General features: G+C 65.2%; 201 protein-coding genes, 1 tRNA gene and 1 pseudogene (1 of these 203 only partly in view). 103 read left to right on the plus strand and 100 right to left on the minus strand.

Features of this window, described 5'->3' with window-relative positions; all coding sequences use genetic code 11:
- Positions 1-88 precede the first annotated feature (88 nt).
- Positions 89-787 (plus strand): MgtC/SapB family protein, encoded by a 699-nt coding sequence (locus B0G57_RS01605; protein WP_018438822.1) that lies wholly within the window; start codon positions 89-91, stop codon positions 785-787.
- A gap of 102 nt (positions 788-889) precedes the next feature.
- Here the strand turns inward: B0G57_RS01605 and B0G57_RS01610 are convergent, their stop codons facing one another.
- Together B0G57_RS01610 and B0G57_RS01615 are read right to left on the minus strand one after the other, a co-directional pair.
- Entirely contained in the window at positions 890-1,213 is a 324-nt protein-coding gene (locus B0G57_RS01610; RefSeq protein ID WP_018438823.1) for a thioredoxin family protein, read from the minus strand.
- A 90-nt stretch (positions 1,214-1,303) separates the two neighbouring features.
- Positions 1,304-1,873 carry a DUF6496 domain-containing protein gene (locus B0G57_RS01615; protein ID WP_018438824.1) on the minus strand — a complete coding sequence of 190 codons (570 nt, stop codon included), beginning with the start codon at positions 1,871-1,873 and terminating at the stop codon, positions 1,304-1,306.
- Between the two features lie 280 nt (positions 1,874-2,153).
- Between B0G57_RS01615 and B0G57_RS01620 the strand changes: the two genes are divergently transcribed.
- The 6 genes from B0G57_RS01620 (at position 2,154) to B0G57_RS01645 (ending at position 8,486) form a co-directional block, all read left to right on the plus strand.
- Entirely contained in the window at positions 2,154-4,532 is a 2,379-nt protein-coding gene (locus tag B0G57_RS01620; RefSeq protein WP_018438825.1) for an ATP-binding protein, read from the plus strand.
- 19 nt (positions 4,533-4,551) lie between these two features.
- A complete protein-coding gene (locus tag B0G57_RS01625) occupies positions 4,552-5,289 on the plus strand; it encodes a methyl-accepting chemotaxis protein (protein ID WP_020565985.1) in 738 nt (245 codons plus the stop codon).
- On the plus strand, positions 5,286-5,828 hold the full coding sequence (locus tag B0G57_RS01630) for a hypothetical protein (RefSeq protein ID WP_018438827.1): 543 nt from the start codon (positions 5,286-5,288) through the stop codon (positions 5,826-5,828). Before B0G57_RS01625 ends, B0G57_RS01630 begins: the two co-directional genes overlap by 4 nt.
- 37 nt (positions 5,829-5,865) lie before the next feature.
- Entirely contained in the window at positions 5,866-6,231 is a 366-nt protein-coding gene (locus tag B0G57_RS01635) for a response regulator (RefSeq protein ID WP_018438828.1), read from the plus strand.
- A 361-nt stretch (positions 6,232-6,592) separates the two neighbouring features.
- Positions 6,593-7,981 (plus strand): TIGR00366 family protein, encoded by a 1,389-nt coding sequence (locus B0G57_RS01640; RefSeq protein WP_018438830.1) that lies wholly within the window; start codon positions 6,593-6,595, stop codon positions 7,979-7,981.
- A gap of 283 nt (positions 7,982-8,264) precedes the next feature.
- The gene (locus B0G57_RS01645; RefSeq protein WP_018438831.1) at positions 8,265-8,486 is read left to right on the plus strand and encodes a hypothetical protein; all 222 of its coding nucleotides are present in this window, start codon (positions 8,265-8,267) and stop codon (positions 8,484-8,486) included.
- Between the two features lie 80 nt (positions 8,487-8,566).
- On the opposite strand, the gene B0G57_RS01650 is transcribed toward B0G57_RS01645, so the two are convergent.
- The 4 genes from B0G57_RS01650 to B0G57_RS01665 form a co-directional block, all read right to left on the minus strand.
- Positions 8,567-9,199 carry a response regulator gene (locus B0G57_RS01650; protein WP_018438832.1) on the minus strand — a complete coding sequence of 211 codons (633 nt, stop codon included), beginning with the start codon at positions 9,197-9,199 and terminating at the stop codon, positions 8,567-8,569.
- Positions 9,174-10,445 (minus strand): response regulator, encoded by a 1,272-nt coding sequence (locus B0G57_RS01655; RefSeq protein WP_018438833.1) that lies wholly within the window; start codon positions 10,443-10,445, stop codon positions 9,174-9,176. The genes B0G57_RS01650 and B0G57_RS01655 overlap by 26 nt, the downstream gene beginning before the upstream one ends.
- A complete protein-coding gene (locus B0G57_RS01660) occupies positions 10,442-12,178 on the minus strand; it encodes a sensor histidine kinase (RefSeq protein WP_035468139.1) in 1,737 nt (578 codons plus the stop codon). Before B0G57_RS01660 ends, B0G57_RS01655 begins: the two co-directional genes overlap by 4 nt.
- Positions 12,179-12,332: 154 nt before the next feature.
- Positions 12,333-13,265 (minus strand): type 2 periplasmic-binding domain-containing protein, encoded by a 933-nt coding sequence (locus B0G57_RS01665; protein WP_018438835.1) that lies wholly within the window; start codon positions 13,263-13,265, stop codon positions 12,333-12,335.
- A 343-nt stretch (positions 13,266-13,608) separates the two neighbouring features.
- Between B0G57_RS01665 and B0G57_RS01670 the strand changes: the two genes are divergently transcribed.
- Entirely contained in the window at positions 13,609-15,402 is a 1,794-nt protein-coding gene (locus tag B0G57_RS01670; protein ID WP_223258563.1) for a GGDEF domain-containing protein, read from the plus strand.
- A gap of 52 nt (positions 15,403-15,454) precedes the next feature.
- On the opposite strand, the gene cydC is transcribed toward B0G57_RS01670, so the two are convergent.
- Both cydC and cydD read right to left on the minus strand, forming a co-directional pair.
- Complete coding sequence (gene cydC / locus B0G57_RS01675) at positions 15,455-17,248, minus strand: thiol reductant ABC exporter subunit CydC (RefSeq protein WP_223258562.1); 1,794 nt, start codon at positions 17,246-17,248, stop codon at positions 15,455-15,457.
- Positions 17,239-19,023 carry a thiol reductant ABC exporter subunit CydD gene (gene cydD / locus B0G57_RS01680; RefSeq protein WP_018438838.1) on the minus strand — a complete coding sequence of 595 codons (1,785 nt, stop codon included), beginning with the start codon at positions 19,021-19,023 and terminating at the stop codon, positions 17,239-17,241. Before cydD ends, cydC begins: the two co-directional genes overlap by 10 nt.
- Before the next feature lie 436 nt (positions 19,024-19,459).
- Between cydD and B0G57_RS01685 the strand changes: the two genes are divergently transcribed.
- From B0G57_RS01685 to B0G57_RS01695, 3 genes are read left to right on the plus strand one after another with little or no spacing between them, the layout of a single operon-like run.
- A complete protein-coding gene (locus B0G57_RS01685; protein WP_018438839.1) occupies positions 19,460-21,094 on the plus strand; it encodes a cytochrome ubiquinol oxidase subunit I in 1,635 nt (544 codons plus the stop codon).
- 1 nt (position 21,095) lies between these two features.
- The gene (cydB, locus tag B0G57_RS01690; protein ID WP_018438840.1) at positions 21,096-22,232 is read left to right on the plus strand and encodes a cytochrome d ubiquinol oxidase subunit II; all 1,137 of its coding nucleotides are present in this window, start codon (positions 21,096-21,098) and stop codon (positions 22,230-22,232) included.
- A gap of 54 nt (positions 22,233-22,286) precedes the next feature.
- Complete coding sequence (locus B0G57_RS01695) at positions 22,287-22,478, plus strand: hypothetical protein (RefSeq protein ID WP_018438841.1); 192 nt, start codon at positions 22,287-22,289, stop codon at positions 22,476-22,478.
- A 20-nt stretch (positions 22,479-22,498) separates the two neighbouring features.
- On the opposite strand, the gene B0G57_RS01700 is transcribed toward B0G57_RS01695, so the two are convergent.
- Both B0G57_RS01700 and gloA2 read right to left on the minus strand, forming a co-directional pair.
- Positions 22,499-23,272, minus strand: a complete 774-nt coding sequence (locus tag B0G57_RS01700; protein WP_158256593.1) for an alpha/beta fold hydrolase — start codon at positions 23,270-23,272, stop codon at positions 22,499-22,501.
- Positions 23,273-23,611: 339 nt separating this feature from the next.
- Positions 23,612-24,055 carry an SMU1112c/YaeR family gloxylase I-like metalloprotein gene (gene gloA2 / locus B0G57_RS01705; RefSeq protein ID WP_018438843.1) on the minus strand — a complete coding sequence of 148 codons (444 nt, stop codon included), beginning with the start codon at positions 24,053-24,055 and terminating at the stop codon, positions 23,612-23,614.
- Between the two features lie 282 nt (positions 24,056-24,337).
- Between gloA2 and B0G57_RS01710 the strand changes: the two genes are divergently transcribed.
- From B0G57_RS01710 to B0G57_RS01720, 3 genes are all read left to right on the plus strand, one after another.
- Positions 24,338-25,729 (plus strand): ethanolamine ammonia-lyase subunit EutB, encoded by a 1,392-nt coding sequence (locus B0G57_RS01710; RefSeq protein WP_018438845.1) that lies wholly within the window; start codon positions 24,338-24,340, stop codon positions 25,727-25,729.
- A gap of 25 nt (positions 25,730-25,754) precedes the next feature.
- A complete protein-coding gene (gene eutC / locus B0G57_RS01715) occupies positions 25,755-26,564 on the plus strand; it encodes an ethanolamine ammonia-lyase subunit EutC (RefSeq protein ID WP_018438846.1) in 810 nt (269 codons plus the stop codon).
- 278 nt (positions 26,565-26,842) lie between these two features.
- On the plus strand, positions 26,843-27,070 hold the full coding sequence (locus B0G57_RS01720) for a hypothetical protein (RefSeq protein ID WP_026229323.1): 228 nt from the start codon (positions 26,843-26,845) through the stop codon (positions 27,068-27,070).
- A 29-nt stretch (positions 27,071-27,099) separates the two neighbouring features.
- Here B0G57_RS01720 and B0G57_RS31550 read toward each other — a convergent pair.
- The 5 genes and pseudogenes from B0G57_RS31550 to B0G57_RS01745 form a co-directional block, all read right to left on the minus strand.
- Positions 27,100-27,274 (minus strand): annotated as a pseudogene (locus B0G57_RS31550) (potassium-transporting ATPase subunit KdpA); the annotation flags it as partial.
- A 35-nt stretch (positions 27,275-27,309) separates the two neighbouring features.
- Positions 27,310-27,405 (minus strand): hypothetical protein, encoded by a 96-nt coding sequence (locus B0G57_RS01730; RefSeq protein WP_018438849.1) that lies wholly within the window; start codon positions 27,403-27,405, stop codon positions 27,310-27,312.
- A 335-nt stretch (positions 27,406-27,740) separates the two neighbouring features.
- Complete coding sequence (locus B0G57_RS01735) at positions 27,741-28,184, minus strand: HipA domain-containing protein (protein ID WP_223258561.1); 444 nt, start codon at positions 28,182-28,184, stop codon at positions 27,741-27,743.
- A gap of 114 nt (positions 28,185-28,298) precedes the next feature.
- Positions 28,299-29,027 carry a phosphatase PAP2 family protein gene (locus B0G57_RS01740; RefSeq protein WP_018438852.1) on the minus strand — a complete coding sequence of 243 codons (729 nt, stop codon included), beginning with the start codon at positions 29,025-29,027 and terminating at the stop codon, positions 28,299-28,301.
- Positions 29,028-29,345: 318 nt separating this feature from the next.
- Positions 29,346-30,464 carry an ABC transporter ATP-binding protein gene (locus B0G57_RS01745; protein WP_018438853.1) on the minus strand — a complete coding sequence of 373 codons (1,119 nt, stop codon included), beginning with the start codon at positions 30,462-30,464 and terminating at the stop codon, positions 29,346-29,348.
- A gap of 189 nt (positions 30,465-30,653) precedes the next feature.
- On the opposite strand from B0G57_RS01745, the gene B0G57_RS01750 reads away from it, so the two are divergent.
- From B0G57_RS01750 to B0G57_RS01785, 8 genes are all read left to right on the plus strand, one after another.
- On the plus strand, positions 30,654-32,006 hold the full coding sequence (locus tag B0G57_RS01750; RefSeq protein ID WP_026229325.1) for an ABC transporter substrate-binding protein: 1,353 nt from the start codon (positions 30,654-30,656) through the stop codon (positions 32,004-32,006).
- Positions 32,007-32,052: 46 nt separating this feature from the next.
- A complete protein-coding gene (locus B0G57_RS01755) occupies positions 32,053-32,988 on the plus strand; it encodes a carbohydrate ABC transporter permease (protein WP_018438855.1) in 936 nt (311 codons plus the stop codon).
- Positions 32,985-33,845: a carbohydrate ABC transporter permease gene (locus B0G57_RS01760; protein WP_018438856.1), complete on the plus strand. Its 861-nt coding sequence runs from the start codon at positions 32,985-32,987 to the stop codon at positions 33,843-33,845. Before B0G57_RS01755 ends, B0G57_RS01760 begins: the two co-directional genes overlap by 4 nt.
- Positions 33,846-33,893: 48 nt before the next feature.
- Positions 33,894-34,874 carry a sugar-binding transcriptional regulator gene (locus B0G57_RS01765; RefSeq protein WP_018438857.1) on the plus strand — a complete coding sequence of 327 codons (981 nt, stop codon included), beginning with the start codon at positions 33,894-33,896 and terminating at the stop codon, positions 34,872-34,874.
- A gap of 11 nt (positions 34,875-34,885) precedes the next feature.
- On the plus strand, positions 34,886-35,632 hold the full coding sequence (locus B0G57_RS01770; RefSeq protein WP_026229326.1) for an SDR family oxidoreductase: 747 nt from the start codon (positions 34,886-34,888) through the stop codon (positions 35,630-35,632).
- A gap of 50 nt (positions 35,633-35,682) precedes the next feature.
- Positions 35,683-36,717, plus strand: coding sequence for an NAD(P)-dependent alcohol dehydrogenase (locus tag B0G57_RS01775; RefSeq protein WP_018438859.1), 1,035 nt, complete (start codon positions 35,683-35,685; stop codon positions 36,715-36,717).
- Positions 36,718-36,720: 3 nt separating this feature from the next.
- Entirely contained in the window at positions 36,721-37,821 is a 1,101-nt protein-coding gene (locus tag B0G57_RS01780; protein ID WP_020565988.1) for an erythritol/L-threitol dehydrogenase, read from the plus strand.
- A gap of 205 nt (positions 37,822-38,026) precedes the next feature.
- Complete coding sequence (locus B0G57_RS01785) at positions 38,027-39,178, plus strand: methyl-accepting chemotaxis protein (protein ID WP_018438861.1); 1,152 nt, start codon at positions 38,027-38,029, stop codon at positions 39,176-39,178.
- Between the two features lie 30 nt (positions 39,179-39,208).
- Here the strand turns inward: B0G57_RS01785 and B0G57_RS01790 are convergent, their stop codons facing one another.
- From B0G57_RS01790 to betC, 3 genes are all read right to left on the minus strand, one after another.
- Entirely contained in the window at positions 39,209-40,351 is a 1,143-nt protein-coding gene (locus tag B0G57_RS01790; protein WP_026229327.1) for a porin, read from the minus strand.
- Entirely contained in the window at positions 40,348-41,325 is a 978-nt protein-coding gene (gene choX / locus B0G57_RS01795; RefSeq protein ID WP_018438863.1) for a choline ABC transporter substrate-binding protein, read from the minus strand. Before choX ends, B0G57_RS01790 begins: the two co-directional genes overlap by 4 nt.
- 66 nt (positions 41,326-41,391) lie before the next feature.
- Entirely contained in the window at positions 41,392-42,933 is a 1,542-nt protein-coding gene (gene betC / locus B0G57_RS01800) for a choline-sulfatase (protein WP_018438864.1), read from the minus strand.
- 180 nt (positions 42,934-43,113) lie between these two features.
- On the opposite strand from betC, the gene B0G57_RS01805 reads away from it, so the two are divergent.
- The 4 genes from B0G57_RS01805 to B0G57_RS01825 all read left to right on the plus strand — a co-directional run bounded on the left by B0G57_RS01805 (position 43,114) and on the right by B0G57_RS01825 (position 48,985).
- Positions 43,114-44,055 carry a choline sulfate utilization transcriptional regulator gene (locus B0G57_RS01805; RefSeq protein ID WP_018438865.1) on the plus strand — a complete coding sequence of 314 codons (942 nt, stop codon included), beginning with the start codon at positions 43,114-43,116 and terminating at the stop codon, positions 44,053-44,055.
- A 788-nt stretch (positions 44,056-44,843) separates the two neighbouring features.
- Complete coding sequence (locus B0G57_RS01815; protein ID WP_018438867.1) at positions 44,844-46,178, plus strand: glutamine synthetase family protein; 1,335 nt, start codon at positions 44,844-44,846, stop codon at positions 46,176-46,178.
- A 98-nt stretch (positions 46,179-46,276) separates the two neighbouring features.
- Positions 46,277-47,689, plus strand: coding sequence for an aspartate aminotransferase family protein (locus B0G57_RS01820; RefSeq protein WP_035468150.1), 1,413 nt, complete (start codon positions 46,277-46,279; stop codon positions 47,687-47,689).
- Positions 47,690-47,797: 108 nt separating this feature from the next.
- A complete protein-coding gene (locus B0G57_RS01825) occupies positions 47,798-48,985 on the plus strand; it encodes a baeRF3 domain-containing protein (protein ID WP_018438869.1) in 1,188 nt (395 codons plus the stop codon).
- Positions 48,986-49,037: 52 nt separating this feature from the next.
- On the opposite strand, the gene B0G57_RS01830 is transcribed toward B0G57_RS01825, so the two are convergent.
- From B0G57_RS01830 to B0G57_RS01855, 6 genes are all read right to left on the minus strand, one after another.
- Complete coding sequence (locus B0G57_RS01830; RefSeq protein ID WP_026229330.1) at positions 49,038-50,006, minus strand: phosphoribosyltransferase; 969 nt, start codon at positions 50,004-50,006, stop codon at positions 49,038-49,040.
- Positions 50,007-50,075: 69 nt separating this feature from the next.
- Positions 50,076-51,071 carry a LysR family transcriptional regulator gene (locus tag B0G57_RS01835; RefSeq protein ID WP_018438871.1) on the minus strand — a complete coding sequence of 332 codons (996 nt, stop codon included), beginning with the start codon at positions 51,069-51,071 and terminating at the stop codon, positions 50,076-50,078.
- 92 nt (positions 51,072-51,163) lie between these two features.
- Positions 51,164-51,958, minus strand: a complete 795-nt coding sequence (locus B0G57_RS01840) for a hypothetical protein (RefSeq protein WP_018438872.1) — start codon at positions 51,956-51,958, stop codon at positions 51,164-51,166.
- 3 nt (positions 51,959-51,961) lie between these two features.
- Positions 51,962-52,867, minus strand: coding sequence for a substrate-binding domain-containing protein (locus B0G57_RS01845; protein WP_018438873.1), 906 nt, complete (start codon positions 52,865-52,867; stop codon positions 51,962-51,964).
- 97 nt (positions 52,868-52,964) lie between these two features.
- Positions 52,965-53,387 (minus strand): c-type cytochrome, encoded by a 423-nt coding sequence (locus B0G57_RS01850; protein ID WP_018438874.1) that lies wholly within the window; start codon positions 53,385-53,387, stop codon positions 52,965-52,967.
- A gap of 190 nt (positions 53,388-53,577) precedes the next feature.
- Positions 53,578-55,419 carry a methanol/ethanol family PQQ-dependent dehydrogenase gene (locus B0G57_RS01855; protein WP_018438875.1) on the minus strand — a complete coding sequence of 614 codons (1,842 nt, stop codon included), beginning with the start codon at positions 55,417-55,419 and terminating at the stop codon, positions 53,578-53,580.
- A gap of 612 nt (positions 55,420-56,031) precedes the next feature.
- On the opposite strand from B0G57_RS01855, the gene B0G57_RS01860 reads away from it, so the two are divergent.
- From B0G57_RS01860 to B0G57_RS01900, 9 genes are all read left to right on the plus strand, one after another.
- On the plus strand, positions 56,032-56,424 hold the full coding sequence (locus B0G57_RS01860; RefSeq protein WP_018438876.1) for a 4a-hydroxytetrahydrobiopterin dehydratase: 393 nt from the start codon (positions 56,032-56,034) through the stop codon (positions 56,422-56,424).
- A gap of 331 nt (positions 56,425-56,755) precedes the next feature.
- A complete protein-coding gene (locus tag B0G57_RS01865; RefSeq protein WP_018438877.1) occupies positions 56,756-57,784 on the plus strand; it encodes a beta-ribofuranosylaminobenzene 5'-phosphate synthase family protein in 1,029 nt (342 codons plus the stop codon).
- Between the two features lie 44 nt (positions 57,785-57,828).
- On the plus strand, positions 57,829-58,755 hold the full coding sequence (locus B0G57_RS01870) for an NAD(P)-dependent methylenetetrahydromethanopterin dehydrogenase (protein WP_026229332.1): 927 nt from the start codon (positions 57,829-57,831) through the stop codon (positions 58,753-58,755).
- A gap of 44 nt (positions 58,756-58,799) precedes the next feature.
- Positions 58,800-60,008: an ATP-grasp domain-containing protein gene (locus B0G57_RS01875; RefSeq protein ID WP_018438879.1), complete on the plus strand. Its 1,209-nt coding sequence runs from the start codon at positions 58,800-58,802 to the stop codon at positions 60,006-60,008.
- Positions 59,983-61,011: a methenyltetrahydromethanopterin cyclohydrolase gene (mch, locus tag B0G57_RS01880; RefSeq protein ID WP_018438880.1), complete on the plus strand. Its 1,029-nt coding sequence runs from the start codon at positions 59,983-59,985 to the stop codon at positions 61,009-61,011. The genes B0G57_RS01875 and mch overlap by 26 nt, the downstream gene beginning before the upstream one ends.
- 62 nt (positions 61,012-61,073) lie before the next feature.
- Complete coding sequence (locus tag B0G57_RS01885; protein ID WP_223258573.1) at positions 61,074-62,045, plus strand: ATP-grasp domain-containing protein; 972 nt, start codon at positions 61,074-61,076, stop codon at positions 62,043-62,045.
- Complete coding sequence (locus B0G57_RS01890; protein ID WP_018438882.1) at positions 62,038-62,916, plus strand: triphosphoribosyl-dephospho-CoA synthase; 879 nt, start codon at positions 62,038-62,040, stop codon at positions 62,914-62,916. The genes B0G57_RS01885 and B0G57_RS01890 overlap by 8 nt, the downstream gene beginning before the upstream one ends.
- Before the next feature lie 187 nt (positions 62,917-63,103).
- Positions 63,104-63,613 carry a formaldehyde-activating enzyme gene (fae, locus tag B0G57_RS01895; RefSeq protein ID WP_018438884.1) on the plus strand — a complete coding sequence of 170 codons (510 nt, stop codon included), beginning with the start codon at positions 63,104-63,106 and terminating at the stop codon, positions 63,611-63,613.
- Positions 63,614-63,784: 171 nt separating this feature from the next.
- On the plus strand, positions 63,785-64,174 hold the full coding sequence (locus tag B0G57_RS01900) for a hypothetical protein (RefSeq protein WP_026229334.1): 390 nt from the start codon (positions 63,785-63,787) through the stop codon (positions 64,172-64,174).
- Between the two features lie 69 nt (positions 64,175-64,243).
- Here the strand turns inward: B0G57_RS01900 and B0G57_RS01905 are convergent, their stop codons facing one another.
- Positions 64,244-64,762 carry a dihydroneopterin aldolase gene (locus B0G57_RS01905; protein WP_018438886.1) on the minus strand — a complete coding sequence of 173 codons (519 nt, stop codon included), beginning with the start codon at positions 64,760-64,762 and terminating at the stop codon, positions 64,244-64,246.
- Positions 64,763-65,171: 409 nt separating this feature from the next.
- On the opposite strand from B0G57_RS01905, the gene B0G57_RS01910 reads away from it, so the two are divergent.
- From B0G57_RS01910 to B0G57_RS01935, 6 genes are all read left to right on the plus strand, one after another.
- Entirely contained in the window at positions 65,172-67,232 is a 2,061-nt protein-coding gene (locus B0G57_RS01910; protein WP_026229335.1) for a sigma-54-dependent Fis family transcriptional regulator, read from the plus strand.
- A complete protein-coding gene (locus B0G57_RS01915) occupies positions 67,229-67,825 on the plus strand; it encodes a flavoprotein (protein WP_018438888.1) in 597 nt (198 codons plus the stop codon). The genes B0G57_RS01910 and B0G57_RS01915 overlap by 4 nt, the downstream gene beginning before the upstream one ends.
- On the plus strand, positions 67,804-69,207 hold the full coding sequence (locus B0G57_RS01920) for a DUF6513 domain-containing protein (RefSeq protein WP_018438889.1): 1,404 nt from the start codon (positions 67,804-67,806) through the stop codon (positions 69,205-69,207). The genes B0G57_RS01915 and B0G57_RS01920 overlap by 22 nt, the downstream gene beginning before the upstream one ends.
- Before the next feature lie 164 nt (positions 69,208-69,371).
- Positions 69,372-71,111 carry a pyrroloquinoline quinone-dependent dehydrogenase gene (locus B0G57_RS01925; RefSeq protein ID WP_026229336.1) on the plus strand — a complete coding sequence of 580 codons (1,740 nt, stop codon included), beginning with the start codon at positions 69,372-69,374 and terminating at the stop codon, positions 71,109-71,111.
- Positions 71,112-71,128: 17 nt separating this feature from the next.
- Positions 71,129-71,749, plus strand: a complete 621-nt coding sequence (locus B0G57_RS01930; RefSeq protein ID WP_223258559.1) for a c-type cytochrome — start codon at positions 71,129-71,131, stop codon at positions 71,747-71,749.
- A gap of 20 nt (positions 71,750-71,769) precedes the next feature.
- A complete protein-coding gene (locus B0G57_RS01935) occupies positions 71,770-72,444 on the plus strand; it encodes an ankyrin repeat domain-containing protein (RefSeq protein ID WP_018438892.1) in 675 nt (224 codons plus the stop codon).
- Between the two features lie 97 nt (positions 72,445-72,541).
- On the opposite strand, the gene fba is transcribed toward B0G57_RS01935, so the two are convergent.
- The 7 genes from fba to B0G57_RS01970 form a co-directional block, all read right to left on the minus strand.
- Complete coding sequence (fba, locus tag B0G57_RS01940) at positions 72,542-73,579, minus strand: class II fructose-bisphosphate aldolase (protein ID WP_018438893.1); 1,038 nt, start codon at positions 73,577-73,579, stop codon at positions 72,542-72,544.
- A gap of 101 nt (positions 73,580-73,680) precedes the next feature.
- Positions 73,681-75,768, minus strand: a complete 2,088-nt coding sequence (gene tkt, locus B0G57_RS01945) for a transketolase (protein ID WP_026229339.1) — start codon at positions 75,766-75,768, stop codon at positions 73,681-73,683.
- Positions 75,769-75,804: 36 nt separating this feature from the next.
- On the minus strand, positions 75,805-76,677 hold the full coding sequence (locus tag B0G57_RS01950; RefSeq protein WP_018438895.1) for a phosphoribulokinase: 873 nt from the start codon (positions 76,675-76,677) through the stop codon (positions 75,805-75,807).
- A gap of 51 nt (positions 76,678-76,728) precedes the next feature.
- Entirely contained in the window at positions 76,729-77,814 is a 1,086-nt protein-coding gene (locus B0G57_RS01955; protein ID WP_018438896.1) for a class 1 fructose-bisphosphatase, read from the minus strand.
- Between the two features lie 10 nt (positions 77,815-77,824).
- Positions 77,825-78,796, minus strand: coding sequence for a CbbX protein (gene cbbX, locus B0G57_RS01960; RefSeq protein WP_018438897.1), 972 nt, complete (start codon positions 78,794-78,796; stop codon positions 77,825-77,827).
- Between the two features lie 10 nt (positions 78,797-78,806).
- Positions 78,807-79,235 (minus strand): ribulose bisphosphate carboxylase small subunit, encoded by a 429-nt coding sequence (locus B0G57_RS01965; protein WP_018438898.1) that lies wholly within the window; start codon positions 79,233-79,235, stop codon positions 78,807-78,809.
- A 75-nt stretch (positions 79,236-79,310) separates the two neighbouring features.
- On the minus strand, positions 79,311-80,792 hold the full coding sequence (locus tag B0G57_RS01970) for a form I ribulose bisphosphate carboxylase large subunit (protein WP_018438899.1): 1,482 nt from the start codon (positions 80,790-80,792) through the stop codon (positions 79,311-79,313).
- Between the two features lie 625 nt (positions 80,793-81,417).
- Between B0G57_RS01970 and pqqA the strand changes: the two genes are divergently transcribed.
- From pqqA to B0G57_RS01985, 3 genes are all read left to right on the plus strand, one after another.
- The gene (gene pqqA, locus B0G57_RS01975) at positions 81,418-81,492 is read left to right on the plus strand and encodes a pyrroloquinoline quinone precursor peptide PqqA (protein ID WP_035468154.1); all 75 of its coding nucleotides are present in this window, start codon (positions 81,418-81,420) and stop codon (positions 81,490-81,492) included.
- Positions 81,493-81,600: 108 nt separating this feature from the next.
- Positions 81,601-82,188 (plus strand): DUF447 domain-containing protein, encoded by a 588-nt coding sequence (locus tag B0G57_RS01980; RefSeq protein ID WP_018438901.1) that lies wholly within the window; start codon positions 81,601-81,603, stop codon positions 82,186-82,188.
- Between the two features lie 31 nt (positions 82,189-82,219).
- Positions 82,220-82,957, plus strand: a complete 738-nt coding sequence (locus tag B0G57_RS01985; protein ID WP_018438902.1) for a (5-formylfuran-3-yl)methyl phosphate synthase — start codon at positions 82,220-82,222, stop codon at positions 82,955-82,957.
- Here the strand turns inward: B0G57_RS01985 and B0G57_RS01990 are convergent.
- The 3 genes from B0G57_RS01990 to B0G57_RS02000 all read right to left on the minus strand — a co-directional run bounded on the left by B0G57_RS01990 (position 82,954) and on the right by B0G57_RS02000 (position 85,885).
- Positions 82,954-83,574 (minus strand): amino acid kinase family protein, encoded by a 621-nt coding sequence (locus tag B0G57_RS01990; RefSeq protein ID WP_018438903.1) that lies wholly within the window; start codon positions 83,572-83,574, stop codon positions 82,954-82,956. The genes B0G57_RS01985 and B0G57_RS01990 overlap by 4 nt on opposite strands.
- Before the next feature lie 137 nt (positions 83,575-83,711).
- Positions 83,712-84,827, minus strand: coding sequence for a hydantoinase/oxoprolinase family protein (locus tag B0G57_RS01995; RefSeq protein WP_026229340.1), 1,116 nt, complete (start codon positions 84,825-84,827; stop codon positions 83,712-83,714).
- Positions 84,827-85,885, minus strand: a complete 1,059-nt coding sequence (locus B0G57_RS02000; RefSeq protein WP_035468158.1) for an ATP-grasp domain-containing protein — start codon at positions 85,883-85,885, stop codon at positions 84,827-84,829. Before B0G57_RS02000 ends, B0G57_RS01995 begins: the two co-directional genes overlap by 1 nt.
- Before the next feature lie 10 nt (positions 85,886-85,895).
- Between B0G57_RS02000 and B0G57_RS02005 the strand changes: the two genes are divergently transcribed.
- The 11 genes from B0G57_RS02005 (at position 85,896) to B0G57_RS02055 (ending at position 96,654) form a co-directional block, all read left to right on the plus strand.
- Entirely contained in the window at positions 85,896-86,681 is a 786-nt protein-coding gene (locus B0G57_RS02005; protein ID WP_018438906.1) for a HisA/HisF-related TIM barrel protein, read from the plus strand.
- Between the two features lie 286 nt (positions 86,682-86,967).
- Complete coding sequence (locus tag B0G57_RS02010; RefSeq protein ID WP_018438907.1) at positions 86,968-88,380, plus strand: molybdopterin-binding domain-containing protein; 1,413 nt, start codon at positions 86,968-86,970, stop codon at positions 88,378-88,380.
- Positions 88,377-90,179, plus strand: coding sequence for a formylmethanofuran dehydrogenase subunit A (locus B0G57_RS02015; RefSeq protein WP_018438908.1), 1,803 nt, complete (start codon positions 88,377-88,379; stop codon positions 90,177-90,179). Before B0G57_RS02010 ends, B0G57_RS02015 begins: the two co-directional genes overlap by 4 nt.
- 8 nt (positions 90,180-90,187) lie before the next feature.
- Positions 90,188-91,141 (plus strand): formylmethanofuran--tetrahydromethanopterin N-formyltransferase, encoded by a 954-nt coding sequence (gene fhcD, locus B0G57_RS02020; protein ID WP_018438909.1) that lies wholly within the window; start codon positions 90,188-90,190, stop codon positions 91,139-91,141.
- Positions 91,138-91,995 carry a formylmethanofuran dehydrogenase subunit C gene (locus tag B0G57_RS02025; protein WP_018438910.1) on the plus strand — a complete coding sequence of 286 codons (858 nt, stop codon included), beginning with the start codon at positions 91,138-91,140 and terminating at the stop codon, positions 91,993-91,995. The genes fhcD and B0G57_RS02025 overlap by 4 nt, the downstream gene beginning before the upstream one ends.
- A 95-nt stretch (positions 91,996-92,090) precedes the next feature.
- Positions 92,091-92,771 (plus strand): cytochrome b, encoded by a 681-nt coding sequence (locus B0G57_RS02030; protein WP_189595309.1) that lies wholly within the window; start codon positions 92,091-92,093, stop codon positions 92,769-92,771.
- Entirely contained in the window at positions 92,768-93,697 is a 930-nt protein-coding gene (pqqB, locus tag B0G57_RS02035; protein ID WP_018438912.1) for a pyrroloquinoline quinone biosynthesis protein PqqB, read from the plus strand. The genes B0G57_RS02030 and pqqB overlap by 4 nt, the downstream gene beginning before the upstream one ends.
- Positions 93,698-93,711: 14 nt before the next feature.
- Positions 93,712-94,449 carry a pyrroloquinoline-quinone synthase PqqC gene (gene pqqC / locus B0G57_RS02040; protein WP_018438913.1) on the plus strand — a complete coding sequence of 246 codons (738 nt, stop codon included), beginning with the start codon at positions 93,712-93,714 and terminating at the stop codon, positions 94,447-94,449.
- 59 nt (positions 94,450-94,508) lie between these two features.
- A complete protein-coding gene (gene pqqD / locus B0G57_RS02045) occupies positions 94,509-94,751 on the plus strand; it encodes a pyrroloquinoline quinone biosynthesis peptide chaperone PqqD (RefSeq protein ID WP_051089963.1) in 243 nt (80 codons plus the stop codon).
- 5 nt (positions 94,752-94,756) lie between these two features.
- On the plus strand, positions 94,757-95,998 hold the full coding sequence (pqqE, locus tag B0G57_RS02050) for a pyrroloquinoline quinone biosynthesis protein PqqE (protein WP_018438915.1): 1,242 nt from the start codon (positions 94,757-94,759) through the stop codon (positions 95,996-95,998).
- Positions 95,995-96,654 (plus strand): response regulator, encoded by a 660-nt coding sequence (locus B0G57_RS02055; protein ID WP_018438916.1) that lies wholly within the window; start codon positions 95,995-95,997, stop codon positions 96,652-96,654. The genes pqqE and B0G57_RS02055 overlap by 4 nt, the downstream gene beginning before the upstream one ends.
- On the opposite strand, the gene B0G57_RS02060 is transcribed toward B0G57_RS02055, so the two are convergent.
- The gene (locus tag B0G57_RS02060) at positions 96,624-97,658 is read right to left on the minus strand and encodes a sensor histidine kinase (RefSeq protein WP_018438917.1); all 1,035 of its coding nucleotides are present in this window, start codon (positions 97,656-97,658) and stop codon (positions 96,624-96,626) included. The genes B0G57_RS02055 and B0G57_RS02060 overlap by 31 nt on opposite strands.
- 173 nt (positions 97,659-97,831) lie before the next feature.
- Here B0G57_RS02060 and B0G57_RS02065 point away from each other — a divergent pair, with 173 nt between their 5' ends.
- Positions 97,832-100,222 (plus strand): TonB-dependent receptor, encoded by a 2,391-nt coding sequence (locus B0G57_RS02065; protein ID WP_026229342.1) that lies wholly within the window; start codon positions 97,832-97,834, stop codon positions 100,220-100,222.
- A 6-nt stretch (positions 100,223-100,228) separates the two neighbouring features.
- Here the strand turns inward: B0G57_RS02065 and B0G57_RS02070 are convergent, their stop codons facing one another.
- From B0G57_RS02070 to B0G57_RS02100, 7 genes are all read right to left on the minus strand, one after another.
- Positions 100,229-101,260 (minus strand): beta-propeller fold lactonase family protein, encoded by a 1,032-nt coding sequence (locus B0G57_RS02070; RefSeq protein WP_018438919.1) that lies wholly within the window; start codon positions 101,258-101,260, stop codon positions 100,229-100,231.
- A gap of 159 nt (positions 101,261-101,419) precedes the next feature.
- Entirely contained in the window at positions 101,420-102,469 is a 1,050-nt protein-coding gene (locus tag B0G57_RS02075; protein ID WP_018438920.1) for a vWA domain-containing protein, read from the minus strand.
- The gene (locus B0G57_RS02080; RefSeq protein WP_020565993.1) at positions 102,466-103,086 is read right to left on the minus strand and encodes a hypothetical protein; all 621 of its coding nucleotides are present in this window, start codon (positions 103,084-103,086) and stop codon (positions 102,466-102,468) included. The genes B0G57_RS02075 and B0G57_RS02080 overlap by 4 nt, the downstream gene beginning before the upstream one ends.
- The gene (locus B0G57_RS02085; protein ID WP_018438922.1) at positions 103,083-104,066 is read right to left on the minus strand and encodes a vWA domain-containing protein; all 984 of its coding nucleotides are present in this window, start codon (positions 104,064-104,066) and stop codon (positions 103,083-103,085) included. The genes B0G57_RS02080 and B0G57_RS02085 overlap by 4 nt, the downstream gene beginning before the upstream one ends.
- Positions 104,063-105,154 carry a calcium incorporation protein MxaA gene (locus B0G57_RS02090; RefSeq protein ID WP_146013324.1) on the minus strand — a complete coding sequence of 364 codons (1,092 nt, stop codon included), beginning with the start codon at positions 105,152-105,154 and terminating at the stop codon, positions 104,063-104,065. Before B0G57_RS02090 ends, B0G57_RS02085 begins: the two co-directional genes overlap by 4 nt.
- On the minus strand, positions 105,151-106,041 hold the full coding sequence (locus B0G57_RS02095; RefSeq protein ID WP_018438924.1) for a DUF58 domain-containing protein: 891 nt from the start codon (positions 106,039-106,041) through the stop codon (positions 105,151-105,153). Before B0G57_RS02095 ends, B0G57_RS02090 begins: the two co-directional genes overlap by 4 nt.
- Before the next feature lie 28 nt (positions 106,042-106,069).
- Entirely contained in the window at positions 106,070-107,089 is a 1,020-nt protein-coding gene (locus tag B0G57_RS02100) for an AAA family ATPase (RefSeq protein ID WP_020565994.1), read from the minus strand.
- A gap of 717 nt (positions 107,090-107,806) precedes the next feature.
- Between B0G57_RS02100 and B0G57_RS02105 the strand changes: the two genes are divergently transcribed.
- On the plus strand, positions 107,807-108,724 hold the full coding sequence (locus B0G57_RS02105) for an aldose epimerase family protein (RefSeq protein ID WP_018438927.1): 918 nt from the start codon (positions 107,807-107,809) through the stop codon (positions 108,722-108,724).
- A 251-nt stretch (positions 108,725-108,975) separates the two neighbouring features.
- Positions 108,976-109,710 (plus strand): peptidoglycan DD-metalloendopeptidase family protein, encoded by a 735-nt coding sequence (locus B0G57_RS02110; RefSeq protein WP_026229344.1) that lies wholly within the window; start codon positions 108,976-108,978, stop codon positions 109,708-109,710.
- A gap of 92 nt (positions 109,711-109,802) precedes the next feature.
- On the opposite strand, the gene fae (B0G57_RS02115) is transcribed toward B0G57_RS02110, so the two are convergent.
- The 3 genes from fae (B0G57_RS02115) to B0G57_RS02125 all read right to left on the minus strand — a co-directional run bounded on the left by fae (B0G57_RS02115) (position 109,803) and on the right by B0G57_RS02125 (position 111,928).
- A complete protein-coding gene (gene fae / locus B0G57_RS02115) occupies positions 109,803-110,336 on the minus strand; it encodes a formaldehyde-activating enzyme (protein WP_018438929.1) in 534 nt (177 codons plus the stop codon).
- Positions 110,337-111,040: 704 nt separating this feature from the next.
- A complete protein-coding gene (locus tag B0G57_RS02120) occupies positions 111,041-111,571 on the minus strand; it encodes a cytochrome b (RefSeq protein WP_026229345.1) in 531 nt (176 codons plus the stop codon).
- 174 nt (positions 111,572-111,745) lie between these two features.
- A complete protein-coding gene (locus B0G57_RS02125) occupies positions 111,746-111,928 on the minus strand; it encodes a hypothetical protein (protein ID WP_026229346.1) in 183 nt (60 codons plus the stop codon).
- 252 nt (positions 111,929-112,180) lie between these two features.
- On the opposite strand from B0G57_RS02125, the gene B0G57_RS31245 reads away from it, so the two are divergent.
- The gene (locus B0G57_RS31245; RefSeq protein ID WP_018438933.1) at positions 112,181-112,351 is read left to right on the plus strand and encodes a hypothetical protein; all 171 of its coding nucleotides are present in this window, start codon (positions 112,181-112,183) and stop codon (positions 112,349-112,351) included.
- A gap of 30 nt (positions 112,352-112,381) precedes the next feature.
- Here the strand turns inward: B0G57_RS31245 and B0G57_RS02130 are convergent, their stop codons facing one another.
- Complete coding sequence (locus tag B0G57_RS02130; protein ID WP_018438934.1) at positions 112,382-113,320, minus strand: LysR family transcriptional regulator; 939 nt, start codon at positions 113,318-113,320, stop codon at positions 112,382-112,384.
- Positions 113,321-113,480: 160 nt separating this feature from the next.
- On the opposite strand from B0G57_RS02130, the gene B0G57_RS02135 reads away from it, so the two are divergent.
- The 4 genes from B0G57_RS02135 to B0G57_RS02150 are packed head-to-tail and all read left to right on the plus strand — an operon-like array spanning position 113,481 to position 118,401.
- Complete coding sequence (locus B0G57_RS02135) at positions 113,481-115,061, plus strand: efflux transporter outer membrane subunit (RefSeq protein ID WP_018438935.1); 1,581 nt, start codon at positions 113,481-113,483, stop codon at positions 115,059-115,061.
- 16 nt (positions 115,062-115,077) lie between these two features.
- On the plus strand, positions 115,078-117,300 hold the full coding sequence (locus B0G57_RS02140) for an FUSC family protein (RefSeq protein WP_018438936.1): 2,223 nt from the start codon (positions 115,078-115,080) through the stop codon (positions 117,298-117,300).
- A complete protein-coding gene (locus B0G57_RS02145; RefSeq protein ID WP_018438937.1) occupies positions 117,290-117,490 on the plus strand; it encodes a DUF1656 domain-containing protein in 201 nt (66 codons plus the stop codon). The genes B0G57_RS02140 and B0G57_RS02145 overlap by 11 nt, the downstream gene beginning before the upstream one ends.
- A gap of 41 nt (positions 117,491-117,531) precedes the next feature.
- Positions 117,532-118,401 carry an efflux RND transporter periplasmic adaptor subunit gene (locus B0G57_RS02150; protein WP_018438938.1) on the plus strand — a complete coding sequence of 290 codons (870 nt, stop codon included), beginning with the start codon at positions 117,532-117,534 and terminating at the stop codon, positions 118,399-118,401.
- Here the strand turns inward: B0G57_RS02150 and B0G57_RS02155 are convergent.
- Positions 118,398-120,128 carry a methyl-accepting chemotaxis protein gene (locus tag B0G57_RS02155; RefSeq protein WP_018438939.1) on the minus strand — a complete coding sequence of 577 codons (1,731 nt, stop codon included), beginning with the start codon at positions 120,126-120,128 and terminating at the stop codon, positions 118,398-118,400. The genes B0G57_RS02150 and B0G57_RS02155 overlap by 4 nt on opposite strands.
- 463 nt (positions 120,129-120,591) lie before the next feature.
- Between B0G57_RS02155 and B0G57_RS02160 the strand changes: the two genes are divergently transcribed.
- The gene (locus tag B0G57_RS02160; RefSeq protein ID WP_018438940.1) at positions 120,592-121,839 is read left to right on the plus strand and encodes an MFS transporter; all 1,248 of its coding nucleotides are present in this window, start codon (positions 120,592-120,594) and stop codon (positions 121,837-121,839) included.
- Between the two features lie 57 nt (positions 121,840-121,896).
- On the opposite strand, the gene B0G57_RS02165 is transcribed toward B0G57_RS02160, so the two are convergent.
- Together B0G57_RS02165 and B0G57_RS02170 are read right to left on the minus strand one after the other, a co-directional pair.
- Positions 121,897-122,691, minus strand: coding sequence for a 5'-methylthioadenosine/adenosylhomocysteine nucleosidase (locus B0G57_RS02165; protein ID WP_051089947.1), 795 nt, complete (start codon positions 122,689-122,691; stop codon positions 121,897-121,899).
- A 7-nt stretch (positions 122,692-122,698) separates the two neighbouring features.
- Positions 122,699-125,092: a UvrD-helicase domain-containing protein gene (locus B0G57_RS02170; RefSeq protein WP_026229347.1), complete on the minus strand. Its 2,394-nt coding sequence runs from the start codon at positions 125,090-125,092 to the stop codon at positions 122,699-122,701.
- 166 nt (positions 125,093-125,258) lie between these two features.
- Between B0G57_RS02170 and B0G57_RS02175 the strand changes: the two genes are divergently transcribed.
- Entirely contained in the window at positions 125,259-128,126 is a 2,868-nt protein-coding gene (locus tag B0G57_RS02175) for a valine--tRNA ligase (protein ID WP_018438943.1), read from the plus strand.
- Between the two features lie 74 nt (positions 128,127-128,200).
- On the plus strand, positions 128,201-129,082 hold the full coding sequence (gene galU, locus B0G57_RS02180; protein WP_018438944.1) for a UTP--glucose-1-phosphate uridylyltransferase GalU: 882 nt from the start codon (positions 128,201-128,203) through the stop codon (positions 129,080-129,082).
- Positions 129,083-129,174: 92 nt separating this feature from the next.
- Here the strand turns inward: galU and B0G57_RS02185 are convergent, their stop codons facing one another.
- The 7 genes from B0G57_RS02185 to B0G57_RS02215 form a co-directional block, all read right to left on the minus strand.
- Positions 129,175-129,840, minus strand: coding sequence for a hypothetical protein (locus B0G57_RS02185; protein ID WP_018438945.1), 666 nt, complete (start codon positions 129,838-129,840; stop codon positions 129,175-129,177).
- Between the two features lie 353 nt (positions 129,841-130,193).
- Positions 130,194-130,424 carry a sulfurtransferase TusA family protein gene (locus B0G57_RS02190; protein WP_018438946.1) on the minus strand — a complete coding sequence of 77 codons (231 nt, stop codon included), beginning with the start codon at positions 130,422-130,424 and terminating at the stop codon, positions 130,194-130,196.
- Between the two features lie 139 nt (positions 130,425-130,563).
- Complete coding sequence (locus tag B0G57_RS02195; protein ID WP_018438947.1) at positions 130,564-130,854, minus strand: BrnA antitoxin family protein; 291 nt, start codon at positions 130,852-130,854, stop codon at positions 130,564-130,566.
- The gene (locus B0G57_RS02200) at positions 130,826-131,182 is read right to left on the minus strand and encodes a BrnT family toxin (RefSeq protein ID WP_324603236.1); all 357 of its coding nucleotides are present in this window, start codon (positions 131,180-131,182) and stop codon (positions 130,826-130,828) included. The genes B0G57_RS02195 and B0G57_RS02200 overlap by 29 nt, the downstream gene beginning before the upstream one ends.
- A gap of 35 nt (positions 131,183-131,217) precedes the next feature.
- Complete coding sequence (locus tag B0G57_RS02205; protein WP_018438948.1) at positions 131,218-132,303, minus strand: Gfo/Idh/MocA family oxidoreductase; 1,086 nt, start codon at positions 132,301-132,303, stop codon at positions 131,218-131,220.
- Positions 132,304-132,348: 45 nt separating this feature from the next.
- Complete coding sequence (iolG, locus tag B0G57_RS02210; RefSeq protein WP_026229348.1) at positions 132,349-133,368, minus strand: inositol 2-dehydrogenase; 1,020 nt, start codon at positions 133,366-133,368, stop codon at positions 132,349-132,351.
- Positions 133,361-134,242 (minus strand): MurR/RpiR family transcriptional regulator, encoded by an 882-nt coding sequence (locus B0G57_RS02215; protein ID WP_018438950.1) that lies wholly within the window; start codon positions 134,240-134,242, stop codon positions 133,361-133,363. Before B0G57_RS02215 ends, iolG begins: the two co-directional genes overlap by 8 nt.
- Before the next feature lie 323 nt (positions 134,243-134,565).
- On the opposite strand from B0G57_RS02215, the gene B0G57_RS02220 reads away from it, so the two are divergent.
- From B0G57_RS02220 to iolB, 7 genes are all read left to right on the plus strand, one after another.
- Positions 134,566-135,624 carry a sugar ABC transporter substrate-binding protein gene (locus B0G57_RS02220; protein WP_018438952.1) on the plus strand — a complete coding sequence of 353 codons (1,059 nt, stop codon included), beginning with the start codon at positions 134,566-134,568 and terminating at the stop codon, positions 135,622-135,624.
- A gap of 127 nt (positions 135,625-135,751) precedes the next feature.
- The gene (locus tag B0G57_RS02225) at positions 135,752-136,930 is read left to right on the plus strand and encodes an ABC transporter permease (RefSeq protein WP_018438953.1); all 1,179 of its coding nucleotides are present in this window, start codon (positions 135,752-135,754) and stop codon (positions 136,928-136,930) included.
- 38 nt (positions 136,931-136,968) lie between these two features.
- Complete coding sequence (locus B0G57_RS02230; protein WP_018438954.1) at positions 136,969-137,823, plus strand: ATP-binding cassette domain-containing protein; 855 nt, start codon at positions 136,969-136,971, stop codon at positions 137,821-137,823.
- A 43-nt stretch (positions 137,824-137,866) separates the two neighbouring features.
- On the plus strand, positions 137,867-139,888 hold the full coding sequence (locus B0G57_RS02235; protein WP_018438955.1) for a bifunctional 5-dehydro-2-deoxygluconokinase/5-dehydro-2-deoxyphosphogluconate aldolase: 2,022 nt from the start codon (positions 137,867-137,869) through the stop codon (positions 139,886-139,888).
- Positions 139,885-141,816 (plus strand): 3D-(3,5/4)-trihydroxycyclohexane-1,2-dione acylhydrolase (decyclizing), encoded by a 1,932-nt coding sequence (gene iolD, locus B0G57_RS02240; RefSeq protein WP_051089964.1) that lies wholly within the window; start codon positions 139,885-139,887, stop codon positions 141,814-141,816. Before B0G57_RS02235 ends, iolD begins: the two co-directional genes overlap by 4 nt.
- Before the next feature lie 66 nt (positions 141,817-141,882).
- Positions 141,883-142,806 carry a myo-inosose-2 dehydratase gene (iolE, locus tag B0G57_RS02245; RefSeq protein ID WP_018438957.1) on the plus strand — a complete coding sequence of 308 codons (924 nt, stop codon included), beginning with the start codon at positions 141,883-141,885 and terminating at the stop codon, positions 142,804-142,806.
- The gene (gene iolB, locus B0G57_RS02250) at positions 142,803-143,606 is read left to right on the plus strand and encodes a 5-deoxy-glucuronate isomerase (RefSeq protein WP_018438958.1); all 804 of its coding nucleotides are present in this window, start codon (positions 142,803-142,805) and stop codon (positions 143,604-143,606) included. Before iolE ends, iolB begins: the two co-directional genes overlap by 4 nt.
- A 5-nt stretch (positions 143,607-143,611) precedes the next feature.
- On the opposite strand, the gene B0G57_RS02255 is transcribed toward iolB, so the two are convergent.
- The 8 genes from B0G57_RS02255 to alaS all read right to left on the minus strand — a co-directional run bounded on the left by B0G57_RS02255 (position 143,612) and on the right by alaS (position 151,756).
- A complete protein-coding gene (locus B0G57_RS02255; RefSeq protein WP_018438959.1) occupies positions 143,612-144,031 on the minus strand; it encodes a hypothetical protein in 420 nt (139 codons plus the stop codon).
- Between the two features lie 234 nt (positions 144,032-144,265).
- Positions 144,266-144,991: an ABC transporter ATP-binding protein gene (locus tag B0G57_RS02260; protein ID WP_018438960.1), complete on the minus strand. Its 726-nt coding sequence runs from the start codon at positions 144,989-144,991 to the stop codon at positions 144,266-144,268.
- Complete coding sequence (locus tag B0G57_RS02265) at positions 144,988-145,782, minus strand: ABC transporter ATP-binding protein (RefSeq protein ID WP_018438961.1); 795 nt, start codon at positions 145,780-145,782, stop codon at positions 144,988-144,990. The genes B0G57_RS02260 and B0G57_RS02265 overlap by 4 nt, the downstream gene beginning before the upstream one ends.
- Complete coding sequence (locus tag B0G57_RS02270) at positions 145,779-147,044, minus strand: branched-chain amino acid ABC transporter permease (protein ID WP_018438962.1); 1,266 nt, start codon at positions 147,042-147,044, stop codon at positions 145,779-145,781. The genes B0G57_RS02265 and B0G57_RS02270 overlap by 4 nt, the downstream gene beginning before the upstream one ends.
- Positions 147,037-147,984, minus strand: coding sequence for a branched-chain amino acid ABC transporter permease (locus B0G57_RS02275; RefSeq protein WP_018438963.1), 948 nt, complete (start codon positions 147,982-147,984; stop codon positions 147,037-147,039). Before B0G57_RS02275 ends, B0G57_RS02270 begins: the two co-directional genes overlap by 8 nt.
- Positions 147,985-147,990: 6 nt before the next feature.
- Complete coding sequence (locus B0G57_RS02280; protein WP_018438964.1) at positions 147,991-148,437, minus strand: acyl-CoA thioesterase; 447 nt, start codon at positions 148,435-148,437, stop codon at positions 147,991-147,993.
- Positions 148,438-148,493: 56 nt separating this feature from the next.
- Positions 148,494-149,024 carry an NUDIX domain-containing protein gene (locus B0G57_RS02285; RefSeq protein ID WP_018438965.1) on the minus strand — a complete coding sequence of 177 codons (531 nt, stop codon included), beginning with the start codon at positions 149,022-149,024 and terminating at the stop codon, positions 148,494-148,496.
- 107 nt (positions 149,025-149,131) lie between these two features.
- The gene (gene alaS / locus B0G57_RS02290) at positions 149,132-151,756 is read right to left on the minus strand and encodes an alanine--tRNA ligase (protein WP_018438966.1); all 2,625 of its coding nucleotides are present in this window, start codon (positions 151,754-151,756) and stop codon (positions 149,132-149,134) included.
- A 222-nt stretch (positions 151,757-151,978) separates the two neighbouring features.
- Between alaS and B0G57_RS02295 the strand changes: the two genes are divergently transcribed.
- Positions 151,979-153,199, plus strand: coding sequence for a CaiB/BaiF CoA transferase family protein (locus tag B0G57_RS02295; protein WP_018438967.1), 1,221 nt, complete (start codon positions 151,979-151,981; stop codon positions 153,197-153,199).
- Between the two features lie 2 nt (positions 153,200-153,201).
- Here B0G57_RS02295 and B0G57_RS02300 read toward each other — a convergent pair whose 3' ends face one another.
- On the minus strand, positions 153,202-153,414 hold the full coding sequence (locus B0G57_RS02300) for a hypothetical protein (RefSeq protein ID WP_018438968.1): 213 nt from the start codon (positions 153,412-153,414) through the stop codon (positions 153,202-153,204).
- A gap of 301 nt (positions 153,415-153,715) precedes the next feature.
- Here B0G57_RS02300 and B0G57_RS02305 point away from each other — a divergent pair, with 301 nt between their 5' ends.
- Positions 153,716-155,431 (plus strand): glutamine--tRNA ligase/YqeY domain fusion protein, encoded by a 1,716-nt coding sequence (locus tag B0G57_RS02305; RefSeq protein WP_026229350.1) that lies wholly within the window; start codon positions 153,716-153,718, stop codon positions 155,429-155,431.
- Positions 155,432-155,507: 76 nt separating this feature from the next.
- Here the strand turns inward: B0G57_RS02305 and B0G57_RS02310 are convergent, their stop codons facing one another.
- The 12 genes from B0G57_RS02310 to B0G57_RS02365 form a co-directional block, all read right to left on the minus strand.
- The gene (locus B0G57_RS02310) at positions 155,508-158,243 is read right to left on the minus strand and encodes an MGH1-like glycoside hydrolase domain-containing protein (protein ID WP_018438970.1); all 2,736 of its coding nucleotides are present in this window, start codon (positions 158,241-158,243) and stop codon (positions 155,508-155,510) included.
- A 92-nt stretch (positions 158,244-158,335) separates the two neighbouring features.
- A complete protein-coding gene (locus B0G57_RS02315; protein ID WP_018438971.1) occupies positions 158,336-160,306 on the minus strand; it encodes an amylo-alpha-1,6-glucosidase in 1,971 nt (656 codons plus the stop codon).
- Positions 160,303-160,764, minus strand: a complete 462-nt coding sequence (locus B0G57_RS02320) for an NUDIX hydrolase (RefSeq protein WP_018438972.1) — start codon at positions 160,762-160,764, stop codon at positions 160,303-160,305. The genes B0G57_RS02315 and B0G57_RS02320 overlap by 4 nt, the downstream gene beginning before the upstream one ends.
- A gap of 139 nt (positions 160,765-160,903) precedes the next feature.
- Complete coding sequence (gene aqpZ / locus B0G57_RS02325) at positions 160,904-161,632, minus strand: aquaporin Z (protein ID WP_018438973.1); 729 nt, start codon at positions 161,630-161,632, stop codon at positions 160,904-160,906.
- A gap of 214 nt (positions 161,633-161,846) precedes the next feature.
- Positions 161,847-164,366, minus strand: coding sequence for an ATP-binding protein (locus tag B0G57_RS02330; protein WP_020565998.1), 2,520 nt, complete (start codon positions 164,364-164,366; stop codon positions 161,847-161,849).
- Between the two features lie 35 nt (positions 164,367-164,401).
- Complete coding sequence (locus B0G57_RS02335) at positions 164,402-165,058, minus strand: response regulator transcription factor (protein ID WP_018438975.1); 657 nt, start codon at positions 165,056-165,058, stop codon at positions 164,402-164,404.
- A 251-nt stretch (positions 165,059-165,309) separates the two neighbouring features.
- Positions 165,310-165,915 carry an HrpE/YscL family type III secretion apparatus protein gene (locus B0G57_RS02340; RefSeq protein WP_018438976.1) on the minus strand — a complete coding sequence of 202 codons (606 nt, stop codon included), beginning with the start codon at positions 165,913-165,915 and terminating at the stop codon, positions 165,310-165,312.
- Between the two features lie 7 nt (positions 165,916-165,922).
- The gene (locus B0G57_RS31060) at positions 165,923-166,612 is read right to left on the minus strand and encodes a hypothetical protein (protein ID WP_018438977.1); all 690 of its coding nucleotides are present in this window, start codon (positions 166,610-166,612) and stop codon (positions 165,923-165,925) included.
- Positions 166,609-167,346: a hypothetical protein gene (locus tag B0G57_RS02350; protein ID WP_018438978.1), complete on the minus strand. Its 738-nt coding sequence runs from the start codon at positions 167,344-167,346 to the stop codon at positions 166,609-166,611. Before B0G57_RS02350 ends, B0G57_RS31060 begins: the two co-directional genes overlap by 4 nt.
- Positions 167,343-167,690: a hypothetical protein gene (locus B0G57_RS02355; protein ID WP_018438979.1), complete on the minus strand. Its 348-nt coding sequence runs from the start codon at positions 167,688-167,690 to the stop codon at positions 167,343-167,345. The genes B0G57_RS02350 and B0G57_RS02355 overlap by 4 nt, the downstream gene beginning before the upstream one ends.
- 18 nt (positions 167,691-167,708) lie before the next feature.
- A complete protein-coding gene (locus B0G57_RS02360; RefSeq protein ID WP_018438980.1) occupies positions 167,709-167,912 on the minus strand; it encodes a hypothetical protein in 204 nt (67 codons plus the stop codon).
- 76 nt (positions 167,913-167,988) lie between these two features.
- Positions 167,989-168,318 carry a hypothetical protein gene (locus tag B0G57_RS02365; RefSeq protein WP_018438981.1) on the minus strand — a complete coding sequence of 110 codons (330 nt, stop codon included), beginning with the start codon at positions 168,316-168,318 and terminating at the stop codon, positions 167,989-167,991.
- 294 nt (positions 168,319-168,612) lie between these two features.
- On the opposite strand from B0G57_RS02365, the gene B0G57_RS02370 reads away from it, so the two are divergent.
- From B0G57_RS02370 to B0G57_RS02415, 11 genes are all read left to right on the plus strand, one after another.
- Positions 168,613-169,155 (plus strand): RNA polymerase sigma factor, encoded by a 543-nt coding sequence (locus tag B0G57_RS02370; protein ID WP_018438982.1) that lies wholly within the window; start codon positions 168,613-168,615, stop codon positions 169,153-169,155.
- Between the two features lie 77 nt (positions 169,156-169,232).
- Complete coding sequence (locus B0G57_RS31065) at positions 169,233-169,439, plus strand: hypothetical protein (protein ID WP_018438983.1); 207 nt, start codon at positions 169,233-169,235, stop codon at positions 169,437-169,439.
- A gap of 20 nt (positions 169,440-169,459) precedes the next feature.
- A complete protein-coding gene (locus tag B0G57_RS02375; protein WP_158256594.1) occupies positions 169,460-171,076 on the plus strand; it encodes a secretin N-terminal domain-containing protein in 1,617 nt (538 codons plus the stop codon).
- Positions 171,077-171,139: 63 nt separating this feature from the next.
- Positions 171,140-171,850 carry an FHA domain-containing protein gene (locus tag B0G57_RS31250; RefSeq protein ID WP_018438985.1) on the plus strand — a complete coding sequence of 237 codons (711 nt, stop codon included), beginning with the start codon at positions 171,140-171,142 and terminating at the stop codon, positions 171,848-171,850.
- A complete protein-coding gene (locus tag B0G57_RS02385) occupies positions 171,844-173,250 on the plus strand; it encodes a FliI/YscN family ATPase (protein ID WP_018438986.1) in 1,407 nt (468 codons plus the stop codon). Before B0G57_RS31250 ends, B0G57_RS02385 begins: the two co-directional genes overlap by 7 nt.
- Positions 173,231-173,668: a hypothetical protein gene (locus B0G57_RS02390; protein WP_018438987.1), complete on the plus strand. Its 438-nt coding sequence runs from the start codon at positions 173,231-173,233 to the stop codon at positions 173,666-173,668. Before B0G57_RS02385 ends, B0G57_RS02390 begins: the two co-directional genes overlap by 20 nt.
- Positions 173,665-174,699, plus strand: a complete 1,035-nt coding sequence (gene sctQ / locus B0G57_RS02395; RefSeq protein WP_018438988.1) for a type III secretion system cytoplasmic ring protein SctQ — start codon at positions 173,665-173,667, stop codon at positions 174,697-174,699. Before B0G57_RS02390 ends, sctQ begins: the two co-directional genes overlap by 4 nt.
- Complete coding sequence (sctR, locus tag B0G57_RS02400; protein ID WP_026229352.1) at positions 174,696-175,346, plus strand: type III secretion system export apparatus subunit SctR; 651 nt, start codon at positions 174,696-174,698, stop codon at positions 175,344-175,346. The genes sctQ and sctR overlap by 4 nt, the downstream gene beginning before the upstream one ends.
- A gap of 4 nt (positions 175,347-175,350) precedes the next feature.
- Complete coding sequence (locus tag B0G57_RS02405) at positions 175,351-175,620, plus strand: EscS/YscS/HrcS family type III secretion system export apparatus protein (RefSeq protein WP_018438990.1); 270 nt, start codon at positions 175,351-175,353, stop codon at positions 175,618-175,620.
- On the plus strand, positions 175,617-176,411 hold the full coding sequence (locus B0G57_RS02410) for an EscT/YscT/HrcT family type III secretion system export apparatus protein (protein ID WP_018438991.1): 795 nt from the start codon (positions 175,617-175,619) through the stop codon (positions 176,409-176,411). The genes B0G57_RS02405 and B0G57_RS02410 overlap by 4 nt, the downstream gene beginning before the upstream one ends.
- Positions 176,408-177,559 carry an EscU/YscU/HrcU family type III secretion system export apparatus switch protein gene (locus B0G57_RS02415; RefSeq protein ID WP_018438992.1) on the plus strand — a complete coding sequence of 384 codons (1,152 nt, stop codon included), beginning with the start codon at positions 176,408-176,410 and terminating at the stop codon, positions 177,557-177,559. The genes B0G57_RS02410 and B0G57_RS02415 overlap by 4 nt, the downstream gene beginning before the upstream one ends.
- A 32-nt stretch (positions 177,560-177,591) precedes the next feature.
- Here the strand turns inward: B0G57_RS02415 and sctV are convergent, their stop codons facing one another.
- The 9 genes from sctV to B0G57_RS02460 all read right to left on the minus strand — a co-directional run bounded on the left by sctV (position 177,592) and on the right by B0G57_RS02460 (position 190,412).
- On the minus strand, positions 177,592-179,769 hold the full coding sequence (sctV, locus tag B0G57_RS02420) for a type III secretion system export apparatus subunit SctV (RefSeq protein ID WP_018438993.1): 2,178 nt from the start codon (positions 179,767-179,769) through the stop codon (positions 177,592-177,594).
- Between the two features lie 19 nt (positions 179,770-179,788).
- Complete coding sequence (locus B0G57_RS02425) at positions 179,789-183,289, minus strand: hypothetical protein (protein ID WP_018438994.1); 3,501 nt, start codon at positions 183,287-183,289, stop codon at positions 179,789-179,791.
- A gap of 154 nt (positions 183,290-183,443) precedes the next feature.
- On the minus strand, positions 183,444-183,650 hold the full coding sequence (locus B0G57_RS30770) for a hypothetical protein (RefSeq protein WP_146013322.1): 207 nt from the start codon (positions 183,648-183,650) through the stop codon (positions 183,444-183,446).
- Between the two features lie 178 nt (positions 183,651-183,828).
- The gene (locus B0G57_RS02435; protein ID WP_018438996.1) at positions 183,829-187,014 is read right to left on the minus strand and encodes an ATP-binding protein; all 3,186 of its coding nucleotides are present in this window, start codon (positions 187,012-187,014) and stop codon (positions 183,829-183,831) included.
- Between the two features lie 8 nt (positions 187,015-187,022).
- Complete coding sequence (locus tag B0G57_RS02440) at positions 187,023-187,688, minus strand: response regulator transcription factor (protein ID WP_018438997.1); 666 nt, start codon at positions 187,686-187,688, stop codon at positions 187,023-187,025.
- A 683-nt stretch (positions 187,689-188,371) separates the two neighbouring features.
- Positions 188,372-188,683: a helix-turn-helix domain-containing protein gene (locus tag B0G57_RS02445; protein WP_026229355.1), complete on the minus strand. Its 312-nt coding sequence runs from the start codon at positions 188,681-188,683 to the stop codon at positions 188,372-188,374.
- A gap of 152 nt (positions 188,684-188,835) precedes the next feature.
- Entirely contained in the window at positions 188,836-189,036 is a 201-nt protein-coding gene (locus B0G57_RS32220; RefSeq protein ID WP_018439000.1) for a hypothetical protein, read from the minus strand.
- Positions 189,037-189,337: 301 nt separating this feature from the next.
- Positions 189,338-189,412 (minus strand) — tRNA-Arg (locus B0G57_RS02455).
- A gap of 166 nt (positions 189,413-189,578) precedes the next feature.
- Complete coding sequence (locus tag B0G57_RS02460; RefSeq protein ID WP_018439002.1) at positions 189,579-190,412, minus strand: undecaprenyl-diphosphate phosphatase; 834 nt, start codon at positions 190,410-190,412, stop codon at positions 189,579-189,581.
- A 240-nt stretch (positions 190,413-190,652) separates the two neighbouring features.
- Between B0G57_RS02460 and B0G57_RS02465 the strand changes: the two genes are divergently transcribed.
- The 9 genes from B0G57_RS02465 (at position 190,653) to B0G57_RS02505 (ending at position 201,891) form a co-directional block, all read left to right on the plus strand.
- A complete protein-coding gene (locus B0G57_RS02465) occupies positions 190,653-191,696 on the plus strand; it encodes a substrate-binding domain-containing protein (protein WP_018439003.1) in 1,044 nt (347 codons plus the stop codon).
- 123 nt (positions 191,697-191,819) lie between these two features.
- Complete coding sequence (locus B0G57_RS02470; RefSeq protein ID WP_018439004.1) at positions 191,820-192,863, plus strand: ABC transporter substrate-binding protein; 1,044 nt, start codon at positions 191,820-191,822, stop codon at positions 192,861-192,863.
- 27 nt (positions 192,864-192,890) lie between these two features.
- Positions 192,891-193,715, plus strand: a complete 825-nt coding sequence (locus B0G57_RS02475; RefSeq protein ID WP_018439005.1) for an ABC transporter permease — start codon at positions 192,891-192,893, stop codon at positions 193,713-193,715.
- Between the two features lie 28 nt (positions 193,716-193,743).
- Positions 193,744-194,619 (plus strand): ABC transporter permease, encoded by an 876-nt coding sequence (locus B0G57_RS02480; RefSeq protein WP_018439006.1) that lies wholly within the window; start codon positions 193,744-193,746, stop codon positions 194,617-194,619.
- A 40-nt stretch (positions 194,620-194,659) separates the two neighbouring features.
- Positions 194,660-195,703: an ABC transporter ATP-binding protein gene (locus tag B0G57_RS02485; RefSeq protein WP_018439007.1), complete on the plus strand. Its 1,044-nt coding sequence runs from the start codon at positions 194,660-194,662 to the stop codon at positions 195,701-195,703.
- 129 nt (positions 195,704-195,832) lie between these two features.
- On the plus strand, positions 195,833-196,660 hold the full coding sequence (locus B0G57_RS02490; protein WP_018439008.1) for a phosphodiesterase: 828 nt from the start codon (positions 195,833-195,835) through the stop codon (positions 196,658-196,660).
- 110 nt (positions 196,661-196,770) lie between these two features.
- A complete protein-coding gene (locus B0G57_RS02495) occupies positions 196,771-197,928 on the plus strand; it encodes an MFS transporter (RefSeq protein WP_018439009.1) in 1,158 nt (385 codons plus the stop codon).
- Positions 197,929-198,275: 347 nt separating this feature from the next.
- Positions 198,276-200,207: a phosphomethylpyrimidine synthase ThiC gene (gene thiC / locus B0G57_RS02500; RefSeq protein ID WP_018439010.1), complete on the plus strand. Its 1,932-nt coding sequence runs from the start codon at positions 198,276-198,278 to the stop codon at positions 200,205-200,207.
- A 325-nt stretch (positions 200,208-200,532) separates the two neighbouring features.
- Positions 200,533-201,891, plus strand: coding sequence for a sensor domain-containing phosphodiesterase (locus B0G57_RS02505; protein ID WP_018439011.1), 1,359 nt, complete (start codon positions 200,533-200,535; stop codon positions 201,889-201,891).
- A gap of 10 nt (positions 201,892-201,901) precedes the next feature.
- Here B0G57_RS02505 and arfB read toward each other — a convergent pair whose 3' ends face one another.
- Positions 201,902-202,315 (minus strand): alternative ribosome rescue aminoacyl-tRNA hydrolase ArfB, encoded by a 414-nt coding sequence (gene arfB / locus B0G57_RS02510; protein ID WP_018439012.1) that lies wholly within the window; start codon positions 202,313-202,315, stop codon positions 201,902-201,904.
- Positions 202,316-202,416: 101 nt separating this feature from the next.
- Between arfB and B0G57_RS02515 the strand changes: the two genes are divergently transcribed.
- Positions 202,417-204,687, plus strand: a complete 2,271-nt coding sequence (locus B0G57_RS02515) for an FUSC family protein (protein ID WP_026229357.1) — start codon at positions 202,417-202,419, stop codon at positions 204,685-204,687.
- A gap of 27 nt (positions 204,688-204,714) precedes the next feature.
- Here B0G57_RS02515 and B0G57_RS02520 read toward each other — a convergent pair whose 3' ends face one another.
- Positions 204,715-204,921: a hypothetical protein gene (locus tag B0G57_RS02520; RefSeq protein WP_026229358.1), complete on the minus strand. Its 207-nt coding sequence runs from the start codon at positions 204,919-204,921 to the stop codon at positions 204,715-204,717.
- 250 nt (positions 204,922-205,171) lie between these two features.
- On the opposite strand from B0G57_RS02520, the gene B0G57_RS02525 reads away from it, so the two are divergent.
- Positions 205,172-205,822: a cysteine dioxygenase family protein gene (locus tag B0G57_RS02525; RefSeq protein ID WP_018439015.1), complete on the plus strand. Its 651-nt coding sequence runs from the start codon at positions 205,172-205,174 to the stop codon at positions 205,820-205,822.
- Positions 205,823-205,930: 108 nt separating this feature from the next.
- Here the strand turns inward: B0G57_RS02525 and B0G57_RS02530 are convergent, their stop codons facing one another.
- From B0G57_RS02530 to B0G57_RS02580, 11 genes are all read right to left on the minus strand, one after another.
- On the minus strand, positions 205,931-207,592 hold the full coding sequence (locus B0G57_RS02530; RefSeq protein ID WP_018439016.1) for an ATP-binding response regulator: 1,662 nt from the start codon (positions 207,590-207,592) through the stop codon (positions 205,931-205,933).
- The gene (locus B0G57_RS02535) at positions 207,589-208,059 is read right to left on the minus strand and encodes a response regulator (protein ID WP_018439017.1); all 471 of its coding nucleotides are present in this window, start codon (positions 208,057-208,059) and stop codon (positions 207,589-207,591) included. Before B0G57_RS02535 ends, B0G57_RS02530 begins: the two co-directional genes overlap by 4 nt.
- Before the next feature lie 38 nt (positions 208,060-208,097).
- Positions 208,098-209,696 (minus strand): sensor histidine kinase, encoded by a 1,599-nt coding sequence (locus B0G57_RS02540; protein WP_018439018.1) that lies wholly within the window; start codon positions 209,694-209,696, stop codon positions 208,098-208,100.
- 119 nt (positions 209,697-209,815) lie between these two features.
- Positions 209,816-210,940, minus strand: coding sequence for a Gfo/Idh/MocA family protein (locus B0G57_RS02545; protein WP_020566002.1), 1,125 nt, complete (start codon positions 210,938-210,940; stop codon positions 209,816-209,818).
- Positions 210,941-210,991: 51 nt separating this feature from the next.
- Positions 210,992-212,041 (minus strand): sugar phosphate isomerase/epimerase family protein, encoded by a 1,050-nt coding sequence (locus tag B0G57_RS02550; RefSeq protein WP_102606754.1) that lies wholly within the window; start codon positions 212,039-212,041, stop codon positions 210,992-210,994.
- Positions 212,042-212,133: 92 nt separating this feature from the next.
- Positions 212,134-213,114 (minus strand): substrate-binding domain-containing protein, encoded by a 981-nt coding sequence (locus B0G57_RS02555; RefSeq protein WP_018439021.1) that lies wholly within the window; start codon positions 213,112-213,114, stop codon positions 212,134-212,136.
- Positions 213,115-213,229: 115 nt separating this feature from the next.
- Positions 213,230-214,252, minus strand: coding sequence for an ABC transporter permease (locus B0G57_RS02560; protein WP_018439022.1), 1,023 nt, complete (start codon positions 214,250-214,252; stop codon positions 213,230-213,232).
- Entirely contained in the window at positions 214,233-215,843 is a 1,611-nt protein-coding gene (locus B0G57_RS02565) for a sugar ABC transporter ATP-binding protein (protein ID WP_083925490.1), read from the minus strand. The genes B0G57_RS02560 and B0G57_RS02565 overlap by 20 nt, the downstream gene beginning before the upstream one ends.
- 12 nt (positions 215,844-215,855) lie before the next feature.
- Positions 215,856-216,899 carry a LacI family DNA-binding transcriptional regulator gene (locus tag B0G57_RS02570; protein ID WP_018439024.1) on the minus strand — a complete coding sequence of 348 codons (1,044 nt, stop codon included), beginning with the start codon at positions 216,897-216,899 and terminating at the stop codon, positions 215,856-215,858.
- A 169-nt stretch (positions 216,900-217,068) separates the two neighbouring features.
- Positions 217,069-217,830: an ABC transporter permease gene (locus tag B0G57_RS02575; protein ID WP_018439025.1), complete on the minus strand. Its 762-nt coding sequence runs from the start codon at positions 217,828-217,830 to the stop codon at positions 217,069-217,071.
- A complete protein-coding gene (locus tag B0G57_RS02580) occupies positions 217,827-218,783 on the minus strand; it encodes an ABC transporter ATP-binding protein (RefSeq protein WP_018439026.1) in 957 nt (318 codons plus the stop codon). The genes B0G57_RS02575 and B0G57_RS02580 overlap by 4 nt, the downstream gene beginning before the upstream one ends.
- Positions 218,784-219,499: 716 nt before the next feature.
- Between B0G57_RS02580 and B0G57_RS02585 the strand changes: the two genes are divergently transcribed.
- The 6 genes from B0G57_RS02585 to B0G57_RS02610 form a co-directional block, all read left to right on the plus strand.
- Entirely contained in the window at positions 219,500-220,879 is a 1,380-nt protein-coding gene (locus B0G57_RS02585; RefSeq protein WP_018439027.1) for an MdtA/MuxA family multidrug efflux RND transporter periplasmic adaptor subunit, read from the plus strand.
- Positions 220,880-220,897: 18 nt separating this feature from the next.
- Positions 220,898-224,023, plus strand: coding sequence for an MdtB/MuxB family multidrug efflux RND transporter permease subunit (locus B0G57_RS02590; protein WP_018439028.1), 3,126 nt, complete (start codon positions 220,898-220,900; stop codon positions 224,021-224,023).
- Between the two features lie 16 nt (positions 224,024-224,039).
- Positions 224,040-227,321, plus strand: coding sequence for an efflux RND transporter permease subunit (locus B0G57_RS02595; protein ID WP_018439029.1), 3,282 nt, complete (start codon positions 224,040-224,042; stop codon positions 227,319-227,321).
- A gap of 241 nt (positions 227,322-227,562) precedes the next feature.
- A complete protein-coding gene (locus tag B0G57_RS02600; RefSeq protein ID WP_020566004.1) occupies positions 227,563-227,931 on the plus strand; it encodes a hypothetical protein in 369 nt (122 codons plus the stop codon).
- A gap of 1 nt (position 227,932) precedes the next feature.
- A complete protein-coding gene (locus B0G57_RS02605; protein WP_018439031.1) occupies positions 227,933-228,523 on the plus strand; it encodes a YMGG-like glycine zipper-containing protein in 591 nt (196 codons plus the stop codon).
- Positions 228,524-228,938: 415 nt separating this feature from the next.
- Positions 228,939-230,686, plus strand: the 5' portion of a protein-coding gene (locus tag B0G57_RS02610; protein WP_399277690.1) for a putative bifunctional diguanylate cyclase/phosphodiesterase. The gene runs 13 nt beyond the window's last position; the window shows 1,748 of its 1,761 coding nt (coding positions 1-1,748); the start codon lies at positions 228,939-228,941; its stop codon lies beyond the right edge, outside the window.

A 230,686-nucleotide genomic window follows, 5' to 3' on the forward strand; every position in this document is an offset into this window, starting at 1 on the left:
GGGCGCGGCGGCGCCCACTAGAATCACGCCACCCTCGCGCCTGGCACTGGCGCACGGATCCGCGAGGCGCCCTCCCCATTTCCTGCCCATGACCCAGGTCTTCGTCTGGCGGCTCCTCGCCGCGTTCGCGTGCGGCGTCGCAATCGGCATCGAGCGACAAATGCGCCAGCGCACGGCCGGACTGCGCACGATCACGCTCGTCGCGAGCGGCGCGTGCCTCTTCGTCTCGCTCGGCACGCTGATGGGCACCGGCGTCACGCAGATCGCCGCTTACGTCGTCTCGGGCGTCGGCTTTCTCGGCGGCGGCGTCATCATGCGCGAGAAGGGCGCGATCCAGGGGATCAACACCGCGGCGACGCTCTGGTGTTCCGCCGCCGTCGGCGTGCTGGCCGGCACGGGGTTCTACGGTGCCGCCATCGCCGGGACGATCGTCGTACTCGGGACGAACACGGTGCTGCGCGAGCTCAGCCGCGCGATCAATGCCGCGCCCGTCGGCAACGCCGATCTCATCCGCGAGTACGAACTGACCGTCGTCTGCCGCGAAGAAGACGAAGTGCACATCCGAGCCGTGCTCTCGAATGCGATGTATGCCGAACCGCTGTCGTTCCAGAGTCTCACGAGCCGCGATTGCGAAGGCGAGCCTCCGCGTCTCGAGGTCACGGCGACCTGCCGCACCCATCCGAAGGACCAGGCAAGACTCGAGCACATCGCCAGCCGGATCAGCATGGAAAAGGGTGTCTCGAGCGTGAGTTGGACCGCGAGAGAAGTGGAGACGACGCCCGAATAAGCCGCCGCGTGCCTATCGCGGCGGCTTGCGCGTGAAGAATGCTGCCGCGGCCGCTTCAGCGAATCTCGAAGGGCGCCTGCGCGGCAGGAACGTCCGTGTCAGTCAAACAGCGGCCGTGAGGGCGGCCACGCCTGCGTCGACCGACTCGACGTCAGGCGGGCGCACGACGCGCGCCACTTCGACGCCGTCACGCAGAAAGATCAGCGTCGGCCACAGCTTCACCTTGAACGAGCGGCCGAGCGGCCGGCCGGAACCGTCCTCGATCTTCAGGTGGCGCGCTTGCGGAATGCGCGCGAGCGACTTCGTGATCAACGGCTGCGCGCCACGGCAGTAGCCGCACCAATCGGTACCGAACTCGAGGATCGTCGCACCGGTCAGCGCGTCGACTTCGGCGCGCGCCGGCGCGGTTTGGGAATACGCGGTCATCTCTGCTCCGGTTTTCGTCGAATCTCTATTGTCCGCCAGTCGGGCGATGCCCGCTGGCGCCTCCTCCAATCGCACATGATCATGTGGGCGTTAGTGATGCGCGCGAGCGGCACGTGTTTTCGCCGCCTTCTTCGCCGCGGCGGAGCGAGCCGCGGCCCCCTTCGTATCGGCGGCCTTCTTCGCGGCGGTCGAACGAGTCGAAGCGCCCTTCGTATGGGCGGCCTTCTTGGCCGCCGCCGAACGGCTCGCCGCCGGCCGCTTGGCCGCGGCCGACTTCGCCTGCTTCGACATCGCTTCGCTCGACGCACCGGCGCGGCTCTCGCGCTTGAGCACGCCTTCCGACGTGCGCGCACGTTTGGCCTTTGTCTCTTTGCTCGGCGAATGCTTCGGCGTGCCGTGCTGTCCCGCGGCGGTGTCCTTCTCCGCCTTCTTGCGCGTCGCCTCGCTCGTCGCTCCCTTCTTCGGCGGCTTCAGCGGCACGCCCGCGCGCCGCGCTTTCGAAAGGCCGATCGCCACGGCTTGCTTGGCCGATCTCACGCCGTGCTTGCCGGCACGCACATGATCGACTTCCTCTTTCACGAACTCGCCGGCCTGCGTGGTCGGCGCCTTGCCCGCACGCTTGTCGGCTTGGGCACGTGCGACTGTTTTCCGCTCGGGCATGATGGCTCTCCTCGAAATGTCCGTAGGGCGATCACGGTCACGCAATGTGTATGCCAAACATCCCAGCAACGACTCGTGTGGCGCCGATGGGCCAACATCGGCCAAGCCAGCTTGCGTTGACAGACCGTTAACTCCAAGGGCCGCCCGTCATCGCCGGGTCACATTCGCCCCGGCATAATCGCCGGCGCGCCGCGAACCGCTCCCAAGAACAAGCGGGCGGCGCGCACTGACATGACATGAAGTCACAATGAATTGCAGTTTTGCATCGGGGATCATGCACATGAGCATCCGGCATCGTATTACCTTGCTGGTCGTCTTGATGTTCGTCGCCTTGTCGGCGATCGGCATCTACGCCGTGTATCAGACGCGCACGAGCGCGGTCAACGTCAAACAGGTGACCCAGGGCGTCGTACCCAGCGCGCTCGCCTCCGCCGACCTCGTTTCCGCGGTGAAGGATGTCCAGATCGCCACGATGACGCTCGTCTACGCGCCCGATGCGAACATGGTCGCTCAAGCTCAGGACCAGTTGAAAGCGAAGGAGGCCCAGCTTCGCCAAGGGCTGGATTTGCAGGCGAAGGCCGCGGCGAGCCACGCTCAGCAGGGGCTGGTGACGCAGGCGCGCGAGAGCCTCGACAACTACTTCGCCGCGATCGCCGACACGGCGAAGATGAAAGCCGATGGCAAGGACGCACTCGCGCAAGCGTATCTCTTCGCGAACGTCGCCCAGTACCGCGATGAGCTCGAAGGCATCGTCGAGACGCTGCGCATCGAGAAGAATCGCCAGAAGGACGATGCCATCGATGCACTCAACGGCATGCTGGCCACGACGACGACGGCCATCGCCGGCGTAACCGCGGGCGCGGTGATCATGCTGACCGCTATCGGCTTGCTGCTCTACCGTCAAATCACGCGTCCGTTGAGCCGCATGCAGCAAGAGATGAGCGAAATCGCATCGAGCCAGGACTTCACGCGGCGCGTGCCCGTGGGCCGCATGGACGAAATCGGCCGCTCGATCGTCGCCTTCAACGAGATGATCGAAAAGATCCAGTTGAGCTCGGCGCAACTCAAGCAAAAGACGGCCGACATCCAGGCAATGCTGCAGAACATGCCGCAGGGCATCCTGACGGCGGTGGCGGGCGCGGTCGTTCATGCCGAATACTCGGTCTACCTCGAAACGATATTCGAGACCAACGAGATCGCGGGCCGACCGCTGATGGATCTCGTCTTCGACGAGACGGAACTCGGCGCGGACGCGCTTTCGCAGATCGATGCGGCGATCCACGCATGTCTCGGCGAAGACAGCATCAACTTCGAGTTCAATCAGCACCTGCTCGTGAACGAGATCACGAAGCGAATGCCGGACGGGCGCGAAAAGATTCTCGACCTGAGTTGGTCGGCGATTACCGACGAGACCGATACGATCGTGCGCCTCATGCTCTGCGTGCGCGACGTCACCGAGCTGCGCAAGCTCGCCGCGCAAGCGAGCGAGCAAAAGCGGCGGCTCGAGATCATCGGCGAGATTCTTGCGGTCAGCCAGGACAAGTTCCATCACTTCGTCGAAAGCTCCACGCGCTTCATCAGCGAAAACGAGCGGATCATCCGCCAGCACGAGGAGCCGAACGGCTCCGCAATCGCCGAGCTGTTCCGCAATATGCATACGATCAAGGGCAACGCTCGCACCTACAGTCTTCAGCATCTGACCAACATCGTGCACGAAGCCGAACAGGCCTATGAAGAATTGCGCCGCTCCGAAGTGGCCGACGGTTGGGATCAGCAGGCCCTGATGCAAGACCTCGCGCGCGTGCGCGAAGCGATCGAACACTATGCGCGAATCAGCGAAGTGAGCCTCGGCCGCAAGGGGCCTGGTGCGAACCACAAGCGTGACCGCTATGTCGTCGTCGACGAGGCGCACATCCATGACAGCCTGCGCCTCATCGATCAGGCCGACCCGGCCAATGTCCGAGAGTTGCTGACGATGCGCGATTCGCTGCGCCAGTCGTTGCGTCTCTTCGGCACGGAAACGATCGGCCACGCGCTCTCGGGTCCGCTCGAGTCGCTGCCCTCGCTCGCGAAGGAGCTCGGCAAAGAGACGCCCGAGGTGCGGATCGACGACAACGGCTATCGCATGCGCAATCAAGTTGCCGGGTTGCTCAAGGATGTGTTCACCCACTTGCTGCGCAACTCGCTCGATCACGGCATCGAGCCCGCAAGCGAGCGGGAGAAACAAGGCAAGCCCGCGGCGGGCGTGATCGACATCGAAGTCGGCATCGACAACGGCGCGCTCCAGATCACGCTCAGCGACGACGGCCGCGGCCTCGCGCTCGATCGCATCAGGCGTCTCGCCGCCGAGAAGGGCTTGATCGCGGCCGATGCGGCGCTGACCGACGAGGCAATCGCCGAGCTCATCTTCCGGCCCGGCTTTTCGACCGCGGGTCAAGTGACCGAGGTGTCGGGACGCGGCGTCGGCATGGATGCGGTGCGCAGCTTCGTGAAGCGCGAACACGGGTCGATCGAGCTGCGCTTCACCGACGATCGCAAGGGTGCGCCCTATCGCCACTTCCAGACGATCGTCTCGCTGCCCGAGCGCTTCGCCGTCGACAGCCTCGATCGCGATTCCACACGCCCCGGGCAGTTTCGCTTCGACGCGCTAGCCGAATGAACGGAGCAAGGAACGAGCAGTGAACGCAAGTCATATCGCAGCAGCATTGATTGGCGGCATCGTCGCGCTGATCGGGGCCCTGGGCTGGCATGCCCGGGCGATCAAACGCTCGGCCGCCCGGCTTCATGCCGAGGTCGAAGCGCAGCGCGAGACCGCCCTTAGCGCCGCCGAGACGCGTGAGCGCCAACGAATCGAGCAATACGAGGGGCAACTGCAAGAGGCGGGCTCGCGCATTGCCGAGCTCGAAGGCGAGCTCGCCAGGGCGATCGGGAACGCGAGCGAGCTCGGCACCGCGCTCGCGAACGCCGAGGCGCAAAAGGCCGCCTGGCTCGACGACGCGCGCCGGCTCGCCGGCGAGGCCGCGCGCCTGCGCGGCCTCTCGGGTACGTTCGAGCGCTGGCACGAGCAGATGATCTCGCTGATGACGCAAAACCACGACATGCACAAAAAGAATCAGGAGCTCTCCGCGATTGTCGCGCATGTGCTGATCGTGTCGTTGAACGCATCGATCGAGGCCGCGCGGGCCGGCACGGCCGGGCGCGGGTTCTCGATCGTCGCAAGCGAAGTCCGTACGCTCGCGACCCGCTCCCAAGAGCTCTCGAAGAGCTATCAGAACAGCCTGAATCGCAACGATCTCATCACGACGGCCACGTTTCAAGACATTCAGGCCGGCGGAAAGATGATCACCGCATCGCTCGGCAGCGTCGATGCGCTCGCGAGCCAACTCGAATCGAAGATCCTGCAGGCATCGACGTGATCAGCAGTCAAGCGAAGGACAGCTTCGAGCGCATCTTCGAGCGCGCCGTGCGCTCGCGTCTCGTCGCCGACGAGAGCCATCTCTGCGAGCTCGAGCGAGCCGAGCCGGGCACACACAAGATCGGCAAGAACGAGAAAGTCGTCGTGCTGACGATCTCGTCGATCGCGTTTCGCCTGCTGCTCGGCCTGCATTTCAGCGACGACGAGGCGACGCGCCGATACTTCGTGAAGGGCGACGACGAGCGGCCGCTGGCCGACGCGTTCATGGAAGTGGCCAATCTCTGCTGCGGGGCGATCAATCAGGCGCTCGTCGAGCACTTTCCGGACATGGGAATGTCGACGCCCTATGTGCTCGCAAGCGCCTGCATCGGGCATCTCGACCAACTTCAGCCTGCATTCGAGACGCTCTACGACATCGTGATCGAGGGCAGCGTGCGGCTCGCGGCGACGCTTTGCGTCTCAGCGCACGACACGATCGATTTTGTCGCCGATACATCGTCGAGCGAACTGCAGACGAGCGGCGAACTCGAGCTTTTCTGACGATCGAAACGCACTATTGGGAAAGGAAGGGAAAAACATGACGAAGATATTGGTCGTAGACGATTCGAGCACCGTCCGCGACGAAGTGGCGGGCTTCCTGCGCAAGAACGGACTCGAGGTGGACACTGCCGTGGACGGCAAGGACGGCCTCACGAAGCTCAGGACGAATCCCGGCATCAAGCTCGTCGTCAGCGACGTCAACATGCCGAACATGGATGGCCTCACGATGGTCGAGAAGATCCGCGGCGAGCTCGGCAATACCGCGGTCAACGTCATCATGCTGACGACGGAAAGCAGCCCGGCCATGAAGGATCGTGGCAAGGCGGCCGGCGTAAAAGGCTGGATCGTGAAGCCGTTCAAAGGCGAGGCCGTGCTCGAGACCTTCAGGAAGCTGGCGAGCTGATCGGCCGGCAGGCCTTATCGAGATTGGTCGGTCCGTCTTCGAGAGACTCGAGGTTGCGTTCGACGATTTCGAGCATGGCGCCTTTATTAAAAAAAACGGGTGTTCATAGCGTTCTTGTGCGTTCGCCGTATGGATCGTCGATCGACGACCGAGCGGCCATGTCCGGTCACCGCACGCAATTTCAGGACTCCTGATTGACTCGCCCCCCGTCCGCCGCCTACATTGGATGGCCGAAAACCGGATGATTGTTCGGTAACCGAACAGCGTGCTCCCGCCCCGCTCGTCGACCCTCGAACGTGTTCCGGCAACGGCGGTGCGCTCGCGGACACTCGACGAGCGGCCATGCAATGGAAACGGAGACATGAAGCAGACTTCTTTCAAGGCGGACGTGGCGCAATCGGCGGCACCGCGGCGCGGCATCGTGGCCGGGCTCGTCTATGCATTCGAGCGGCTGATGCCCGACCCGTTCGTCCTTTCGCTCGGGCTGACGTTCGTCGTTATTCTTCTCGCCCTGGGTCTCGCACCGAAGCACTCGATCGAAACGATCCTCGATTCCTGGTATGAGGGAACGTTCAAGATCCTCGGCTTCGCGCTGCAGATGATTCTGATCCTGGCCACCGGCTATGCGATCGCCGATGCGCCCGCCGTCCAGCGCGGATTGCGCGCGCTCGCCTCGGCCGTGCGCACACCGGCCCGCGCTGCCTTGCTCGTGTTTCCCGTCGTCGGGTTCGCGGCCTGGCTCAACTGGGGTCTCGGCCTCGTGGTCGGGGCTTTGCTCGCGCGCGAGATCGCGCGGCGCGTGAAAGTCGACTTCGCCTGGCTCGTCGCGGGCAGCTATTCGGCCTGGTCCGTCTGCAACAGCGGGCTCTCGAGTTCGATCGCGCTCTCGCAGGCCTCGCACGGCAACGCGCTCAACCTCGTGGAAAAGGCGACGGGCCATGTGATCGGCTTAAGCGAAACGGTGTTCGCGCCGTTCGTCTACGTGCCGACGGTGCTCGTCGTGGTTGTGATGGCGTTTATCTTCGTACGGATGCATCCGAAGGCGGAGGACGTCGTCGCGTTCACCGCCGATGAACCGGCCGCCGCGACCGAACACGACGCGCACGGCCGCACGGCTCCCGCGACATCGTTCGCGGCGCGCGCCGAGCGCTCGGTGCTCGGTACGCTGCTGCTGCTCGCGCTCGGTTGCGGTTACCTCGGAACGACGTGGTACAAGAAAGGCTTCGAACTCGACATCAACACGACGATCCTGCTCTTTCTGCTCGCGGGGCTCGCGCTGCAGCGCTCCCCGATCGCCTATGCGGATGCGATTCGGCGCGCCGCGCGGCAGACCGGTTCGATGCTGCTGCAGTACCCGATCTACGGCGGGATCATGGGCATCATGATCGGCACCGGGCTTGCGTCGACGATCGCTCGAACGTTCGTCACGATCGCGACGCCTGCGTCTTTGCCGCTTTGGAGCTACCTGAGCTCGCTCATCATCACGCTTCTGATTCCGAGCGCGGGTGGGCACTGGGCCGTACAGGGTCCGTTCGTCCTGCCCGCCGCGCTGAGCCTGAACGCCTCGCTGCCGCATACGGCGATGGGCGTGGCGATGGCGGAAAACGTCTCGAACATGCTGCAACCGTTCTGGGCCGTGCCGGTCGTCGCGATCGCGGGCATCAAGATTCAGCGCGTGATGGGCTATACGGCGATCACGTTCGTCGTTTCGCTGTTGATTTACGGCGCCGCTCTCTGGTTGATTCCGTAGCCTGGGTCGAAGCGATTGCGATGCTGCGTGGAGGGACGCGCGCCGGCACGGCGCGGGCGGCGAGCCGAGCGCGCCGCCACTCGAGCGCCGACACCGTGCCAGAAAATCCTTACAAACGACGCAACCTATCCCTACTCGACAATCCGCGTCTTCCTATCGAAGAACCCAGGTGACCCGCGTAGGATGAATCTCGAGGCAAACGAGTGGCGGGCCGGCGCGGCCGCCGCGCCTCGCGGCTGCGATGCCGAACGATCATCGTCCCTTAACCTACCGGAGCGTCGACATGAACACCTGCGCCGTCGATCACGAAGTTTGGGAACTGCTGCCCGAAGAGACCGCTCTGCGCCAATGGATCATGACTTGGTACCATTTCGCCGTCAGCGAGGGCTACGTCGAGCCGGAATACGAGCTCGACAATGCGACGGCCGAGCGACTCGAAGGCTATTTCCAGGTTGGACTCACGCCCGGTGAAGGTGCCGACGTCATCTTCGGCCAACTGCACTAGTGCCCTGAGCGAAAGCCGATGTGTTCCACGAGGCGGGCGCTCGGCTACGGCCGGCCGCCCTGCCCTGCTTCGACCTCACGCTACTCGGCGACGAGCCCATGCCGAATCGAATAGCGAATCAGCTCCGCACTGTTGCTGAGCCCTAACTTCTGCATCAGCCTGCGCTTGTGCGTGCTGATCGTCTTTGCGCTCAGCGCGAACGCGTCGGCGATCTCGTTGATGCTTTTTCCCGCCGCCAAGAGGCGCAGAACTTCGAATTCGCGATCGGACAGAATTCCATGCGGCGGTGTGTCGCCCGAGTGTCGCTCGAATACGATCGCGTCGACGAGCTGCGGATCGATGAACCGCCCGCCCGCGGCAAGCTTGTGGATCGCCGCCAGCAGAATCTCAGGATCGCTGTCTTTCGTCACGTAGCCCGAGGCGCCCGCGCGCAGCGCGCGCGAAACGACCTGCGCTTCGTTATGGATGCTGAGAATCAGGATCGGCATCGCCGGATACTCGGCATGCACGCGCCGGATCAGGTCGACGCCGCTGATGCCGGGCATTGTCATATCCAATGTCAGCAGATCGACCGCGTTCGCGCGCAGCTTCGCCAGCACGTCGGCGCCGCTCGCCGCTTCATCTACGACGATGGTGTCCGCCGCCGTCGCGACGATCTGCTTCAGTCCGCTACGCACGACGGCGTGATCATCGGCGATCAAGATTCTGATCATGTTGCTTTCCGCTATGGGTGTTGAAGGGAACGCTGATCGAGACGACGGTGCCCGACTTCGGAGCGCTGTCGATCTGTAACGAGGCGCCGATCAGCCTGGCGCGCTCGCGCATGCCGAGCAAGCCGTATGAATCGTGCTTGCTGGCGGCGACCGCGGGATCGAAGCCGCGGCCGTTGTCGCTCACATGGAGCTCGAAACCCGCGTCGTTTCGCGTAACGGTCACATGCACACGCGTCGCATGCGCATGGCGCGCGACGTTCGTGAGCGATTCCTGCACGACGCGAAAAACCGCCGTGGCATGCGCGTCGCAGAGCACCGGCTCCGATGCGTTCATGAGGAACTGGCATGGTATACCCGTCCGCTTGCCGAAGTCCTCGGCCAGCCATTCGAGCGCCGATGCAAGGCCGAAGTTGAGCGCGGCGGGCCGAAGATGGTTGGCCACATTGCGGACCATCAGAATCGTCTTCTCGACGAGCTCGCGCATCTCCGCGACCCTCCTGAGCAGCTCGGAATCGGTCAGCTGCATCTTCAGCAGCGACACGTCCATCTTGAGGGCGGTCAGCAGTTGCCCCAGCTCGTCGTGGACCTCGAGCGCGATGCGCTTGCGCTCTTCTTCGCGAACGGCCTCCATATGCGCGCCGAGCTCGCGCAATTGCTCGCGCGAGTCGAGCAGCTCGCGCTGCTGCGCGCGCAGGTCCACGTTGGCCCGCGCGAGCTCCTGGGTCCGCTTGGCGACGCGTGCCTCGAGCTCGTCCCGAATTCGCGAGAGTTCGCGCTCGGCACACTCTCGCACGGCCACTTCGTTCTCCAGGCGCCGGTTTTTCTCGACGAGCGTCCTGTGCATCGCGCGCATCTCCAGATGAACGTTGATGCGTGCCATCATTTCATCGATCCGCACGGGCTTGGTCACATAATCGACACCGCCCGCATCGAAGCCTTCGACCATATGGTCGATGTCGTCGGCCGCCGTCATGAAGATCACGGGAATGTCGCGCGTGCGCCAATCGGCCTTCAATTTGCGGCATGTCTCGAATCCGCTCATGCCTGGCATTTTGACGTCGAGCAATATGAGGTCCGGCAGCGAGAAGCGGGCGCGCTCGACCGCCTCCTCGCCGTCGAGCGCGATCAGGACGCGAAACCCGCGGTCCGTCAGATTGTCCACGACGACGCCGAGGTTCGCGGGCGCATCGTCGACGATCAGCAGCGAAGCCGGGGGAGACTGCGCCGTCATTGCGATGGCCGTCATGGCTCGCTCCCTGTATCGAGGTGCCGCTCGACGAAGGCCAGCAGCTGTTTCGACTGATAGGCCTGCGCCAATGCGTCGAGGGCCGCCGAAAACGAGGCGTGGCGTGCGTCGGCGGCGGCAATCGCTTCGGCCCAGCGACGCACGCCGCGCATGTCGCCCATCCGCGCGAGGCAATGAAGCTCATTCATTCGCTCGACGGCGGGCGTGGGCAACCGCTCGAGCGGCAAGCGGGAACGCTCGAGCGGCGCCCCATCGCGCGGCTGCCCGCGGCCCGCTTTCACCGCGGCCGGAAGATCGAAGCGGAAGACGCTGCCTTCGCCTATGCTGCTTTCGACTTCGATGTCCGCGCCCATCGCACGCACGAACTGGCGGCTGATCGCGAGTCCGAGACCGATGCCGGCATCGCGGCCGCCGGTGCTGGCCACTTGCTCGAACGGATGGAAGATCGTCTCGACCTGATCGGGATGGATGCCGATGCCCGTATCCCGGACCGCGAAGCGCACGCTGCCCGAGGGCGTGCATGTCACATAGAGGCCCACGACGCCGCGCGCGGTGAACTTGACGGCATTGGTCAGCAAGTTGAGCAGCACCTGCCTCAAGCGCCGTTCGTCGGCCCTCACGCAGCGGGGAACGTCGGGCGCGATCTCGCACACGAATGCGAGCCCTTTGTCGGCAGCCTTCATGGCGATCGCGCCGTGAATCGATGCGACGACGGCGGCGGGCTCGACCTCGCCGATGTCCACGCGAAGCTTGCCCGCTTCAATCGTGGCGAAATCGAGCACGTCATGGATCAGCCCGAGCAGATGCTCGCCGCAACGCAGGATCACGGACACCGACTCGCGCTGCGAATCGGAAAGCGTGCTGTCGCGCTTGAGATTTTGCGCGTAGCCGAGAATTCCGTTGAGCGGCGTACGCAACTCATGGCTCATGTTCGCAATGAAGGCGCCCTTCGCGCTGTTTGCCGCCTCGGCCGTGCGACGCGCCTCGCGCTCCGTCGCCGCATCGCGCTCGTCCAGATAAGCACGATGAAGACGCGCGCCCATCGCGTTGAACGCCGTCACCACACGTTCCAGCTCATCTGGCACGGGCGGACGCCTGCGATCGAGCACGAGCGGGCTCGGCGCATAACGATAGTCGTAGCGATCGACCGTGCGCGCGAGCGCCGTCAGATGCCGCATGACGATTCGATCGAGCAGGAAGGTGATGAGGAGCGCCACGAGGAATGTATTCGCGGCTTGGTTGACGAGAATCAGCACGGCTGTTCGCATCAGAGACCGGTAGAGATCGTCGAGCGTCGCTTCGACGTGGAGTGTGCCGATCACGCGATCGGTGCCGCCCTGCACGCGCCGCACGATAGGGTAGTCGCGCGAGAAGACGGCCGCGCCGCCGCGCGTGCCGCTCGCGATCACCATGGGCGACGGACCGATCTCGCGTACCTCGACGGCGCGAATATCGGCAAGACGTGCGATGCCGTCGACCTCGAGCTGGAGTTGCGCGCGATCGAGCCGCCAGAGCGCCTCGGCCAGGCTCGCACCATAGCTGCGTCCGATGTCCGAGAGCCGCTCTTCGACGAGCGCCGCGCCCTTGCGATAGTCGCGATCGAGTTGCACGGCAGTCAGCAGCACCGTCACCGCGCAACTGAACACGAAGACGATCGCGAGGAGCCGCACGACGACACTGCCGCGCAGGCGTGCAAACGGTCTGCGGGCAGCGGCTAGCGCGTTGAAGTTCATCATTCCGTTCGCGGAGAAACCGGTATGCATCGCCCGTATTTTGCACGTGTTCACGGCACCGCTTTCGCGCCAATGGTCAGGAAAATCCGTCAAACGGCCGCGCAAAACGATGAATATCGCGTCAGAAAATCCTTACCCCGCGTTCCCCGCGCACTCATTCGCTGAGCGACATCCAGTACTTGTCGGGGATTTGCCGATCGGCGGCGGAGAGATACGGATTTGGGAGCCAGATGATTTTGCGCCGCGCGGGCTCCGTCACAGCAAGCGCGTTTTGGACATAGGGGTCGCTGTTGAAGAGCCGCATGTACGAGCCGTCCTCGTACGCGGCCGCGAGCCCTTTTTCGAGCGTCTCGGCAAGGCGCTCGTTCTGTTTGTTCGTATAGAAGATGAAGTCGGAGCGGTAAGCGAGGAGCAGATGGTCTTCGACGACGAGGTCCGGGTCGGCTGCGCGCCGGTCGGCCACCTCGGCATCGGCCTCGACGAGCCCGCGAGGGAAATAGTCGACCCGTCCCGCTTCCGTCATGTTGAAGAGCAAGTCGTAGGTCGACGTCTCGACCTTGAGGCCCGCGTTTTTGAGAATGCCGACATCCACCCAGCTGAAGCCCTGTCCTGCCGTCAACGTCTTGAGCTGATCCAGATCGTCGATACGATCGAATTCGGGCTGACGGTCCTTTCGTATGATGAAGACGCGCAATCCGATCAGGCCGCGATACAACGGAATTCGGATCGGTCGCAAGTTCGCCTCGTCGCGCGCCGACATGCTCGCCCAATGGAGATTGACGGTCTTGCCCTCGGCGAGCTCTCGCAGCGCGCGGGACCGCTCCATGACATCGCGCGAGGGTTCGATCGTGCAATCCGAATGCGTCTCGCTCATCGCGAGCTGAATGAGGGCCTTGACGAACTCGGCTCTCCCGTCCACGCGGTTCGAAGCGCGCGGGTAGACGATCTTGAAGTGCTCCGCGAACGCGGGTGGCGACGCCATCACCAGCAGTGAAACGATCAGCGCGAGCCAGGCATGCCAGCGGCATGCCCCGCTCGCTCGAGCGCCGGCGGCGCAACGATGACGGACGACTCGGGTGATGTGCATGAGGCAATTCAAAATCGGGCGGCCGGTAGAGCCGGCGGAAAACACGTCCCTGCGTGAACTCCATGGCCGCGAGCGGGGCCGCGGGACGATGCATCGCAAGAAACGTCCGCGATGCGGATAGGAAAATGCCATAACGCGCTCCGTTCGGCTGTAAGGAATTCCCTAATCCAGAATGGAAAAAGCTTGGTTGTCCTAAAGATCCGGCGCCAATGGCCGATAAGAACGGCAGAAGCGGCCCCGAGCGCGAGAACGCGACAACAGCCGACGGCATGAGGCGCGCGCCGCGGTGGATTCGCGCAATACCCTCTCGCGCTTCCCCCGGGCCGCCCATGCCGGATTCATCATGCTAAATACCTTGCTGGCGCGGATGCCGATGGGGCGCCGCTTCAACGTCGTGATCGCACTGGCGCTCGTGCCGATCCTCGCGCTTTGCTATTGGCTGCTTGCGCACGCATGGTCGGCATTCGTCGTGGCGGACAGATCCGAAAACAGTTTCATATCGCTGCGCGCGACGTTCGTCGTCATGGAAAAAGTGTCGGCCGAGCGGGGCCCGATGAACGCCGTGCTCGGAGAGGATGCGCCCACACCCGCCCCCCAGGCGGTCGCCCTTTCGCGTGCACGCCTCGCCAGCGACGAGTCGATCGCCGAGTTGACCGCCACGCTCGAGCCCATCGAATGCCGTCAGTGCGCCGCCGCGCTGACGATGGTGACGAAATGGAAAGCGCAGCTCGCACAGGCGCGCGCCAACGTCGACCGTCTCGCCCGCCAGCCCCGCGCGCTGCGCCGGGACGACGCCGTGCAAGCTGCCGTGCGGCAGATGTTCGCCGTCGTCGACGGCATCGCGCCTTTGCTGCTGTCGGAATCGACGACTGTCGCTCGCGGCGACCCGGGCGCGCTCAATTGTCTGGTCATGGCAAGGCTCACGGCCGAGCTGCGGGAGCAGGCAGGACGTCTCGGCTCGCATCTGACGGGCGCGCTGGCCATGCGTCGGCCTTTGACGCTCGACGAGAAGCTCACGATCGAGCACACGCGCGGGCGGATCGACCAATTGCAGACCATGCTGGATTTGCGCATGGCGGACCACCCCGATCTCGCGACGCAAGCCTTCAATACGATGCATATCCGGTATTTCGGCGAGGGCGTGACCTACTTCCGAACGATCGAAGCGCTGGCGAGCCGGCCTGGCGGCGCGGACATCACGACCGCCGCGTTCGCGGAGCACTACGTCCCGGACATGAGCTCGATCGTTGCGTTTCGCGATGCAGTCCTCGATGCTGCGCAGGAAGAATTGCGACGCAACCGCGCGTTGAGCCTGTGGGCCTTCGCCGCGACGGGCACCGGCGAATTCGCGCTGCTTGCCGTGCTCGGCTGGATCGTGCGCAAGTTGCGCCGCGAGGTAGTCAGTCCGTTCGCCCAAGCCACGACGGCCATTCGCGCGATCGCCAGCGGCGATCTCACGAAGGAGGTCGTGGTGCCGTCCGTGCACGGCGAAGTCCGGGAAATGTTCGACGCCATCCAGGTGCTGAAGGTCACGAGCGTCGAGCGCTCGCGGCTCGAAGCGGAACGGGTCCGCCTGATGCAGGAACTCGCGCTCATGGCCGAGACCGATTCGCTCACGCGCCTCCTCAACCGTCGCGCTTTCGAAAAGCAGGCGCGAGCGCTTTGCGGCGAACCGCGGACCGATGCAACGTGGATCGCGCTCATCATGTTCGACATCGACCACTTCAAGCGGATCAACGACACCCACGGCCACGCGGTGGGCGACGAAGCGCTGCGTCTCGTGGCGCGCGCGAGCCGCCGGCATTTCGGTCGCTCGGAAATCGTCGCGCGCATCGGCGGCGAAGAGTTCGCCGTCATCACTCGCGTGCGCACCTGTAGCGACGCACGGGATGCCGCCGAGCGCTTGCGCGAGGACATCGCCCGCATCGCGCTCCCGACCGATTCCGGCACGAGCTTCCGCATGACCGCAAGCTTCGGCATTGCCTTTGCCCAGCCGAAGGACGGCGCCGACGTCGCGCAACTGCTGAAGCAGGCGGACGGCATGCTCTATGAGGCAAAACTGGCCGGCCGCAATCGCGTCGTGGCGCAACCAATGCGCGCGGCCGATGCGCTCGAAGCCCCGCCGCCCAATGCGTGAGGTCTCGGGCCGGCGGCGGCCCCGCTCGGAGAACGGCGGGGCGAGAGCGCGATCAATGCGGAAGAAGCGATCGCTCGCCGGCGAGCAGCACACCGGGCGTGCCGCGCTCGACGATGCGCCCCCCTTCCATCACGAGCACTTCGTCGACCAACTCGGTCAGCGCGGAGAGCCGGTGCGTGATCAGCAGTACGCTGCGCCCCTCCATCAGCTCGATGACCGCGGCTAGCAGCGCGCACTCCGTCACGGTATCGAGCCCCTCGGTGGGCTCGTCGAGCACGAGGATCGCTGCGTCCGTCAACAATGCGCGGGCAATGGCGAGGCGCCTCGCCTGGCCGCCCGAGAGTCGCGCGCCGGCCTCACCCACTTCCGTTTCGTAGCCCTCTGGAAGCGCTGCGATGAAATCGTGCAGTTGAGCACTGCGGCAAGCCGCTTCGAGCATCGCCTGATCCGCATCGGGCCGGGCGACCAGAAGATTGTCGCGAATCGTCGCGTTGAAAAGATAGGTGTCCTGAGCAACGACGGCGATGCGCGCGCGTATGTCATCGCCCGCGCACTCGCGCAGCTCCGCGCCGCCCAAGCGGATGCTGCCCGCCTGATAATCGTGGAATCGCAGCAGCACGTTTGCGACGCTGCTCTTGCCGGCTCCGCTCTCGCCGACTACGGCAATACGGCCGCGCGCCGGCAGATCGAACGAAATGTCGTCGAGTGCCCATGGTGCGTCGTCGCCGTAGCGCATCCGCACGTTGCGGAACAACAGATCGCTGCCCGACGGCAAGGCAGCAGCGTGCGCGGGATCCGCGACGGCCGGCTTCGCATCGACGAGCGCGAAGATACGGCGCGCGGCCGCGAGGCTTTCGCCCAGCACCTGCATGGCGAGCGGCAAAGGCAGCACGGCCTCGAAGCTCGCCAGCATCCACAGCGCAAGCATGACGAGATTGGCACCCGGCATCGTTCCGTCGCTGACGCGCGGAATCGTCAGCAGCAACGTGCCCCCCATCGCGAGCGATGCCGATGCGGCGAGGACGCCTTGCGAGAAGCCGTTGAGCCTGCTCACGTCGCCTTGCGCCGTCGTAAGACGCTCGGACAAGCGATCCACGCGCTCGGCATAGAGAGGACCGCCCCCATAGACGCGCAGTTCGCCAAGCCCCTGGAGACTATCGACGATCGTCTCGCGCATTCCCGCACGCAGCGCGACGACCGCGCGCGATGGGCCGCTCGCGCGCGCGAAAAGGAGCGCCGGCAGTGCAACACCGGCAAGAAGCAGAAAGGCGAGCAGCACGGCAGCGGCGGACGCATTGACCACTGCCGCCGCCGCCACGATCACGAGCGAGCCGAGCGCCGCCACGAACACCGGTACGAAGACGCGCAGATAAACGTGGTTGAGACTGTCGATATCGGCCTGAATGCGGCCGAGAAGATCGGCGCCACGCAGATTGGACAGTCGGGCTGGCGCAAGCGGCTCGATGCGCACGAAGAACCAGACCCGCAGCTGGGCGAGCAGACGTAGCGTGGCCTCGTGCGTGACGAGCCGCTCGACATAGCGGCCCACTGTTCGGACGATCGCGCAGGCGCGGATCGCCGCGGCCGGCGTGAAGTAGTCGAACGCCGCATGCGTCAGCCCCGCCAGCGCCATCGAAGCGATGAACCAACCGGCGATCGCCATCAAGGCGACGTTCGCGAGCAGCGTGGCGAGCGACAGACCCGCCCCGAGGGCCATCCAGCGCCAGTAGGGGCGAAACAACATGAAAAGGCGCGCGAGATCGGTCCGCGCGTCGTTCCCTTCGCTTTCCGGCGATGCCGCGGCATCGCGTGGCAAATCCTTGTCATCCATGTCGTTCAAAGGCAAGTCGCGAACTCCGCGCCGATTGGATCAGCCGTATTTGAACGAACGAGTCGCGCATAGGCTCCTTGCAGGGCCAGCAGCGCTTCATGCGCGCCCGCTTCGACGGCCCGCCCGGCTTCGAGCACGACGATCTTGTCGGCGAGCCGTGCCGTCGCGAGACGATGCGCGACGACGAGCACCGTGCGCCCATGCGCGAGGCGGCGCAAGACCTCGTGAATCTGGGCCTGATTGCGCGCATCGAGGTGGGCGGTAGGCTCGTCGAGCAATACGACGGGCGCGTCTTTGAGAAACGCGCGCGCGAGCGCGAGGCGTTGGACCTGCCCACCCGACAACCCCGCTCCGCGCTCGCCGAGCGGCGTGTCGTAACCGCGCGCAAGCGCCGCGATGAACGCATCGGCGCCCGCCAGCGCGGCCGCTTCGCGCACCATGGCCATGGTGGCGTCAGGGCGCGCGATCAGCAGATTGTCGAGCACACTGCCGACGAAGACGTGCGCGCGCTGCGGAACCCAGGCCACATTGGCGAGCCAGCTTGCTTCGTCGAGGACTTGGAGCCGTTGGTCATTGATCCAAATATGCCCCTTGTCAGCGTACGCAAAGCCGAGCAGCAGGCTCAAGGCCGTGCTCTTGCCCGCACCGCTCGCGCCGACGAGCGCTGTCATGCTGCCGGATTCCGCCGTGAAGTCGAGACCGTTCAGCGCTGGCCGGCCATTACCATAGGAAAACGAAACGGATTCGAAGCGAATGCGATAGCCGCGTGCCGCTTTCAAGTGCTGAGTGGCCCCGCGACGTTGCGGCTCCGGTATCGCGAGAATCTCCGCGATCCGCTCCGCCGCGCCGATCGCTTCCATGCGCGCGTGATAGTGAGTACCCAGCGTGCGCAACGGCAAATAGAACTCGGGGGCGAGCAGCAGAACGAAGAACGCCGGCTGAAAATGCATCTTTCCGTAGAGCAGATTGAAGCCGATGAGGACGGCTACGATCGCGATGCTGATCGTCGAAAGAAACTCGAGCGCGACCGATGAAAGGAAGGCGATGCGCAGTACCGACATCGTACTTTGCCGATAGGCCTCCGACAGGCGCGCGACGACTTCGGCCTCGCGGCGGCCGGCATTGAAGAGCCGCAGCGTCGTCATGCCCGAGAGCGCATCGAGAAACCGTGCGCTGAGCCGCGCGAGCCTGCGCCATTGGCGCTGGTTCGCCGCCACCGCATCTTTGCCGAGCAGGATCATGAAAACGGGAATGAGCGGAGCGGTCAGCACGAGCACGAGCCCCGAAACCCAATCGACGGGAAAAACGACGACGAGCACCGCGAGCGGCAGCAGCGCCGTCAGCGCCCGGTTCGGCAGCCAGCGCGCGTAGTAGCCTTCGAGGGCCTCGATGCCGCCGACGAGATGGCTCGACAGCGCGCCGCTCGACTCGCGCTGCAGCCATGCCGGACCGAGCGCGTGAATCTTGCGCAGGAGCTCGCCGCGCAGCTGCGTGCGAATCGTCGCTGCGCCGACGAAGGCGAAACGCTCCGCCGCCTGCATGGCAACGAAACGGAGCGCAATCAGCGGCAGCATGGCGGCCAACACGGGCCACACCTGCGTGAGAGACGCACCGCCGACGACGACTTTCTCCACGCTCCACGATAACAACGCGGCTTGCGCAACGACGAGCAGGCCCGCGACGAATCCGGCCGCGACGGAGAGCCTGAGCGGCGAACGGATGCGCACGGCGAGTTGCCTGAGCCACGCATCGAGGGTCTTCTTTTGCTGAGAGGTAAAGCTTGGGCTCATATTGAAGCGAAGCTGACGTCGAAGGAAACTGTCGGCTTTTCGTGTGCGTCCTTCTCGCTGAGAGGGCGAGAGAGCGGTTGATACCAGCCGACCTGCCGATGACCGCGGTCAGCCCGCAAGTTAGCAGAACCCTGTGCCGTGCGGACTGCGCAATTCGTCGCACGGGTCGCAAGCCGTGACAGAAAGCCTCGCGATTCAAGCGACCTGCGACAACTTGGCCCATCTCGTTGCGACGGTATGCCGCAATGATTCGTCGCTCGCTTAACTAGAATTCTCAACGTTGGCTCTCCCCCGCATTCGAGCTTCCACGCCGATCGGAGAAGTTCGCCTGGGCGCAGGCGGCGACGGCCCGCGATATCGTCCATCGCTGTCCTTAAACGACCGCCGCCCGCCATCCGCACGTTTCGACAACGGCTTGCATTGGAGCACCCATCAAATGATTAGCGACACGGTGGTGGAACTGTCGCGGCTGCAGTTCGCCGTTACAGCGCTATACCACTTTCTGTTCGTCCCGCTGACACTCGGTCTGTCGTTTCTGCTCGCGGTCATGGAGACCGTCTACGTCATCACCGGCCGAAAGATCTACCGCGACATGACGCAGTTCTGGAGCCGGCTCTTCCTGATCAACTTCGCACTCGGTGTCGCAACCGGCCTCACCATGGAGTTCGAGTTCGGCACCAACTGGTCGTTCTATTCGCGCTTCGTCGGTGACGTGTTCGGCGCACCGCTCGCGATTGAAGGCCTGATGGCGTTCTTCATGGAGTCCACCTTCGTCGGATTGATGGCGTTCGGCTGGGAGCGTCTCTCGAAGGGCAAGCATCTGATCGTCACCTACCTCGTCGCGCTCGGCTCAAATCTGTCCGCGCTCTGGATCCTCGTCGGCAACAGCTTCATGCAGAATCCGAACGGCGCCGTCTTCAATCCGGTGACGATGCGCCTGGAGCTGACGAGCTTCGGCGCGCTGTTCTTCAGCGAGGACGCGCAGACGAAGTTCGTTCATACGAGCATCGCGGGCTACGTGACGGCCGCTGTCTTCGTGACGGCGGTGAGCGCCTATTACATGCTGCGCGGCCGCCACATGGATCTCGCCAGGCGTTCGTTTCGCATCGCGAGTCTCTTTGGCGTGCTTTCCGTGGCGGGCGTCATTACGCTCGGCGATGCACTCGGCTTCGTCGGGGGACATGCTCAACCGTCGAAGCTCGCCGCAATGGAAGCCATGTGGCAAACCGAGAAGGCGCCCGCGCCATTTACGGTCGCCGCATGGCCGAATCAGAACGAACAGCGCAACACCTGGAGCATCCAGATTCCGTATGTGCTCACTCCGCTTCTGACCCATACCTTCGACAAGACCGTACCCGGCATCGATCGAATCGAGGCCGACGCGGTAAAGCGCATTCGCAACGGGATTCCCGCCGTCGAGGCATTGAAGGTGCTCAGCGCCGATCCGACGAACGCAGCCGCGCTCGCGCAGTTCGAAGCGCACAAGGCCGATCTCGGCTACGGCTTTCTCGTCAAGCGTTACGCGGCCGGCCAGGATGTCTCGAAGGCGACCGAGGCCGACATCGTGAAGGCATCGAAGGATGTAATCCCCAACGTCCTCGTGATCTTCTGGGTCTTCCGCATCATGGTGGGCTGCGGCCTGCTGATGCTCGCGTACTTCGTCATCTCCGTGATCCTCTCGCTGCGCGGCGATGTCGATCGACAGCGTACGTTTCTCAAGCTCGCGCCTTGGATGATTCCGGTGCCGTTCATCGCCTGCGAGGCGGGATGGTTGACCGCCGAAGTCGGCCGCCAGCCGTGGACGGTCTTCGGCGTGCTGCCGACCTGGATGTCGGCGTCGACGCACAGCGTCGAATATCTGGTGTTTTCACTAGTCGGCTTCGTGCTGATCTATTCGATCTTCGCCGTCGTCGAGATTTCCCTCATGGTCCGAGCGATCCGGCAAGGTCCCGAAGACCACGGCGATCGCGGCGGCCATGCCGACGAAAAGCCGCGCCGCCCGGTTTCCGCGCGCTCGGGCGAGCTCGTCACCGCGCACGCCGCGCTCGTCTCCCTGCGCAAGGAGCAGTGAAATGGAACTGTATCTCGTCTTCAAGCTGATCTGGTGGGCACTGCTCGGCGTCTTGCTGATGGGCCTCGCGACGATGGTCGGCATGGATATGGGCGTCGGCGCGCTGTTGCGTTTCGTGGGCCGCACCGATACCGAGCGCCGCGTCGCGCTCAATACGATCGCGCCGCATTGGGACGGCAACCAGGTCTGGTTCGTCCTCGGAGGCGGTGCCGTCTTCGCCGCGTTTCCGCTGCTTTATGCCACCGCTTTTTCGGGGCTTTACGTCGTGATGCTGTTGTTGCTCTGGACGATGATCGTTCGTCCGCTGGGCTTCGAATTCCGCAGCAAGCTCCCTTACGCAACGTGGCGCAGTGTCTGGGATTGGACGCTGGTCGTGAGCGGCGTTGTGCCGATGTTCGTCTACGGCGCTGCAATCGGCAACATGTTGCTCGGCGTGCCGTTCCATTTCGATTGGGATCTCACCTCGTTCTACACGGGAAGCTTCCTGAGCCTGCTGAACCCGTTCGCGATCCTATGCGGGCTCTTGGCGCTGTCGCTGTCGATCTACATGGGCGGCGTTATGCTGATCGGCCGCTCGGAACCCGGCGCCTTGCAGCAGCGCGCACGCCGCGCCGCGAGCATCGGGATCGTCGTCGCGCTCCTGCTGTTCGCGATCGGCGGCGTATGGGTCAGTCAGCTATCCGGTTATCAGCTCTCGCAAGCGCCGGCGCCCGGCGCCGCGCAAACGCCGCTGCAACAAACCGTGCAGCTCGCGGCGGGTGCCTGGCTCGATCACTATCGCCACGCGCCCATCCTTTGGCTCGTGCCGGCGCTCGGCTTCAGCGCGATGATGTTCGGCTTCCTGATGGTGCGCGCCAATCGGTCGACGCTCGCCTGGTGGTCCGGCGCACTCGCATGGATCGGCGTGATTGGCTCGGTCGGCGCGAGCATGTTCCCGTTCCTGATGCCGTCGTCGAGCAACCCGTCTCAGAGCCTGACGATCTGGAACGCCGCGTCGAGCCGCACGACGCTGATCTGGATGACGGGATGGGCCGGCGTCTTCATGCCGGCGATTCTCGCCTACACGAGCTGGGCTTTCTACGTGATGCGCGGCAAGGTCAAGGCCGGGCATGTCGCCTCGGACCCACATGCCTATTGATTCGCACCGACAAATCGATACACCGACAAATCGATATTTATTTAGGAGTGCTCAATGAAGACATTTATGCATTTCGTGATGTTGATGGCGGCCGCTGTCGTCGCCATTGTCGCCGGCGTAGTGGTCGGGGACTACGGGGCCTGGTACTTCTCCTGGGTCGTCGGGACGATCATGATCGTGCTCGCCGCCGCGGCGGGCGGCGTGCTGCTCGATACGCAGGAGAAAGAACGGGCCAGCGCGAGCTAGGCTGCTCGGGCGCGATGCGATCATGAGCCGCTCGCCGCACCGTCTCGCCTTCGCGCCTGCAGCTCGGGGCCGGGTCCAGGCTCCATGCATTCCTCGATGAATTGAGCCGCCACTGACGCGAGCGCGGCCGGCCCGGTATAGACGATCGTATGCGCCTGGCGCGGGATCAGCACAATTCGGCCGGCCGGAAAGCGCGCGGCCAGATCTTCAGCCCACGATTCATGGCAGATCGGATCGTGCTGTCCGCGCACGACGAGCATCGGCACGCGAATGCGTTGGCACTTCGTTTCGAGCGCATCGTCGAGCGCATAGTGGAACGTGCGCAGGATTCGCAGGTAGCCGCTTTTGCGATACGACTCGTGGCTGATCGTCTCGAGTTCGGGCGGATTGTACGGAGCGTTCTGTCGCCAACGAATGAACTGGCGTAGCCATGAACGCTCTTCGGGCGGGGTGGTGGGCCCTTGCAGGACGCCCGCCGCGATGCGCTCTGGATAGCGCGCGGCGAGATCGATGATGACCTGGCATCCCTGCGAGTTGCCGAGCAACGCGGCGCGCACGAGCCCCGTCACATCCATCCAGGCGACGAGCGCGTCGGCCATCTCGCCGATGTCGAGCACGCGATCCGGATGCTCGCTTTCGCCGAAGCCGGGCAAATCGGGGACAAAGACCTCGAACCTGCGCGCGAGACACTCCGCCGTCGGCATCATGTACTCGTGCGAGAGGCCTAGCCCGTGCACGAGGACGAACGGCAGACCCTTTGGCCGCTGAGGGCCTGGCGCCGCGACGGCATGCATGCGAAGTGCGCCTACCCTCGCCCATTCGCTGTGGAATCCGACAACGGCATCGGCGTGAGCCATGATTCGCAGTACTGACGATGGATTGCGGCGGTTGGGGCCTGGGCTTGCGATCGATACGTACAGCGACGCACACTTCGCATACCCGCCGGGAACGGACGATGCTCGCCCGATATCGACAATGCCCGCATGTCGCCGGCGCGTATGCGGCGTCACGCACGCTGGAGGCCACATGTCATCGGATCCGCCTATCCCCGATCAGCCAACGATTCCGAACCCTCCGACGCCCGGCAGGCCGGAGGATGTGCCCGATATTGGCACGCCGGAGCCCGCCCCGGGTCAGCCCGCGGAGCCCGGTTCGCCGCCGGAGCAGCCGCCGACGGCTTCCTCGTAGAGCTCGATCGGCAATCCGTCGGGGTCGCTGAAGAACACAAAGCGTTGATCGGTCAGCTCGTCGAGTCGAACGGGCTCGACCGTGACCCCGTTTTCGATGAGCCAGTCGACGCACCGATCGATGTTGTCGGTGGTGAACGCCAAGTGGCGCAGGCCCCTCGCCTCCGGGTATGAAGGCCGCGGCGGCGCATCGGGAAACGAAAACAATTCGAGCTGGCAGTGATCGCCCACGGCGAGGTCGAGCTTCCAGGAGCGCCGCTCCGCACGCCACGTCTCCCGGATCACGGGAAAGCCCAGGATGTCGGTGTAAAACCGCTTCGATCGCTCGTAGTCCGAACAAATAATGGCGATGTGATGAACTCTGTCGAGCCGCATGGCAGCGTTGCTCATGGTTTCTCCGTGACGATGGCTCTTTCTTTATATCACCGAGCGTGCCGGAGACCGCGCGATTGAGGTCTGCGCCGATGCTCGCGAGTCCGCCTCAAATATGCCGATTTCGATAACACGTCCGATTTATGGCGCCGTACTATCGAGTTGGCAAACCTGGTTGTTCCCGACGCAGCCGTTCCGCCGTTTCGTCATGACGCGCGGTCGGCAACAGCTTGCATCGGTCGACGCGCTACTCGAAGAGTGAGTCCCTAGAGCCCCCTCGGCGGGCGGATAGGAGTCCGAATGAACTGTACCGAGACGATCGGCGCCCGCACCTATCGGTTCGCCGACCTGAAGACGCTGCTTGCCAAAGCGAGCCCGCCACGCTCGGGCGACCAGCTCGCGGGCATCGCCGCCGCGAGCGAGGAGGAGCGAGTCGCCGCCAAAATGGCGCTCGCTCAGGTGCCGTTGCGTGCCTTTCTCGACGAGCCCGTCGTTCCGTACGAAAGCGACGAGGTCACGCGCCTCATCATCGACTCGCACGACGCGCAGGCGTTTTCGGAAATCGCCCACCTGAGCGTCGGCGACTTCCGCAATTGGCTGCTCTCGAGCACGACCGATACCGACTCGCTCGTCCGTGCGACCGACGGCCTCACCCCGGAAATGGTCGCGGCCGTTTCGAAACTGATGCGCAATCAGGATCTCATCGTCGTCGCGCGCAAGCGGCCCGTCGTGACGCGCTTTCGTAACACGATCGGGCTGCCGGGCCGGTTATCGGTACGCCTGCAACCCAATCACCCGACCGACGACGTAAAAGGCATCGCCGCCTCGATGCTGGACGGGCTTCTCTACGGCTGCGGCGACGCGGTGATCGGCATCAACCCCGCGACGGACAGCCCGCAGGCGATCACGACGCTGCTCGCCATGATCGACGAATTCCGCCGTCGCTACGATGTCCCGACGCAGTCGTGCGTGCTCACGCATGTGACCAATACGATCGCGGCAATCGAAAAAGGCGCGCCCGTCGATCTCGTCTTCCAATCGATCGCGGGCACCGAGCAAGCCAACGCGAGCTTCGGTGTTTCGCTCGCACTGCTCGACGAGGCACACGACGCGGCGCGCTCGCTCAAGCGCGGCACCATCGGCGACAACGTGATGTACTTCGAAACAGGTCAAGGCAGCGCCCTGTCCGCCAACGCGCACCACGGCGTCGATCAGCAGACCTGTGAAGCACGCGCCTACGCTGTCGCCCGCCGGTTCAAGCCCCTCTTGACCAACACCGTCGTCGGCTTCATCGGGCCGGAATACCTTTACGACGGCAAGCAAATCATACGAGCGGGCCTCGAGGACCACTTTTGCGGAAAGCTGCTCGGTGTGCCGATGGGTTGCGATATCTGCTATACGAACCATGCGGAGAGCGATCAGGACGACATGGACAATCTGCTGACCCTGCTCGGCGTGGCCGGCGTCAACTTCATCATGGGGGTGCCGGGTGCCGACGATGTCATGCTCAACTACCAGAGCACTTCGTTTCACGACGCCCTCTATGTCCGCGAAGTGCTGGGACTGCGCCGCGCGCCTGAATTCGAGGCGTGGCTGCGATCGATGCAAATAGCCGACGGCGACGGCGCGCTGCTTCCGGTCGCGGGAAGTCAACCGCTCATCGAGGGCGTGCGCGAATGGGTGGATCGATAGCCGCGGTGCACGAGAAGAGAGGCCTATGAGCGAATTCCTGGAGAAAAATCCCTGGCTGGCGCTGCGGCGATACACGCAGGCACGCATCGCGCTCGGCCGGGCAGGCGTGAGCCTCCCCACCGAGCCGCTGCTAGCGTTCAATCTGGCGCACGCCCAGGCGCGCGATGCCGTGCATCAGCCGCTCGATGCCGAGGCGCTGCAAGAGCGGCTACGTGAGCAAGGCTTCGTATCGCTCGACGTGCATAGCGCCGCCATCGATCGTGAGCACTACCTGAGGCGGCCCGACCTCGGGCGCCGCTTGTCGGACGAGAGCCGCGATCGACTCGCGCGGAGCGCCTCGGGCACGCCCGACATCGTCTTCGTCATCGCCGATGGTCTCTCGGCACTTGCTGCGTCGAGGCATGCGGTCCCGTTACTGACCGCGCTGCGCCCGAAACTCGACGACTGGCGACTTGCGCCGATCGTCGTCGCGCGGCAGGCGCGCGTCGCGCTCGGCGACGAGATAGGACAAATCCTGGGTGCACGCTTCGTCGTGATGCTCATCGGCGAGCGGCCCGGGCTCAGCTCGCCGGACAGCCTCGGTACTTACCTCACCTACGAGCCGCGGATCGGCCGCACCGACGCCGAGCGTAACTGCATTTCGAACGTGCGGCCCGAAGGGCTCGCGTACGATAGCGCCGCGCACAAACTCCATTACTTGCTCGTGCAAGCGCGGCGCTTGGGGCTCACAGGCGTTGCTCTCAAGGACGACAGCCATGCGCTGGAGCCAACGACGCCAAGCGCGCAAGCACTCGCCGATGCCACCCCTGCGCATTCGCGCGATCAATCCGCGTAAAGCCGACGCGCCGGGTACGCTCAGTGGAACGGTCCGCGCAGGTGCGCAACGCACTGCTATGAAGCGGCCACGCGCTGACCTAAACTGGTAGGCGGCTATCTCAGCGCTGTCTCACTGCGCCTCGCAAGCCGCGCGAACGATGTACGGCGGCGGCGCGGCCCGTTTCGATGCGCGTGTGGAAGCGCTCGGCACGGGACTTGCGTAAGCAGCGCCGACCTCCGCTATTCGCCAATGATTACGTCCAGTTTACGAGCGTCGGTCGTTCCGTGGAGAACGTCATGCTTCGCATCACAATATGGAAGCACGCGGCAGGCGACGAAGAGCAAGTCGACCCGCCGCTCCCGCTGCATGACTTCGATCGACGGCACGCTCGAAGACAAAAGCTCGTGGCGCTCGTCCTCATCGGCGCAGCGATTGCCGCGATGGCGATCGTAGCCGGCATGGCCGTCACGGGCCTCGTCATCTACCTCGTTTCGATTTTGCCGTTCGTCTTCTTCGCCGCGTAAGACGGCAACGGCTCAGTCCCGGCAGGCGGGGTGGCGACCGCGTAGGTCTTCCAGGACATTTCCGCGTGCGCATCGATGCCGGCGAGTCGGTAAATTCAAATGTTCGATCGGTCTGCCGATCTTGCGGACGATGACCGACGAGCCGTCGAGCACAGCCGTCATATAGCGGCCAAGCGGCACAGCGATCGCGATCAGGACGACAATGAATAGCGCCGTCTAAAAAAAGTCGTTGGCGCTCATCATTCGAGGTCCTCCGCAGGCAGCAGCGCGAACACGAGGTACGTGAGCAACAGGAGGGTCGAGGCTGTTGCGAGCCACATCATCCACGCGATCATGGACGACCTCCCGGTGCGCGGCCGCGCAGCTTCTCGCACCCGGCGGCCAATGCGATGAACAGCCCGCGGAGGACGCCGGTGCCGACGATATGCACGAGGTCCACGCTTCTTTATCCCCTAGCGGATGAGGACAGCGCGAAGCGTAGAGGAGTCCGGGTAAACGCCACGCTAAGAGTGGCGACGGACGTATAAAAACGCGTAAAGAATGGGAGTGAACGGTCATGGGCCGGCTATCGCCGCGCTTGCCTGCCCGAGGTGATCCGTTACTCGCTCAACCGGTGGGACGCGCCCGAGCTTGCCATTCGGCGTAGTTTCAAGGCAGACACGCCGCATATTCAGGCATTCCGCTTCTGCAGCACTCTCCGATTCGCCTCGATACGCGCCCCCACGTCGCGGGCCGTTCTCGGCCGCACCGGATAGTTCGAGACGGCCCGGTTCCATGCCTGCGAATCGGCTTTTTCGAGGATTTCGTCGAGAATCTGCTCGGCCCGCGCTGGCGCGATTCCTCCCTGCCCCGCAGCCCGAACAACGTGGTCCCGTCCGGGATTGCGGCCTTCTCCTGCGACGTCCATGAAGTGCTCACCCTGGTAGCCCGGGCAGTAAGTCAGATCGTAGGGCGGCGCCAACTTCCACTGCCCTTGCGCATCCATCAAGAAGGACACGTTCTTTGCGTGATCGTCCCCGGCTGCCGCCTGTGCCGGTGGCTGTGGCGAGCCGGTCCAGTGTGCGCCCTCAATTTCCCGTGCGGCGTTGCTGACAGAGCACCTTCGACCGATCAACCGACCCAGCGTGAAAATTTAGGGGTCTGTTTGTAAAAAATCTGCAATACGACCGTGAAGTCGTGCGGCCTTTAAGGTACGTAGCCCGAACGAACGCTGGACTGACCAAAGCGCTCAGACGAAGCCAGCCATCACGCTGGACATGTCGTGCGCCAGCGCGCGGAATTCATCGAACTGCGTCGCCAGCTCGAAACAAAGAACGAAAGCCAAGGCATGAAAGAGACCGGGCCGATACCTCGCCAATGCGAGTACGGGCGCCGCCAGGCGCGAGCGGATCGGCCCGTAGTTCAAAATGCATGCGATGACGATGCCGAGCGCAGCGCCTGCAATGACGTCCGTCGGGTAGTGCAGGCCAAGGTAAATGCGCGGCAATCCAATGAGAATGGCCGTGTGCAGCAATGCATAGATGCCCGCGGCGCGTGAAGCGACGAAAATCGCGGTCGCAATGGCGCACCAGAGCATCGCATGGTCGCTCGGAAACGCGCTCCAAGTCCGAGGCAACAGGTCCGGAGACGTCGTCTCGGGATACAGATAACGAAGCTGGGGTTCATAGAAGGGCCGCAGGCGAAATGGCAGATAATGTGCCAGCAGGCGTCCGGCGAGCAACGCGACGAGGCCGCTCAAAACGGCGATCACGACGATCTCGCGGTCCCGCCGCCTTTCCTCGCTCCTGTCCGCCGTTGCGTGCTCACGCCTGGTCCAGATCCACCAGAGCAAAGCGATCAACACCGTGCCCTTGATCAAATACATGTTGACGATCGTTTCGGCCACTCGAGCGAGCGCATGCGAGTGGCCGGCTGTGCGATACATGACCGAGAGCAGCCATTGATCCAGTGCGTTCATTTGTCTCCCCCCTGCTGACGTCGCCTCGACGGCGATTTCACTCCGCTTGTCCGCGGCTCGTTCGCGGTTTGGAACATCTGCAAGGCAGTCGCGCTGGAGACGGGAAAGGCGGAAAAATAAGTGAACGGTTGCTGGAGCGGGGGCAAGTTCCGTGCCTTCGCGACCGGCGAGCGCGAACGCTGCGAAAAAGCGGTGTGGCGAACAGACATCGAAGATAAACAGCTGCCTGGGCGCCATCGGCGCTCGGCGTCTATGCGGCAGCTTTCAGGAAAGGTCGAATCGTCGTCTAGCAAGGTTCCACGCCGACAGATCGAGCCCTCATGCGGCAGCGGGTTCGGCGACTGCGCGCGTATCGCGTAACGACGCGCCGTCTTCGCGAAAGAGATGGACGTGGCGAATGCTGAACCCCGCCATGATCCTCTGCCCTTCAGCGGCCTTCGATTCGCCCGAAGCCTTGAGCTGAATCGTCCTGTCGTCGGCAAGACGCAAGTGCAAGAGCGTCTCGCCGCCGAGATGCTCGATCACATTCACTTCTCCCGCCAAGCCGCCGTCTATTGTGCTGCCTTCCTCGATCAGATGTTCGGGACGAATGCCGAGCGTCAGGGTTTGCCCCGCACTCACGTCGTCGGCGCTCGACGGGACCGCGAGCGGCGCACCGCCCGGCAATTCGATCGTGACACTGCCCCGCTCGCGCGACAGTACGCGGACCTCGAGGAAGTTCATTTTCGGCGAGCCGATGAACCCCGCGACGAAGCGATTGCGAGGATTCCGATAGAGCTCCAGCGGCGAGCCGATCTGCTCGACCTTTCCGTGATTGAGCACGACGATGCGGTCCGCCATCGTCATCGCCTCCGTCTGATCGTGCGTGACATAGATCATCGTCGCATTGAGCTGCTTATGCAGCTTGATCAGCTCGAGCCGCATCTGCACACGCAACGCCGCGTCAAGATTCGATAACGGCTCATCGAAAAGAAACACCTTCGGCTCGCGCACGATCGCGCGGCCGATCGCCACGCGCTGCCGTTGCCCGCCCGATAGCGCGCGTGGCCGCCGTTCGAGCAACTGACCGATCTGCAGGATGTCCGCCGCGCGGCGAACGCGGCGTTCGATTTCGTCGCGCGGCAGCTTCAGCATGCGCAAGCCGAATGCGATGTTCTCGTAGACCGACATGTGCGGATAGAGCGCATATGACTGGAACACCATCGCCACGCCGCGTTGCGAAGGCTCGAGTTCGGTCACGTCCTCGCCGCCGATCATGACGGACCCCGAATCCACACGCTCGAGGCCTGCGATCGTGCGCAACAGCGTGGACTTTCCACAACCCGATGGGCCGACGAAAACGAGAAACTCGTGATCCGCGACCTCGATGTCGACGCCCTTCAGCACTTCCATGCCGCCGAACGTTTTGCGGATCTGCTGCAACTGCACCGCACTCATGCATGTCTCCTGATCACATTTTTCTTGACATCTGCCGCTCGCCAAAATATACATTTGTAAAACGGAAATTACAAGTGAAACGGACGCCGTCCGAAGTCGACCCGAGTCACTGCTTCATCGTTTAACAAGAACCGCGACGTGGCGGCGCTTGCGATCGGTGCAACCGACAAAACAAACCAGGAGACAGCAATGAAGAAACGCTTCCTTCGGCAGAAGGCCTTGATGTTGGGCGTCGCGACCGCAACGCTCCTTGCTTGCGCGCAAGCCTCCGCGTGGACGTTGAAGGAAGCGTCGGCGCCTTACTCGGGGACGACGATCAACGCCATCTTTCTCGATCGGCCGGGCTACGCCGCCGCGGAGAAGCTGATCCCGCAGTTCGAGAAGGAGACGGGGATCAAGGTCAAGTGGGACGTGATTCCTTACGAAAGCACCCGCGAGAAGGAAGTCCTGAACTTCGCGAGCGGCGGGGCTCAGGACATCGTGCTCGTCGACGTCGTCTGGCTGGGAGAGTTCGCGAGCAACAAGTGGCTCGTGCCGATCAGCAAATTCACCGGCGATCCGAAGCTCGCCGACCCGAACCTGAACCTGAAGGACTTCTTCCCCATCCTGCTCGATTCGTTCGGCACCTGGAACAAGGTTATCTACGGCCTGCCGTTCGATAACTACTCGGGCCTGCTCTTCTACAACAAATGCATGCTGAAGGACGCTGGTTTCAGCGAACCGCCGAAGACATGGGACGAGCTGCTCAACACCTATGCGCCGAAGCTCACGAACCCCGTGAAGAACCAGTACGCATTCGCGCTGCAATCGCGCCGCGGCGAGACGCAGTCGGCCGATAGCTTCATGCGTGTGCTCTGGCCCAACGGCGGCTCCCTGCTCGATGCGAAATTCAAGGCGAACCTCTTGTCGCCTCAATCGCAAGAAGGCCTCGAGTATCGACAAAAACTGATGAAGTACATGCCGCCGGGCATCGTCGATTTCGATCATGCCGAGGCCGTCAATGCGCTCGCTCAAGGGCAGGTCGCGATGATCACCGAATGGTCGGCCTTCTACCCGACGCTGACCGATCCGACCAAATCGAAGATCGGCTCATGTCTCGGCGTGGCCACCGAGCCACGCGGGGCAGCGGGTCTCAAGCCCGCGCTCGGCGGATTCTCGCTCGCCGTCAACGCGAAATCGAGCGCCAAGAAACAGGCGGCCTCCTGGCTCTTCATCCAGTGGATCACGTCCGAGCAAATGGCCAAGCCTTACCTCGAGGCGGGCGGCGTGCCTGCGCGCATGTCCCTCTACAAGGATCCGGCCATCGAGCAGAAATATCCGTTCGTGAAGCCCATGGTCGAGTCGTGGCAAGGCGGCGTGCCTGACTATCGTCCACGCTTCCCGGAATGGCCCGCCATCTCCGAAGTGATCGGCGAATGGGGCACGAAGATGATGTTGGGCCAGGTTTCCGTCAAGGATGGGGCACAGACGATCGATACGAAGGTCGATGCGATCCTCGACAAGGCCGGCTATTACGATGGCAAGAAACCCCTGTTGAAATAAAGGAGTCAGCATTGCGATGCGGCCGACGCAACGTTCGAGAGGTGCCATGACGAACAGCACCGCTTCGCCCGCCGCCGATGCGGGCAAGGCCCGCGCGGCGGCGCGCATGCGACTGCTGCCGCGCTCGCCGGCGTTCTGGTTCCTGTTTCCGGCGATCTTCGCGCTGGCGGTGATCGGAATCTACCCGCTGCTCGTGGCGCTCTACAACTCGTTCCATCAATACCAGCTCGCGAATCCCGAAGCCGGCACGCCGTTCGTCGGCTTCGACAACTATGTCGCGACGCTGACCGATCCGTCGTTCTGGGACGCGCTCGGCCGCACCGTGCTGTTTCTCTGCCTGACGTTGCCGATCGAAGTCGCGCTCGGCCTTTTCGCCGCCTTGCTCCTGCATCGCACCGGGCTCGCCTGGATGCGCTCCCTCGCGCGCGTGAGCCTCGTGATCCCGATGGCAACCACTTACGCCGTCGTCGGCCTCATCGGCCGGCTCGTATTCAATCGGCAATTCGGCGTCGCCAATTACCTGCTGAGCTTTCTCGGCATCGGGCCGCTCGACTGGCTCGGCGATCCGACGCTCGCCTTCGTCGCCGTCATGATCATGGACGTCTGGCAATGGACGCCGTTTTGCGCGCTGATCTTCCTTGCCGGGCTTTCGATGGTGCCCAAAGAAGCCGAGGAGGCGGCGCGACTCGAAACGCCGCGATGGACGATGGTGCTCTGGCATCTGCAGCGCCCGTTCCTGCTGCCTGGGTTGACGGCGATCATGATTTTGCGTTCCGCGGACATGCTCAAGATGTTCGACGCCGTCTTCACGATGACGCGCGGCGGCCCCGGCGCCGCAACGGAATTCGTCAGCGTCTACATCCAGCGCATTGGCTTTCGGTTATTCGATCAGGGCATGGCTTCGGCGCAAGCCATCTTGCTGCTGGTCCTGACGATCGTGCTTTCGCGGCTTTACATCCGTTTCGTCTATCGGGAGGCATGATGAATACGACTGTGACGTCACGCTCCCAACGCGCCCGCGCAGCGCGACAACGCGCAACGATCTGGCATTTCTTAGGTCTCCTGATCGTCTTCCTTTCGTCGGTGTTCCCGTTCTACTGGATGGTCACGACGAGCCTCAAGGACCGGGCGGATGCGCTCGCCTACCCGCCGCGCTGGATCTTCAAGCCCACGCTGAGCCACTACACCGATGCCCTCTTCCAGCACGACGTGCTCGGCAGCCTCGTCAACTCACTGATCATTGCGAGCAGCACCACGGCGCTCGCGATACTACTCGGGACGCCCGCCGCTTACGCGCTCGCACGCTATGAGTTCCGCGGCAAGCAGGATTTCTGGTTCTGGTTCATCTCGAACCGGATGGTGAGCCCCATCGTGCTCGCCGTGCCGTTCTTCCTGATCGCGACGAAGCTCGACCTCATCGATACACATATCGTCCTGATCCTGCTCTATCTGACGTTCTCGCTGCCGATCGTCGTCTGGATCTGCACGGATCAGTTCCGCAACATTCCGGTCGAGCTCGACGAAGCCGCAAGGCTCGACGGCGCGTCGCCGTGGCGCGTCTTCTGGCGCATCAACCTGCCGCTTGCGATGCCGGGCATCGTCGTGTCGGCCATCTTCGCATTCATCTTCTCGTGGAACGATCTGCTCTATGCGCTCGTTCTCACGCGCGAGGACGCCGTCACCTCCCCCGTCGCCGCGACGAGCTACATGAGCGGTTACGAGTTGCCCTGGGGGGAAATCATGGCGACCGGCACGCTGATCGTACTGCCGATGATCGTGTTCGCGCTGCTCGTGTCGGGACGACTCGTGCAAGGCCTCACGATGGGCGCGGTCAAATGATGCCCGAATGGTATAACCGCCCGTTTCCTATCATCCCGATCCAACATCATGAGCAAGACGGAAACGCCCACTCCGCTCGTCGAAGCCGACGACTCGATCGATACGGAGGAAGAGCTGCAAGCGCGCGTGGCCTGGCACTACTACGTCGGCAATCTCACGCAGCAGGAGATCGCGCAGCACATCGGCAGCAACCGCGTGCGCGTGAACAGACTGCTTGCGGCGAGCCGCGAGTCGGGTCTCGTGCAGATCACGATCAACAGCCGCATCGCGCCTTGCGTCGCGCTCGAAGCGCAGCTCGTGCAGCGCTTTGGGCTCGCGGCGGCCGTCGTCGTGCCGAGCGGGGCAACGCCTGAAGCGAACATGGCGGCGCTCGGCATCGGCGGCGCGGCCTACTTCTCCAAGCACATCGAGTCCGGCAATACGATCGGCCTCGGCTGGGGCCGCACGATCCGTGCCGTTTTGCGCGCATTGCCGCAGCGCGCGTACGGCCCGATCTCGGCCGTCTCGCTGCAAGGCGGGCTTTCGCACTGTCCCAGCATCAACACGTTCGACATCGTCTCCGACTTTGCCAACCTGTGCCACGCCGACGGCTATCTGTTCGCGGCGCCGATTTACGTCAGCAGCCAGAAAGCGCGCGACGTCATCCTGCAGGAGGAAGCGATCCGCGAGGCATACGAACGCGCGCGCAACGCTGACCTGGCCCTGCTGACAGCGGGCGACTTGACCGAATCGCTCGTCATCACGTACGGCATCAACAATCCGGATGATCTGCGCACGCTTCGCAAGACGGGGGCCGTCGGCGACATGCTCGGCCATTTCATGGACGAGGACGGCAAGCTCATCAATCATCCGCTGAACCGGCGCACGGTCGCGGTCGCGCTCGACGACTTGCGCCAGATCAAACGCGTCGTGCTCGTCAGCGGCGGAGCCAAGAAGTTTCTCGTCACACGGGCCGCATTGCGGGGGCGGTATGTATCGGTGCTCGTCACCGATGAAGACATGGCGCGTCGGCTTGTCGACGAACCTTGAGAGAGATGGCGATGACATCGATGGACCGCAGCCGCGAGTTCGCGGGAAAAACGGTGCTGATCACGGGAGCCGGCAAAGGTATCGGCCATGCGACCGCGCTATTGATGGCCGCCCGCGGTGCGCGCGTGATCGCGGCAAGCCGTACCGAAGCGGACCTCGTCGCGCTGAAGCGCGGGATCGGTTGCGAGACGCTCTGCGTCGATCTCGCCGACGCGCACGAGGCACGCGAGGCCGCCCGCCGTGCCCAGCCCGTCGACCTGCTCGTCAACAATGCCGGCACCGTCGAGCTGCAGCCGTTCCTCGACACGACCGTCGACGCATTCGATTCGACGATGGCCGTCAACGTCCGCGCCGCGCTGATCGTCGCGCAGGAATGCGCGCGCAACATGATCGCGCGAGGCACGGGTGGCGCAATCGTCAACGTGTCGAGCATCTCGGCGCAGATCGGCCTGCCGCTGCATGCCTCGTACTGCGCGTCGAAGGCGGCGCTCGACGGCCTGACGCGTGTCATGGCCGTCGAGCTCGGCGAGCACGGCATCCGTGTCAACGCCATCAATCCCGTCGTCACGCTGACGCCGATGGCGGTCAAAGCCTGGAGCGACCCGGACAAGGCGGCGCCGATGCGCGCGCGCATTCCGCTGCGCCGCTTCGCCGAGCCCGATGAAGTCGCGCGCACGATCGCTTATCTGCTCGGGGAGGACGCGAGCATGATCAACGGAGTCAGCTTCGCCGTAGACGGCGGTTTTCTTGCCGGATAACCCGCCGGCCGATCGGGCGATCGGCCGGTACCCATCAGCAAAGGAAAAAAATGGAAGCCCTCGTTCTCGAAGAAGCGCGCCGCATCCGGCTGCGCCCCTTCACGTTGCCGCAAGCCGTCGGGCCGCGCGACGTGCGCATCCGTATTCATACGGTCGGCATCTGCGGCAGCGACATTCACTACTACCAGCACGGGCGCATCGGGCCATTCGTCGTCGACGAACCGATGGTGCTCGGCCATGAGGCGTCGGGCACGATCATGGAAGTCGGCGACGAGGTCAGTCATCTTCAAGTCGGCGACCGCGTCGCCATGGAGCCCGGCGTCCCCGACATGACTTCGCGCGCCGTGCGCGAAGGCATGTACAACCTCGATCCGAAGGTGCGCTTCTGGGCAACGCCTCCCGTTCACGGTTGTCTCACACCGTTCGTCGTCCATCCGGCCGCCTTCACCTACAAGCTGCCCGACCACGTGAGCTTTGCCGAAGGCGCGATCGTCGAGCCGCTTTCGATCGGGTTGCAAGCCGCGACGAAAGCGTCGATCAAGCCGGGCGACGTCGCCGTCGTCCTCGGCGCCGGCACCATCGGCATGATGTGCGCGCTCGCCGCGCTCGCGGGCGGCTGCAGCCGCGCGATCGTCTGCGATCTCGTTCCCGAGAAGCTCGATCTGATCGGGGGGGTAACGGGCGTCACCTGCGTCGACATCCGTGAGAAAAGCGTGCGCGATGTCGTCGCCGAGCTCACCGACGGCTGGGGCGCGAACGTCGTTTTCGAGGCGAGCGGCAGCGAAAAGGCCTTCGAGGGGATCGTCGACCTGCTCTGCCCCGGGGGCTGCCTCGTACTCGTCGGCATGCCGCAGCACGCCGTTCCCGTCGATATCGTCGCATTGCAAGTCAAGGAGGCGCGGATCGAGTCGGTCTTCCGCTACGCGAATATGTTCCCGCGCGCGATCCAGTTGATCGCTTCGGGTCGCGTCGACGTGAAACCGTTCATTTCGCGCTCGTTCCCGTTCTCGCGCGGCATCGAGGCGTTCGAAGAAGCGGCGAGCGGCAAGCCGACCGACGTCAAAGTCCAGATCGTCATGGAGTGATCGATGAGCGAATCGCCAGCAAACTCGCCGATGACCGCCGTCGTCTGTCATGCGCCGAACGACTACCGCGTCGAGCGCGTCGAGCGGCCGCGGCCGGGCCGTAATGAGCTCGTCATCCGCATTGCCGCCTGCGGCATTTGCGCAAGCGATTGCAAATGCTATGCGGGCGCGAAGATGTTCTGGGGCGGGGCCAGCCCGTGGGTGAAGGCACCTGTGATTCCGGGGCATGAGTTCTTCGGCTACGTGGAAGAGCTTGGGGAAGGCGCGGCCGCGCACTTTGGCGTGAGCATCGGCGAGCGCGTGATCGCCGAGCAGATCGTGCCTTGCTGCAAGTGCCGATATTGCAAGTCGGGCCAGTACTGGATGTGCGAGGTCCACAATATCTTCGGCTTTCAGCGCGAGGTCGCGGATGGCGGCATGGCCGAGTACATGCGAATTCCCGCCACGGCGATCGTGCACAAGATTCCGCTCGGGATCTCGCTCGAAGACGCCGCGATCATCGAGCCGCTCGCCTGCGCGATCCACACGGTCAACCGCGGCGACATTCAGCTCGACGACGTCGTCGTCATCGCCGGCGCCGGGCCGCTCGGCTTGATGATGACGCAGGTGGCGCATTTGAAGACGCCGAAGAAGCTCGTCGTCGTCGATCTCGTCGACGAGCGGCTCGCGCTCGCGAGCGAATATGGCGCCGACGTCATCATCAATCGGCGCAAGGACGACGCGATCGCCATCGTGCGCTCGATTACCGATCAGTACGGGTGCGACGTCTACATCGAAACGACGGGTGCGCCGGCGGGTGTGCCGCAAGGACTCGAGATGATTCGCAAGCTCGGGCGCTTCGTCGAATTCTCGGTGTTCGGCGAGCAAACATCAGTCGATTGGTCCATCATCGGCGATCGCAAAGAGCTCGACCTACGAGGCGCGCACCTCGGTCCCTACTGCTACCCGATCGCGATCGATCTGCTCGCGCGCGGGCTCGTGACGTCGAAAGGCATCGTCACGCACGGCTTCTCGCTCGAAGAGTGGGATGAGGCGATCGAGGTCGCTAACTCTCTCGATTCCATCAAGGTGTTGATGAAGCCGCGGCATAAGGAAAGACACTAGTGCCCTGTCCCGCATTTGCCTAAACGATCCCTTATCGATCGCCTCGAAAATCGCAGCAAAACTGTTGCTCTCCCCGTGTAAACCCGCGTGCGGAGAAGGGGACCGGCGCGCCGTAAATACGTGCAGCGGCGACCGGTGCAGCGCGGTTGCGCACACGCCCATCGGGCCGCCGCCCGGCAACGCAACACGAGCTTTCGAGGTCACGATGATCAAGCTTTCCAACTTCCGCCTGACGACGCGTATATCGGCGGGCTTCGCCATCATGACGCTGCTCGTGCTCTGCGCAAGCGCTATGGCCATATGGGCAGTCAAGGGCCTCGCAGCCGCGGCGGCGGCCGCCGACGGGGCGCGAATGGCCGACGCGCTTGTGCCCGTCGTCGGCATCGGCTCTACGATCGCCGTCGCGCTCGGCGCACTCCTCGGCTGGAGCATTCGGCGCAGCATCAAAGTCCCCGTGGAGAACGTCGTCGCCACGGTCGGCCGCATTGCCAATGGCGACCTCGCGACCAAAATCGAGTCGTCGGGCCGCGACGAGATCGCCTGGCTCAACTACGAGCTGAACCAGATGCGCAAAAAACTGCAGACGACCATCGCCGACGTGCGGCAATCGGCCGAGACTGTAGCGCAGGCCTCCAATGAAATTGCCGCGGGCAACAACGATCTCAGCTCGCGCACCGAGCAGCAGGCGCTCAGCTTGCAGCGCACGGCGCACTCGGTTGCGTCGCTGACCGACGCCGTCAAGCACAATGCGGATCATGCCAAGCAGGCCAACGAGCTCGTTGCGCTCGCCAGTCAGGTCGCGACCGATGGCGGACGCACGATGACGGAGGTCGTGACGACGATGAGCGAGATCAACTCCAGCGCGACCAAAATCGGCGACATCATCGGCGTCATCGACAGCATTGCGTTTCAGACGAACATTCTCGCGCTGAACGCGGCCGTGGAAGCCGCGCGCGCCGGCGAGCAGGGGCGCGGCTTTGCCGTCGTCGCGACGGAAGTGCGCGCGCTCGCGCAGCGCAGCGCGACCGCCGCGAAGGAGATCAACGAGCTCATCAGCAAGTCCGTCGAGCGAATCGAAGCCGGCGTGCGGCTCGTCGACGTCGCCGGCAAGACGATGGAACAGATCGTGACGAGTGTGAAGGAGGCGGCACAGATCATGGGCGAGATCAGCGCCGCGAGCGCCGCACAGCGCTCCGGCATCGAGCAGATTCACGTCGAGATCGCGCAGATCGATAACGTCACGCAGCAAAACGCGGCGCTCGTCGAGCAGGCATCGGCCGCGGCCGGCTCGTTGCAGGAGCAGTCTCGCACGCTCGCCGACGCAGTGCGGATCTTCCAGGTGAAGCAGGCGGGATAGGACTCGGAGCGCAGACCGCGCGCAGATCGACTAGAAGGAGTGACGCATGCCGATCCGGATATCCGCCTGCGTCGAGGTGGTGGACGGCGTGAAGCTGTAGCCGATCACCGCGTCCACGCCGCTGGATGCCTTCAGGTAGTCGCCCGAAACATAGACGTCGGTGCGCTTCGACAGGAGGTAGTGCATTCCGGCCGAAACCTGATTCCAGTGGTGCCCTTCGAAGCGTGTGTACTGATAACCGCCGATCGCGCTGAAGGCGGGCGTCATTCGCCAGGACGCACCGCCTTCGAGCACCTGCATGTGCGACGATTCGCCGAACCCCTTGATCGTCGTGTACGAGAAGTTGCCCATCAGGGTCACGGCACCGATCGCGTAGCTCGAACCGATTCCGAACGTGCCTTGCTTGTCCACCGGGAAAGACGTGCTCGAGTACAAATCGGCAATGGCACCGGTCGCGGGATCCACGCTGACCGTCGGTTTGCCGAGGAACGTGTGCGTGCCGATCATCGCATAAGGATCGAACGCGTAAATGCCATGCGGATTGTTCAACTGAGTATAAGCCGCACCGATCGTGAAGTTTCCGTGCGCATAGTGGGCGCCGACACTGTACGCGCTATCCTCGTGAAAGTTGCCCGCCACGCCGCCGAAGGACCACATGCCTCCGAACTTCAGGCCGCTGATGTCCTTCGAGAGGAACTTGATCGAATTCGGCAGCCGATCGCCATTGAAACGGTCGAAGTCGCCCTGATGGATGGCGTAGCCGCTTGCCCAGGCGGAGACGTTGTAGAGGAATACCATCTCCTCGGTCATATCGAGCTGATTGCCGAGCGATAAGGTGCCCCACTGGTTCGATAGGCCCACATAGGCTTGTCGCCCGAACTCGGCACCGCCGAACGCGAGCTTGCCGGTGCCGAGCCTGAAGCCGCTTTCGAGCGCGAACACCGCGGAGAGGCCGCCGCCGAGGTCTTCGGTGCCTGTCAGCCCCCAGCGGTTGCCGTATGAAACACCATCGTCGAACTTGATCACGTGTGAGCCGCCACTGTTGTTCACGTAGGTGATACCGGCGTCGAGAATGCCGTACAGCGTGACGCTGCTTTGGGCGTGGCTAAAAGTCGGTATGGATGCCAGGGCCAATGCAAGGCCGAATGATATCGGGGCAGGTAGTCGATTCATTTTTGTTTGCTCTCGCCAAGCGCAGCCTTGACTGCCTGCAATCCGTCGGCGCCCGTGGCCGTCGTCACGCCGTCGAGCCAAGGTCCGAGCAGGTTCGTATGAGCCTTGAGGGCATCGAGGGCGGCAGTGTTCACGTTGACCTTGTTCAACAGCACGTCGGCGATGATCTGATTTTCGAGCTCGACATTGAACGTCAATTGCCTGAACAGCTTTCCGAGGTTCGCGCACTGCCCCGCGAAGCCGGCGCGCGTCACCGTGTTCACCGTCGCGCCGCCATAATCAGGTCCAAAATACGCGTCGCCGCCCGACAGGTAGGCCAGATGAAACTTCGTGTTCATCACGTGCGGCTCCCACGCCAGAAACACGATCCACTTCTTGTCGCGAACCGCGCGTTCGACCTGGGTCAGCATCGCGGTCTCGCTCGACGCGACGAGCGACCAACGGCCGAGCTCGAACGCCTTGTCGCCGATCATTTTCGTGATGTTTTGGTTGGCGGGGGCGCCCGGCTCGATGCCGTAGATCTTGTCGCCGAATTGCTCGCCATGCTTCGCGAGATCGGCAAACGAATGGACCCCGGCCGCCGCGACGTAATCGGGTACCGCGAGCGTGAACTTTGCACCGGTCAGATTGGCGTGCAGCACATCGATCGAGCGCTCGGCAATGAACGGTCTCACGAGTGGGGCCTGTGCCGGCATCCAGTTGCCGAGGAACACGTCGACCTGCCCTTTCTTCAAGCCTTCGTAGGTGATCGGCACCGAAAGGTTGGCGACGCTCTGGCGATAACCGAGCGCCTTCAGCAGCACACCTGTCACGGCGTTGGTCGCGTCGATATCGGTCCACCCGGGATCGGCCATGCGAACTTCGGTGCAACTGCCCGGCTCCGCCGCGCGCGTCGCGAGCGTGGGCAACACCGCGGCCACGAACAATATCGCGGATACGATGCTCCTCGCCCAGTGGCGTTCGTTTCGTTTCATTTCCGCTCCTGCGTGGGGTTGTTTTCACTACGTCTAGATTGGGGTTCCGTTGGGGCCGGCAGTCGGTTACTCGCGCACGACGCGAGGAAAGCGCGCCATCGCTTCCAGCGTGTCCAGTTCAATGTGATTGCGCATGTAGCGTTGGCTCGCGTCGGTGAACGGCTGCCAGTCCCACGACTGAATTCGTCCTTGTGTCGTCGCCGCGTAATGGAAACGCCGCCGGCGCTGGCTCACGCTGACCTCCCGATGCAACGCGTCGAGATCCCAACGCTGCGCGACTTCCGCGCGGAATGCCGCGACGCGTGGCGCGTGCGCCGGACTCCGCGCTAGATTGACGAGCTCGAGCGGGTCGGCCTCGACGTCGAACAGTTGATCGGGATCCGCCTGTGTATGGATGAACTTGTACGGCCCGCGTCGGATCATCACGATCGGTGCGATGGCGCCTTCGGCGAGATATTCGCCGAATGTTTCGTCATGTCCGCCATCGTTGCGCAAATGCGGTACGAGGCTGCGGCCGTCCACCGGATCGGGCCATGCAGTCTCGCGCGCACCGGTTGCCAGCTCGACGAGCGTCGGCAGCAGATCGATCGTCGAAACGGATTCGGCCACCCTGTGCGGCGCGAACTGCGTCGGCGCGTGCACGATCAGCGGTACGCGCGCCGCGTTCTCGAAGAACGTCATCTTGTACCAGAGGCCTCGCTCGCCGAGCATGTCGCCGTGGTCCGACGTAACGATGACGATGGTGTCGTCGGCAAATCCCGTTGCCTCGAGTGCGTCGAGCATCGCGCCGAACTGCGCATCCACGTATGAAAGCGCTCCATAGTACGCACGGCGTGCATGGCGGATTTGAACTTCGGTGGGCGGTGTACGGTCGTTCTCGCAGACGTGTCTCAGCCGCTTCGAATGCGCGTCGCTCTCGTCGTAGCCGAGCGTCACGCGCGGCAGATCGATGTCCTCGTCGCGATAGAGGTTCCAGAACGGCAATGGAATCGCGTACGGATCGTGAGGATGCGTCAGCGAAGCGACCAGACAGAACGGCCGCAGATCGCTGCCTGCCTGACGTTCGCGTGCCATGTCGTAGAGCTTCTGCCGCACGGTGAACGTCACTTCGTCGTCGAAATCGAGCTGGTTGGTCCGCACGCACGGACCGGCATCGAGCACCGAGCTCATGTTGTGGTACCAGCTCGGCCGAGCTTCGGGCCGGTCCCAGTCGGGCACCCAGCCGAAATCCGCGGGATAAATGTCGGTCGTCAGGCGCTCTTCGAAACCGTGTAGCTGGTCGGGGCCGCAGAAATGCATCTTGCCGGACAGTACGGTGCGGTAGCCGGCCGCGCGCAGATAATGGGCGAACGTTAGGGTTTGGGCGGGGAATTCGGCGGCGTTGTCATAGGCGCCGATCTTCGACGGCAGCTTGCCCGCCATCAGCGCAAAGCGCGACGGCGCGCAAAGCGGACTCGCGCAGTAGGCCGAGTCGAACACGACGCCGCCGCGCGCGAGCGCATCGATGCGCGGCGTCTTCGAGACGGTGTTGCCATACGACCGTAACGACGAGGTCGTCATCTGGTCCGCCATCAGGATGAGGATATTTTTTCTCGCGCTGGGATTCATGAACGAGGCCGATTAGAATCAGTTGCGAAACGGGGTGCACTCGCGGGCAGTCTTTGCCGTGCCTGCCGACTGCACCCGCCGCTCGATCCGCGCTGCGTCCCGAGCGAGTGAGATCAAATATGTCGGCTCATTAATCGCGTGTGAAGTCGCCCACAACTTATGGCCCTATTAGGTGCGCTTATGTCTGGACACGATCGTTTGCCGCCGATGCAAGCGCTCTCCGTCTTCGAGTCCGCGGCGCGACTGGCAAGCTTCAGCGCGGCCGCGCGTGAGCTCGATTCGACGCAGCCGGCGGTCAGCCAGCGCATCGTCCAGCTCGAGGCGGACCTCGGGGCACCGCTATTCGAACGCGGTCACCGCGGCGTAACGCTGACGCCCGAAGGTGAGCGCCTGTACGAGGCCGTCCGCCACAGCTTCACGAGGATTCGCGATGCCGTGGCCGACATTCGATCGAGGCGCGCCAAGGGCGCGCTGACGATTCTCACGGACGCCGGCTTCGCCACTTACTGGCTGATGCCGCGCCTCACCGGCCTGAGGCGCTCGATGCCGGATCTCGACGTGAAGGTGGTCACATCGCAGCATGCGTTCGACCCTCGCCGCGACCGCGCGGACGTCGCGATTGCGTTCGGGGACGGCGATTGGTCGCCCTGCACGGCGACGCGCCTCTTTCCCGAGCAGGTGATTCCGGTCTGCTCGCCCGCGTTTCGCGCGGCACATTCGTCGCTCGCCGCACCCGCGGATCTGCGCGCCCTTCCGTTGCTGCATGTGCAGCCGACCGAGCCCAAGCGCTGGCTGGACTGGAACGGCTGGTTCAACGCTTATGGCATTGCCGCGCCGCCCGACGAACATGGCTTGACGTTCAACAGCTACGCGCTGGTCATGCACGCGGCACTGACCCATCAAGGCGTGGCGCTCGGCTGGTCGCCGCTCGTCGATGAGCTCATTGCGACCGGCCAGCTCGTGGCGCTCTTCGATACGCCTGTCACGACGCCGCGGGGGTATTTTCTGGTCTGCCCTCCCGCGCGCCCCGAAGCGCCCGCGGCGCCGGCTTTCCGGCGATGGCTCTTCGCGGCTTGCGCGGCCGACGGGGCGTTCAATGCGGTCGCGCGCGTGCCAATTTGATTTCGACGTCACTTTCGCCGCGAGAGGTTCGCGCCACGCGACGCGTCAATGCATCCTATCTAATGCGGCTATTTAATCGTCGAAGCGATCAAAAAAAACCGAATTATCGCCTAGGCGAGATGCGTCGTTTCGTCTTGACTCCCGAATTTAATTGCGCATTTCTTTCCTCGGCACGTCGGACCGCGAGGAGTCTGTAGTAGCTTCAGCAGACACTTGGCAACGTTTTCTCTCACAACGCATTTGACGACTTTTTTAGAGCTCGTATATGCTCGAAATACGTTGCCTTTGTCGAGGTCATCGTGAGAGCCCGAGGTCCTTTGATTAGATGGAACCGCACTCAGCCAGCGAGGTATCTTCGCGGCGATTGCGCCACAGCCGACGGCAGCAGCCGCACGCCTGAATTTCGCCGGTGTTCGTCCGTCTCCACCGTCCTGTCCCGTCGCTGCGTGCGGCGCCACAACGTCGTTTCGTCCCGCGCATTCGTGGCCGTCGATAAGGACGGCGTCGCCTCGCTGCTGCCGTAGCGTCTCCTTCGCCCCCCCTTCCCTTCGCTGTACGCCCGGCGCAGGGCATCGGCGCGCACATCGCCTGACGGCCAGCCGGCGCGATCGATCCGTGCCGAACGTCTGGCTTTTCGCCACACGCGGCACCGTCCGCTGACGCGGCGTGCATGCTCCCATTCCCGGCACCACGCGTTTCGCGCGTTGCCGCGGAGTCGCGTCGCCCCACGCTCGGCCTCAGGGCCTTGGGCGATGCGAGCCGGCACCATCAAACCAACGAGAACGATCATGTACGACATCGATGAATTCCTGAGAAAGCACCACGTCACCGAGATCGAGGCGATCATCCCCGACATGGCTGGCATCGCACGCGGCAAGATCATCCCGCGCAGCAAGTTCGAGTCGGGCGAGGCGATGCGCTTGCCGCAGGCCGTGATGATCCAGACGGTCACGGGCGACTACCCGGACGATAGCAGCCTCACCGGCGTAACGGACCCCGACATGGTCTGTGTGCCCGACCCGTCGACGATTCGGATGATTCCGTGGGCTGTCGACCCGACCGCGCAAGTCATCCACGACTGCGTCCACTTCGACGGCACGCCGGTCGCGATCTCGCCGCGTCATGTGTTGCGAAGCGTGCTCGAGCACTATGAAGCGAAGGGCTGGAAGCCCGTCGTCGCACCGGAGCTCGAGTTCTATCTCGTCGACATGAACAAAGACCCGGACTTGCCGCTGCGCCCGCCCGTCGGTCGCACGGGTCGAGCGGAAACCGGGCGGCAGGCCTATTCCATTGAAGCCGTCAACGAGTTCGATCCGCTCTTCGAAGATATCTATGAGTACTGCGAGATCCAGGAGCTCGAGGTCGATACGCTGATTCACGAGGTAGGCGCGGCGCAGATGGAAATCAATTTCCTTCATGGCGATCCGCTCCATCTCGCCGATCGTGTATTCCTGTTCAAGCGCACCGTGCGCGAGGCGGCATTGCGTCATCACATGTATGCGACGTTCATGGCCAAGCCCATGGAAGGCGAGCCCGGTTCGGCGATGCACGTGCATCAAAGCCTCATCGACAAGGAGACCGGACGCAACCTCTTTACCAGCGGCAGCGGCGAGCCGACCGAGATCTTCTATAGCTACCTCGCCGGCCTGCAAAAGTACACGCCCGCGCTCATGCCGATTTTCGCGCCCTACATCAACTCGTATCGCCGCCTGTCTCGCTTCATGGCCGCACCGATCAACGTCCAATGGGGCTACGACAATCGCACCGTCGGCTTTCGCATTCCACATTCGGCGCCGGCGGCGCGCCGGATCGAGAATCGGATACCGGGCGTGGACTGCAACCCCTATCTCGTGATCGCGGCCACGCTTGCGGCCGGCTATCTCGGCATCACGCAGCGTCTCACGCCGACGGAGCCGCTTGCGAGCAATGGTTATCGGATGCCATATCAGCTGCCGCGCAACCTCGAGGAAGGCCTGACGCTGATGGCCACATGCGAGCCGCTCGCGGGGATCCTCGGCGAGCCGTTCGTCAAAGCCTATCTGGTGCTGAAGGAGACCGAGTACGACGCGTTCTTCCGCGTGATCAGCTCTTGGGAACGCAGGCATCTGCTGCTCAACGTCTAAGCGAAGGAACCCAAATGAGCCACGAACTCGAAACCTCCGCCTGCCCGCCGCAGCGCGCCGGTGCCGCGCGCTCGGAGACCGATGCCGCCGATATCGCCATGGCCCGCGCGAAGCTCGCCGGACTCCCGCAAGCGGCCACGACCCATACGCGCGGCACGGCCGAGTATCGGGCACTCGATGCCGCGCATCATCTCCATCCGTTCTCCGACATGGGCACGCTGAATCAGATCGGCAGTCGCGTCATCGTCAAAGCGAACGGTGTCTACCTGTGGGACTCCGACGGCAATCGCATCATCGACGGCATGGCCGGCCTCTGGTGCGTCAACGTGGGCTATGGACGGCAGGAGCTCGCCGACGCCGCCTATCGGCAGATGCGTGAGCTGTCCTACTACAACACGTTCTTCAAGACGACACATCCGCCGGTTATCGAGCTCTCGGCACTGCTTGCCGACCTCGCGCCCGAGCCATTCAATCACTTCTTCTATTGCAACAGCGGCTCGGAGGGAAACGATACGGTCCTGCGCATCGTCCATCGGTATTGGGCGACGCAGGGGCGGCCTGACAAGAAGTACGTCATCTCGCGGAGGAACGCCTATCACGGCTCGACGATCGCCGGCGCGACGCTCGGCGGCATGGACTACATGCATGAGCAGATGCCCGCGAAGGTCGACCATATCGTGCATATCGGTCAGCCCTACTTCTATGGCGAAGCGCCGGCCGATATGACGCCCGAAGCATTCGGTCTCGCGCGCGCTCGCGAACTCGAGGCAAAGATTCTCGAGCTCGGCGCCGAGAACGTCGCCGCCTTCATCGGCGAGCCGTTTCAAGGCGCGGGCGGCGTCATTTTTCCGCCATCGAGCTATTGGCCCGAGATCGAGCGCATATGCCGCAAGTACGACGTACTGCTCGTCGCGGACGAGGTGATCGGCGGGTTCGGTCGCACCGGCGAATGGTTCGCTCACCGATACTTCGGCGTCTCGCCCGACCTCATGACGCTCGCTAAGGGTCTGACGAGCGGCTATGTGCCGATGGGTGCGGTGGCGATCCACGATCGCATCGCGCGCGCCCTCATCGACAACGGCGAGTTCAATCACGGTCTGACCTACTCGGGACACCCGGTGGCGGCGGCCGTCGCGATCGCGAACCTGAAGCTCTTGCGCGATGAAGGGATCGTCGAACGTGTCCGGCACGAGGCGGGGCCCTACTTTCAGCGGTGTCTGCGCGAGGCCTTCGACGGCCACCCGATCGTCGGCGAGGTGGTCGGCGCGGGGCTCGTCGCCGGGCTGCAGCTCGCCGAAGATCCTCGCGCACGCAAGCGCTTTGCCGACGGCGCCGAAGTGGGCCTGCTTTGCCGCGACTTCTGCTTCAACGGCAATCTGATCATGCGCGCCACGGGCGACCGCATGGTGCTCTCGCCGCCGCTCGTCGTCACGCATGATGAGATCGACGAGATCGTCGCGAAGGCCAAAACGGCGATCGATGCCACGGCGAAACAACTCGGTCTTCCGTAGCTGTGCGCCGAGCGCCGTCGTCCGTCTCGGCGCGCCACGCGCGGCGTGGCCGCCGGGCACATGCGTTGCGACGCTCAAACGCATGTCCCACCTCTCGAGGAGCATCGCATGGATTTACGCCGTCATCCCGACATCGCCACGCTGCTCTCACCGCGACAAGGCCCCTGCTTCACCCTCTGTCAACCGGTGCACGGCTCGTTTCCCGACAGCAAGCAAGACGTGCTCCGCTATCGGACTCTCCTCGGGCGGATGCGCGAGAATGCCAACGCCCGGCATCCGCGCGCGATCGTCGATCCCATCATCGCGCGGTTCGATGCGCTCATCAGTGAGCGCGGCTTCTGGGACCATACGTTCAAAGGTGTCGCCATCTACGGTGCGCCCGGCTTCTTCCATCTCGTGAAGCTTGCGGACGAAGTGCCCGAGCGTGCGGTGGTAGCCGATACCTTCTATCTGAAGCCGCTCATCGAGCAATTCCAGTTCGCCGACCCGTTCCAATTGCTGCTGTTGTCGCGCCATCGCGCGGCGCTTTACGAGGGCACTATCCGTCACCTCGCGCCGGTCGAGCTTCATCGATCGATACCGCGCAGCGCGCTGGACGAGCCGGCCACGATGCCCGAAAGCGAGGATCGCGTGCAAGGCGCGAAAGGCGGCGAAAACCGCGGCGACCGCTACACGGCGCATCACGGCGGCGGCTCCAAGCACGACGTCGTCAACGAGGACGAGGAACGCTTCTTCCGCGCCGTCTCGCGCGGCGTATGCGAACACCATTCACAGCCCTCGCGGCTGCCGCTGTTGCTCGCCGCAACCCCCGAGCATCAGGCGCTGTTCCGACGCGTAACGACAAACCCCCATTTAATGGAGGAACGCATCGACCGATATCTCGGCGATGCAAAGGCGGACGAGCTGGCGGCCGTCGCCGCGCGTGCGCTCGCCTCCCGTTTCGAGCGGCCCGTCGAAGCGCGTCTCGAAGAATATCGCGAGGCCACGCAGAAAGCGCTTGCAACCGACGTAGCGGCGGAAGTCGTCGAAGCCGCCCATGAGGGCCGCGTCGACGCATTGCTCGTCGAAACCGACCGGCTACCTAACGGGCAGCCCAAGACGGAGGAGCAATTGGCCGAGCCGACGAACCGCGGTCATCGCGAAGTGGATACGTTGCTCAATGATGTCGCGCAGGAGGTGCTGCGCAACGGCGGCGAAGTCATCGTGCTGCCTGCGGACCGGATGCCTTCGCGCACGGGACTCGCCGCCATCTACCGCTACCGTGCGCCGACGCAGGACGCTCGGGCCCCGGCCTAGCCAGTGCGCGCGCGGCGCTCCGACGCGCGTTCGCTGCCCGCCATGGCCGCCGTCATGCGACGTCGGTCGCGGCGACGCGCCATGATTGCGCCGCGATCAATCGCGCGGCCTTGCGCCCGGCGTCCCACCAGACGACTCTCAACAGCGGCGCATATTGCGCAATGAAGATCGCTTGTACGGGATCGCTCTCGACGAAATGCGTGCAGGCGAGCCTCACGGCGGCCTGCGCCTTGTGTGCCGCCACTTGCTCGGGGCTGTCGTCATGCGTCGAGGGGTCGCGCATGACGAGACGCGGACCGTCGAACCCATGGCGCGCGAGCCAGCGGACCGTGCGCGCGCGGTCCATCTCGGGCCGGCCCGTCACGATCGCCTTCGTGCGCCCGAGATCGACCTCGGGAAGGTGCGCATAGGGCGGGAGCTCGTCCCGCTCGGCGAGCGCCGCGGCAAGGTCGGCCTCGTAGCGATGCGGCGGCACGTCGGGCAGCAGCACGCCGTCGAGATCGATCGCGTAGACGGCGAACTCATGGTCCTCGCCGATGGGGCCGGCGGTGCCGGCCCGCGTGCGTTGCCAGCTCGCGCGATAGGCGTCGGTATAGGCATGGCGCTCCCACGGCATCAGCGGAAAATAGCCGCGGCCGTCGATGCCGTAATCGGGCCGGATGCGGCTCAGATCGTCGTAGGCGACCGTCATCGTCTTGACGTCGAGACCGTGCCCATGCAGGAAATCGATGCAATCGGAAAGGGTATGGCCCGCGCCGGCGATGTCCTCGCATATCAGCACTTTCCTGCCGGACGGCGGAATTGGAATCGACGAATCCCAGGAGACCCGCCGCGTCGCGCGTTCATAGCGCAACGATGCGTACGGGACGCCCGTGGCGTGAGACACCATCAGCGCCAGCGGCGCTCCGCCGCGCAAGACCCCGATCGCGCAGGCAAATGCTTCGCGAGCCAGGGTGGGCTGAAGCGAAGCGATCCATCGATCGATTTCATCGTAGGTGAACGGCAATACCGGCGTGTCCAGCGTTTCAAGCGTGTCCATGTCGAAGGCGGCTCTAGAGACGGGCATCCGACAGTCTAGCTCAGACCTCGCTCATCCCTCGTCGGCGCCATTCGAAGGGACCTCCTGCGCCGCCACGCGCGCCGCCTTCTTGTGGGGAACGAAGCCACCATACTCGCGCTCGAGGGCAGGCGCCGCATGCTCGAGCAGAAACCGTCTGAACAGGACGCACGTCGGCGAGAGCTGCTTCGTGCGCATGTGTACGATCTGCCACGTTCGCTCGATAGGCGTGCCGTTCACGTCGAGCAGCGCAAGCTCCGCCGAGCGCAACTCGAGCAGGAGCGTGTGCAGCGAAATCAGGCTCACGCCCATGCCCGCGATGACGGCCTGCTTGATCGTCTCGTTGCTCCCGAGCGTGACGATCTTCGCCGGCGTGAAAAGGTGCTGACGAAACATTTCCTCGGCCGCCATGCGGGTGCCGGAGCCCGGCTCGCGCAACAGGAAAGTGTCGCCGCGCAACTCCTGCAGGTCGAAGCGCCGCGCGCCGACGAGCGGATGCGTGAGCGGCGCGATGAGGACTTGGGGATGCCGGGCGAGCGGCTCGGTCACCGTATCGAGCTCGGCGGGCGGCCGCCCCATCAGCGCGAGGTCGATGGCGTTGTCCTGCAGCAGGCGCAGCAGCATCTCGCGGTTGCCCACCGAGAAGTGGACGTCGACCTTCGGATATTGCTTCGAATAGAGCGCGAGCAGCTTGGGCGCGAAGTAAGTCGCGGAACTGACAATGCCGACCGCAATGGACCCGCTGTCGGCAAGCTGAAGCGACATCATCGCGTCTTCGGCATCCTTGATCTCGCCGAGGATGCGGCTCGCGTGATGCGTGAGACGCTCACCGGCCTCGGTCAGCGTAAGCTTGCGCGCGACGCGCTCGAACAAGGCGAGCCCGATCGCCTCCTCGAGTTGACGAATCTGCATCGAGATCGCGGGCTGCGTCAGATGCAGCTCCTCCGCCGCGCGCGCGAAGCTTGCGTGGCGACTCGCGACGATGAAGATTTGCAGCTGCCGCAGAGTCAGCGAGCGAATGAAGTTCACGGTCGGCCCTTACATCTTGCAGGGAGGGGGAAGCGACGGCGCGCGGGCCGAACCGCCGCGGGCACCGCCAAGCGGACACCCGCGTGCTGAGGCTATCGGCTCGCCCGCGGCGCGCCGGAAGACTTCTCGGGCGCCGTCTTGCCGGACTCGGGCAACTTGCGCACGGCAGCCTGGAACGTCAACGTCTCGGTGCTCAGCGGATGCACGAAGTCGTTGTTCGGGCCCGGCACTTCGGTGCGAATCCGCGCGACCCCGCCCGGCAATGCATCGGCGAGCTCGAATGTATAGCGCTTGCCGGTGTACTGCGGGAACCGATCGGCGTTTGGATCGTCGAGATAGGGCTGAACGACAATCTGCCGCACGGCGACGGGCTTGCCGCCGATGCGGCTCGTCGCCGACGCGATCTTCGGCCCTTGCGCGAGCGCGAGCCGCAAGCGCTGCTGAAAGTAGCGCTTCTGCCCGCCGGTCAGCGTTTGCATTTCAGTGATGTCGCGCTCGAGGAAGTAGATGATGACCGGGTTGCACGGCAGTCCGCTCGTCGGCAACGGCACCGCGCCGCTGTGATCGGAGACTTTCGCGTCGCCCTTCGTGTTGCCCTGGCTCGTGACGAGCACGCGCACGACGTCTGCCGCGCCCGCGTCTTTCCCCGAGGCTTCCATCGCGTAGTCGAGCTCCGTCTGCGGCGCGACATCGTGCAGATGGTCGGTCGTGAAAATGAGCTTCTCGGCCGGCGTGATTTCGGTCGACGGCTGCGACGCCGCGGAGGCCTCGTTCGTCGCGCCGCGCGCGGCGAGCGGGCCCAGTGCGCCCGCTACGGCGAGCGCCAGCAGCGACACGAACGCGCTTGCGCGGGAAATGCGGCTCAACGGCCGCCGTACGCGTTTCATCGCTTAGTCGCCTGCCTTTTTCTCGTCGGGCGTATCGATCGGCTTGAGGAGCGGCACGTTGTAGCTCGTGAGAATCCGGTCGATCTTGTCCTGGTTCGCGCCGATCCATTGATCGACCTTGTCGTGCCACGCCTTTTCGCCGTGGCGCACCCCCATCGAGATTCGATAGTCGAAGTGGATGTCCTTTTCCGGCGGGAACGGAACGACCCTGACCGCATCGCCGGCACGCTTCGCGAAGTAAGCGCCGATGGGCCCCCAGATGAATGCGACGTCGATCTTGCCGGCCGTGAGGTCACGCTCGATCAGCTCGCCGGGATAAGCCGCCGGATCGCCGCTTTGCACTTGATACGAGTAGGCCTGATCGATCAGGTTGTGCGCGAGCAGCCAGTCCACCGCAGGCGTCTGCGAAAAGATGCCGAAGTGCAGCTTGTGCAGTTCATCAGGAGGCAAACGCAACAGATCGTCGGGCGTCTTGATGTTGGCATACTCCGGCTTGTTGGGCACCACCATGATGTACGTCGAATGCAGGTAGGGCTGCGTCGTCGCCGTCAGATCATAGCCTTTCGGCACACCGATGATGAGATCGCACTTGAAGCGCTCGCTATTCGGCAGCTTTTCGCGCAGCGTGTGGCGCACGAAGCCCATGCGCTGCGGGAAGTAGGTGTACTCGACTTTGTAGCCGAAATCGTGGGCCATCTCGGCCGCGATCTTGTTCTCGTAGCCTTCGCCCTTGTCATTCGAGAGCGGCATGTTGTTCGGATCGGCGCAAACTCGCAGCACGCCGTCCGCGCCGTCGTTGTTCGGCAACGTTGGGCCGTCCGCGCGCACAGCCGCACTCGCAAGCGCGGTGGCGCCGAGCGCCACGATCAAAAGCGCGGTATGCGCGGATATTCGTTTGCTGTGACGCATCGATGACCTCCGCAAAGATGGACAACCCTATGCGCGCATCCGCGCGCCGCCCGCTCCGTCACATCCGCAACGGGGGCACAGGCATTCGGCGCAGGGTTTATTTTCCGTCGTCGAGCAGTTTCAAATCGCCGGGAGGAATCTTGCCGTCCGAACGCCCTTTCAGATAGGCGTAGAGATTCTCCCAATTCTTTTGCATCCTCTCGCTCGAGCTGAAGTCGGGCATACCCTTGGCCACACGGCCGCCGAAAACCGTGCGATGGAATTCGTTCTTGTCGATCTGCTTCAGTGCGTCGATGAGCGACGGTCCCACCATTCCCTGCTGCTGAGCGCCGTGACAGCGCTCACAATCGAGGGCTCGCCACGTATGCCAGCCGTCGAACGTCTTCTTGTCGACCGCGTTGCCTTCGACTTTGTATGCCACCTGTTCGGCCATCGCCGGTTTCGACTGCGCATAGACAACCGGCAATGCGACGACGGCGACAGTCATTGTCGTCAGCAACAAGATTGAGCGGCCTTTCATACCAACGTCTCCTTCATTGTGATGCCCTGACACACTTGGCTTTGCGCGGGCTCGAGTAAAAAAGCGATGCCGGTGCCGCGAGCCGCGAACTCGCCATCCGGACACCGGCCGCCGCGCGGCCGGCCGCCTCAAAGCGGCCGGCGACGCGCGGCGTCCAACGACTTGCAACTCCTGCCGGCTAGCGCCGGTTTCAGCTCTTTTCGGCGGAAGGCAGCGCGAAGATGAAGAGCGTGCCGCCGAGCGCGGTGTACTTCGCGAGCTCACGATAGCCGCCCACGGCGCCGAGACCTTCGCTCGACTTCTTCAGGCCCGCGGCCAGACCGATGCCGGCCCACCCGCCGATGCCCGAGTACACGCCGACGTACTGCTTGCCGTCATACTCATAGGTAAAGACGTTGCCGATGATTCCCGAAGGCGTCTTGAACTTCCAGAGCTCCTTGCCGGTCTTGACGTCGACTGCCTTGAGGTAGCCCTCGAGCGTGCCATAGAAAGCCACGCCACCCGCCGTCGTCAGCGCACCGGACCAGACCGAGAACTTCTCGGGCTTGGACCAGACGATCTTGCCCTTCGCGGCATCCCACGCGATGAAGTTGCCCATCGAGTTTTCGATCGTCTTGCCAGCGTTCGGCCCGCCCTTGCCCGGATCGCTCGGCCCCGGGAACATCTCGAGCGTCGCCCCGACGTACGGCTGGCCGGCCGTGTAATCGACCTCGAACGGCTCATAGTTCATGCAGACGTGGTTGGTCGGCACGAGGAAGAGGTTCGTTTGCGGATCGAACGAAGCCGGTTGCTCGTCTTTCGAGCCCAGCGCCGACGGGCAGATGTTCTTGACGTTGTGATCCGCGCCGGCGGCTTGCGTCGAATAGGCGGCAACGCGCACCGGAAGACCGCTCTTCATGTCGATGCTCGAGGCCCAGTTGACGGCCGGGTCATACTTCTGCGCGACGAGCAACTGGCCTGTTTCTCGATTCAACGTATAGCCGAAGCCGTTGCGGTCGAAGTGCACGAGCGAGGGCACCTTGCTGCCGTTGATCGTGAGGTCGGCCAGGATCACTTCATTGACGCCGTCGTAGTCCCATTCGTCATGCGGCGTCATCTGATAGACCCACTTCGCCACGCCCGTATTCAAATCGCGGGCGAAGATCGACATCGACCACTTGTTGTCGCCGGGCCGCTGCGTCGGGTTCCACGTACCGGGGTTGCCCGTACCGTAGTAGACGAGGTTCAGCTTCGGATCGTACGAATACCAACCCCAGGTCGTCCCACCGCCGAGCTTCCACTGGTCGCCCTTCCACGACTTCAACGAAGAGTCCGCACCGACCGGCACCATCTTGCCGTCGGAATAGGTCATCGTCTTTTCGGGGTCGATCAGCATCTCGTTGTCGGGACCGGTGCTGTACGCGGTCCAGGCCGGCTTGCCGTCCTTGATGTTGTAGGCGACGACACGGCCGCGCACGCCGAACTCGCCGCCCGAGATGCCCGTCAGCACCTTGTCGCCGAATACGTGCGGAGCGTTCGTGTTCGTTTCACCCTTCTTCGGATCGCCGTTCTTCGCTGTCCAGACGACGTCGCCCGTCTTCGCGTTCAGCGCAACGAGCGTCGTGTCGGCCTGTTGCAGGAAGATCTTGCCGTCGCCATAGGCGAGACCGCGATTGACCGTGTCGCAGCACATGACTGATACGACCTGGTCGTCCTGCTTCGGCTCGTACACCCATTGGAACGTCTGATCCTTGAGGCTGATCGCTGTGACCTTGTTCGGGAACGGCGTATGGATATACATCGTGTCGCCGATGACGAGCGGCGAGCCTTCGTGGCCGCGCAGCACACCCGTGGACATCGTCCACGCGACCTGCAGGTTCTTCACGTTGTTCGCGTTGATCTGCTTGAGCGTGCTGTACCTGTGATTCGCGTAGTCGCCGGCCTGGGAAGCCCAGTTCGACGTGTTCTTCATTGCTGCATCGAGATCGGGATCGGCTTGCGCCAGCATCGAATTGAGGCCCGCGGTAACGACGATCGCGAGCCCAAGAACCATGGTGCGTAAGTTCATGTCTCCTCCAGAATTGTCTTGCTGTTCAACTCACGAACGAATGACCCACGCTACCTCATCGCACCGGGCGCGCCCTCACGGATGCGGGTAACGATCCACGCCGCTCACCTGCTTCTTTTTTGTCGGCTCTCTCCTGCTTCGTGCTGCGTGAGAGCCGTTCCGTTATGCTTCATCGCTGCTGCTCGACTTGCCGCTTGCGCTTTGGGCGGCAGGCTTCATGGCGTATGGCGGGGCCACGCATATTCCATGCCGGTCTACACTTCTCGCACTGCAGCAAGGTCGAACTGTACGAGGCAAAGCCGTACTGTGCGGGCTTTCCACGCAGGCGCCGCGTGCGGGCGGCGAGCGTGCGTCGTGTTGCTCCGGTCGCGCGTCGCAACCATCGTCGCAACGAAACGTGCCGGACCGCTCGTCCCGAAGCGAGACATACTGTGTCAATTCCGCGATAGCGGTGCGGCAGGCCGCTCGGACGAGCGTTGCGACAGCGACAGCCGGTCGCCGCGCCTCACGTATGGATCGTGGGTCCGCCGCTTGCGGACCCGGTCTTTCTTTGGTGTCCTAATCTTTCTTTGGTGTCCTAAACGAGGAGCGAAAGCCATGACCAATCAGGAGCGCGTCTATTCGGAGGAAGAAATTCGCGAGCGTCTCGTCGGTCCGCTCGAACACTGGTATTTCGAAGACGGTTGGCTGCGGCGCAAGTACCGCACGGAAAGCTGGAAAGGAACGTTGATGGTCGTGAACACCGTCGGCCACCTTGCGGAGGCAGCCTGGCACCATCCGGATCTCACGGTTTCCTATGCCTTCGTCATCGTCAAGCTGATGACGCATACGGCCAAGGGCATCACCGACAAGGACTTCGCCCTCGCCAAGAAGATCGAGGAGGTCGTTCAGTGGCAACCGGGGCGCGAAGGGGGGCCACTCGAGGGCACGCCGGCCGACGATCAGCGTTTTCGCTATATCAAGTACGACGCGCCCAAAAACAATCCGTGACAACGCTGACCCACGGTTCGCCGCAGCCGCGGCCTCTGCACAGCGGCGGGACCTGCCGGCTTCCCTGGCTCGGCTTTGCCCGACGAGCCGCTCGCGGCCCGCGCCAGCCGGTGGCCTGATTCGAGCGACCGGCGGGAAAGCCCCGCAAGCGGTGACAGAGTGCGCCTCGCCCGGCACAAAACGCTTAGGCCAATGCGTCGCACGGTGCGCGAGGCCGTCAAAAACGCATAGGGGCGAACCGCGCCGCCGCTCGGCGGGGCGGGCGGCTCGAGGATTGGTACGGCTCATGCTTGGCATCCGCCGGCTTCAAGCCCCTACGAGGATCCTCGCGATGCCGCTTCATTTTCGTCGTCCCGCTCATCTCGCCACCGTTACCGTGGAGGCGCCCGCCCGGCTGCACCTCGGTTTTCTCGATCCCAGCGGCTCGCTCGGTCGCGTCTTTGGCAGCATCGGGCTCGTGGTCGACGGCCTCGGTACGCAGATCGATGCGCGCATCGCCGAATCGGACATGATCGGCGGCAGGTGCTCGATCGAAGAGCGAGATCGTATCGCCTTGTCCCTCGACCGGCTGCGGACCGAATACGGTGCAACGCCCGTCGCTATCGATGTCGTGCGCACGCCGCGTGCGCATAGCGGCCTCGGGTCCGGCACCCAGCTCGCGCTCGCCATCGGCACTGCCTACGTCCGCCTCGCGGGAAGAGCCGCGACGACAGCCGAGCTCGCCGAGCTGTTGGGCCGCGGGCGCCGCTCCGGCATCGGCATCCTTGGCTTCGATTCGGGCGGGCTCATCGTCGACGGGGGAGCCTGCGCCGACAGGAATGCCCGCGGCTTGCCGCCGCTCGTCGCGCGCCAGCCGTTCCCCGACGATTGGCGCGTGCTGCTCGTGACGGACCATTCGCGCGAGGGCCTCTCGGGCGAAGCCGAGCGCCGGGGCCTGGCGGCATTGCCGCCGTTTCCGCGCGCCCTTGCCGCCCATCTCTGCCACCTCGTGCTGATGCAGATTGTGCCGGGCGCCGCCGAATGCGACTTCGACGCGTTCGCGCACGGCATCACCGAGATGCAGCAAACGATCGGCGAGTACTTCGCGCCCGTGCAGGGTGGCGTGTTCTCGAGCCCCGACGTCGAAGAAGCGCTGCGTGCGGTGGCGGCTCGCCACCGCGCCGGAATCGGACAGACATCGTGGGGGCCGACAGGGTTCGCGTTCCTGCCCGATCCGCAGGAAGCCGAAGCGGCACTGCTGACGGCGCGCAACGCGGCGAGCGCGAAGCGCCATATCGAATGCTCGCTCGTGACCGGCCGCAATCGCGGCGCCGTCGTCCGGAGCGCCGGCATGCACGAAGCGCGCATCGGAGCCGCCTGAGCGACCACCACCAAAACCCAAGACAGAAACGCGAGTGCTCCGCCATGTCAGATGCCACTGAAAGGCCTTATATCCTCCATATGCTCACGGCCACGCCGCAGATGAGTCCGTTCGACGTCAACATGGCGGCCGATGCCGGCTACCAGGTCATCGTTCCGTACTGCGGCGTCGACGCGGGCATGGTCACCAATCTCACGCAGGACGCCATCTTCTCGCGCGGGCCGAAAGGCGTATCGCGCACGGGCATCTTCATCGGCGGGCGCGACGTGATGCTCGCCGCCGACATGCTCGAGATCGCGCGCAAATCGATGGTGCCGCCGTTCGAGGTCTCGGTGTTCGCCGATCCGAGCGGCTCCTATACGACGGCCGCCGCGCTCGTCGCGCTCGTGGAGCGGCATCTGAAGCGCGCGCACGAGATGGAGCTCGGCGGCAAGCGCGTGCTGATTCTCGGCGGCACGGGCGCCGTCGGCCGGGTGGCGGCAGCGATGGCCGCCTCGCTCGGTGCCGATGTCACGCTCGCGAGTCATGCGTCGCTCGCGCGCGCGCGGCAAGTCAGCGAAGAGATCAACGAGCGCTTCGGCATCGCGACGACGGCGGTCGGCGTCGAATCGCCCGAGGCGCTGCGCGGCGCGCTCGCCGACACGGAAATTCTGCTCGCGACGGCCACGGCCGGCGTGCAAGTGGCGAGCGCGGACGATCTCGCGCATGCACGGCGCCTGCTCGTCGCGGCCGACGTCAACGCCGTGCCGCCGGAAGGCATCGCCGGCGTCAACGTGATGAACGACGGCAAGCCGATCGGCCCGAACGGCGATGCAAGCCCGATCGGCATCGGCGCCTTGGCGATCGGCAACGTCAAATACCAGGTCGAGCATCGGCTCTTCGTGCAAATGCGGACGAGCAAAAAGCCGGTCTATCTCGGCTTCCCTCAGGCGTTCGACGAAGCGCGCGCCGTCGCCGCGGGCCTCGGCTGACGCCCATGCCCGCTCGTGCTCGCGCTTCACAGGCATCGATGCAGATGGTTTCGCTCGCTCCCTCCAATGCGGCGCCGCTCGTCGCCGTCGCGGCGCTTTCCGCCCGCATGCTCGCCGAGTCCGCCAGGCAGGCCGGTCTGCGCGTGGCCGCGCTCGACCTGTTCGGCGATCGCGATACGCGCGCCGCGTCGTCGCTCTGGTTCGACGTCGGCGGCAAGACGCTCTCGATCGATCGCGAGCGGCTCGTCGCCTCGCTGCGGCGTGTCGCTCGCCTGCCGCGCGTCGTGGGCTGGATCGCGGGCAGCGGGACCGAGCCGTTCATCGACGAGTTGAGCGAAATGCGCGGCCTCCCCACGCTGATCGGCAACGACTCGCAGGCGGCTGCCGCGGTGCGCGATCCGTCGCGTTTCTTTCCGCTGCTCGACACGCTCGACATTGCGCATCCGCCGATCTCGACGACGCGGCCGGCCGATCCAGGGTGGCTCTTCAAAGAGGCCGACGGCTGCGGCGGCACGCATGTGGTGCCGGCCGCGAATGCGCCGCGGTGGGCCGAGCCGGGCGCGCGACAGGGCTATTTCCAGCGCCGGGCGAACGGGCGACCGTTTTCCGCGCTGTTCGTGGCCGCGCGCGGCCGCGCGCAAGTGCTGGGTTTCGCCGAGCAGCTGACCTCGGCGATCGGGGCTTCGCCGTTCGTTCATACGGGCTCGATCGGGCCCGTCGAGTTGCCGGAGGCGCTCTCGCGCCGGCTGCGCAACGCCATCGCCGCCGTCACCGCGTATGCCGGTCTCACGGGGCTGAATAGCTGCGACTTTCTGCTCGACGGCGACGACTTCTCGCTGCTCGAAATCAACGCGCGCCCGTCGTCGACGATGGCGCTTTACGAGGCCGCCTGGCGCGAACACTGGCCGTTCGGCCTCATCGCCTGTCATCTCGACGCCTGCCTGCGCGGGCGGCTGCCGAACGCGCCTCGCGGCCGCGCCGCGCGCTGCACGGGTCAGCAGGTCTTGTTCGCGCCGCGTGCGCTCACCTGTTCCACCGCGCTCAGCGACGCCTGCGCGGCGGACCCGGGCTGCCGCGACGTGCCGATGCCGGGCACGCGCATCAAAGCAGGCCAGCCAATCGTCACGCTCGTCGCCACGGCGGCGTCGCGCGACGCGGTGGAGCAAGCCCTCAACGACGAGCGTGAGCGCATGCTCGAACGAATCGACACCTTTGAAGAGCCTGATCATGTCCTCCTCGTCAAGCACGGCTAGCGGCCCTGACGGCCTTGCGACGCTCAGCGTCAACGCCCTTAGCGAGCCTCTCGTCGCGCGTCTCCTCGACGAAGCGGGGCGCCTGCGCGTCTCGTCGACTCGGACGGAAGCCGGCACCGTGCTCGTCGATGCCGGGGTCGCCGCGGCGGGCGGCATCGAGGCCGGCGTGCTCGTCGCGCGCATCTGCATGGGCGGACTCGGTGACGTCGCCGTGCGCTCGAGCCTCGAGAGCGCGCCGATTTGGCCGACGATGGTGGACGTGCAGACCTCGTGGCCCGTGCTCTCGTGCCTCGGAAGCCAGTACGCGGGCTGGAGCCTGTCGGCGACGAAGGAGCAGACCGGCGGCAAGAAGTTCTTCTCGCTGGGCTCCGGGCCCGCGCGCGCGCTCGCCGTGAAAGAGCCCCTTTTCGCCGAGCTCGGCTACCGGGATCGTCATGCGCGCGGCGTACTCGTGCTCGAAGTCGATCGTCTGCCGCCGCAAGTCGTCATCGACAAGGTAGCGCTCGACTGCGGTCTCGCGCCCGAAGACCTGACGATCGTGACGACGCCGACGCACTCCATCGCCGGCACGGTGCAGGTCGTCGCGCGCGTGGTCGAAGTCGCGCTGCACAAAACGCATGTGTTGGGCATCGACCTCGCCGAAGTGGTCGAGGGGTCGGGCTCGGCGCCGTTGCCGCCGCCGGCGCCCGACGGCATCGCAGCGATGGGCCGCACGAACGACGCGATTCTCTACGGCGGACGCGTCCATCTTACGGTGAAGACCGACGCCGCCGCGAAGGCGCTCGCGCAGCAATTGCCCGCGTCGAACTCGCGCGACTACGGGCGCCCCTTCGCCGAGATCTTCACGTCGTTCAACTACGACTTCTATCAGATCGATCCGGCTCTGTTCGCGCCGGCCGAAGTCTGGGTCAGCAGCCTTGAAAGCGGCGCGACCTGGCACGGCGGGCGCGTCGACGCCCGCCTGCTGCATGAGCAATGGAGCGGCCCCGCCGACGCATCGTGACGATCGCTGCTCTCCCCGATCTCGATACGATATCGACGCCGAGCAGTCTGCGTGTCGCGCTCATGACCGACGAGACCGGCTGGCACACGGGCCGCCTGAAGAAAGCGCTCCGCGCGCGCGGCGTCGAAGCGCGTTGCGTCGATCTGTCCGACTGCCGCATCGATACGACCTGGGCGCCGCACGGGCTCGCCGTGCCCGGCTTTGGTCACGGCCTGCCCGACGCCGTCTTCGTGCGGGCCATCGCCGGCGGCACGTTCGAGCAGGTGACGCTGAGGCTCGGTATTCTGCACGCGCTGCGCGAGCTCGGCGTGCCCGTCTACAACGATGCGCGCGCGATCGAGCGCAGCGTCGACAAGTCGATGACGAGCTTTCTGCTGCATCGTCACGGCGTGCCGACGCCGGCAGCCTGGGCGTCGGAATCGAGCGCGTTCGCGCAAAGGCTCGTCATGCGCGAAGCCGCCGCGGGGCGGCGTCTCGTCGTCAAACCGCTGTTCGGGTCGCAAGGCCGTGGCTTGCGGCGCGTCGGTGCGAAGCGCGGTGGGCCGTCGGCCGGGCGGCTTGCACCGCTGCCATCGCTCGCGGCTTATCACGAGGTTGCCTACTTGCAGCGTTTTGTGGAACGCGCACGCCGGGGCGCGGGGTTCGACTGGCGCGTGCTCGTCATCGGCGGCAAGGCCGTTGCGGCGATGCGGCGGGTCGGCGGCAAAGGCTGGATCCACAATTTCGCACGCGGTGCGCGATGCGAGCCCGCCGAGCTCGACGCGGCGCTCGCGCAAACGGCCATACGCGCCGCCCACGCGCTCGAGCTCGACTATGCCGGCGTCGACCTGATTCCGAACCCCGATCGAGCCGACGAACCGCTCGTGCTCGAAGTCAACGGCGTCGCGGCCTGGCGCGGATTGCAATCGGTCGTCGAAGTCGACATCGCCCGCGCACTCGTCGACGATCTGCTCGATCGGAAACTCGCGGCGATTCGTGGCAAAACGGGCGTCGACGGCGCCGACATCATGACACTCCCTCAGCGTCATGGTTGAAGCGCTCCATTCCGACCAACCCCTGCTCGCGAAAGCCTATTGCGCGTTTCTCGCGGCTTGCCGGCTCGACGTCGAGGTTGCCAAACCGGGCAACGTCAGCGCGCAAAGCGCGGGGCACGGCATGGTCGCCGCGCAGTTCGTCGCGAGCGCGAAGGCGTCGGCTGGTCCGCTCTTCACGAGCGGCGCGTCCGTCGGCACGCGCATCTTCGAAGCGATCCGCGCGACGCGCGCGGCCGTCGATTGCAACACCAACCTCGGTATCGTCCTGCTCGTGGCGCCGCTGGCCGCCGCGCTCGATGCGTTCACGGCACCGCCGCGCGCGAGCGCCTGGCGCGCCGAGCTCGAGCGCACGCTCGCGCGGCTCACCGTCGACGACGCGCGCGCGGCCTACCGCGCGATCGCGCTGGCGAACCCGGGCGGACTCGGCGACGCGCCCGAGCAATCCGTCCACGCCGAGCCGACCGTCGATCTGCGAACGGCGATGGCGCTCGCGGCGGAGCGCGACAGCATCGCACGCCAGTATGCGAACGGGTTCGCCGATATCTTCGAGCGCGGCCTGCCCGCCGTGCTCGAACTGCCGGAGCAACACCGCGAGCTCGCGATTCTCGAAGCCTTCTTCACGTATCTGAGCGGCTGGCCCGATTCGCACATTGTGCGCAAGCACGGCGAGCCGCTGGCGCAGAGTGTCACGCTCGCGGCGCGCTCGCAGCATGCGCGCTGGCGCAAGGCGCTGACGAATGATGAGCCGGCGGCCGCTGTGGAGCTCGATCGTTGGGACTCCGAACTGAAGGCGCGCGGACTGAACCCGGGCACCAGCGCGGACCTCGCGGTGGCCACGATGTTCGTGGCGTTGAGCGCCGCCGGCCCATGAGCCAAGCGGAACATGGCGCCGCGGCGATCGTGCCCCGACTGGCATGAAAACTGTTAGGTAACGCCACCGTGCATCGATTCGACAAACACGCGGCCGGCATGCGCCCTCGCATGAACGGCGCGCCGCACAAATCGCTCGAGGGCGCCCAACATACAGAAAGTCCATATCCACCGATTGGAGGAAGAGCATGGCCAAGATCAATCGCGTCCTGGTAGGTGAGTCGCTCATCGGCGACGGCAATGAGGTTGCGCACGTGGACCTCATCATGGGACCGCGCGGCTCGGCCGCGGAGACCGCGTTCTGCAACGCACTGACCAACAACAAAGACGGCTTCACGACGCTGCTCGCGGTTGTCGCCCCGAACCTGCCCACCAAGCCCAATACGGTGCTATTCAACAAGGTGACGATCAAAGGCGCGAAGCAAGCGGTGCAGATGTTTGGTCCCGCGCAGGCCGCCGTCGCGCGCGCCGTAGCGGACTGCGTCGAGGCCGGTACGATCCCGAAGGATGAAGCCGACGACATCTTCATCTGCGTCGGCGTGTTCATCCACTGGCAGGCCGAAGACGACAACAAGATTTTCGACTTCAACTACCGGGCGACGAAGGAATCGATCGAGCGCGCGATAGCCGGCACGCCGACCGCGGCCGACGTGGTTTCGCAAAAGGCATCCGTCCACCACCCGTTCTCGCCGAAGTAACGCGTCCCGCTTTCGAGGCGAGCAGGCGGGCATTGCTCGTTCCGGCCGGGGGGTCGCGTGCCCCCCGGGACGCTCTCGCATCGGGATTTAGTCGGAGCGTTTACTCCAATCGACACCCGCAACGGTTATGCATATCGTGGATAGAGGAGACAACCGAAAGAGGCGGCAAAGATGAGAACCAGATGTCGCGCATTGATTGCTGGCGCCTGCCTCGCATGGGGCGGTTATGCGTTGGCCGCCGGCAGCGATACGGTCGACCCGCGTGCCGCTCACGGAGGCTACGACTATCCGACGCAAGGCCGCGTCGAATACGTGCTGACTTGCATGGACGACAACGGGCACGATTTCGCCAACGTCTACAAATGCTCGTGCGTGATCGACAAGATCGCCGCGGTCATTCCGTACGACGAGTTCGTGGACGAATCGACGTTCGCGAAGTATGCGGCTCTAGGCGGTGAAGGCGGTGCCGAGTTCCGCACCGATACGGCGAGGCATCAGACGAAGTCGTTCAAGACTTTGCAGGCCGACGCCTATCGCGCTTGCGGTCTGCCACAGCGATAACCGGCTCGACGGCACGGGCCTCGGCTCCGCGCTCTCGAGCCCTCTCGAGCGGTGAAATCCCGGCCAGGCTCAATTCGGAACGAGCCCCGCCCCGAGTGCGGCCCACGTACCGGCGACGCCCGGCAGCGCGCCGCGGCGCCGCTCGATCGTCACGCCGACCGCGGTGACATCGTCGAACTTGGCCGGCTTGGCAATCGAGACACGGACCCAATGCGCGCCGAAGTCGCGGATCAGCAAGTGCGCAACCTTCTCGGCAAGCGCCTCGAGCAGCTCGACGCCGTGCGACGCGAGCAGCGCATGCAGCGCGCCTCGCACCTCGGCGTAATTGATCGTATCTTCGATGCGGTCGGTGACGCAGGCTTTGAGCATCGGCACGCCGACGGCGAGGTCCATGCGCACCGGCTGCGGCGCGTGGTGCTCGGGGGCGTCGATTCCGATCACCGTCTGTCCCACGAAGCCCTCGATGAAAACGATATCGAGCGCTTGGGCGACGGCCGGCCGGCTTTGCGGCGATCCGGCGATTGCCGGCTCTTGCGTATTGGGTCCGGACGGAAACGGCGCAAGCCGAGCGGTGTCGATTCGATCCATGATTGAGGCTCCGCCGTGGTTCGGCAATAGGGGACGAAAAGCAGAACAATCTCGGTCGCGCGCGACAGGTTGTGCCGAACCTGCAACAATGGCGGGCCGTGGCGGCGAGGCGAGACACGTCCGGCAAGTAAAGCAAGAACCGGGCGCGTGGTGTCTCACATAATGCGACTACTTATTGAACAGCCGCGCCATCGAGGGTAAAGTTTTTGAGACAGATCGGATGTTTCGACCGATCGCATGACGCCTGATCAGACCCGCCGCACGGGGCGAAGCAGGCCGAAGCCGTGGCGCGCGCGGTAGAGGATGAACCGCGGTGCGAAGGGGACAACGTTAAATAGAGCGGCACTCGCAGCGGCCCATGCATCTTGTCCGCGTACCCTGCGATGTTGCACGCCGTGGAGACAACCCCATGTCATTGCTCGCTGACAGCAGTGCGCACGTCAGAGAAGTACTGAACGTAGTCAATCACCACTTGCCGTCCCGTCCGATGAGCGAGCCCGTCGCGCAATCGTGGGCGCGTTGCATCAACGAGTTTCGCCTCGATCCCGGCCGGTTCGTCACGCCGCCCGTGCTGACCGAGCACGAGCTCGCGGCGCGGCGCGAAGCGGTCGGTGATCTGATCGCGTGCTCGAAGCTCGAGATGACGACGCTTTACCAGCAGCTCGCGGATCCCGAGCTCGCGGTCGTGCTCGTCGACGCCGACGGCGTGATCGTCCATCAGGTATCGTCCACGCCGTTCGCCGAGGCGGTCGCCGTGGACGGCTTCCGGATCGGCGCGCTGTGGAGCGAGCGCGAAGCCGGCACGAACGGCATGGGCACCAGCATCGCCGAACGCGATTGCGTGGCCGTCTGCCAGCAGGACCACTTCTATGCGCGCTATACGTCGCTCACCTGCTCGGCTGCGCCGATCTTCGACGATCGCGGCGAGATCGCCGGCGTGCTCGATGTGACGAGCCGCTCGAAGCTCTTGCAGCAACATTCGCTCGTGCTCGTCGGCATGTCGAGGCAGATGATCGAGAATCGGCTGCTCTCCTCGCGCTACCGCCACGCGAACATCATTCAGTTTCACAGTCGACCGGAGTTCGTCGGCACGCTGCACGGCGGCAAGATCGCCGTCGACGACGACGGCACGGTGCTCGCCGCGAACCGCAGCGCCGCGTTCCAACTCGGCTGCCGCTCGCTCGAAGAGTTGCGCGGCAAGCGGATCGACGAAGCCTTCAACGCGTCGATCGAGGAGATGATCGCGCGCAGCATACGCGGCTCGTTCCATCCGATCACCGTCTATAGCGCGAGCGGCACGAATCGCTTTTTCCTCGTCGCGCAGACGGCGCAAGCCGGCAGCGCGGCAAGCACGACGCGGGTTTTCGTCACCGATCCCACCACGGTGCGTCGGCCAGCGCGCGAGCCCCATGCGCCCGCGACGGCGAGCCGCCTCGATAAGATTTCGCACCTCGAGTTCGGCGATCCGCGCATGGCGTCGCAAATTCAACTGGCTGCACGCGTGATCCAGCGCAAGATTCCGATCGTGCTGCGCGGCCAGACCGGCACGGGCAAGGAAGTCTTCGCGCAGGCGTTGCATGGCATCAGCCCGCTTGCCAATGGTCCGTTCGTGCCCGTGAACTGCGCCTCGCTGCCCGAGAACCTGATCGAAAGCGAGCTCTTCGGCTATCGCGCGGGCGCCTTCACCGGCGCGCAGCGCGAAGGCCGGCGCGGCAAGATCGTTCAAGCCAACGGGGGTACCCTCTTTCTCGACGAAATCGGCGATATGCCGCTTGCGCTGCAAGCAAGGCTCTTGCGCGTCATCGAGGAGCACGAGGTCACGCCGCTCGGCGCGGAAACGACGGTGAAGGTCGATTTCCAGCTGATCAGCGCAAGCCACCGCAATCTGCTCGAACTCGTGCAGAGCGGACAGTTTCGCGAGGACCTCTACTATCGACTGAAGGGCATCGAGATCAACCTGCCGGCGCTCGCCGAGCGCATCGACAAGCTGCCGCTCATTCATCACCTGCTCGAGACCGAGTGCGAAGGCACCGACACGCCCGAGCTCACCCCCGAGGCGCAACGCGCGCTGCTCGGCTACGCGTGGCCCGGCAACATCCGGCAGTTGCGCCACGTGCTGAAGATGGCGATCGCGCTTTGTGACGGCCATCCGATCGAGTGCGCGCACCTGCCGCCCGAGGTGCTGCAGGCAAGCCAACCTCCGGCGAGCACTGCGGCGGTGCCTGCCGCGCCGTCGCGCATCGCGGCACCCGAATTGCCGCATCTCGCCGAGGATGCCGATATCTCCTCGCTCAACGCGATCCAGCTCAACGAGCGCGAAACCGTGCTCGCCATGCTCGACGAGCATCGGTGGAACGTCAGCAACGTCGCGAAGGCGCTCGGCATCAGTCGCAATACGCTCTACCGGAAGATGCATCGACTGCATATCCGCCTCTCGCACGACGGCTCGCCGGTCACGTTCGACGCATGAGTCACGAGCCCGCTCGCCGTCTCACCGAATTCAAGCCCGACGCTCGATTCGCGTGGTGCGTGACCGGCTCCGGGCACATGCTCGAAGAATCGCTTGCGCTGGCGCTGCGGTTGCCGCGCACGGATCTGTTTCTCTCGAGGGCCGCCGAGGAGGTGCTGCCGCTTTACGGGTGGGCGCTCGAGCGGCTCAGGCAGCACTTTCGCGTGGTGCGCGACAACAGCGCGAGCGGCGTGCCCGTCGGCATGCTGTATCACGGCCTCTATCACACCGTCGTCATCGCGCCGGCCACGAGCAACACCGTCGCCAAGTGCGCATTCGGAATTTCGGACACGTTGCCGACCAACATGTACGCGCAAGCCGGCAAGCAGTGCATTCCCGGCATCGTCTATGCTTGCGACACCGAACCGACCGTCGTCACGCAGGCACCCGACGAGTGGGTGGAACTGAGACCGCGTGCGATCGAGCTCGAGAACGTCGAGCGTCTCGCGCGCTTCGCGAATACGACGCTCGTCCGCTCACTCGATGGCCTCGAGGCCGCGCTCGATGAACGGCTCGCGTCGCTCGATCTCGCATGGACCACATCCTCTTCCTGACGGGCCGCCTCGCGCAGCCGAGTCTCACGCGCGTGCTCGAAAGCATGGCGCCGACGGCGTTCACGTGGGAAATCCACGAGCTCGGTCTGCAGGTCGCCGCGTTGATGACGGCCGATATGATCCGGCGGCGCCTACCCTCCCCCCTCTCGGCGCAGCGCGTGATCGTGCCGGGACGCTGCCGCGGCGATCTCGAGGCGCTGAGCGCGCACTACGGCGTGCCCGTCGAGCGCGGCCCCGAGGAAGTGAAGGACCTGCCGCAGTTCTTCGGTCAGAACAAGCGGGCGGTCGATCTGTCTCGCTATGAGACGGAGATCTTCGCCGAAATCGTCGATGCCCCGAGGCTCGACCTGGAGGGCATCGTCGAACGCGCACGGGTCTATGCGGCGCAGGGCGCCGATGTGATCGACGTCGGCTGTCTGCCGGAAACGCCGTTTCCGCATCTCGAAGACGCGGTCCGCCGTCTCAAGTCTGAGGGATTCCGAGTGAGCGTCGACTCGATGCGCACGGAGGAGCTGCTGCGCGGCGGACGCGCGGGCGCCGACTATTTGATGAGCCTGAACATCGACACCCTGTGGGTGGCCGGCGAAGTGCCGTCGACGCCGATCCTCGTTGCGCGCGAGCCCGGCGATCTGGCCTCGCTCGACGCGGCGATCGACGCGCTCGCCGCACGCGGGCGCGCGTTTCTCGCCGATCCGATCCTCGATCCAATACCGTTCGGTCTCGCGGCTTCGATCGCGCGATACGTCGCATTGCGTGAGCGGTATCCCGACGTGCCCATCATGATGGGCATCGGCAACGTGACGGAGCTGACCGAAGCGGATACGAGCGGCATCAACGCGGTGCTGCTCGGCATGGCGGCCGAGCTTCGCGTGGCCGCCGTGCTGACGACGTCCGTCAGTCTGCATGCGCGACGCGCCGTGCGCGAAGCCGACGTGGCGCGCCGCGTCATGCACGCCGCGTGCGAGGCTCAGACACTGCCCAAGGGAATGGGGGGTCTCGGCAGCGCGCTGGCGACCGTTCATGAAAGGCGGCCATTTCCCTACAGCGCCGACGAGATCGACGAGTTCGCGAGCGGCGTGCGCGACCCGAATTTTCGCGTGCAGGTGGCGGCCGATGGGCTGCACGTTTACAACCGCGACGGCCATTGGCGCGATACCGATCCGTTCGCGCTCTATCCGAATCTCCAGTTCGGCAGCGATGTCGGTCATGCCTTCTATATGGGTGTTCAACTCGGGCGGGCCGAGATCGCGTGGCAACTGGGCAAGCGCTTCAATCAGGACACGCCGCTCGAATGGGGATGCGCTGTCGAGCGGACGGAAGAAGATCTCGGCGCCTACTGCGCCCCGGGCACGACGATGACGAAGCGCCAGGAGAAAAGCTGAGCAGTCCTGAACGTCTGAGGATTGACTTGCCGCGCCATCGATCGGCGTAATCGACTTTACCCTGTCCGAAAAAAGAGGGGCACTTCGCCTACGCTGAATCAGGCATGGCCGTCACGCGCGGGATGACGCGGGCCAAAGGCCTAGAAACAAGCGAGGAGACGCCCATGAAAACGCCGTTCGGAACCCTGCCCGTTCGTCTCACGATGCTCGCGCTGATGTTGACGGCGCCGGCCGCTTTCGCGCAACAAGAAGTACTGAACCGCGCAACCACCACGACCACCACGGCGCAGATGCCCGACGTACTGCAGCCCGTGACGCAGGAGCGGCTCGACTCTTCATGGCGCAATACGGCCGACTGGCTCTCCGCGAACGGCTCGTACGCGCAGACGCGCTACTACCCCGGCGCACAAATCAACAAAGGCAACGTCTCGCGGCTGAAACCGGCGTTCATCTTCCAGACGGCGCTCAATGAATCGATGGAGACCGCTCCCGTCGTCGTCGACGGGATCATGTTCATCACCACGTCGTTCGACCATGTCTACGCGCTCGATGCGGCGACGGGCCGGGAGTTCTGGCACTACACGCACAAAATGGGGCAGATCATCACGTTTTGTTGCGGGCCTAACAATCGCGGCGTGGCGGTGTCGGGCGGCCGGCTTTTCCTGGGCACACTCGATTCGAAGCTCATCGCGCTCGATGCGAAAACCGGCAACCTGCTCTGGGAAACGCAGATCGGCGATCCCGATCTCGGCTACTCGGAGACGATGGCGCCCGTCGTCGTCGACGATAAAGTCCTCATCGGCACGAACGGCGGCGAGTACGGGATTCGCGGCTTCGTCAAAGCCTTCGATGTGGGCACGGGGAAACCGCTCTGGACGTTCTACACGATTCCCGAAACGGGCCAGGAAGGCGTCTGGGCGACGAAGGACGCGACAGGCCGCGACCTGCACCGCGATATCGACGCCGAGAAGAAGCAGCTCGCCGACAAAGGCGGCGACTTCTACAAGACGCTCGGCGGCGGAGTATGGATGACGCCCGCGATCGATCGCGCGACGAACACGGCGATCTTTGCGGTCGGCAACCCCTCTCCCGATCTTTACGGCGCGATCCGGCCCGGAGACAACCTCTACACGGACTCGCTCGTCGCGATCGACCTCAATACCGGCCAATACAAGTGGCACTACCAGTACATCCCGCACGATGTCTGGGACCTCGACGCCGTGAGCCCGCCGATTCTGATCGACGTGCGCGGGCCGGACGGCCAGATGATTCCGGGCGTGATCGAAGCGGGAAAGACCGGGCACGTCTATGTCCACGATCGCAAGACCGGGCATTTGATCCGCTTCTCGGAAGCGATGATTCCGCAGGAAAACATGTGGACCCTGCCGACACCGGAAGGAGCGCGCATGCTTCCCGGGGCGAACGGCGGCGTGGAATGGTCGCCGATGGCGTTCAGCCCGAAGACACGCCTCGCCTATGCCGCGAACCTTCATCAGCCGATGACCTATCAAGTCGAGGAGACGCCCTATCCGGGCGGCAGCAAGCTTTGGCTCGGCGGTGCGTTCAAGGTCATTCCTTCGGAAGCGCAGTGGGGCAAGCTCGTCGCGGTCAACGTCGATACGGGCAAGATCGCCTGGTCGTTCAAGACGGACCAGCCGTTGATCGGCGGCGTGCTCGCCACGGCGGGCGGCCTCGTCTTCAACGGCGAGGGCAACGGTTATTTCCGCGCGTTCGATGCGGCGACGGGCAAGAAGCTTTGGGAGTTCCAATGCGGTGCCGGCGTGAATGCGCCCGCCACGTCATACATGTTGAACGGCAAGCAATACGTGGCCGTCGCCGCCGGCGGCAACACTCAACTCGATTACAAGCGCGGCAACGCCATCATCGTCTTCGCGTTGCCATGACTACACGGCGAAAGCCGGTGCCATCGACCGCTGCCGCTCGCCTGCTGAGGGAGGAACGCCTCCTGCGGGCGAGCTTGCTCCTTTGCGTGGGATTAGCTTCGCTGGCTTCGGCGGACGCGTGCGCGGATGCGGCGGCCGGACAGGCCAAGGCGACGACATGTGCCGCCTGCCATGGCCCGATGGGCAATTCGACGAATCCCGACTACCCCATTCTCGCCGGGCAAACGGCGCGCTATCTGTACCTCGAATTGCGCGACTTCAAGGAGGGGCGCCGCAGCGATCCGCGCATGTCGCCGATCGCGGCCGGCCTCTCGCGCCAGGACATGCTCGATCTCGCCGACTACTTCGCCGCTCAAAAGCCGGCGCCGGTGACCGTCAAAGCCGACGCGGCGCAAATTGAAGCCGGGCAAAAGAAGGCCGCGGACACGCTTTGCACGATGTGTCACCTCGGCGAGTTCAAAGGGCAGAACGAGATTCCTCGCGTGGCCGGGCAGTATCCCCAGTACATCGTCAAACAGCTGAAGGATTTTCGCGCGCACCGGCGGACCAACGATGCAGGGAATATGACGAGTGTGACGAAGGGGTTGTCGGATCAAGATATCGAGAACCTGGCCGCCTATATCGCGAACCTGCAGTAGGAGTATCGACTATGAAACCGATGGTCGGACGACGGTGGCAAGCGAAGACCTCGATCTTCGTTGGCGCATCCGTCATTGCACTGGCAGCGCTCGCGCCGACGAGCGCGTTGGCCGAAGGGGACAAGCCCTTGAACCAGCAGCTGCTCGTTGCGGCAAAAGCCGGGGACGAGAATGCGGTGCGAGCATTGCTCGACGAAGGCGCCGTGGTGGATTCGCGCGATCGACTCGGCGATACGGCGCTCATCACCGCGTGCAGGAAAGGTGCGACCGGAACCGCGCGTCTTCTGATCGAGCACGGCGCGAACGTGCGCCAGGCCGACGTCCATGGAATCACTCCGCTGCTGGCCGCCGCCTTCGAGGGGCATGACGACGTCGTCACGTTGCTGCTCGAGCATGGTGCCGATCCAGGCGCGACGGACCAGGTCGGCAAGACGGCAATGGTCTACGCGGCGGGGCAAGGACATACGGCCGTCGTGCAGCGACTGCTCGACGCGGGAGTCGAAGTCAATACGCGCTACAAGAACGATCTGACTGCGCTGATGTGGGCGGCCGGCTACGATCAGGCCGATACCGTCAAACTGCTGCTCGCACGCGGCGCCGATCCCTCGCTGCGCGACAACCGTGGCATGACGGCGGCTGATATCGCTGCGCAAACGGGCTCGCATGGCGTCGCGGCGCTGCTTTCGAAGCCATAGAGATCGGTGCGGGCATTCGCAAAATCTCAATGCAAGCAGTACCGTTTGCGCCTGTCATTGATCTGTTTCACCCATAGCGGACCCCGCGCTCGCGCATTCAGTGATATCGCTGCGCCATCGCCTCGAGCGGCAGCGGTTTGATAGTTCTCGCCTGCCCCGCGCAGCCGAATGCCTCGAACCGTTCGACGCAAACGCCCTTGGCCGCCGCCGTCGCGGCCTTCAGCGCCTGCCGCGGATCGAACTCCGAGCGCGCCTGCGCGAACGCCTTGCGCATCGCGCCCGTCATCGCGAGCCGGATGTCGGTATCGATGTTGACTTTGCGCACGCCGTGCGCAATGCCGCGCTGGATCTCCTCGACGGGCACGCCGTAGGTCGTCGGGATCTCGCCGCCGTACTCGCGGATCACCTCGAGCCATTCCTGCGGCACCGACGATGAGCCATGCATCACGAGATGCGTGTTGGGCAGCCGCTCGTGAATCTCGGCAATGCGCTCGATCGCGAGGATGTCGCCGGTCGGCTGTCGGCTGAACTTGTATGCACCGTGCGAGGTACCGATCGCGATCGCGAGCGCATCGACGCCCGTGGCTTCGACGAATGCGCGTGCCTGCTCCGGATCGGTCAGCAGCTCTTCACGCGAAAGCTTGCCCCCCGCCCCCACGCCATCTTCCTCGCCCGCCTCGCCCGTTTCGAGCGAACCGAGACAGCCGAGCTCGCCCTCGACCGAGACGCCCACCGCATGCGCCGCATCCACGACGCGCCGGCTCACTTCGACGTTGTAGTCGTAGCTCGCCGGCGTCTTCTGATCGGGCATCAACGAGCCGTCCATCATGACCGACGTAAATCCCGAGCGGATCGCCTGCTGGCAGACGGACGGGCTCGCGCCATGATCCTGATGCAGCACGACCGGAATGTCGGGATGCGCCTCGAGCGCCGCCAGCACGAGATGCCGCAGATAGGGCTCGCCCGCATATTTGCGCGCGCCCGCCGAGGCCTGAAGAATCACGGGGCTCGCGGTCGCCTCCGCCGCTTGCATGATCGCGTGGATCTGCTCCATGTTGTTGACGTTGAACGCGGGAACGCCGTAACCATGCTCGGCCGCATGATCGAGCAATTGCCGTAGTGCAATGAACGCCATGATTAGGACTCCTCAGAATTGCGATGCGAAGTTGATCGGAATCTTTGCAGCAGAGCCGTGCCTCGTCGCCGCCCGAAGCAAACGGCGACGTCACGAGCGCATCAATCGCCGGCTACGCGACATGCCGCATCCACGACGGCCTGCGTCGTCAAATTGAAATGGGTGAAGAGCGCGGCGGCCGGCGCCGATTCGCCAAACGTATCGATGCCGACCACAGCGCCGTCGAAACCCACGTATTGCCGCCAATAGGCGCTCACGCCCGCTTCGACGGCCACGCGCGGCACGCCGCGCGGCAGCACGGCATCGCGCCAGCCCTGCGGCTGACGCTCGAACACCGACGTAGACGGCATGGAAACCACGCGAGCGGAAATGCCCTTCTCGGCCAGCGGTTCGATCGCGGCTAGCGCGAGCGAAACTTCCGAACCCGTGGCGATCAGAATGAGGCGTCGCATCGATGCCGGATTCACCGTTTGCGGAGCCGCACTCGATCCGGGTTCATTCGCTGTGGAAGCGGAAGGCCAATCGCGCAGCACGTATCCGCCACGCGCGATCGCACCGACCTGCTCATCGCTGCGCGTGACGAAGGGCAGCGTCTGCCGGCTCAGCAGCAGGCACGACGGCCCCTGCCGTTCCACCGCGCCGATCCACGCCTGCGCCGTTTCCACCGTATCGCAGGGCCGCCAGACGACGAGCCCGGGGATCAACCTGAGGCTAGCCGCATGCTCGACGGCCTGGTGCGTCGGTCCGTCCTCGCCGAGTCCGATCGAGTCGTGCGTGAAGACGAAAACTGAGCGCGTCTTCATCAACGCCGCCATCCGCAGCGCGTTGCGCGCATAGTCGGAGAACGTCAGAAACGTTCCGCCGAACGGCAAATAGCCGCCATGCAGCGCGACACCGTTCAATACCGCGCTCATGCCGAACTCACGCACGCCGAAGTGCACGTAGTTGCCGCCCTGCAGTCCGCTCTCGTCGGCGCGCACGGTCACCGACGCGGGCCAGTCCGTCAGGTTCGAACCCGTGAGATCGGCCGAGCCGCCCAGCAACTCGGGCAACGTTGCCGCGAGTGCCTCGATGGCCTGCTGCGAGGCCTTGCGCGTCGCGACCGACTGGCCCGCGCCGTTCGCCGTATGCACGATCATGCGCGCCGCGGCCGCCCAGCTTTCGGGCAACGAACCGCGCATGCGCCGCTCGAACTCGGCGGCCTCGCGCGGATAGTGCTGTCGGTACGACGCGAAGCGCTGCGCCCACTGCGCTTCGAACTCGGCGCCGCGCACCGTCGCATCCCATTGCGCGCGCACATCATCCGGCACGACGAACGGCGGATACGGCCAGCCGAGCGCTTCGCGCATCGCCGAGATCTCGGCGGCCCCGAGCGGCGCACCGTGCACATCGTGCGTGCCCGACTTCGTCGGCGAGCCGCGGCCGATCACCGTCTTGCAGCAGATCAACGTCGGGCGGCCAGCGCCGTGCGCGGAGTCGATCGCGCGATCGACCGCCTCGACGTCGTGCCCATCCACGTCGCGCACGACGTTCCAGCCATACGACGCGAAGCGCGTGGGCGTATCGTCGGCAAACCAGCCCTCGACGTGACCGTCGATTGAGATGCCGTTGTCGTCGTAGAGCACGATCAGCTTGTCGAGCTTCAAAGTGCCGGCGAGCGACGCCGCCTCGTGAGAGATCCCCTCCATCAGGCAGCCGTCGCCGAGGAATACGTACGTGTAATGGTCGACGATCGGGTGACCGGGTCGATTGAACTCGCGCGCGAGCAGCGCTTCCGCGAGTGCCATGCCGACGGCGTTCGCGAAGCCCTGCCCGAGGGGCCCGGTCGTGGTCTCGACACCGGGCGTGACGCCGACCTCCGGATGCCCCGGCGTCTTGCTGTGGAGCTGGCGAAAACGCTTGAGCTCGTCCACCGGCAGGTCATAGCCCGTCAGATGAAGCAGCGCGTAGAGCAGCATCGAGCCGTGTCCGTTCGAGAGGACGAAGCGATCGCGATCGGGCCAGTCCGGATTGCGCGGATTGTGTCGCAGATGGCGGCTCCAAAGCGCAACCGCGATCTCGGCCATGCCGAGCGGCATGCCCGGATGACCGGAGTTCGCCTGCTGCACGGCATCGACGGCAAGCATGCGCAGCGCATTGGCCATGAGCTCTGGCGCGAGCGCGGGGGACGGTTCTGCTATGGCATTCATTGGGATGCCCCTATGCGTCGGGAGTCACGGCGGGCGTCATGCGCGCGCGCGCCGATCCATCAGTTGGAGAATCATCGGCGTGAAGATCAGCTGCATCGCGAGCCCCATTTTCCCGCCCGGCACGACGATGACGTTCGGCCGCGACATGAACGAGTCGTGCAGCATCGTCAGCAGATACTGGAAGTCGATCCCCTTCGGCCGCGCGAAGCGAATGACGACGAAGCTCTCGTCGGGCTGAGGAATCTCGCGCGCGGTGAACGGATTCGACGTATCGACGGTCGGCACCCGCTGGAAGTTGACATGCGTGCGCGAAAACTGCGGGCAGATGTAGTTCACGTAGTCGGGCATGCGGCGCAGGATCGTATCGACGACGGCTTCGTGCGAGTAGCCGCGCATCGTCTGGTCGCGATGCAGCTTCTGGATCCATTCGAGGTTGATGATCGGCACGACGCCGACGAGCAAGTCCGCATGCCGGCCGACGTCGATCGAATCGGTGACGGCCGCCCCGTGCAGGCCCTCGTAGAAAAGCAGGTCGGTGCCGGGATCGATGTCGCGCCACGGCGTGAACGTTCCCGCGTCTTGCCCGTACTGCGCAGCCTCGGCGTCGTCGTGCACGTAATGGCGGTACCGGCCGGAGCCGTTCTCGGCGTACGAGGCGAACAGGCCCTCGAGCTCTTCGAGCAGATTGGCGTCGGGGCCGAAGTGACTGAAGTTGCGAAACCCGTCGCGCTCGCGCTGCTGCATTGCTTCGCGCATGCCAAGACGGTCGTAGCGGTGAAACGCATCGCCTTCGACGATCTGCGCATTGATGCGCTCGCGTCGAAAGATATGCGTGAAGCTCTTCATGACGGTCGTCGTGCCGGCGCCGCTCGAGCCGGTGACGGCGATGATCGGATGCTTGACGGACATGCCTCGTGTCTCCAATGGTTGCTTGATATTCGGTGCGGCCTCGAGTCGCCTTCAAACGGGCGCCTCCGGCAGAAACAACGAGCGAGGCTGAAAGAGCGGCGAGGTGAACGGCTTGTCCTCGCCGCGGTCGAAGTCGCGGTGGTAGCGCGCGATCCGCTCGACTTCTTTGCGCGAGCCGAGGATCACGGGCACGCGCTCGTGCAGCGCATTCGGCGTCACGTCGAGAATCCGCTCGCGCCCCGTGCTCGACGCGCCACCCGCCTGCTCGACGAGAAAGCTCATCGGATTCGCTTCGTAGAGCAGCCTCAGCCGCCCCGGCATCGAAGGCGTCTTGAAGTCGCGCGGATACATGAAGACGCCGCCGCGCATCAGGATGCGGTGAACTTCCGCAACCATCGACGCGATCCAGCGCATGTTGAAGTCGCGTCCGCGACAACCGGTGCGGCCGTCCTTGCACTCCTGAACGTACCGGCGCACGGGTGCCTCCCAGAACCGCTCGTTCGATGCGTTGATCGCGAACTCGCTCGTCTCCTCGGGAATACGGATATCGGAATGCGTGAGGACGAAGTTGCCGACGTCGCGCTCGAGCGTGAAGCCGTGCGTCCCGTTGCCGACCGAAAGGACGAGCATCGTAGACGGACCATAGATGGCATAGCCCGCGGCCACCTGCTCGTGACCCGGCCGCAGGAAACCCGCCTCGCCCGCTTCGCCGTCCTTGCAACGCAGGACCGAAAATATCGAGCCGACGACGCCGTTGATGTCGATGTTCGACGAGCCGTCGAGCGGATCGAACGCGAGCAGATAGTCGCCGCGCGGGTAGGCGGATGGGATCGCATAGACACTCTCCATCTCTTCGGAGACCATCGCCGCGAGCAATCCATCCCATTCGCAGTGCTGGACGAAAATCTCGTTCGTTGCGACATCGAGCTTCTTCTGCTCCTCGCCATGCGTATTGACCGTCTGCGCGGAGCCGTAGTTGCCGCCGAGCGCGCCGCGCGTCAATGCCGAGGAGATCGTCTTGATCGCGGCGGCCACGTCGATGAGAAGTGCCGACAAACCGGTGGCGGCGACGGGCGACGGCTGCCTGTCGAGTGTGTCGATGAGGAACTTCGAAAGGGTCGTACGTCCGTCTTGCATGGCGCTTCTCCTAGGCAGGTTGTCTTATCTGACCGGGCGGTGCGGCGGCCTCGCCTTTGCGAGCCGCCTGCGCAATCGTCCGCGGTTCGGCGGGCGCGCTTTCGCCGCCAAACACGCGCGATGCGCGGATGTCTTCGGCCGTGATCCGCATCAGCGTGTGCGTATCGGTCGGCCGGCCATTCGAAAGCGCCGCAGCGAACAGGCGCCGCGCTTGCCGCAGCCTCGCGCGATCGAGCGCATTGCGCACCGAGCGAGCGTTCGCGAAGTTCGGCTGCCGCGTGCGGCGCGCGATGTATTCGGCGAACGCGTTGCGCGACTCAGCATCGAACTCGTAATGCATCGAGGCGAGCATGCGCTCGGCGATCTCGAGCAGTTCGGACTCTTCATAATCGGGAAACTCGATGTGATGCGCGATTCGAGACCGAAAGCCGGGATTGCTCTGAAAGAAGGTTTCCATCCTTGACGCATAACCCGCGAGAATCACCACGAGGTCGTCGCGCTGGTTCTCCATCGTCTGCAGCAGGATCTCGATCGCCTCCTGGCCGTAGTCGCGCTCGTTCTCGGGGCGGTAGAGGTAGTAGGCCTCGTCGATGAACAGCACGCCGCCCATCGCGCGCTTGAGCACTTCGCGCGTCTTCGGCGCGGTGTGGCCGATGTACTGGCCGACGAGATCGTCGCGCGTGACGGAGACGAGGTGGTTGCGGCGGATGTAGCCGAGGCGGTGCAGCACCTCGGCCATGCGCAGCGCGACCGTCGTCTTGCCTGTGCCGGGATTGCCCGAAAAACACATGTGCAGCGTCGGCGGTCCGCTCGCCAGATCGAGCTGCGAGCGGGCACGCTCGACGATGAGGAGCGCCGCGATCTCGCGAATCCTCGTCTTGACGGGCGCTAGACCGACGAGATCGCGATCGAGCTCGTCGAGCACCTCGGCGATTCCCGAATCGCGATAGAGCCGGGCCAGATCGACGCTTTCTTCGGACATGATGGCTCCCTCAACGCTTGACGCCATAGCGCTCGCCGGCGGGCCGCTCGCTGGCGTAGCTCGTCATGCTGTAGCGCTGCACGCGGCCCTCGCCGTCCGTGCGCGTCAGCCGGAAGCCGGGCTCCTCGACGGGACGGTTGACGATGAACGAGAGCCGCATCGTCTCGAAGCCGCGCACAGAATCGAACGCGTTCACCTTGATGTAATGGTTCGGATAGGCGGCGCGGCAGGCGCGCACTTCCTGCAGCACGCCGGCCGCGTCGCGCAAGTCGAACATCGGCAGACCCCACATCTCCCAGTACGTGTTGCGCGGGTGCGGATCGTCGGTGAATTCGACCGAGCATGCCCAGCCCTGACTCAGGGCATAGTCGATCTGCAGGCGGATTTCCTCGTCGGTGAGATCGGGCAGAAAGGAAAACGTCCCTTGCGTAATGCGCATGACAAAGCTCCCCAAAAGCTGGCGATTGCACCTTCGATCGGTGCGGTAAGCGACGACGCGTCGCAACGGACAACTTCAAGCCACGCTCGGCGTGACGGCGTAATCGGGCGTATCGGTCGACGCGTAGTTGAACGTCACGTCCTTCCACGTATCGAGCGCCTGCTTGAGCGGCGTGCAAAAACGCGCCGCCGCCTCGAGAATGTCAGGGCCCTCGTGCGCGATGTCGCGGCCCTCGTTGCGCGCCTTGATCATCGCCTCGAGCGCGACGCGATTGGCGATCGCGCCGGCCTGGATGCCGGCCGGGTGGCCGATGGTGCCGCCGCCGAACTGCAGGATGACATCGTCGCCGAACAGATCGACCAGTTGATGCATCTGCCCCGCGTGAATGCCGCCCGACGCCACGGGCATCACCTTGCGCAGGCCGGCCCACGGTTGATCGAAGAAAATCCCGCGCGACAGATCGACCTCGTTGCGCGCCTCGCGGCACACGTTGTAATAGCCCTGCACGGAGAGCGGATCGCCCTCGAGCTTGCCGACGGCCGTGCCCGCATGCACGTGGTCCACGCCGGCCATGCGCGTCCACTTCGCGATGACCCGGAACGAGATGCCGTGATTGCGTTGCCGCGTGTACGTACCGTGCCCGGCCCGGTGCAGATGCAGGATCATGTCGTTGCGTCTCGCCCAGCGCGCCATCGACTGAATCGCCGTCCATCCGATTACGAGATCGATCATGACGATGCACGAGCCCAGCTGCTTCGCGAATTCGGCGCGCTCGTACATGTCCTCCATCGTCCCCGCCGTCACGTTCAGGTAATGCCCCTTGACTTCGCCCGTCTCCGCTTGCGCGCGATTGACGGCCTCCATCGCGAAGAGATACCGGTCGCGCCAATGCATGAACGGCTGGGAGTTGATGTTCTCGTCGTCCTTCAGGAAGTCGAGCCCGCCCTTCAATCCTTCGTAGACGACGCGTCCATAGTTCTTGCCCGACAGGCCCAGCTTCGGCTTCACAGTCGCGCCGAGCAACGGCCGACCGTATTTGTCGAGCCGTTCCCGCTCGACGATGATGCCCGTCGGCGGCCCCTGGAACGTCTTCAGGTAAGCAACAGGTATGCGCATGTCTTCGAGGCGCAGCGCCTTGAGCGGCTTGAAGCCGAAGACATTGCCAATGATCGAGGCCGTCAGGTTGGCCACCGATCCTTCCTCGAATAAATCGAGCTCGTAGGCGATATAGGCGAAGTACTGCGGCTCGGCGGCGCTCGCGCCGGGCACCGGCTCGATCCGATAGGCCTTGGCGCGATACATGTCGCAAGCGGTCAAGCGGTCCGTCCACACGACGGTCCAGGTGGCCGTCGACGATTCGCCGGCCACGGCCGCCGCCGCCTCCTCGGGCTCGACGCCCTCTTGCGGCGTGATGCGGAAGAGCGCGATGACGTCCGTGTCCTTCGGCGTGTAGTCGGGCTGCCAATAACCCATTTCGCGGTACTTCAGCACGCCGGCGGCGTAGCGATTGCGTTTCTTGGTCTCCGGCTGGACGGCTGCCTTGCTGAAATCGTTCATGACGTGTCCTCGTGACGGATGCGCTTCGTAAGCGGGAAATCGAAGGGAAAATCGAAGCGCTTGGTCCGCACTGTAAGCAAGCTCGTCCCTAATGAAAATTCACGATTTGCTTCGCGAAAAGTAAAGGACTCCTTATCGATTGCGGATGACGGAGCGGGTTTGCGGGATGCAGGAGAAACGCTAAGAAGGCTCGTCGTTCGCTCGTAACGGAACGACGGCCGTCCAATCGAGTCAATCGGGGCCGATCGTCCGCGACAGTGTCGGAACCATCGCATGTTGCAGCGCATTTGAAAGCGAAGCGTGACAGGCAAGCTCGCCGTGTCGGCGACGAGTGGCACACTTTGCTGCGTTTTCGTAACACAGGTCGAGCGAGTGGGGCCGGCGGACACAGTGCAACGAAGCGACGCGCGAAATCGGCGGTGTCGTCGATCGAACGCCCTGCACGATTGCGTAACACCTGTCATACTCAACTTCGCGCGACACGAGCGCGCAAGCGGCGAGAGGCGGCGAAATGCGGCGCAAGAGCCGGCATGGAGCTTGCGTAGCCGCGGGGGCCGATCGAGATCCGGCATCGCGCCTGGCGAGCGGTCGGTATTTCTCGCAAAACCGTATGGAGGGACTATCGATGCAATGGACGACACCTAGCTATTCCGACATGCGTTTCGGCTTCGAAATCACGATGTACATCGCGACTCGCTAAGCCGTTTCGGGAGCCGCGGCTCGCGGCTCTCGTCCCCTCGCGATACCGGCCGGCCGATCGTCACTGCGACGAGCCGGTGCTCAAGGCTACCGAGTAACCGTTCCCGACATGATCTTCGAGACGATCGTTACGACATCGGCGCATGACGGCCGGCCTCATATCGCACCGATGGGCGTGCGTTACGAGGACGATTTCGCGATCCTTTCCCCGTTTCGGCCGTCAGTGACGCTCGACAATATCGCGGCGACGCGGGCGGCCGTCCTCAATTTCACCACCGACGTGCGAGTCTTCGCGGGCTGCGTCACGCGCTCGGCGACCGATTGGCCCACCGTGGCGGCGAGCCGCGTCGCAAGCGTGCGGCTTACCGAATCGCTTGCGCACACCGAGCTCGAGCTCGAGCGCCTCGACGACGACGAGACGCGTCCAGTGCTGCGAATGCGCTGCGTGCACACTGAACAGCATGAGCCGTTTCGCGGATTCAACCGCGCACAGGCAGCCGTCGTCGAAGGCGCCGTGCTCGTGAGCCGGCTCTTCATGCTGCCGGCCGAGAAAGTCGATCGAGAGATCGCCTATTTGCAGATTGCCATCGACAAAACGGCGGGCGAGCGCGAGCGCACGGCCTGGGAGTGGCTGCTCGCGGCCATCGCACGCCACCGTCAGAGCGCCTCGGCGGCCGCCGAGCACGCTTCGCACTGAAACTGAAATCGCCGGACTTCGGGAGATTGATATGACCGCATTGCTTGCGAGCGTTCGCTCGGAAGAAGAAGCGTTTGCCGCCGCCGCTGCCGGGGCCGAGCTGATCGACCTGAAGGAACCGCATGACGGCGCGCTCGGCGGGCTGCCGATCGAGCGGATCGGCCGGATCGCGACGACGCTGCGGGCGCAATATCCCGTGAAACCGCTCAGCGCGACGATCGGCGATGTCGAAACGGAGGCGTTCGATGAGATCGCCGCGCGGGTTCTCGACGTCAGCAACGCCGGCGTCGATTACGTGAAAGTCGGCGTAAAGCCCGGGCAGGCCGCACGCCGCTGCCTCGATGAGCTCGCGAGCCTACCGGCCGCCGTCGTGCCGGTGCTGCTCTGCGATGGGGGCATCGACGGCGAGCTCGTCGACCACGCGGCGTCGCTCGGTTTCGTCGGCATCATGTTCGATACGGCGGGCAAGGACGGGCGGACGCTCTTCGACCATGTCGATGAAGCCACCCTCGGGCGCTGGCTCGACGTCGCGCGCAAACGCGGCGCGATGAGCGGAATCGCGGGCTCGCTCGGCTGGGCGCAGCTCGATCGAATTCTGGCGCTCGCGCCCGACGTGGCGGGTTTTCGGGGAGCGCTTTGCGTCGACGGGCGCCGCTCGGCGATCGACCCGGGCCGCGTCGCGAAATGGGCCGAAGCGCTGCACCGGCCGGCGGGTACGGTCGGCGAGGCGGCGTCGCAGGACGACGCTCGGCTTTCGCCGCGCCCTTAGACCATCCCCCCCGCCCGATCGGCTGCCCACGCGGCCGTCGGGTTCAGCAGCCGGTCGCGCATCAGTTCGATGTCGTCCTTGTTGATGAGCTCGACGAGGTAGTTCGCGTCCCTCACGTAATCGACGAACCGCCGATCGACGACCCCGTTCGCCGCGAATGATTCGAGCGGCTCGTCCGGGTCGATCGGGCACGACTTCACGACCATCAACCGCTCGGCGTTCAGCATCGTCGAGAGCCATGCGGCGAGGCTGTCCGACGTCGTGTCCCAATTGCTCATCGCGTCAGGCGTGTCACGCATCAAAGGCGTCGGCACCCACACGGCCACGCGGCCGTCGCGCAGCGCGCGGCGAATCTTCGCCTCGCTCGACGCAAGCACGAGCTCGGGTCGCAATCCCTGCATCAGCAACGCATATTGCGTCATCGCCAACAAGCACATGTTGTGAGCCGCAAGATCGTTGAAGCGCCACTCGGCCTGGTATTGACGAACCTTGTCCGCGAAGTCGCCGCCGCCCGGCACGATCACCACGCGACCGCCGCCCACCTCGGCGAGCTCGGTCAACCACATTCGCAGCGTCGGGTCGTGACTCAGACTGCCCCCGATCTTGACCACCCACATGACCTGGATCCTCTCGTCGATTGACTGCCTGTTCCTTGGGCCGCCAACATCCACCGCAAGTCGCGGCGAACTTCGCGGTCTCTCTTCCCGCCATCGTTCATCCCCGCCGCGCCTGCACGCAGCGGCGCTCAGCCTGCCTACCCCGCCGCTCGCAAGTCGCGATCCGCCTTCTGCTCGCGAGCCGCCCGCTCCCGCCTGGCGAGCAACGCGACGGCGACGCTCGGCGCGCAAGTCGCCGTCCAGTCGGCGAGCCGCGCCGATGCGCCTGCCAGCGTCGCGAAGTCGATATAGCCGCGCCCCTCCTCACGCGCCAGCGCACGCGCGAGAAAGCGCCCGCAACCGGCGCCGACGATGGGCGCATGCGACAGCGCCTGATGCGCCGCCTCGACACGCGCCAGATTCAGCGCGGTTTCGTGCAGTTGCAACGTACGCCATTGCATCGCGAACGCGTGCCAATCGTCATCGCTCGCGTCGCCCGCATCGCGGCCGATCATCCGGGCGAGCCGCACTCGGCTGCCGGCCTCCGTCTTCGGGCCGTGATCCGCGCTCGGCTGCACATCGCAATCCGGGTTGAGCTCGCCCGTCAGCCGGTAGACGTCCGCCGTCGTCGCAAACCACTCGTTCATCACATTCACTTGGGCGCCGCCGAACGCGACGCGCTGCGCCAGCGCGCAAAGCGGCGTACGAACCGCGCCCAGATAGACGAGCTCGCCGGTGGAGAGCCGGCCGGCATCGTCGGCCGCCCGCGCCGCGACGCGGCCTCCCGCGATCGGCACGATGTCCGTCGTCGTGCTGCCGATGTCGATGAGAATCGCGCTCGTCAGCGACGTTGCCACGAGGCTGGCCGTGGCGAGCCAGTTCGCCGAAGCCACGCTGCGCCAGCCGGCTGCGCATTCTTCCGACGTGAGCCAGCCGAGCGCGCCCGCGTAAATGCGCAGATGCGGCCCGAGGCGCTCGGCCAACGTGGCGGCCAGTACCCGAACTCCGTCTTCGCGGCTCGCAAAGAGGTCGACCATCTCGCCCGTCATCGTCACCGCATGCTCGGCATCGTCGCCGCGTGCGGACGGCCAGCGCGCGAATACAAGATCGATCGTGCGGTTCAGATGATCGAGGCCTTGCCAGAGCGGGCAGGCCCATTGCCCGACGTCGAGCACCCTGCCGTCCGCGCCCGCCTGCGACACTTTCAGATGCGCGCCGCCCACGTCCCAGCCGAACGTGAACGGGCCCTTGGCGAGCAGCGGATCGGCCGAGATCACGAGGCGACTCCGCACGCCGCCCGCATCGCAAAGCAACCGGACGCCGCCGAGCGCGCGAGCCTCACACCGTGCGCGGCGAGGAGCGCCTCCGTGAGACGGCGGGCGCGGCCGTCGTCTTGCGCGACGAGGCCGGCGTACGCCACCGTCAGGCGCGGATTGATCTCGATGACCACAGGCCCACGCTCGGGATGCCAAACGAGATCCACGCCGACGAATCCGCGCAGGCCGCGAATGGCCGCCGCCACGCGCTTCGCGAGCGCTGCCAGCGTTCGTCCGCGAGCGCTGTCGGGGTCGATCGCGTCGACGAACACGCCGCCGAACTCGACGACGCGCATATGCGCGCCCGGCGCGTGTCGCTCGATGAGATCGATCCGCTGTCGATTGATGCTGAGGAGCTCCGCGCCGTCTTCGCGGCAAACGAGCGAGAGGCTCAGCGGCTCGCCCTTGACCCACGCCTGCAGCACGGGCCTGCCGCCCGCGGCGATACGCGTGTCGTAGTCGGCACACGCGGCGGCGTACGAATCGAAGACGAACGTGTCGAGACTGCCCGCCCCGTCGTCGGGTTTGACGACCCAATGCCCGCCGCCCGGCGCCGCGGAGCTCAGCGGGTCGAGCGCTTCCGTCGTCGCGATGCCGCTCGCGGCGAGCCGCGCGGACGTCGCCCGCTTGCTCGATGCGACACAGATCGCCTCCTTGGTGCAGCCGAGCCAGCGCTCGGCGCCGACGGCATCGTGAAGCTGCGCAAGCAAGCCGTCACACTCGGGCGCGATCACCCACGTGTAATCGTGCTCACGCGCCATGCGCGCAACGAACGCCGGAATGGCCTCCCCCGCGTTCGGCCGGTAATGCGCGGCGGCGCGATCGAACGCCTCGAAACGGGACGAGGCGAACGTCACGGTCAGGCCATCGATCGACGCGAGCGAGGCAACGAGCGCGTTGCGCATCATGCGCCCTTCGCCGATCAGCGCGGACAGATCGGCGATACTGCCTTGGCACGCGAGCGCCGGATCGATGCCGCCGCCGGTGAGATACTCGTAGACAAAAATCTTGGCCAAGGAATGCCCCATGCAGGTAATACCGGTTCTCGATTTGCTCGACGGCCACGCCGTACGTGCCCAACGCGGCGAACGCGCGAGCTACTGCCCGATCCGCTCGCCGCTCGCCGGCACGAGCGAGCCGGTTTCGCTCGCACGCGCGCTCGTCGCCGCGATTGGAGCGACGACCCTTTACATCGCCGACCTCGACGCGATCCTCGCTCCCGGCCGCGACGACCATGCCGCACAGCTCGCCGCGCTGCGCTCGACGCTGCCCGGCATCGAAATCTGGCTCGACGCTGGCTTCGCCGACTATGCCGCGATGCGCGCGCTGTTCGATCGAATCCAGCGGATCGAGTCCGCCGATCGCCGCACCGCATCTCGCGACGATTCGCCGCTCGCACCGCTCGCCCCGCTCGTTCCGGTCTTCGGCACCGAATCGCTGCGCGATCCGGATGCTCTGCGTGCGGCCGAGACAGACGGATTCGCACCGATCCTTTCGCTCGACCATCGCGCGGGCCGCCTGATCGGCGATGCAGCGCTCGATCGGTCTTCGGCCTGGTGGCCGTCGCGCGTCGTCGCAATGACGCTCGATCAAGTGGGCAGCTACCAAGGCCCCGACCTCGCGACGTTCGCGCGAATCCGCGAGCGCGCGCCACTCGGCACGACCGTCATCGGCGCCGGCGGCATCCGCGACCAGGCGGATCTCGATGCCGCTGCCGCGGCCGGCGCGACAGGCTGGCTCATCGCCTCGGCGCTGCACGACGGACACCTTCCTCACAAGTTCCATGCCATGCGCCCCCCAGATGAAGTATGAAAACGGATGGCGGGCCGATATCAGGCTCAAGGCTTCGCGGGTGACACTCTGCTCCAAAACGACACACAACCTGTACAGGAACGGCACGGCCCGCGTTTGCGGTAGCCGGCACTAGTCAGAACAATCGTCGGACCACATAGTGGGCGAAGGATGGGCTGACGATCCATGAGGGCGGCCCGCCGCGCACAGCGATGAAACGGCCGCGCGCCGATCCGTGAGTCGCGCGCGAGCGGTTTCTGCCGTCCGCACGGGCGCTCCCCGGCATAGACCTTGCTGAAGCCGCGACATGTCATTTCCGCCCAACGATCCGACGAGCGCCGGCTCACAAGGCGCATCGAATTCCGCTGCGCCCATCACGGTCCGTGATTGGACTTGCCCGTTCTGCCCGCTGCTTTGCGACGACCTCGCGATCACCGGGCAGCCCGACGGCGCGCTCGCGGCGACCGGGCACGACTGCCCCCGCCTTGCGCAAGCGCTCGCCGGCTTCAGCACCACCGAGGCAGCGTCCGCTCTCGTCGACGGGGCACCCGTCGCGTTCGATGCGGCGCTCGAGTGCGCGGCCGAGATACTGGCCGCATCCCGCCACCCGCTCTTCGGCGCGCTCGCCACCGATGTGGCCGGCGCACGCGCGCTTTACGCGCTCGCGGCCTCGTGCGGTGCGACGCTCGATCATCTGCATGGCGAAGCGATAAGCGCGGCCACGCGCGTCGTCCAGGACCGAGGCTCGTTTTTCGCGACCCTTTCCGAGCTTCGGACGCGCGCCGACTTGTTGATCTTCTTCGGCTGCCGCCCATCCGAAAGTTATCCGCGCTTTTACGAACGCGTGCTCGGCCCGACCGACTTCGCGCGCGAATACATGTTCGTCGGTTGCGAGGCTGACCCAGGCGCCGCGGGTGCACCGCACGTGCACATCGAAACGATGCTGCCGCACGCCGATCCGTTCGATCTGGTCGCGCTATGGTCGGCGCTTTCGCTCGGAAGGTTGCCTTCGTCGCTCGGCACATTGCGCCACGACGGGACCGCGACAATCGACGCGCTCTCGACGCTTGCCGAAAAAATCGCGGCCGCGCAATACGCCGTGCTCGTCTATGAGCCGGCGGCCCTAGTGCGCAGTCAGGGCCAGGCGGGCGCCTCGCTTCTGATCGAAGGGCTGCAGCGAATCGTGAAGGCGATCAACGACAAGACGCGCGCGGCTTCCTTTGCACTCGGCGGCGCCGACGGCGCCGTGACGGTCAATCAGGCCGTCACTTGGCTCTCGGGTCTGCCGTTGCCGCTGCGCGTGCCGGCCCTGCGCCGCGACGGCGACGGCGACGGCGACGGCAGCGGCGGAACGTCGCTCGATCACGACGCGCATCGCTATCGCACGACCCGCCTCATCGCCGACCGTCATATCGACGCGCTGCTCTGGGTCGCCTCGCTCGCGCCCTCGCCTTGGCCGCCGGCGCTGGCGGCCGACGTTCCGGCCATCGTCGTCGGCCACCCGGCGCTCGCGGAGCAGGCGGCCGCGCGCGGCGCGCCGACCGTATTCATTCCCGCGGCCACGCCGGGCATCGATAGCGATGGCCATCTGTTCCGACTCGACGCGACCGTCGTCGTGCCGCTCGCGGCCGCACGCGCGCGCGCGCTGCCTACGATCGCGACGATCGCCTCGCGCCTCGACGAGCGGCTCGCCGCATTCTCGCGGAAGGCCCGATCATGACGACGATCCGTTTGAAAGGCGGCACCGTCTACGATCCCGCCAACGGCGTGAACGGCGAGCGCCGCGACATCGCATTCCGCGACGGCCGCATCGTCAGCTTGCCGGACGGCTCGCCCGTCGATCGCGAGTACGACGCCACCGGGATGATCGTCATGGCGGGCGGCATCGACATGCACTCGCATATCGGCGGCGGAAAAACCAATCTCTCGCGCCTCCTGCTGCCCGAAGATCATCGGCGTCGAGAGCTGGCGGCGACTTCGGCCGAAACGCGCGATGTGCGCGAAATGCACGAAGCGCTCCAATCGATCGAATCCGCCGGTGCCGATCGCGGCACGCAGAGGCACGAGTCGCAACGAGAGGCGACGGGCCGCTACCTGCGCCTGCCCTCGTGCGGCACCTGCGCGCCAGGCACGCTCGCCACGGGCTACCGCTATGCCGAGATGGGCTACACCGCCGCGTTCGAGCCCGCGATGTTGCCGAGCAATGCGCGCCACGCGCACCTTGAGATGGGCGACACGCCGATCATCGACCACGGCGCCTACGTCATGCTCGGCAACGAGGAGCTGTTCCTGCAGCTGCTGTCCTCGGGCGAGGACTTCGAGCGTCTGCGCGACTACGTCGGCTGGACGCTCAATGCGAGCAAGGCGCTCGGCGTGAAGGTCGTGAACCCGGGCGGCATCTCCGCGTTCAAGTTCAACCAGCGCGCGCTCGATGTCGACGAGCCGCACGCTCGCTATGGCATCACGCCGCGCGACGTCGTCCGCACGCTCACGCGAGCGTTGACCGAGCTGCGCGTTCCGCATCCGCTGCACGTGCATTCGAGCAATCTCGGCGTGCCCGGCAACATCGCTTCGACGATTGCGACGATGGACGCGGCCGATGGGCTGCCGATCCATTTGACCCACATCCAGTTCCACAGCTACGGAACGGAAGGACCGCGCAAGTTTTCGTCGGGGGCGCACGCGATTGCCGAAGCCGTGAACGCACGGCCGAACGTTTCGATCGATGTCGGGCAAGTCATCTTCGGCCAGACCGTGACCGCGTCGGGCGACACGATGATGCAGTTCCGCAACGCGCCGCTCGCGAAGCCGCGCAAATGGATCCTCGGCGAGATCGAATGCGACGCCGGCTGCGGCATCGTGCCGTTCCGCTATCGCGAAAAGAGCTATGTGAACGCGCTGCAATGGATCATCGGACTCGAGATCTTCCTGCTCGTCGACGATCCGTGGCGCGTCGCTATGACGACGGATCATCCGAACGGCGGACCGTTCACGAGCTATCCCCACTTGATCCGGCTGCTGATGGACCGCTCGTTTCGCGCCGAGCAGCTCGCGAAGCTGCATCCCGAGGCGCAGGTCGCGAGCACACTGCCGCAGCTCACGCGCGAGTTCTCTTTCTACGAGATCGCGATCATCACGCGCGCCGGTCCGGCGCGGCTCTTGGGCCTGACCGATCGCGGACACCTCGGCGCGGGCGCGGCGGCCGACATCGCCGTCTATCGCGACGAAGCCGACCGCGAGCGCATGTTCTCGATGCCGGCGTACGTCTTCAAGGACGGCGAGCTGATCGCGCGCGACGGCACGCTGATCGCGGCACCGACCGGGGGCATCCATTTCGTCACACCCGAATTCGACCGCGGCATCGAAAAGACGATCGCCGACTATAGCGAGCGTCATTTGACGACGAATTTCGCGCACGCGGCGATCAGCGACGACGAGGCATGCGTCTGCTGCCGCGGCGGCCGGCTGCTGCCCGTCGAATGTCTCGCCCATCCGCGCTCGGCGCAACCTTCGCGTTGAACACCTCCATGACGAGCCCCCTCGAAATCAACGGCACCGTCATCGACGACACGTTCGCCGAAGCCTTCCCGATGAAGGCGACGCGGCTCGTCATCACCGCGCACACGCCGACCTGGGCGCGCCACGCGGCGAACTCGCTCGCCGGCTTCGCGACGTCGGTGATCGGTTGCGGCTGCGAGGCCGGCATCGAGCGCGAGTGCGCCGCCGACGAGACGCCCGACGGCCGGCCCGGCGTCGCCGTGCTGCTGTTCGCGGTTTCGTCGAAGGAACTCGCCAAGCAGCTCGGGCGCCGCGTCGGGCAGTGCGTCCTCACGTGCCCGACTACGGCCGTCTATGCCGGCATCGACCCGGCCACGAGCCAGGCACCGCTCTCGGACAACGCCGATCTGGGCAGCCAACTGCGGTTTTTCGGCGACGGCTGGCAGATCTCGAAGATGATCGAGGGCCGCCGCTACTGGCGCGTGCCCGTCATGGACGGCGAGTTCGTCTGCGAGGATACGGTGCCCACGGTCAAGGCCGTCGGCGGCGGCAATCTGCTGCTCATCGCGCGCGACACCGAGGCGGCGCTCACGGCGACGGAAGCCGCCGTTGCCGCCATGCGCGCGCTGCCGAACGTGATCATGCCGTTTCCGGGCGGCATCGTCCGCTCGGGCTCGAAGGTCGGCTCGAAGTACGCGGGCGCGACGGCGTCGACCAACGACGCGTTCTGCCCGACGCTGACGGGGCTCACGACGCGCACCGAGCTGACGACGGAAGTCGGCAGCGTGCTCGAGATCGTGATCGACGGGCTGACCGAGGCCGACGTCGGCGCGGCCATGACGGCCGGCATCGTCGCCGCGACCGCGCTCGGCCGCGACGCGGGCGTGCTGCGGATTTCGGCCGGCAACTACGGGGGCAAGCTCGGGCCCTATCACTTTCCGCTGCGGCGCCTTTCCGCCGGCGTCGGAGGAAACCGCGCATGAGCACGACGATCCTGCGCGTCAAGGCGTCGCCCCCCTTTCCCGTCGATGGCTCGCCGCTCACGCCCGAGCGGCTCGATGCGCTGCCGCTCGCATCGGTGGAGCGGCTCGCCCTGCGAGCCGGCTCTGAGACGCTTGCCGTCGCCGACCTGTTCGACGTTTCGCGCACCGAAGGGGGCGCGCGGGCGACGACGGGCGCCCATGCGGGCGAGGCCGCGGCACCGGCCGTCGTCATGGAAGGCGACGCGCGCTGGCTCGAACGGCTCGGCGCAGGCATGGATGCCGGCGCGCTCACGGTGCGCGGCCCGATCGGCGACTACGCCGGCGCGCAAATGCGCGGTGGAACACTGACGATCGAAGGCGACGCCGGCGACTTCGTCGGCTGCGAGATGCGCGGCGGCCGGCTCGCCGTGGCCGGCGACTGCGGGGATTTCGCGGCCGGCGCGCGCGCGGGCGAGATGGAAGGCATGACGGGCGGCACGCTCACGATCGGCGGCAGCGCCGGCCAACGGCTGGCCGACCGGATGCGGCGCGGACTCGTGCTCGTCGGCGGCCATTGCGGCGCGTTCGCGGCCTCGCGCCTCGTCGCCGGCACGATCTGCATCGGCGGCCGGCTCGGCGCACACTATGGGTATGGGATGCGGCGCGGCACGCTCGTGCTCGCCACGCGGCCAGCCGCGTTGCCGGCGACGTTCGTCGAGGGCGGGCGCGGATTCGAGGTGTTCTGGGCGCTCTTCGTGCGCAGCCTCGTCACGGCGCCGGCGCCGTTCTCGCGCTTCGCCGCGAACCGGCTTCCCACCCGTTATGCGGGCGACCTGGCCGTGGACGGACGAGGGGAAATACTGATCGTGGAGTGAGCCCGCGCATCGAACTCGCGTGCGCCGCGGCGCTCAATGAGGTAAGCATATACGGTGGTGACAGTCGAAGGAATCGAGTGATCGAGGAGGATGACGTGGATAACTCCGCCGGAAGGACTCATGACTTTCTCGATTCGGCGCCGCGCGCCAAGCGAGAAAGCGGATCGCGCCCGGAGCGCGAGGGGACGCGTGACGACAGAGACGCGGGCGGCACCGCGCGCTTCGCGCCGGCCCTCATCGTGCTGCACTGGCTGATCGGAATCGCGATCCTCGCGCTGATCGCGCTCGGCCTCTATATGGTCGGCCTGCCGAAAGGCCTGCCCGTCAAAGCGACGCTGATCAATCTGCACAAGTCGCTCGGGCTGACAGTTTTCCTGCTTGTGCTTATCCGTATCGTGGTGCTCGCGGCCGTTCACCGGCCGCCGCTGCCGCCGATGCGACCGTGGCAACGCGCCGCCGCGCGCACGACGCAGGTTTTTTTATACGTGGGAATGGTCGCGATGCCGGTCACCGGTTATCTCGGCTCCTCTTTCAACACTTACGGCACGCGGTTTTGGGGCATCTTGCTGCCGAAATGGGGCTGGGACGATGCGGGGCTGCGTGCCATTTTCTTCGGCGCGCATCACGTGATCGCCTTTGCGCTGATCGCGTTGATCGTGCTCCATATCGCCGGGGTGGCGAAGCATGAGCTGATCGATCACGACGGCACGCTCGCGAGAATGTTGCCGCGCGGGGCGAAATCGACTGCGAGCGATATGCGGGGGCAGCCGCGATGAAGATTCGTGTGCTCGGCTCCGCGGCAGGCGGCGGCTTCCCTCAGTGGAATTGCAACTGCAGCAACTGCGACGGCGTGCGACGCGGCACCGTCAAAGCGACGCGACGCACACAGTCGTCGATCGCCGTCAGCGCGAACGGCGAGGACTGGCTCCTCGTCAACGCGTCGCCGGATCTGCTGGCTCAAATCGCCGCGAACCCGGAACTGCAGCCGGCTCGGCAAGCGCGCGACACGGGCATCGCGGCCGTGCTCGTCATGGATGCGCAGATCGATCACGTGACCGGTCTTTTGATGCTGCGCGAGCGCGGCGCGCCGCTTCCGCTCTATGCGACCGACGCCGTCTGGGGCGATCTCGGCACGGGCTTCCCGATCGGGCCGATCCTCTCGCATTACTGCGGCGTCGAGCATCGTCCGATCGCGCTCGACGGCCGCCCGCTCGACATTCCCGCCCTGCCCGGCGTGCGAATCGATCCGTTGCCGCTCCTCAGCAAGGCACCGCCCTATTCTCCGCATCGCGCGGCGCCGCAGCGCGGTGACAACATCGGTCTCGTCGTGACGAACCTCGCAACGGGCAGGCGCGCGTTCTACGCGCCGGGCTTAGGCCAGCTCGAGCCGCACGTGCTCGAGGCGATGCGCGGGGCGGACCTGCTGCTCGTCGACGGCACGACCTGGACCAACGACGAAATGATCCGCCTCGGCTTTTCGAAGAAGACGGCGGCCGACATGGGGCATCTCGCGCAGTCGGGCGAGAACGGCATGATCGCCGTGCTCGACTCGATTTCTGGCGCGCGCGAGCGGCCCCGCCGCAAGGTGCTGATTCACATCAACAACACGAACCCCATCCTGATCGAAGATGGCCCGGAGCGACGCGTGCTCGACGAGCACGGCATCGAAGTGGCCTACGACGGTATGACGTTCGAGTTGTGAGGAGACAACCAACAATGGACCTCAACGACACATTCGGCACCGCCCCCGTGCGCGATGTTGCCCCCACGGAGCCGGCCTGGACCCGCGAGGAATTCGAAGCGCAATTGCGCGCGAAGGGCGCGGCCTATCACATCCATCATCCGTTCAATGTGCGGATGAATACGGGCGGCGCGTCGCCCGAGCAAATTCGCGGCTGGGTTGCGAACCGGTTCTACTACCAGATCAAGATCCCGCTGAAGGATGCGGCGATTCTCGCCAACTGCCCAGATCGCGAGACGCGTCGGCTTTGGGTGCTGCGCATCCTCGATCACGACGGCTACGGCGACAACGAGGGCGGCATCGAGGCATGGGCACGGCTCGGCGACGCGGTCGGGCTTTCGCGCGACGATCTCTGGTCGCTCAAGCTCGTGACGCCCGGCGTGCGCTTCGCCGTCGATGCGTACGTCAACTTCGCGCGCCGCGCGCCGTGGCAAGAGGCGGTCTGCTCGTCGTTGACGGAGATGTTCGCGCCGCAGATTCACAAGGACCGCCTGGCATCGTGGCCCGAGCATTATCCGTGGATCGAGCCGCAAGGGCTCGCCTATTTCCGTTCGCGCATCGCGCTCGCGCAACGCGACGTCGAGCACGGGCTCAAGGTGACGCTCGATCATTTCCGGCGGCGCGATCAGCAGGAGCGCGCGCTCACGATCCTGCAGTTCAAGCTCGACATCCTCTGGTCGATGCTCGACTCCATCGAGAAGGCTTTCCCGTGACGAATCCGAACGCCCCTACACCAGACGATGCGGCGCCGTCGACGCCCTCATCGGCGCACCTGCGCCTCCGATCGCACTTCCGCCTCCAATGGGAAGAGGCGCAGAACGCCTACGTGATGCTCTATCCTGAAGGGATGGTGAAGCTCAATCAGAGCGCGGCCGAGATTCTGAAGCGCTGCGACGGCACACGGGACATCGACATGCTGATTGCCGACCTCGAGAAGGCATTCGACGCGACCGGCATCGGCGGCGAGGTGCGCGCGTTCGTGACGGAGGCGCGCACTCGAGGCTGGCTGGAGTAGGCGCCATGACCGATCTCTCCTCTCCCACCGCCGCGGCAACCGCAAGCGCCGAGCGCAAGCCCGAAGGCGTCGCCCCGCCGCTTTGGCTGCTCGCGGAGCTCACGTACCGCTGCCCGCTCCATTGCGTGTTCTGCTACAACCCGGTCGACTACGCGACGAACGCGCGCGAGCTCGATACCGACCAATGGATCCGTATCCTGCGCGAGGCACGCGCGCTCGGCGCCGCGCAGCTCGGCTTCTCGGGCGGCGAGCCGCTCATGCGCGACGATCTGGAAATCCTCGTCGGCGAGGCGCGCAAGCTCGGCTTCTACACGAATCTGATCACGTCGGGCATCGGTCTGACCGATAAACGGCTCGACGACCTGAAGACCGCCGGCCTCGATCACATTCAGCTCTCGTTTCAGGACTCGACGCAACAGCTTAACGACTTTCTCAGCAGCACACGCACGTTCGATCTCAAGCGGCGTGTGGCGGCTTCGATCAAAGCGCACGGCTTCCCGATGGTGATGAACTGCGTGCTGCATCGCTACAACCTGCCGCACGTCGACAAGATCATCGAGATGGCACTTGCGATGGGCGCCGAGTACCTCGAGCTCGCCAACACGCAGTACTACGGCTGGGCCTTTGCCAACCGCGCACAACTCCTGCCGACGCGCGAGCAACTCGAGGCCGCCGAGGCCGTCGTCGAGCGCTATCGCAAGACGCACGGCGAGCGCTGCCGGATTTTCTTCGTCGTACCCGATTATTTCGAGCGGCGTCCGAAGCGCTGCATGAACGGCTGGGGTGCCGTATTCCTCGGCGTGGCGCCGGATGGCACCGCGCTGCCGTGTCATGCGGCGCGCGGTTTGCCGGGGCTCACCTTCCCGAACGTCCGCGAGGCATCGCTCGCGGACATCTGGTACGAAAGCGCGGCGTTCAACCGCTTCCGCGGCTTCGACTGGATGAAGGAGCCGTGCCGCAGCTGCGACGAGAAAACGAACGATCTCGGCGGCTGCCGTTGCCAGGCCTATCTGCTGACGGGCGATGCGGCGAACGCCGATCCGGTCTGCGACAAGTCGCCCGCGCACGAGCAAGTCGTGCGCTTCGTCGAACGCGCGCGCGATGCGAGCGAAGCCGCCGCTCTACACGCACACGGGACAACCGCCCCCAACGAGCAGCCGATCCTCTTCCGCAACGACAGCAACTCGCGCAAGCTCGCCTCGCAAGGCGAGATCCCGATTGAGCCCACGCCGGAGGCACGGCGATGAACAAGGACATTTCAGTGCTGCTCGTCGACGACCATGCCGTCGTCCGCGAAGGCTACCGGCGGCTGCTCGAAGTGAGCGGCAACGTGCGCGTCTGCGGCGAGGCCGCCGACGCCGCGCAGGCCTACCAGCGGTTTTGCGCGCTGCGACCCGATGTCGTCGTCATGGACGTCTCGCTGCCGGGCGCAAGCGGAATCGAGGCGATGCGCAGGATGCACGCCCGGGAGCCCGACGCGCGCGTGCTGATTTTCAGCGTCCATGAAGATGCGCTCTTCGTGCGTCGCGCGCTCGATGCCGGAGCGCTCGGCTACGTCACGAAGGCGAGCGCTCCCGACGTGCTCGTCGAAGCCGTCGACACCGTCGCTCGGCGCGGCAACTATCTGAGCCCCGACGTATCGCGCGCGCTCGCGATGCGCAGCTCGTTCACCGCGGGCCCACCCGGGCGGCAGCTCTCGGCCCGCGAGTTCGAAGTGCTGCGCATGCTCGCGCAAGGCTATACGCTGCCGACGATCGCCGAAAAGCTCGGTCTTTCGCAGAAGACGGTCGCCAATCACCAGTCGGCGATCCGGCAGAAGTTCGGCGCGGACAACGGCGTGCAGCTCGCGCAGATTGCGAGCCGCCTCGGGCTTCACCTGACCGGTTCAGCCAGCCCCGCCTGAGCCGGGATGCGCGCGCAGACGAAGAAGCCGCCGCCGGGCCGGCTCGCGACGTGAAACTCGCCGCCGAGTGCTTCGACGCGCTCGCGCATGCCGATGAGCCCGAGCCCGCCGCGCGGGTTGCTCAGGTCCGTGCCGGGACCGTCGTCGGTCAGCGTAACGACGATTTCGTCGGGCTCGCGTGTTCCCCGCACGACGAAGATCTCGACGTTCGCCCCGCGGGCGAACTTCGATACGTTCGTGAGCCCCTCCTGCACGAACCGGTAGAGCGTGATGTTGAGGGCGTCCGAAAGCCCGCCGAAGTCGCCGTCGATCGTGAGCGAGAACGAAGCGTTGGGCAGCCGCTCGCGCCAGCCGTCGACGCAGTGCTCGATCGCGGTGGGCAAGCCGAATTCGTCGAGGCCGACCGGTCTTAGCTGGCGAATCATGCCGCCGATCTGTCGATAAACATGAGTCGCGCTGTCCACGACGCCGAGCGACAATCGATGAATTTCGGGCTGCGCGCTCGCCGACAAGTCGCGAATACGCGAGGCATCGAGCGAAATCGCGTTCAGGTATTGGCCGAGCTCGTCATGAAGCTCGCGCGCGAGACGACGCCGCTCGCGCTCTTCGGCATCGCGCGCCTCGCTGCCGAGCTGACGGTTTTCGGCGAGCAGCCGCTCGGCCTGTTGCTCGAGCGCATGCCGCCACGCGAGTTCACGTTGCGCTTCGCGATAGCGTCGCCACGCGAACCAGGCGAGACCGACCGCGAGCACGCAAAGGACGACGGGCATCTCGTCGAGTTGAAGGCGCTCCACGCCGCGCGTCCAACGGTAAAGGTGCTCGCCGAGGTTGAAGATCGCACTGAATGCGAGCGTCAGCACGGTGGCACCGACGACCCAGGCGAGATCGCGCCAGGCCGCGGCATGCGGCGGTGACGGGCGGGGCGGCGGTGCGCTCGGGCGGTCGCGGTCGGAGGGGCTCACGCGCCGATTGTACCGAGGCTCGGCGGCGCAGGACACGGCCATCGCCAACGGGGGAGACGCCCCGTCGTCAGATCGGGAAAACCTCCTGGGTCCGTTACGCCCGCTGCATGCGAAGCTTCGAACAACGCGATTGCCAGCATCATCGCAAGATGTCCTGCAAGAAGCCGACGAAGCGAGCCTGGCACAACCAGAACAAACCGGCAGGAGTGGAGACAATGGGTATCAAGCGCAGCAGGCCTCCGTTCAAACAACGCGCCGGCGTCGCCCTTTTTGTCGGCGGCGCGCTCGCGGGCATGCCCGCCGCCGTTTCCGCGCAGACGCAACCCGGCGCGGCGTCGGCGGCAAGCGCCGCGTCCTCGACTGCTGAGCCGGCTCCCGCGGCGGCAAAGCCACCGCAATCAGTCCAAGCCGCACCGGTTCCCAGCTCGAGCGCGGACGCAGCGCATGTCCTCGCGCCCGTCGTCGTGATCGGCACCACGCCGTTGCTCGGCCTCGGCACGCCGCTCGCGCAGGTGCCGGCAAACGTCCAGACCGTGCGTGCGCGCGATCTCGATCGGCAGCATCGCGCGACGATCACCGACTACTTCGAGAAGAACCTGCCGAGCGTCGACATCAACGAGGCGCAGGGCAATCCCTATCAAGTCGACGTCAACTACCGCGGCTTCACCGCTTCGCCGCTCCTCGGCACGCCGCAGGGCCTGTCGGTGTTCTTCGACGGCGTGCGCGTGAACGAGCCGTTCGGCGATGTCGTGAACTGGGACCTCATTCCTCAGGAGGCGATCGACACGATCCAGCTGATCCCCGGCTCGAATCCGACCTACGGTCTCAACACGTTGGGCGGCGCGCTCGCGATCTCGACGAAAAACGGCAAGACGAGCCCCGGCGGCGAAGCCGAAGTGAGCGCGGGCTCATGGGGCCGCAAGAGCGCGCAAATCGAACAAGGCGGCACGATCGGCTCGGATCTCGATTACTACTTCACGGCGAACGCGCAGAACGACAACGGGTGGGCTCAAGAAAACTGGAGCCGCGTGCGGCAAGCGTTCGGCAAGCTCCGTTACACGGACGCCGATACGACGCTCTCGCTGTCGGCCGGCGGCGCGGACAACCAGCTTTCCGGCGCGCAGACGCTGCCGCGCTCGTTCCTCGGCAATCCCTCGCAACCGTACACCTATCCCGACGAAAACAAGAACAGCGTCGGGTACCTGACGTTCTCGGGCGACCGCACGATTAGTGACAACGTCGAGCTCTCCGGCAACCTCTACTACCGGCACTATCGCAACAGCAATTTCTCCAGCAACCAAAACACCGATTTCGGCACGATCGACCCGGCGACGGGCGCCGTCGATACGGTCCAGGCGACGAACCAGCAAGCCGTCGCGACGACGGACAGCTACGGCGGCAGTCTGCAGTTGACGCTGCTCGGCAAGCTCGCCGGCATGAAGAATCAATTCGTCACGGGCATCGCCGCCGATATCGCCAATTCGCGCTACACGGCATCCTCGCAAGACGCGGTCTTCAATGCGTCGCGCGGAGCGATCGGCATCGACGACTTCACGTTGAACACGGATGCGAAGACGCGCAACGCCAGCTACGGCGTCTATTTCACGGACACGCTTTCGCTGACGAAGCAATGGGCGCTTACGTTATCGGGACGCTACAACTGGTCGAGCGCGCAGATTGCCGACCAAACGGGGGCTCAGCCGCTGCTGAATGCACGCCATGTTTTCTCGCGCTTCAATCCGGCCGTCGGCGTCAACTGGAACCCGACGCCGACGCTGACGGCCTACGCGACCTACAACGAAGGGATGCGCTCGCCGACGGCGATCGAGCTCGCCTGCGCGGATCCGAACGCGCCCTGCTCGCTGCCGAACGATTTCCTGGCTGACCCGGCGCTCAAGCCTGTCATTTCGAAGACGTTCGAAATCGGCGCGCGCGGGAGGATCGGCGCGTCGACGACATGGAGCGCCGCCGCGTACAGCACGACGCTCGACGACGACATCGAGTTCATCAGCAGCGCCGCGAGCACGCAGGGCTTCTTCCAGAACGTCGGCAAAACGCGCCGCCAGGGCATCGAGCTTGCCGGCCGCACGCAGTTCGGCCCGCTCGCCGTCGGCGCGAGCTACAGCTATATCGACGCCACCTATCGCTCGTCGTGGACCGAACACGTCGAGGCCAATTCGAGCGCCGATGCCGCCGGCGACATCACCGTCAAGCCCGGCGATCACATCCCCGGCATTCCGGCCCATACCGTCAAGCTGCGCCTCGACTACAGCGCGACGCATCAATGGGACATCGGCGCGAACCTGAGCTATCGCAGCGCATTTTTCGCGCGCGGCGACGAAAACAACGAGGACGTGAACGGCAAGCTCGCCGGTTATTTCCTGCTCGATCTCGACACGACCTACCGTGTCACGAAGCAGCTCGAAGTCTATGCACGGGTGACGAATCTGCTCGACAAACGCTATGCGAGCTTCGGCGTGCTCGGAGAGAACGTCTTCACGGGACCGAACCAGACGTTCAACGGCGCGAGCCCCGTCGCCGAGCAGTTCGTCGGCGTCGGCGCGCCGCGCGGCGTCTGGGTCGGCCTGCGCTATCGATGGGATTGATTCCGTTCAGCGCGATTCGATCGACCCGTCGCTCGGCGGATAGGTGACGATCCCCCACGCGAGCGGCAAATCGCCGATTTGCTTGATCGGCGCATACGTCTTCGCGTCGAGCACATAGACGGCGTCCGAGCGGCCGCACGCGAACATCAGCTTCGAGTCGTCCGGCGTGAAGCTGAAGTGCCAGCAGCGTTGGCCGATCGGCGCATCGGCGAGATGGTCATAGGTATGCGCGTCGAAGACCTGCAGCGTCTTGTCGCGCCCCGCCGCGACGAAGAGCCGGTTGCCGGACGGCCCGTAGACGACGCCGTAAGGCCCGAGCTTCGTGTCGACGGTCTTCACCACATGGAAGTCCTTCGCATCGAGTACCACCAGCTTGCTCAGCGACTCGAGCGTAACGGCGTATTCCTTGCCGTCGGGCGAGGCCTTGATCCCGCGCGGACGTCCGCCCGCCGCGAGCTTGACGACCGTGATAGGTTTGCCGCTTCGCGCTTCGTAGACTGAGACCGTATCGTCGCCTTCGTTCGTCACGAGCATCTGCTTGCCGTCGCGCGAAAATTCGACGCCTTCCGTCTCGTGCCCGCTGACCACGCGGTGAATCACGCGCCAGCTCTTCATGTCGACGATCGCGATCTCGGCGGGGGGCTTCGTCGCATCGTCGTCGTCCGCGCCCGGCTTGCCGCCGGGCTTGCCCTCCGGCTTCCCGGTTTCGCCCGGTTCGTACGTCACGTACGCGTATCCGTTGTGCACACGGACGTATTCCGGGTTCTTGCCGACCTTGACATGCTCGACGACCTTGCCCGTGCGCGTATCGACGGCGGCGAGTTCGCCCGTGTTCTTGTCGGCGACGACGAGACGCGTGCCGTCCTCGTTGAGGCTCAGGCCGCGAGGACCGCTCGCGCCGATCGAGAAAGTTTTCTCGAGTGTCAGGTTGTCGAGATCGATGACGCCGATGCCGGCCTTTTCACTCGTCACGTAAGCGACGGGTGCGGCAGCGTGCGCCGCGCCGGCTGCGAGCATCAGGCCGGCGGCGAGCGCCATCGGCCGCAGGCAACGACGCGCCAACCCGCTCTCCGGGCACTGGAAACGAGGCGCGCGCCTTTCTCGGTGAGCGGTTCGCAAGAATGTCCCCACCATATCGTTAGTTCTCCTTTGTATTTCGAGCGGCGCCACGGGGACCGCGCGCCGTCACGCGGTGTGCTAAGCCCCATCGATCTCGGAATGGGATCTGACAAAGCTTAGCCCATCGCGAACCTGCCCGGCCGTGGCGGGCCCGGGAGTATTTCCCGAATCGAGCGTGGCGGCGCGGCGCCGCCTCAGTCCGCCGCTGTACCGCCAGGCCAGCAGCAGCAACGCGGCGAGCGCCGGCACCCAGCGCACGTCGGTCGGCACGCGCGTGCGGTGAGCGAAGCGCGCGTCGCGCAACGACGCGGCGAGCGAGCCCGCATCGACGAGCCGACGATAGCCGAAGCCGATGCGCTCGGCGAGCGCCGACAGATACTCGCCGCGCAGCTCGGAGAGCTCTTCGTGGGTTTCGGCCGTAGCGCGAGACGCATCCGAACCGCTCGACGACGAGGCGGGAGCGCCCGGCGCGGGGGGCACCTGGATCACTTCGGACGCGCTCCAGTAGCCGATCCGATTGCCGTTCGCGTCGGTCCTCGGGATCGGCGCGGGCTGATCCCCGCCGACACCGATGAGCCAGCCCGTCACGCCGGGCAAAGCGATGTCGGGCGACGGCGCGTTCGATGGACTGATCGGCGGTGCCTCCTGTCCATCCGTGACGAAGACGACGTCGACATTGCGCCCGACGGTGCGCGCGACGCGCACGGCCGAATAGACGCCGCCCTCGGCGATACGGCTCCAGTTGGTCCAGCGCATGCGCCCGTCGATGGCGTCGAGCGAGACAAGCAGTGCGTCATAGCTGCGGCAAACCTCGATCGGCGGCACCAGCAATAACGTATTTTGTCCCGTGAAGACGCTCCAGCCGACTCTCGACCCGCACGGCAGCGTGCCGAGCGCCTCGCGCATGGCGGACTTGGCGAACGCGAGCCGGCTGAGCGGTGCACCGGCGACGCTCACGTCCTCGGTGTACATGCTCTGCGTGATATCGAACGTCACGATGTAGTCGAAGGTGTCGCGCGGCAGCTCGACACGCGGGAACGCCAGTGCGAGCGCGAGCAGCGCGAATGCGGCGCCCACCGCCCAGTTGCGGCCCCCGAGCAGTGCGCGCGCGAGCCCGCCCAGCTTCACGGCAGATCCTCGCTTTGCGCGCCGCGCAGACGGACGCCATGCTTCGTGACCGCCTTGGAGGCATCCATGTCTTCCTGCGTCTCCGGCGCGAGCCGCAACGCGCGCTCGAGGTTGTAGCGGGCATCCCAGTCGTCGGGCGCCACACGCAGCAGCGCGCGGTAACGCGCCTTCGCCTGCTCGATCATCGGCAGCGAGCGAACCGCATCGGCCGTCTCGCCCGCCCCCTCGCGCAGGTACATGTTGCCGAGATCGAAAAGCGCCGCGCGCCCGATCGCATCGCGCGGCCCGTCTTCGACGAGCGCCTCGAAGCGCCGCCCAGCGGCTGCATATTGCCCGGCCGCCGACAGCGCCATCGCCTTAGCGAGCAGGATTGCGCGCGGCGCGTGGTCGCCGGCTGGGGGATCGCCCGCCGTATCGGACGCCAATGCCGGCCCTTTCGCCGAGACCTCGGAAACCACGGGCTCGTTGTGAACCGTCGGGCGCGTCGAGTTCGCAATCGCCCGTACTTCGTCATCGATGCGGCTTGCCGTGCCGAGCCGCACGGCGTCGTAACCCGCGAGCGCGACGCAGACCGTCGCCACGGCGGCAAATGCCGTATGAACCGATACGCGTCTCAAGCCCAACTCCGTACCTGAACGATGCGCGAGGCGAGCAGGATCAGGCAGCATGCCAGCGCAACGGCGTAGCAAACGTCGCTGCGGTCCTGCCGCGGCAAACGCTCGTCGAATGCGATCGGAAAGCTCTGTTGCCGGCCGATTTCGTTCATCGCCTCGGCCATCGCGCGGGGATCGCCGGCCTGGTAGAGCCGATAAGGTGTCCCGAGCGTCAGAAAGTAACGATGCAGCTGCGCCTCGGGCGAAGTGTCGCCGGCGCCGACCGCCGCACCGAGCTCGGCGCTGTAGATACTGCTGCGCAAATAGATGAAGTAAAGCGCGATCCGGTTGCGCGCCAACCCCTCGGCGATGAGGCGACGCTCGTCGGGCGAGAGCTGCGCGCCGCCATCGGACACCATGACGATCGCACGGTGTCCCGTCCACGGCAGACCGTCGAACTGGCGGATCGCCGCGAGCAATCCTCGTCCGAGCTGGGTATCGGGCATCCCGCGGCCGACTTGCGTGCCGTCGATCGCTGCGCGGATGATCGCGTGATCGAACGTGAATGGCACGGCGAGGATCGGAGCGATGCCGAACATCATGAATGCGAACCGGTCGTTCGGCCGTCCGTCGACGAACTCGCCGATCGCAAGGCGCGCCACCTTGTTCTTGGAATCGCCCGTCGTATTGACGCCGCGGCTCGCCATTACGTCGTTCATGCTGCCGCTGCGGTCCATCAGTATCAGGATCTCAGCGCCGCGCCCGGTGCGCCGCGCCTCGAGATGCGAGCGGCCCGGCCCCGCGAGCCCGACGACGATCGCGGCCATCGCCAGCGCCGCCGCGGCGCGCGCGACCCAGCCGAGCGTTCGGCCGATGCGATCGGGCGGCAACCAGGCCGACCATGAGAACGGCAGCGCTTCGTCGCGTCGCGGCAAGAGCGGCAGCAGTGCGAGCGGCAGCAGGCACAGCATCCATGGCGAGGCGAAATCGATGGGCGTGCTCATTGGTGTCGTCGCCTCTCGGCTAAAAACAGCGCGCGACTGAGCGCCACCAGCCCGCGCGAGGCGCCGTCGCGGGAGCCCCCGATGCCGTCGCCGACGTCCCTGATATTGTCGGTGTCGCTAACATCGCTGATTTCTCCGATGTCGCTGATGTCGCCGCTCGATCCTGCTTCGACGTTGCGACCTGCATCGCTCGCTACGGCACGTTTCGCCTGCGCGTGTCCGCTTCGCCGCGTCTCGTCCCCAGCCTCCACCACGGCGAAGAAACGCGCTTCCGAGTGCCGATAGAACTGCTCGATGCGCGGCCGCAACGGCAGCAGCCACGGGGCGCGTAAAAAGAGGACCGCCAGCGATCCCGCATGGACGACGCGCCCGCCCGTCTCGTTCAGCGCCCGGTGCAACGCGCGCCAAGCGGCATCGCTCTCTTTCTCGCTCGGGCCGAGCCGCCGCATCTGCCGCCACGCAACGGCGAACGGCAGCCGCGCGGCCTCGCGCCGGTTACGCAGAATCCACCATACGGCCCATGCGACAAGGGTGGCGGCGAGCAACGCGAGCATCACGGCGAGCCGGCGCTCGATCGGCGCGAGCGCCGTCGGCGGCTCAGCGCGATCCGGCTGCATCGTGCGCAACGCCGCGGCGTCTGTCCCGGCGTCCGGCGCGAGCGGGCCGACGCTCACCGGCCACTCCGGCACGTGCAGCACGTCGCCGGCGGCCGTCTTCAAGGCGAGCGCGGGCAGCGCGATGCGTGTGATGTCGCGCGGTGAATTGGTGACCTGATAATCGACGATCATCCAGCGGCGCCCTTCGGCGTCCGTCTCCAGGCGCGCGGCGCGGCGCTCGAGCCAGACGTCGACCCGGCCCGCCGACGGAAGCTCAACGCGGCCGAGATCGCGATCGACGGCGGCGAGCAGAATCCGCTGCGTCAATACGTCGCCGATCGTGTGCCCGAACGCACGCGGTTCATCGACCTTCGCCTGCAGGTCCGCCGCGGCGACGGGGAGAGGCGTACCGGCAAGCGCGAGCGCGCAAGCAAGCGCCATCGCGGCTGCAAGACGAGGCATATCGAGCGGATATCGATCGCGCCCCATCATGCGCCTTGCTCCAGAAAATAGCGCGAGAGCTGGTCGGGATCGAAGTCGCCCACGAGGTAAAACGGCTTCATCGCATGCTTCGCGAACAGGTCGGTGAGCGCGCGCCGCCTCTGCGCGACGGCGTCCCTCCACTGGGCGCGCACGCGCTTCGAGAGCCACAGGGTGCGTTTCGCACCGGACTCCAGATCGCGGACCGTGAGCAGCGCGCCGTCGCCGGGCGGCGCGAGTTCCGCCTCGTCCCAAACGACGATCGGCACGACGCAAGCATGCACGAGCATGTCGAGTGTCGCGGGCAGCCCATCGAGCGGCCAATGGAAGTCCGAGACGATGAAGACGAGCCCCTGGCGGCCCGCGAGCTTCGAGACTGCGCGCGCGAGACCGCGCGCGCCATCGCCGCGTACCCGCGCCGCGACGGCAGCCGGTTCCGCCTGCCGAGCCGCCGTCCCGCGCAACAGGGCGGCCACGGCCTCGCCGGCGCCGCGGCCGTACCGGGCAGGCACGAAGAGATCGTCGCGCTCGTCGTCGTCGAAGGCGGCCATGCCGACGCGATCGCCGCTGCGAAACGCGCTGAATCCGAGTGCCTCGACGAAGTCGGCTACGACGTCGAGCTTCGGCCGAGACCTCCCGAAGCACATGGAAGCCGATACATCGACGAGCACATGCACGGGCACCGCCACGCGCTGCAAATGAAGCCGCACGAGCCATTCGCTGCGCACCGATTGGACGCTCGCGCGCAAGTCAAGCCGGCGCGGATCCGGATAGTCGACGAGGCGTGCGTGCATCGCAAACTCCTGGCCAGGGCCGAAGCTCGTGCCCGGATGCGACCCCGGTCGAACGCCGCTTGCGCGCACCGGCAACCGGTAGTGGAATTCGCGCGCTCCGTTCATCGTCCGCTCATCGAGGGTCCCACTTGCGTCATGGCGCGGCCACTCGGGCGACGATCTGCTCGATCAGCGCCTGTGCGAGCTCCTGGCGGCGAAACTCGTAGATCGGCGTGAAGAAGACGCGATGACCGAGTGCCGCGGCGAGCACGGCATGAATATCCTCGGGCGTGAGATGCGAGCGTCCGGCGAGCCATGCGCTGACACGCGCCGCGCGCAAGAGCGCGCTCATGCCGCGCGGGCTCGCGCCCGCGAGGACGAGCCGATCCATCTCGACGCCCTCGAGCGCAATGCCGAAGCGCCGCGGATTCTCCGTCGCCTCCCAGATGTCGAGCACATAGCGCTCGATCGTCTCGCTCGCCTGGATCGATTGCTGGATCGCGGCGCCGATCGCATTGAGCTCTTCCCAGGCGACAACGCCGGGCCGCACTTCGCCGATCAGCGCATCGGCATCGTGAAACGCCGTATCGAACACGAGGGCGCGGCGCACGGCGCTGTCGGCGGGCGTCGGCATGTTGAGCTCGAAGAGAAACCGGTCGCGCGCGGCCGATGCGAGCTCGAACGTCTCTTCCTTTTCGACCTTGTTGCGATCGGCGAACACCGTCATGTGCGGGAAGCGATATTCGCGGTCGAATGCCGAGACCGAGCGCTCGGCCATTGCCCTCAGCAACAGCGACTGGACTTGCGGGCGCGCGCGGTTGATTTCGTTGAAGAAGAACGTGGTGAGCCGCTCACCGTGACGCAAAAGCGGTCCCGGGTCGATGCGCGGCTTGCCCTCGGCGTCGACGTAGGTGTGGTAAACGAGGTCGCCCGGCATGAGGTCGATCGTGCCTTCGACGCGCTCGAACTCGCCGCCCACGGCGCGCGCGAATGCGCGCAGCACCGTCGTCTTGCCGACACCGACGCCGCCTTCGAGCAGCACGTGGCCGCGCGCGAAAAGCGCCACGTTGATGAGGCGGATCGTCTGCTGCTGCCCGATCACGACCTTGCCGACTTCGTCCTCGAGGCGCAATGCGTTGCCGCGCCAGTCTTGAAGCTTCTCGCCCAATGCCATCGATCGGTCTCCTCGCCGGCCGCCCGCCGAGCTTCTCACGCGCTAAGCAGGCTTCATGCCGAGCAGGTACGGCGACACAGCGGGCCGCGATGCGAATCATCGTCGAGCAGAGACGGGCACGCCCCGGCACGCGGCGAATCGATCGCTGGCGCACGGCGAAGTCGGGCAGCGCGAGCGCCGTCGGTTGTCACGGGCGCGCAGGACAGACTGTCACCGAAATCGCGCGAATTGGCCTATCGAGCATCGCTCGGGACGGGCGGCTCGGCGCGAACCGAAAGGAAACGAAAGGGGCGATAAAGAGACGCGACTCGAGCGCGCCTGTCGATCGCAGCGCCGACGGCGAGATCAAGGGGCTCGCCCGAGAGAAACCAGGCGACCCGCGAACCGGGATCTTACCGGCCCACCCGATAAAAGAAGAGCACCGTGCTGCCGGCGAACATGCCGAACAACGCGAGCCCCATTGCCATTGCCAGATCCATGCATCCCCCCTGACGAGGCGCGGCCCTTGCGGACGCGTGAACGAGAAAAGCGGCCCGGCGAACAGGCAGCGGGCGCGAAGGCGCATTATCGGCGAGTCCGCGCCGGGGACAAAACCCACGATTTCCCCACCAAGGGTTTTTCCGGAGCCCAACCTCGCGCACAATCACGGTTTCGGCCCGAGCGTCCGGCGGACGGCCGAAGCGAGCCATCACCCACTTCGCGCGAGAACCGAACCGAATGACACTCTTTCAACAGCACGACATCGTAGAACTGGCAGACGGCGACTCGCTGCTGCGCGTCGCTCCGCAATTCGGCGGCCGCCTTCTCTCGTGGACGATCGGCGACGAGCCCATCGTCTTCTGGCCCGACGAAGCCGACTGGAGCCAGCTCGCGCGCGTGCGCGGCGGCAATCCGCTGCTCTTTCCGTTTCTGGCGCGTCACCGCGTCGACGGCCGCATCGGCGAGTGGCGCGACAAGGCGGGCGTCGTCCGCGCGCTGCCGATGCACGGCTTCGCCCGCGACCTGCCGTTCTCGCCGGCGCTCGACGCCGACGGCCGCGGCATCCGCATGACGCTCGCCGACACCGACGAAACGCGCAAGCAATACCCGTTCGGCTTTCGCTTCGAAGCCGAGTACCGGCTCGTCGATGCGTGCACGCTCGACGTCACGCTGACGACCGCCAACACCGGGGATGCGCCGCTGCCCTACTACGCGGGCCACCATTTCTATTTCGCCGTGCCGCACGCGCTGCGCGGCGAAACGACGCTCGAGCTGCCGCCGACCGTGCGGCGCCGGCAGCGCGAAGACGGGTCGATCAGCGCGCCCGAGGCGGGCGAGCCGCGCTATACGCTCGACGAAGCGCGCATCCACGACCGCTTTCATTGTCTGCAAGGCGTTCCCGCGCAACCGGTGCTGCTCACCTGCGCGCCGCTGGGCAAGCGAATCGAGATCGACCTGAACCGGCCAGGCTCGATGCCTTGGTACGCCGTGACAAGCTGGACGGAGAACGAGCGTTCCGACTTCTACTGCGTGGAGCCGTGGCTCGGGCTGCCCGACGCCATTCACAACGGATTCGGCCTGCGCTGGCTCGCGCCCGGCGAGCAGGAACGGGCAGCGCTCAGAATCGGCGTCTCGCTCACGGCCGGGAAGCCTTGAGCGTCGCTTTTTAACGGCCCTTGGAGCGCGTCTTTTGACCGACGTTCCGGCATTCGGCGGTTCGATCGATTGAAAACCGGGCGCACCCGCTCGAGCCGCCCGTCCGCGCCCGGCAAATTTCGGCCGAAACGGCGGCGGCACGCTCGCACCCGCTAAAATCAGACGTTTTTCTCGCGCCGCGCCCTCCCGGGCTTCGCGCGCGCGAAGCGAAATCTAAGCAATCGTGGAAGTCGAAGTCCAAGCGAGGTTCAATGCTGAGAACAACAATGAAGCGGCTCGCCTGCCTGCCGCTCGCGGCCGTGCTCGCCGCATGTGGCACGGCGCCTGTCGAACCGGGGTACTACCGCGTCGAGCGCGGCGATACCGTGACGCAAATCGCGCGTGAGCATCGCCAGTCGGTCCAGAGCATCATCCGTTGGAACAACCTGTCGAATCCGAACGCCATTGAAGTCGGCCAGGTTTTGCGCGTCGAGGCGCCCGGCAACGTCGCGTCGACGAGCTCGAACGGGCCGCGCGCGTCCGCCGAAGCAACGCCGCGCGGCACGACGTCCAACGCCGGCGCGGCAAACCGAGACGCGGCGCGCGCCGCGTTCGGGTCAGTGCCGGCGGCACCGGCCAATGCGATCAAGCTCATCTGGCCGACGCAAGGCACGACCGTGCGCGGCTTCGACGGCGGCAGCTCAAAGGGAATCGACATCGCGAACTCGGCGGGCACGCCCGTCGTCGCGGCGGCACCGGGTACCGTCGTCTATGCGGGCGACGGCCTGCGCGGCTACGGCAACCTGGTCATCGTCAAGCACAATGCCGACTTCCTCACGGCCTATGCGCACAACCGGAAGCTGCTCGTCAAGGAAGGACAAGCGCTCGCGCAGGGCCAGCAGATCGCGGAAATGGGCGATACCGACAACGATCGCGTCGCGCTGCACTTCGAGCTGCGCTACAAGGGGCAGTCGATCGATCCGGCGCGCTATCTGCCCGCTCGTTGAGGGCAAGGCTCGAGGCCGCCGCGATTCGGACAACACGCGCCGCTTGCTAAGGACAACCCGCGCAAGCGCCCCGCGGCGTTCGCCGCCGCCGATCAACTCCAATCGTCCATGTCGTGCTTGAGGGTATGCCGGTTGGCGATCAACGTCTCGACGCTCGGTTCGTTGTTCATCGCACGTTGGATCGCGAGTTTCGTCGCCTCGTAATTCGTGCGGTACATGTCCTTTTTGTCGAGATTCGGGTCCGTTACGCATCGCGGGTCGATCCAAACGAGGCTGATGATGCAGAGCTCGTTCGCCAGATCCTTCGGCAGGATGCCTTCGATCAGACAATCGACGACGGCGTCCGCGGTGGCGGACTGCACCACGCCGCCGAAAAGATCGATGGTCGCCATATCCCTTAGCGTGACCTTGGGGACGATCATGGTGGCGGGCCGTACCATTTGATTGCACGCGCGAATCGCGAACATCGCCGTGTGCCCTTTGCTTTGCGCCATCATGCTCGCGAACGCATGGCCGACCGGGCCGTCGACGCGGCCGATCAATATCTCCGGCATCGCATCGGTCGCTTGGCCTTCGGCGGCCAGTACGGTCGCCTCGCCGGCGCGAAAGGTCAGATCGACTGCCATGGGGAAATCTCCTTCGAAAGTATGGGGGAGGGTTGGGTTGCTCGAAGAGACGGCCAGACGCAAGGAAGGTGCCGGGCGCCTAACGGCGGCACGCCGCGCTCGGAATGCCGCGCGGGATGGGAAAGCCCGTTGAGACGAGCAGTTGGCGCGCCGCGCCGTCGAGCGCTTTCGCGGGCGTGCCGTTGCGCAAAGTGTCAGCGTTTCGTTACACATTGGCGCAGCGCAAAAAAAAGCCCGGCGAGGCCGGGCCAACGGGGGTTCGGCGCATTAAGGCAAAGGACCGGTTCGCCATGCGCCGAATAGGAATTTAGCCGCTTCACACGGAATCGACAATCAATTAATTCGTCTTTCGAACCTAATGGCCGGCAGAGACGAACTAATGTCAGAGACTCATGGAGGAAAGCGCACACAACGGCCAACTGAGTCGAATGCACTTTCGCATCGGCGCTCGGCCTTGTCTGTTGGGGCAGACACACGGTTGCGGGAGCCGTAGCTATCGTTATTCTCCCGATTTTCAGATTTATTGCCGGCTATTCTTCTGGATTTACCGATTTATTTTGTCAGCGCAGTCCGCGAGGACCTCCTCGCGGAGCCGGTCAAAAGACACTACGTCCGCGCTGATTTCAAACACCCGAGGATTGAATCGGGGGCAATGCCCACATATTGATTTGAATCCCCGATTGCTCGAAAGATGAGTCGCGCGCTCACGCCATCCGGCGCAACACGCCATCGCGCAGGAAGAAGTGGTGGAAGAGCGCGGCGGCCACATGGAGCCCGACCAGTCCGAGCAGCGCCCATGCGACGACCTGATGCACATCGCCCATTTCGTGACCGAGGGCGGACCCCGTCGCCGACAGCGGCGGGAGCGGTATCGCGCCGAAGAGCGTCACGGACCAGCCGCGCGACGAAGCATTGATCCAGCCCAAGACCGGCTCGACGAACAAAAGCACGTAGAGCAGGATATGCGTCAGCCACGCCACTTGACGCATGAACGGCGTCGCTTCGACGACATCGGGCTCACGACGTATGAAGCGCCAGACGATGCGCACGATCATGATGGCGATGATGGCGGTCCCCAGCTCCAGATGCCAGGTAATGAGCCCGACAGGCTGCGTGCCGCGATGAATGTCTGGCATCGTCCAGGCAACGACGTACTGGGCAACCAGCAGAACGACGATGAGCCAGTGCAGCAGGCGTGCGAAGGGATCGTATTTGGAAAGAGTGGCTGAGCTCATCGGCAGGTACTCGGTTTCGTGGATCGTCGGTCGAAAACGCGCCGATTTTAACGCACGCCATTCCACCGACGTAGTGGCGCGGCGTTGCCATTCGTTAACCGAGCACGCTGACCGATGCCGCGCGGGCGAGCGGCCAGGAGGAGAGAGCCGCATCGAACCGCAATCGCACCTCTTTTATTGCGGTGGGGTCGCGCCCGGCGCACCGGGGGCATCGATCATCGCCGGCGGGCGCGTGTCCGTCGGCACGCCATGGTAATCAGGCGGATCCTGCGGTGCGCGATGGTGATGGATGGTGGCATCTCCACAGCCGGCCAGCATGGAGACGGCGGCCGCGGCCGCCACAGCGAATCGTTTCATGAGCATTCCGTGCAGAGGGGAACCGCGAGTCTAAACGAAATGCGCCCCACGCCGCCGTCAACGCATCGCGAGAAAGGGCCGCTGCGCGCAGAGATCGAAATCAGGCGCCGACGTCGTCCGGGTCGATCGAGCGTGGCGCTTTGGTGCTGATTCCTGTCGCCCGCCAAGCTGCCCCCGAGTGTCCTAATATGTATTCGTCGCCCGCGGTGGCGTGCATTTTCGTCACCCGCAATGGCGGAAGGAGGAATTGCCATGGACGCTGAATCGATCGCCGGCCTGGTCGGACTCGCGGTGGGGCTGCTCGTGCTCTTCGCGCTGACGGTCTTCGAGTCGCTCTCATACAAGCGTGAACACGGCGAGGGCTTCATCCATCACTGGCTCGCGGCCCATCATATGTTCGACTGGCATCGGACGAAGCACTGATCGCCGTTTTCTCTCGAACCCGCGGGTCGTCTAGACGCGCGTATGCCGACGCAATGCGGCCTCCTCGGCCGCGAGCGTCTGAGGGAGTTGCTCGCGCAGAAAGTCGACCCACGTGCGGATTTTCGCATCGAGGTATTCGCGCGACGAATAGAGTGCGTGAATCGTCATTGGCTCAGTCGTATATTCCGGCATGATCCAGACGAAGTCACCATTGGTGAGCCAGCGCATGGCCGTATAGGTCGGCAAGACGGCGATGCCCATTCCCTCGCGCACCGCAATCGCCATCGCGTCAGCGCCGTTGACCTGGAACGGCGCCGGCGGCAGCGTGTAGGACTCGACGCCATGAGGTCCGTCGAAATTCCATTTGTCGAACACCGAGCCCGGTGTGACGAGGCGCAGGCAGACATGATTCGAAAGGTCGCCCGGCGTCTTCGGCACGCCATGCCGCTCGAGGTAGGCCGGTGATGCGCAGGCAATGCTGAACGCGCTGCCGAGCCGCTGCGAGACGAGCCCCGAGTCGGGCAGGTGGTAGCCGAGCACCACGGAAACGTCGTAACCCTCATCAAGCAGATCCGGGATTCGCTGCGACAACGTCAGCTCGACCGAGACGTCGGGATACCGCTGCTGGTATCGGCCGACGGCGGGAACGATGTAATGACCGCCGAAACTCGCCATGGCGTGGATGCGCAATCTGCCCGACGGACGAGCATGCGCGTCGCTCGCTTCCGCCTCCGCCTCCTCGACGTAGGCGAGGATCTGCTCGCACCGCTGCAAGTAGCGCTTGCCTGCTTCGGTCAATGCAATACGCCGTGTCGTCCGGTTCAAAAGTCGCGTGTGCAGATGCGCTTCCAGATCGGACACCGCGCGCGAGGCATAGGCCGTCGTCGTATTCAGGTGTTGTGCCGCCGCAGTGAAGCTTCCCGACTCGACGACACGCACAAAAACGCGCATGTTTTGCAGCGTGTCCATACTATCCCCTGTTGATCCCACGCAAGAAGATTGTTGCACGATCGGCAACCTAGATTGTCTCAATTACTGTAAAGATCCCTTACACCGTTACGACTTATTCGACAATCGGCCGAAAAATATAATCGGCGGTAGTCGATACCGCCGCCCAAGGAGAACAGTCGTGCAGTCGCTCACCCGGAAACGAAGCGTCGTGCTCGCGTTTCTTGCACTGCCGATAATAATTGCCGGCTGTGCGAGCACTCACGGCATCGCGCCGCAATCGCGCCTTCCCGATCCGACCTCGTTCGACGTCGGCAACGCCATACGCGAGGCCGACGCGAGCGCGCACTGGCCCGCGAGCGATTGGTGGCGGACATTCGGCGATCCGCAACTAAACACGCTCATCGAGACGGCGACCTCCGGCAGCCCCACACTCGCCGCGGCCTCGGCGCGCGTGCGCCAGGCCGCCGCGCTCGCCGGCGTTTCCGAGGCCGCCGAATCGCCGCAACTGGAAGGCAGCCTGTCGGTCACGCGCGAGCATTGGCCCGACAACGTCTACTATGGCCCGGGCCCGCTCGCCAACGCCACTACCTGGAACAACGTGGGCGCGTTGCGCCTGACTTATCGCCTCGACTTCTGGGGGCAAGACAAGAACGACACCGAGCGCGCCCTGGACGTCGCCCATCAGCGCGCGGCCGATGCGCGCGCCGCCCTGCTCGAGCTCGAAGTCAACGTCGTGCGCGCCTACGTCGATTTCGCCGAGCAGTATGAGCTGCTCGACATCGCGACCGATGTGTTCGCGCGCCAGAAGCAACTGGCCGATCTCGCCCGGCGGCGTCTCGCCGGCGGAATCGGCACGCAGCTGGATCTCTCGCAAGCCGAGGCGCCGCTGCCCGAGTACGAGCGCCAGATAGAAGCCCGGCGCGAAGCGATCGAGCTCGCCCGCAACCGGCTTGCCGCATTGCTCGGCAAAGGACCCGGGGCCGGTGCGGCACTCGCTCGCCCCTCGCTCTCGCTTTCCGCCCCGGCCTCGTTGCCGTCCACGGTACCGGCCGAGCTGATCGGCCACCGGCCCGACGTCGTCGCGGCACGTTGGGCCGTGGCGGCGCAGGCACGCGGGATCGATGTGGCGCACGCGGCTTTCTATCCGAATATCGATCTCGTCGCTTCGCTCGGCGGCTACGCGGTGGCGGGGCCGCTGTTCCAACTCCTGCATGCCGCGAACGGCGGCTGGACAGGCGGTCCGGCGCTCTCGCTGCCGATCTTCGACGGCGGCGCGCTGCGCGGCCGGCTCGGCGCGGCGACGGCCGGCTACGACGAAGCCATCGCCCATTACGATCAGTCGGTCGTCCAAGCGCTAAAGGAAATCTCCGACGCGATCGTGACGCTGCGCTCGCTCGCCAAGCAGCAAAGCGACGCCGAACGCTCGGTGGATGCCGCGCAACGCAGCTACCAGCTTTCGGAGTTCGGGTTCAAGCGTGGCCTCACCGACTACGTCAACGTCATCGTCGAAGAAACACGCTGGCTCGATGCGAAGCAACGTATCGCGCAAGTGCACGCCGATCGTCTCGCCGCCTATGCTTCTTTGATGAGCGCACTCGGCGGCGGCCTCACCGTTCCGGCCGACGGCCCCGACGACACCGGCCTCGAACCGTCGCGCCGACTGTTCGGCGCGCATCGTTCCGCGGACGCGGCGACAAAGAACGCAACAGGCGGCGCCGCGCCGGCCGCGGCCGGGTCGGCCGCCGCCGGCGCGCACTGAACGGAGGGCACGGACGATGTCGGACACCGCAACGGCAAGTGCCACCTCCTCGAACGCCACCGGCGTGCGCGCGGCGTTCGTCGACTGGTGGCGTACCGATGGCCTCACCTGGATCTACCTGCTCAAAGCGCTCGCCGCCGCTTTTCTCGCGCTAGCGATCGCGATGCGGCTGGACCTGCCGCAGCCGCGCACGGCTATGACGACGGTCTTCATCGTTATGCAGCCGCAAAGCGGCGCCGTCCTCGCGAAGAGCTTCTACCGGATCGGCGGTACGCTCGTCGGTCTTGTCGCGACGCTCGTGCTCGTCGCGCTCTTCTCGCAGCATTCTGAGCTTTTCCTCGGCGCGCTCGCGATCTGGACCGGCATCTGCACGGCCGGCGCGGCGCGCAATCGAAACTTCCGCTCGTACGGGTTCCTGCTGGCCGGCTATACGGCGGCGCTGATCGGCATTCCTGCCGCGCAGCAGCCCAACGGCGCGTTCATTTCGGCCATGACGCGCGTCTCGGAAGTCACGCTCGGCGTGCTCTGCGCCGGCTTCGTCAGCGCGCTCGTCATGCCGCAGCATGCGAGCGAGCAGATGCGCAGCGCCGTGCGCGCGCGATTCTCGCGGTTCGTCGACTACGTCGCGGCCGTGCTCGCGAGGCGCATCGAGCCCGCTCATGTCGAACGCACCAACGCTCAGTTTCTCGCGGAGTTTGTCGGCTTCGAGGCGATGCGCAGCATCGCCGTCTTCGAAGGACCCGAGACGCGCCTGCGCAGCAATCGTCTCGCCCGGCTCAACAGCGAGTTCATGACCGCGTCCACGCGGCTTCATGCGTTGCATCAGCTCATGAACCGCCTGCGCGCGCAGGAGGCGACCGAGACGACGGAAGCGCTCGAGCCGTATTTCGTGGAGCTGGGCACGCTCATGCAAACGCCGGGAGAACCGGTGCTTTCGGCGGCCGACGCCTCGCGCGCGGCGCAAACGCTGCAAACGTACAAGTCGGAATTGCCGAGACGCGTGCGCCAAACGCGTACCGTGCTCATCGAAACGCGGCCCGATTGCGCGCTGCTCGACTTCGATACCGCGTCGGAACTGCTCTACCGGTTCGTCGACGACATGCATGCCTACACGCTCACCTATGCGTCGCTGGCCACCGCGACGCACGAGCGCGAGCGCTCGCCGGAACGCTACGAGCCGAAGACGAACGCGGTCGCGACCGCGATCGCGGGCGTACGCGGTGCGCTGCTGATGGGGGCATTGAGCGCGTTCTGGATCGCGACGGCCTGGCCGAACGGCGGGACGCTCGTCTTCGTCGCCGCGGCGACGGCCGCGCTCGCATCGTCGTCGCCGACACCGACGCGGATGGCGACGCAGATGAGCATCGGCACGGTGCTGGCCGCCATCGTCGGCTTCGTCGTCGAGTTCGGCGTCTATCCGCACATCGACGGCTTGCCGATGCTCTGCGTCGCGCTGACGCCTCCGCTCGCACTCGGCGTCTTCCTGACGACCCGGCCCAAGATCGCGGGTATCGGCGCCGGCTATTGCATCTTCTTCTGTACGCTGGCCGGTCCCGACAACGTCACGCGCTACGATCCGTCCGGCTATGCCGACAGCGCATTCGCGCTCGTGCTGTCGATGCTCGCTTGTGCGCTTGCATTCGCGCTGATCGTGCCGCCTTCGACGCCCTGGCTGCGCGCTCATTTCATCGCCGATCTGCGACGCCAAGTGGTCCTCGCATGCCGCGCGCCGCTCGCGCGGGTCCGCGGACGGTTCGAAAGCCGCGCGCGCGATCTCGCGTTTCAGGCGCATGCGATCGAGCAGCAGACGAGCGACGCGCCACGCGAGGCGCTCGCCTGGCTCGTCGTCGTGCTCGAGTTCGGCCATGCCGTCATCGACTTGCGTGGCGAGCTCGAGGCGTTGCCGCCCGATCCGCGCTACGCGGCCTCGATGCCCTGGCGGCGCGGCATTTCGAGGGCACGCGGCGCGCTCGTGGCGCTCTTCGAGCGTCCGAGCGCGCGCAGCCTCGACGCCGCGCTCGCCGCGACCATCGACGCGATCGCCGCCGTGCAGCAGGCGCTGATCACGTTCGAGCCGCCGCGCGACGAGCGCCACCGGCTGCAGCGCATCCTCAGCTATCTGCATTTCGTGCGCACGGCGCTCATCGACCCGCATTCGCCGCTCGCCGCTTTCGCGCCGGCCGCCCGTGAAGACGTTCGCGCCGGCACATCCGAGACCGGAGCTTCCCATGCCTCGTGACATTGCCCTGCTCGGCGCCTACATCCCCGCCATGGTGCCGCTATCGATTGCCGGCGCGGCGCTCACCTGGGCCATCGACCGGCTGCTCGGCGCGCTGGGCCTTTATCGCGTGGTGTGGCACCCCGCGCTCTTTCGCGCGAGCCTGCTCGTCATCGTCTGCGGGGCGCTCGGGCTCGCCGTCTACCGTTGACATCGACCTTCACCGATCGAGCCAATCATTCGAGCTGAACCATGATACTGAGAAAACTCATAGGCTTTCTTGCGACGGCGATCATATTCGTCGCCGCGCTCGCGATCGGGCGCGCGCTTTGGATCCACTACATGGACGAGCCGTGGACGCGCGACGGCCGAGTGCGTGCGCAGATCGTGACGATCGCGCCCGATGTCTCGGGCGCCGTCGTCGAGCTGCCCGTCGCCGACAATCAGCTCGTGACCAAGGGCCAGGTGTTGATGCGCATCGACCCGTCACACTATCAAGTCGCCGTCGAGCAGGCCGAGGCCGCGGTCGCCGCGCGCAAGGCGGAATGGCAGATGCGCCGCGCCGATGCGCAAAGGCGCGCCGACATGGATAGTCTCGTCGTCTCGAAGGAAAGCCGCGAAAACGCGCTGCAGGCGTCGGCGAGCGCCGAGGCGCAATACCGGCAGGCGCTGGCCGCGCTCGATGCGGCCAAGCTCAATTTGTCGCGCACGACGGTCGTCTCGCCCGTCGACGGCTACGTGACGAACCTCTCGGTCTATCGCGGCGACTATGCGACGGCAGGCACGCCGAAGCTCGCCATCGTCGACAGCCACTCGTTCTGGGTCTACGGCTACTTCGAGGAAACGCGGCTCGAGCGCGTCAAGATCGGCGACAAGGCCGAAATGCGGCTGATGAGCGGCGGCGTCCTGAAAGGCCACGTCGAAAGCATTTCGCGCGGCATCTACGATCGCGACAATCCGCAAAGCCGCGAGCTCGTCGCCGACGTGAATCCGACCTTCAACTGGGTCCGGCTCGCTCAGCGCGTGCCCGTGCGCATCCATATCGACGAAGTGCCGGACGGGCTCGTGCTTGCGGCGGGGACGACCTGCACGGTGGTCCTTTCGCCGGTTCACCGCGACTAGAGGCTCGCGTACGTGCCCTGCCCACGCAGCTTGAACTGGCCGACGAGGCGCTTCAAGGCCTTGGCCTGATCGTCGAGCGAGCGCGCCGCGGCCGTCGCCTCTTCGACGAGCGCCGCGTTTTGCTGCGTGCCGGCATCCATTTGCGTGACGGACCGATTGATCTCCTCGATGCCGGCGCTTTGTTCCGACGAGGCCGCCGAGATCTCGCCCATGATGTCGGTGACGCGCTTGACCGCCTTCACGACCTCGTCCATCGTCCGCCCCGCGTCCTCGGCGAGGCCCGAGCCGTTTTGCACGCGTTCGAGCGAAGTATTGATGAGTGTCTTGATCTCCTTCGCGGCGCCGGCGCTGCGCTGCGCGAGAGACCGGACCTCGCCCGCCACGACGGCGAAGCCGCGCCCCTGCTCTCCCGCGCGCGCGGCCTCGACCGCCGCGTTCAGCGCGAGGATGTTGGTCTGGAACGCGATGCCGTCGATGACGCCGATGATGTCGCCGATGCTCTTCGCGCTGTCGTTGATGTCGGCCATCGTCGTGACGACGCGCGAAACGACCTCGCCGCACGTCGACGCGATCTCGGACGCATTGTTCGCGAGCGAGCTTGCCTGCCTGGCATTGTCGGCGTTCTGGCGCACCGTCGAAGTCAGCTCTTCCATGCTCGATGCGGTCCGCTCGAGTGAAACGGCCTGCGCCTCGGTGCGCTGGGAGAGATCGAGGTTGCCCATCGAGATTTCGCCGGCGGCCGAAGCGATCGCCTCGGCGCTTGCAGCGATTTCGCCGACCGTCGCGGCCAGGCCCGTCTGCATCTCGGCGAGCGCATAGAGCATGCTCGAGCGGTCTTTCTTGCCGAGCGCGATCGGATAGGCGAGGTCTCCCGCGGCGATGCGGCTCGCGATGTCCTTGGCATAGGCCGGCTCGCCGCCGAGCTGACGCGTGAGCCGTCGCACGACCCATTCGCTGACGACGAACGCCACGACGATGAGCGCCGCCGTCATGACGGCCATCATCACGAACGACGACTTGAAGATGAACGCGGCGGCGGACATCGTCTGTTTCGCCTCGACGCCGCGCTGCGCAACGAGTTCGTCGACGAGCTTCTCGAGCTTGCCGGTCTCGACGAGCAGCGAAACATCCTGCGTTCCGACCTGCCAGTTCATCTGCGTGAGATCGAGCGGCTGCGCCTTCACGAGCGTCACGAAATCGCGCAGGTGCCCCGCCCAGGCGGCCACGGCATCGGCCAACTTCTTTTGTTGAGCGAGCGCGACGCTGTCCGACGCGTCCGTGTACTGCTTCAGCGTATCGAGCTCCCCGTTGATCGCGGCGAGGCCCTTGTCGATGTCGACGCCGAGCTCGTCGCGCTCCTTGGCGGTCGTCGCGGTGACGAGCGTCTTCTGCGCCCGGCTCGCGCGCAGCACGCCCGCGCGCACTTCCTCGGCGGCGCGGCTGGCGACATGACCCTGATCGTAGATCGACTTCGACGAAGCATTGAGGCGGCTGATCTGCGCGAGCGCGAAGATGCCGATCGCGAGCGTGCCCACCAGCAGCACCGCAAAAGCGAGCCGCAACGATGCCTTTACCGACAGGCCGGCCTGCCGCGCCTTGACCGCCCCCTTTTGCGCACCGGCTTCCGGTTGACCGGATTGGCCCGATTGACCCGATTGACCGCCGGCCGCCGCGCCGTTCGGAATGAAGCCGGCTGCCGAACGCCTGCCGAGCGAAACTGCCTTCATATGAACCCCCTTCTTATGACGCGCAGCCTCATGAGCCGCGCAGACGGCCTGGATCCGGCCTTATCCTCTATTAACGGCATGCGGCGCAGCCCGCTTTAGTGTCCGCGGCCCGGGTAAAACCCGGATGCGAATCGTTGGAAGCAGCGGGCATTCGCCGCGTGCGAGCACGGTTATAGCTAGACAAAAAACGATTGGCTCAAAATGGCGCGGGCCAAGGCGACGCTTTTGATTTCGTTTCCGGCCGGACAACGGCCCCGCGAATTCATCTGGTGAATGGCGTTGATGTCTCGATCTCGACAAAAATTGTCTGAGACGTCCGGACGCGACACACTAAACTGATCGACATAGCCACCGTAGCTGGCGCGTCAGCGCTTGCTTCGGGTCATGGGCAGGGCCGATGGGGTGACCCGGACTGCCACGCCGCTGCGTCAAATTCATATTTCTCCTATCGGGAAAGCTCGCAATGCAGAAAAACGCCCTTGCGGCGAATGCCGAGACCGCCATGCCGCCTCAGTCCGCGGCTGGCGCCTCGACCGTTCAGCGCACCGTTTATCCGGTGCTTGGCGCGATCAGCTTCTCGCATCTGCTGAACGACATGATTCAGTCGTTGATCCTCGCCATCTATCCGATGCTGAAGGCTAACTTCTCGCTTTCGTTCGCTCAGATCGGCCTCATCACGCTCACCTATCAAATCACCGCGTCGCTTCTGCAGCCGCTCGTCGGGTTCTATACCGACAAGCGGCCTCAGCCCTACTCGCTGCCTGTCGGCATGGGCTTCACGCTGTCGGGCCTCGTGCTGATGTCGGTTGCGCCCAATTTTCCGGTGTTGCTCCTGGCGGCCGCGCTCGTCGGCTGCGGCTCGTCGGTCTTCCATCCGGAATCGTCGCGCGTGGCCCGAATGGCTTCGGGCGGCCGCTATGGGCTCGCGCAGTCGCTGTTCCAGGTCGGGGGCAATGCGGGCACATCGCTCGGCCCTCTGCTTGCCGCGATGATCGTCATTCCGCACGGGCAACGCAGCATCGCCTGGTTCTCGGTCGCGGCGCTCGTCGCGATCGTCGTGCTCGCGAACATCGGCCGCTGGTACAGCCGCCATCCGGCCACGAAGAAGAAGAGCGGCGCCCGGGCCACGCATCCGACGCTCTCGAAGCAACGCGTTGCGTTTGCGATCGGCGTGCTCGTGCTGCTCGTATTCTCGAAGTACTTCTACCTCGCGAGCATCAACAGCTACTTCACGTTCTATCTGATCGACAAGTTCCATCTGAGCGTGCAGGCCGCGCAGATCCATCTGTTCGTGTTCCTCGCGGCCGTCGCGGCGGGCACGATCATCGGCGGGCCGGTCGGAGATCGAATCGGCCGCAAGTATGTGATCTGGGTGTCGATTCTCGGCGTGGCGCCGTTCACGTTGCTTTTGCCTTACGCGAACCTCTTCTGGACGGGTGTGCTGACCGTCGTGATCGGTATCGTGCTCGCCTCGGCGTTCGCGGCCATCATCGTCTACGCGCAGGAGCTGATTCCCGGCAACGTCGGGATGGTGGCGGGCCTCTTCTTCGGTTTCGCGTTCGGTCTCGGCGGCGTCGGTGCGGCGGTGCTCGGCGATCTCGCCGATGCGACGAGCATCTCGTACGTCTACAAGGTCTGCTCGTTCTTGCCGCTGCTCGGGATACTGACGGTGTTCCTGCCGAACATCGAGAGCAAGCGCGCGAAGGCATAGGCCTGCTGGTCAGGCCCCTATCCGTGCAAACGGGCGCCAGGCGGCGCCCGTTTTGTCTTACGCCGCCGCGTACAGGTCGAGAAACCGCCGGAGAATGCCGGAAGAGTAAGTGCCGGCGATATCGGTCAGAAACGATGTGAACGACATGTGCGCATGATCGTCGGCCGTATCCGAAATCGTGCGCACGACCGCGCATGGCACATCGTGCTCGTAGCAGACCTGAGCGATGGCAGCGCCTTCCATTTCGACGGCGAGCGCATCGGGCAGCGCCAGCGCAAGCGCTCGAACCTCCGCCTCGCTCGAAACGAACCGATCGCCGCTCACGATCATTCCACGATGCACGCGCACGCCATCGAGGCGAAACCGCTCGGTCAGTGTTGTGCCTTCGTCGGTCACGAATCGCTCGCACGCTGCCGCGAGGCGGTCGGCCAGGGCGCCGTTCGCGTCGAAGCGCGCACGTCCGAGCAACGGCACTTCGTATTTCGGAAAGATCGGCGAAGCATCGAGGTCATGCTGCAACAGCGAATCCGCTACCACGATGTCGCCGACGCGGACCTCGCGCCCGACGCCGCCCGCGACGCCCGTGAAGACCATCTTGCCGACGCCGAACGCATGGATCAGCGCGCCGGCGGTGGCCGCGGCCGCCACTTTGCCGACGCGCGCCAGCGTCACGACGCAGGGCACGCCGTGCACGGTGCCCGTATGGTAGTCACGACGGCCGAGCGTGACCGTGCGCATCGTTCCTTCCGCACGCATCGCATCGACGAGATCGCCGAGCTCCTGCGGCAGCGCCGCCAAAATGCCCAAGGGGGGCGTCGCCTTAGCCTTAGCCTTACCGTCGTTTTCGCTCACTCGATCCTCACTCGACCACTTGCAATTTCGCCACTGCCAGCGCAAGCCACTTCTCGCCGTGCCGCTTGAACCGCACCTGCGCGCGCGCATCGGCACCGCTGCCCTCGAGCGCGGTGATCGCACCCTCGCCGAACTTCGTGTGGAACACCTGCTGACCGACGCGAAAGCCCGTGTCCGCTTCGCGCTGCTCGTTCGCGAACGCGGGCAGCGCGGCCGCGGCACCTTCGGTGGCGGCATAGCCCCCGTAGCTCCCGCCGTAGCGCCCTTGCTGCCGATCGGGGCGCGCAAACCAGTCGCGCCCCCAGCCCGCATTGTCGGAGCGGCCGCCCCAACGGGCACCCGCCTCCGCCTTCGGCGTCAGCCATTTCAGCGTTTCCTGCGGCAGTTCGTCGAAAAACCGCGAGCGGATGTTGTAGCGCGTCTGCCCATGCAACATCCGGCTTTGCGCGAACGACAGGTAGAGCCGCTCCTTCGCGCGCGTGATGGCCACGTACATGAGCCGGCGCTCCTCCTCGAGCCCCTCGGGCTCGATCGCGCTGTTCTCGTGCGGGAATAGACCTTCTTCGAGCCCGGTGATGAAGACGGCCGTGAATTCGAGCCCCTTCGCCGCGTGGACGGTCATCAGCTGCACGGCGTCTTCGCCGGCCTGCGCCTGGCTTTCGCCGGCTTCGAGCGACGCATGCGAAAGAAAGCCCGCGAGCGGCGTCATGAGATCGGGATTCTGCGCGGGCTCATCGAGCCCCGGCGCATCGAGCACCGTCGTCGCGGGATCGCCGGCATCGTCGGGAGAAAAGCCGATTTCGGGCGCGGCGCTCGCCCCGCGGGAGAGCGGTATCGAGCGAGCGGGCGTATCGAGCCCATAGCCCTCCTCGCTGACGAACGCCGTCGCCGCGTTGACGAGCTCCTGCAGGTTTTCGAGCCTGTCCTGCCCCTCGCGCTCGCCCTCGTAGAATTCGGCAAGCCCACTCGTGCGCACGACATATTCGACGGTCTCGGGCAGGCTCATGCGCTCCGTTTCCACGCGCATCTTCGCGATCAGATTCGCGAACGAAGCGAGGCTCGATCCGGCCTTGCCCGTCACATACGGGATGGCCGCGGCCATCGAACAGTTGTAAAGCCGCGCCGCATCGGCCAATTGCTCGATCGTGCGCGCGCCGATGCCGCGCGTCGGAAAATTGACGACGCGCGCGAAAGCCGTATCGTCGTTCCCGTTGTCGATCAGGCGCAAATAGGCGAGTGCATGCTTGATTTCCTGGCGTTCGAAGAATCGCAAGCCGCCATAGACGCGATAAGGAATCCCGGCACTGACGAGCGTGTGCTCGATCGCGCGCGATTGCGCGTTGCTGCGATAGAGCACCGCGATCTCGCCGCGCGCCAGGCCCTGGTTCATCAGCGCGCGAATCTCCTCGACGGCCCAGGCTGCTTCCTGCGTATCGGTCGCGGCCTCGTAGACGCGCACGGGCTCCCCATGGCCCGCGTCGGTCCGCAAATTCTTGCCGAGCCGGCGCGCGTTGTTCGCGATGAGCTGGTTCGCCGCGTCGAGAATGTACCCGTGGGAGCGATAGTTCTGCTCGAGCTTGATGAGATGCCGGACGTTGAACTCGCGCTCGAAATCGCGCATGTTGCCGACGTTCGCGCCGCGAAACGCATAGATCGACTGGTCGTCGTCCCCCACCGCGAAAATCGCGTTCGACGGCCCCGCCAGCAGCTTGAGCCACGCATACTGCAGCTTGTTCGTGTCCTGGAATTCATCGACGAGGATGTGCTTGAAGCGCGCCTGATAGTGAGCGCGCAGCGGCGCGTGATGGACGAGCAATTCGTAGCAGCGCAACAGCAGTTCGGGGAAATCGACCACCCCCTCCCTCTGGCACTGCTGCTCGTACGCGCGATAAAGCTCGACGAACTTCTGGTTGAACGTGTCCGACGCGTCGACCTGATCGGGCCGCAGACCCTGTTCCTTCGCGTTGTTGATGAAATATTGCAGGTTCTTCGGCGGATACTTTTCGTCGTCGACGCCGAGGCCCTTCATGAGTCGCTTGATCGCCGAGAGTTGATCGGCCGTATCGAGAATCTGGAACGTCGCGGGCAAGCCGGCGTCACGGTGATGCGCGCGCAGCATCCGGTTGCAAAGGCCGTGGAACGTGCCGATCCACATGCCGCGCGTATCGATCGGCAACAAGGCCGTGAGCCGCCCCATCATTTCGCGGGCGGCCTTGTTCGTGAACGTCACGGCGAGCACCGTCGCCGGTGTGGCGAACCGCTGCTGGATCAGCCAGGCGATCCGCGTGATCAGCACACGCGTCTTGCCGCTGCCGGCGCCGGCCAGAATCAGCGCCGGCTCGTTCGGCAACGTGACGGCGGCAAGTTGTTCGGGGTTGAGATTGGCGAGCAGATCGGGCATTCGGAGAGCGGATAAGCGGGGCGCGGCGCCCATTATACGGCGCGATGCCGCGCGAAGCCCTTGGCCGAACGGCCGACCCGGCTCATGCGGGCTCCGGGCGCTTATAATTCAAGGTTTCGACGCATTTTTCACGATCTTTATACGCATCTTTCGGCGGATTTGAACCATGAGCGACACCACGCTGGCGAAGAGTTTCGAGCCTCTGACGATCGAGGCCTATTGGGGTCCCGAATGGGAGAAACGCGGCTACGCCGCCCCGAAGTTCGAGCCGGGCCGCCCCAGCTTCTCGATCCAGTTGCCGCCGCCGAACGTCACCGGCACGCTGCACATGGGCCACGCGTTCAACCAGACGATCATGGACGGCCTGACGCGCTACCACCGGATGCTCGGCGACAACACGCTCTGGCTGCCCGGCACCGATCACGCGGGCATCGCGACGCAGATCGTCGTCGAGCGGCAGCTCGACAAGGCGGGCGTCTCGCGGCACGACCTCGGCCGCGACAAGTTCCTCGAACGCGTCTGGGAGTGGAAGCGCGAATCGGGCTCGACGATCACGGGCCAGGTCCGGCGGCTCGGCGCCTCGATCGACTGGTCGCGCGAGTACTTCACGATGGACGAGAAGATGTCTAAAGTCGTCGTCGAAGTGTTCGTGCGCCTTTATGAGCAAGGGCTCATCTATCGCGGCAAGCGGCTCGTGAATTGGGACCCGGTCCTGCTCACGGCCGTATCCGATCTCGAAGTGGTGAGCGAAGAAGAGAACGGCCACCTCTGGCACATCCGCTATCCGCTCGCCGAGGGCAGCGGACACCTGACGGTCGCGACGACGCGCCCTGAAACGATGCTCGGCGACGTCGCCGTGATGGTCCATCCGGAAGACGATCGTTATCGCCATCTCGTCGGCAAGCGTGTGAAACTGCCGCTCACGGATCGCGAAATCCCGATCATTGCCGACGACTACGTCGATCGCGAATTCGGCACGGGCGTCGTGAAAGTGACGCCCGCGCATGACTTCAACGACTACCAGGTCGGCCAGCGCCACGGTCTGCCGCAGATCGAGATCCTCACACTCGACGCGAAAATCAACGACAACGCACCCGCCGCTTACCGGGGGCTCGACCGGTTCGAGGCCAGAAAGCGGGTCGTCGCCGATCTCGAGGCGCAAGGCGTCCTCGAATCGGTGCAGCCGCATAAGCTCATGGTGCCGCGCGGCGACCGCACAGGGGTCGTGATCGAGCCGATGCTCACGGATCAGTGGTTCGTCGCAATGAGCAAGCCGGCGCCCGAAGGGACCTTCCACCCGGGCCAGTCGATCGCCGAGCGCGCGCTCGAAGTGGTGCGGCATGGCGAGATCGAATTCGTACCCGAGAACTGGACGGCCACTTACTATCAGTGGCTCGAAAACATTCAGGATTGGTGCATCTCGCGCCAGCTCTGGTGGGGCCATCAAATCCCGGCCTGGTATGGCGAGAGCGGCGAGGTGTTCGTCGCGCGCACCGAGGACGAGGCGCGCGCGCAAGCCGCCGCGCGTGGCTACACGGACGCATTGAGGCGTGACGAGGATGTGCTCGACACCTGGTTCTCGTCGGCGCTCGTGCCGTTCTCGTCGCTCGGCTGGCCGGCGCAGACGAAGGATCTCGAATGCTTCCTGCCGTCGTCCGTGCTCGTGACGGGCTTCGACATCATCTTCTTCTGGGTCGCGCGCATGATCATGATGACGACCCACTTCACGGACCGGGTACCGTTCCATACGGTGTACGTGCACGGCCTCGTGCGTGATCACGAAGGCCAGAAGATGTCGAAGAGCAAGGGCAATACGCTCGATCCGATCGACATCGTCGACGGCATCGAGCTCGAAGCGCTGGTCGCCAAGCGCACGACGGGTCTCATGAATCCGAAGCAAGCGAGCTCGATCGAGAAGAAGACGCGCAAGGAGTTCCCGAACGGCATCCCCTCTTTCGGAACCGATGCGCTGCGCTTCACGATGGCATCGATGGCGACGCTCGGGCGCAACGTCAACTTCGATCTCGCGCGCTGCGAGGGCTACCGCAACTTCTGCAACAAGCTCTGGAACGCGACACGCTTCGTGCTGATGAACTGTGAGGGACACGACTGCGGCTTCAGCAAGCCGGGGCCGTGCGCGCCTGGCGATTGCGGACCGGGCGGCTACACGGATTTCTCGCAGGCGGACCGCTGGATCGTCTCGCTGCTGCAGCGCGTGGAGGCCGAAGTCGAGAAAGGGTTTGCCGACTACCGCTTCGACAACGTCGCCAACGCCATCTACAAGTTTGTCTGGGACGAGTACTGCGATTGGTACGTCGAGCTCGCCAAGGTCCAATTGACGAACGGCACGCCCGAGCAGCAGCGTGCCACGCGCCGCACGCTCTTGCGCGTGCTCGAGACCGTTCTGCGTCTTGCCCATCCGATCATTCCGTTCATTACCGAGGCGCTCTGGCAAAAGGTTGCACCGCTTACGGACGCATGGCCGCAAGACGCTGCCGAGGGCGCGGCGTCGATCATGGTGCAGCGCTATCCGCGCGCGGAACAGAAAAAGATCGACGAGGCGGCCGAGCGCTGGGCCGACGAGCTCAAGGCCGCGATCGATGCGTGCCGCAACCTGCGCGGCGAGATGAGCCTCTCGCCGGCGACGAAGGTACCGCTGCTCGTGCATGGCAACGCCGAGGCATGGCGCACGTTCGCGCCGTACGCGCAAGCGCTCGCGCGGCTATCGGAAGTGCGGGTCATCGCCGACGAAGCCACGCTCGATGCCGAAGCGCATGGCGCACCGATCGCGATTGCCGGTTCAGATAAGCTCGTCCTGAAGGTCGAGATCGACGTGGCCGCCGAGCGCGAACGGCTAGGCAAGGAAATTGCTCGTCTCGATGCCGAGATCGCCAAATGTGCGGCAAAGCTCGGAAATGAGGCATTTGTCGCAAAAGCACCGGCTGCGGTCGTGGAGCAGGAGCAGAAAAGGCTGTCACAATACCGCGATACTGTCGCCAAGCTGAGCGCGCAGCTGGCACGGTTGCCCGCATAACGCAGGGTAGAAGAGTCATATATTCCAACCGAGCATTCGACACGACTGAGCAATCGACAAACCAGGGTAATGCCATGCTAAAAGTGACCAAGGCAGTCTTCCCCGTGGCCGGTCTCGGCACACGGTTTCTTCCCGCCACCAAGGCGAGTCCCAAGGAGATGCTGCCGATCGTCGACAAGCCGCTGATCCAGTACGCCGTCGAGGAGGCGATGTCGGCCGGCATCACCGAAATGATTTTCGTGACGGGACGCAGCAAGCGGGCAATCGAGGATCACTTCGACAAGTCCTATGAGATCGAGGCCGAGCTCGAGGCGCGCGGCAAGGAGCGGCTGCTCGAACTCGTGCGCAGCATCAAGCCGAGCCACGTTGACTGTTTCTATGTGCGCCAGCCCGAAGCGCTTGGGCTCGGTCACGCGGTGCTCTGCGCCGAGAAGCTCGTCGGCGACAATCCGTTCGCCGTGATACTCGCCGACGACTTGCTCTATGCCGTGCCGAGCGTCATGAAGCAGATGGTCGACGTTTTCGATCACTACCACAGCTCCGTCATCGGTGTCGAAGAGATCCCGCCGCAGGAAACGAAGTCGTACGGCATCGTCGATGGTAAGGAATGGGAAGACGCCATCATCAAGATGTCGGGCATCGTCGAGAAGCCGGCGCCCGACGTGGCGCCGTCGAACCTCGGCGTGGTAGGCCGCTATGTGCTTAAGCCGCGCATCTTCGAGCATCTGCGCTCGATCAAGCCCGGCGCGGGCGGCGAGCTTCAGCTGACCGACGCGATCCAGTCGCTGCTCTCCGATGAGCAAGTGCTGGCTTATAAGTATCACGGCACGCGTTTCGATTGCGGCAGCAAGCTCGGCTACCTGAAAGCGACGGTCGAGTTCGCGTTGCGCCACCCCGAAGTCTCGGAAGATTTCGCGAACTACCTGCGCACGCGTGCGCCCGTAATGGATAGCTGACGTCGAGAGCCCCGGGGGGCAGCGTGCCCGCCGGGGCGCTCGAGCGTGACTCGCATCACTGAACGCTCGAGCGAAAGACGAACGGCGCGCGCTTAGAATCGATAGGTCACGCCGACCTTCACGATCGGATAAATGTGGTACCGCTGGACCTTGTTGCGCAGGTCCTGCTCTTCCGCATCGACGTTCGCCTGTCCCGCCGCCGTCGCGATCGTGGCGGGCACATCGAAGTCCACATGCGGCTTGCCATAGGCGATACCCGCATCGAAGAACATTCCCCACCCTCTCGTCGCACGCGGCGAATGCCCGAAGCCTAGGCCGATGTAAGGCCGCAGCGTCGGAAAGGTCGCCTTCGCATGAATCTGCTGGCCTTGCGCCGAAACGGTCTGCCCGTTGATCGTATAGGTGCCCGACATGGCCTGTGCCGTCGCGTCGACGTTATCGCCGCCGATCAGCACGCCCGCGGTGAGCCGGAACGGTACCACGCTCGGGGCCGGAAAGAAGTCGGCATAAAGTCCGGCGTGATAGAGAGTGAGCGTCGCATCGTAGTGCAGATCGCCTGCATTGAAGCTGTGCGAGAGTGCGAAGCCGTTGAACTCCGCGCGGGCGTTGAACATCGAGCTCAGCACATGGCCGTAGCCGATACCCACGCCCTCGGTGCCGACCTGCCCATAAATTTCCTGCGTCACCTGCGCGTGCGCAACCGACGCGCTTGCCAACGCCACCACCCCAGCGGCAACGGCACCCATCCACTTCTTCATTGGTCGTTTCCTTGATCTTGATGGATCGTGCGCCACGGCGTGATGCCGGGCGCCGGTCGTGAGCACCGGTCGTGCGCACCGGTCGTGCGCACCGATCGCGGATCACCCGCGGCACCGCGTAAGCGGGTGCATCTCGGCAGACGGCGCCCAAAGCCCGTTAACGGCCGGTGCAACGCCAGCTTTAACGGGACCGTATCCGCGCGAAGGGAATTTCCCGGACGATTCGAATGAGGGAGCCCCGGAAAGGGCGCTCCGACCTGGGCCGAGCTTGGTTTGGGAAATCGACTGGAAGCCGCGCGGACGTCGGTCGCTACCGGAGCATCCGCGCGGGCCGAAGGGGTGCCTGGCCGCGGTCAGCGACGACGCATGAGAAAGACGAACGTCTTGTCGGACGTAGTCGAGCTCTCGACAATTTCGTTGCCCGTTTGCTTGGCAAACGCCGCAAAGTCGCGCTGAGAGCCCGGATCGGTAGCGAGCACCTTCAGGATTTGGCCGCTTTGCATGTCGGCGAGCGCTTTTTTGGCGCGCAGAATCGGCAGCGGGCAGTTGAGTCCGCGCGCATCGACTTCCTTGTGAATTTCCATCGGCGATCGACCTTCGAGGAGAGACTTGCCGCTGCACCGAAAACTGACGGTTGGCGCGGTAAGAACGAACCGTTAATTTTACCGCAGGCACGTGCACCGCGCCGGCACAGCTGGCCGGCCGCTCACGGAACAGCTCAGATCAACCCTCCGAGGGGCGCAGGCGATGCGTCCGGAGCCAATCATGCAGTGCGTCGTTCATCCGCGTTTGCCAACCTTCACCGCTCGCGCGAAAGCGCTCGATGATGTCCGCGTCATATCGGATCGTCACGGAGACCTTCGGGTTGGCGAGCTTAGGCCGTCCGCCGCGCGGCTTCATTTGAGCGAATTCCTCGTCGGATGGGATGTACGTGTCCGGGTCTTCTGCGATGCCGCGCAAGATCGCAGCGTCTTCTTCTGGGGTGTTACGAATTAGCTTGCGTTGCGTGCTCATAGCGATCAATCTCCCTGTTGCTGGCTCTGCGTAGGCTGATTACCCGAAATGTGCAGCCTCGCTGAGTGAACACGATGCAGTGCACCCGGCCATCGATCGGGTAGTAGCCAACCTCCCGCAGTTCGCCATAATCGCGTCGGCAGTCTGGTCTAGACCAAACTGCCGAGCAATCGATGACCTCAGCGAGCGACAGTGGAACACCATGCTTGCGCCGGTTGGCCTCGCTCTTTCGTTCGTCAAACTCGACATTTATGATGTTACCGTAGTTACAAAAACCCGTAAAGGTACGAGTTCCGAAACTACGCGAGTCGCAGAACGACGTGTGCAGCCCTGCGCGCGTCTAAGACGAATTAACTGGAATGACTAGAGTGCGATCGGCTGACCGCTAGCCAGCGCCTCGCGCAGCGCGCGGCCGATACGGGTCGCCTCGAGCGCGTCGGCCAGCGTCGCGCCAATTTGCGCATCGTCGTGAGGGAGATTCGCGCCGCCTGCCTGCACTTGTGCCTTCTGCCGGCGCTGCCGGACCGATTCCACGAACGCCTGCGCCTCGCGCAGGAACGCCTCCTCGAAGCGCTCGAAGAACGTCGGTGTGCACTCGTTCCTGATCCCGTCGGCATCGTAGATATCGACGCGGTTCGCCCGCGGATAATGGCCGATCGCCAGCGCCCCCGCCGTACCGATCACCTCACTGTGCGTATCGTTGCCGTGCGCCATCGTCCGTGACGCATAGAACACGGCGAGCCGCCCGCCCTCGAACTCGACCACCGCGACGCCATTATCGACATCGCCACACTCGCGCAGTCCCTCGTGCAAAGCGATCGTCCCGGTTGCATAGACGCGCGTGGCGCGCGCATTGCCGAAGAACCAGCGCGCCACGTCGATGTCATGAACGGTGCAGTCGAGAAAGATGCCGCCCGAAGTCGGCGCGAAACGGACGAAGAATCCTTCCGGATCGTTCTTGTCCGTCGTTTGCGAGCGGATCATGAACGGCCGCCCGATCGCGCCGGCGGCCATCTTCTCGTAGGCATCGACATAGCTCGGATCGAAACGGCGCATGAAACCGATCGTCGCCTGCAAATGCGGATATTCGCGCGCGACGGCAAGCACACGTTCGCATTCGGCGACGTCGAGCGAAAGCGGCTTCTCGCAGAACACATGCTTGCCCGCGCGCAAAGCCGCCACGATCTGCTCCGCATGGAGAGACGACGGTGTGACGAGCCAGACCGCATCGATGTCGCGATCGGCCAGCAACGCTTCGTACTCCTCATAAATGCGCGGCTCCGGCAGTGCCTCGCGCGCCCATGTGCGCTCCTCGTCGACCGGACTGCATGCCGCGGCGAGCACCGCGCCCGGCACACGGTACGCAATATTCATCGCATGCCGCTTGCCCAGGCGGCCGAGCCCCACCACGCCGATTCGCACGGGCGCGCGCTTGGCTGACGTCGTCATCGTCTCACTCCTCGTCTTGTCTCTCGCCTTCCGGCGCGATGGATCTCAAGCCCCTTCGCCGATTCGCAAGGCGCGTCCTTCGCGCCACGAACGCGTCGCCGCTTCGGCAAGCTCGAGCGCCTTGACGCCATCGGCGATCGTCGTCCGCACGGGCGTGCCGCGCGTCACCGCCTCGAAGAAGTGCGCGATCTCGTGCGCATAGGCCGCGCGATAACGCTCCAGGAAGAAGGGCTCGGGTACATCGGTGGAGACCGCCTTCGCCGAATACGCCGTCACCTCGGTGGGCCGCACGTTCCCGGCCTGCAGCATTCCGGCGCTGCCGAGTACCTCGAACCGCTGGTCGTAACCATAGGCGGCGCGGCGCGTCGTATTGATCTGGCAGAGGCGTCCGCGCTTCGTGCGGATCGTGACCGCCGTCGAGTCGACGTCTCCGGCCTCCGCAATGGACGGATCCGTCAGACAACTACCCGTCGCATGGATGGTCTCGGCTTCGTCGTCGAGAATCCAACGGAAAATGTCGAAGTCGTGAATCAGCATGTCCTTGAAAATGCCGCCCGAGCGCTTGATGTATTCGACGGGCGGCGCGCCCGGATCGCGGCTCGTGACGACGAGCATCTCAGGCGTGCCGATTTCACCTGCATCGAGCCGGGCCTTGACGGCCGCGAAGGTTGGATCGAAACGGCGCTGAAAGCCGATCATGCAGACCACTCCGGCGCGCTCGACAGCCTGCGCACACGCTTGGGCGCGCGCCACGGTCAGGTCGGCGGGCTTTTCGCAGAAAACGTGCTTGCCGACGGTCGCGGAACGCTCGATGAGATCGGCATGCGTATCGGTGCTCGAGCAAATGACGCTCGCGCCAACCGCGCGGTCGGCGAGCGCAACGTCGGCCTCGACCGCTTCGGCGCCGTGCTCGCGAGCCAGCGCTTCGGCCGCTTCGCGGTTGACGTCGACGACGTACTTGAGCCGCACGCCGGGCTGCCGCGCGAGATTGCCTGCATGAATGCGGCCGATGCGGCCGGCGCCGAACACCACGACGTCCATCGCGCCGTGTCCCTTCTCAGTCATCGTATCCTCCGGTGTCCTTGGACTCTTCAACTTTGAGTTCGAGCCTGTACGCCAATGCGATAAAGAGCGCCTGGCACAGGCAAATCGTGCTCGTCAGCGCGCGAAACGCAAACGCGCTGCCTTCCTTCACGAACAGCGGCGCGCTTGCGTAGCGCACGAGCGGCGACAGGCGGCTGTCCGTGATGACGAGCGTCTGCGCCTGGTGATGATGGGCGAGACGCACGCAGAACTGCGTCTCGCGGCCATAAGGTTCAAAGCTGATGGCGATGACGACGTCGCCCTTTTTCACGCTGCGGATCTGCTCGCGATACATGCCGCCGAAGCCCGAGACGAGATGCACGCGCTTGGCCGTGTGCTGGAGTGCGTAGGCGATGTAGCTCGCCACCGCGAACGAGCGCCGCACGCCGACCACATAGATGTTTTCGGCTTGCTCGAGCATCGTCACGGCTTGGTCGAACAGCTCGTCGTCGAGCGATGAATCGAGTTCGTCGAGGCCGTTCTTGCACGCGACGATGAACTCGCGCGCGACGGCGCGACCTGAAAGGCGTCCCGGCTTGTCGTCGATGAGCTTGCGGATGCGCTGCTTATAGGTCTGCCCCGATGGGCTCTGCCCCGTATATGCCTGCTTGAAGACGGCCTGCAGGTCCGAGAAGCCGGAGAAGCCGAAGCGCTGCGCAAACCGCACGACGGCGGACGGGTGCACGCCGCAACTCGCCGCGATGTCGCTCGTGCGGTCCACCATCACGCTCGAGCGATGCTGCTCCAGATACGAGGCGACGCTCTTCAACTGACGCGGCAGCGACTCGTAGGAATCGGCGACACGCTGCATCAGTTCGTCGACGCTCGGTAACTCGTCGGTGCTGTCTTCCTGCATGGCTTCCCTTCCTCGTCGTTCCCTGCCAGTCCGCTCGCGCCTGGGCGTTCGAGCTGATATGCCGCCATCGTTCCCGCCATTGCGTTTACGGTCGCGCTCGCCGCGCGATGCGCTTCGGACCGCGCGGCAAGCCGCTCATGCGAGAAGCGATTGATGCCGATTATAGGCAACGGCACGACGAAATGGAATGGATTTTCCATTTCTTTCAGCGATGAAATTTTCTTTGCAATTCGCCGGAAGTTCGCCTACTCTTTCCGTGAACGGCTCACCTACCGTTTCACCGTGCCGTTCGAGACAACATAACTTCCAACAGGTGGAGACAAATGAGACTTGGCAACCGCAAGGCCGCGCTGAAGACGCTCGCCGCAACGCTCGTTTCGGGGCTCGCACTCGCATTCGGCCCGTTCGCCGCACCGGCCGCGCAAGCTGCCGACGCGCACTTCGTCCTGATCAGCCACGCGCCCGATTCCGATTCGTGGTGGAACACGATCAAGAATGCGATCAAGCAGGCCGACGAGGACTTCAATGTTCAGACCGATTACCGGAACCCGCCGAACGGCGATCTTTCGGATATGTCGCGACTGATTGAGCAAGCCGCCGCGCGCAACTATGACGGCGTGATCGTGACGATCGCCGATTACGACGTGCTGAAAAGCGCGATCAAGAAGGTGACGGACAAGCACATCCCGCTCGTGACGATCAACTCGGGCACCGAGAAGCAGAGCAAGGAGCTCGGCGCCATCATGCACATCGGCCAGCCCGAATATGCTGCCGGTCATGCGGCCGGAGAGAAGGCGAAGGCGGCCGGCGTGAAGTCGTTCCTCTGCGTCAACCACTACGCGACGAACCCGGCATCGTTCGAGCGTTGCCGCGGCTTTGCGGAGGCACTCGGCGTCGACTTCAAGAGCTCGACCCTCGATGCGGGCACGGACCCGACGGGCATCCAGACGAAGGTCGAAGCCTATCTGCGCAACCACCCGGACACGGGCGGCGTCCTGGCGCTCGGGCCGAATTCGGCGGAGCCGACGATCAAGGCGCTCAAGAACATGGGCAAGGCCGGCAAGATCTGGTTCGCGACGTTCGACTTCTCGGATGACATCGCGAAGGGCATTCAGGATGGCACGATCCAGTTCGCGATCGACCAGCAGCCGTACCTGCAAGGCTATATCCCCGTCGCCGTCCTCGCGATCGTGAAGAAGGACCACGTGACGGACCCGGCCAAGATCGAAAAGATTCTGCAAGGCAACGAGAAATTCAAGAAGCGCCTTGCGGAGTATGGGCTCCAGCCCGTCTATGACCCGACGACGATCCGCTCGGGCCCCGGCTTCATCACGAAGGACAACATCGACAAAGTCGTCAAATTCGCCGGCCAGTACCGCTGAAGCAGCAAGCAGGCAGCCATGCTTGCCCGCCAGGCGTAGTTTCAACTTTGAACCAGCTTTAGCGCGGCGAGGACCGGGCGGCCGGGGAGCGCCTCTTCCGGTTCGCCGCGCGCTTAGGAGACATTCGATGGGCGTCGTCGACCACTTCCACCACGGCAACGTGAGCAAGCCCGAGCAGTCGAGCCCCCCGGCGGGCAGCGTGCCTGCCGTCCCAACCGCCGCCGACGAGCGCTTGCGCCGCGAATCGTGGTTCAAGCACCTGCTCGGCCGACCCGAGTTCGCGGCGCTCGCCGGCACGGTCATGGTCTTCATCGTCTTCGCGATCGGCGCGGGCGATTCGGGCATGTTCAACCTCGACGGGATCATGAACTGGTCGCAGGTCGCGGCCTATCTCGGCATCCTCGCCGTCGGCGCGTGCCTGCTCATGATCGCGGGCGAGTTCGATCTATCGATCGGCTCGATGATCGGCTTCGCGGGAATGATGGTCGCGCTGCCGACGATGTATTTTCACTGGCCGATCGAGCTCGCGATTCTCTTCGCGTTCGCCGGGTCGATGGCGCTCGGCGCGCTGAACGGCTACCTCGTCATGCGCACGAGACTGCCCTCGTTCATCGTGACGCTCGCGTTCCTTTTCATTCTGCGCGGACTCACGCTCGCCCTCTCGGTCATGTTCGCCGACCGCACGATCATTTCGGGTGTCGGCGACGTGGCCGCGAAGAGCGCCCTCGCCCATGCGCTGTTCCAAGGCGTCGCCTTTCACGGCTTTTTCACGTGGCTCGGCCACATCGGTCTCGTCAAGCTGCTCGACAACGGCCAGCCGCTCGTGCCGGGCGTGCCGAAGGTCATCGTCTGGTGGTTCGCGCTCGCCGCGATCGGCGCCTTCACGCTCGCCAAGACCCGCTTCGGCAACTGGATCTTCGCGGTGGGCGGCGATGCGAATGCCGCGAAGAACGTCGGTGTGCCCGTCAAGAGCGTCAAGATCCGCCTCTTCGTGCTGACCGCATTCTGCTCGTGCCTGTTCGCCGTTCTGCAAGTTTGCGACATCGGCTCGGCCGCCGCGGACCGCGGACTGCAAAAGGAGTTCGAGGCGATCATCGCGGCCGTCATCGGCGGCACGCTGCTCACGGGCGGCTATGGCTCCGTCGTCGGCGCGTCCTTCGGCGCGCTGATCTTCGGCGTCGTGCAGATCGGCATCAGCTACACGAACATCGACTCGGACTGGTTCCGCGTCTTCCTCGGCATCATGCTGCTCTTCGCCGTGCTCTTCAATCACTACGTCCGCAGCCGCGTGGCGGCCTCGCGCTAAACGCCGAACGTTGAACGTCGAACGTAACGGAGAACATCATGACCACCACCGTACCGAACACAGAATCCGCGAAAGAGGTGAAGACGTCGGTCGAAGCCGTGCCTGAACAAGCCGACTACATCCTCGCCCTCGAGAGCGTCAGCCGCTATTTCGGCAACGTGATTGCATTGAAAGATGTGACGCTGCGGCTGCGCCGCGGTGAAGTGCATTGCCTGCTCGGGGACAACGGCGCGGGCAAATCGACACTGATCAAGACGCTCGCCGGCGTCCATCAGCCGAGCGAAGGCGCCTACCTCGTCGACGGCGAGCCCGTGCATTTCGCGTCGCCCAAAGACGCGCTCGATCGCGGCATCGCCACCGTTTATCAGGACCTCGCGCTGGTGCCGCTGCTGTCGGTCGCGCGCAACTTCTTCATGGGCCGCGAGCCGCAAAAGAAGCGCTTCGGCCTCGTCAACGTCATGGACATCGAGACGGCCGCGACGACGGCGCGCGACAAGCTGGCCGAAATGGGCATTCACGTGCGCGACGCGAACCAGCCGATCGGCACGATGTCGGGCGGCGAGCGTCAATGCCTCGCGATCGCGCGCGCGATCCATTTCGGCGCACGCGTGCTGATCCTCGACGAGCCGACGGCCGCGCTCGGCGTCAAGCAAAGCTTCAATGTGCTGAAGCTGATTCATAAGGCGCGCGAGCGCGGCATCTCGGTCATCTTCATCACGCACAACGTCCATCACGCCTACCCGATCGGCGACTCGTTCACGCTGCTCAACCGCGGACGCTCGATGGGCACGTTCACGAAGGAAACGATCAGCAAGGACGCCGTGCTCGACATGATGGCCGGCGGCGCCGAGATGCAAAAGATGATCGCCGAGCTCGACGGCGCCACGATTTGACGCTTCGGCGCGATAAAAGCATACCGCTTACTCAGGACTTTCCATGGCTGCTTCCCACGACTCCCCTGCCGGTGCGACCCCCAACGCGAGCCGCTTCGCGCCCAACCGGACGCGCGACATCATCTGCCTAGGGCGGCTCGCCGTCGATCTCTACGCAGAGCAGATCGGCGCGCGCCTCGAAGACGTCTCGAGCTTCGCGAAGTACCTGGGCGGCTCCTCGGCGAACATCGCGTTCGGCTGCGCGCGCCTGGGGCTCGCCTCGGCGATGCTCGCGCGCGTCGGCAACGATCACATGGGCCGCTTCCTCACCGAAACGCTCACGCAAGAAGGCTGCGACGTGAGCCATACACGCATCGATCCGGACCGCCTGACCGCCCTCGTCCTGCTCGGCATCAAGGACCGCGATACGTTCCCGCTCATCTTCTATCGCGAGAATTGCGCCGATATGGCGATCGACGAAAGCGACTTCGACGAAGCGTTCATCGCCTCGAGCAAGGCGCTCTTGATCACAGGCACGCACTTCTCCACCGAGCGCGTGAACCGCGCAAGCCGCCGGGCACTGGAATACGCGCGCCGCAATCAGGTGCGCACGGTGCTCGACATCGACTATCGCCCCGTGCTCTGGGGCCTGACCGGAAAGGCCGACGGCGAAACGCGCTTCGTCGCGAGCGAAAGCGTGACCGCGCACCTGCAGGGCATCTTGCCGCTCTTCGATCTCGTGATCGGTACCGAGGAAGAGTTTCGCATCGCGGGCGGCAAGCACGAACTCATCGATGCGCTGGCGATGGTGCGCGCGGTGACGAGCGCAACGCTCGTCGTCAAGCGCGGGCCGCTGGGCTGCACGATCATCGACGGCAGGGTGCCCGCCTCCATCGACGACGCACCGACCTATCGCGGCGTCGAAGTGGAAGTGCTCAACGTGCTCGGCGCCGGCGATGCGTTCGCGTCCGGGTTTCTTTCCGAGTGGCTGCGTGACGCGCCGCTCGAGCGTTGCGCGCATACCGCCAACATCTGCGGCGCGCTCGTCGTCTCGCGGCATGGCTGCGCGCCGGCCATGCCGACACCGGCCGAGCTCGATTACTTCCGCGCGGCGGCCGAGCGCGATCCGCTCAAGATGCGCAGGCCTGATCGCGATGCAACGCTCGCGCGCCTGCATCGCGTGAGCGTGAAGCGCCGTGTTTGGGACGAAGTGCTCGGGTTCGCATTCGATCATCGCAATCAGTTCTTCGAGCTCGCGCAACAAACGGGCGCGAGCGAAGACCGGATTTCGCGGCTGAAGCAACTCTTCGTGGAAGCCGTCGGCGAAACCGAACGCTCGCTGGGTCTCGAAGGCCGCATCGGCGTCCTCATCGACGATCGCTACGGCCAGGACGCGCTCAATGCCGCCACGGGCCGCGGATGGTGGATCGGCAGACCCGTCGAGTTGCCGGGCTCGATGCCGCTCGTCTTCGATCACGGCCGTTCGATCGGCACGACGCTTGCCAGCTGGCCGCGCGATCATGTCGTCAAGTGCCTCGTTCACTATCACCCCGATCACCCGCTCGAGGAACGGCTCGAGCAGGAAGCGCAGCTGCGCGCGCTTTACGACACCGTCCAGGCAAGCGGCCACGAACTCCTGCTCGAGGTCATCCCGCCGAAGCGGCCCTCGTTGCCCGATGCGCCGGACACCGTCTATCGCGCGCTGAAGCGGCTCTATAACCTCGGTATCCAGCCGGAATGGTGGAAGCTCGCGCCGATGGAGTCTCAGCAGTGGAAAGCGATCGATGCGCTGATTGCGGAACGCGATCCGTATTGTCGCGGTGTGGTGCTGCTTGGGCTGTCCGCCGCTGTCGATCAGTTGAGCGAGGGCTTCCGGGCAGCGGCCGCATCGACGACCTGCAAGGGCTTCACCGTCGGCCGTACGATTTTTCATGAGCCGAGCCGCGCGTGGCTTGCCGGCGAGATCGACGACAAAGAGGTCGTCGCCAGCGTGCGCGGCACGTTCGAAACGCTGATAGGCGCATGGCGCGCGGCGCGCGCGGGCACGCCGCCGCACTCCGCCAGCGCCCGCAAGGAGGCAGCATGAACGGTCCAGCCATCTCCGTGAGGGAGGGCACCACAAGCGTGGCGGCGGCGGGCACCACGGTCCGCCTGACGGCGGCGCAGGCGCTCGTCCGCTATCTCGCCGCGCAGCGCGTCGCGCTCGGCGACTGCAGCGGCGCCTCAGAGACGGTCTCCCTCTTCGGCGGCGTGTTCGCGATCTTCGGCCATGGCAACGTTGCCGGCCTCGGCGAGGCGCTCTATCAACATCGCGAAGTGCTGCCGACCCTGCGCGCGCACAACGAGCAGGCGATGGCGCACGCTGCGATCGCGTACGCAAAGGCGCATTTCAGGCGGCGCATGATGGCCGTGACGACTTCGATCGGCCCGGGCGCGACCAATCTCGTGACAGCCGCGGCGCTCGCGCACGTGAACCGCCTGCCGGTCCTGCTGCTGCCGGGCGACATCTTCGTCTCGCGCGCGCCGGATCCGGTCCTGCAGCAAGTCGAGGACTTTCAGGACGGCGGCATTTCGGCGAACGATACGCTGAAGCCTGTCTCGCGCTATTTCGATCGTATCGTCCACCCGGCGCAACTCTTGACGGCGCTGCCGCGCGCGCTGCGCGTGCTGACCGATGCCGCGCTGTGCGGCCCTGTCACGCTCGCCATGCCGCAGGACGTCCAGACGATGGCGTTCGACTATCCCGTCGAGTTCTTCGAAACACGCGTCGCCCATTTCGCGGCTCCCGCGCCGAGCCCGGTCGAGCTCGATGTCGCCGTCGAGCGCCTCGCGCGCGCCTCGCGCCCCATGATCGTCGCGGGCGGCGGCGTCCTCTATAGCGAAGGCGCCACGCGAGCGCTGCGCGAGTTCGCCGAGCGCCACGGTGTGCCGGTCGGCGAAACGCAGGCCGGCAAAGGTGCGCTCCCGTGGGATCATCCGCTCAACGTCGGTGCGGTCGGCGTGACGGGCTCGAGCGCGGCGAACGCGCTCGCGCATGACGCCGATTGCGTGCTCGCGATCGGTACGCGGTTGCAGGATTTCACGACGGGCTCGAATACGCTGTTTGCGCACGCCGATGTCGTTTGCGTCAACGCGAACCTGTTCGACGGTATCAAGCATCGCGCGCTTCCCGTCGTGGCTGACGCGTGCGCCGCGCTCGATGCGCTGAGCGCCTGTCTTGCCGATTGGACCGCGAGCGATGCGTGGGCCGAGCGGGCGCGCACGCTCGCGATCGATTGGCGCGAGACGGTGCGACGCCGCACCCATGCGGAGCCGCAACCGGGCAACCTGCCTTATGACGCCGACGTGATCGGCGCAATCCAGCGCTCGGCGGCACGCTCGCCCGAGAACGACATCGTCGTCTGCGCGGCGGGCACGCTGCCCGCCGAGCTCCACAAGCTCTGGCGCGCGGGCCGCCCCGGGGCCTACCACGTCGAATACGGCTACTCGTGCATGGGCTACGAGATCGCGGGCGGCTTGGGCGCCAAGCTCGCGCGGCCCGAGCGCGAGGTCGTCGTAGTCGTCGGCGACGGCAGCTATCTGATGATGAATAGCGAGATCGCCACATCGGTCATGCTCGGCGCGAAGCTGATCATCGTCGTGCTCGACAACCGCGGCTACGGCTGCATCAACCGGCTGCAGCAGGCTTGCGGCGGCGCGCCCTTCAACAACCTGCTCGACGATTGTCTGCAAGGCCCGCTCGGCGCGCCCGATATCGACTTCGCCGCGCACGCGCGCTCGCTCGGGGCCAACGCCGAGCACGTCGCGAACGTCACCGAGCTCGAGGCCGCGCTTCATCGTGCGCGTGCATCGGACCGGACGAGCGTGCTCGTCATCGATACCGATCCCGCCCGCGCGACCGAGGACGGGGGCTGGTGGTGGGAAGTCGCCGTTCCTGCCGTATCGACGCGCGAACAGGTGCGCGATGCGCGTGCGGCTTACGAAACGAAGGTGGCAGAGCGCAAGCGAGGCTGACGAAAGGCACCGAGCCGCCGCCATGACACCTTACGCAACATCACGTCATTGATTAAAGGATTGAGCATGACCGCCTTCGAAGTCCGCATCGGCATCAACCCGCTGTCGTGGATGAACGACGATCTGCCGTCGCTCGGTGGCGAAACGCCGCCCGAGGTCGCTTTGACCGAGGGGCGTCAGATCGGCTATGCCGGTTTCGAGCTCGGCAACAAGTTCCCGCGCGAACCGCAGGCGCTCAAAACGCTGCTTGCCCAGTACGATCTCGCGCTCGTCTCGGGCTGGTACTCGGGCCGGCTCGCCGAGCGCAGCGCCGAGGAAGAAATCGAAGCCGTGGGCCCGCATCTCGAGTTGCTCGCGAAAAACGGAGCGACCGTCATGGTCTACGGCGAAGTTTCGGGCACGATCCAGGGCTCGCCCGTACCGCTTTTTCAGCGCCCCAGGTTCTTCAACGAGGCGCAATGGGAAAGGTACGCGGAGCGCGTCGACAAGTTCGCGCGTTACACGCTCTCGCAGGGCGTGCGCGTCGCCTATCATCACCACATGGGCGCCTATGTCGAAACGCCGGCCGACGTCGATCAACTGATGCGGCGCACGAGCGAAGCCGTGGGCCTGCTGCTCGACACCGGCCATATCACGTTCGCGGGCGGCGATCCGCTGGCGACGCTCGATGCCCATGCCTCGCGCATCTGCCACGTGCATTGCAAGGACGTGCGCCCGGCTGTCGTCAAGCTCGCGCGCAATCGCGACTGGAGTTTTCTCGAGGCCGTGATCAACGGCGCGTTCACGGTGCCCGGCGACGGGGCCGTCGATTTCGCGGCCGTCATCGACAGGCTGAAGCAGATCGGCTATCGCGGCTGGCTCGTGGTCGAAGCTGAGCAGGACCCGGTCATTGCCGCAAGCTACGAGTATGCGGAAAAGGGCTACCGGACCCTGCGCACGCTCGTCGATGCACCGCTTGCGCAGCGAGAAGCCATCAAGGAGGACGCATGACTCTGCTAGTCAAAGCCCAACGCGAGGGCATGACCATCGCGCGCGTGACACCCGAATCGGCGGGATGGCGGTACGTCGGGTTCGCCGCCTACCGGCTCGGCCGCGACGAACTGCTGTACGTGCACGAAGCCGCGCGTGAAGTCTGCATCGTCGTGCTGACGGGCGCGGTCACGATCGAAGCCGATGGCCAGCGCTTCTCGAGCCTCGGCGCGCGCGACAGCGTGTTCGAGGATGCGGCGCCTTATGCCCTCTATCTGCCGCCGAACGTGCGCGCCACGGTGCGCGCGGAACGCGACGCCGAGCTCGGCGTGGCCAGCGCGCCGGCGGAAGGCCGTTACGGCATGCGCCTCATCGAGCCGTCGCAGATGAAGCGCTCTGTGCGCGGCAAGAGCCTCAATACGCGCTACGTCTGCGATATCCTGCCTCAGACCGAGCCGGCGGAATCGCTGCTCGTCGTCGAGGTGCGCACGCCGGGTGGCCACTCGTCGAGCTACCCGCCGCATAAGCACGACGCCGACAACATTCCGCTCGAGAGCGCCCTCGAAGAGACGTATTACCATCGGCTCGATCCGTCGCAAGGATTCGCCTTCCAGCGCGTATATACGGATTTGCGCGACATCGACGAATCGATGGCGGTCGAGAATCACGACGTCGTGATGGTGCCGCGCGGCTATCATCCTGTCGTCGTGCCGTATGGGTACGACTCGTACTACCTGAACGTCATGGCCGGCCCGCAGCGCGTCTGGCATTTCAAGAACGATCCCGCGCATGATTGGATCATGCAGCGGGATGCGCGTTAGGCGAATTAAAAAGCGAGATTACGCGGCGACTCGCTCACACGGGCATCGACGAACTCGACGTCCATCGACCAGGGCGTCTGGTTCGTCGTCGCGTAGTGAAACGCGGGACGCTTGACCACGTGCTCGTCGCTGACACCGAGCAAGCCTGTTTCCGCGTGCTGTCCGATCGACATCTGATAGGCGCCCGCGGGGCCATAATGGTACCGGCGGCCGTCCGCGAAGATGACGCCCATCATATGCTCATCGCCATTCTCCTGCGGCCCCCATTGGACGCTCACCGTCGCCGATTGCTCGGGGGCCAAACGCTGCGCGCCTTTCGCTCGCCGTCCGTCGACCATCAATTCCTGATCGTCCCAGTTCGGATCCCCCGCGATGAAGACGTCTCGGGTCGAATGGTTAGTGACATGCAACACAGGATCGCTCACGATGCATTTCTCCTTTCAAGGTTGATGGGCGAAACGCGGCCTCGAGACTTGTCGCGCCCATGCTGCCGGCTCCGGCAGCCGAGCGATCCTAGCCGCCCGACCTCTCTCATTGACGGGGTTGCGACAACATTCGGACGATCGGCAATTCCGGGTATTTCACCGGAACGATGTTTTTCGACGATCGCTGAAAGCGCGCGATTCAGTGAGAGCCGGCGCCACGACGCGGCGTGACATTCATTCGCTGCGAGCGACGCCCAACGCGATCCATTCGTCGACGACGCGAGTATCGAGCTCTTCGGCGCTGCCATCGAATACGATTCGTCCGTGCCCCATGACCGCCACGCGGTCGGCGATTTCTTTCGCCGTCGTCAACCGCTGCTCGATCAATATGACTGCGCCGCCCCTCGCTCGCACCCCGGCCAGGCACGCTTGAACCGCCTCGACGGCCTGCGGCGAGAGTCCTTCGGTCGGCTCGTCGACGATCAGCAGGCGCGGCTCGCCCATCAGTGCGCGTGCAAGCGCAAGCAGTTGCTGCTCGCCGCCCGATAGCACGCCCGCGCGCGTCCTGCGGCGCTGCGCGAGCAGCGGGAACCGCGAGTACGCCTCGTCGAGGAAGCGAACCGTGGTCGCCCGCACTGCCCTTCCCGGCTTGACGCCAAGCCGCAGATTTTCGTCGACCGTCAGCGTCGGAAACACATCGCGCTGTTCAGCCACGTAGCCCACCCCTCGCCGGGCGATCTCGAACGTCGGCAACGCGATCGACTCTTCGCCCGCAAACCGAACGGAGCCCGCTCGCCGAAGGAGGCCAGCGACTGCCTTGGCGAATGTCGAACGTCCCGAGCCGTTACGGCCGCACAAGGCGACGATTTCCCCCGCTTCGGCGTGGATATCGACGCCATGCAAAACCTGCGCCTCGCCGTACCAAGCGCGCAAATCGCGCGTCTCCATGAGCGCGCTCATCGCCGATCCCTCATGGGCGTCGCGCCAAGGTAGGCAGCCCGCACCGCCTCGTCCGCACGGATCTCCGCCGGTGTCCCCGTCGCGATGACGCGCCCCGCGACAAGCACGGACACACGGTCCGCGAGAGCGAATACAGCATCCAGATCATGCTCGATCAGCACGAGCGTCTTGTCCGCGCTGACTTCGCGCAACAGCGCGACCGCATGCGCCGCTTCCTCGCGGTTCATGCCGGCGGTCGGCTCGTCGAGCAACAACGTGTGCGCGCCGCTCGCCAGCGCAATGCCGAGATCGAGCCGGCGCTGCGTGCCGTAATCGAGCGTCCCCGCCAAGGCAAATGCGACATGGTTCAGCTCGAGTGCCTCGAGCGCGCGTTGCGCGCATTCCTCGATATCGGGCGAGCGGCTCCACGCGCTCAATAGCGTGAACAATCGCCCAAGCCCCGGCAACCGATCCTGTCGACCACTGCGCCCACACAGCGCCGCGCAGCGAAGGTTGTCGAACACAGTGAGGCTAGCGAAGATCCTCGTAGTCTGAAAACTGCGCCCGAGCCCCATGCGCGCGAGCTCATGAGAACGCTCACCCGTCACATCACGACCTGCGAGCAGGACGCGCCCCGAGCCGGGCCGCAACGCGCCGCCGACCACGTTGAAGAGGGTCGACTTTCCCGCTCCGTTCGGGCCTATCAACGCGCGTCGTTCACCCATTCGAACCGTTAAGTCGACCCCGCGAAGCACTGGCGTCGAGCCGAATCGGCGCGTAACACCCTCGAGCCGCAACGCCTCGCCCGTCATAAAACGTCGCCTCTCCGTGGCAATATTCCGCACGCACAACGTCGGGCAAGGGCCCCGACGCAGCAGAGCGCGGCCGCGACGGCCCACGTTGATGGCGCGGCGATGTCGAACTCAAGTCTACCCAGCGCCCAGACGCCCCCGCTATCGGCCGCCAAACGGCTTGCGTACAGCGTCTCGACCATCAGCACGAGAGCTCCCATCCACGAAATCGCGCAAAGCCCCTGCAGCAAGTAGGCAAACCACAACCGCTGCCAACCGTGCCAGGCGATGCGCGAGCGATGCGCGGCCCAAGATTCGGCGATGCCGTGCGGCGTACACATCACCACCATGACGAACAGGAGCCCGAGATACAGCGACCAGGCGCGCGTCACGCCCGCCAGCATGACGCTGAACACGGACAAAACGAGCGCACCGGCGACAGGCCCGAAGAACGTCGCGGAGCCGCCAATGACGGTCGCGATCAATACGCTCCCCGAGCGTGCCATGCCGACGCCGTCCGCCGACGCGAGCTCCACATCGATGAGCCCGAGCGTACCGGCGACGCCCGCGAAGAAAGACGAAACGACGAACATGGCGTAGCGCAGGCGTCTTGGATCGACACCGAGCGTCGCCACACGCGCCGCGTTGTCACGAACGGCATTCGAGAGGCGCGCCAACGGCGTGCGGGTGAGCGCGAACATGGCGACGACCGACAACAAAGCCCATACCGCAATGACCGCATACGCCTCGCGCGTCGGCCCGAACGTCCAGCCGCCCCAGGCCGGCCCGCTCGCGCGATCGATCGAAACGCCCGCCGCACCGCCGAATCCCGCTGGCAGCGTCAATGCCGCAGCCGACGCAAGCTCCCCGATACCGAGCGTGATCATCGCAAAGGCAGTTCCCGCGCGCCGCGTGGCGACGAAGCCGAACACCGCTCCGAACGCGGCGCCCGCCGCACCGCCCACGAGGGGGAGCCACGGTAGCGCGATGCCGCCACGATTGAACACGTGGGCGGCGACGAACGCGGCGAGCCCCGCATAGGCCGCGTGGCCGAACGATAGTAGACCTGCCTGGCCGAGCAGCAGGTTGTACGAGAGGGCAAGCACAATCATGACGGCACTTTGCGCAAGGAAAGCGAAAAGCGCGCTGTCATGCACGACGAATACCGGCAGGAGGAGATACACGGCGAGGGCGATCCACGGTGCGGCGGCGCTGACTGCGGACGTGAGATCTTCCCCATCGCCGCGATCGATCGGCGCGTCTTCGCGAGCGGGCTTAAGCATCGTCGGCCCGCGTCCCGAGAAGCCCGCCAGGCCGGCAGGCGAGCATTGCCACGAGCAGCAGGTAAGGCGCGAGCGGCGCGATCTGCGATACGCTGAGCGCCGCCCATGCCACGGGCAAGCGCACGCCGAGGGCCGCCGCGAGCCTGCCGAGCGAAAGCGTGCTGCCGACGGCGAACGTCTGCAGGACCCCGATCAGGAGCGACCCGGCGAAGGCTCCGCCGAGCGAGCCGAGACCGCCGACGATCACGACGACGAAGACGATCGAGCCGACCGCTTCCGCCATGCCGGGCTCGACGACGGCCAGCGGTGCCCCGATTACGCCTGCGAGCGCCGCCAGCCCGGTGCCGAGCGCGAAGACGAGCATGCCGATGCGCGGCACATCGTGGCCGAGCGCCTCGACGGCCGCCCGGTGCGTCAGCGCGGCGCGCAACACGAGGCCCGCGCGAGACAAGCGCAAGGCGGCATAGAGCACCGCGAGCGTCGCGACGGAAACGAGCATCACGAAGAGGCGATAGCGCGACAGCGTCGCGCCAGGAAGCAACGGCAGCGCGACGAGAGGGCCGTCGAGCGCGGGAGGTACCGGCGTCGCGAGCACGCCGAGTCCCCAAACGAGCTTGACCGCTTCGGCGAGAAGATAGGCCAGCCCGAACGTCAGCAGCAGTTCATGCAGCGGGCCGTGCGCGCGCACTCGGCGCAGCAGCCGGCGCTCGACGAGCGCGCCGAGCGCCGCCACCGCGAGCGGGGCCACGACGAGCGCAGGCCAAAAGCCGACGCTCGCGGCAAGCGACCAGCCGATATAAGCGCCCAGCATGTAAAAGCTTGCATGCGCGAAGTTCAACACGCCGAGAAAGCTGAAGATCAGCGTCAGCCCCGACGACAGCATGAACAGCAGCAATCCATAGCTGATGCCGTTCAGCGCATCGACGATGAAGGCCTGCATGCGGGCTCAGCTTCGCTCTTCGACGACGAGTGGCGCGAGCGCCGCGCGCAATGCTTCGGGCAATGCGGCCGGCCTGCGCGTCGCGCGATCGACATAAACATGCACGAAGTGGCCCTGGGCGGCGGCTTCGTCGGCGCCCTCCTTGAAGAGGCCGATCTCGTAGCGCACGCTCGACGTGCCGAGCCGTGCCACGCGCAGCCCCGCTTCGATGCGCTCGGGAAAGACGAGCGGAGCGAAATAATTGCACTGCGTCTCGACGACGAGCCCGATCGTCGCGCCCTGCTCGACATCGAGCACACCGGTGCGGATCAGGTACTCGTTCACGACCGTATCGAAGTAGCTGTAATAGACGACGTTGTTGACGTGTCCGTAGACGTCGTTGTCCATCCAGCGCGTCGTGATGGGAAGGAAGTGGCGATAGGCGGAGCGCGGTTGTGCGAGGGGCTTGTTCATGCGCGTGCAGCCGTTCGTTAAGAGATCAAGAGTGAAGGCGACCGGCGGCCGGTAGCCTATTGCCCGGGCCGATCGACGAACTCGAACGGCAGGCCCCGCCGCCGCATCCACTCGGCCAACGCCTGGCCGGTGCCGGCGCGCCACGGACGCAGCTTGGCCGGCTCGACGAGCCGATACTCAAGCAACTCGGGCGAAAGCGCGATGGTGCCATGCGCGCGCACGTGATAGGCGATGATCAGCTCGTTCTTGCGAATGAATTCGTAGACGCCGACGAGATCGATCGCATCGGCCTCGAGCGCCGTCTCCTCGCGCACTTCGCGCGCGATGCCGGCCTCGGGCGTCTCCCCGTGTTCGAGGAAACCCGTGATCAGCGCGAACATCCCCTCGGGCCACGCCGCGTTGCGGGCAAGCAGGATTTTGCCTTCGTATTCGACGATGGCCGCGACGACAGGCAAGGGGTTGTTCCAGTGCACGAAGCCGCAGCCCTGGTCGGGACAGATCCGCCGAAGCCGTCCGCCATCCTCGGCGGGATCGGACCGCTCGACGAGCGGCGTTGCGCAGCGCGGGCAGTACTGATAGTCGATCATGGGTCGTGACGGGAGCGCGGCAGCGGCGCTCGCGAAGGCAGAAACCCGCTCATTTTATCGGCTTCGCCTTCGCCCTGCGCGTTCCCGGCACGGGCACCGCGCGGCGATCAGACTTGAGCCCGCACCCACTCCGTCACGCCAGCCAACGCGGCCGGCAGCCTGGCCGGGTCGGTACCGCCCGCCTGAGCCATGTCGGGTCGCCCGCCGCCCTTGCCGCCCACCTGTTGAGCGACGAAATTGACGAGCTCGCCGGCCTTCACCTTCTTGCTCGCGTCGGCCGTCACGCCGGCGATGAGACTCACCTTGCCGCCATCGACGGAGGCCAGCACGATCGCGGCGTGCTTGAGCTTGTCCTTCAGCTTGTCGACGGCTTCGCGCAGCGTCTTCACATCGGCGCCTTCGAGCGTCGCCGCAAGCACTTGCAGCCCGGCCACGTCGACGGCCTGCGCGACGAGCTCGTCACCCTGGCTCGAGGCCAGCTTCGACTTCAGCGCGGCGAGCTCCTTCTCGAGCGACTTGACTTGATCCTGCACCTGCCCGATGCGCTGCGTCAGCTCGGACGGCTGCGCCTTCAGGGTGGCCGCGGCTTCCTGCAGCTGCGTTTCGAGCGTTTGCACATAGCGCACGGCGTTGTCGCCCGTAATCGCCTCGACGCGCCGGACGCCGGCCGCCACGCCGGTCTCGCCGACGATCTTGAACAAACCGATGTCGCCCGTCCGATGCACGTGCGTGCCGCCGCAGAGTTCGCGCGAAAAGCCGAGATCGAGCACGCGCACCTCGTCGCCGTACTTCTCGCCGAAGAGCGCCATGGCGCCGGCCTTCACGGCGTCGTCGAACGGCATCACGCGCACGACGCCAGGCGCGTTGGCCAGCACCTCGGCGTTGACGATGTCCTCGACGCGCCGGATCTCGTCATCGGTCATCGGCGCGTTGTGAACGAAGTCGAAGCGCGTCTTGTCGGGATCGACGAGCGAACCTTTTTGCTGCACATGCGAGCCGAGCACTTCGCGCAGCGCCTTGTGCATCAGGTGCGTGGCCGAGTGATTGCGCGCCGTGCGCGCCCGGCGGATCGCATCGATTTCGGCTTTCACGACGTCGCCGACTTTCAACGTGCCCTGCTCGACGACGCCGTGATGGCCGATCACGTCGGCCTGCACCTTCTGCGTATCATGCACGGCAAAGCGCACGCAAGCGTTGGCGAGCAGACCGGTGTCGCCGACCTGGCCGCCCGACTCCGCATAGAACGGCGTGTGATCGAGCACGACGACGGCCTGCTGGCCGTTCTCGGCCTGATCGACGGACGAGCCGTCGACGTAGAGCGCGACGACCTTCGCATCGTCGAAGATCATTTCCTCGTAGCCGTGGAACGTCGTCTTCGCGCCCGAGTACTCGAGCCCCTGCGCCATCTTGAACTTGCCGGCGGCGCGGGCCTGCTCGCGCTGGCGCGACATCGCCTCGTCGAACGCCGCTTCGTCGACGGACACGCCGCGCTCGCGGCAGACGTCGGCCGTCAAGTCGAGCGGGAAACCGTACGTATCGTGCAGCTTGAACGCCACCTCGCCGTCGAGCACCTTGCCGCCCTTCTTCTCGAGATCGGCGAGCGCCGCCTCGAGGATCGACATGCCGTGCTCGATCGTCTCGAAGAAACGCTCCTCCTCCTGACGCAGCACGTCAGTGACGCGCGCCTCGCCTTCGCGCAACTCGGCATAAGCGCCGCCCATCTGCGCGACGAGATCGGCCACGAGCTTGTTGAAGAACGGCCGCTTGCAGCCGAGCTTGTACCCGTGGCGGATGGCGCGGCGCACGATCCGGCGCAGCACGTAGCCACGCCCCTCGTTGCCGGGAATGACGCCGTCGACGATGAGGAACGAGCAGGCGCGAATATGGTCGGCGATGACCTTCAGGGAGTTGTTCGAGAGATCGGAGACGCCCGTTTCGCGCGCGGCGGCCTCGATGAGCGCCTGAAAGAGGTCGATCTCGTAGTTGCTGTGAACGTGCTGGAGCACGGCGGCGATCCGCTCGAGCCCCATGCCCGTGTCGACGCACGGCTTGGGCAGCGGCGTCATGTTGCCCTGCGCGTCGCGGTTGAACTGCATGAACACGAGATTCCAGATCTCGATGTAGCGGTCGCCGTCTTCCTCGGGCGATCCGGGCGGCCCGCCCCACACTTCGGGCCCGTGATCGTAGAAGATTTCCGAGCAGGGACCGCAGGGGCCCGTGTCGGCCATCTGCCAGAAGTTATCGGACGCATAGCGCGCACCCTTGTTGTCGCCGATGCGCACGATCCGCTCGGCCGGCACGCCGATTTCCTTCGCCCAAATCTCGTAGGCCTCGTCGTCCTCCTGGTAGACGGTGACCCAGAGCTTCTCCTTCGGCAGGTGGTAGACCGACGTCAGCAATTCCCACGCGTAGTGGATCGCATCGCGCTTGAAGTAGTCGCCGAACGAGAAGTTGCCGAGCATTTCGAAGAACGTATGGTGCCGCGCGGTATAGCCGACATTTTCGAGGTCGTTGTGCTTGCCGCCCGCGCGCACGCTGCGCTGCGCCGTGGTCGCGCGCCGGTAGGGACGCGACTCGGCGCCGAGAAACACGTCCTTGAACTGCACCATGCCCGAATTGGTGAAGAGCAGCGTCGGATCGTTGGCGGGTACGAGGCTCGACGAGCGGACGATCGTATGGCCCTTCGATTCGAAGAACTTGAGGAATTTCTCGCGGATTTCGGCGGCTTTCATAAAGGACTGGGAGACGGTCTCGACAGGAATCCGGCTTGCCCCGCGCTGCGATGCGCGGGCCTGAGCCGTTTTTACCCTAAACGAGTCATTATACGGAAATGTCGGCCGGGCGCCCCGTTCCGTGGGGCGCCCGCCGCGCCCGCCGGTGGCCGGCCTGCGAAAAGCGCTCGAGCTGCTCGCGACGCCGGCCCATGGCCATCGTCAAAGGAGACAGATTGCATGATGGGAGCGCTCAGCCACATCCGCGTGCTCGACTTGACCCGCGTCCTTGCCGGTCCCTGGTGCGCACAGACGCTTGCCGACCTCGGCGCCGACGTGATCAAGATCGAGCGCCCCGGCGCCGGCGACGACACCCGCCACTGGGGGCCGCCCTACCTCAAGACGCCCGACGGCGCCGATACGCGCGAGGCCGCCTATTACCTCTGCGCGAACCGCAACAAGCGCTCGGTGACAGTCGATATCGGCACGCCGGAAGGCCAGAGCATCGTTCGCGAGCTCGCGCGCGTGAGCGACGTCGTGCTCGAGAACTACAAGGTCGGCCAACTGAGGAAATACGGCCTCGATTACGCGTCGCTCGCCGCGATCAAGTCCGATCTGGTCTATTGCTCGGTGACGGGCTTCGGCCAGACCGGGCCACTCGCCGAGCGCGCCGGCTACGACTTCATCGTCCAGGGCATGGGCGGATTCATGAGCATCACGGGTGAGCGAGACGGCCAGCCGGGCGGCGGTCCGCAAAAGGCGGGCGTGGCCATCGCCGATCTGATGACGGGCATGTACGCGACCGTCGCCGTCCTGGCCGCGCTCGCGCACCGGGACCGCACCAGCGTCGGCCAGTACATCGACATGGCGCTGCTCGACGTACAGGTCGCGATGCTCGCCAACATGGGCTCGAACTATCTGGCGAGCGGCAAGCCGCCCGTGCGCTGGGGCAATGCCCATCCGAACATCGTGCCGTACCAGGCATTCCAGACGAGCGACGGGTGGATCATCGTCGCGGTCGGCAACGACGCGCAGTTCCGCAAGTTCGTCGAGGCCGGCGGACGCGCGGAGCTCGCCGACGACGCGCGCTTCGCGACGAATCCCGAGCGCGTCCGCCATCGCGATACGCTCGTCCCGATCATCGCCGAGATGGTCCGCTCACGCGGCAAGCACGATTGGATCGCGACGCTCGAAGCGGTCGGCGTTCCGTGCGGGCCCATCAACGATCTCGGCGAAGTCTTCGAAAACGAGCAGGTCGAGGCCCGCGGCCTGCGCGTCGAGGTACCGCATCCGAGCGGCGGGACGGCCGCGCTCGTGCGCAGCCCGATCCGCATGAGCGCCACGCCGCCCGAGGTGCGCTCGGCGCCGCCGATGCTCGGCGAGCATACCGACGCCGTGCTGCGCGAGCTGTTGGGCTATGACGACGCCAAGATCGCGGAACTACGGGCGCGTGGCGTCGTTTGAGCTCAGCGACGCGCGGTGCCCGCGCCGATGAGGCCGCCCGCGGCCGCGCCGGCGATCGTGCCGATCGGGCCGCCCGTCAGCACGTAGCCGAGCGCGCCGCCCGCGGCCGCGCCGACGGCGGCGTGCGTTTGCGTGCGCGACATCGATCCGCAGGCCGTCATGCTCGATACGAGCGCGGCGACGACAGTGAGCTTGGCAATGGTCGAAGTCTTCATTTTTTGACCGGATACGCGAGTTGACGAATGAGCGCCGCCGTATGCGTGGCGATTTGCTTGCGGGGCTCGATGCAATACGGGTCGCATCGTAAAGACCACTGCGTCCCGCGCGCAAATCGATTTACCGCCTGTTACGCCGCTAACAGGGCCGCAATGCCTGTAAGCCATCGCCATGGCCGGATTGCGCGCGCGAAAGGCGGCAAGCGCGCGCCCGACAGGGCCGCCTCGGAAGCCGCTCAGGTAGAATGGCTGGATCGAGCGGGCGCGTCCCGCGTTGTATAAGCCGACCAAACTCTTGCGCATGAACACCGAACGTAACGACGCCGCGGCGGCAGCACCGTCCAATTTCATCCGAAACATCGTCGACGAAGACAACCGCAACTCGAAGTGGAGCGGTCGTGTCGAGACGCGCTTTCCGCCCGAGCCGAACGGCTATCTCCACATCGGCCATGCGAAGAGCATCTGCCTGAACTTCGGCATCGCGCGCGACTACGGCGGCGTATGTCATTTGCGGTTCGACGATACGAACCCGGAGAAGGAGAGCGTCGAATACGTCGAGTCGATCGTCGACGCCGTGCGCTGGCTCGGCTTCGACTGGGCGAAGGACGGCAAGACCCATCTCTACTATGCGAGCGACTACTACGACCGGCTCTACGAATACGCCGAGCTGCTGATCGAGCGCGGCAAGGCCTACGTCGACAGCCAGTCGGCGGAGCAAATGCGCGCAACGCGCGGCTCGCTGACCGAGCCGGGCACACCGTCGCCCTATCGCGATCGCACGCCCGAAGAAAACCTCGACCTCTTTCGCAGGATGAAGGCCGGCGAGTTCGAAGAAGGCGCGCACGTGTTGCGCGCGAAGATCGATATGAGCTCGCCGAACCTGAATATGCGCGACCCGGCGCTCTACCGCATTCGCTACGCGCATCACTACCGGACGGGCGACCGCTGGTGCGTCTATCCGATGTACGACTACACGCACTGTATCTCGGACGCACTCGAGGGCATCACGCACTCGCTTTGCACGCTCGAATTCGAGGACCATCGGCCGCTTTACGACTGGATCCTCGACGAGCTCGCGGACGCCGGCGTGTTCACGCGGCCGCTGCCGCAGCAAATCGAGTTTTCGCGGCTGAATCTGACTTATGCGATCACGAGCAAGCGCAAGCTGCTGCAACTCGTGACCGAGGGGCACGTCGACGGCTGGGACGATCCGCGCATGCCGACGATCGTCGGCGTGCGGCGGCGCGGCTTCACGCCTGACAGCATCCGGCTGTTCTGCGATCGCATCGGCGTGACGAAGGTCGATTCATGGATCGACATGAGCGTGTTCGAAGGCGCGCTGCGCGACGACCTCGACGACAAGGCACCGCGCACGGCGGCGGTGCTCGATCCGGTGAAGCTCATTATCGACAACTTCCCGGCCGATCTCGCCGAACCCTGCACGGCGCCCGTCCATCCGCACCATCCCGAGCGCGGCGAGCGCACGTTCCCGATTACGCGCGAACTCTGGATCGAGCGCGACGATTTCATGGAAACACCGCCCAAGGGGTACTTCCGGCTCTTCCCGGGCAACAAGGTGCGCTTGCGTTACGGCTACGTGATCGAATGCACGGGTGCCGAGAAGGACGAGCACGGCAACGTCGTCGCCGTTCACTGCAACTACTTCCCCGACAGCAGGTCGGGCACCGAAGGCGCGAACAACTACAAGGTGAAGGGCAACATTCACTGGGTCAGCGCGACGCATGCGCTGCCCGTGGAAGTGCGGCTCTACGATCGCCTCTTCAAGGAAGCACAGCCTGACGCGGGCGGGCGCGACTTCCTCGAGGCGCTGAACCCCGACTCGAAGCGCGTGGTGCAGGCCTATCTCGAGCCGGGCGGGGAGAAGATGCAGCCTGAGGACCGGTGTCAGTTCGAGCGGCATGGATATTTTGTCGCCGATCGCTACGACTCGAAGCCGGGCAAGCCGGTGTTCAACCGGATCGTCGGCCTGCGCGATAGTTGGGGCAAGCCGGCCTGAATGACGGGGCGCGCAAGGCGCCCCTGTCGTCGCGAGGCGGCATCTCGATCGAATCGAGTCGAATCGAGTCCAGGCGCTAGCGCGTCGCTGCTTCGGTCGGTGCGCGCTCCAAGGTCGTCGGCGCCATCGCCGGCAACATGCCCGACGGCATCATCCGATGCGGCTGGAGCAGCAGCGCGACGAGTCCGCTCCAGCCAGTCTGATGCGAGGCGCCCACACCGCGGCCGTTGTCTCCGTGAAAATACTCGTGAAACAGGACGAGGTCCTGCGAACGGGAATCCGCCTGCAGCATCGGGTAGGCCGCCATGACGGGGCGCAACCCGGCGTCATCCTTCAGAAATAAAGTCGCCACGCGTCGCGCAAGTTCGTCCGCGACCTCCTTCAGCGAAACGTTGTTTCCCGAACCCGTCGGGCATTCCACCTTGAAGTCGTCGCCGTAATAGCGATAAAACTCGTACAGCGACTCGATCAGCAGGTAGTTCACCGGCATCCATATCGGCCCTCGCCAGTTGGAATTACCGCCAAACGCACGGGAGTCCGATTCGGCCGGCTGATACTTGACCGAAAAACTCGCGCCGTCATGCTCGAAAACATAGGGTGCATCGCGATGCACGCGCGACAGTGCGCGCACGCCGTGAGCGGAAAGGAATTCGCTTTCGTCGAGCACGCGCCGCAACAGCGCCTTCATGCGATGTCCGCGCAGCAGCGACAGCAGCGTCGTATTGCCCGAGCCGGGCTCGGTCCAGCGCGAGACAAGCTTCGCCAGATTCGGCCGATGACCGAGGAACCAATCGAGCCGCTCGCGCAATCCGGGCAAATGTCCATGCAACCGCTCCTCGAGAACGTGAACGGCAAAGAGCGGGATCAGCCCGACGATCGAACGGATTCGCATCGGCAAGCGGCAACCGTCGGCGAAGTGCAATACGTCGTAGAAAAACCCGTCCTCTTCGTCCCATAAGCCGGTATCGCAGCCGTCGGAGCAACTCACCGCCTCCGCGATATAGAGAAAATGCTCGAAGAACTTCACGGCGATGTCGACATAGGCCTTGTTCGTCGTGGCCAGCTCGAGTCCAATCCGCATGAGATCGAGCGCGTACGCCGCCATCCAGGCCGTGCCATCCGCCTGATCGATGCGGTCGCCCGCCGGCAATCGTGAAGACCGGTCGAAGATGCCGACGTTGTCGAGACCGAGAAAGCCGCCCTGAAAAATGTTGCGGTCCTCGGCGTCTTTGCGATTCACCCACCAGGAGAAATTCAGCAGCAGCTTATGGAAGATGAGTTCGAGAAACTCGCGATCGCCGACGCCCGTCTGCTCGCGATCGAGCTCGTACACGCGCCATGCCGCCCAGGCGTGCACGGGCGGGTTGGCGTCGCCGAACGCCCACTCGTAGGCCGGCAGTTGTCCGTTCGGATGCATGTACCGCTCTTTGACGAGCAGCAGCAGTTGATTCTTGGCGAACTCGGGATCGACCAGTGCCAGCGCAACCGCATGAAACGCCAGGTCCCACGATGCATACCACGGGTATTCCCATTTGTCCGGCATCGATACGACGTCGCCGTTGCACATATGCCGCCAGTCGGCATTGCGGCCACGCCGACGCGCTTTGGGCGGCTTCGGTTGCCCCGGATCGCCATCGTGCCAGCGTGTCACGTCGAACTGGTAATACTGTTTCGACCAGAGCATCCCGGCAAGCGCTTGCCGCTGAACGAGTCGAGCATCGGCATCGGCGATATCGTGCTGAAACGCCGCATAGAATTCATCAGCCTCGGCGAGCCGGCGCGCGAAGAGCGCCTCCATGTCGAGCGGCGCCTCGGCGACGAGCGGCGTTGGACGCCAGCGCAAGTACGACACGGAGCGCTCATGCGGGGCAAGGTCGAGACGAACATGCGCCGCCGCGCGCGTGCCGGCGTCGCGTCTGATTGCCCGCTCGTCGCCGTGGACGATGTAGTCGTTGAAGCCATCCTTGAACGGCCCGTTACCATCGATGCCGAAGATGCGGCGCACGTTCGTTTCGTTTTCACAGAACAACCATTCGATCGGCTGTTGCGCCGCCGCCGTCACGATCAGCGGTTCGAGCGCCGGGTTGCGCGCCGCAACGCACATGCCGCCGCCCTCTTGCGGCTCGAGCGTGAGCGTCGGCTTGCCGCCCTTGCCCGACCACGCCCACCGATTGCGCGCCCAGAATTGCAGCAATAGGTGCAGTGCCGCCGGCTGCGCTCCACGGTTTTCGACCGTCACGCGCATCGCGACATCGTCGGGTGTGCGTTTGGCGTATTCGACGTAAACGTCGAAATACCGGTCGTCGTCGAATACACCGGTGTCAAGCACTTCATATTCGGGCTGGTCCGCGCCGCGCCGCTGGTTTTCCTTGACAAGATCGTCGTAGGGGTAGGCACCATGGGGGTATTTGTAGAGCATCCGCATATAGGAATGCGTAGGCGTGCCGTCGAGGTAGAAGTAGAGCTCCTTTACATCTTCGCCATGATTGCCCTCGGCGTTGTTCAAACCGAAGAGGCGCTCCTTGATGATCGGATCGTGCCCGTTCCATAGCGCGAGCGATACGCACCAATCGAGCGGATCGTTGCCGAACCCGGCCAGGCCGTCCTCGCCCCAGCGATACATGCGGCTGCGCGCATGGTCATGGGGAAAGTAGTCCCAGGCCGTGCCGTTCTCGCTGTAGTCCTCGCGAACGGTTCCCCACTGCCGCTCGCTCAGGTAGGGCCCCCAGCGGCGCCATCGATCGCGCTCGGGACCATGAAGGCGAGCCCATTCAGCCGATTTGAGCGGATCGACGGTACGCGGTGGCGACATGAGACCTCCGATCGAAAGTCCGAGCGCGGCAGGTTCGGCGCACGAGCGCGGGTTCGCCGCGAAGGCTGCAACGGCGCGCCGCTTCTCGCCTATTATGCCGCGAGCATCCTTCCAATTCGCAACAGCTCGCCGAGCGACCACGCCTGAAACGGCGCGCCGCGAGCCACGTGCGGCGCATCGCCGTCCGCAATCTCGCTGAGGTGGTCGAGCCCGACTCGTTCGAGATGCGCAAGCAACGGCGCGAGAAAGCGCTTGCGCGCCAGATCGAAGCAGGTCGCGTCGGAAATCCCCGCGTCCCGCTGCACGCGCAACCAGGCCTCGACGAACGGCCCGATCAGCCACAACCAGACTGTTCCTTGATGATAGGCGCCGTCACGCTCGAGCGGCGAGCCATCATACCGGCCGACATAATCAGGGTCGCTCGCTGCAAGCGAACGCAGGCCGAGCGGCGTGAGCAGTTGCGCTTCGACCTGCTCGACGACAGCGCGCGCACGCTCGCCGTCCAAGATGGCATACGGCAGACCGCCTACCGCGAAGATCTGGTTCGGGCGGATTTTTGCGTCGACGCGGCCCGGTTCGTGGTCGGCGTCGACGACGTCATACAACGCACCAGTCAGCGGATTCACGAAGCGCCCGGCAAACGAAGCGCTGGCGCGCGCTTCCAGTTCGCGCCAACGCCCATCCCATTCGAGCGCGATGCGCAACGCGTTGATCCACAGCGCCTGCACCTCGACCGGCTTGCCGATCCGCGGCGTGACGACCCACTCGCCCACTTTCGCATCCATCCACGTCAGTTGCACGCCGGCCTCGCCCGCGCGCAGCAGGCCGTCGCCGTCGACCGCGATGTTAAAGCGCGTTCCGCGCGCATAGCCTTCGAGAATGGCGTCGATCGCGGACCGCAAGCGCTCGCGTGTCGCCACCGACGCCCACCCCTTCCCGAGGTACTCGTGGACTGCCACGACGAACCACAAGGATGCGTCGACTGCGTTGTAGACGGGTGCGGCGCCGTCGTCGGGAAAGCGATTGGGTAGCATGCCCTCCGAAATCGTTCCTGTCCATTCGAGCAGGATCGATTCGGCTTCGCGATATCGCCCAGTTGCAAGCAGCAACCCGCGCATGGCGATGAATGTATCGCGGCCCCAATCGGTGAACCACGGATAGCCCGCGATGATCGTTTGACCGTCGCCGCGCGCGACGAGATAGGCGTCGGCGGATCGTTCGAGGCGGCTCGCGAATGCGGCTCGGCGTCGCCGCTCGCAGTCCGCGAGATCGACAACGGATTCGAGGGCAGGCATGACGGCAGGCACCATCGCTTTTAGCGCGTCGCCTGAGCATGCGTTCAGAATCATCACGGCTTCAACGCGCGTCAGTTCGAACGAAAAGACGCCCGGCGTCGCGAGATCCTCGGTGTAGTCGAGCCCGCGTTCGTGTTCGCGCATATAGCAAAAGTTGCGATACCAATCCGGCGCATGCGTGTACGCACCGTTGTGCCGCATGGCGATCGCGGGAAGATCGCCGTACGGCCGCCACCAGACGCGGCCGTCCGCTTGATGCGGCGTAAAGTCGAATAAGGGATTTTCGTGATGGAGCGCGTGGTAGTCGCGCCCGGAAATCAAAGGGCGGACGTGCAGCGTCAGCGCGCGGGTAAGCGGCGCACTGCTTTGCAGCCGCCAGCGCAAGACAGTCTCCGCTGAATCGCGTACGACGAAGATCTCGACCGTAACGTATGAATAGTCGTCGATCCTAAAGCGCCATGTGGGCCAGGGCGCGGTATCGAACTCCGCGAGTTCGATCGTGGTATCCGGATACATCGTGCGCGGCGAGTATAGATGCCGCGTGAGCGCATAGTGGGCTCCGCCAGCCGACTCGATCCATGCTTGCATGCCGTTGACCAGCACGACACGGCCAGTCGGCGGCCGCGTCGCCGCGAGCAACAGTGCGTGATAGCGCCGCGTCCGCTCTCCGCCCGCCGTCCCCGACGCAAAGCCGCCGAGCCCGTCGGCCTCCAGCCACTCGGCTTCGCTTGTCTCCCCGGCGCGGTGCGGGTGATCGACTCGAGTCACGGCCGGCCCTGGAGCGATCCGTGCAGATCAGTCAGCGACAACGCCGTCTCGAAAAGCCGCGTGAGGCTCTTGCTCGCGTATTGGGGCAATTCGAGCGGCGCTGCCCAACGAAATGCGTCCATCTCGGGAATCATCGATCCATCCTTGCGGCTCGGAAACATCGATGTACAGACGCATTGCGCGAGATCGACCTCGCCTTCGGCCACACGCGCGGCAAACAAGTGCAAGTCCTTGTCGCGCCGATAAGGAAAACGCCCGAGGTCCTTGAGACGCTCGGGCGCAAGCGCGATGCCGGTCTCCTCGCGCAATTCGCGAAGCGCCGCGTCGCACGGCGATTCGCCCTCCTCACCCTGCCCCTTCGGAATGTCCCAATGTGTCGTATCCGTCGCGTGCGCCAGCAGCACACGCCCATTCGGATCGAGCAGGATGACCCCGCATGAAACTGTTCGCTCGCTCATCGTATTCGCCTCTCTCGCACTCCCCGAGCGTACCGCGGAACGCGCGTACGCGGGGGCAGGCAATCAAGCTGGATACGAGGGCGAATCCGTATTTCGCGCCGCTACCACCCAAGAACAACGTGATGGCCCAAGTCCCCGATCACGTGGTAGCGGGACGACTCGCCGCGATCGCCGCCGGCCGCTCCTCGAGCAAGAACCGATACACGGCACCCCCTGCCGCGCCGCCGACGAGCGGAACGACCCAGAAAACCCAGAGCTGGCCGAGCGCCCAGCCGCCCTGAAAGAGCGCGACGCCCGTGCTGCGCGCCGGATTCACCGACGTGTTCGTGACCGGGATGCTGATGAGGTGAATCAGCGTCAAAGCGAGCCCGATCGCGATCGGCGCGAAACCCGCGGGCGCACGCTTGTCCGTGGCGCCATGAATGATGAAAACGAAAAATGCGGTTAGCACGAATTCGGCGACGATGGCCGCTTGCAACGAATAGCCGCCAGGTGAATGGTCCCCGTAGCCGTTCGACGCGAATCCGCTCGCCGATGCATCGAATCCCGCCTTGCCGCTGGCAATCAAATAAAGCACCCCAGCTGCGAGGATGCCTCCAATCACCTGCGCCATGATGTATTGGACGACTTCTTGACCGGGAAAACGCCCGCCCGCAAAAAGACCGACCGTCACGGCGGGATTGAAATGCCCTCCGGAAATATGACCGACCGCATAGGCCATCGTCAGCACGGTGAGCCCGAACGCCAAAGCCACGCCGACAAAGCCGATACCCAATTGAGGAAATGCCGCGGCAAGCACCGCGCTGCCGCAACCGCCGAACACGAGCCAGAACGTGCCGAATGCTTCGGCCGCGAGTCGCCTGAACATGAGCCCTCTCCCAGGTAATGAGGTACGAGGATACTAAGCGAGGCGAAACCGCAATTCAAGGCGAATTAAGCTTGTTTCCACTCGATTTAACAATATTTGAAGCTTTGCTGAAAATTGGCCTTTTTTATTCTATTGGAGCCCGGAATGATTGCAGCGACGGACTGTTACCGCTCGGGCTACGTGTTCCGCCGGCCTATCGCGCTCGGGACCCGTTCTACGAAGCGCGCGCCGAGCGCGGCGGCGACGATTCGCCCGCGACGCGCGCCACGGCCGACTGCAGCGCCTTCACGTCTGGCCACGTCGCCTTTCCGTTCAGCAGACTTTGCTCGAGCCGACGCGCCACCCTTGCGATCTCTTCGAGGTGGAACCACGACGCAGTGCCGACGATGCGATGGACGATCTCCCTCATTTGCTCGGCGTCCTCATCGATCGATAGCGACGACAGCTCGGCAGTCTCGTCAGTCAGCGTTTGTCGCAGCTTTTCCCACAAGTCGGCGTGCCGCTCGGCCGGAATGCCCGCCTGCTCGAACGCGTAAGCGGGCGGCGCCGTCGTGCCGTAGCGTTCGAGCAGCGCACGCAATTGCTGCGGTTCGACAGGCTTGACGAATACCTCGTCGGCGCCGGCGGCAAAGCATTCGTCACGTTGCTGCTGCAGGGCATTCGCTGTCAGCGCAACGAGCACTGTGCGTGCGCCCGTGCCGGCTTCACGCTGACGAATCTGCCGCATCAGCTCGACTCCGCCCATGACCGGCATCGCGCAATCGGTGATGACCATGGCATAGGACCGGCGCCTGAGCGCCTCGAGCGCCTCCAGGCCGTTCGTCGCGCAATCGCATTCGGCGACACGAAGATTCGTGACCTGACGCTTCAGGACCTCGCGATTGATGTCCTGATCCTCGACGAGCAGAATGCGCCGCGACGATCGTTCTTGTGCCGGCGCAGCCGCGTCGGGGGTGGCGACGAGCGCTTCACCCCCGCGTGGCGCGGCACTTCGGTCTATGGGCAACGGCAGCTCGATCGACACCGTCGTGCCGCGCCCGGCCTCGCTCTCGAGCGTGATCGATCCGCCCATCGATTCGACCAGTCGCTTGCAGATCGCGAGCCCGAGGCCGGTGCCGCCATAGCCGGCGGTCGCCGCGCTGCGAGCCTGGACGAACGGCGAAAAGAGCCGCGCCATGTCCTCGCGAGCGATGCCGATGCCCGTATCGGCCACGCGAATGAGGATGCGCTGCCCGTCTTCGGTCGTGGCAAGCACGTCGACCGACAGTGTGACGGCCCCACGATCCGTAAACTTCGACGCATTGCCGAGGAGGTTCAACAGCACTTGGCCGAGCCGCTGGCCGTCGCCGATATGGCGAGGCGCGAGCGCCGGCGATACATCGACGTTGAAACGCAAGCCTTTGCGTTCCATCTCGGGCGTGACGATGCCGGCCGTTCGCTCGACGAGCTCACTCAGGTTCATCGGCGCGGACGTCAGCGTCAGATCGCCGTTTTCGCTCTTCGCGAAGTCCAGGATATCGTTGAGGATCCGGAGCAGAATTTCGGCGGCGTTGCGCGCCATGTTGAGCAGATACTGGTCGTCGCTCGAAAGCCGGCCGTGATCGAGCAGTTGCAGGATGCCGACCACGCCGCTCATCGGAGTGCGAATCTCGTGACTGACGGTGGCAAGGAAAGCATCGCGCGCGCGCGAGGCCTCTTCGGCATCGGATTTGGCGGCGACGAGCGCGGCCTTCTCCAGGACGAGTTGACGCTCGGTCCAGCGGCGCTGCCTGACCTCATTACGCAGCCGCAGCATGTAGCCGCAGAGCACGGCCAGAAAAATGATCGTGACGGCGACGACGGGGGTCAGGACGATCCATAGCGTGCGCGGCGGAATGCCGAAAGTGAAGCGCGTCGACAGCCAACTATGCTGGATGTGTTCGCGCTCGCGCTCAGGGATCGACGCAAGCACGCGATCGATCAAAGGCACGAGGGCCGCGAAACGCGGCGCGACGCCGAAAGAGAGGTCCTCGAAATGCCCCGTCGGCGCGGCGATGCGCAGGATTCCCGCGTATTTTTCCCGCACCAGCCGATCGACGACGCCGAGATTGCCGATGTACGCGAACGCTTGGCCGCTCGCCACGGCGTCGAGCCCATCCGCTGTCCGCGCCACGGTGATCGTCCGCATCTTGTCCAAGCCCGGCATTTCGGCGCGCATGCCCTCCGAATCCTTCACGAGGGCCACTTCCGCTCCGGCGATATCCCTCGGCCCACCGATGAAAGGTGCCGTTTCGCGCGTCACGATGACGAGCGGATAGCGGACGTAAGGCCGCGAATAGTTGAAGCCCGCGACGAGGCCATCGGAACGCGATGCCGCCACGACGAGATCGAGCCCGCCGCTGTTGGCGAGCCGGATCGTTTCGCTCCATGACTGAGTCGGCACCATACGGACTCGCACGCCGAGCGTCTCGCGTATGAAATCGAGGTAATCGGCGGAAATGCCTTCGAAATGGCCCGTATCGTCGACAAAGGCCATCGGCGCCCAGCGCGGGTCGGTGCCGATGCGCAGCTCCGGCAGCGACGTAAGATACGATCGCTCCTCGGGCGAGAGCGACAGGTGCAAGTCCCAGCTCGCGCGCGGCAAGCGCGGCGCTTCGTCGGAGGCCTCGCAACCGGCCAGCGCCGCGAGCAGCGACGAAGCCAGCAGCCACGCGAGCGCTGCCGCGAACGCGCGCGAGCGCAATGGCAACCCCATCTGTCCGTTCGACGATCTCCCGCGCGCCATACGACTCATGCCGAAGAAAGGTCGTTATTGCGGCAGTATTCGAGCAGTTCCTGGTTCGTCGAAAGCCCGAGCTTGCGCTGCGCATTGATCTTGTGGCGGCTGATCGTCTTCGGGCTCCTGTTCAAGCGCTGCGATATTTGCGTCGCGGTCAGGCCGTCATAGGCGAAAAGACGAATCACCTCGAGCTCGGCCGTCGTCAGCTCAGCGACGTGGCCCACGCGCGGACCGACGATGCTCGCGCTCGCCAGCAACGATTCGAGCCCCGGGCTCAGATAGGTGCGGCCCTGGGCAGCCGCAAGCAGGGCGAAACTCAACTCCTGCACGCCACCCGCTTTCTCGACGATCGCCTTCACGCCCTTCGCCATCAGCTTGTTGTGAATCGCCGCATTGCGCAGCGCCGTGATGACGACGATGGGCATCTCCGGCTTGATTCTCTTCAGGCGATCGATCAGCGCGACGCCGTCTTGTGTGCGCCCACCCGGCATCGCGTAGTCGGTGACGATCAGATCGCAGGGCACGGTCTTGACCGCGGCTATGAGCTCGTCGGCAGTGCCGGCCTCCCCCACGATCTCGGCCATCCCATTGGCCTCGAGCGCAGTGCGGATGCCGTAGCGGACGACGGCGTGATCGTCCGCGATGATGATACGCAGCAGCTTGTTCATGGCGCCCCTCTACCCCCGATTCGATGCGAACGACAACGATGCTCCGAAGACTCGAACGCCGCGTTGCGCGCACCATCGACATTCTTCTAATTGGTCGCGTCCGAGAAAACTAGAAATGCTAGCGAGAAGGACTGCATTCGATAATACGAAAATTCTTGGAATTGCAAAGAACTTCCAGCGAGCGTCGGGCCTGCTTTTGCGCATTCGATGCCGAATCGTCAAAGTGTGGGAAAGAGCCATCTTTCGCGCATTCAGCGAGCGGCGTTCGATATGCTTTCGATGAGGGCGTCGAACGAAAGCAGCCATTCGCCTTCCCCGGACGAAAGCCGACACGCTCCCGCCGCAAGGGCCTCGTCGACTTCGATGGGCCATGGAAACGCGAGACCCATGGCCCGCGTCGCCGCTTCGTCGCCGGCCGACAGATGGAGCTGAGCCGCCGGCCCCGGGTCGATTTGCTTGCGCAACTCATCGACGACGATCGCAACGCGCTGATCTGCCGGCATCCGCACGGCTATCCGTTGCAGAGCAGCCTCCAAAGCAGCATCCAACACCGGCTCGAGGCGAGCCAGCAGCGCTTCCCGGCAAGAACGGTAGGCGGCTTCCAAGGCAACGGCTCGACGCAGGAATGCGGCATCGCTATCGCGGCGATGCCGCGCCTCATCGCGCAGAATGCGCGCTTCATGTTCCGCCGCCGTGCAATGCGCACGCTCGACGACGGCGTCAGCGGTCAGTCTTGCCGCCTCCACATACGCGGCAAGCTCGTGCAACTGTGCCACTTCGCTCGCTCGATAGATTAGCTGCACGGGCCAGGCATCGACTCCTGGTGGGCGCGAAATGCGGCGGGCGACGAAAGTCATGGCGAAACTAGCCGGCTGCGGCATGGGTAGCGGCGAGCCGCCGAGCTGTTGCAAGGGCGACGGCCAGGCAGAGCCCAACATCGATGCGAGCGATCGCGAGCGGACCCGTGACGACCGGTTCGGGCGGATCGCCGGAACAGGAATGTCCGCCGCCGGCGCGCGCGATCGTCGAGGGCTCTTCGCCGTGCCGTTCATCGGGCGAGCGCATCATCAGAAGGCGGCCGGAGATATCGGGCCATTGCATCGCGGCTGCCTGCTGCAATAGGCGCAAGCCTGCCGTGCGTGCGTCGTAGGCGGACGTGGTGCGCGATTCGACGATCCGCGACTCGAGGCAGTTGACGTCTCGATAACGAAGCGCGCACTGCCACAACGGATCGTGCGTCGGCCAACGCCTGGGTGGGCCTTCGCAGCCGCGAGCGAAACGCCATCCTCCCGAGGCACGCAGCACCGCGATCCAGCCGAGCACGCCTGCCAGTTCACGAAAAAGAGCCGGCGAAAAGCTGACGAGCTGCAGCCAGCGCGTGTCCGGCGGCGCGCCCCACCCGCGCTCGAGGCCGAACGCGCCGATCCAGCCGCCAAAGACAAGCCGCGCGGCCGGGCCGGCTGCCGGCGCGACTGGCACTCCGTATCGAAGATGCCATCCGTGATCGGCCCAATGCCAAGGTTCGAACCAGAATCGCGGCCAAGCAGTGCTCATCGTTTTTGCCGCCAGTACAGGACGCAAGCCGCCGCGCCGAAAACGAGCGCAAGGAACGCCGGCACACCGACGAACAGCCACACCGGCCGACGCGGCGACACCAGCGCCGCTGCGACCGCCCCAGAGCCTTCGTGCTCGGTCACGAGGACCACCGCGACCCGGCCGTCGTCTTCGCCGGCCAGCCCCGGCACGCCGTTCTTGACGAACCGCACGATGCCAGGCACGAGCGGAGCCAGGTCGATGTTGCTTCGATGCTTGATCAGCAGCGAAGCCGATGCCGGCGTCAGCGGCATGCCGGGCGCGGGCCGCTCTTGCGGCACCACGCGAGCGCGCGCCGCCACGACGCCGTCGATGTCGAGCATCGTGCTTTCGATTTCCTTCTCAAGCCCATGGATGTAGCGTGCACGGTCTTCGAGCGGCGTCGACATCGCGCTCTTCCTGCCGAACGCATCGGCGAGCCGCGAACGCGCGTGTCGCGGCAACCCCGCGTCGCGCAGCGCCGCGATGGCATCGACGAAATCGGCGTCGGCCACCGAAAGCACGACGCCCTCCTTGCCCTGCCTGCGCGCGACGGCGATGCCGCGCTGACGCAGGGCCGCTTCCGTTTCGTTGGCGCTTTGCATGTCGGGCGCAATATGCAAATCGATGCGCTTGGAGCACGCGCAAAGCGCCAGCAGGACGGCGGTCGCAATCGCACGACGCCGGCAGCGCGCGGCGAACGGCCGGCGCGTCATGCCGCCGTGACCAACTGCTTGAGTCCAGCGGCGGTCGCGCCCACGACTCGCGCCGCGCACATGACGTCGATCTGGTAGGCGGCCATGAGGCGCGCCTGCCGGTGCATGGCAAGCACGACCTCGGGGCCGGACGCGCCGTGCGCGTGCGCATGGGCGATCTGGCCAGGCAGCTCGGCTGCGCGTCGACGGCCGCGCTCGATCTCGTCGAGGCGGCGCACGAGCATCCGCAAAGCCGGCGCTTCATCGATCGATGTCAGCGCGTCCGCGAAAGCCGCGCCCGCCAAGACGCCGGCGTCCGCGGACGTTCCGGATAACGGCGGCGAGAAAACTCGAAGATGGTCCACGCGTTGCCTCTTCGGCCTTCAGGGCTTGAGCTGCGCCGTCAGTTGACGAAGCGAATTGACGAGCTCGGTCGTCATCCGGCCGTGCGCCGATTCGAGTGCGTTGCCCGCGTCGACTTGCCGCTTCTCGAGCGCGAACTCGAGACCCGCGCGCATCGTCTCGTCCACCGCATACGCCTGGCCGACGCTGCGAGCGGCCATCGATTGCAAACTGTCGATCATCATTGAACCTCCAACCCATCCGTCGATGACGGATGCATGCTCGAGTTCATGCATCCGCCGATGTCATGCCGAATCTGCCTTAGAACTGAATGCCCTGGGCCGCCTTATGGACGGCGTTTTGCACCTTGTTGCCCGAATCGAGGTGCCCGCTCGCGATGCTGTTCGCGGTGTCGGCCAACATCTTTTGAATATTGGCCTCCGTTTGCATTTCCATCGTCTGCAATTGCGTTTCCTGCTGACGTCGCAACAGGCCCTGCATTTGATCCAGGGCCTTCGCGGAATCGGCACCGGCGGCATGCGTCGACGCCGCCGATTGCGACGATCCCGAGATCGCCGAGACGACCGTACCGGCCAGCGACGCCAGCGCGCCGACCGTCTGCAAAGCGGGAACAACGGCTGCAATGGTCATGATGGACCCCCTTGACGAAAGAGAAAACTCGGCACTCTTCCGACGCCGGCGCGATACCGGCGCGGAATTGGAGCGTTAGTAACGGCAGATGACGGAGCGGTTCCGCATAGCGGCGAAACACTTCGGCCGATCGCGCGAGCCCGATCCGGCGCGGCGATCCAAACGGCGATCCAAACGGCGAGCCGAACGGCGAGCCGAACGTAATGTCGTCCGATTTTTATATCAAAATTGACGCACGAGCGCGCGACGTCTCGATCATTGCGCCATTGCAGCTTGATCGAGGCTCGATCCAACATGATTTCGACGCTTTCGGATGGGACCCGTCGCTTTGCCGGCGCTGACGCGTCCGTCGAATTCGACGACTGGTACCGCGCGCACCGGCAGGCGATCTACCGGTTCATCGCGCGGCGCGTGCGAAGCGCCGAGGACGCGGAGGACATCCTTCAGTCCACCTACCTCGGCGCCTGGGAGAATCGCGCGTCGTATCGCGGCACGGCGCAGCCCAGGACATGGCTCATCGCCATCGCGCTGAACGTGGCGCGCAACCACGTGAGCCGCGCTTCGGATTATCGGTTCGTCGTCGAGCGCATCGACGACCACGAGGAAGCGCTCGTCGATACGCGCGGTCCCGAACTGCGCCTCTCGGTCAAGCAGAGCCTCGCCAAATTTCTCGAATTCGCGCAGTCTCTGCCGCCAGAGCAGCAACGGATGATCGAGCTGCTTTTTCTCGACGACGTCAGCTATGTCGAAGTCGCCGCCATGCTCGGGATCCCCGTCGGCACGGTTCGCTCGCGACTGTCGAGGTTGCGCGCCAAGCTCGAGAAGCACTTTGCCTGAGCCGCGAGCAAACCCGGCTCGATTGATCGCTCGGCCGGCCGCGCTCGCACATTCAACTTCTTTCGCACTCGTCGACCATGGACATCAATCTCACCGAACTTCAACTGCTACACGCGATGCAGCACGCCGATCGCGTCCGCCACTCGATGTCGCCGACCGACGTCCGGCAGTGGCAGCGCTACGTCGAAGCATTGCGCGGCGTATCGCTCGCGAACTGGAGCGCGACGACGGACGTGCAGATGCGGTTCGCGCTGCTGCGCAGCGTATTGAACGAGATCCGCTGAAGATGGCGCTGGCGCACGACATGACGCGTTCCCTGCCGCGCTGGCCAGCCTGGTGGCTCGCCGCGATTGTCGCCGTCTTGCTGCTCCCTCCATTCGGCATGACGGCCGGGACCGCAAGCGCGACCGAATCGACGCATACAGCCGGCGCGGCAAGCGCCGGACTGTCGGCACCCTATGCCTTTCGGGCAACGAACCGCTCGCCGCTCGAGATATTGCGGCAGTTCGCCGGCGATCACGGTCTTTCCTTGCGTTTCGCGCCAGCGGCGAACGGCCGCGCGCAAGCATGGAACGGTGCCCGTCTCGACGGCTGGATTCGCGCGGAAAGCGGACACGACTTTCTCGAACAGCTCGCGAACGCCCACCGATTCGATTGGTTCGTCGCCAATCGGACGCTGTATGTCAGCGCGCGCGCCGATTCGATCGTCGAGCGGATCCCGCTTCACGGCATCTCGGCCGAGGCGGCGCGGGCAGCGCTCGCGGCCGTCGGGCTTTACGACGAACGCTTCGGCTGGGGTGTGCTGGCCGCGCAAGACGCGGTGCTCGTCTCCGGTCCTCGCGAATATGTCGCGCTCGTAAGGCGCTTTCTCTCCGTTCGATCCGCGCCGAGCGCGGCCGCGGCGCGCGCGGAGCCGATGATCTTCCCGCTGCGCTACGCGCCCGCGACGGACGCGGACGGCTTCGATGCAGGCGACCGAACGAGACCCGGCGCCGCGTCGATCATCCGGCAGCTCGTCGGTCGCGACGCAGCCGACGACGCCCCGGCCTTTTTCATGCCGTTGCTCGAACCGGCGTCCGCGGCCGGTGCCCGCCAGCCAGCGTCCGCGAGCGTCGACGGGCTCGCCCACTTGTTCGGCATCTCGCCGCCGTTGCCGGCTTTGCCGCCGCTGCCGTCGTCGCGCTCCCCGTCGATGCGGCTACCGGCGACGCGCGCAACGGCCGCGCGCGATGCGGATGCCGTCGTGATTGGCGACGAGCGCAGCAACACCGTCATCGTATGGGGCGATCCGGCGTTGCGCGGCCCCCTCGAGCGCATCGTCGAAGCGCTCGATCAGCCCATGCCGATGGTCTCGATGGAAGTGCTCGTGCTCGAGACCGACGATGAGACGTTACGTTCACTCGCGCAAGGCCCCGCGCACCGCCGGGCCGACGCGGACGAAATTGACACCGAACGCTCGAGAGCCGGTTTCGACGCGAAGCTATCGCATGCGCTCGAGGCTCAACGCGCCAAGGTGCTCAATCGCCAGAACCTTGTCGGCTTCGCCAATCAACCCGTCACGCTCGCTCTCGGTGCGGAGGAATCGCATCGCCGCTCGCCGTTGCGCGGGGGAGACGCCGCCGGGGAATTCGACGACAACGCCAGCGGCCGTGCGGGTCATCGCGGCGACGCGCTCGATCTGGTCGCCCGCCCGTTGCCGGCGCAGCCGTCGGGACCTTCGGCCATTGCCGTCGATGTGAGACTCCTCATGGCACAGCCGACCGGCCTGCCCGGGCAGGAGTGGAGCACCACGACGAGCGTCCGGCTGAGAACGGCCGTCGCCCTCGAAGGCGGCGGCGCGCCGCGTCTCCTCACGAGCTACCCCGTGGCGACGTCGCGCGACCGGCAGCGCGCGATTTTCATCAGCGCCGGCGCGCTCTAGTGGCGCACGGACACGGCCAACACCACGGATAACCGCCAGCACGACGCGACGAACCACGAACCCATGCTCGAACTCAGAATACTCAGCGGCCTGCATCGCGGAGCCGCCTTGCCGCTCGATGGCGACTCGATCCGCCTCGGCAGCGGGAGCGCGAACGACATCGTCCTGACCGACCCAGGCATGCCAGAGCATGGCATCGAGCTTCGCAGGCAAGCCGAAGAAGGATGGACCTTGCGCCGTCTCGACGAGAGCCATGAGTCGGCCGCCGCGATCGGCGCCGGGATGCAGATCGAGGTCGGTCCCGTGCTCGTCGGATTCGCCGAGGAGAACGATCCCTGGCGCAGCGATGCGGCGCTATCGATCGCGATCGATGGTGCTGCGGCTCCAAACCGGACGGCCGCGCGGCTAGCGAGCCTCGCCGCGCTCTTCGCATTCGCTGCTGCGGCGGCGCTGGTCGCCATCCTCAGTGGGCCCGCCGCCAATAGCTCCGTCGCCCCTCAATCGGCCAGCCGGTCCAGCGGGCAGGACGCCGCGGCCGCGGCGTCGCGGCCCGCCGTGCGCGAAGTGCGGGCCGTCCTCCATCCGGCACCCGCGAGCGCCGCCTCGCCGCCGTTCGGCGTCCTCAGCGTGCGCGGCGGCGCTCACGGGTTCATCGTGACCGACGACGGGCACGTGCTCGTGCCAGGCAACGTCTTGAGCCAATTCACGCTGGACCGAATCGAGTCGCACCGCATTGTCTTCTCCGGTCCTCATGCTGCCGAACTGTCATGGTGACACGCGATCTGACGCCCTTCGGGGTCACCGTTTCACGTCTCCCGCCGACGCTCGACGTCGAACCGCGGCTCGCCGCGTGGACCGCGTCCGCGCGCCGACGCATCGACAGCCCCTGCGCGATCGAGGCGTTCGGCCGCATCGAGCGCGCGAGTGCCACGCTGATCGTCGCACGCATGCCCGGGGCCAGGATCGGGGATCTCTGCGAACTGATCGGTTCGCAACGCTGCGGCGGCGCCGAGCCAATGCTCGCGGAAGTCGTCGGGATCGACGGTCCGCACGCAAAGCTCGCTCCGCTCGCGTCGACCGACGGCCTCGCCGCGAATGCGCTCGTACACTCGCTGCGCAAGCCGCATGAAGTCGCCGTCGGGGCGGGCCTCATCGGGCGCGTGCTGGACGGATTCGGGCGGCCGCTCGGCGAACCCTGCATCGAGTCGGTCTCCGTCTGCCCATGCAAACGCGTGCCCGTGCTCGCCGACGCACCCCTCGCAACCTCGCGTCCCCTTATCGCCGAGCGCGTGACGACGGGTGTGCGCGCGATCGATGCTCTGCTGACCCTCGGACGCGGCCAGCGGGTCGGTCTGTTCGCGGGCCCCGGGTGCGGCAAGACGACGCTGCTCGGCGCGCTCGCGCGCGGGATCGAGGCCGATAGGGTCGTGTTCGCGCTCGTCGGCGAGCGGGGCCGCGAGCTCAACGAATTCGTCGAGCGTGAACTCGATACCGCGCTCGCCGCGCGTTCCGTCGTCGTCTGCGCGAGCGCCGATCGTGCGCCGATGGAGCGCGTGCGCGCCGCATTCACCGCGACGGCCATCGCCGACGGCTTTCGCGCCGAGGGAAAGCACGTGCTGCTGCTCGTCGATTCGCTGACGCGCGTCGCCCGCGCGCAACGCGAAATCGGCCTGGCCACCGGCGAGCCGCCCGGGCGTCAAGCATTGCCGCCCTCCGTCTACTCGATGCTGCCGCGTCTCGTCGAACGGGCGGGGAATACGCCGAGCGGTTCCATCACGGCGATCTACACCGTGCTCGTCGAATCCGAGGCGTCCGACGCGATTGCGGAGGAAGCGCGGTCTTTGCTCGACGGACATCTCGTGCTCTCGCAAGAGCTCGCCGCGAAGGGTCATTTCCCCGCGATCGACATTCTCGCGAGCCTGAGCCGCACGATGAACGCGGTCGTCGACGATGCGCAAAGGCGCGATGCCGAACGGCTGCGAGCGCTGCTTGCGCGCTATCGCGAGCTCGAGTTGCTGTTGGCGCTAGGCGAATACGAGCCGGGCCACGACGAGCAAAACGACGAGGCGGTAACGCGGCATCCTCGCCTCATCGATTTTCTGCGACAAAACCTCGGCAGTCCCTCTTCCTGGAACGACACACTTGAGCGATTAGATGCCGCACTCCGTCGATGACATTCATTGCTGGCGAGCCCTGCGTGCACGCAACGAGGCGCGCGTGATTCGAGCGCGCCAAAGCGTGGCGGCGGCCGCGCGCGCGGCGCGAGCCACGCTCGCCGCACTCAATATGGCGCGCGCCGCATGCGAGCAAGCCACGCACGAAGCGAACGAGCGGCGGCGCGAGATCGAAGGCGGCATGCGTGCGCGCTGCGACTTCCTTCAGCGCGCCGATTTGTATCGCGCCACTGACGCTTACGCGAGCCTCGAGCGGATGAGAGATGCCGCTCGCGCGAAGGTCGCCGACGCTCGGACGGCTCACGACAATGCGTGCCGGACGCTGGGAGACGCGCGGGCAAGGCTGGCCCCGCTGCTGCGCTGCCGCGAGAAATATCGATTAGCGCTGAGCCGACTCCTTATGGGAGTCTCATCATGACGACGACCGACTATCGACGGCTCGCGCCACGACGCGTCGATACGGCAACGCTGTCGGCGCGCCGCCTGCTGCGGACGTATTGGACCGAGCTCACGCTCGAAGACGGCACGATCACCCGGTGGCATTTGTCCACCGATCGGGCGCAGTGCACCGCGCACGATCCCGGCCTGCCGGTGTCGACGCGCTTCGGCCCGACGATCTGGCTCGACTATCGTGCGCTGTTGCTGGCCCTCACCGGCATCGACATCGACGCCGGGCCCACTCCGTCCGCGCGCACCGCATTCGTCCGTTATGCGGTCGCGTCGCTACCTGAATCGCTATGCACCGCCCTCGGCGAGCCCCTCGTCGAAGGCGACCCGCGCGGCTTGCCTCTTGACGCGCCGATCGTCGCGAACCTGCGCTGTGAAACGAAATCGATCCGCCTCGCGATGCGGCTCCTGATCCGCGCGGACGCGTTGCTCGCGTTGATCGAACATGGGCCATGGCGTCCCGCGCCGACGATGCCGCCCGCCTGGCTGATCGCGCTTCCAAGTCGCATGCGCGTCGTCGCGGGCGGGCTGACGCTGCCCACCACGCGATTCTCGCAGCTACGACGCGCCGACGTGATCGTCCTGCCTGACAGCGCATTCGACGTTGCAGGCAACGGTCGGATTCGCATATTCGATCGTCTTGCCGAGGTCCGGTGGCTCGACGACCGCCATTGCTTCGAGGTTCAACGAATGTCGCCAGAAGACACCCCCTCCCCTCCGGCTCACCACGCCGAGACAGCGCCGGCCGACGCCGGTGCCGACATGACCGGTCTGCCGGTACGCCTTTCGTTTTCGCTCGGCGCATTGTCATTGCCGATGGGCGAAGTCGCGGCCATTCGCGCCGGTACCTTGCTGCGTCTCGAAGGTGCCTTGCCGCCGAGCGTGCGCATCGAGGCAAACGGTGTGCCGCTCGGCTATGGAGAACTCGTCGACCTCGATGGCCGGCTCGCCGTCGAAATCGTCGAGTGGCCGCGGGCGGATTCCGGGCCGCGATCGCCATGACGTTCGACCCACACCCGCTCGCCCTGCTCGTCCTGTTGGGCGTCCTATCGTTGTTGCCGCTGATCGCCATCACGACGACGTCCTTTCTCAAGATATCGGTCGTGCTGATCCTCGTTCGACATGCGCTCGGCGTGCAGCAAGCGCCGCCTACGATGACGCTCAACGCGATCGCGCTCGCGGTCACGATGTTCGTCATGGCGCCGACGTTCGAGGCGTCCCTCGCGATTGCGCGCGATGGCGCGCCGGATTCAACGGGCCGAGAGCAAGTGGCCTATGCGCTCGCCGTCGCTGAGCCTCTGCGTCAGTTCATGTTGCGCAATACGCGGGCCGAGCAACGCGAGCGCTTTCTCGACATCGCGCGCCGTGGCTCGCCTGCCTCGGCAAAACCATCGGCGCACACCGACGACTGGAGCATCCTCGTACCGGCTTTCGTCGTCTCCGAGCTCCAGGCGGCATTCGAGATCGGCCTGCTCCTCTTCGTGCCTTTTGTCGTCATCGATCTACTCGTCTCGAACGTGTTGTTGGCAATGGGCATGCAGATGGTGCCGCCGATCATGGTTTCGCTGCCGCTCAAGCTCCTGCTCTTCGTCGTCGCCGACGGCTGGGGCAAGCTGCTGCACGCGCTCGCGCTTTCTTACAGGAGTTGAGCCCTTGTCCGAGACACTCGCGCTTCTCGAGCAGTCACTCTTCTTCGCGCTCAAGGTCTCGCTCGTGCTCGTGCTGGGAGCCGCCTGCGCGGGAATCGCGACGTCGGTCGTGCTGACCGCGTTTCAGATCCAGGATCAGGCGTTGCCGTTCGCGGTGAAGCTGATTGTCGTCTGCGTGGGGCTCGCGGCCGCGGCCCAGTCGATCGGCTACGAATTGCTCGGCATCGTCGATGAGACGTTCGCGCTCGTGGCCTCGTCGGGTGCTTCGCCATGATCACCGAATTGGCGGCCGTCGCCCTTCCGTACGTCCTCTCGCTCGGCCTCGCCGCCGCGCGCTGGGTGCCGGCGCTCATACTCGTTCCCGCTTTCTCGCCGCAAGCGTTGTCCGTATCCACGCGCGGCGCCATCGCCCTCGCGCTCGCCCTGCCTGTCGCACCGTCGATGCTGCCCCTGCTCCAGGCAGCGCCACCGCCATCGGTGCTGCTCGCCCTCCTTGCGGGAAAAGAGCTCGCCCTCGGTTTCCTCCTTGCGGTGACGCTCGCGATCCCCCTATGGGCCATCGAAGCAGTCGGCGTCTATGTCGACTATCAGCGCGGCGCCAATCCTCAAGCGCTCGACCCAGCCGCATCTCCCGACGCGTCGACGACAGCGCTCATCCTGCAGCGGGCGTCGTGTGTCTACCTGATGCAGGCGGGCGCCTTTCATGCGCTGCTCGGCGCGGTCTATGCCAGCTTTGGCGTTTGGCCGCCGCTCGAGCTTCTGCCTTCGTTCCCGGACAACCTATGGCAAACGGTCGAGCCGCTCTTGCGCGCCCTTGTCGGTTTCACGGCGACGCTCGCGCTGCCTTATTTGCTCGCGCTCGGTCTCATCGAGGGCTCATTCGCACTGCTGGCGCGCGCGAATCCGCGCTTTCCCGCGTACGTCGCCGCGCTGCCGCTCAAAAGCGTCGCGGCGCTGTTGCTCGTCGCGTTGAGCCTGCCAACGGCGCTACAAGCCGTGCATGACGTCGTCGCCGGCCAGGCCGGCGCAATCGATCGAGCCGCTCGAGACGCCACCTCGAAATGAGCGAAAAACCTCTTCCGCCAACCGAAAAGCGGCTGCGGGATGCTCGCGACAAGGGGGACGTACCGCGCAGCGAGCCGCTCACGGCGTGGTTCGCCATGGCGTTTGCCATCGAGGCCGTGTTCGCCTCGCTCGACATCGCTTGCGGCGCGTTGTTGGACATCATGCATTCGACGTTCGACGCGCTCGAGGAGCCTCACATCGTCGTTGCCGTTGCGCGATCAGCGACGAACGGCGCGCGACTCCTCGCGAGCGCGCTTGCCGTCGTAGCCGCCTCCGCCGTGATCGGCGCTATCGTCGCGGCATGGGTAAGCGGGGGCGGTCTTCGCTTTGCCCCGAAAGCGTTGAAGCCTTCGTCAAAGCGCATGAACCCGCTGACGCACTTCAGACAGATGCTTTCGGCAAAGCATCTGACCGACGTCCTGTTGTCCCTTATCACCGCGCTCGCGATCGGTCTCGTCGCGTATGCCGCTCTCATCGATCGGATGCCGCTATTCCTCGCCATGCTCGACTGGCAATCGGCCGAACACGCCTGGCGAGCAGGCGTCGATACCCTGCACGCGCTGGTGCGCACGCTGCTCGCGGCATCGGTCGCGCCGGCGGCCATCAGTGCGCTCGTCGCCAAGCGTCACTACCTGCGCCGGTTGCGCATGTCGTATCACGAGGCGAACGAGGAGCTCAAGCAGACTGCCGGCGATCCCCTTGTGCGCGCACGTCAACGCGCGTCGCGGCTCGAATCGGCAACGGCAGTGCAACCCGTCGATACCAACACGATGACGGGCTGCGTACTCGTCACGAATCCCGAGCACCTCGCGGTCTTGCTCTACTATCAAGGCGACGAGCGGGCGGCCCCGGTCATCCTCGAGAAGGGCGCCGGCGCCGCAGCCGAGCGCATGGCCGAGGCCGCTGGAACGCGGAACGTGCCCATCTTCCGCTTCAGAAAGCTTGCCCGCCATCTCTACGAGCATGGCACGACGAACTCAATGATCCCGCCCGACTGCTACCGGACCATCGCAATCGTCTATCGGCTCGCCGACGAAATGCGATCGCTAGGCGTGCGTGCCGGCGATCCGGTCGAAATCGACGATGCGCTCTTCGACGATGGCGTTCCAACCGTCGATTTCGCGAGCTCGGATTGCGGTGCGGACTGAGGGGCGATGCCGCGGCCGACTCACCGCGCAGGTTAATGTCCGCCCGTTGCCGACTCGTTGCTGTCCATCTTGATCATGCCGATCGAGCGCACTCGCTGCGTCGCCGTCAGTTCCGTATAGCTGAGCACGTGCAGATCGAACCAAGTGTCACGAACCAGTTGACGGAGCGGGCGCCGCAGGTCCTGCGCCGTCAGGATGACGGGAGCCGAGCGATGCCGGCCGGCCGCAGCCGCGAACGTCCTGGCCTGCATGGACAGCGACTCCAACGTCTCGTGGTCCACGGCAAGGACGGCGCCCTGCGCCGTTTGCCGCAGCGAAGCGCGCAGCTTGTCCTCCAGATCGCGTTCGAGAAGCACCGCGCAAAGCACGCCGTCCTCGGCGAATTCCTGGCAGATCTGACCGGAAAGCGCCTGGCGTACATGCTCGGCCAAGATCGGCGATTCCTTTTCCCGCGGAGCCCAACTCACGAGTGTTTCGACGATCTGCTTCACGTTGCGCAACGAAACGCGCTCCGATACGAGGAGGCGCAGCACTTCGGCGAAACGAGGCAGCGACAGTGCCTGCGCGAGCTCCTTGGCGGCGGCCGGCATCTCGCGTTGAAGCCAACCGAACAAGAGCTGCGCCTCATGAACGCCTACGAACTGCGCCGCGTGGCGTTGCAAAAGCTGCGCGAAGAGCCGCGAGAAATATTCGATGGCGCCGATGCTCTCATTGGCGACGGATTCTCGAGAGGCAAGACGTGCTCGCTCGACCCACACCGCGCCTTCGATGAGCGGGTAGGTCTGGAGCTGAGCGTGAGCGCGAAGCGATTCGTCGAGGCTCTTTTCCGACACGCAGAGGCAGTCCCACCTTAGCCGCCCGTGCGCCGCGACGACCTCCTGAACGGCGATTTCGTAGGCATCGCCGTCGAGTCGAGCCACCCCCTCGATCTCGAGCGGGGGCACGGTCAAGCCGTAGCGCATCACGATCTCATTGCGCATGCGGCGCGCCGCGCGCACCAGCGCAGCAAAACGTTCGTCGCGCAGCGTCGCGGGCGAGACAGAGACGACGATCTGGCGGATCGGGATGATCTCGCGCACATCGTACTCGTCGGGAATCGGCACTTCTGCACGCCCCAAGCTCGCGGCCGAACCCGCACTCGCCGCCCCGAGCCCCGCGTGAGACGCAGTAGCGACGCGCCGGCGCGCGGCCGCGTCGCGACGCAGGCGTGCCGCGCCCGCGAGCAACAGCGCCGCCGCGAGTGCAACGAACATAGGCCATGGCATACCTGGCACCACGGCGAACAGAGCGGCGATGCAGCCCGCGATAACCCAGGCCGCGGGGGCCGCACCAACCTGCTCGACGATTTCGCGGCCCACCGTCCGAGACCGCGCCGCGTCCTCGCCGCCGCGCGTGATCAACACGGCTGCGGCGATCGAAATCAATAGCGCCGGTATTTGCGCCACGAGCGCGTTGCCGATCGTCAGAATCGCGTAGCGCTGCAAGGCATCGGAGAGGGCGAGGCCGTTCTGCGCGACACCGATCGCGACGCCGGCGGTCAAATTCACGAAGACGATGACGAATCCCGCGAGCGCATCGCCTTTGACGAACTTCATCGCGCCATCCATCGCGCCATGCATGCGGCTTTCCCGCGCGAGCTCGCCGCGCAGCTGCTGCGCCGTCTCGGGTCTCGCGAATCCCGCACGCACATCGGCATCGATCGCCATCTGCCGGCCCGGCATCGAGTCCAGCGAGAAACGCGCAGCGACTTCGGCCACGCGTTCCGCGCCTTTCGTAATGACGAGGAACTGCACGACTGCAACGACGAGAAAGACGATCGCGCCGACGACGACGTTGTCGCCCGCAACGAACCAGCCGAAGGTTTCCACGATCGCGCCCGCGTCCGCGGAGAGCAGGATCGAGCGACTCGTGCTGATCTCGATTCCGAGACGAAAGAGCGTGGTGAACAACAGCACCACTGGAAAGCTCGAGAACGCGACCGCGCTCGGCAGGTATAGCGCCAGAGCGACCAGCAGCACGGCGGCGGTGACATTGACTGCGATCAGCGCATCGATGACGAGCGTCGGCAATGGCAAGACCATCATGAATATCACAAGCGCAACGAGAACGGCGACGACCGCATCGCTGCGCTCGCCGATGCGAGCGAGCCAGCGGCTCGCCGGCTCGAAGACGCGCGCGGCCCATTCGAAGGCGGGAACGTGCGCCCTCATCGTTCGGCGGTGACCGGAATCAGCCACGATTCAGGTATTTGTCTTCGATGGCCGCACTACGCGCAGCCGACGTTTGATAAGCAGCCAAGCGTGCCTCGGCAGCGCTGTCGCCGGCGGTCGCGAGCGCCGCCGCGAGCTGCCGCGGGTAGTGGAAACCCGCTTCGGCCAGCACCGCATCGGTCAGATAGACGGCCGCGCCGCGATTCATATACGTCTCGGCGGGCGCCAACCTGTCGAAGCCGCCGATTGCGCGAACCATGTCGTACGTCAGCTTGCGCTCGAACTCGACGTCTCGTACTCCGAACGAGCTCAAATACCGCATCTCGCCGTCGCGCACATAGATCTCCTTCGCCGCGGCGGACACGGGTTGATGCGACGCTCCTTGCGCGATCGTATCGGCGGGCACATGGCTGTCGAGCATGATTCGCCAGATCGCTGGCGCGTCCGCCGCCGAATCGATGACCGGCATCCGATCGAACAAGTGGCGGAACGTGGGACTCTTGTGGTAAAGGCGCCGATAGAAGTCGATCACCGTCTTGGCGTCGGAGGCCGCTACCTCGACCGACGTGCTCGGGTCGGCAAATAATCCGAAGTTCCGCGCAAACTTCGCTTCGAATTCATCCATTAAGAAAAAGATATCGTCCTCCCCCGCCGCGACGTCGAGCACCGTTTCTCTCGCCCCGCGCACGGTCACACGCGAAGTGACCGCCACACCCTCGACGAGACTGTCCTCGGGCACCGACCGGGGCTTGCCGTCCAGCAACGGATCGAGATAGCGGTTCTCCGCATGCGCCGCTTGCATGGCTGCGTCGCGATGGTATTCGATCGTTTCGCGCGGCTCCATGCCGGGCAGCGAGTTCTGCCGACGATACATGACTTGCTCGGCGAATGCATAGCCGCCCTCGCTGAGGATCTTGTCGGTCAAATAGACGACGGGGCCCCGGTTCAGCATGTCGAGCATGCGCTCGGGATCGCGCGCTTCGGTCAGCGCATGGATCGTTTCATGCAGATAGATCTGCTCCCGGGACATCGGCCGAAGCCCGCTTGCCGTCATGTATTCCATGGTCTCGAGCGTCTCGTCCCTCGGCATGTAGATCCGCTTATGTTCGAAGTCGGTATAAGCCTTCGTCGGCGAGCCGAGCGGGCCGACCTCACCGACCCGTACCTCCCATTTTGGGAAGGGGTTGCGCGTGTTGTTGCTCGCGCGGCCATTCACATCGTCGAAGCGGTTCACGAGTCGTCTGAACGTGGGACTCCTGTCATAGAGTTTGCGGCAAAACGCTTTGAAGTCGAACGCCGAAGCCTCCGAGCCCGCCGATCGATATTCGAAGTTCGAATCGAAAATTCGGTCGAAGTCGCGCGGCTCCAGACTATTCGCCCTTTTGACGATATCCTTGACGCTGTTGACCGTCAGTCGCGCTTCGGGATCGGCACCACGAATCGCGGTTGTGTCGCCGATCATGCGCTCGACCGGTTCGTTACGCGGCCTCAGCTTGCCCGACAGCGGATCGCGTTCGAGCGGCGCGCGCGTGTGCAGGCGACGGCCCGAGCGCCATCCGACTTCGTAAGAGGCGTCGCCATCGCTCGTCACCCGCACGATGCGGTTCTCATGCTCGAGATGAACCACGTCGTAGTCGCGCCATTTGACATGTCGTTCTCCGTTGCGAACACGCTTCGCGAGGCTTCGATGAACGAGGGGAATGTCGCCGTCCTCGACAGCGATGTCGACCGGATCCGCCGCGGCCTCGACCATGAGCGGATGGGTGGTGACATCCACCATCGAACCATCGAGTCGCGATACGACATGCCTCATTTTCGGAACGACAGGATGCGTGCGACGCAATGCGGCGGCATCGCCGCCAGCCCCCATGCCCAAGTCGAACAGATCGATGCCGAGAAAGAGGACCCCGAACGCCGCACGCGCCGCGTCGTGATGACGCACTCCCTCTTCGATGTTATAGATCGGCCCTGCGACGGGTACCATGTTGATCCAGGTCTCCGCCCCCCTCACCCACGCACGGTGCGATTCCGTCTTCGCTTGCAGGCCGCTCGCGATCCGCCGCACCTCCTCACCCAGCGCTTGCGCGGTAGGGCGCAGGTCTTTCGCCCACAGGTTCTCGCGAGCTCTCGCGACGACCCACGCATCGGTTGCGAGGCCTTCGTTGAACCGCTCTTCGGCACGCTGCAGCTCGTCGCGCGGCACGATCTGGACGTCCGCGGCCAGCCTCATCCGCGATCCGACGAGCCCACTCCAGTCGGCCCGATCGAGAAACTCGTCGATCCGATCGCCATACGCAGTCTTCGTCAGATTCGGGTTGTCCCCCGCGATGACATAGTTGCGCGACTCGTCGATCTCGTCGTCGGTCAGGCCGTGTCCGCGCAAGATCTCGGCCGCGGCCTCGTGGCGAGCGAACCGCGGGGCCGCGCCGAACACCGCGAGCAATCGCTCGTTGCCATACGCGATCAGCGCATCCAGGCGCGACCGCTGGTCGCTGCCGGGGCTCATCAGTTCGATGCCGTCAGTGCGGGCGAGATGGGCCGCATACAGAAGCCGTGGATGATAGGGATAGGAGCGATCCGCGGCCCAATCCCGCTCTGCCTGTTGAAACGCCTTCAGCAAGGCCGCAGGGCTCTCGAATCGCACCGGGGACGCCTTGCCGCGATAGCTTTGCAGGCGAAGCAGCGCCGTGGCGAGCGAATGCTCCGGCGTACCGATCGGGTAAGCGGTGCTTTCGCCCATTTGCGTGAACTTCTTTTCGAGGAGGCGCCGCTTCTCTTCGACAGTGAGCGAGGCGAACGCAGGATCGGCCGATATGCTCGGCAGGGCCACCAGCTCATCGAAAGTCTTGTGCCGTGCGTGACGAATCGCGAAGCCGTCGAAAAACGGCGTCCTCTGCCCGGTCTTTGCGGGAGGTGCGGCGAGCGCGTCCAGCGCGCGCCGCTTCGCATAATCTTCTCGCAGCGCCGCGACGAACTCCGATCGCAACGTGGCAAGCGGAACTGTCGCCGCGGACCCGGCCTCGCCGGCACCGGCGCCTTTTCGCAGCTGATGGTAGAGCACGGCAGCGGTGTCGATGACGCGCTCGTCTTCAAGCAGCGAAGGATCGAGGCTCAGCTCGAACTCGGGGGAAATCGGTCGATGGTCGTGGTCGGAAACGGCGCGAAGCAGTTGGCTCGGGCTCTCGGTATAGAGTACCGCCTTTTCGAGATCGACCCATTCGCGCAGCGTCGAGTCGATTGCCTGCCGCTGCAGGGCTTCGCCTCGCGCGCCTGAAGCCGAGGCGGAGTCGCCAGGCGGGACAGCGACGCGGACCAGTTCCGTCGCGGTCTGGGTCGCGATGGAGCGGCGCAGCCTGTCCGCTATCGCGCGGTCGGCCCATTGGTGGCGCTCGGGGGGCACGCCGCCCGCATCGGAACGTTCGACGGCGGGCTCGGCCGCAGCCGTTTCCTGATCGACCTTCCCGACATTTGCGTTCGACGCCAATCCCGACGCGGACGCTCCTGTGATCGCAATGCGCATGACTGACTCTCCTTGTTGACACCCGCCTGGGCGGATCGAAACGGAGCCGCAACAGTGCTTCAAATCCGTTCGGTCGATGCGAGGCGGATCTCAATTCCGGACGAGATTACGTCGTGAATAACGTGTTCAGGTGCCGCCGAGCTGTCCTCGACGCTCAACGCTTTGCCTCCGAAGGCCGGGCGCCGTCGAGATCGGCGAGCGCCCCGGACAGCGCAGTGGACAGAACTGCAAGAATTGAACGCGCTTGCGGCAAGATGGTTGGCAGTACGTTGGCATCGCAAAATTTCAATGCGCGCTCCGCGTCGTGCAACACCGCAATCGCCTCCTCGGCGCCACGAAAGAAAGACGCCGTGCCCTTCATGCGATGCAACGCGCTAGCCGCGTTTGCGTACGCTCCAGCGGCAAGGTATGCGTCGAAATCGCTCATGGTGTCGTCGAATTCCGCGAGTGCGCGGACGATCAAGCATCGCAAGTCCGCGCGCTCGTATAGCGGGAGAAGCTCGCACAGATCGAAGCGAATCGCTGCGTGCCCCGCTTGCTCATTTCGGCGTCGCGACATCGTAGTTTGCCTTCTTCCACTTTTCGAACAGGCGGACGAACTTTTCACGCGTGATCGGCTTCGTCAGATATTCATCCATGCCGGCCGCGCGGCATGCGTCCCGGTCTTCTATCGTTGCATTCGCGCTGATCGCGACGATCGCCGTGCGCGCAACGGCATGGCCCCGGCACCGCTCGCCGGCTTCGCGAGCTCGAATGCGTCGTGCCAACTCGTAACCGTCCATGCCCGGCATGTGGCAATCGAGGAACAGGAACGTGGGGCGGAGCCGCTCCCACGAGGCGTATCCGGCAATCCCGTCGGACGCCTCGCTCGCGGGCACGCCGAGCAAGGCGAGCTGACGCACGATGATGTCGCGGTTCATCTCGTTGTCTTCGACGACAAGCGCCGCACCGACGCCGCGGTTGCCGCCGCAGCCATACGGCACGCTTGGCAAGCCAATCTCGTCCAAAGCGGCAGGCGGGATCCCTGCGTCGGCGAAATAAGAACGACGCGGATCGACTCGCTCCATGGCATCGACGAATTCGTCGATGGACCGGACGCGCCGCTCGAGGCGCCCTGGTGCGCTGACGACGATCGCTCCGGCCGGCTCGAGGGCTATGTCCACATCATATTCGGCGGACTCGCCGAGCACGCGCACCACGGCCATCTTCGCGAGCATTGCGCGGATCGACGCCGCCATCGCCGGTACCGGCACAGCGACCCGCGCGCGCATCGGCGAGAGATTCGGCCAACGGCGGACTGTTTCGCCCCACGCCATCGGCAAGCGCACGCCAATGCGCGTGCCGACCCCGACGACGCTCGCGACGTCGATCGTGCCGCCCATCGCGTCGACGAGCCGCTTGACGATCGAGAGCCCCAGCCCCGTACCGCCATAGCGGCGCGTCGTCGAACTGTCCTGCTGCGTGAACGGTGTGAAAAGCCGCGATCGATAATGTTCGGCAATGCCCCGCCCAGTGTCGGCCACGACCAGCTCAAGCTGGCTGCGCCCGCGTTCAAGCCGGTGCCGCAACTCGACTAGCACATGACCGTCGTCCGTAAAGCGGATCGCATTGCTGAGCAGGTTCGTGACGACTTGATTGAGGCGCGCCTCGTCGCCGATCACGTATCGGTCGAAATGAGGCATCGCGGCCAGATGGACCGGCAAGCGCTTGCGACCGGCGAGCGGCGCGTGAAGCTCGACCGCCGCGCCGACGAGGCCGAGGATGTCGAACGGCAATGCGTCGAGCGAGATCGCACCCTGCTCGAGCTTCAGGTAGTCGAGCGTGTCGTGGATCACGCGCAGCATCAGCCGGCCGGCGCGCTGCGCGGTCTCGATATGGCGCCGCTGCTGCTCCGAGAGCGTCGTGGTTTCAAGCAAGTCCAGCACGCCGATGACACCGTTCATGGGCGTGCGAATCTCATGACTCATCATCGCGACGAATGCCGACTTCGCGCGATCGGCCGTCTCGGCACGCTCGCGCGATGCGATTGCGTCGAGACGCGCGGCGTCGGCCGCATGGCGCGCCGCCCGCGTGCGCCAATAGGCCATGAGCAGCGTCGAAAGCACCGTGATGACGATAGCCGCGGCGCAAACCGAAAGCAGAATCACCATGCTCTTGTTGTAGCCGATTTGCAGCGAGACGTGGCGCGAACGGCTCGCGAGTCGCGCCAGCTCACGCGGAGTATGAGACGCCAGATAGCGGTCGATCATGCCGGTCAGCACCGTATTGCTCGCGGCCGCGGCGAAGCCGATCCGCTCGACGCCGGCGATGGCGGCGTCGATGCTCAAGCGGCCATATGAGTAGCGGTCGCGCAGATCGTCGGCCGCGATGGTGTTCACGAGCGCCGCGTCGGCATTGCCGGCAAGCACGGCGCGCAGCGCATCGACGGCGCGCTCCCGCGGGACGATCGCCGCGTCGGCCCAGGCGTCGCCGGGCACTACTTGCCGCAGACGCCATGCGTTCGCCGCGATGCGACCCGGCGGCGCCGCCGCATCGCCGAATCGGACCAGAGACCACGGAAAGCTGTCGTACGGTCTAGTCAAAACAAGATCCCGCGGCTCCGTTGCCGCGGAGCCGAGTGGAAACGACGCCGCGAGATCGATCGCCCCTTCGCGCAGCGCGTCGGCCAACGTTTTTGCATCGCCGATCAGCACCGGCTCGAAGCGGATTTGGGCAATCGGCCCCAGTCCCTTTAGCAGCGCCGCGCCCACCCCCTCCCACTCGCCTTCTTCGTCGAGAAAGTCGTAAGGGCGGTGAAGCCGCTCCATACCGACACGAACGATGGGGTGAACGCTTGCCCAGGCGCGCTCCTCGTCAGTCAGAGAAAAGGTCCGCTCGGGCATCGCCGGCATGGAAGACGGTAGCGGCTGCAGTTCGATCTCTCGCCGTTGCGCCGGAGAAAGCCGCGCAAGGCCGCGCGCAATGAAGGAAGCCGCGGCAAAGTTCTCTCGATGCGCGATGAAGCAGAGCGGCACGGCGAGCGGCAACGGTATCGATTCGAGCGCGTGAAGACCCCGCGTTTGAATGATTTCCGCGTTTGCTTCGTGAATGCCGACGAACGCGTCGACGCTCCCGCGCGCCACCATCCGCACGCCGCTTCGTAGATCGTCGGCCTCGACGATTTCCGATCCAGGCAACCACGGCTTCACAAAGCGGCCATTTTCCCCCTGCTCTATCGCCACCCGCAGCCCCGCCAGGTCGTCCAATGCGCGAGGCTTCGCACGCTCGCGCCTGACGACTGCGCCGGCCCGCGGCAACGCATAAGGGTCGGAGACCCAATAGCGCCTGTCTTCGACCGCAACCGTGCACCGTGCGGGCAAGATGTCGATGCGGCCGGCGTCCAATGCAGCCAACGCCGCGCCGATCGAGGCGAAGCGGCGATAGACGAGGATGACGCCGTGGGGATCGGCGATCGCATGCAGCGCACTGGCCGCGAAGCCATGACGTATGCCGGAACGGTCGACGTGGTCGAGGACACTTTCATCGCCGGTATAGGTGCCGACGCGCAGGACGTTCGTGAAGTCAGCGGTCCCGCCTCCGTTGCCGAGTGCGGTCGCTGCCGCCGGATCAGCGGTCACTCGCGCATTGGGGATTTCGGTGCGGGTCGCGCTGATCGCGGTGCCGGCACCGGCCGTCGCGCCAAGGCTGGCGGCGAAGGCAATCGCGGCTAGAAGGCGTAGCAGCATCGGTGGACTCAACTGCGAAACTTTTCCCTGAGATAAAGTGCAAGGCCGAGGTCGTCCGCGACCTGCAGCTTGCGCATCGCGCTTCGCTTGTGCGTGCTGACGGTCTTCTTGCTTCTGCGCAAACGTTGCGCGGTCTGGGATACCGAGAACCCCTCGGCGATGTAGCGCAGAATCTCGAGTTCCGCCGAGGACAGCGTGTCTTCGCGTGGAATCGGCACGAGGGGTACGACTTCTCCGTCACGCACGGCGAAGAATTTGCGCGGCCACGCGACCGTATTGCGAATTGCTTCGGCGATCAACGGCAACGGCGTGGCTTTCTCGAGAAATGCATTGGCGCCGGCGCGATGACAGATACATTCCGCATCGACCGCGCGCGCGGCGGAAAGCACCACGATCGAGAGAGACGGGAAAGCCGTGCGCAGACGCCTGACGAACGCGGCGCCGTCGACACGATCCTCCGGCAAGTAGTAATCGACGATCGCGACGTCGTATGACTTGCTTGCGAGCTCGGTCATCAGATCCTCGGCCGCAGTGACAGTCGCTGTGACATCGAAGTCGGCAAATCCGTGCAGGAAGGTTGCCACGCCCAGGGCGACGATCGGATGATCGTCCAGCATCGCCACGTTGATGCGATGCTTGGGGCGGGACAACAAAAGGATTTTCCGGGAATTCATGCAAATCGGCCCTCTCTGTATTGTCTTTTTGATTCAATCGATCTCCGTGAGGATTCGATGACGACGATCGGGCATTCAAATACCTATTAATTGATATGAGAATTTTCTTGGAATTGTCGATAGCGGATGAATGCCAAACCATCCGCACCGTGGATTCGATAAATTGCTGATCCTGCTTCCGTCTGCGCCCACATGCGCCTTGCGTAAGACCGACAACGAACATCGCGGGATACGCCTCCATCGCCCCTCCTCGGGCGATCGATTCTAGCCGATGGGGAAGTGGCGAACAACAGGCTGACCAGCGACGTTTATCTCAAAAATAAGAAGCCAACGGATGGCACTTCTTTTAGTCCTAAAATTTGGTGTTAATTTGCAATTCGGCGAGTTTTTATGCTTGTCAAAAACAGCGAAACTTGTCTAGGGTAGTGACTGGTATCGATATCGATGGGGATAGGAACCGGTTTGTAGGCGTCTTTCGTGGCGCAAGCGCATGCGCCTGTGTCTCGCCAGGGGCAAGTCAACCGAGGATATTCTGAAAGTGGGCGTCGAATTCGGCGTGGCGGCGGCCCGGATCAATGCCCTGTGTCAATAGACAGCCGACCGAAAAGCGGGGAGAGGAGAAGGACTTCCCCGACAATGTGAGCGAGCCCGCGCTGGGCGGGCGGACATGAATTTAGCCGAGCCTAGAGGGTTTCGAGCATCTGCATCAGTTCCGGGTGCTTCTCGACCAACTTGATCAGTACGGCGGCCTGCGCGTTCGGCTTGGCTCGACCTTGTTCCCAGTTTTGATATGTGCGCTCATTCACCCGCAGGCGGCGGGCCATGACGGCTTGAGACGCCTTGATGGCCTCTCGTACAGTCCGGATTTCTTCCGCGGTTACTTCGACCCGGTCCGGAATCTCGACGCTGACCGTTCGAAGCGTCGCTTTTCCCTCATGCGCCGCCTTCAGTTCGTCGATGCCTTCCTTCAGCTCGGCAAACAAGTTACGTTTCATCATGCACTCCCATCAGCGATCCACCAGCCTGAGAACGTCCCGCAGAAGCTCAGAGAAAGCCTCGCGTCCAGCCTCCGACAAGTCGTCCATCTCGTCTTTGCCGTAAAGCGTAAAAAACCAGAATTCGGGGCCCTTGACCCAGTAGTAATAGATCACCTGAGCCCACCACGCTTGCCTTTGCCGCGGCGCTTGTCGCCAAATCGCAGCTTGCGCAGACCACCGGTTCCCTTAATCACGTCGCCTGCTTCCGGGTTGCCCATGAGTTCGACCTGGAGAGCGCGATACTCATCATCCGCGAGATAGTTCTCGCGAACCCTACGGAACGGGGGAAGCTCGACGAAGATGGCTTTCATGGCGACTATACGCTACCTGCGTATGGTTTAGCAACAGAGAAATTGCGCCGACGTCGACATAACGTCGGCGAAGCGAGGCTCATTTTCTCTGACTAAAAGCGCCCTCAGGCCCGTGCTCGTCGATTTCTGGCCATTTGGCATAGCTCGGCGCGTCTGGGATGCCCAAGCCATACCGGCCGGACTGGCCGATGCCCGGATCGAAGAAGTAGTCTGGGAGGATTGCTCCGCGATCGACGATCGCAACGCCGAATGATGATTGGCGGGAAATTCAGGGCAGCTATTGCATCACTGCAAAAGCTATTGGCCCCCCCACGAGGAATCGAACCTCGATTTCAGGTTTAGAAGACCCGTGTTCTATCCGTTGAACTATGGGGAGGCATCGCGGAAATTGTACGGCGGGCGGGCTGACGCAGCACGCGTCCCCGCTCGATCCCGGGGGCCGGATTATAACCGATCGCCTTTCGCCGGTTGGCACAGCATCGGGCTACGCGCCGTCTGGCAAGCCGTGCCCATGGAAGACCGCAACTGTCGGAAACACCCCCTCACACCGGCTGCGTATGCGTCATGAACCAGACGAGGCAAAGCGCGCCCGCCACGATGCAATAGACGCCGAACGCGGCGAGCCGGCCGCGCCCCTCGAAGTAGCGCATCAGGAAACGCACGCTCAGATAGGCGGCGACCGCCGTCAGCACCCCGCCGAGCACCGCGTCGGCGAGCTGCCCTGGCGCCCCCTTGAACAGCTTCGGCACCTCGAGCACACCGGCCGCGAAGATGATCGGCGTGCCGAGCAGGAACGCGAACTCCGCCGCGCTTTCCGCCGTCAGCCCCGCCGCATTGCCCGCAATCATCGTCAGCCCGCTGCGCGAGAACCCCGGCACGAGCGCCCCGACCTGGGCAAGCCCGACAAGAAACGCCTGCTTGAACGTCAGCTTTTCGGGCGGACGGTGCGCACGCAAGCGCTGGAGCCTGTCGCCAAACCAAAGCAATGCGCCGTTCACGATCAGCGCCAGCGCCACGATGCGCAGGTCGTGAAACACCTGTTCGAGGCGCTTTTCGAGCAGAAGACCGACGAGCCCCGCCGGGATCGTCCCGATGATGAGCGCCCACATCATGTGGCCCTCGTCGCTCGGTCGGCCGGCGAGCGTGCCGAACCACCCTCTCACGAGCTCGATCCAGCGCTTCCTGAAATACCACAGTAACGCAAGGGCCGTGCCCAAATGAAGTGCGACGAGAAACGGGATCAACTGCGGCGCGTGCTTATCGATATGCATGCCGACCAGCGCGGGCGCCAACAGCGTATGCCCAAGGCTGCTGACGGGAAAAAGCTCAGTCACGCCTTGCAGCACGCTTAGAAAAACCAAAAACCAAAGGCTCACGCGTCGATCCTTTTTTGCTATGAAAGTGGGGTTCGAAGAAAAAAAGCGCTCACCCACCCGGGGCCGCCGCGCCGAACCGCGACGATTATGCCTACGGGCACGGGACTCGCCAAGCCGCAAGGTAGACTTTTTCGGCCCGCAATGTGGGCAAAAGTGTCATGTGTCAGTCATAATCGGCCAGGATAATCGTTGCGACGTAAACGTTTACATTCCCAGCACTACCGGACTGTACAGACTGCGATGAAACACACCATCAAGGATGTCGCCGCCTATGCCGGCTTCTCCATCGCGACGGTCTCGCGCGCCATCAACGCGCCGCACACCGTCAACCGCGTGACGCTCGCGAAGATCCGCGAGGCAATCGAAACGCTGCAGTTCCGCCCGAGTCCGCTCGGCCGCCAGTTGCGCGGCGAACGCACGGGTCTGATCGGCGTCATGCTGCCGACGCTCGCGAACCCGGTCTTCGCCGAATGCCTGCAAGGCATCGACGACCTCGCCTCGGGCGAGGGCTATCGGCTAATGCTGATGACGACCCAGTACGATGCCGCACGCGAGCGCCATGCGATCGAGACGCTGCTTGCGCAGCGAGTCGAAGGGCTCATCATGACGGTCGCCGACGCCAACACGCATCCGCTGCTCGACGACCTCGAGCGCGAGGGCATGCTTTACGTCCTCATGCACAACGATACGGCGCGGCGCCCGTCGGTCTCGGTCGACAATCGGCGTGCCGCGTTCGACGGCGTGCGCACGCTGATCGAGCACGGTCACCGACGCGTGACGATGGTCGCAGGCACCCTCGCCGAATCGGATCGCGCGCAACTGCGCTACCGCGGCTACGCGGAAGCCATGCAGCAAGCGGGGCTCGAGCCGGTGCCGGCGCTCGAAGTGGATTTCAACGCGGACGAGCTCGCCCCGTCCGTGCTCGCTCATCTGACGTCGGGCCCGAAGCGCCCCACCGCGCTCTTTTGCAGCAACGATCTGCTCGCCATGGTCGTCATGCGCGGCCTGCGCCGCGCGCGCTACTCGGTCCCCGACGATATGTCGATCCTCGGCTTCGACGGCCTCGCCGTCAGCGAGCTGCTTTCGCCACCGCTCGCGAGCGTCGCGACGCCGAACCGCGAGATCGGCTGCTCCGCGTGGCGGCGGCTGATGGCCCGCATCGCAGGCGCCGACGATGGCGAATCGCTGTCGTTCAGGCTGCCCCACACGCTGCGCCAGGGCGCGACGATCGGGGCGCTGTCGGGCGCGGCCGACCCGGCATTGCCCTCGCAGCCTGTCGTCTGAATGCCGATCGAAAAAGCGCGGCGCAGCGAACAACCGTAGCAATCCGTACTTCGGACGGCGACTCCGCCCACGGCGGGGCGCCGTCCGCCGACGTCCCATCCCAGCACCGAAGGAGACCCTCACGTGACACGCCGTTCATCTTCCGTCCGCGCGCGTTTTGCGCGATTCGTCTGCGCCAGTGCGGCGGCGCTCGCCGCGGCCCTGCCGTTCGCCGGCACGGCCCATGCCGAAGACACCGCGATCTGCTACAACTGCCCGCCGGAGTGGGCCGATTGGGCCAGCGAGCTCAAAGCCATCCAGGAGAAGACTGGCATTCACGTGCCGTCCGACAACAAGAACTCCGGGCAAGCCATCGCGCAATTGATCGCCGAGGAGAAGAGCCCCGTAGCCGATGTGGTGTACCTCGGCGTCTCGTCGGCGTTCCAGGCGAAGGACAAGGGCGTCATTCAACCCTACAAGCCGAAGAACTGGGACGATATCCCCGCCGGCCTGAAGGACCCGCAAGGCTACTGGTTCGCCATCCATTCGGGCACGCTCGGCTTTTTCGTCAACAAGGACGCGCTCGAGGGCAAGCCTGTGCCGACCTCCTGGGCCGACCTGCTCAAGCCCGAATACAAGGGGATGATCGGCTACCTCGATCCGTCGAGCGCGTTCGTCGGCTATGCGGGCGCCGTCGCCGTCAACCAGGCGTTGGGCGGCACGCTCGACAACTTCGAGCCGGGGCTCAAATGGTTCGAGGCGCTCAAGAAGAACGCGCCGATCGTGCCGAAGCAGACGGCCTATGCACGCGTGCTGTCGGGCGAGATTCCGATCCTCATCGATTACGACTTCGACGCCTATCGCGCCGAGTACAAGGATCACGCGAACGTCGCGTTCGTGATTCCGAAGGAAGGCACGATTTCCGTGCCCTACGTGATGAGTCTCGTCAAAGGTGCGCCGCATGAAGCGAACGGCAAGAAGGTGCTCGACTTCGTGCTCTCCGACGAGGGGCAGAAGATCTGGGCCAACGCGTATTTGCGCCCCGTGCGCGCGAGCGCGATGAGCAAGGAAGCGTCCGCGAAGTTCCTGCCGGCGAGCGAGTACGCGCGCGCCAAACCCGTCGACTTCGCGAAGATGGCCGCTCAGCAGCAGCAGTTCGGCCAGGAATACCTGAAGATCATGCATTGAGGACGCAGGCAACGGGCCCGTTTCACCATGCACGACATCACCTTCCCGCTGCGCTGGCGCGTCGCGCTCCTCGCGCCCGCGCTCGCCGTCTTCGTCGCGTTCTGGCTGCTGCCGATGGGCGTGCTCGTCGGCGTGAGCGGCAATGGTCATGCGTTCGCGACCTATCGCGCGCTCGTCACCAATGCGCGTTATATGGGCAGCCTCGGCGCGACCGTCGCGCTCTCGGCGGCCGTCACGATCGCAACGCTCGTGCTTTCGGTAATCGCGGGCCTTTTGCTCGCGCGCCGGGAATTCCCGGGCAAGCGCACGCTCGTCGCGCTGCTCACGTTTCCGCTCGCGTTCCCGGGCGTCGTCGTGGGCTTCATGGTCATCATGCTCGCGGGCCGGCAAGGGCTCATCGGCGCGATCACGCAAAAGCTCACGGGCGACAAGTGGGTCTTCGCCTACTCGATGGCCGGGCTCTTTTGCGGCTACCTCTATTTCTCGATTCCGCGAGTGATCGTGACCGTGATGGCCTCGGCCTCGAAACTCGACCGCTCGCTCGAGGAGGCGGCGCGCTCGCTCGGGGCGTCGCCGTGGCGGATCATGCGCGACGTGATCCTCCCCGCGCTCGCGCCGGGGCTCGTCGCAGCCGGCGCAATCTGCTTCGCGACGGCGATGGGTGCGTTCGGCACGGCGTTCACGCTCGCCACCGACATCGACGTACTGCCGATGACGATCTATACCGAGTTCACGCTGAACGCCAACATGGTGACGGCAGCCGGGCTCTCGGTCGTGCTCGGCATCGTGACGTGGATCGTGCTGGCACTCGCACGCAGCGCGACGGGCTCGGCCGTCGCTGCAACGGCATGAGCCTCCTTATGCGCGACAGGATTTCGCCATGAACGTCATCGTCGATACGACCGCCGGCAACGGGCACGGGGCTCGACGCATCGCCCATCTCTTTATGCCGCGGCGCCTCATCGCCCTTGGCCAATGGGCCGTCACGCTCGCGCTTTGCGCGTTCCTCATCGTTCCCGTCGTGATGTCGGTGATGGCCGGCCTCACCGTCAACTATTTCCGCGGCGTCTCGAGTGGTCTCACGGTGCGCTGGCTCGTCGAAGTCTGGACGCAATACCACGCGTCGGTCTTCCTCTCGCTCGAAGTCGCGGCCGCCACGCTCGTCGTCACGCTCATCACCGGTGTGCCGGCCGGATACGCGCTCGCGCGCAGCAAGACCCGCGCGGCGCGCTTCGTCGAGGAACTGCTCGTGCTGCCGATCGCGCTGCCCGGCCTCGCCTCGGCGCTCGCGCTCATCGTCGTCTACGGCGGCTTCACGGCGTTTCGCATGAGTCTTTGGTTCATCGTCGCCGGTCACGTCGTCTTCACGCTGCCGTTCATGGTGCGCGCGGTCGCGGCCGTGGCCGCGAGCGTCGATTTGCGCACGCTGGAGGAGGGGGCGGCCAGCCTCGGCGCAACGTTTCTCGAACGATTCAGAACCGTCGTCTTGCCGAATCTGCGGCCCGGCATCCTCGCGGGCGCGCTCGCCGTCGTGACGCTTTCGATCGGTGAGTTCAATCTCACCTGGATGCTCCACACTCCCGATACGAAGACGCTCCCCGTCGGGCTCGCCGATACCTATGCGTCGCTGCGCATTGAGATCGGCAGCGCCTACACGATCGTCTTCTTCGTCATGACGATGCCGTTGCTCGTCGCTATGCAGTGGCTCGGCGTCGACGCGACAGGCCAGCGCGCACTGCGGCGCAAGCGCGGCTAGTGCGTCGGCCGACCTTCTTCGTCTCTCTCGCCGAAATGCCATGAAGCTCACTCCCGTTCCCATCACCCTGTCGCGCTGCGCGAAAACGTTTCAAGGCACGCGTGTGCTCGAGCCACTGGACCTCGCGATCGGCGCCGGTGAAACGATCGTGCTGCTCGGCCCTTCGGGCTGCGGCAAAACGACGACGCTGCGCATCATCGCCGGGCTCGAGACGCCGGATGCGGGCGGCACGGTCTCGTTCGGCGACGACGACGTGACGCGGCTGCCGATCGAACGCCGGCAGGTCGGCATGGTGTTTCAGAGCTATGCGCTGTTTCCGAATCTCAACGTACGCGAGAACATCGGCTATGGCTTGAAGATCGCAAAGGTGGAGCCCGCCAAGGCACGGCGGCGCGTCGACGAGCTGCTCGCGATGATGCGGCTCGAAGCGCATGGCGATAAGCCGATCGATCAGCTTTCGGGCGGGCAGCGTCAGCGGGTCGCGCTCGCCCGCGCGCTCGCGCGCGAGCCACGCGTGCTGCTGCTCGACGAGCCGCTCACGGCGCTCGACGCGCGCCTGCGCGATACGCTGCGCCGCGAGATGAACGCGCTGCTGCGCGGGCTCAACGTGACGACCGTCTATGTGACGCACGATCAGGCCGAGGCGATGGAGCTCGGAGACCGGATCGTCGTCATGAGCGCCGGACGTATCGAGCAAGTCGGCACGCCGCGCGAGATCTACTATCGGCCGGCGTCGAGGCACGTTGCGCAGTTCGTGGGCACGATCAACCGTCTCGCGGGACAATGGCGGGACGGCGCGCTCGCGACCGCGGGGGGCACGATCAGGTTGCCGCCGGCGCTCGTGCCGGCGGCTGGCAGCGAGCTTTTCTTCCGGCCGGAGGACGCCCGGCTCGTCGAGCCGGCCGCGGCCTCGCTCGTCGGCACCGTCGAAGGCATCTCGTTCCTCGGCGAGCGCACGCGCGTGACGGTGAGCGGGGCGGCCGCCGATACGCTCGTCATCGACGCGCCCGGGCGCATTGAGCTGACGCGCGGCCAAGCCGTCGGCATCGACGTGGCGCCCGAAGGCCTCATCGCGCTCGCTTGATCGGCCGCGACGGCCGCGCCCGCCGCCCGTTCAAACGCGCGGCGGGCGCACCGTTTCCGGCTCGCGCCGGCGCCCATGTTGGACACGCATCGATACAACGACACAACCTCGACTACTACGGAATCGTTCATGCTGCTGGCACAAATCAGCGACCTGCACATCAAGCGCCCCGGCGCGCTCGCCTATCGGCGCGTCGATACGGCGGCTGCCCTCGCGCGCTGCATCGCGCGGCTCAACGCACTCGAGCCACGCCCCGACGCGGTCGTTATAACCGGCGATCTCGTCGACTACGGCACCGCGGAGGAATACCAGCATCTGCGCGGGCTGCTCGCGCCGCTCGCCATTCGGTACTATCTACTCGTCGGCAATCATGACGATCGCGGCGCCTTGCGCGACGCTTTCGGCGAGCAGCCGTGGTTGCATTCGGGTGAAGAGTTCGTTCAGTACTCCGTCGATGTCGGCCCGCTTCGCCTCGTCGCGCTCGATTCGCAAGTGCCGCGGGCCAGCGCGGGGGCGCTTTGCGAGACGAGGCTCGCGTGGCTTTCGGCCGAGCTCGAGAAAGCCCGCGGCATGCCCGTCGTCATCGCGCTTCATCATCCGCCGTTCGTCTCCGGAATCGGCCATATGGACCGCCAGCGGCTCGACGCGGCCTCGAGCGAGCAGCTGGCCACGATCGTGAGACAGCATCCCAACGTCGAGCGCGTGATCTGCGGGCACGTTCATCGGCCGATGTTCACGCGATTCGGCGGGACGGTGGCATCGGCCGTGCCCGCCCCGGCGCATCAGGTCGCGCTCGATCTGCGCGAGGACGGGCCTTCGTCATTCCGCCTCGAGCCGCCCGCCTTCGCGCTCCATCGCTACGACGAGGCCACGGGGCTCGTGACTCACCACGCCTATGTCGACGAAGGGGAAGGGCCCTACCCGTTCTACGAGCCGGACGGCAAGCTCATCGACTGACGGGCACCTCCTTCTCTCTCGCCACCGCTTCTTAGGTCAGGCCAATCGTGTCTTCTTCCGCCGATAGCCGTTCGAGCGCCGCCGGACAGGCGGATCACTATTCGCGCGGCATGTTGTTGCTGCTCGCGACGGTGGCAGGCGTCTCGGTCGCGAACATCTACTACAACCAGCCGTTGCTCGACAGTCTGCGAGCGAGCTATCCGGCCGAGGCGGCCTGGGTCGGCGCCGTGCCGGCGTCGACCCAGCTCGGCTATGCCGCCGGCATGTTGTTCCTCGCGCCGCTCGGCGACCGGTTCGACCGCCGCCGCATCATCCTACTGCAAACGGCCGGCCTCATGCTGGCGCTCGTGATCGCCGCGATTGCGCCGACGCTCGCGGTGCTCGCCTGCACGAGCCTCGCCATCGGGATTCTCTCGACGATCGCGCAGCAAGCCGTCCCGTTCGCCGCCGAGCTCGCGCCGCCCGCTGAGCGCGGCCATGCGGTCGGCACCGTTATGAGCGGACTGCTGCTCGGCATTCTGCTCGCGCGCACGGCGGCGGGCTTCGTCGCGCAGTACTTCGGCTGGCGCGCGGTCTTTTCGGCATCGGTCGCGGCGCTCCTCGCGCTCGCCGCCGTCGTCGTGCTGCGCTTGCCGAAGAGCCAGCCGACGTCGACACTGCCGTACGGCAAGCTGCTGGCGTCGATGTGGCACCTCGCCGTCGAGCTTCCCGGGCTGCGCCAGGCCTCGTTCACGGGCGCCGCGCTCTTCGCGGCATTCAGCGCGTTCTGGTCCGTGTTGACGCTGCTGCTCGCCGGACCGCCGTTCCACCTCGGGCCGCAGGCGGCCGGCCTCTTCGGCATCGTCGGCGCGGCGGGCGCGATGGCGGCGCCGCTCGCCGGGCGCTCGGCAGATAAGCGCGGGCCGCGCGCCGTGGTCTCGCTCTCGATCGTGCTCGTCGCGATCTCGTTCGTCGTCTTCGCCCTTTCAGCAACGAGCCTCGTCGGGCTCGTGATCGGGGTGATCGTTCTCGACATCGGCGTGCAGGCCGCGCAGATCTCCAATCAGTCGCGCATTTATGCGCTGAAGCCCGAGGCGCGAAGCCGCGTCAACACGGTCTTCATGGTCTGCTACTTCATCGGCGGCGCAACGGGCTCGGCCGTGGGCGCGCTTGCGTGGCGCCACTTCGGCTGGACGGGCGTCACTGCGGCGGGCTTCGCGTTCGCCTTGCTCGCCCTGCTCCGGCACCTGCCCGATCAAGGCCGGCGCCCCAAGGGGCTCCCCGGGTAATGCCCTGCCGGGACGCACCGGCGCAGCCCCGAAGGCGGTCTCGTCGGACAACGTGCGCCACGCAGCAAAGCCTGGCGCGCGGTGCGCTTCTTGCGCGGTTGCCAGGTCCGCCATGCCGGTGTATCTTCTCCGGTGCTAACGCGGGGGTCCTGCGTTGCGCTGTCTCGACGATCGTCGTTTCCAGTCTTTCGTACGAGTAGCGCCGCGCGGGTGAGAAACACCCTTTGAACCTGATCTGGATAATGCCAGCGCAGGGAAGCGTACGGGTTTCAGGCAATCCTTCGCCGCCCGGCCTCCTTCCCCGTCTCCTGCTCCTGCATTAGCGCCTCAAGCCAGGAGATTCGAATATGAATGCCAACCCCAAGTTCATTTCCGCCAACGCGCACGTCGATGCCGCCGCCGTCGCGCCGCTACCGAACTCGCGCAAGATCTACGCGATGGGCTCGCAGCCGGACATTCGCGTGCCGATGCGCGAGATCACGCAGTCGGATACGCCAAGCGGCTTCGGCGGCGAGAAGAATCCGCCGATCTTCGTGTACGACACGTCCGGCCCCTACACCGATCCGGACGTGAAGATCGACATCCGTCAGGGGCTGTCCGCCTTGCGCCAGCGCTGGATCGAGGCGCGCGGCGACACGGAGGTCCTGGCCGACCTCACGAGCGAGTACGGCCGCGAGCGTGCCGCCGATGCGAACACGGCCTCGCTGCGCTTTCCCGGCCTGCATCGCAAGCCGCGGCGCGCGAAGGCCGGCGCCAACGTCACGCAAATGCACTACGCGCGCCAGGGCATCATCACGCCGGAGATGGAGTTCATCGCGATCCGCGAAAACCAGCGCCGTGCCGAGTACGTCGAGAGCCTGCGCGCGAGCGGCCCGAACGGCGCCAAGCTAGCCGAGATGATGAGCCGGCAGCATCCGGGGCAGGCGTTCGGTGCCGCGGCGTTCGGCGCGAATGCGCTGCGCGAGATCACGCCCGAGTTCGTGCGCGAGGAGGTGGCGCGCGGCCGCGCGATCATTCCCGCCAACATCAACCACCCGGAGAGCGAGCCGATGATCATCGGCCGCAACTTCCTCGTGAAGGTCAACGCGAACATCGGCAACTCGGCCGTCACGTCGTCGATCGGCGAGGAAGTCGACAAGATGACGTGGGCCATCCGCTGGGGCGGGGACACGGTCATGGACCTGTCGACGGGCAAGCACATCCACGAAACGCGGGAGTGGATCATCCGCAACAGCCCGGTGCCGATCGGCACGGTGCCGATCTATCAGGCACTGGAGAAAGTGAACGGCAAGGCCGAAGAGCTCACCTGGGAAATCTTCCGCGATACGCTCATCGAGCAGGCCGAGCAAGGCGTCGACTACTTCACGATCCACGCCGGCGTCCTCCTGCGCTATGTGCCGCTCACGGCGAACCGGATGACGGGCATCGTCTCGCGCGGCGGCTCGATCATGGCGAAGTGGTGCCTCGCCCATCACAAGGAGAGCTTCCTCTACGAGCACTTCGAGGAAATCTGCGAAATCATGAAGGCCTACGATGTGAGCTTCTCGCTCGGAGACGGCCTGCGTCCGGGCTCGATCTACGACGCGAACGACGAAGCGCAGCTCGGCGAGCTCAAGACGCTCGGGGAGCTGACCCAGATCGCGTGGAAGCATGACGTCCAGGTGATGATCGAAGGCCCGGGTCACGTGCCGATGCAGCTCATCAAGGAGAACATGGACCTGCAGCTGCAATGGTGCGACGAAGCGCCGTTCTATACGCTCGGACCGCTCACGACCGATATCGCGCCCGGCTACGACCACATCACCTCGGGTATCGGCGCGGCGATGATCGGCTGGTTCGGCACGGCGATGCTCTGCTACGTCACCCCGAAGGAGCACCTCGGGCTGCCCAACAAGGACGATGTCAAGGAAGGCATCATCACGTACAAGCTCGCGGCTCATGCCGCCGATCTCGCGAAGGGTCATCCGGGCGCGCAGGTGCGCGACAACGCACTCTCGAAGGCGCGCTTCGAGTTCCGCTGGGACGACCAGTTCAACCTCGGCCTCGATCCCGACAAGGCGCGCGAATTCCATGACGAAACGTTGCCGAAGGAATCGGCCAAGGTCGCGCACTTCTGCTCGATGTGCGGCCCGCACTTCTGCTCGATGAAGATCACGCAGGACGTGCGCGAGTTCGCGGCGGCGCAAGGCGTATCCGAAGACGCAGCGTTGAAGAAGGGCATGGAAGTGAAAGCCGTCGAGTTCGTCAAGAGCGGCGCGGAGATTTATCAGCGGCAATAGCGCCACTCAGCCCGCACGTGGCGTTCGCGCGTCGGCAATGTTCGGCGGCTCACGCCGGATGACCGCGTGCGTACGCCAACTCCTTCCCACCGTACCCCATCGAACATAGGGGTGCACGGTCGCGGGCATAGGCTCGCGACCATGGTGCATCTGCGCGTTTGCTACACTGGCATTCTTTCGTATGGGTACAGTCAGGCATGTCCGGCCTCCCCGTTCGCCCCGCCCCGCGCAACCGCGCGTGCGCGGCGGACACGATCCGTTCCCACGTCTTGCGCGCCGCCGAGCCGGCTCCGCAACGCTTACTCGCGCTGATCGCGCTATCGCCATGGCATCGCAACGGGAGTTGACGCTCGGCGGCATCCTGTCCCACCTGCGACGCGACGACGCGGGTTGGCATATCGTCTATCAAGGCTTGACGCTGCGTAGCGTATTCCAGCCCGTCGTCTCGATCACGCACAAGCGCATCGTCGGCTATGAAGCGCTGCTGCGCGCAACGGACCAGAGCGGCCGTGCGCTCCGGCCCGATACGGTGTTCGCGCGCGCCCCCGGCAAGGGCGCCGCGCTCGCCTTCGAGCGCCTCGCACGTTGTGTCCATTTCGCCAACTTTGCCGAGCAGAACACTAGAACAGTAGCCCCCACGCTCACTTCGCTCGCTGCCCCCCAAGGGGGCGATCAGTGCGCTTGGGGCGGCCCGGCGCGCACTGATGGCGGCTGGCTATTCGTCAACGCGCTGCCGCGCCTTTTCCGCACCGGCTGGTCCTACACGTCTTTCATCGACGAGCTTTGCGACCACTTCGGCTTGCCGCCATGGCGCGTCGTCATCGAGATGATCGAAGAGCCCGCCGCCGACGAGGGGCTCTTCATGCGCACCGTCGAGGCGTTGCGTGAGCGCCAATTGCTGATCGCGATCGACGATTTCGGCACCGGGTTCTCGAATTTCGACCGCATCTGGCACGTGCGGCCCGACATCGTCAAGCTCGATCGCTCGCTCGTCGCGCGCATGGCGACGCCCGGAGCCGATCCACAGTTCGCGACGCAGCTCGTCACGATGCTTCACCGTGCGGGAACGCTCGTGCTCGGCGAAGGCGTGGAGAACGAAGCGGAAATGCTGACGCTGATGGAGGCCGATACCGACTTCATCCAAGGGTACTGGCTCGGCGAGCCGGGCGCTTCGCTCGATGCGGCCGGCCGCGCGGCGGCGCCGGCGATCGATGCCATGTGGGAGCGATTTCGCGCGCATGCGGGCACGGTGCCGCGCGTGCCCGCCGATTTCGCCGAATTCGAGGCGACCGTGCTCGCCGGCGCTCGCGTCTATGCGGACACGCGCGACCTCGCGCTCGCGGCCCGCGAAACGTTCGCACGGTCGCCGGCGCGCCGCGTGTTCGTCCTCGATGCGGACGGCGAACAGCATCAGCCCTCGATTACGCACGAGACCGCGCCGAAACCCGCGCGCCTTTGGCCGCTGTTCCCCGACACCTACAGCAATTGGTCGCGCCGCGCTTATTTTCGGCGCGCGCTGGCGGCCCCCGGGCGCGTCGCCGTGATGGGCCCGCATTACTCGCTGACCGAAGGGAAAGACTGCTATACGGCGGCCGTCGCCATCGAAGTCGGCGGCGTGACGCAAGTCTTCTGTGTCGATTTCGCGCCGAACGGATCGTCCGTGCGGCTCTTCGACGAGAGTTGAGTACGCCCCTTCAGCGCTCGCGGTCGACGATCCGCGCTCTCGCTGCCTTGATGTCCGCGCGGCGCGTCTTGCTTTCCAGCCGCCGGACCGCCGAGGCGCGCGTCGGCTTCGTCGGAATCCGCGCGCGCGGCGCGACGCTGACGCTCGCGATCAACTCGTTGAGCCGCGCGAGCGCGGCAGCGCGGTTCATTTCCTGAGTCCGATACTCCTGCGCCTTGATGACGACCATGCCGTCGCGCGTGATCCGATGATCATGGAGCGCGAGCAGTCGCATCTTGATGGGCTCGGGCAGCGACGAAGCGCGAATATCGAAGCGCAAATGGATTGCGCTCGATACCTTGTTCACGTTCTGGCCGCCGGCGCCTTGCGCGCGCACAGCCGTCAGCTCGACCTCGGCAGGCGAAACGGTATGGCGAAACATCATGGGACGCGCTCTGGTAACAAAACAAACAGAATACGATAGACTCGTCGCAAAATCCGAACCGATGGGCCCGACGGCCCCACCCGCCGCCCCGTATGGTCCCGATGCGCTATTCGATCGAAATCAAGAAATTTCTCTATAGCCAATATTTCTTCGGTGGACTGCGCATGGCGGTCGGCATCTCGCTGCCGGCCGTGCTCTGTCTCATCGTTTTTCATAACGCCGATCTCGGCTTCACGATCGCGACGGGCGCACTCGGCGCCTGCGTCGTCGACATGCCCGGCCCGCTCAAGTACAAGCACAACGAGATGCTCGTTTGCAGCGTGCTCGGCTTTCTCTCCGCGCTCGCAACGGGTCTCGCGACATTCAACGTGTTCGTGCTCTGGGCGACCGTCGTCTCGCTGACGTTCGCGCTCTCGCTGACCGTCGTCTACGGCAATCGCTGGCCGCAAATCGGATTCGCGACGCTGTTCATGATGGTCGTGACGCTCGAGGAACACCTGACGCCGGTGCATGCGCTCGTCAACGCCGCATGGATTCTCGCCGGCGGCCTCTGGTACACCTATTGGGCCACGCTGCTGCTGCAATGGCAGGCATACCGTGTCGAAAAACAGGCGCTCGCCGAGTGCGTGTTCGCCGGTGCCGACTATCTGCTCGCGCGCGCAGATTTTTATGACATCGATGCCGATCTCGATGCCTGTTACGCCAACCTCGTCGAAAAACAGATCGCGGCCATCGAAATGCAGGACGCCGCGCGCGCGATCGTTTTGCGCAACCTGCCGAAGCTCAGGCGCGGCAAGCTCGACCCGCGCCGCGTCGCGCTCTTCAACCTCTTCATCAATTCGGTCGACTTGCACGAGCTTTTCGTCGGCGCCCATACCGACTACCCGCTGCTGCGCCGCACCTTCGGCAATGCGGACCTCATGATGTTCTATCGCGACCTGATCCGCAAAGCGGCGCGCGATCTCGAGGAAGTCGGGCTTGCCGTCCTGCAGAACCGTGCGCCGGACTCGCGCATCAACGTCAAGGCGGAGTTGCGCGCGATCGAATACGAGCTCGAGCTCGTGCGCAAAGGGCACAGCGCGCAAGCGAACCCCGAGGCCTATGCGGCGGCGACGACTTCGTTTCGGCGCATCTGGAGCGGCATTCGTCTCATCGACAAGATGAAGAAAAGCCTCTCGAGCGAGGCGGCGCCAAGCAGCACGGAGATACGGATCGATCCGGGCCTGAGGCGCTTTCTCTCGGGGCGGCGCGTGCCGTTGCGGCAGATCTTCTCGAATCTGACGATGTCGTCCCCGAGCTTTCGTCATGCGTTGCGCGTGACGATCGCCGTCGCCATCGGCTTCTGGCTGGGCCGCATTCTGCCGCTCACGAATGCGTACTGGATCGTCATGACGACGCTCATCATCATGAAGCCCGGCTATTCGCTGACGAAGCAGCGTAACACGCAGCGTATCGTCGGCACCGCGATCGGCTGCGCCGTCAGTCTCGCTTTGATCTTCACCGTGCATTCGCCCAAGATCCTGCTCGCCGTCATGTTCGGCTCGATGGTGATGAGCTACAGCCTGCTGCTCTTCAACTATGCGGCGAGCGTCGTCTTTACGTCGTCCTACGTGCTGATGCTCTTTCACCTGCTGGCGCCGGGCAGCCTGCGCATCATCGGTGAGCGCGCGATCGATACGGTCATCGGATGCGCCCTCGCCATCGCGGCCAGCCATTTCTTCCCGTATTGGGAATATCGCGTGATGGGAAAGCTCGTCGCGGACCTGCTGTCGGCGATGCGCCAATACTTCGAAACTGTCTTGTCGTTCGGCGGCAAGCCGAGCGCGGACGGCGGGAATGCGTCGGGTGCGTCTGCGACGAGGGCGCCGGATACGAGCACGAGCGCCGCCGATCCCGACATCCGCTTCCGGCTGGCGCGCAAGAACGCGCATGTCGCATTCGCGAACCTGGGGCAGGCATTCCGCCGCATGATGCTCGAGCCGAAGCCACAGCAGAAGTTCGTGCCCGAGATCAACGACCTGCTCGTGCAAAGCCATGTGCTCGCCGCGCAGATCGCGACGGCGGCGGCGCTCGTGCGCAACTTCGCAGACGAGGGGAACGATGCGCCGGCGGCGCTGGCACGCGCGCTCTCCACCGTGCGCGATAACCTCGCCCGCGCGCAGGCGGGCGAGCCTCCTCCCGCCGATCAAGCGGAGACGACGAAGCAGCTCACGCGCGAGCTCGATTCGATGGTGACGGAAATCGAAAAGGCGGGAACGCGGCCGCCCGAGTTCGTTCACGAAATCAAGATGCTCGTGCTTCAGTGCAAGCAGATGCTGGCGGCGTCGTTTCTGATTCGCAAGGACGCAGGGGCGATCCGCTTGCCGGCTTAGGCGCCGCGGCCGCGCGCTACGCTGCTCCTACTGCGAAGCGCCCGTTTGGGGGGCGGCGGAGCTCGCGCCGCCGATCGACACCTCGCTCGCGGGCGCCGACGCCTTTTCCGCGTCGTACTCGCGTTTGCCCTTGAGCGCGTTGTAGACCAACGTGGCGAGCGCGATCAGGACGGCGACGACGATGATCGCCGCGACTCGCGTAGTGGGATTGGGTTTGTTGCGAGGGTCGTTCATGGCGGGGTTCTCAAGCGAAGCCACGACGGCTTCGGGCGAATGACGAGGTGAGAGAAGCCGGCATTCTACGCGCGTCGAAGACTGGCCGTTCCGGCGCGATCCCATCGCCGAATTCTGAGCAAAACGCGCAAAAATTTTCTACTCATCGGCCAGATCAGCGCAAACGACGCAAACTCTTTTCGCCCGAGGTTCGCTATAAATAAGACATCGACCGCGGCACTTCGCCGCCGGTCACCGCCCCTTCTTCGCTATGAGCCACGAACAACAAAACAGCCTTCTCAGCCCTGCCGCGCGCGGTACCCATGTCGTTTTTCGGCGCGACGCGGGTCCGGTCCTCGACCGGTTCGCGATCGAGACTCGTCGCGGCGACGGTGTCGCGCAATTGTGCGATGCGCTCGATGCGGCGTTCGAAGCTGGCGGCGCCGCCGCCGACCCCTCGCACTGTCCAGCGTTCGCCCGTCGCGTGCGCGCGGCGCTTGCCGAGGCCGCGGCGAACGAAACGCTGCTCGCACCCGCGCAGTGCGAAGGTTCCTCCGAGTGCTACCGTCGACACTTGTTGGCCGCTGATGCGTCGGGGCGCTACGCGGTCGTCGCGCTCGTCTGGCACGCCGGGCAGGCGAGCCCCGTGCATGGCCATCATGCATGGTGCGGCTATGCCATCCTCTCAGGCACGCTGACGGAAACGCTCTACCGGTGGGACGAGTCGCTCGGCTTGGCAAAGCCGGTGCGAACGCACGCTCGAGCACCCGGCGCAATTTCGTACACGCGCGCCGGCCTCGGCGGTATTCATCGCCTCGGCAATGCCGGCCCGGCGCGCGCGATATCCTTGCACGTGTACGGTGTGGCCGGCGACGAGGTGTCAACGCGCGTCAACGATGTCGTGCGTGTGTCCCATCGATGAGCGACGGACGCGAACCGATCATGCCTCTCGCACGGAGAACACTATTTTCAGAACCCTTTGCATCGCGATTCACTGTCGCTTTATGCAATGTGACTGACAAGCGGCCGCTCATCGTTCGGCAGCGTCGGCACCCGCATCCGTCATCGTCCGCCCCGCGAGGGCCGCGATGACGACGACGAGCTCGAGGGGATCGATCGGCTTCGACACATGCGCTTGGAAACCCGCGAGTAGCGCGCGGCGCCGGTCTTCGGCACGCGCGAACGCGGTCAGGGCAGCCGCCGGCGTCTTGCGTCCGCGCGGCGCCTCGAACGTCCGCAAGCGGCGGATGAACTCATAGCCGTCGACCCCGGGCAGGCCGATATCGCTGACGATGACGTCGGGCGGCACGGCCGTACAGGCTTCGAGCGCCTCGAGCGCCGCGTCGAACACAGCTGTCTTCGCGCCGCGCTCCTCAAGCACGCTGCGCACCAGCTCGCGTGCATCGGGCTCATCCTCGACGATCGCGATACGCAGGCCGGCGAGCTCGGGCGGCGTGACGCCGGCCAACGGCTCGTCGGACGAGCGCACGAGCGCGGCGGCCTCGGTAGCCGGCAGCTTGACGATGAAAGTCGCACCGAGCCCCGCGCCGGCGCTCCTGGCCTCGATGCAGCCGCCGTGAAGATCCACGAGTTGCCGGGCGATCGCGAGACCGAGCCCCAGGCCGCCGTGCTGACGCGCGATGCTGCCGTCTTCCTGACGAAACCGCTCGAAGACGTGCGGAAGGAACTCGGGCGTGATGCCCTGCCCGTTGTCCGCGACGATCAGCTCGACTTCGCCGGCCGCGCGGCGCACTGTCACCTCCACGGTGCCGCCCTTGCCCGTGAACTTGACGGCGTTCGACATCAGGTTCCAGACGATCTGCTGCAGCCGCGCCGGATCGGCGAAGACCACACCGCCCGGCTCCAGCGCGGAGACGATGCGGATATCCTTCGCCTCGGCGGCCGGTCCGACCGAGCGGATCACATATTCCACGATATCGACGAGATCGACGCGCTCCGCGTCGAGCCTGAACTTGCCTGCGAGAATGCGCGAAAAGTCGAGCAGTTCGTCGACCATGCGCGCCTGAGCGCGCGCGTTGCGATCGATGATGTCGAGCCCCTTGCGGATCGACTCGGAAGCGCTTGGATCGCGCAGCAGGAATTGGGTCCAGCCGACGATCGCATTGAGCGGCGTGCGCAACTCGTGCGAAAGCATCGCGACGAACTCGTCCTTCATCTTCGAAGCGCGCTCGGCCTCCGCGCGTGCCGCCCGCTCCGCGGTCAGCAGCCCTTCGCGCTCTTCGGCGAGCGCCCGAAAGTGCGCTTCGCGCTCGCGCGCGCGCATCGCCTCGGCCAGTTCTCGCTCGACGCGCCGCTCGCGCAGCACACGCTCGATCGCTTCGGGCAGATAGTCGAGGTAGCCTTCGCTCTTCGGAACCACATCCGCGACGCCCGAGCGCATCGCCTCGACGACGCGCGCCTCGTCGGCAAAGCCCGTGCAAAGAATCGCCGGCAACGCGAGCCCGCTTGCGCGCAGCGCGCGCAGGAAGTCGAGACCTGTCTCCGCGCCGCCGAGCGCATAGTCGACGACGAGCACGTCCGGCATGCCGTACGGCGTGTCGCCCTCCGTCGCCGCCCGGGCCTCGGCCGTGTTCGCCGCGATGCTGACGCGATAGCCGGCTCGCGCCAGCGAACGCGATGCGAGCCGCAGCAGGCCCACATCGTCGTCGACGACGAGCGCATGCGGATTCATTGTCCGCCCGCTCCCGTCGGCAGTTTGACGACTTGCAGGAAGAAGCCGAGCCGGCGCACGGCCTCGATGAAGGCGTCGTACTCGACGGGCTTCGTCACGTAGACGTTGCAGCCGAGTTCGTAACAGCGCTCGATTTCGCGCGGGTCGTCCGTCGTCGTCAGCACGATGACGGGCAGCGAAGCCGTGCGCTTGTCCGCCTTCAGACGCCGCAGCACTTCGAGGCCGTCGATCCGGGGCATCTTCAGGTCGAGCAGGATGACGGATGCCGGCGGCGGCTCGAGCACGAACCGCGCATCGTCCCCGAAGAAATAATCGAGCGCCTGCTGACCGTCCGCGAGCCGTATGAAGCCGTTCGTCAGCCCCGCCCGGCGCAAGTTGCGTTCGATCAGCGTCGCGTGGCCGTCGTCGTCCTCGATGAGGATGATGCTGACGGTCTGCCCCCCCGCCGGTCCCAGTCCTGTATGCATTGTTCGTTCCTCTCAACTTTCTCGGATCTGCCGATGCGCTATGCGGCGACTTGCTCCGTCGCCTCCGGAAGCGTCAAATAAAAGGTCGTCCCCTCGCCCTCCTTCGATTCGGCCCAGACGCGGCCCCCATGCCGCTCGACCATGCGGCGCACGAGCGCGAGCCCGATGCCCTCGCCGGCCGCCACGTTGCCGTGAAGCCGCTGAAAAGCGTTGAAAAGGCGCGGCATCGCGACGGCCGGAATGCCGAGCCCGTTGTCCCTCACAAAGAAAATACGCAGCGATTGAACGCCCGGCGGCGCGGGCAGCACGCCGATCTCGACGCGCCCCGGGCGTCCCGGATCGAGATAGTTGACGGCATTGCCGATCAGATTCGCGAAGATTTGCTCGAGCGCGGTCGGATCGCCCCAGACGGGCGGCAGCCCGTCGACGACGATCTCGACGTTGCGAGCGCGTATCGAGGCCTGCATCGCGTCGAGCACGCGCTGCACGACCGTACCGATGTCCACCTCCTGGCGGCGATACTCGACGCGCCCGACACGCGACAGACGCAGCAGCGAATCGATGATGTGCGCCGCGCGCAGCACGGCGCTTTGCAAGTAGCGCAATGCCTCGCCGATGTCCTCCTCGATGACGCGCTCGACGCGCTCGCGCTCGCGCGGCTCGAGCGACGATCCGCTCACGGCCTCGCGCAGCTCGTTACAGGCATGCGTGAGCTCCTTCGAGAAGCCTTGCAGGTTGACGAGCGGTGCGCGCAGATCGTGCGAGACGCTATAGATGAACATCTCATTTTCCTGCGTCTGCTGATGCAGCGTCTCGTTCGTGCGCGCGAGTTCGTCGGCGCGGCGCTCGAGGTCGCTGCGAAAGCGCGTTTGCAAGCGCTCCGATTCCCGCAGGCGCCGGCTCGTGTCGTGCAGAATCGAGTCGAGCTGCGCGATCTCGTCATGACCGGGCACCGGCGGCGCGAGCGGCTCATTGTCGCCAAGCCGCGCCGCGTTTTCGGAAAGGCGCGCGAGTCGGCCCTGCAGGCCGCGCGTGAACAGGAAAACCGCCAATGCGGTCAAGAACAATGAGCCGACGACCGCCGCGGCCGTGAGCCGCTGTTCGTGGAGCAGCGCCGCGGCCGCCGCGTCCGATCGCATCGTATCGATGCGCAGCTCCTCGGCGCCGAAGTCGGCCACCTGCTGGCGGAAGCGGTCGATCACGTCGGCGTCCGCCTGAGCGCGAAAGCGCTCGAATACGTCGTCCGTGCGGCCCGTGCGCATCAGATCCTGGACGCGGTCCGACCATTGCCGATAAGACTGCACCGTCTGGCGGATCTGCGCCGCGCGCTCGACTTGCGCGGGATTGTCGGCGACGAGATCGACCAGTCTGTCGATGTTGCGATCGACGTCGACCCATAGCGTGACCGGCGTCGACGCATCGCGATCGTTTCTGAGCACGGCGCCGCGCATGCGTACCGTTTCGATCAGCACGGGCTCGAGAATCGCGCTTGTTTGACGCAGCACATCCTTGCTATGGAGCGCCCATTGCTCCGCCTGCTCCGCGTTGGCCTGCGCCTTGACGAGCCCTGAGAGCAGCACGAGTTCGAATACCGTCGGAATCGCAATAAGCAACAGCCCTTTGGTTGTCAGTCTCATGCTCGGTAGTGCTATCGATTTCGGAGCCCGGCGCCAAAGCGCGCGGCAGTCCGAGCATTATGTCGGCGTTTGACCCGAATGACAAAGCGCGCGAGCTCGGAGGACGCTTGCACAGGCAATCATCGAAGGTCGCGCCATCGTCCATCGGCGGCGCTGCTCGCCAGCACGGCCTCGATGAAGCGCAGGCCGGCGACACCATCGTCGACCGTCGCCAACAACCGGCTTTCCGCAGGCGGCGGCCGGCCAGCGTCCATCGCTTCGATTTGCAACGCCGCGTCGAGATAGAGCTGCGCGAATGCTTCCGCATAGCCTTGCGGATGTCCCGCCGGCACACGCGTGGCATGCAAGGCGTCCACGCTGTCGATGCGGCCGCGCGTGAGCCGCTGGGCGGCCCCGCCTCGCATGGTGAGCCAGAGCTCGTTCGGCATTTCCTGGTCGAACGCGAGGCTGGCCTCCGTGCCATAGACGCGCAGGCGCAGCGCGTTTTCGGCGCCGCTCGCGACCTGGCTCGCCCATAGCATGCCGCGCGCACCGTTCGGGTAGCGCAGCAGCGCCTGCACGTGATCGTCGAGTTGACGCCCTTGCACGAACGTGTGCAACTCGGCCGATACGGCGTTCGGCATCATGCCCGACACGAACGATGCAAGATGGTAGGCGTGCGTGCCGATGTCGCCGAGGCAGCCGGCCGGGCCCGCCCGCCGCGGGTCGGTGCGCCACGCGGCCTGACGGTTCGCGCCGGCCGCCTCGACAGGCTCGGCGAGCCAGTCCTGCGCGTACTCCACATGCACGATGCGAATCTCGCCGAGTGCCCCATCCTCGACGAGCGTGCGCGCGTGGCGAACGAGCGGATAGCCCGAGTAGACATGCGTGAGCGCGAAGAGCTTGCGTTTTTCGCGCGCGAGCTTCGCGAGCGCCTCACCCTCTTCGAGCGACACGGCAAGCGGCTTGTCGCAGATGACGTGGATGCCGACCTCGAGAAACGCCGTCGCGACAGGCGCATGCAGGTGATTGGGCGTGACGATCGCGACGGCGTCGATGCCGTCCTCACGCATCGCTTCGGCGCGCGCCATCTCCCGCCAGTCGGCATATGCACGGTCGATGCCGATGCCGAGTTCGAGCGCGCTCTCACGCGCCCGTTGCGGATCCGACGACAACGCGCCCGCCACCAGTTCGAACCGGTCGTCGACGCGTGCAGCCAGACGATGCACCGCGCCGATGAACGCGCCTTGTCCGCCACCTACCATTCCGAGCCTCAGTTTCCGCTCCATGCTGTCTCATCTCCGGGAAGAGAAGCCTCAAATGCCGAGAATGCGCCTCATCTGCTCGGGCTCGGCACCGCTGCCCGCGAAATCGTCGAACGCGCGATCGGCGACGCGGATGATGTGCCGCCGGATGAACTCGGCGCCTTCGCGCGCGCCGTCTTCCGGATGTTTCAGCGCGCACTCCCATTCGAGCACGGCCCAGCCCGGATAGTCGTATTGCGCCATCTTCGAGAAGATCGCGCCGAAGTCGATCTGTCCGTCGCCGAGCGAGCGAAAACGCCCCGCTCGCTCGATCCAGTCGCTGTAACCGCCGTAGACGCCTTGCCGCCCGTCGGGGCGGAACTCGGCATCCTTGACGTGAAACGCGCGGATGCGCTCGTGATACGTGTCGATGAATGCAAGGTAGTCGAGCTGCTGCAGCACGAAGTGGCTCGGGTCGAAAAGAATGTTCGCGCGAGGATGGTTGCCGACCACATCGAGAAAGCGCTCGAACGTCACGCCGTCGTGCAGATCTTCGCCGGGGTGCAGTTCGTAGCAGACGTCGACGCCCGCCTCGTCGAACGCATCCAGGATCGGCGTCCAGCGGCGCCCGAGCTCCGCGAAAGCCGCTTCGACGAGGCCCCGCGGCCGCTGCGGCCACGGGTAGAAATAAGGCCACGCGAGCGCGCCCGAGAACGTGACGTGCGTATCGAGCCCGAGGCGCCGCGAGGCGCGCGCCGCCAGCTTCAATTGCTCGATCGCCCACGCGGTGCGCGCCTCGGGGTTGCCGCGCACCGGCGGAGCCGCAAAGCCGTCGAAGAGCGCGTCATACGCGGGATGCACCGCCACGAGCTGCCCTTGCAGATGCGTCGAAATCTCGGTAATCGCGACGCCCGCATCCTCGGTCGTTCGCCGAAGCTCGTCGCAATATGCGTCGCTCGACGCCGCGCGCTCGAGATCGACAAGGCGTGGATCGGCCGGCACCTGGATGCCCTCGAAGCCGAGTCCCGCGGCCCATGCGGCGAGATTCGCAAGGCTGTCGAAAGGCGCTTCGTCACCGACGAACTGCGCGAGGAAGATCGCCGGCCCCTTGATCGTTTTCATCGCGAGCGCTCCTTTGAAAGGTGAGAACGGGAGCGCGCAAGCGCCGGTGCGCCGACGGCACGCGCCCTTCCCTGGTTTGGAAACGTCGGCAATCAGAACGGCGAGTCCGGGAAATAAAATTCCTTCGCGTTGTCCTTCGTGATCAGCACGGACGGAATGATCGTCGTGGCCGGCAGCCGTTCGCCCTTGAGCCGCGCTTCGGCCGTCAGCTTGATCGCGTCATAGATGAACTTAGGCGAGTACGACACGTCGGCCTTGATGAGCGGCGCGCCGTCCATCACGTTTTTCACCATCCCCTTCGAACCCGCGCCGCCGAACACGATCTTGATGTCCGATCGCTTGGCCTGATCGATCGCCTTCAAAACCCCCACGGCCATGTCGTCATCGGCCGCCCAGATCGCGTCGATGTGAGGGAACCGCGTCAGATAGTCCTGCGTGACCTTGAATGCATCGTCGCGATTCCAGTTCGCGTATTTCGCATCGAGAATGTGAATGCCCGGATAGTTCTTCATTACGCCCGTAAACGCCGTCCATCGCTCGTTATCGAGCGTGGTGGGGATGCCGCGCAACGCAACGATGTCACCCTTTCCATCGAGTTCCTTCGCGAGATACTGGGCCGGAATCTTCCCGAACGCCGTGTTGTCGCCCGCGACATACGCATCCTGAGCACTCGTGTCCGTGAGTCCGCGGTCGACGACCGTCACATAGACGCCCTTCTTCTTCACCTGTGCGACGGGCTGCGTGAGCGACGCCGATTCATAGGGGAAAATCACGAGCGCGTTGATCTTGTTGACCGTGACGAGGTCTTGCAGCTGATTCGCCTGTTCGGGCGCGTTCGCCGCCGTCTTCACGATGATCTTCAGATCGGGATGCGCCTTTTCCAGATCCGTTTTGGCCTTGTTCGCCCACCAGACGATGCCGCCCGTAAAGCCGTGATCGGCAGTTGGAATCGCGACGCCGAGGGTCACCTTCTCGTCGGCGCGCGCCGCCCCGGCGCCGAGCGCCGCGGCCACCACGGAAAGCGCCAGCATGCCGGCGCCGGTGCTGCGAATCGCTCCTATAACCTGCTTCATGGTCTTGTCTCCTGATTGCGAGGGCGCGAATGTTCGCCCGTTGTCGTGAAGCCGCTTTTCATCGATTGCCAGTGCCGATCGCCGCTTACCGCCAATTACCGCCAATTCCCGCCTTTCACCGCCGCCCGCGCTGCAAGCACGCGACGACGATGATGACGATGCCCTGCACCGCCGCGTTCAGATACACGCTGATGATGCTCGTCAAGTTGAGGATATTGGCGATCACCGAAAGGAGGACCGCGCCGACGACCGTGCCGAGCACGCGGCCTTCGCCGCCCTTGAGCGCCGTGCCTCCCACCACCACTGATGCAATCGCCTCGAGCTCCCACAACAAGCCCGTGGTCGGAGTGGCCGAGCCAAGACGCGGCACGTAGAGCACTGTGGCCACCCCCACGCAGACGCCGAGCAGTGCGTAAGTGACGATCTTCACCGTATCGACGCGAATGGCCGCGTAGCGCGCGACCTGTTCGTTCGACCCGATCGCCTGCACGTGGCGGCCGAACGCGGTCCGCTGGAGAATCAGCGCGCCCCCCGCGGCGACGGCAAGGAAGACCCAGACCGGCACGGGCACGCCGAGCAAGCTCGCGTAATAGACCGGACCGTAGAGATCGGCGAGCGAGTTGTCGAGCGTCAGCGCGCCGCCATCGGCCAGCCATGTGAGCACCGCGCGGAAAATGCCGAGCGTGCCGAGCGTCACGATGAAGGGCTCGATCCGCCCTTTCGTGATGAGCAGTCCATGCGCGCAGCCGAACGCCGCGCCGAGCACCAGCGCAAGGAATATGCCGACGAGCACGATCGCGAGCGGCGGCAACAGGTGGCCGAGCGCGCCCGTGGCGAGCCCGTTCATCGTCCAGATCATCGTGCCCGCGATCAGCGCGGCCATCGAGCCCACGGACAGGTCGATGCCGCCCGAGATGATGACGAAGGTCATGCCCACCGCGATGATGCCGATGAACGACGTGCGCGTGAGCACGTTCATCAGGTTGTCGACCGTGGCGAAATCGCGGTTGAGCAGCGTGCCGAGCACGCAGAGCGCGAGCAGTCCCGCGACCGGGCCAAGGCCGGCGGCGTACCGTGCGAAGCGCCATGCGCGGCCCGTCTCGCCCGCTTTCCCCGCTTCACTGCGTACCGGTTGCATGAGCGATCAACTCCTTTTCGGTCAGATGCTCCATGCCGAGCGTCGCCATGAGCCGCCCTGCGCGCATGACCGCAACGCGATGGCAGAGCCCGATGAGCTCGATCAGCTCGGACGAGATCACGATCACGGCTCGCCCTTCGGCGGCAAGCCGGTGAATCAGGAAGTAGATGTCGCGTTTCGCGCCGACATCGACGCCTCGCGTCGGCTCGTCCAGCACGATCACGCGCGGATCGGGATGCAGGAACTTGGCGAGCGCGAGCTTCTGCTGATTGCCGCCCGAGAGCATGCGCGCGCGGCTCGCCAGATCGCCCGTGCGAATCCCGAATTCGCGCACGGACTTTTCGAGCGCCGCGCGGCAAGCCTTCACGTCGATGAGCGGACGCGCATAGCGTTCGAGCGTCATCAGCGTGAGGTTGTCCTCCAGGCTCAGATCGACGTGCAATCCCTTGCCTTTGCGATCTTCGCTGAGGTAGGTAAGACCGTGGCGCATCGCGTCGCGGGGGCTTTTCAGCGTCACGGGCTTGCCCTCGATCTCGATCGTGCCGGCCGTACGGCGCCGCAGCCCCACGATGGCCTCGAACGCCTCGGTGCGGCCCGCGCCGACGAGCCCTGCGAAGCCAAGCACTTCGCCCGCTCGGACCTCGAAGCCGAGCCCGCCGTCGGCTTGCACCCAGCCCGGCACGACGAGCCCCTCCACCTTTAATGCGACGCGCGCATCGGCCCGGGGCGGCGCCTTCTCCGGAAACATGTCGAGGACGTCGCGCCCCACCATCAGGTTCGCCATCTGCCGACGCGAAACGTCCGCGGTCGCGCTTTGGGCAACGAAGCGGCCGTCGCGCATGACGATCACCTCGTCGGTCACGCGTTCGACCTCGTCGAGCTTGTGCGAGATGTAGACGATCGTCACGCCGTCGGCCTTGAGCTTCGCCATCAGCGCGAAAAGGCGCTCGGTTTCGGAAGGTGTCAACGTGGCCGTCGGCTCGTCCATGATGAGCAGGCGCGCGCGCCGCGAGAGCGCCTTGGCGATCTCGACGAGCTGCTTTTCCGCGACGATCAGATCGCGCACCTTTGTATCCGGATCGCGCGCGAGGCCGACCTCGGCGAGGTACTGCCGCGCTTCGGCGCGCATCGCCGCTTCGTCGAGCAGCCACCCGCGCGCGCCGCTTCGGCGCTTTTCGTGACCGAGGTACATGTTCTGCACGATCGACAGATGCTCGGCGAGATTGAACTCCTGGTGGATCAGGACGATGCCCGCGGCTTCCGCCTCGCGCGAGCCGGAGAAGTGGCACGGCTCGCCGTTCACCCTCACTTCGCCCGCTGTCGCGGCTTCGTATCCGGCCAGGATCTTCATCAGCGTCGATTTACCCGCGCCGTTTTCGCCGAGCAGACCATGGACGCGCCGCGGCGCAAGCTCGAAGCTCACGCCGCGCAGCACCTGCACTGGGCCGAAGTCTTTGACTACGTTTTCGAATCGGACAGAGACGGCTTCACGTCCCCGCAGAGGATTTCCTCCGGGCGCCGGTTCAGCCCCAAGTGAGGCAGGCGCCCCGTCCGGGGGCAGCGAAGGATCGTGAGCGCGGGGGCTGTTCATGTCGTCCATCGCTCAGGCACTCCGCCGTACGACGAGTCGATGCGGCAACAGCACGCCGGGCACCGCCTTGCCCGCATTCGCGAGGCGCGTCAGCAGCAGCCGCGCCGCCGTCTCGCCGAGCTCGCGCATCGGTTGCGCCACAGTCGTGAGCGGCGGGTCGATCTGTGCGGCGAGGGAGATATCGTCGAAGCCGACGATGGCGACGTCGTCGGGCACCCGCTTGCCGCAAGCGCGCAGTCCCGCGATGACGCCGATCGCGAGCGTGTCCGATACGGCGAAGATGGCATCGGGCGGCTCGCTCGATTGCATCAGCGCGCAGGCCGCGCGCGCGCCGGCGTCGTATTCGAGCCCGCCGACTTCGGCTTGCAAGCGGGCATTGGGCGCGATGCCGGCCTCGACGAGTGCATCGAGATAGCCCTGCTCACGCTGGCGAGCGTAAAGGTACGTCGTGTCCGAATTGATCAGCGCAACGCGCCGGCGCCCTCTCGCGATCAGATGTCGTACGGCGTCGCCGGCCGCGCGACGGTTGTCGATGCCGACGTAAGGCACGCCGATTTCGGGATCGAACTCGCAGCAGGAGATCCACGGCAGCGCGCCCGATTCCTCGGCGAACGCGCGTTGCGCCGTGGCCGGATCGAGGCAGATGGCGCCGTCGGCACGGCGGCGGCGCAGCAGATCGAAGTAATTGCGTTCACGACCCGGATCGGCGCCGGTATCGCAGAGCAATGTGAAGTAATCGTGCTGACGGGCGACACTATCGATGCCGCGAACGATCTCGGCATAAAACGGGTTGCCGAAGTCCGGCACCATCGTCAGCAGCAGACGGCTCTCGGCCGTCCGCAGATTGCGCGCCAGCTCGTTCACACGATAGCCGCTTGCGGCAATGGCCGCCAGCACGCGTTCGCGCGTAGCCGGCCGCACGTTGGCGTGTCCGTTCAGCACCCGCGAGACCGTCGCGACCGACACATCGGCCCGCGCGGCCACGTCGCCGATCGAGACGTCGGCCGCTGCGTCGTCCACCACCGCTCCGTTTTCGGGTCGTTGCTTGCGGGCCATCGGCGCGTCTCCGGATGTAATCGATTACATCTAGCCGCTACATTCTTGATGCATGACGACTCGAATGGCAAGCGCCGCGAGATAGGGACTAATACGGAGAGGTGGGCGCCGATGTTCCGGCATCGACCGCCCAGGCGATCGGCCGGTGAATCGACTCACGTACGGTCGATCAGGTCTTCAGCCGATACCCGGTCTTGAAGATCCACGCGACGATGGCCGTGAAGATCAGCAGAAACAATGCGGTCATGGCGAGACTGACGCCGACGTGGACGTCGGCCACGTCGTAAAAGCTCCAGCGAAAGCCGCTGATCAAATAGACGACGGGATTGGCGAGCGCGACCGTGCGCCAGACGGGCGGCAGCACGCCGATCGAATAGAAGCTGCCGCCGAGAAACGTGAGCGGCGTCACGATCAAGAGCGGGATCACCTGAAGCTTCTCGAACCCGTCGGCCCAGATGCCGATGATGAAGCCGAAGAGGCTGAACGTCACCGACGTGAGGACGAGAAAGAGCAGCATCCAGGCCGGATGCGCGATGCGGAGCGGCACGAAGAGCGCCGCCGTGGCCATGATGATGAGCCCCAGCATGATCGATTTCGTCGCGGCGGCCCCGACGAAGCTCACGATCAGCTCCAGATACGAGACCGGCGCCGAAAGCAGTTCATAGACGGTGCCCGTGAACTTCGGGAAGTAGATCCCGAACGAGGCATTCGTGATGCTCTGCGTGAGCAGTGAAAGCATGACGAGCCCCGGGACGATGAAGGCGCCGTAGCTGATGCCGTCGATCTCGCGGATGCGCGAGCCGATCGCCGCGCCGAAAACGACGAAGTAGAGCGAGGTCGAGATTACGGGCGAAATGATGCTTTGCATCAGCGTACGCCACGTGCGTGCCATTTCGAAGAGGTAGATCGCGCGGATCGCGTAGATATTCATTGAGTTTCCTGCTCCGTTCGCGCAGCCGCCTTGTCCCTGACGAGGTCGACGAAGATATCTTCGAGCGAGCTTTGCGTCGTCTGCAGGTCTTTGAAGCGAATCCGCGCGTCCTCCAGATCCTTCAGCAGCCTGACGATGCCCGCGCGCTCGGAGCGCGTGTCGTCGTACGTGTAAGTCAGCGACGAACCGTCGGCCGAGAGCTCGAGCGCGTAGCCGGCGAGCGGCGCGGGCACGGCCGCAAGCGGTGCATCGAGCTGCAGCGTGAGCTGCTTTTTGCCGAGCTTGCGCAGCAGCTGCGTCTTTTCCTCGACAAGAATGATCTCGCCACGGTTGATGACGCCGATGCGATCGGCCATCTCCTCGGCTTCGTCGATATAGTGCGTCGTGAGAATGATGGTCACGCCGCTTGCCTTCAGCGTGCGCACGAGCTCCCACATGTCGCGGCGCAGCTCTACGTCGACGCCCGCCGTCGGCTCGTCGAGAAAGAGCAGCGACGGCTCGTGCGCGAGCGCTTTCGCGATCAGGACGCGCCGCTTCATGCCGCCCGAAAGCGTGATGATCCGGCTGTCCTTCTTGTCCCAGAGCGAGAGCGCGCGCAGCACCTTCTCGATGTGCGCGGGGTTGGCAGGCTTGCCGAAGAGCCCCCGGCTGAACGAGACCGTCGCCCAGACGGTTTCGAACGCGTTCGTCGTCAGCTCCTGCGGCACGAGGCCGATCATCGCGCGGGCGCGCCGAAAATCCCGGACGTTGTCGTGGCCGTCGACGACCACGCTCCCGCTCGTGGCATTGACGATCCCGCAGACGATGCCGATCAATGTGGTCTTGCCCGCGCCGTTCGGGCCGAGCAGCGCGAAGATCTCCCCGCGACGCACTTCGAGGTTCACGTCCTTCAGCGCCGTGAAGCCCGTCGCATAGGTCTTCGAGAGGTGAGTGATGGTCAGAATGGGTTGCATGGACAGCGACGATAGCAGAAGCGCGCTAAAACTGCCGCCTCCTTCGCTCACGCGTCCATCCGTCCGTCGTCGAGACGGCCGCCACGCAACCGCCGGCGAGACCACTCGCAAACGGCGGACAAAAAAAAGACGCCACCGAAGTGGCGTCGTAAAGAAGTTCTAGCCATTCCGAGGGCCGTGCTAGAACCTGAGAGACGGTATTTCGGACCACCGCACTTCGCCTTGACGAGGCGTCGCTCCGAAATGTGATTGCATTTTTTCTCTTTCCGTCCGCTAAGTCAAGAAAAATTTTACCGAATTGCTGACAGGGATAGGCTTTAAGGAAACCTTTACACCCGCAGTACTCGGTAATTTTTACCTAATCACGCAACGAGCCATCGCCCATATTGGCAGACGATGCAATAAACCGCCCACTGGCTTTTGCCTTGTCCCACTTTCGGCTCACCGCTAGCATTGCCCGAATCGGCGAGGCGCGTCGGCTGCGCGACTCGTAGCCTCGCCAAACGACCGCACGCGCGCCCACGATCGAAACGTATCCGTAACCTGTCGAAAGAAACGTAACTGGACGATCGAACGCGGCGCGACGTAGCATCTTGCATTCGCAGCGGCGCCACGGCGCCTCATGAACGACGCGCGGTCAGCGGCGCGGGGCAGGTGGCTTGTCGGTGCGTTGAATCCGCCGCGCCCCCCTCAATACCATTGCGCTCGCTCAATCGATGGCCGAACAAGACAATCCGACCGACACCCGCCCTGCTCCCGCACGCCCCACGCAGCAGCCGGAAGGCGAGCCCGCCTCCGCCCGCGCGAGGCCGACGCGCGGCAGGCTCGGCGCGCTCGTCGCCGCGATCGTGATCGCCCTGCTGCTGCTCTTCTGGTGGCATCCGTGGAGCCGCACGAGCCCGAACGCAGCCGGACCGGGTGCGGCGAGTGGCGCGCGCGCGGGCCGCGGCGGCCCCGGCCGGCTCGCGAACATGCCGCAGCCTGTCCAAGTAGCGACCGCGAAGGCCGGCGAAATGCCGATCGTGCTGACCGCGCTCGGCACCGTGACGCCGCTCGCGACCGTCACCGTCAAGACGCAGCTCGCCGGCTACCTGCAAGCCGTCGAGTTCCGCGAAGGCCAGATGGTCAAACAGGGCGACGTGCTCGCGCAAATCGATCCGCGCCCTTATCAGAACTCGCTCGCCAACGCCCAAGGCGCGCTCGCCAAGGACATGGCGCTGCTTCAGGAAGCGCGCATCGATCTGAAGCGCTACCAGACGCTGCTCGCCCAGGATTCGATCGCGAGTCAGCAGGTCGATACGCAGGCGTCGCTCGTCAAACAGTACGAGGGCCAGGTCAAGTCCGATCAGGCGAACATCGACACCTACAAGCTCGATCTCACCTACGCGCGCATCACGGCGCCCGTCTCGGGCCGCGTCGGCCTGCGCCAGGTCGATCCCGGCAATTACGTGACGCCCTCGGACGCCAACGGCATCGTCGTCATCACGCAGTTGCAGCCGATCAGCGTCATCTTCACGACCTCTGAAGACAACCTGCCGCAGATCGTGAAGCAGATGAGGGGCGGCGTGAAACTCTCGACGACGGCCTACGACCGCAACAACACGGCGCCGCTCGAGACCGGCTACCTCGATACCTTCGACAACCAGATCGACACGTCGACGGGCACGATCAAGCTGCGCGCGATGTTTCCGAACAAGGATCTGTTGCTCTTTCCGAACCAGTTCGTCAACGCGCGGCTGCTCGTCGATACGCTCCATGACGCCGTCATCGTGCCGACGTCCGCGGTACTGAACGGCGCGTCGGGACAGTTCGTCTACGTCGTGAAGCCCGACGATACCGTCACCGTGCGCCCCGTCAAGGTCGGGCCCGTCGACGGCGAGCGCACGAGCATCGCTTCCGGACTTGCCGTCGGCGAGCGTGTCGTCACGGACGGCTCGGATCGTCTGCGCGAAGGCGCCAAGATCACGATCCCCGCCGAGCATCCGCCCGCGGCATCGGGGGCGTCGGGCGTGCGAGCCGCTTCCGGCGCCGCGGCCGAAACGGGTGCGTCGCACGCGCACGGCCAGCGCCGGCATGCGCACCAACCCGGTCAGTAAAGTGAGCGCCGTCGCCGCATGAACCCTTCCCGCGCTTTCATCCTGCGCCCGGTCGGCACCGCCTTGCTGATGGCGGCGATCATGCTCGTCGGCCTCGTCGCGCTCCATTTCCTGCCGATCTCGGCGCTGCCCGAAGTCGACTATCCGACGATCCAGGTCCAGACGTTCTATCCGGGCGCGAGCCCGGAGGTGATGACGTCGTCGGTGACGGCACCGCTCGAGCGGCAGTTCGGTCAGATGCCGTCGCTCAATCAGATGGCGTCGCAAAGCTCGGCGGGCTCGTCCGTCATCACGCTGCAGTTCAGTCTCGACCTGCCGCTCGACGTAGCGGAGCAGGAAGTGCAGGCCGCGATCAATGCGGCCGGCAACTTGCTGCCGTCCGATCTGCCGGCCCCCCCGATCTATGCGAAGGTCAATCCGGCCGACGCGCCGATCCTGACGCTCGCGATCACCTCGAAGACGACGCCGCTCACCGACATCGAAAACCTCGTCGACACGCGGCTCGCGCAAAAAATCTCGCAGGTGGCGGGCGTCGGGCTCGTCAGCATCAGCGGCGGCCAGCGCCCCGCCGTGCGGATCCAGGCGAATCCGCTCGCCTTGGCCTCCTACGGGCTCAACCTAGACGACCTTCGCACGACGATCTCGAACCTGAACGTCAATACGCCGAAGGGCAATTTCGATGGCCCGACGCGCAATTACACGATCAACGCGAACGATCAGCTGACGGACGCCAACGCCTATCAGGATGCCGTCGTCGCCTACCGCAACGGCCGGCCCGTCATGCTCACCGATGTGGCGAAAATCGTCGATGCCGCCGAAAACACGAAGCTCGGCGCGTGGGTCGGCACGCCGCAGGGGGTCGAGCCGGCCGTGCTGCTCAACGTGCAGCGACAGCCGGGCGCGAACGTGATTCAGGTCGTCGACAGCATCAAGCGCCTGCTGCCCCAGCTGCAGGCGTCGCTGCCGGCCTCGCTCGATGTCTCGGTCGTGACGGACCGCACGACGACGATTCGCGCGTCGGTACGCGACGTGCAGTTCGAGCTCGCCATGTCGGTCGTGCTCGTCGTGCTCGTCATGTATTTGTTCCTCGCGAACGTCTATGCGACGATCATCCCGAGCCTCTCGGTGCCGCTGTCGCTGATCGGCACGCTCGCAGTGATGTACCTCTGCGGCTTCTCGCTCGACAACCTCTCGCTGATGGCGCTCACGATCGCGACCGGCTTCGTCGTCGACGATGCGATCGTCATGATCGAGAACATCGCGCGCTACGTCGAGGACGGCGATACGCCGCTCGAGGCGGCACTGAAGGGCTCGAAGCAGATCGGCTTCACGATCATCTCGCTGACGGTCTCGCTGATCGCGGTGCTGATTCCGTTGCTCTTCATGGGCGACGTGGTCGGCCGTCTTTTTCACGAGTTCGCGATCACGCTCGCCGTCACGATCGTGATCTCGGCCGTCGTCTCGCTCACACTCGTGCCGATGATGTGCGCGAAGCTTCTGCGCCATACGCCGCCGCCCGAAAGCCGCCGATTCGAGGCGAAGGCGCATGCCGTCATCGATGCGATCATCGCGCGCTACGGCGTCATGCTCCGATGGGTGCTCGCGCACGAGCGCGCGACGCTCGTCGTCTTCGCGCTCACGCTCGTGCTCACGGGCATCCTTTACGTCTTCGTGCCGAAGGGCTTCTTCCCCGTGCAGGACACGGGCGTCATCCAGGCCATCACGCAAGCGCCGCAGTCGATTTCGTACGGCGCGATGGCCGAGCGGCAGGAAGCGCTCGCGAGCGCGATCCTGCGCAATCCGAACGTCGAAAGCCTGACGTCGTTCATCGGCGTCGACGGCACGAACATCACGCTGAACAGCGGCCGCATGCTGATCAATCTGAAACCGCACAACGAGCGCAGCGAAAACGCGACGCAGATCATCCGCGACATCGAGAGCGACGTCACGAGTGTGACGGGCATCACGCTTTACATGCAGCCCGTGCAAGACCTGACGATCGATTCGACGGTGAGCCCGACGCAGTATCAGTTCATGCTGACCGACCCGAACCCGGACGAATTCGCGGCCTGGGTGCCGAAGCTCGTGCAGCGCCTGCAATCCGCGCCCGAGCTCGCCGATGTCGCCACCGATCTGCAGCAAAGCGGCCAGTCCGTCTACATCGAGATCGATCGCGGCACCGCAGCACGGTTCGGCATCACGCCCGCCACGGTCGACAACGCGCTTTACGACGCATTCGGCCAGCGCATCGTCTCGACCATCTTCACGCAGTCGAACCAATACCGTGTGATTCTCGAAGCCGACCCGCGCATGCAGCACTACACCGACGCGCTGAAGTCGATCTACCTGCCTTCGTCGACGGCGGCGAACGGTCAGGTGCCGCTCACGGCCATCGCCAAGTTCATCGAGCGCCCCGCCCCGCTGCTGGTCTCGCATCTCGGGCAGTTCCCCGCGACGACGGTGTCGTTCAACCTCGCGCCGGGCGCCTCGCTCGGCGCCGCCGTCAAAGCGATCGAGGCAGCCGAGCGCGATATCGGCCTGCCCGCCTCGTTCCAGACGCGCTTTCAAGGCGCGGCGCTCGCGTTCCAGGCGTCGCTTTCGAACGAGCTGTTCCTGATTCTCGCGGCCGTCGTCACGATGTACATCGTGCTCGGCGTACTTTACGAGAGCTTCGTGCATCCGATCACGATCCTCTCGACGCTGCCTTCGGCCGGCGTCGGCGCGCTGCTCGCGCTGATCGTCTCGGGGCACGACCTCGACATCGTCGGCATCATCGGGATCGTGCTCTTGATCGGCATCGTCAAGAAGAACGCGATCATGATGATCGACTTCGCGCTCGAAGCCGAGCGCGAGGAAGGCAAGTCGTCGCGCGAAGCGATCTACCAGGCGTGTCTCCTGCGCTTCAGGCCGATCCTGATGACGACGATGGCCGCTCTGCTCGGCGCGCTACCGCTGATGCTCGGCACCGGTGTCGGCTCCGAGCTGCGTCATCCGCTCGGCATCGCGATCGCGGGTGGCCTCGTCGTGAGCCAATTGCTGACGCTTTTCACGACGCCCGTCATCTACCTCGGCTTCGATTCGGTCGCACGCCGTCTGCGCGAGCGATTCGGCCATCGGCCCGCGGCCGGTGCGAGCGACGTCTAGCGCGCGAGGCGACGCCATGAACCTCTCGCGGCTTTTCATCTCCCGTCCCGTCGCGACGACGCTGCTCGCGCTCGGCGTCGCGCTCGCGGGCATCTTCGCATTCGGCAAGCTGCCCGTGGCCCCACTGCCGCAGGTCGACTTCCCCACCATCTCGGTGCAGGCGCAGATGCCCGGTGCAAGCCCCGACACGATGGCGACGAGTGTCGCGAGCCCGCTCGAGCGACATCTGGGGCAGATCGCCGACGTCTCGGAGATGACATCGCAAAGCTCGGTCGGCTTCACGCGGATCACCGTGCAGTTCGGACTGAACCGCAATATCGATGGCGCCGCGCGCGACGTGCAGGCCGCCATCAACGCCGCGCGCGCGGATCTGCCGACGAGCCTGCGCAGCAATCCGACCTATCACAAGGTCAATCCGGCCGACGCGCCGATCCTGATTCTGGCGCTCACCTCGCCGACGCTGCCGGCCGGCAAGCTCTACGACGCGGCCTCGACCGTGCTGCAGCAGGCGCTTTCGCAAGTCGACGGCGTCGGCGAGGTCGATGTCTCGGGCTCGGCGAATCCCGCGGTGCGCGTCGAGCTCGAGCCGCAGGCCCTCTTTCACTACGGCATCGGCCTCGAGGATGTGCGCGCGGCGCTCGCGTCCGCCAATGCGAACAGCCCGAAAGGCTCGATCGACTTCGGCGATCGCCGCGTGCAGCTCTACACGAACGACCAGGCCTCGCAGTCCTCGCAATACAAGGACCTCATCGTCGCCTATCGCAACCACGCGGGCGTCAAGCTGTCGGATTTGGGCGAAGTCGTCGATTCGGTCGAAGACTTGCGCAATCTCGGCCTCATGAACGGCCAGCGCTCGGTGCTCGTCATCATCTACCGGCAGCCCGGCGCGAACATCGTCGAAACGGTCGATCGCGTGATCGGCATGATTCCGCAACTGAAGGCCTCGCTGCCCGCGGCTATCGACGTCACGCCGGTTTCCGATCGATCGATCACGATCCGCTCGTCGCTCAAAGACACCGAGCGCACGCTGCTCATCGCCGTCGCGCTCGTCGTGACCGTGGTCTTCCTGTTCCTGCGCAACTGGCGCGCGACGCTGATCCCGAGCGTCGCCGTGCCCATCTCGATCATCGGCACATTCGCGGCGATGTACCTCGTCGGCTACTCGCTCGACAACCTTTCGCTGATGGCGCTCATCATCGCGACAGGCTTCGTCGTCGACGACGCGATCGTCGTACTGGAAAACATTTCGCGGCATATCGAGGAGGGGGTGCCGCCGATGCGGGCCGCCTATCTCGGCGCGCGCGAAGTCGGCTTTACGGTGCTCTCGATCAGCATCTCGCTCGTCGCCGTCTTCCTGCCCATCCTGTTGATGGGCGGCATCGTCGGCCGGCTCTTCCGCGAGTTCGCGGTCACGCTTTCGCTGGCGATCGGCGTTTCGCTGCTGGTCTCGCTGACGGTGACGCCGATGATGTGCTCGCGGCTTTTGCGCGCGCCGCGGCCGCGCGAAAAGGAGGGTCGGCTCGCGCGCCGGCTCGAGAGCGGCTTCGAGCGGCTCGCGCGCGGCTATGCGCGCACGCTCGGCTGGGCGCTCGCGCATCCGCGCCTCGTCGTCTCCATTCTGCTTGCCACGATCGCGTTGAATGTCTATCTGTACGTCGCGGTGCCGAAGGGATTCTTCCCGCAGCAGGATACCGGTCGCCTGATCGGCGGCCTCGTCGCCGATCAGGCGACATCGTTCCAGCTCATGAAGGTCAAGTTCGGCGAGATGATGCAGATCATCAAGCGCAATCCCGCCGTCGACACGGTCACCGGCTTCACGGGCGGCCGCCAGACGAACTCCGGGTTCATGTTCATTTCGCTCAAGCCCAAGAGCCAGCGCGAGATTTCCGCGGACGAGGTGATCGCCCAGTTGCGCGGGCCGCTCTCGCACGTGGCGGGCGCGCAGACGTTCCTGCAGGCCGTGCAGGACATTCGCGTCGGCGGCCGGCAATCGAATGCGCAATATCAATTCACACTGCTCGGCGACTCGACGGCCGAGCTTTACAAGTGGGCGCCGCTGCTCACCGAGGCGCTCAAGCATCGCCCGGAGCTTGCCGACGTCAACTCGAACCAGCAGCAAGGGGGGCTCGAATCGCTCGTGCAGATCGATCGCACGAGCGCCGCGCGCCTCAAGATCTCGCCGTCGCAGATCGACAACACGCTTTACGATGCGTTCGGCCAGCGGCAGGTATCGACTATCTACAATCCGCTGAACCAGTATCACGTGGTGATGGAAGTTGCGCCGCGCTATTGGCAAAGCCCCGACATGCTCCGCCAGATCTATGTCAGCACTTCTGGCGGGCAGGCGAGCGGCACGCAGTCGAGCGGATTCGTCGCCGGCACGGTGGCGGGGTCGTCGTCGGCAAGCGGCGGCTCGACGTCGGCCGCTTCGATCGCGGCCGACACAGCGCGCAATCTCGCCAACAACTCGATCGCGGCGAGCGGCCATTCGAGCGCGTCGACGGGCGCGGCCGTCTCGACTTCCCAGGAGACGATGGTTCCGCTATCGGCCATCGCCTCGTTCGGTCCCGGCAACACGCCGCTCGCGGTCAACCATCAGAGCCAGTTCGTCGCGACGACGATTTCGTTCAATCTGCCGCCCGGCAAGTCGCTCTCCGACGCGACGCGCGCCATCGACGAAACGATGGTCGCCATCGGCATGCCGCAGACGATCCACGGCAGCTTCTCGGGCACGGCCCAGGCGTTCCAGCAGTCGCTGACCGACATGCCGCTGCTCATTCTGGCCGCGCTCGCCGCCGTCTATATCGTGCTCGGCATCCTCTACGAGAGCTACATCCATCCGATCACGATTCTGTCGACACTGCCCTCCGCCGGCGTCGGCGCGCTGCTCGCGCTGCTGCTCTTTCGCACGGAGTTCAGCATCATCGCGCTCATCGGCGTCATTCTGCTCATCGGCATCGTCAAGAAGAATGCAATCATGATGATCGACTTCGCGATCGAAGCGTCGCGCCAAGGGCTCTCGTCACGCGACGCGATTCATCGCGCCTGTCTGTTGCGCTTCCGACCGATCCTCATGACCACTTGCGCGGCCATTCTGGGGGCGCTGCCACTCGCGTTCGGCAATGGCGAAGGCGCCGAGCTGCGCTCGCCGCTCGGCATCTCGATCGTCGGCGGGCTCATCGTCAGTCAGGTCCTCACGCTCTATACGACGCCCGTGGTCTATCTCTACATGGATCGCCTGCGCGTCTGGCGGCAAAGCCGCCGCGGCGGCTCGCTCGCGCGCGGGCAAACGAGCTGAGCCCGCACGGAATTTCCCGGCGGACTCGTTCGTTTTTGTCAAAGAGTAAGCAGTTGAAACAATTGTGAAGCGGCCGGTTATGGCGCCGCTCCGGAGATTGGCATAGCCTTCAACTGTGCCAGGCGGCTGTTCTCGAGGTCGGTCCCCCGACAAAACCCGGGAATTCTCGGCTCGATACGCCTGCCTAAGCATTGGGTGCGCGACGTAAAAGCGCACAGCTCATCGAAAAAGGAGAAGGATCGTGCGATGGCGAATCGCTGCACTGACGCTTGCGGCCATGGCGGCCGTATGTCTCAGCGGAACGGCCGAAGCGGCGCGCTGGCGTGTCGGGGTCTTCGTTGGCGGGCCGGTCTGGTATGGGCCGGGACCTTATTACTACGCGCCACCGCCTTACTACTACCCGCCACCCGTCGTCTATGGACCGCCCGTAGTCGTGCAGCAGCAGCCCGACGTTTATGTCGAGCGCTCGCAGAACGAGGGCGCCGCACCGGGCTCGTCGTCGGGGACGTGGTGGTACTGCCCGGCCGCGAAAAAGTACTATCCCTACGTGAAGGAGTGTGCGAGCGACTGGCAGGAGGTGCCCGCCACGCCGCCCGCACCGACCCGCTGACATGAGCAAAACGATCATGCACTCCCTGGCCCCGCGCGCGAAGCGCTCCCCACCGGTCGCGCTCGCCATGCTCGCTGGCGCAGCGGGCCTTGCGGCCCTTGCCGGCTGTACGGTCATGCCGTCCGGTCCGACCGTGATGGCCCTGCCCGGCACGGGCAAGACGTTCGATCAATTCCGCGCCGACGACGCGTCGTGCCGTCAATATGCGTTTCAGCAGGTCGGCGGCGTGAGCACGCAACAAGCCGCGAACAACAGCGCCGTCGGCAGCGCCGTCGTGGGCACGGCGGTCGGCGCCGCGGCCGGCGCGGCGTTCGGCGGCGGCCAAGGCGCTGCGATCGGCGCGGGTGCGGGGCTGCTCGGCGGTAGCGCGATCGGCGCCGGCAATGCCCAAGGCTCCGCCTACGGCATCCAGCGCCGCTACGACTACGCCTACGTTCAATGCATGTACGCGGCCGGCGATCGTGTGCCTATGCCGCGCGGCGCGGTCACCTACCGGGAACAATATCAAGGGCCCCCGCAGGCGGCCGTGCCGCCGAACTACGTGCCGCCGCCCCCCGATACTCCGCCGCCGCCTCCGCCACGCGGATACTGACCGCACGCCCCCTCCCCTCCCCGTCGCGCCCGACGGCTCTCACGCCCGTCGGCGCGGGACTTTATTGCGCGTCAACGATCAGGGGCCGACGATGGATGCTTGTCCGCCCACTGCTTGGTCACCGCCAGCGCATCTACCGGTCATGAGGCTTCGCTGGCATCTCGACTGCGGAGCGAACTCCGGGGCGCATTAGCCTTACAAATCCTTCCATTCGGGCAAAATCTCTAAAGAAACCCGCGACAGCGCCGATAATTCGGCTGTTGGAAGGCATCGCGTCGAGCGCTCGACTTCGCGCCCCCAGCCCGGACCCAGTCGTCTACGAGAACCAATGCAAGAGAAAAACACCAGCGCCCCCCGCCGCCCAACGCTGCGCGCGGCGATCGATCTGCTACTGCGCCGTGGCGGCGCGGCGCGGATAGCCGCCCGTGGCGGCGAGACGAGCGGGAGCGATCAGGGCAACGCGTTCGTGGCCAGGCTCGAGCACATCGTCGGTACGGTCGACTTTCTCGCCCACGTCGACTCGAATCTGCGCTTCGTCTACGTCTCGGAGGCAAGCCTGCGCTTCATCGGCTACCGGCGCGAGTACTTGCGAGCCGTGACGCTGCACGAGCTCGTCGCGGCGGGCGATGTGGCGGCGTTCGACGCGCTCGTCGCGCGCGCGTCGCAGACACGCCAGGTCGAGCGGGCAACGCTGCACCTGATGAAGTCGCTCACGTACCCGATCTCCGTCGAGCTGCGCATCGTGCCGAGCACGCACGAAGGCACGCCCGGCTTTGCCGTCTGCGCGTTCGACGTGACGAGTTGGCGCGCGAACGAAGAGCGCCTCATCTACGAGCTCCACAACGACCGCATGACGGGCTTGGCGAACGGCACGGCCCTCGCCGAACGGATCCGGCTCGCGCAGGAAGAAGCCGACGCTAAGCGCACCGCCGCGGCGCTCCTGCTCGTCGATCTCGACGATTATCAGCGCGTCAACCGCGCGCTCGGCTACGACGCCGGCGACGCGCTGCTGCGCGATACGGCGCAGCGGCTGGCCGGGCTCGTCTCGCCGGGCGAGACGCTCGCACGCCTGACGAGCGACAAGTTCGCGGTGCTGTTGCGCGCGGCCACGCGCGACGACGCCGCAGCCGCCGCCGAGGCGCTCGGTCGCCGCTTCATGACGGCCGTGCAGCAGCCCTACACGTTCGACGGCCAGCCCGTGCATCTCTCGGCGAGCATCGGCATCGCGCTTTATCCGGAACCCGGCGCCGACGATACGCGGCCCGGCCATCACGCCCAGTTCCTGCGTCGTGCCGATCATGCCCTCGTGCAGGCCAAGGCCTCGGGCAGCAACACCCTGGCGTTCCATGCGCCGAGCGCCGATCCGGCCGATGCCGAGCGCCTGAAACTCGAGGCCGACCTCTACGACGGCGTGCGCAACGGCGAGTTCGCGCTGCATTTTCAGCCGATCACGAGCAGCACGAGTGGCGGCGTCGTCGGCGTCGAGGCGCTGATCCGCTGGCATCATCCCGTGCATGGGCTCGTGCCGCCCTCGACGTTCGTCCCCCTCGCCGAATCGATCGGCCTCATCAACTATCTCGGCAACTGGGTGCTGAAGGTCGCCTGCATGCAGCTCGTGCAATGGGACGCTCAAGACATCGCGCTGCAATACGTCGCCGTCAACGTTTCGCCGCAGCAGTTCCGCGACCCGAATTTCACGCAAAACGTGCGCGACGCGCTTGCGCTCACCGGGCTAGACGCTCGCCGGCTCGTGCTCGAAATCACGGAGAGCCTGCTGATGCAGGACCCCGCCCATGCGAAGGTGCTGCTCGAGGAGTTGACCACGGCCGGCATCCGCTTCGCCGTCGACGACTTCGGCACGGGCTACTCGAGTCTTGCTTATTTGCAACGTTTTCCGCTCGCCAAATTGAAGATCGACCGCAGTTTCGTCGAGAACCTGCTAACCTCTCGCAACGATCAGGCGATCGTATCGGCCTTGGTGGGGCTCGCGCAAACGCTCGAACTCGAGCTCGTGGCCGAGGGCGTGGAAACGGAAGCGCAGCGGGAACTCCTCACCGAGATGGGCTGCAACCATATCCAGGGATGGCTCATCTGCAAGGCGCTGCCTTCCGAGGAGCTCGCTCAGCGCTTCACATCGCGGACGTTGCGCCTGCACGAAGCCGA

It is taken from the genome of Trinickia symbiotica (assembly GCF_002934455.1).
In the GTDB taxonomy this organism is placed as follows: domain Bacteria; phylum Pseudomonadota; class Gammaproteobacteria; order Burkholderiales; family Burkholderiaceae; genus Trinickia; species Trinickia symbiotica.

What these genes read in the sequence shown, in the direction of transcription:
- B0G57_RS02440 (WP_018438997.1), bottom strand. Translation starts at nt 187,688, where the DNA reads ATGAATTCCCGGAAAATCCTTTTGTTGTCCCGCCCCAAGCATCGCATC.
- B0G57_RS01865 (WP_018438877.1), top strand. Translation starts at nt 56,756, where the DNA reads ATGCCGCTTCATTTTCGTCGTCCCGCTCATCTCGCCACCGTTACCGTG.
- B0G57_RS02350 (WP_018438978.1), bottom strand. Translation starts at nt 167,346, where the DNA reads ATGACGCGCCGGCCGTTCGCCGCGCGCTGCCGGCGTCGTGCGATTGCG.
- thiC (WP_018439010.1), top strand. Translation starts at nt 198,276, where the DNA reads ATGAATGCCAACCCCAAGTTCATTTCCGCCAACGCGCACGTCGATGCC.
- B0G57_RS01660 (WP_035468139.1), bottom strand. Translation starts at nt 12,178, where the DNA reads ATGAACTTCAACGCGCTAGCCGCTGCCCGCAGACCGTTTGCACGCCTG.
- B0G57_RS02310 (WP_018438970.1), bottom strand. Translation starts at nt 158,243, where the DNA reads ATGTCGCCACCGCGTACCGTCGATCCGCTCAAATCGGCTGAATGGGCT.
- B0G57_RS02220 (WP_018438952.1), top strand. Translation starts at nt 134,566, where the DNA reads ATGAGACTTGGCAACCGCAAGGCCGCGCTGAAGACGCTCGCCGCAACG.
- B0G57_RS02010 (WP_018438907.1), top strand. Translation starts at nt 86,968, where the DNA reads ATGTCATTTCCGCCCAACGATCCGACGAGCGCCGGCTCACAAGGCGCA.
- B0G57_RS32220 (WP_018439000.1), bottom strand. Translation starts at nt 189,036, where the DNA reads ATGAAAGCCATCTTCGTCGAGCTTCCCCCGTTCCGTAGGGTTCGCGAG.
- cbbX (WP_018438897.1), bottom strand. Translation starts at nt 78,796, where the DNA reads ATGTCCGAAGAAAGCGTCGATCTGGCCCGGCTCTATCGCGATTCGGGA.
- B0G57_RS02275 (WP_018438963.1), bottom strand. Translation starts at nt 147,984, where the DNA reads ATGCAGGCCTTCATCGTCGATGCGCTGAACGGCATCAGCTATGGATTG.
- B0G57_RS31060 (WP_018438977.1), bottom strand. Translation starts at nt 166,612, where the DNA reads ATGAGCACTGCTTGGCCGCGATTCTGGTTCGAACCTTGGCATTGGGCC.
- iolB (WP_018438958.1), top strand. Translation starts at nt 142,803, where the DNA reads ATGACTCTGCTAGTCAAAGCCCAACGCGAGGGCATGACCATCGCGCGC.
- B0G57_RS01615 (WP_018438824.1), bottom strand. Translation starts at nt 1,873, where the DNA reads ATGCCCGAGCGGAAAACAGTCGCACGTGCCCAAGCCGACAAGCGTGCG.
- B0G57_RS01910 (WP_026229335.1), top strand. Translation starts at nt 65,172, where the DNA reads ATGTCATTGCTCGCTGACAGCAGTGCGCACGTCAGAGAAGTACTGAAC.
- B0G57_RS02215 (WP_018438950.1), bottom strand. Translation starts at nt 134,242, where the DNA reads ATGCAGGAAGACAGCACCGACGAGTTACCGAGCGTCGACGAACTGATG.
- B0G57_RS01780 (WP_020565988.1), top strand. Translation starts at nt 36,721, where the DNA reads ATGAGCGAATCGCCAGCAAACTCGCCGATGACCGCCGTCGTCTGTCAT.
- B0G57_RS02150 (WP_018438938.1), top strand. Translation starts at nt 117,532, where the DNA reads ATGATACTGAGAAAACTCATAGGCTTTCTTGCGACGGCGATCATATTC.
- B0G57_RS01965 (WP_018438898.1), bottom strand. Translation starts at nt 79,235, where the DNA reads ATGCGCATTACGCAAGGGACGTTTTCCTTTCTGCCCGATCTCACCGAC.
- B0G57_RS02110 (WP_026229344.1), top strand. Translation starts at nt 108,976, where the DNA reads ATGCTGAGAACAACAATGAAGCGGCTCGCCTGCCTGCCGCTCGCGGCC.
- B0G57_RS01980 (WP_018438901.1), top strand. Translation starts at nt 81,601, where the DNA reads ATGATCTTCGAGACGATCGTTACGACATCGGCGCATGACGGCCGGCCT.
- B0G57_RS01955 (WP_018438896.1), bottom strand. Translation starts at nt 77,814, where the DNA reads ATGCAAGACGGACGTACGACCCTTTCGAAGTTCCTCATCGACACACTC.
- B0G57_RS02495 (WP_018439009.1), top strand. Translation starts at nt 196,771, where the DNA reads ATGTTGTTGCTGCTCGCGACGGTGGCAGGCGTCTCGGTCGCGAACATC.
- B0G57_RS02065 (WP_026229342.1), top strand. Translation starts at nt 97,832, where the DNA reads ATGGGTATCAAGCGCAGCAGGCCTCCGTTCAAACAACGCGCCGGCGTC.
- B0G57_RS02105 (WP_018438927.1), top strand. Translation starts at nt 107,807, where the DNA reads ATGACACTCTTTCAACAGCACGACATCGTAGAACTGGCAGACGGCGAC.
- iolD (WP_051089964.1), top strand. Translation starts at nt 139,885, where the DNA reads ATGAACGGTCCAGCCATCTCCGTGAGGGAGGGCACCACAAGCGTGGCG.
- B0G57_RS02270 (WP_018438962.1), bottom strand. Translation starts at nt 147,044, where the DNA reads ATGCTTAAGCCCGCTCGCGAAGACGCGCCGATCGATCGCGGCGATGGG.
- B0G57_RS01815 (WP_018438867.1), top strand. Translation starts at nt 44,844, where the DNA reads ATGTACGACATCGATGAATTCCTGAGAAAGCACCACGTCACCGAGATC.
- B0G57_RS02465 (WP_018439003.1), top strand. Translation starts at nt 190,653, where the DNA reads ATGAAACACACCATCAAGGATGTCGCCGCCTATGCCGGCTTCTCCATC.
- B0G57_RS02480 (WP_018439006.1), top strand. Translation starts at nt 193,744, where the DNA reads ATGAACGTCATCGTCGATACGACCGCCGGCAACGGGCACGGGGCTCGA.
- B0G57_RS02225 (WP_018438953.1), top strand. Translation starts at nt 135,752, where the DNA reads ATGGGCGTCGTCGACCACTTCCACCACGGCAACGTGAGCAAGCCCGAG.
- sctR (WP_026229352.1), top strand. Translation starts at nt 174,696, where the DNA reads ATGACGTTCGACCCACACCCGCTCGCCCTGCTCGTCCTGTTGGGCGTC.
- B0G57_RS02360 (WP_018438980.1), bottom strand. Translation starts at nt 167,912, where the DNA reads ATGATGATCGACAGTTTGCAATCGATGGCCGCTCGCAGCGTCGGCCAG.
- B0G57_RS02195 (WP_018438947.1), bottom strand. Translation starts at nt 130,854, where the DNA reads ATGAGCACGCAACGCAAGCTAATTCGTAACACCCCAGAAGAAGACGCT.
- galU (WP_018438944.1), top strand. Translation starts at nt 128,201, where the DNA reads ATGCTAAAAGTGACCAAGGCAGTCTTCCCCGTGGCCGGTCTCGGCACA.
- B0G57_RS02205 (WP_018438948.1), bottom strand. Translation starts at nt 132,303, where the DNA reads ATGACGACGTCAGCCAAGCGCGCGCCCGTGCGAATCGGCGTGGTGGGG.
- B0G57_RS01825 (WP_018438869.1), top strand. Translation starts at nt 47,798, where the DNA reads ATGGATTTACGCCGTCATCCCGACATCGCCACGCTGCTCTCACCGCGA.
- B0G57_RS02305 (WP_026229350.1), top strand. Translation starts at nt 153,716, where the DNA reads ATGAACACCGAACGTAACGACGCCGCGGCGGCAGCACCGTCCAATTTC.
- B0G57_RS01685 (WP_018438839.1), top strand. Translation starts at nt 19,460, where the DNA reads ATGATTAGCGACACGGTGGTGGAACTGTCGCGGCTGCAGTTCGCCGTT.
- B0G57_RS02585 (WP_018439027.1), top strand. Translation starts at nt 219,500, where the DNA reads ATGGCCGAACAAGACAATCCGACCGACACCCGCCCTGCTCCCGCACGC.
- B0G57_RS01745 (WP_018438853.1), bottom strand. Translation starts at nt 30,464, where the DNA reads ATGAGTGCGGTGCAGTTGCAGCAGATCCGCAAAACGTTCGGCGGCATG.
- B0G57_RS02445 (WP_026229355.1), bottom strand. Translation starts at nt 188,683, where the DNA reads ATGAAACGTAACTTGTTTGCCGAGCTGAAGGAAGGCATCGACGAACTG.
- B0G57_RS01765 (WP_018438857.1), top strand. Translation starts at nt 33,894, where the DNA reads ATGAGCAAGACGGAAACGCCCACTCCGCTCGTCGAAGCCGACGACTCG.
- B0G57_RS02415 (WP_018438992.1), top strand. Translation starts at nt 176,408, where the DNA reads ATGAGCGAAAAACCTCTTCCGCCAACCGAAAAGCGGCTGCGGGATGCT.
- B0G57_RS02605 (WP_018439031.1), top strand. Translation starts at nt 227,933, where the DNA reads ATGAGCAAAACGATCATGCACTCCCTGGCCCCGCGCGCGAAGCGCTCC.
- B0G57_RS01670 (WP_223258563.1), top strand. Translation starts at nt 13,609, where the DNA reads ATGCTAAATACCTTGCTGGCGCGGATGCCGATGGGGCGCCGCTTCAAC.
- B0G57_RS02595 (WP_018439029.1), top strand. Translation starts at nt 224,040, where the DNA reads ATGAACCTCTCGCGGCTTTTCATCTCCCGTCCCGTCGCGACGACGCTG.
- betC (WP_018438864.1), bottom strand. Translation starts at nt 42,933, where the DNA reads ATGAATCCCAGCGCGAGAAAAAATATCCTCATCCTGATGGCGGACCAG.
- B0G57_RS01855 (WP_018438875.1), bottom strand. Translation starts at nt 55,419, where the DNA reads ATGGTTCTTGGGCTCGCGATCGTCGTTACCGCGGGCCTCAATTCGATG.
- sctQ (WP_018438988.1), top strand. Translation starts at nt 173,665, where the DNA reads ATGACGACGACCGACTATCGACGGCTCGCGCCACGACGCGTCGATACG.
- B0G57_RS01845 (WP_018438873.1), bottom strand. Translation starts at nt 52,867, where the DNA reads ATGCGTCACAGCAAACGAATATCCGCGCATACCGCGCTTTTGATCGTG.
- B0G57_RS01850 (WP_018438874.1), bottom strand. Translation starts at nt 53,387, where the DNA reads ATGAAAGGCCGCTCAATCTTGTTGCTGACGACAATGACTGTCGCCGTC.
- B0G57_RS01610 (WP_018438823.1), bottom strand. Translation starts at nt 1,213, where the DNA reads ATGACCGCGTATTCCCAAACCGCGCCGGCGCGCGCCGAAGTCGACGCG.
- B0G57_RS02070 (WP_018438919.1), bottom strand. Translation starts at nt 101,260, where the DNA reads ATGGCGCTCGCCGCCGGCCTGATGCTCGCAGCCGGCGCGGCGCACGCT.
- B0G57_RS02280 (WP_018438964.1), bottom strand. Translation starts at nt 148,437, where the DNA reads ATGAACAAGCCCCTCGCACAACCGCGCTCCGCCTATCGCCACTTCCTT.
- B0G57_RS02525 (WP_018439015.1), top strand. Translation starts at nt 205,172, where the DNA reads ATGAGCCACGAACAACAAAACAGCCTTCTCAGCCCTGCCGCGCGCGGT.
- B0G57_RS01900 (WP_026229334.1), top strand. Translation starts at nt 63,785, where the DNA reads ATGAGAACCAGATGTCGCGCATTGATTGCTGGCGCCTGCCTCGCATGG.
- iolE (WP_018438957.1), top strand. Translation starts at nt 141,883, where the DNA reads ATGACCGCCTTCGAAGTCCGCATCGGCATCAACCCGCTGTCGTGGATG.
- B0G57_RS01905 (WP_018438886.1), bottom strand. Translation starts at nt 64,762, where the DNA reads ATGGATCGAATCGACACCGCTCGGCTTGCGCCGTTTCCGTCCGGACCC.
- B0G57_RS01820 (WP_035468150.1), top strand. Translation starts at nt 46,277, where the DNA reads ATGGCCCGCGCGAAGCTCGCCGGACTCCCGCAAGCGGCCACGACCCAT.
- B0G57_RS02100 (WP_020565994.1), bottom strand. Translation starts at nt 107,089, where the DNA reads ATGGCATTGGGCGAGAAGCTTCAAGACTGGCGCGGCAACGCATTGCGC.
- tkt (WP_026229339.1), bottom strand. Translation starts at nt 75,768, where the DNA reads ATGAATGCCATAGCAGAACCGTCCCCCGCGCTCGCGCCAGAGCTCATG.
- B0G57_RS02580 (WP_018439026.1), bottom strand. Translation starts at nt 218,783, where the DNA reads ATGCAACCCATTCTGACCATCACTCACCTCTCGAAGACCTATGCGACG.
- B0G57_RS02375 (WP_158256594.1), top strand. Translation starts at nt 169,460, where the DNA reads ATGACGCGTTCCCTGCCGCGCTGGCCAGCCTGGTGGCTCGCCGCGATT.
- arfB (WP_018439012.1), bottom strand. Translation starts at nt 202,315, where the DNA reads ATGATGTTTCGCCATACCGTTTCGCCTGCCGAGGTCGAGCTGACGGCT.
- B0G57_RS01720 (WP_026229323.1), top strand. Translation starts at nt 26,843, where the DNA reads ATGCTTCGCATCACAATATGGAAGCACGCGGCAGGCGACGAAGAGCAA.
- B0G57_RS02560 (WP_018439022.1), bottom strand. Translation starts at nt 214,252, where the DNA reads ATGCAACCGGTACGCAGTGAAGCGGGGAAAGCGGGCGAGACGGGCCGC.
- B0G57_RS01640 (WP_018438830.1), top strand. Translation starts at nt 6,593, where the DNA reads ATGAAGCAGACTTCTTTCAAGGCGGACGTGGCGCAATCGGCGGCACCG.
- B0G57_RS02545 (WP_020566002.1), bottom strand. Translation starts at nt 210,940, where the DNA reads ATGGTAGGTGGCGGACAAGGCGCGTTCATCGGCGCGGTGCATCGTCTG.
- B0G57_RS01920 (WP_018438889.1), top strand. Translation starts at nt 67,804, where the DNA reads ATGGACCACATCCTCTTCCTGACGGGCCGCCTCGCGCAGCCGAGTCTC.
- B0G57_RS02365 (WP_018438981.1), bottom strand. Translation starts at nt 168,318, where the DNA reads ATGACCATTGCAGCCGTTGTTCCCGCTTTGCAGACGGTCGGCGCGCTG.
- mch (WP_018438880.1), top strand. Translation starts at nt 59,983, where the DNA reads ATGTCCTCCTCGTCAAGCACGGCTAGCGGCCCTGACGGCCTTGCGACG.
- B0G57_RS02175 (WP_018438943.1), top strand. Translation starts at nt 125,259, where the DNA reads ATGAGCGACACCACGCTGGCGAAGAGTTTCGAGCCTCTGACGATCGAG.
- aqpZ (WP_018438973.1), bottom strand. Translation starts at nt 161,632, where the DNA reads ATGTTCAGGCGACTCGCGGCCGAAGCATTCGGCACGTTCTGGCTCGTG.
- B0G57_RS02090 (WP_146013324.1), bottom strand. Translation starts at nt 105,154, where the DNA reads ATGATGGGGCGCGATCGATATCCGCTCGATATGCCTCGTCTTGCAGCC.
- B0G57_RS02535 (WP_018439017.1), bottom strand. Translation starts at nt 208,059, where the DNA reads ATGCATACAGGACTGGGACCGGCGGGGGGGCAGACCGTCAGCATCATC.
- B0G57_RS02320 (WP_018438972.1), bottom strand. Translation starts at nt 160,764, where the DNA reads ATGAGCGAGCGAACAGTTTCATGCGGGGTCATCCTGCTCGATCCGAAT.
- B0G57_RS01760 (WP_018438856.1), top strand. Translation starts at nt 32,985, where the DNA reads ATGATGAATACGACTGTGACGTCACGCTCCCAACGCGCCCGCGCAGCG.
- B0G57_RS02055 (WP_018438916.1), top strand. Translation starts at nt 95,995, where the DNA reads ATGAACAAGGACATTTCAGTGCTGCTCGTCGACGACCATGCCGTCGTC.
- pqqB (WP_018438912.1), top strand. Translation starts at nt 92,768, where the DNA reads ATGAAGATTCGTGTGCTCGGCTCCGCGGCAGGCGGCGGCTTCCCTCAG.
- B0G57_RS02490 (WP_018439008.1), top strand. Translation starts at nt 195,833, where the DNA reads ATGCTGCTGGCACAAATCAGCGACCTGCACATCAAGCGCCCCGGCGCG.
- B0G57_RS01950 (WP_018438895.1), bottom strand. Translation starts at nt 76,677, where the DNA reads ATGTCCGTCAAGCATCCGATCATCGCCGTCACCGGCTCGAGCGGCGCC.
- alaS (WP_018438966.1), bottom strand. Translation starts at nt 151,756, where the DNA reads ATGAAAGCCGCCGAAATCCGCGAGAAATTCCTCAAGTTCTTCGAATCG.
- B0G57_RS02145 (WP_018438937.1), top strand. Translation starts at nt 117,290, where the DNA reads ATGCCTCGTGACATTGCCCTGCTCGGCGCCTACATCCCCGCCATGGTG.
- B0G57_RS02575 (WP_018439025.1), bottom strand. Translation starts at nt 217,830, where the DNA reads ATGAATATCTACGCGATCCGCGCGATCTACCTCTTCGAAATGGCACGC.
- B0G57_RS02390 (WP_018438987.1), top strand. Translation starts at nt 173,231, where the DNA reads ATGCCGCACTCCGTCGATGACATTCATTGCTGGCGAGCCCTGCGTGCA.
- B0G57_RS01655 (WP_018438833.1), bottom strand. Translation starts at nt 10,445, where the DNA reads ATGACGGCCATCGCAATGACGGCGCAGTCTCCCCCGGCTTCGCTGCTG.
- B0G57_RS01890 (WP_018438882.1), top strand. Translation starts at nt 62,038, where the DNA reads ATGGTTGAAGCGCTCCATTCCGACCAACCCCTGCTCGCGAAAGCCTAT.
- B0G57_RS01645 (WP_018438831.1), top strand. Translation starts at nt 8,265, where the DNA reads ATGAACACCTGCGCCGTCGATCACGAAGTTTGGGAACTGCTGCCCGAA.
- B0G57_RS01605 (WP_018438822.1), top strand. Translation starts at nt 89, where the DNA reads ATGACCCAGGTCTTCGTCTGGCGGCTCCTCGCCGCGTTCGCGTGCGGC.
- B0G57_RS01885 (WP_223258573.1), top strand. Translation starts at nt 61,074, where the DNA reads ATGACCGACGAGACCGGCTGGCACACGGGCCGCCTGAAGAAAGCGCTC.
- B0G57_RS02125 (WP_026229346.1), bottom strand. Translation starts at nt 111,928, where the DNA reads ATGAAACGATTCGCTGTGGCGGCCGCGGCCGCCGTCTCCATGCTGGCC.
- B0G57_RS01770 (WP_026229326.1), top strand. Translation starts at nt 34,886, where the DNA reads ATGACATCGATGGACCGCAGCCGCGAGTTCGCGGGAAAAACGGTGCTG.
- fba (WP_018438893.1), bottom strand. Translation starts at nt 73,579, where the DNA reads ATGGCGTTCATTGCACTACGGCAATTGCTCGATCATGCGGCCGAGCAT.
- cydB (WP_018438840.1), top strand. Translation starts at nt 21,096, where the DNA reads ATGGAACTGTATCTCGTCTTCAAGCTGATCTGGTGGGCACTGCTCGGC.
- B0G57_RS31250 (WP_018438985.1), top strand. Translation starts at nt 171,140, where the DNA reads ATGCTCGAACTCAGAATACTCAGCGGCCTGCATCGCGGAGCCGCCTTG.
- B0G57_RS01935 (WP_018438892.1), top strand. Translation starts at nt 71,770, where the DNA reads ATGGTCGGACGACGGTGGCAAGCGAAGACCTCGATCTTCGTTGGCGCA.
- sctV (WP_018438993.1), bottom strand. Translation starts at nt 179,769, where the DNA reads ATGAGGGCGCACGTTCCCGCCTTCGAATGGGCCGCGCGCGTCTTCGAG.
- B0G57_RS30770 (WP_146013322.1), bottom strand. Translation starts at nt 183,650, where the DNA reads ATGAAGGGCACGGCGTCTTTCTTTCGTGGCGCCGAGGAGGCGATTGCG.
- B0G57_RS01990 (WP_018438903.1), bottom strand. Translation starts at nt 83,574, where the DNA reads ATGTGGGTGGTCAAGATCGGGGGCAGTCTGAGTCACGACCCGACGCTG.
- B0G57_RS01790 (WP_026229327.1), bottom strand. Translation starts at nt 40,351, where the DNA reads ATGAATCGACTACCTGCCCCGATATCATTCGGCCTTGCATTGGCCCTG.
- B0G57_RS02570 (WP_018439024.1), bottom strand. Translation starts at nt 216,899, where the DNA reads ATGGCCCGCAAGCAACGACCCGAAAACGGAGCGGTGGTGGACGACGCA.
- B0G57_RS01695 (WP_018438841.1), top strand. Translation starts at nt 22,287, where the DNA reads ATGAAGACATTTATGCATTTCGTGATGTTGATGGCGGCCGCTGTCGTC.
- B0G57_RS02435 (WP_018438996.1), bottom strand. Translation starts at nt 187,014, where the DNA reads ATGCTGCTACGCCTTCTAGCCGCGATTGCCTTCGCCGCCAGCCTTGGC.
- B0G57_RS02170 (WP_026229347.1), bottom strand. Translation starts at nt 125,092, where the DNA reads ATGCCCGATCTGCTCGCCAATCTCAACCCCGAACAACTTGCCGCCGTC.
- B0G57_RS01650 (WP_018438832.1), bottom strand. Translation starts at nt 9,199, where the DNA reads ATGATCAGAATCTTGATCGCCGATGATCACGCCGTCGTGCGTAGCGGA.
- B0G57_RS01775 (WP_018438859.1), top strand. Translation starts at nt 35,683, where the DNA reads ATGGAAGCCCTCGTTCTCGAAGAAGCGCGCCGCATCCGGCTGCGCCCC.
- B0G57_RS01915 (WP_018438888.1), top strand. Translation starts at nt 67,229, where the DNA reads ATGAGTCACGAGCCCGCTCGCCGTCTCACCGAATTCAAGCCCGACGCT.
- B0G57_RS02530 (WP_018439016.1), bottom strand. Translation starts at nt 207,592, where the DNA reads ATGAATCCGCATGCGCTCGTCGTCGACGACGATGTGGGCCTGCTGCGG.
- B0G57_RS01875 (WP_018438879.1), top strand. Translation starts at nt 58,800, where the DNA reads ATGGTTTCGCTCGCTCCCTCCAATGCGGCGCCGCTCGTCGCCGTCGCG.
- B0G57_RS01870 (WP_026229332.1), top strand. Translation starts at nt 57,829, where the DNA reads ATGTCAGATGCCACTGAAAGGCCTTATATCCTCCATATGCTCACGGCC.
- B0G57_RS01785 (WP_018438861.1), top strand. Translation starts at nt 38,027, where the DNA reads ATGATCAAGCTTTCCAACTTCCGCCTGACGACGCGTATATCGGCGGGC.
- B0G57_RS01620 (WP_018438825.1), top strand. Translation starts at nt 2,154, where the DNA reads ATGAGCATCCGGCATCGTATTACCTTGCTGGTCGTCTTGATGTTCGTC.
- B0G57_RS02060 (WP_018438917.1), bottom strand. Translation starts at nt 97,658, where the DNA reads ATGGCCGTGTCCTGCGCCGCCGAGCCTCGGTACAATCGGCGCGTGAGC.
- B0G57_RS01635 (WP_018438828.1), top strand. Translation starts at nt 5,866, where the DNA reads ATGACGAAGATATTGGTCGTAGACGATTCGAGCACCGTCCGCGACGAA.
- B0G57_RS02015 (WP_018438908.1), top strand. Translation starts at nt 88,377, where the DNA reads ATGACGACGATCCGTTTGAAAGGCGGCACCGTCTACGATCCCGCCAAC.
- B0G57_RS02155 (WP_018438939.1), bottom strand. Translation starts at nt 120,128, where the DNA reads ATGAAGGCAGTTTCGCTCGGCAGGCGTTCGGCAGCCGGCTTCATTCCG.
- B0G57_RS02120 (WP_026229345.1), bottom strand. Translation starts at nt 111,571, where the DNA reads ATGAGCTCAGCCACTCTTTCCAAATACGATCCCTTCGCACGCCTGCTG.
- B0G57_RS02235 (WP_018438955.1), top strand. Translation starts at nt 137,867, where the DNA reads ATGGCTGCTTCCCACGACTCCCCTGCCGGTGCGACCCCCAACGCGAGC.
- B0G57_RS02185 (WP_018438945.1), bottom strand. Translation starts at nt 129,840, where the DNA reads ATGAAGAAGTGGATGGGTGCCGTTGCCGCTGGGGTGGTGGCGTTGGCA.
- fae (WP_018438929.1), bottom strand. Translation starts at nt 110,336, where the DNA reads ATGGCAGTCGATCTGACCTTTCGCGCCGGCGAGGCGACCGTACTGGCC.
- B0G57_RS02230 (WP_018438954.1), top strand. Translation starts at nt 136,969, where the DNA reads ATGACCACCACCGTACCGAACACAGAATCCGCGAAAGAGGTGAAGACG.
- B0G57_RS01755 (WP_018438855.1), top strand. Translation starts at nt 32,053, where the DNA reads ATGACGAACAGCACCGCTTCGCCCGCCGCCGATGCGGGCAAGGCCCGC.
- B0G57_RS02410 (WP_018438991.1), top strand. Translation starts at nt 175,617, where the DNA reads ATGATCACCGAATTGGCGGCCGTCGCCCTTCCGTACGTCCTCTCGCTC.
- pqqE (WP_018438915.1), top strand. Translation starts at nt 94,757, where the DNA reads ATGACCGATCTCTCCTCTCCCACCGCCGCGGCAACCGCAAGCGCCGAG.
- pqqC (WP_018438913.1), top strand. Translation starts at nt 93,712, where the DNA reads ATGGACCTCAACGACACATTCGGCACCGCCCCCGTGCGCGATGTTGCC.
- B0G57_RS01970 (WP_018438899.1), bottom strand. Translation starts at nt 80,792, where the DNA reads ATGAACGATTTCAGCAAGGCAGCCGTCCAGCCGGAGACCAAGAAACGC.
- B0G57_RS01840 (WP_018438872.1), bottom strand. Translation starts at nt 51,958, where the DNA reads ATGAAACGCGTACGGCGGCCGTTGAGCCGCATTTCCCGCGCAAGCGCG.
- eutC (WP_018438846.1), top strand. Translation starts at nt 25,755, where the DNA reads ATGAGCGAATTCCTGGAGAAAAATCCCTGGCTGGCGCTGCGGCGATAC.
- B0G57_RS01985 (WP_018438902.1), top strand. Translation starts at nt 82,220, where the DNA reads ATGACCGCATTGCTTGCGAGCGTTCGCTCGGAAGAAGAAGCGTTTGCC.
- choX (WP_018438863.1), bottom strand. Translation starts at nt 41,325, where the DNA reads ATGAAACGAAACGAACGCCACTGGGCGAGGAGCATCGTATCCGCGATA.
- B0G57_RS02295 (WP_018438967.1), top strand. Translation starts at nt 151,979, where the DNA reads ATGGGAGCGCTCAGCCACATCCGCGTGCTCGACTTGACCCGCGTCCTT.
- B0G57_RS02285 (WP_018438965.1), bottom strand. Translation starts at nt 149,024, where the DNA reads ATGATCGACTATCAGTACTGCCCGCGCTGCGCAACGCCGCTCGTCGAG.
- B0G57_RS02160 (WP_018438940.1), top strand. Translation starts at nt 120,592, where the DNA reads ATGCAGAAAAACGCCCTTGCGGCGAATGCCGAGACCGCCATGCCGCCT.
- B0G57_RS01730 (WP_018438849.1), bottom strand. Translation starts at nt 27,405, where the DNA reads ATGATCGCGTGGATGATGTGGCTCGCAACAGCCTCGACCCTCCTGTTG.
- gloA2 (WP_018438843.1), bottom strand. Translation starts at nt 24,055, where the DNA reads ATGAGCAACGCTGCCATGCGGCTCGACAGAGTTCATCACATCGCCATT.
- B0G57_RS02370 (WP_018438982.1), top strand. Translation starts at nt 168,613, where the DNA reads ATGATTTCGACGCTTTCGGATGGGACCCGTCGCTTTGCCGGCGCTGAC.
- B0G57_RS02190 (WP_018438946.1), bottom strand. Translation starts at nt 130,424, where the DNA reads ATGGAAATTCACAAGGAAGTCGATGCGCGCGGACTCAACTGCCCGCTG.
- B0G57_RS02540 (WP_018439018.1), bottom strand. Translation starts at nt 209,696, where the DNA reads ATGAGACTGACAACCAAAGGGCTGTTGCTTATTGCGATTCCGACGGTA.
- B0G57_RS02300 (WP_018438968.1), bottom strand. Translation starts at nt 153,414, where the DNA reads ATGAAGACTTCGACCATTGCCAAGCTCACTGTCGTCGCCGCGCTCGTA.
- B0G57_RS01710 (WP_018438845.1), top strand. Translation starts at nt 24,338, where the DNA reads ATGAACTGTACCGAGACGATCGGCGCCCGCACCTATCGGTTCGCCGAC.
- B0G57_RS02025 (WP_018438910.1), top strand. Translation starts at nt 91,138, where the DNA reads ATGAGCACGACGATCCTGCGCGTCAAGGCGTCGCCCCCCTTTCCCGTC.
- B0G57_RS02095 (WP_018438924.1), bottom strand. Translation starts at nt 106,041, where the DNA reads ATGAACGGAGCGCGCGAATTCCACTACCGGTTGCCGGTGCGCGCAAGC.
- B0G57_RS31065 (WP_018438983.1), top strand. Translation starts at nt 169,233, where the DNA reads ATGGACATCAATCTCACCGAACTTCAACTGCTACACGCGATGCAGCAC.
- B0G57_RS02330 (WP_020565998.1), bottom strand. Translation starts at nt 164,366, where the DNA reads ATGGGGTTGCCATTGCGCTCGCGCGCGTTCGCGGCAGCGCTCGCGTGG.
- B0G57_RS02385 (WP_018438986.1), top strand. Translation starts at nt 171,844, where the DNA reads ATGGTGACACGCGATCTGACGCCCTTCGGGGTCACCGTTTCACGTCTC.
- B0G57_RS02555 (WP_018439021.1), bottom strand. Translation starts at nt 213,114, where the DNA reads ATGAAGCAGGTTATAGGAGCGATTCGCAGCACCGGCGCCGGCATGCTG.
- B0G57_RS01750 (WP_026229325.1), top strand. Translation starts at nt 30,654, where the DNA reads ATGAAGAAACGCTTCCTTCGGCAGAAGGCCTTGATGTTGGGCGTCGCG.
- B0G57_RS02520 (WP_026229358.1), bottom strand. Translation starts at nt 204,921, where the DNA reads ATGAACGACCCTCGCAACAAACCCAATCCCACTACGCGAGTCGCGGCG.
- cydD (WP_018438838.1), bottom strand. Translation starts at nt 19,023, where the DNA reads ATGAGCCCAAGCTTTACCTCTCAGCAAAAGAAGACCCTCGATGCGTGG.
- B0G57_RS02590 (WP_018439028.1), top strand. Translation starts at nt 220,898, where the DNA reads ATGAACCCTTCCCGCGCTTTCATCCTGCGCCCGGTCGGCACCGCCTTG.
- B0G57_RS02515 (WP_026229357.1), top strand. Translation starts at nt 202,417, where the DNA reads ATGCGCTATTCGATCGAAATCAAGAAATTTCTCTATAGCCAATATTTC.
- B0G57_RS02260 (WP_018438960.1), bottom strand. Translation starts at nt 144,991, where the DNA reads ATGAGCGCGCTCATGGAGACGCGCGATTTGCGCGCTTGGTACGGCGAG.
- B0G57_RS31245 (WP_018438933.1), top strand. Translation starts at nt 112,181, where the DNA reads ATGGACGCTGAATCGATCGCCGGCCTGGTCGGACTCGCGGTGGGGCTG.
- B0G57_RS02550 (WP_102606754.1), bottom strand. Translation starts at nt 212,041, where the DNA reads ATGAAAACGATCAAGGGGCCGGCGATCTTCCTCGCGCAGTTCGTCGGT.
- B0G57_RS02505 (WP_018439011.1), top strand. Translation starts at nt 200,533, where the DNA reads ATGGCATCGCAACGGGAGTTGACGCTCGGCGGCATCCTGTCCCACCTG.
- B0G57_RS02085 (WP_018438922.1), bottom strand. Translation starts at nt 104,066, where the DNA reads ATGAGCACGCCCATCGATTTCGCCTCGCCATGGATGCTGTGCCTGCTG.
- B0G57_RS02005 (WP_018438906.1), top strand. Translation starts at nt 85,896, where the DNA reads ATGCAGGTAATACCGGTTCTCGATTTGCTCGACGGCCACGCCGTACGT.
- B0G57_RS02140 (WP_018438936.1), top strand. Translation starts at nt 115,078, where the DNA reads ATGTCGGACACCGCAACGGCAAGTGCCACCTCCTCGAACGCCACCGGC.
- B0G57_RS01925 (WP_026229336.1), top strand. Translation starts at nt 69,372, where the DNA reads ATGAAAACGCCGTTCGGAACCCTGCCCGTTCGTCTCACGATGCTCGCG.
- B0G57_RS02265 (WP_018438961.1), bottom strand. Translation starts at nt 145,782, where the DNA reads ATGACGGGCGAGGCGTTGCGGCTCGAGGGTGTTACGCGCCGATTCGGC.
- B0G57_RS02475 (WP_018439005.1), top strand. Translation starts at nt 192,891, where the DNA reads ATGCACGACATCACCTTCCCGCTGCGCTGGCGCGTCGCGCTCCTCGCG.
- fhcD (WP_018438909.1), top strand. Translation starts at nt 90,188, where the DNA reads ATGACGAGCCCCCTCGAAATCAACGGCACCGTCATCGACGACACGTTC.
- fae (WP_018438884.1), top strand. Translation starts at nt 63,104, where the DNA reads ATGGCCAAGATCAATCGCGTCCTGGTAGGTGAGTCGCTCATCGGCGAC.
- B0G57_RS02565 (WP_083925490.1), bottom strand. Translation starts at nt 215,843, where the DNA reads ATGAACAGCCCCCGCGCTCACGATCCTTCGCTGCCCCCGGACGGGGCG.
- B0G57_RS02425 (WP_018438994.1), bottom strand. Translation starts at nt 183,289, where the DNA reads ATGCGCATTGCGATCACAGGAGCGTCCGCGTCGGGATTGGCGTCGAAC.
- B0G57_RS01805 (WP_018438865.1), top strand. Translation starts at nt 43,114, where the DNA reads ATGTCTGGACACGATCGTTTGCCGCCGATGCAAGCGCTCTCCGTCTTC.
- B0G57_RS02335 (WP_018438975.1), bottom strand. Translation starts at nt 165,058, where the DNA reads ATGAACAAGCTGCTGCGTATCATCATCGCGGACGATCACGCCGTCGTC.
- B0G57_RS02130 (WP_018438934.1), bottom strand. Translation starts at nt 113,320, where the DNA reads ATGGACACGCTGCAAAACATGCGCGTTTTTGTGCGTGTCGTCGAGTCG.
- B0G57_RS01700 (WP_158256593.1), bottom strand. Translation starts at nt 23,272, where the DNA reads ATGCATGCCGTCGCGGCGCCAGGCCCTCAGCGGCCAAAGGGTCTGCCG.
- B0G57_RS01860 (WP_018438876.1), top strand. Translation starts at nt 56,032, where the DNA reads ATGACCAATCAGGAGCGCGTCTATTCGGAGGAAGAAATTCGCGAGCGT.
- B0G57_RS02485 (WP_018439007.1), top strand. Translation starts at nt 194,660, where the DNA reads ATGAAGCTCACTCCCGTTCCCATCACCCTGTCGCGCTGCGCGAAAACG.
- iolG (WP_026229348.1), bottom strand. Translation starts at nt 133,368, where the DNA reads ATGACTGAGAAGGGACACGGCGCGATGGACGTCGTGGTGTTCGGCGCC.
- B0G57_RS01740 (WP_018438852.1), bottom strand. Translation starts at nt 29,027, where the DNA reads ATGAACGCACTGGATCAATGGCTGCTCTCGGTCATGTATCGCACAGCC.
- B0G57_RS01665 (WP_018438835.1), bottom strand. Translation starts at nt 13,265, where the DNA reads ATGCACATCACCCGAGTCGTCCGTCATCGTTGCGCCGCCGGCGCTCGA.
- B0G57_RS02340 (WP_018438976.1), bottom strand. Translation starts at nt 165,915, where the DNA reads ATGACTTTCGTCGCCCGCCGCATTTCGCGCCCACCAGGAGTCGATGCC.